We start from the raw sequence: 228,030 nt of genomic DNA, 5'->3' as shown, positions 1-228,030 counted from the left end.
CCGCTCGGCGCGTGCGGAATCGGGCTCGACGAAGAACAGCGGCAACACCTCCTCGAGGCCTGGAGTGTAAAGGGGCTCGGCGAGTTGCTCCGGCGCACCCGCGAACGAGCGCAGCGTCTCGGGTTCGAGCGGCTCACCCGCCAGCCAGCGGCACCACAACGCCTCGAGCGAGCCTGCGGCGAGCGACGCGCGGCGCAGCAGATGGGGCCGTGCCTGCTCCACGCCTCCGAACAACAAGACGGTGACCAGGTCCGCGGCGGAAGGCCCCTCGGGGAACTCGAGCGCATCCGCCCCCGTCCAGCGCGCGTACCGTTTGCGCTTCAGGTCGCGCTGGACCTCGCGCGCCACCTCGCTCCACGCGGACCAGGGCACACCGAGCGCCGCGTAGTCCGTCCGGAGGCGCTCGTCCGCAGGGGCCGAGACCTCGTTGGGGCGCTTCTTGAAGTCGGCCCGCACGCGCTTGAGTTCCTTCACGAGCGCGGGCAGCTCCTCCGCCGGACAGCCGCCGGTCAGGAGCCGGAGGTGGGAGATGGGAACGCCGTGCAACTTGAGCAGCCAGGATTTGAACGCCGACCAGGCGGGTGCGGAGAGGTGTCGGAATTCCACGGTCTGTCCTCGATCAGGCGCCAAACCCGCTCCTGTGCCTACCCAAAACCCGGTCGCTGCGTCGTGAACGAGTCAAGGCCACCATCGACAGTGCGTCAAGGCGAGTGAGCGAGGCGCGCGGAGGGCATCGTCAACTCGGCGCGTACTCCGAGGCGACAAATTTCCAGACACAGTGGGCTGACGCGCCCTCCCACGACCACGTCGCATCATCCTGCCGGTCCGAAACGAGGCCGGTATTCCTCAATCACCGTGCTCAGCAACACATGGGCACACCCACGCTCCCCCGGCGCTGCTACTCGTCGGAGGAGCGCGACAGCCCGTCCGCCGTCAGTTGCCGCGGTAGGTGGTGTCGAGGATGCCGACGCCCGCGCCTTCCACGTACAGGCCGACGCGCGTGCCCTGGGTGGCGGCCTGGGTGGCGCGCTCGAACAGGCCCAGGCGCTCGGCCTCGCTGTACTGGTAGCCAGCGGACGAGGCGCCCGAGCCCAGGTAGTAGTAATTGCCGACGAAGCTCCCTGTGCAGTTCGCCCCGGTGTTCACCTGCACGACCACGTAGCCCTGGCCGTAGAAGGCGTTGGATTGCCGGGTGTACGTCGCCGCGCAGACGTAGCCATTCACGGTGATGGGGGCCGCCAGGGCCGTGCTGGCAAACCCTACCGACATCATCACCGCCGAAACAAAGATGGCCGCTCGCTTCATGGTGTTATCCCCTTGTGCTGTGGGTTGAGGTTGAGGCCTCCGCGCCCAGGAGGGACGTGGGGCTCCGGAAAGCGTCTCTGCATTTCCGCACGCAATAACGTGCGAAACGGCATTTCCTCCTCACCTCCTGTTCGCGTTCGAGGGTGGGGAGCGGTGTGGGGCGTGCCACCGGGAAGCACGAGGGATGGCTTGGGTCGGGCCCGACTCTGTACGAGCTTCCGGAGACCTGTCTGAGTGGGCTTGCCCGGTTGTGCCTTGTGCCTACCCAAGAGGTTCGGGTTCCTGCTGTCCGCCACCCGCGAGAACTTCCGAGGCTTCGGAGAGGTAACGGAGGCGAGCACCTGGCCTCGCCACGCGCGGGGTCAGGCGTGCACGCTTTCCGGGTCCGCGACGGGCCGCTGGAGGAGCCACGGCAGCCCTCTGCGCTCTCTCCACTGCCAGCAAATGCCAGACCCCGGGTGTTGCCGCAAGCCCCCCCGGCCGTGCTCCACCCTCACCCGTTTCGATCCAGGAATGGGAGGTCCGAGTGATGCACACGGACGTGGTGACACAGCACGCGGTGGTGATTGCTGGAGGAGGCCCGACCGGGCTGATGCTGGCGGCGGAGCTGGCGTTGGCGCAGGTGGACGTGGCCATCGTCGAGCGGCGCGCCAGTCAGGAGGTCGCCGGCTCGCGCTCGCGCGGCCTGCACGCGCGCAGCCTGGAGGTGCTCGACCAGCGCGGGGTCGTCGAGCGCTTCACCTCGCAAGGGCAAGCGGTCCAGAACGTCGCGTTCGGGCAGGCGCCTCTGGACCTCAGCGACTTCCCGACGCGTCACAACCATGGGCTCGCGCTCTTGCAGGAGCGCTTCGAGCGCATCCTGGCGGAGTGGGTGGGTGAGCTGGCGGTGCCCCTCTACCGTGGGTGCGAGGTGACGGGCTTCGCGCAGGACGACACCGGCGTCGACGTCGAGCTGTCCGACGGCCGTGCGCTGCGGGCGAAGTACCTCGTCGGGTGCGACGGGGGTCGCAGCCTCGTCCGCAAGGCGGCAGGCATCGAGTTCCCGGGGTGGGACGCGTCCATCAGCTACCTCATCGCCGAGGTCGAGATGACCGAAGCGCCGGCGTTCGGCATCCGCCGGGACGAGAAGGGCACCTACGCCATGGGCAAGCTGGAGGACGGACGCGTGGGCGTCGTGCTCAGAGAGGAGAAGGTCGGCACGGGCGACGCGCCGCCCCTCGAGGGCCTGCGCGAGGGGCTCGTCGCGCTCTACGGGACGGACTACGGCCTGCGCGGCGCCACGTCCCTCTCCAGGTTCACCGACATGACACGGCAGGCGGCGTCCTACCGCAACCTGCGGGTGCTCCTGGCCGGCGACGCGGCCCACGTGCACTCACCGATGGGCGGACAGGGGCTCAACCTTGGCGTGCAGGATGCCGTGAACCTGGGGTGGAAGCTGGCCCAGGTCGCGCGCGGCGTCTCGCCGGAGAACCTGCTCGACACCTACCAGGCCGAGCGGCACCCCGTCGCGGCCCGTGCGCTGCGGAAAACCATGGCGCAGACCGCGCTGAGCCGCGGTGACGCGCGGATGGACGCCGTGCGCGAGACGCTGGCTGAGTTGCTGCGGATGGACGGGCCACGCAAGCAGTACGCGGCGATGATGTCGGGGCTGGACGTCCACTACGACCTGGGAAGCGGACACCCGCTGCTCGGGCGCCGCATGCCGGACCTCGACCTGGTCACCGCCGACGGCCCCCGGCGCGTGTTCCATCTGTTGCACGACGCGCGGCCGGTGCTGCTCAACCTGGGCGAGCCTGACACTCTCGACGTCACGCCCTGGGCGGACCGGGTTCGGAGGGTCGCTGCTCGCTACACGGGGGAGTGGGAGCTCCCGGTGCTCGGCGCCGTTACGGCGCCCGTTGCGGTCCTGATTCGACCGGACGGACACGTCGCGTGGGTCGGAGAGGGCACGGACCAGGGTCTGCGTGAGGCCCTGACCCGATGGTTCGGGCCGCCGCGTACGACGTAACGCGTTTCGCTTGCCTCAGCGGACTGCGCCCAGCAGCTCGGCAGCCGTCTGTTGCAGGATGCGGCCCCTCAGCGCCTCGGTGAACCTGTGAGCTTGCCCGGGTCCCGTGGCTCTCCCGCACTTTGTGTGGAGCGCGTCGTGGATAGAGGACCACGGAGATGGTTGCTCTGCCGCTTCCCCTCCGAGGGAGTGCCGATGCCCCAGCCAGTGAAGGGAGGGCCCGAATCCGGGATTTCCTGCGTGCATGGCCCGATTGGCGGGTTGTCGTGTCTGCCCATTCTTCCGATGGGCACCACACAAAGTGCAGGAGAGCCACAAGACCCGGGGATGCTCAAGGTGCACTCCAACGATCGGCGGGCATCGACACATGCCTTCTGTGGACACCTCACCCTCGGGAGGTTCAGATTTGCCTCTCGGCAAAGCTGTACGATTGCGGAGCACTTCATCTCATGGGTCCTCAACGCGTGGCGGCCAGCGCGAGAAATTCAAAGACGCCAACCTCGGACCTTCGGGTTCCCGGTATTCGATGCTGCGGCGCCGAGTCACGAGAGCGGGGGCGTTGGCCTTCACGTCGACCTCGCATGCGAGACCTCAGAAGGAGAAGTGGGTCTGCGCGTTCCTCGCACGGATGGCCTCTTCGGTCCTCGGAACGAGGGACTCGAGCCCGGTCCTCACGGCCTCCGCTTGGACCTGCTCGATGAACGGGCGGAAACGCTCGTTGTAAGCTTGAAACGCGAGTTCGAAGTTGCGGTCGTGCTCTCGCATCGCATCCGCCAGTGCGGCCGCTCCATCAATGGCCAACGAGCCTCCCATGCCGGCAGCGGGTGAAGGGCAGTACCCCGCATCGCCCACCAATGCGACCCGGCCTTTCGTCCAGGAAGGCATTCGTACCTGGCACAGTTTGTCGAAGTAGAAGCTCTTCGAGTTCCGCAATTCTTCGAGCAACTCCTCCGTCCTCCAGCCCACCCCGACGAACTGGTCCGCGATAATCCGTCGTTGCTCCTCCTCATCACGACGGTCGTACGGGATCTCCTTGTCGGAAGCGAACGCGAAAATGATGTCCGTGTTGTTCTTGTAAGCGTTGAGCATCACGGTCTTGCCCGGCACGTTGAACATCTGCGCGGTGTTCCGCTCGATGAGCAGCTTGTCCACGATCGTGATCGAGAAGTACTGCCCGAGAAAATAGAGGTACTGGGCTTCGTCGCCGAACCAGAGCCTCCGCACGGCGGAGTGAACACCGTCGCAGCCGAACACCAGGTCGAACGTGCGTCGTACGCCCTTGGCGAACGTGGCCTCGATGCTGTCTTTCGTCTCGCTCAGCGCGGTAATGCTGTCGTCGAAGACGACTTCAATGTGGTCCTTCACGGCGTCGAACAGCATGTTCAGCAGAACGGTTCGTTCGATCTCGAACTCCTCGTCCGAAGGTGCTTCGCCTTCACCTCTCAGCACCAACGAGCGCTCCGTGACATCGCGCTCGTTCTTCATTTCCCACCGCTGCAGGCTCAATCGGTTCGACCGGATCTGATCGAAGAGGCCCATGCGCCGGACGATGTCGACGGTGTTGCCTTTGATGTCGACGGCCGTGCCGCCCGTCCGGAGCCCGCGCGCGACCTCCACGACGGTGACCTCGTAGCCGAGGCGGCTCATCCAAAAAGCGGTCGAGAGCCCGGCGAAGCTCGCGCCGGAGATGAGGACCTTCTTTCCATTCGCGCTCATGACTTCTCCATTTGAGGGCCGCATTCTGACGGCCCTCGCCGTCAGAACATTATACTCGGTAAATGTTTTTGCACGAGATTCGTTGACCGCGTACAAAAATCCATGGCCTATGCCGGCGGCGCTTCGCTAAAATCCGGCGCATGGGTGAGCGACGCGAGAGCAAGAAGCGCGAGACCAGGCAGCGGATCTCCGATGTGGCGACGGAGCTTTTCTTCGCGCGGGGATTCGATGCGGTGACGCTCGATGAGATCGCGGCCGCTGCGAACGTCTCCAAGATGACGGTCTTCAACTACTTCGCGCGCAAGGAGGACCTCATGCTCGATCGCCAAGATGACTTGAAGCTGCTCTTCTTTCGCGAGGCGATTCGCGCGAGGCCGCAAGGGCAATCTCCGATCGCCGAACTCCGCGCTCTCATGGGCAAGTTGCGAGAGCAGAAGCATCCGTTCGCCCGCTTCGACCGCCATACGGCTGACTTCTGGCGCTTCGTCGCGGCGAGCCCGTCGCTCGAGGCGCGGCTCCGTGAACTCAACGACGAGGCGACAGAAGGGCTCGCGATCGAGCTCGCCGGTCCGAAGCCGGATGGCCTCGCGCGGCTCGCGGCCGGCATGATCGTGCTGACGGTGCGCACGGCACGCCAAGAAGCCGTCCACGTGTTCGAACGAGGAGGCTCCGCGAAGAAGGCGAACGCTGTGTTCTTCGCCTTGATCGATCAGGGCTTCGCGGCCGCTCAAGGAATGGCGGCGACCGACGCGCTCGGCTAGGAGTGTGTTGGGGTAACGGGCAAGGAGCTGGGTAACAGGCTCCTTGCTGCATCGGTGCCGCCTCGCCCGTCTGGGGCCGGCGGCACCGCCACTACACGGTGGCCTGTGCCCTATGGAGTTTCAGCAGGTTGTGGGTGAGGCAGATAAGCGCCCACTCGCCGCGCGCCTTCTTGAGCCCACGCAGCAGCAGTTGGCGGAAGCCTCGCGCCTGTTTGATTTGGCCGAAGGGCGGTTCCGCCACCGCTTTGCGTCGGGCGTACGCCTGTCGTCCTGCCTTCGTCCTCAGTCGACGCGCCATCCAATCCTTGACGCTCAGCTCGCGCGGCATTCGTCCTCGCACCGCGGGCGGCTGCACTCCGTGCTTTTGCCGCCCGACGGCCACGTACGCGGTGATGCCCATGCTTGCCGCGCGCGTGAGGTTCTCCTCGGAGAAATAGCCCGCGTCCGCCGTCGTCACCTGGGGCACCTGGCCGCAGTTCTCCACCACCTGCTCCAGCAGCGGCAAGAAGTGCTCAACGTCCGGCGGCTGGTTGGTGAGTGCCTGGGCCACGATGATTTGGTGCGCCTCGTCCACGGCGGCCTGCGCGTTGAAACCCTGGATGAAGCCATGCTGCGTCTTCTGGATTCGGCTCTCCGGGTCGGTGAAGTTGCGCTGCGCCTTGGGTTTGGGCGTGCCGTCTGCTTCGCTCTGCACCTGGTGGCCCGGTAGCGGTGTCGGGCCACTCGGCGGCTCGTCGTCTCCGTCCTGCTGCTTCTCGGCCTGCTGCTTCTCGGCCTGCCGCGCCGCCCTGGCTGCCTTCGCCTCGGCCTCCAGCTCCGCCTTGGCGGCGCGGATGCGCGCCAGCCGCGTCTCGGCTCGCTTGAGCTCCTCGGGGAGCTCGTCTCCGCGCTTCTTCTTGCCGTAGAGCTTATCCTCGGCCGCGTCCGCCGCCTCGGCCGCCTTGAGCAGCGCCGCGACCTTCTCGGCCAGCTCCTTCTCGCGTTGCTGCATCCGCTCGTAGCTCATCGCCTTATGTTTGCTGGCGTTGGCTTTCAGCTTGGTGCCGTCCAGCGCCACGTGCCCCAACTGCACCAGCCCCGCCTTCTGACAGAGCGCCAGCACCTGCACGAAGAGCCCCGCCAGCACGTCCAGGTGCTGGCGCCGGAACTCACTCACCGTGCTGTGGTCCGGGTGCTGACCCGCGGCGATGACTCGGAAGGCGATGTCCTCGTACGTCTTCTTCTCAATCTTGCGCGAGGAGGCCACCCCCACGCAGTACCCGTACAGCAGCAGCCCCACCATCATCCGCGGGTGGTGCGGCGGATAGCCCCGCAGCTCCCGCTCGTAGCGCTCCAGCAGCGGCCTCAAGTCCAGCTCCGCCACCGTGTCCAGGATGAAGTACGCCACGTGCCCGGCTGGCAGCCACTCTCGGGGCGAGGGCGGCAGCAACTCCGACTGCTCCGGCGCGTAGGGGCGGAAGGTCTTGCTCATGGGTAGGCAAAGAGCACCACGCCTCTGCCTACCTTTCAAATAGGTTCTTCCGATTACCCCGACACGCTCCTAGTACGATTTCCTCCACGACCGCGCGCCTCCCCTCGGGCCGTCGCGCATCTGATCAAGTAAAGTCAGAGCGAAGCCGGGAACGAGTTCGCGCAGTCCTTCGTTGGGCAGTCGCTCGTCCTCGACGAAGCGGCTCACTGCGTCCCGCTCTCGTCCCATGAGCTCTCAGCGGAAACCACCAGAGCTCAGTCAGGAATCACGGGTCGATTCGGGGACTGTCATCCTGCTCGACCACCCTGAAGAATTTCTTTATAGCAACCAGACGCATGATGACCCGAGGCGTGAATCAGGCCAGTGTGTCGCGGATGGCGAGAAACCGCCTTATCCAGTCTTACGCGACAGGAAGTAGACGTTCTCGCCTGGGTCCGTGTGCGTCGCTTCCAGCGTGAGCCCGTGCGCGCGCAGCAGGTCGCGATACCCGTCGACGCTGTACGAGTGATAGCGGAACGGCACGCCATTCATCGGCTCGCCGTCGATGGAGCCGTGGGCGTCGCCTGAGGTGAAGAGGAACGCGGCGCCAGGTTTCAATGCCCTCGCGATATTGGCGATCGCCTGTTCCTGCTCTTCGTGGCGCAGGTGGAACAGGACTCCCCACGCGATCGCGGCGTCGAACGTCCGCTCCTGAAGGTCACACGACTGGATGGGCGCACAGATCACCGGCACGTGGGGGAAGTTCGCTTGGAACCGCGCCAGCAGCTCGCGGGAGCTATCCACGCCCATCACGTGGCAACCGTGCCCCAGCAGCACCCGCGTTAGCGGCAGTCCCGTGCCGCAGCCGACGTCCAGCACCGAGGCACCGGCCGGAAGAGAGGCCGCGAGCGCTGTCACTTCCGGGACGCCCATGTGGCCTGCGCGTTGGGATGCATACCAGTCCGCGATCAAATCGTACTCATGCACTCGTCAGCCTCCTCTAGAAAGGGAGCATCGGAACCGAGGTCTCGTCACGAAGGCACGAGTTCGCGCGCCTGGAGCTGTCTGCGCGACATGAAATATGCCACGCCGAGGTTGGGGAGCCAGCAGAGCCAGGCGACGATTCTGTAGGCCGAGATGAAGTTACCCAGGGCGTGAGTCAGGACGGGCATCCAGAGTCTCAGCGTGACTGCCGCGAAGCAGGCGGCATCGCTTGCCATCATGGAGACTCGTGGTTCGGAGTGGGGAGCCGCAGTGCGGGAGATGAAATACCAGAAACAGCGGGCCGTGCTCCTCGGAATGAAGCGATGAAGGGCTGCGCGTGTCGGTCGATGTGCTGTGCCTACCCAAGAATCGGCCGCTGCGGCATGGGTGCGTCAAGGCCGGGTCGGCCAGTGCGCCGAGGCAAGTGAGCGGGGCGTGCGCGAGCGCGGAGTCAGCTCGGCCCATCTTGGGAAGCCCAGCAATCTCAAGGAGTTGCTGGGCTTTTCTTCTTCCCTCGGTTCCACATCTGCCCTCGATATGCCCCTCCGGCATCTCTAGCCGGGAGGGTAGCGGTCGATTTCATGCAACGGTGTCGCCCGGCTTGTCTCTTCCCGTCAGGAGGGGGCGCTCATGCCCCCATGACTCCCTGGGATGACGACATGAAGGCGACGACGCGGTACCTGGTGCTTCTCTCCATGCTGGTGGTGGGCTGTGGTGACTCGAAAGAAGACGATGTGGACGAGGACACCAACTCGTTCCCAGAGACCCTTGAGTGTGGCGACATCAGCTGCAAGCGCGCCACTCAATACTGCGCGACCGTCGTCACCGCTGTGACGAGCCATCTGTGTCTGGAGAAGAAGGCGAGCTGCAAGGGCTGCGACTGCGTAGATCTGGAAACAGACCTCACCATCCAGACCGGGAGCAAGGATTGCACCGCGACCGACAAGCAGGAGGTGTATTTCTCATGCGCCTACTATAATGATGTGGACTACATCAAGACCTCCTGCACCGTACGCGCTCGCTGAGCGCATCAGACGGAGAGGGGCACTGAAGCTGCCCCGCGAAAACGGGTCAGCTTCAACCGCCTCGCACAGCAGCCGCTGCGGAGCGGCCAGGATGCCGGAGAAACGCATTGCGGGATGGCGCTGGGGCCCGTCCGCGCAAGCTGCGCCGCGCATTCGGGCACCCGGTAGAACGCAACGCTATTTCTTGCAGGCCGTCACCGGATCGACCTTCGCCACGTCGGCGCCCCACAGGCAGACGATGCGGTCCAAAGCCAGGCCGCTGCGAGAGTTGCTGAAGAAGACAATGCCGTCACCGGATTGCGGACGCATCAAGAACCTGGCGCGGAAGCCGGCCTGGTTGCGTCCGTCGTGACCGACGGCGGTGCTGCCGTCGCTGAGGCGTTCGATGAAGTGGCCCAGGCCGTAGACCGCCTCATCGGGCGCGCGCGGCGTGCTCAGTTCCGCGGGTGTGTACATCAGGGCCAGTTGCGCCTGGGTCAGTGGATGCGCGCCGGCGGTGTTCGCCATGCTGGCAATCATCCAGCGGGCGAAGTCGCGGACGGTGGTGGTCAGGGTCGAAGGCGCCTGCTCGACGTAGTAACGCACCGGCACCGGCCTGCCATCGTCGTCGTGTCCCTGCGCTGCGCCAGCCAGCACCTCCGGCATCATGGCGACGCTGCTGTGTTTCATGCCCAGCGGCCGGAACACCAGTTCGCGCGCCAGGTCCGAATACTTGCGCCGCGTGGTCCGCTCGATGGCCAGCTGCATCAGGGTGTAGCCGCCGCCGGCGTACTGGAATTTCACACCGACCGGCGCGAACAGTTCCACCGCGCCGCGTCCATTCGTCTTGCCGGCCAGCGACTCCTCCAGGCTCGGCAGCGCCTTGAAATCGAGCCAGCCCTGATACCCGCCCAAGGTCGTGCCCGCGGTGTGCGACAGCAGGTGGCGGATCGTGATCAGGCGAGGGTCGAACTGGTTCTGCGCCAGCGGCCACGGCGACAGCACATCGACCACCGACGCATCCAACCGCACGCGCTCCTGCTCGGCCAAACGCATCGTCACCCAGCTGGCGATCGGCTTGGACAGCGAAGCGCTGTGCACCGGGCCGGTCAAGACGCCCCGGGGTAGCGGTAGGGCGCGAACTCCACGCGCGTCACGCGGTCGCTCCAACTTCGCACGAGGGGCTCCAGCCGCGCCCGGCTCACGCCCCAGGCATGGGCGGCGCCTGGGTCAGATGTCCAGCCGCCAGAGCTGGTTGTCCGCCGGCCCGTCGCGATGCATGGGGAAGGTGATGAGCCGCCCCGAGCCATCCGTCCTGCCGCCCTCGATATCCAGCACAAGGCCGTTGAGCCGGCTCTGGATGAAGTAGGTGCCGCGGACGCGACCGGGCACGAGCTGCCACACTTGATTGAGTCCACCGTGGGCCTCCCAGGTGATCACGCGGGTTCCCGCGGCCGCGTTGGCCCCCTCCACGTCGAGCACGAGCCCGTTGAGCCGGCTGCGGATGAGGTAGCCGCCTTGCGTGGGCACCAGCTCCCACATCTGGTTGTCATTGCCCTCGCGGTTGGACTTGGCCCGGAAGGCGACGAGCCCCGCGCCGGGCGCGCGGTTGCCACCCTCGATGTCGATGACGAGCCCCGCGAGCTTGCTGCGGATGGAGGTGCTGCGCTGGGGACGCGTCCCTCCCCGGCCAGGGGTCCACTCCGAACGCCCAGGGGGCGGCGCGGGGCGCGCCTCGCCCTGACACCAGCCCGCGGGGCTGCACGTGCGTGCGCCATCGCACTGCGAGGCCTCGTGGCAGCGGTTGGGCCCGGGGCGGTTGCGCGACTCGTCCCACCGGTAGTTCGGGCCCGGTCCCGCCGCCGCCGTCAGCGGCAGGAGCAGCAGCGCGAGCACTGCCCATCCCCTGCTCTTCGCGGACGAACGGCTTTCACGCGCACGACCAGCCTCGGAGCCACTGCGAACCGCGAACATGGGACTTCTCCTTTTCATTGAGGTCTCCAGCGGAGTGTCAGCTCTCGCCGCCCCCCTCGCACTGTGTCCTTCATGACGGGGACCCGGGAATTTCATTCACTTCAGCCACCAGCGCCGTGAGGAGCGCCGGCAACAGCATCCGTCGCTCACGGCCTGGTCCGATTGCCTGAAGCGCGCTCGTGCATCACCACCGTCGGCGCACGGTCGCCTTGGGGCCCGTCACCAGACTCGCTGCGGGCACGTCGTCGACGACGACCGCCCCGGCCGCGACCACGGCGTCGCGCCCGATACGGACCCCGGGCATGATCGTCGCGCCCGCGCCGATCCACACGTTCTCCGCCACGTCGATGGGTGCGCCCGTGAGGTACAGCCGCCGATCCCCCGGGTCGACCGGATGGCTGACGGTGATGAACGTGGCCTTCGGGCCGACCATCACACCTTCGCCCAGCCGAATGCCGGCGTAGTCGAGGAACGTGCAGCCCTGATTGATGAACACACGCTCGGAAAGGTCCAGATGAAGGCCGTGGTCCGTGTAGAAGGGCGGATAGATCGTGACCCTCCCCGGGAGCGGGCGGCCCAGGATCTGCTCGAACAGATTTGCCTTGCCCACCTCGTCCTCGAAAGGCAGGACGTTGAGGCGTGACGTCAGCTCGGTGACCCGCAGCACCCTCTCGCTCATCGCCGTGAACTCGGGGCTGAGAACCCTCTTCCCGCTCGCTTGGGACTCAGGGCTGTGGATGCGCATGAGACGGTCAATGGGCATTCCACGAGCTTCGCGCTCTCCCCACACGCACGTCCAGTTGCTTTGCTCGCCTCTCGGTCGCCGATGATCTCAAGAAACAACGACCGTGACGAGGTGCCGCGGGCCATGTCTCGCCTATGCGCCTGCGGCGAGCGCGTCCGCGAGGCGGGGGAACTGGGGCTTGAAGCCGAGGTCTTCGCGGATGCGGCGACCGTCGAGGAGCGTGTCAAAAGTGCGCGCGAACTCAGCGTTCGAACCGTCAGGCTGCGGCGCGCCCACCGACGCGAACAGCGTGGCGAGTTCAGGGGCCTCGTCGTCGACGACGTTGTAGATGCGATGCGCAGGCGAAGGCGCATCGAGCAAACGAGCGACGGCCTGTGCGACGTCGGCGTGGTGGCCAATCGACATGCGTTGGGCCGGCGGGAAGCTGCGCATCACCGGTATCACCTCCTCGATGTGGGGATCGCCATCGCCGTACACGAACGGCAGGCGCAGCACGCGCACGTCCAGACCTTCGAGCGCGAGGAGGAAGCGCTCGGCGGCGAGCTTGCTCACCGGGTATGCCGCGGTCGGCGCGCAGGGGTCGTCCTCGCGGGCGAGGCGGCCACCATTCGAACCGTAGACCAAGCCGGTGCTCGTGAAGATGAAGCGCTTCACGGACGCGGCACGGGCGGCGCTCGCGAGGTGCTGCGTGCCGAGGTCATTGACCGCGTGCGCTTGCTCTGGAGTCGCGCCGCGAAAGAACGCGGCGCAGTGGACCACGGCGTCGACGTCGCGCACCGTGGCCGCGAGCGAGGCCGCATCGAGCAGATCGCCCTGGGCAAGCTCGACACCCGCTTCGGTCAGGGCGGCAGCGCGCGTCGGATCGCGCACGAGGGCGCGCACTTGATGGCCGCGCTCGGCGAGTCGCCTGGTGAGTCGACTTCCGACCTTTCCGGTCGCTCCGGTGACAAGGATTTTCATGTGCGGACCGTAGCGATCCGCGACACGTCGAAGATTGGAAAAAACGGACACGCCCACCGGTTCTTGCGCGACCGTCGTGCGCACGCCAAAGTCATCTCATGCACGCGCTCCCCGTTCACCCCAGTCGCGTTGCGCCGAGCGCATCGGCCGCGTCCGCCGTAGCGGCGCTGTTCGTGGACGAGCGCGACCGCGACGTGCCGGGCGTCTTGATTCCGCGTCCGGAGGTCCAGCTCGTCGTTCGGTTCGGGCCGTTGGCGCGAAGGGGGCTGGACGCACATGCGTTGGGCGGAAGGCAGAGGGTGCATCGAAAGCTCATTCGCAGCGGGCAACGGACCGTGACGGCGCGTCTTCACCTGGGCTCGCATGAGGCGGTGCTCGGCGTGCCGGCCTCCGCAATCGCGGGAGGCATCGTCGCGCTCGAGGATCTGTGGGGCGACGCGGCGACCCGGCGGCTCTTCGATCGGCTCGGCGACGCCCGCGACACGGCCGATGCGGCCGCAATCCTGGAGGGCGCGATCGCCGAACGCCTCGCGCTCGCGGACGGACGCCGTGCCCGCGCGCAACTCGCCCTCGACGCCGCCGAGAGGCTCACGAGCGCCAATGTGAACGCCGTCGCCGTCGACATCGGTGTGAGCGAGCGGCATCTCCGTCGCGTGTTCCGTGAAACCGTCGGCGTGAGCCCAAAGGCGTTCGCCAGGCTTGAACGCTTCCATCGCGCGCTACGCGCCGCGCGCAAGGATGATCACGCTAACTGGGCAAACATCGCCGCCGAAGCTGGCTACTACGACCAGGCGCATCTCATCGCCGAGTTCCGCACAATCACGGGCGTGACGCCGCAAGGGTTCCTCGGCGAGCTCCGCGCGGCTCCGTTGATCGGCTGAAGCCGGGTTCGCCAGACAATCCGAGCCGGTGCGCCCAGCTCTCCGTGGGGGAGGCCCACTGACCGACGTCCTCGCCGCGCGCTCGAAGCCGTTGTCCCCCGCCGACGTCGCCGCCGTGGATGCAGTCCTCCTGCCACGCCGCTTGTTTCAGAAGCTCGACGGACTGAGCTGGTCGCCCATGCGAGAGCGTCAAGAAGGAGCGGGTACCTGCTTGGCGATATCGAGGATCGCGGCGCGTACGAAGGCGCACGCGTCGTCCTCGTCCAGCGCGGCGGGCCAGAGCAGGTCCATGCCGCCGGCGCGGTGCGCGAAGGGGAAGGGCGCGCTGCGAAGGTGCGGCCGCTGCCGCAGGAGCTGCGCTGCGAAGACTTCGGGCAAGGTCGCCACCAACTGGCTGCCGTCGACGATGGCGCCGATTGCGCTGAAGCTCGCGACCGAGCAGCGGACGCGCCGCTCGACGCCATACCTGTCCTCGACCGTGCCGCGAAGGTCGCCGTTGTAGGAGACGATGACGTGCTCCTGCGCGAGATACGTGCGCTTGCTGGGTCGCGCACCGAGGCGCACGTGGCGCGGGTCGAAAAGGCAGACGAAGTGGCCGCGGATGAGCGGCGTGCGCAGGATGGTCTGCGGCAGCTTGTCGATGACCGTGGCCGCGAGGTCGACGCGACGGGTCGCCAGTGCCTCGACCACCGTGCGGAACTGGACCGGCGTGCAGACGAGCCGCATCTTGGGCGCGTCGCGTCCGAGCCGGCGCAGCAGCGGCGGCAGCAGCCACTCGTCCGAGAAGTCGGAGAGCCCGAGGCGGATGATCCGCTCGCTCGTGCGCGGATCGAAGCGCGCCGGTGCGAGCGCCGCCTGGAGCATCGCCTCGAGCAGCGGACGGACCTCGGTCACGAGGCGTGCTGCCCGGCTCGTCAAGATGACGCCGCGGCCGTGGCGCACGAGCATCGGCGTGTCCAGCGACTCGCTGAGCCGGGCAAGCGCCGCGCTCACCGCGGACTGCGTGAGGTAGAGCCCCGCGGCCGCCTTCGTGACCGATCCCGTGTCGGCGACGGCGACGAGCACGCGCAGCAGGTTGAGGTCGAGATCCCTGGCACGAACAACGTTCATGATTGGCATGCATCCTATTTGCTGGTGTGAAGTGTGGCCATCGTTAGATTCGAGCCCATGACGAACACAGACAAACTCGGCGGTCGGTTCACGTTCCCCGGCACATCACTCACGGTGCACCGCATGGGCTACGGCGCCATGCAGCTCGCGGGCCCACACGTCTGGGGACCGCCGCGTGATCCCGAAGCGGCTGCAGCGGTGCTGCGCGAAGCGATCGCGATCGGCATCGACCACTTCGACACGAGCGAAGCCTACGGGCCCCACGTCACGAACCAGCTCATTCGCGCCACGCTGCATCCGTATCCCAAGAACGTCGTGCTCGTGTCGAAGCTGGGTGGGCGGCGTGGCGCGGACAAGTCGTGGCTCCCGGCGCTATCGCCCGCCGAGATCCGCTCGGACCTCCAGGACAACCTGCGCCACCTCGGGCTCGACGCGCTCGACGTCGTGAACTTGCGCATGATGAGCATGACGCCGACGGAAGGCCCGCTCGACAAAGAGCTCGCCGTCCTCATCGAGCTCAAGCGCGAGGGGCTCGTTCGCCACATCGGCCTCAGCAACGTGACGGCGCGTCAGGTCGAACAGGCGCAAGCGCTCACCGAGATCGTGTGCGTGCAGAACCACTACAACCTGGCGCATCGCGGAGACGACGCGCTCATCGACGCGCTGGCGAAGCAGGGCATCGCCTACGTGCCGTTCTTCCCGCTCGGCGGCTTCACGCCGCTCCAGTCCTCGACGCTGTCGGAAGTCGCGAACGAGCTGGGCGCGACGCCAATGCAGGTCGCGCTCGCGTGGCTGCTGCACCGCGCGCCGAACATCCTGCTCATCCCGGGCACATCGTCGGTCGCGCACCTGCGCGAGAACGTGGCCGCGGCGTCACTCGTGCTGCCGGCAAGGAGCATCGCCGCGCTCGACGGAATCGCGCGTTGACTTCGAAGGGGTCGCGCTCCCTGCCCTTTCCCTCAAGCGCAGGGGGATGACTGCTGTCCCAGCACTGATGACCGCAGTCACCAGGACCCTCCCATCGCCTTCGGGGCCCCCTCCCGCCAACCCTTTGAAACCATGGAGGTGCCTTGTCCACATCGTTCGACTTGAGCATGGCATGTCGGATGCAATCGGACAGGTCATCGCTGCACCGACCCCTTCCGCCGCACCTCTTGAGGAACCTGCCATGCGTACCTCCCGCCTCGGTTCGACCTTGTCTCGCTCCTCGACCTTCCCCTCCTCCGCGGGGTCCAGGCCCAAGCCTCCGGCGCGCGCCGCCACGCTCCCCGCCTCGGCGCCCTCCTCGCAGACCCTCAAGCCTGCGGCGACCCGGCCCGCCGCGAGCGCGCCCACGGCCCCGGAGTCCAAGCCCGTGAAGCACCCGGGCATGCCCGAGGGTGGCCCCGCCTACAGCCCCTGGGAGAAGACGACGGGCCAGGCCTCGGACGTGAACGTGAGCGGCGGTGACAACAAGCTCACGCCGCCCCCAGGAGCCCGGCAGAACATGCTCGTCGACAGGCCGGGCAACCCCTTCCAGAAGGACACCTTCGCTGGCGGCAAGCTGAGCGGCAACGTGGGCTCGATGCAGGCCTCCACCACGAGCCACAGTGGCGGTGGCGTGCGCCACTACTCGGCCCAGGCCGAGGTGAACGGCCCCCACGCCGCCTACGAATTGCAGAAGACGCACGCGGGACGGCTGGGCGTGACGAGCGGCCAACTCACCGCCGAGGCGAACACCTTCAAGGGGCAGGCCCAGGCCGGCGTGTCGCTCGACAGGAACGAGCACGCCTACACGGGCGCGCTGACGGCGAAGGCGGAGACGGGCGTGGGCGTAGCGGCGAGCGCGAGCCATGACTTCAACCGGCACGTGGGCGGGTACGTCAAGGGCGAGGCCAAGGCCTCCGCCACCGCCTACGCCGAGGGCGTGGCCAGCCTGGACCCGAAGACGGCCACGGCGATGCTCTCGGGCCAGGTGGGCGCGGCCGCCACTGCGGGCGCGTACGCCACGGCGGGCGGGCACGTGGGCCGGCTGCACGGCTCGGTCACCGGGGGCGCGGTGGCGGGCGCGGCGGCCCAGGCGGGCGGCAAGGTGGGGCTGGAGAATGGCTTCCTCAAGCACTCCGCGGACGTCAATGTCGCCACAGGTGTGGGCACCCACCTGAAGTCCGACGTGGCGGTCGACCTCCGCCACCACGTCAAGCCGGGCATCGCGTCGGGCCTGCGCCCCGCCCTCGCCAACGCCGCGAGCGTGGCCTCGCCCGCGAACACGCTCGCGCCCGAGAAGTCGCGCATCGAGAACTTCTTCGCCAAGGTCTTCCACACGGCCTGACATGCCCCTGTGCCTGCCCGGTCAGGCATTCATATCCATATGTTTTCCCGGCCAACGTGCTTTCGAGGTAATACCCGACAGCACCATCAGCATTCACGCAGCCCACGGGCTGCGTGAGCCTGTTCAACCGGGAGAAGCAGCGATGCAATCACAGGCGAGAACGAGTGTACGAGCGTGGTGTCCCAGGCCGCTCTTCGTCGTGTGCGCGGTCTTCTCGCTCGTCGTGGGCTGTTCGATGCCGCCGACGCCGGAGCCTTTGGAGCTCGGGGTCTCGCGCGCGGGCGCGGTCATTCAAGACGCCAACTTCGCCGACTCCGTCTTCGTCAGTGGCCTCCAGGGACCGACCACCATGACCTTCGCGCCCGACGGGCGCCTGTTCGTCTCGGAGAAGAACGGCTCGCTGCGCATCGTCGCGAACGGCCAGCTTCTGGCGACTCCGTTCGTGACGCTCGCCGTGGACGACGACAACGAGCGTGGGCTGATGGGCGTCGCGTTCGACCCCAACTTCGCCAGCAACCATTATCTGTATGTCTATTACACGTCGATCGCCGGCAGCATCCACAATCGGGTCAGCCGCTTCACCGCCAACGGCAATGTGGCGGTCCCCGGAAGCGAACTGGTGCTCGCCGACCTTCCGACGCTCGACGCCGCCAACCACAACGGTGGCGCGGTTCGCTTCGGGCTCGACGGCAAGCTCTACGTTTCGGTCGGCGAAAACGCGGTCTCCTCCAACTCGCAGAGCCTGAACACGCCACTCGGAAAGCTGCTGCGCCTCAACTCGGATGGCAGCATTCCCACGGACAATCCGTTCTACGCGGCCGCCACCGGGCTTGCCAAGGCGACCTGGGCGATGGGGCTTCGCAACCCCTTCACCTTCGACGTCCAGCCCGGCACGGGGACCCTGTTCATCAACGACGTGGGCGAAGGCGGCTGGGAAGAGATCAACCGCGGCCAGGCCGGTGCCAACTACGGCTGGCCGATGACTGAAGGCTACTTCACGAATCGCCCGGGGCTCACGCAGCCGTTCTTCGCGTATCCGCATGGCGTCGGCACGGCCGCCGGAAACTGCATCGCCGGTGGTGCATTCTACAACCCACCGGTCCCTGCGTTTCCCAGCGCGTACGTCGGTCAATACTTCTTCGCGGATTACACCAACAATTGGATCTCGCGCATCGACCCGAACTCCGGCGCGCATTCGTTGTTCGCGACGGCCGCGGCCGGGCCCGTGGACCTCGATGTGGGGCCCGACGGCGCGCTCTACTATCTGTCGCGCGGCGCAGGCCAGGTGGGTCGCATCGCCTACACGGCTTCGCTGCCGCCGAGCATCGCGCAGCAACCGGCGAGCACGCTGGTATCGGTCGGCAATCCGGCGACCTTCACGGTGTCGGCGAGCGGCGAGCCGCCCCTCACCTATCGGTGGCAGCGGAACGGCATGGACATCGCCGGCGCGACCTCGCCGAGCTACTCGCTGAACGCCGCGCAGCTCACCGACAGCGGCGCGCTCTTCCGAGTGGTCGTGACCAACGGGCTTGGCTCGACCACCAGCGCCGCAGCGGTGCTGACGGTGACGTCCAATAAGCCGCCAGTGGCCACGATTGCGACGCCGGTCGCGGGAGCGACCTACACCGCGGCCACCCACATGATGTTCTCCGGCTCGGCCAGCGACGTGGAGGATGGCGCGCTGCCGCCGAGCGCGATGACCTGGAGCATCACCTTTCATCACGACACCCACACGCATCCAGCCATGACCGAGACCACCGGCATCGCGAGCGGGAGCTGGCCGATTCCGAGCATCGGCGAGAGCTCGGCCAACGTCTGGTATCGCTTGCGGCTCACGGTGCGAGACTCGATCGGCCTCACCCACACGACGTACCGCGACGTACTCCCGGTCACGATCCCCCTCACGGTGACCAGCCTGCCGAGCGGGCTGCAAGTCCTGATGGACGGGCGGCCGTTCGCGGCGCCGCATGACACGACCGGCGTGGTCGGCGTCGTCCGCTCCGTGGACGTCGACTCGCCGCAGTACGCGAACGGAAGATTCTGGGCGTTCTCGTCGTGGTCGGACGGCGGCGCGCAATCGCATACCTTCACCACGCCTGGCAGCGCGGCCACCTACACCGCCACGTTCGTCGAGACCTCGGGCGGGAGCTGCTACCAGATTCAAAGCGAGCGCAGCGACAAGTGGCTCACCGTCGACATCGCGGGCAAGGTTGTCGCCGGCAGCGCGACGCAAGCAGGAGGGCAGGTCTTCCAGCTCGTTCCGAACGGTACCCAGTACAAGCTCAAGGGCTCAGGCGACGCGTTCCTGGCGGTGGTGACAAACCAGCTCGCGATGAGCGCCAACTTCGCCAGCGGAGAGTCGTTCACGCAGCTTCCCTGCGGCTATGGCGGGCGCAATCGCGTCGGCTTCCAGGCTTCGTCGGGGAGCGCGCCCCATTGGAAGGAAACCACGCAGGACGGTCCGATCCAGAGCGGTGACGGCGGCAATGGCGGCGCCTGCAACCCGACCGATGGCGGCGCCTGGGAGGCCTTCTACCTCGAACCGGTGACCTGCCCGAATGGCAGCACCGGCCCCGTGTGCGGCAACGGCACCGTCGAGAGCGGCGAGCAATGCGACGACGGCAACACCCTCTCGGGCGATGGCTGCGATGCGACGTGCCACAGCGAGACCGGCGGCGGTGCGGGCTGCTTCCGCATCCAGAGCGAGCGCACCGACCAGTGGCTCACCGTCGACGGCGCCGGCAAGGTGGCCGCCATCAGCGCGACGCAGACCGGTGGCGCGATCTTCGAGCTCGTCACGAGCGGCGCGAAGTACAAGCTCAAAGGAGCGAGCGGCGCGTACCTGGCGGTGGTCGCGGACCAGCTCACCGTGAGCGCCACGCTCAACACGGCGGAGCCGTTCACCCGCTACGACTGCGGCGTCCACGGCGGCCGCAACCGCTATGGCTTCGAAGCGTCGACGGGCAACGCGCGCAACTGGAAGGAGGCCACCCCCGGCGCTCCCATCCAGAGCGGAAATGGCGGCAACGTGGGCATCTGCAATCCCACCGACGTGGGTGCGTGGGAAGCGTTCTACCTCGAGCCCGCGACCTGCCCGGCGGCGGGACAATGAGGATCCGTGCCTGTTCCATGCGCTCCCGACCCGACATCGGTGGGAGCGCGTGCCCGGGGTGACGCTTCTCGGCGACGCCGCGCATCTGATGCCGCCGTCCGGTGAGGGGGCCAACCTCGCGATGTACGACGGCGCCGAGCTCGGCAAGGCCATTGCCGCGCACCGAGGCGACCTCGAAGCCGCGCTCGCCAAGTACGAGGAAGCCATGTTCGTCCGGAGCGCACACGAAGCCGCCGAGGCCACGACCCTCGTCCGGCTCTGCTTCGGCGACAACGCTCCGCACGGGCTGATCGACTTCTTCACCGGCTCAGGATCGGCCGCGGTACCGACCATCGCGGAGCAAGGTCGTCCTGACGGGGCGACGTGGGCTCCCGGAACCTGTCAACGTGAATGACATGGTGAAATTGGCCGCAGGCTGCCTGGCGAAACGCGGGTTCACTCATCGCTCCGGGCCTCGCGCAACCGCCCAGTCTGTTTGAACTCCACTCGGCATCAGACTTGCTTTGCTGACGTCACCCTTGTCAAGGTGCCCCGGAGTCGCGGCACTTCCCATTCGAGAAACATCATGCCGGTAACGCAACGCATCGTGCAGGTCTGTCTGTTCCTGGTGGCTGCCATCGCGCTGTTCGGGGGCTCCGTCCAGTTGCTCATGGGCCAGCCTGAGACGACGCCCCGCCTGGACAACCTGCATCGATTCATGGGCGGCATCTATCTGTCCATGGGCGTCATCTGTCTTTGGGCGGCAATCACCATCCGTCAGCAGAGGACGCTCATCTACCTCATCTCGTTTTCGATTCTCATGGCGGCGGTGGGCCGGCTGCTGTCCATGAGCAGGGTCGGCCTGCCCGAGCCAACGGGCCGCTGGCTCGGCTACCTCATCTCGGAGCTGGTGTTCCCGGTCATCATCGCCGTCGCGCACTGGGCGCATACGCGGAGGCGGGAAGAGGCCCTGAGGGTCCACCCGAGCTGATGCGCCTCGCGGGATTCGTTGCATCGTTGAGCTTGCTCACGCCGACCGAGCCAGCGCGACCGCGTCGGGACCTGCGGGAAAACGGAGCTTCTCCGACGTGTCGTTCGCGGCGTGCCAGACCGCTTCAGCCACGTCGGACTCGCGCGTCACCTCGGCCGGCTGCCCGAATGAGGCGAAGATGCGCTGTGCGAAAGGCGCATACGCCTCGGGAAACAGCCCTTCCATGCGGGGGCCGCCGTTGCTCGTGAAACGGGTGCCCGGGCAATAGCCCGGCTCGACGAGCTTCACGCGCAGGTTGAAGGCTTCGAGCTCGAACGCGAGCGACGCCGTGAACCCCTCGATGGCCACCTTGCTCGCGGTGTACACGGCCACCAGCGGCATCGGCGCCAGCGTCGCGCTGGACGTCACGTTCACAATCACTCCCGACCTGCGTGCGCGAAACTGGGGCAGCACCGCCTGCGTCATCGCCATCACACCGAAGACGTTGGTCTCGAACACGTCACGCACCGTGGCCATCGGCGTGGCCTCGAAGGCCCCCATGAGCCCGATGCCCGCGTTGTTGACGAGCACGTCGAGGGGCCCGCTCGCCTCCAACGCCGCCGCGATGCTCTCGGGCTTTGTCACGTCGAGCGGCACCACGCGCAGCCGGTCCGAACGAGGCAGGACGTCCTCGCGTGGCGTTCGCATGGTAGCGACCACGTTCCAGCCCTGCGCGTGAAAGTGGCGCGCGGTCTCGAGTCCGTAGCCGGAGGAACACCCCGTGATGAGCACCGTCTTCATGACCGCCCTCCCGCGGAGAGCAACAGGCCAGCCAGTGCGGCGCCTCTTCCCGGAAGAGCAGTCATTGTCGCCCGGAATCCATACGTCGCCTTCATGTCGGCTCCTTGCCGCGATTCGCGCGGCGTTGAGGATCCCAAGGTACTTGCGGCCGACAGGACTCTCCACCACGCGCAGTCCATATTTCTTTTGCTAGAGTCCAGCCATGACCGACCCGCTCTCGGAAGTCATCGCCTTGCTTCAGCCAAGAGCTGTCTTCTCGAAGGGCATCAGCGGAGCGGGCCGCTGGGGTGTTCGCTACTCGGACTTTGGCCAGCCGAGCTTCTGTGCCGTGCTCGAAGGGCGCTGCCGACTCGCTGTCGACGGCCAGCCCGCCCTCACGCTCGTGGCGGGCGATTTCGTGCTCCTGCCGGCGACGCCGGGCTTCACCATGTCCGGCTTCGAGCCGGTGACCCCCGAGCGCGTCGACCCCAAGGTGACGCCCTCTCCGAAGGGTGAGGTGCGTCACGGCACGCGTGGCGGCCGTCCCGACGTGCGCCTGCTCGGCGGTTACTTCGTCTTCGACTCGCCTGACGCGGCCCTGATGGTGTCGTTGCTCCCGGCCCTGGTGCACGTGCGCGGCGTGGAGCGGCTCTCGGTGCTGGTGCGACTCGTCGGCGACGAGACGAGCGAACAGCGCTCGGGCCGCGAGCTCGTGCTCACGCGCCTCGTGGAGCTACTGCTCATCGAGGCGCTGCGGTCGACATCGAGCGACGACGCGCCTCCAGGGCTCCTGCGCGGTCTGGCCGATGCGCGGCTCGCACCCGCGATACGGCAGATGCACGGTCACCTCATGCGGCCGTGGACGGTGGCGCAGCTCGCGAAGAGCGCGTCGCTTTCGCGCTCGGCATTCTTCGATCGCTTTACGCGCACCGTGGGTCTGCCCCCGATGGAGTACCTGCTGGACTGGCGGATGGCCGTTGCGAGGGGGCTGCTTCGCCGCCGGGAGCTCGCCATCGCTGAGGTCGCCGAGCGCGTCGGGTACAGCTCGGCGAGCACCTTCAGTACGGCGTTCAGCCGACACGTGGGCCAGTCTCCGGGCCGCTATGCACGGGCAATCAAGTAGCATCAGGCTCCCACAATGATGCCGATTCCTGAGTCCTCAGGAGCCCCCGTCGTCGTCTATCGCGACATCCGCGGTTGGAGCAGGCGCTGCCGGGCTCGATGGCGCGGCGGCCGACATCTGACCGTCCGCGGCATGGGGCTGTGCCCATGGCGTGAATCAGTGCAGCCCCATGTATCGGGCGTGCGTCAGACGCGCTCAGGGCACCTTGCGTCCCGGCCCCCGGTGGTCCGCGTGGAGCCAGCGGCGCACCTCGTCCAGGTACTCCCGTGGGAGGGCATGCCCGCTGTCGAAGGTCTTGTGTGTCTTGCGGCGGGACGGGGCGGCATCGAACAAGGCGCGGCTGTCCACGACAGGGGCGAAGTCATCCTTGTCCGCCGTCAGAAGCAGCCAGTCCTGGTGAATCCTCGCCATGTGTCGTGAAGGGGCGATCTCCTCCATCGACGTTTCGATGTGGGGTGGGACCATCGTGACGAGGTGGGTGACGCGAGGCTCACGCGCCGCCAGCAGGAGTCCCACCTGGGCGCCCATGCTGTACCCGACGACAAGGACCCGAGGCGGCTTGCCTTTCGCGAGCACGGCGGCGAGCAGCGCCTGGGCATCGCGGACGGTGTCGGCAATCATCGCCACGTACCGCGAGGGCTCGCCTTGATGGGCCAGCCTGGCGAGCGCCCCCGGCCGGGCCTCCGGTGTCGCCCGCTCTCCGTGCCGTCGTGCATCGAGGAGGTAGACGCGGTACCCGGCCCGCAGCAGCTCGTCCTTCAGCACACCTCCATGGGTCGGCCCCTCGTCCGACAGCCAGTCCTCCTTGCGGCGCGTGAGCCCATGCAGGAGGACGGCGATGGGTGGATTCGCGGTGCCCTTCTCCGGCTCCAGTACCCGCGTGGGGATGCGCTCTCCATCCGCGCCGCGAACGTCCAATGACGTCCCCGGGTCGGCGGCACGGGCCACGGAAACCGACAGAAGCAGCAGGCACAGCGACAGCAGGCGGGTCATCGCGGGACTCCCAGAAGTGAGAAGCCCCGCCACCCTGCCCGCCCCCGCGTCAGGCACGCGTCAACACACGATTGACCTTCGGTTGACGTGGCGGATGGCAGCCTGTCACCGTTCTCCTCCAGAGGTTCCCTGCCCGCTCATGCGAGTGCTCGTCGTCGAAGACAACCGTGACCTCCAGGCCAACATCGCGAGGTTCCTGGGGACGGACTTCCAGCTCGACTTCGCCGCCACCGGGCCCCAGGGACTCACGCTCGCGCTGAGCCATGAATACGACGTCATCGTGCTGGACCTGATGCTGCCAGGCATGAGCGGCATCGAGCTGTGCCGCCACTACCGACAGCTCGCCCCTCGGCTGGTGCCCATCCTCATGCTGACCGCGCGGGACACGCTCGAAGACAAGGAAGAGGGCTTTCGCGCGGGCGCGGATGACTACCTCGTCAAGCCGTTCTCCTTGAGGGAGCTTCGGCTGCGTCTTGAAGCCCTGGCGCGACGGCCCGTTCCTCCGAGCGGACGACGACTGACGGTCGGGCCCCTCACCCTGGAGCCCGACACCGGCCAGGCACGGCGAGGAGAGCGCACCGTCCGCCTCAACAGGACCGAGGCACTCCTCCTGAGGCTGCTGATGGAGGCCGCGCCCGAGCCTGTGTCGCCGGCCACGCTGGCCCACCACCTCTGGGGGGACGACGCGCCGGAGTCCAGTGCCTTGCGCACCCACGTCTATGCCCTGCGCGGAGCACTCACCGAACTGGGGATGAACGCCTGCATCACCACCCGCCGCAACAAGGGATACAGCCTGGATGCGCGCGAGGACTAGGTCGGTTCGAGGACTCCTCCTGGGGGCCATGGCGCTGTCCGCGACGCTCGCGCTCATCCTGATGGGGGCGTTCTTCACGCTCTTCAGCTACGACCTCGAAGACGCCATCTTCGATCGGCTCGTGGCCACCGCGGCGAACGGACGCGCCGATGACGCGGGCATGGCGCCTCAAGCCGCCACGCTTGGGATGAAGACCTACGTGGGCCACACGAGCCTTCCGCCCTGGATCGGGGATGCGCTGCCCGTGGACACACCTGGGGGCGAACACGAGGTCTTCACCCTGGAGCATGGCCACTTCCATGTCGCGGTGCGACCGGACGCGGCGGCGGGCCCCACGCGCTACGTGGTCTTCGACACGACGGAGCTGACCAGCACCACCCGCCATCTGCGTCGGACGTCCGGACTGCTGCTGGCCAGTGCCCTGCTGGCCCTGCTGGGCGCCGCGGGGCTCTCCCATGTCGTCGCCAGGAGGCTCAGCCATCCGCTGGAACAGCTCGTGGCACAAGTCCGGTCGGACACTCCGCCGCGAACAGAGGGCGTCGTCGTCACCGAGGTGCACGCCCTGGCCGAAGCCCTGAGCGTCCGAGATGCCCGCATCCAGGCGTTGTTGGAGCGGGAGCGCGCCTTCAACCGGGACGCGAGCCATGAGCTGCGCACGCCCCTCGCCGTGGCGCAGGGCGCGGTGGAGATATTGGAGCGGGACCCACCCACGGACGCGGAGACCTTCGGCCGTCTGCGGAAGGCCGTGCACCACATGGGCCTGCTGACGGAGGGCATCCTCTGGCTGGCCCGAGCAGGCCGCTCAGACGAATCGTGCGGGCTGGTGGGCATCTCCCGCGAGATGGTCGCGCTGTACGGCGACCACCTCTCCCACGGCGACGTGGAACTCGTCATCGAGGCGGAAGCGGAGGTCTTCGCGCCACTTCCAGGGTCCGTGGCGCGAGTGATGCTGGGCAACCTCATCAAGAACGCACTCGCCTATACGAGCCAGGGGCGCATCGTCATCCACATCGTGCCCGAGGGCTGGAGCATCTCCGACACAGGCGTGGGCTTCGGCAGGGGCGAGCCCGAGCACGCGGGCTTCGGTATCGGCCTGTCGCTCGTGGAGCGGCTGGCGCGTCGGTTCAACTGGACCATGTCCATCAGCACCCTTGAGCCCCACGGGACGAAGGTGCGGCTCGCCTGGCCTTCATGACCCTGGCGCGCCGCTGCGCCAGGCCTGCACCCGAGCCATCATTGCGCTGGCACGCGGGGTGCGGGTCAACGACTCGCCCCGCGAACAGCGTGCCGGAACTTCCGACGCCCCATGGTTGAGACTTGGGGCTCCCTGCTGGCACGCTTCAGGTGCCAATGAACTCACGCCGAAATCTCTTACTCCTCGCCATCCCTGTGATCATCCTGCTGGAGCGCATCGGCTACTTCGCGACGCGTCCGATGGTTGTCAGCCTGGCCCTCCAAGACGTTGAAACGGGAGGGATGGGGATGAGCGGGGACAGGGTATCGATGCTGGTCAGCGCGATGGTTCTGTTCCGGCTCGGCACGCCGTTTGTTGGCGGTGCCTTAGCGGCAATGCTTGGCCCGCGCATCCCCCTCATCTCCGGGCTGATGATGTGTTCGGTGGGTCAAATCATCATCGCACAGACCTCGTCCGCGGGCATGGCCACGCTCGCCTTCATCTTCATTGGATTGGGCCAGGGGCTCAGCCTTCCTGCGCTCTACACCCTCCTTGCGGAGGAGCTTCGTGGCCCGCAGGAAGTCCTCTGCAGCGCGGCCTTCATCCTGGGCTATGGCGCGATGAACGTCGGAGCGCTTCTCTTGCCCACGATGGTGGAGTTCTCACGTGCGTCTGGGTTTCGGCTGGGGTTTGCCGTCATGGCCGGGCTCTCACTTACAGCAACGGTGCTTGCCGTGGCGTTGACCCTCCTGCTGCGTCGTCTTCCTGCCTCCGAAGCAGCCCCCTCGCAGGGCACCCCGCTTGCCCGCCCATTCTTTGGAAGCTTGACGCTCATGTTCCTCCTGGCGCTTCCATACCTTGGCACCCTCCTCTCCCAGATTCTTCTCTTCAAAGCGCTTCCAGGGGAGCCAGGGAGCGAGGAGCACCGGGCCGCCTACACACTCAATCCAACGATTGTCATTGCAAGCGTGGCACTTACCGCGAGCGGCCTCATCTGGGCATTCAGGCGACGGCACCACGTCACGGTGCTTCGCGTGCTGGGAGTGGGGCTTTTGATTGGAGCACTCTCGGCACTCCCACTCCTCTGGAATGCGCAGGGATCGCTCATGGCGCTGGCGTACGGCGTTAGCGCGGTCGCCGAGCCGCTGGTCGTACCGCTTGCTGGGGCTCGATTCTCAACTGCGCTCTCTCCCCGCATGGCGGCGCTGATGCTCGGAATCTGGTTCACCCTTACGAGTTTCCTGGCGGATGTCTCCACATACCTCGCGGGGTATTCGTGGACGCGGCCCCTGGTCGCGCTCTGTGCAATCGTAGCGATCGCTCTTGGCCTCGCCTTCACCGTCCTTGGGCGCCGACTTGATGGCCTGCTCTTCTCTCCTGGCACGGCACAGAACGGTTTCCCTCGGGACCCTGGGCAGCTTCACGCATGAGCCTGTCTGGCGAGATGAAGATCTCTCCGAGCTGGGCGGCCTGCTCTTCGGCGAAATCCGCATAGGTGTTGGACAGCAGGGCGACGACGAGCTGGGAGTCTGGAAAGAGCATCAGCATGGTGCGTCCGCCCTCGATGGCCCCTCGGTGGTGAAGAATGCGCCTGCCTTGCGCGGTGACGCCGATCCGCCAGCCAATGCCCACGCCGGTTTCCTTGCCGGACTTGAGTTTTTGCGAGGTGAAGAGGAGGGCCAGGGTCTCCTTGCGAAGGAAGCCGGGCTGGAGGTGGGCGGAGCCGAACACGGCCAGATCCTCCGCGGTGGAGAGGAGACCGCCACCGCCCCATTTGTAGCTGTTGTCCACGTGGGGGGCATGTTGGTGGGTGCCCAAGGGCCCATTGGCGTAGAAGCGCGTGCGGTGGGGAATCAACTGCTGAGCATGGTCCGCCAGGGTGTGGCGCATGCCCAGTGGCTCGAAGACGGCGCGCTGGAGATAGCGAAGGAACTCCTCCTGCGCGGCGCCTTCCACCACGGCGCTCACCAGGTTCCAGCCATAGCTGGAATAGGTGTACTTCGTTCCGGGCTCGTACAGCAGCGGGTCGTCCTGAAAGAGGCTCAGGGCCTGGGTGATGCTGCTGAAGTGCTTCGCCTCCTTGAAGATGACTTCATCCTTGTCCGCGTAGTGACGAACGCCCGCCAGGTGTCCGGCGAGCTGACGGGTGGTCATGGGCCAGGGCTTCACGGGAAACGAAGGCACGTATTTCTGGATGGGCGCATCCAGGTCCAGGCGCCCCTCTTCCACCAGACGGGCCACGGCGGCGGCGGTGAGTACCTTGGACACGCTGCCCACGCGAAAGCGGGTGAGCGGTGTGACGGGGACGTTCTGCTCCAGGTCCGCGAACCCAAAGCCCTCGGACCAGATAATCTGCCCGCGATGGGCGACGGCCACGGAGAGTCCCGGCAGTTGCTTGCCTTTGAGCAGCTCTTGAGCAAAGGCGCGTGCCTGCTGGAGCTGCGCCCCATGTCGGGAAGAGCTGGGAGGCAGCGGATACGACCCGGTCGGCGCGGCGCGAGCGGAGGTCATCGCGAGCAACGCCACCAGGGCGCTTCGACTCAAGGATGAAGCCACTGCGCGCGCGAACCGCCTGACCCCTGCGGATGAATCGAACATGGAGGATTCCTATTCCAAGGTGTGGCGCTCGGACCGAGCACACCCGAGGGCGCGGCAAGCACCCTCGGCAGCCCAGCGTGAGGCAAGGCTCAGCGCGGAGGTGGAGGGTTCAGCCGGTGGGGACAGGCGTGCGGCGAACCGGCGCCTGAGTGCGGCGAACGGCCCGCGCGACATGCGCGGTGCCCGTGCCGCGAGCCTCGCGGCTCAGCGCAGGTGCTGGAACTTCTCGCGGTGGCTGCGAGCGACGCGCAACTCCGCTCCGCCGGTGAGCACCACGACGAGCTCCCTGCGGCCCTCGCTGCGCAGCTCTCGGATGCGGCGCGAGTTGACGATGGCCGAGCGGTGGATGCGCATGAAGCGCTCCGGATCCAGGCGTGCCTCCAGGCTCTGCATCGTCTCGCGGTGGAGGTAGGCCTTCCCGCCCGCGTGAATCTGCACGTAGTAGTCGGCGGCTTCGATGTATTCGATTTCGTCCACGTCGAGGAACACCACGCGGCCCGTGTCCCGGATGGCGAGCCGGCGCACCCAGGGCTCCGTCGGGGTGGAAGGGGTCACCAGGGCGGGAGTGCCGTCACGCTCGCCGTAGGTGGAGAGCACGGACATCAGCCGCTGGCTGAGGTCGGACATGCGCGTCAGGCGGATCTGGGCCTTGGCACGGCCGATGGCGTCGTGGAAGCGGTCGTCACGAAAGGGCTTGAGCAGGTAGTCGAGCGCGTGGATGTCGAAGGCGCGCAGGGCGTACTGGTCATACGCGGTGACGAAGATGACGGCGGGCACCTCGCCGGGGCACAGGCGGGCGAGCACCTCGAAGCCGTTGAGCTCCGGCATCTGGACATCGAGCAGGACGAGGTCCGGCCGCTGTTCGCGGATGAGGCGCACGGCCTCCGGTCCGTTGCCGGCCTCGCCCACCACGAGGACCTCTGGGTCCGTGGCCAGCAGCAGGCGCAGGCCCTCGCGGGCCAGGGGCTCGTCATCCACGACGAGCGTGCGGATGGCGGCGGCCGCGTTCATGTCCCGAGCGCCTCCGACGGGGCGGCCTGGAAGGGCAGCTCCAGGCGGGCGCGCACACCGCCCCCCGCGCGGTTCTCCAGCGTGAAGGCGTGGCGGTCCGCGTAGAGCTGGTGCAGGCGGGCGCGCACATTGGCGACGCCGATGCAGCCGTCACGGCGGTCCCAGCCGGAGACAAGCCCGGGGCCGTCGTCGAGCACCTCCAGCACCAGCCGCGCACCTTCGCGCGAGGCGCGCAGCTCCACGCGTCCCGCGCCGGAGCGGGTGGCCAGGCCGTGCTTGATGGCGTTCTCCACCAGGGGCTGGAGGATGAGGCTGGGCACGAGCGCGCCAAGCGTCGCGGGGTCGATGGCGCGGACCACCTGGAGCCGGTCCTGGAAGCGGGTCTGCTCGATGTCGAGGTAGCGCTCCAGGAAGTCGAGGTCCTCGTGGAAGGGGACGTGCTGGCGGCCGGTGTTGTGGAGGGCCATGCGCAGCAGCTCGCTGACGCCAGTGAGCATCCGGATGGAGCCGACGGTGTCCTGCTTTCGCACGAGGACGGAGATGGCGTTGAGCGTGTTGAAGAGGAAGTGCGGGTGGAGCTGGGCGCGCAGGGCTTCGAGCTGTGCCTGGGCCAGGCGCGTCTCCAACTGGGACTGGGCCAGCTCTCCCTCGCGGTAGCGGCGGTGGTAGTCGACGGCGTAGCCGATGGAGAGGATGCCGCCGTAGATGAGCAGGCTCAGGACGCTGTACTTGGCCATCATCAGGGGCAGCATCTGGCCCAGTGAGTTCTCGCTGAGCCACGTCTCCCCCGTCGCCCGGGAGAGGAGGTAGATGAGCGTCACGTAGGGGACCATCAACGCGGCGAGGGCGGTCAGGTGGGCCGCGAGACCGCGGGGCCACACGCCGCGCTCCAGGCGAAAGCGCCGTCCAAGCGCGAGGATGAGCGGGGTGGCGAAAGCCCAGTACTGCCAGGGCGGCACCTGCATCAGCAGCGCCCTGCCGAAAGGATAGGTGGAGTCCTTGGCCTGGGCATAGAACCAGGTGTGGCTCGCGGTGATGATGCCTGGCACGGCGAAGGCGAGCATCAGCAACGGCAGGCGGCGCGCCAGCGGAAGCAGCGCTGAGCCGGAGCGCTCCGGGCGGAGTGTCGCGGAGGACGGCGGGACGGAGTTCGCGACGAGAGAGGTGGAGTCCACGGACCGTGGACTCTACGCCCGAACCCGGGGCCACTTCCGAACGGGAGCAGCCAAAGGGCCCCGGGGTGCAGCGAACGGGCCTGCTTCCCCTACTCCCTCCGTCCGCTCAGCTGAACACCGTGGTCAGGTTCAGCGGGCCGGCGGGGACGCCCACGTCGAGGCCCGCCGGGTCATCCGACGGCGTCTGCCAGGCATTGGCCTCCGTCACGGTGTGGCCATTGGCCTCGTTCGAGATGGACATCTTGCCATTGTGGCCCGCGGGGCTGATCTGGCTCGTGTCGTAGCCGCTCCAGCCCGTGCCGGCGTTCGCGAACGTCGCCTCACCCCAGGTCTGACCGGAGTTCGCGTTCGGCTTCGCCGAGCCGTCCTTCGAGACACACCACGCCACGCTGCTGTTGGTGTCGAACGCCACGAGCTTCGACTCGCCGGGCTGCAACGTGAACGTCTTCGGGGTGCTCTTGTCGAAGTGCTGCCCGTCGTTCGGGCCGCCCTTCTCCCCCGTCTTGTTCCAGAGCGTCACGGTCCGCGGCTGGTTCGTCTTGTTGGCGAACGTGTTCGTGTATTTGTAGTCGCCCTTCTTGCTCGGGTCGATGAGCAGCATGTTGCTGTTGTAGGGCGAGCCGACGTTGTTGCGCGCCAGCCACGGCTCACTCGCGCTCACCTGTTCGGTGGACCCGGCCGACGGCGCGCCGAAACCGGGCCCTGCGTCACTGGTGCGGTTGGAATGCATCGGGTCCACCGCGCCCTGGGTCGGGGCCGCGTCGGTGACCGCGGGAGCACCCTGGATGGCGGGGGCCATCCCCTCTTCCTCATCCCCCAGGCTGGGCGCGAGCTCCTGCGACCCGAGGCCCAGGTCGCCGCCGCCCTGCCCTCCCGTCGCCTGCGTCTCCAGCGCCTTCACCAGCTGCGCGATCCCGCCAAGCAGCTGCGACAATTGCCCCTGCGCCTTCTCCAGGCCTCCCGACGCGCTCGGACCCTGTTCGAAGGAGTCCGTCATCAGCTTGCGCAACAGTTCGTTCCCGGGCTGCGTCGCCTGGGTGCTCTTCACGCTCTCCGCCGGAGAGGTGACCGGCTTGAGGTTGGAGCGGCTCGAGGGGGGAGTGGAGAGCGACGAGCGGTTGAGGAGCGAGATGGACATTTCAGACCCAGGGGAAGGGCGAGCCCTGGAAGCAGCACCAGGACCGCCGTTGCGCGGCTTGCCTGGACCTAGAGCACGGCACATGCCAACACCCGGCCTCGCTGCCCACGACCTGCCGGGCAGTCCTCCGCTCGGAAGATCAGGCACTTGGGACGAGCGCTCCCGCCCCCGGTGGCGCTTCGCACGATGACGGCGAGCACCACCTGATGACAGCGGTCACCAGTCCCTTCCCGTTGGTGGAGCGCCCGGGTGGCACCGAGACAGCGCCACCGCTTCAGGATTCACGGCTCAGCCGGTCCACCCGGCTCAGCAATGAGGGCATGCGCCAGGCGCCGTGCATCCGCCGGATGTGCTCCGCGGCGGTCGCGGTCTCCATCCCGATGGCGGTGATGAGCAGGGGCCGCAGGCTCTGGCCGCGCACGATGGGCAGCGCCGGGCCGGTGGTGACATAGGGCGTCTTGGCCACACCGATGACGGGCACCGCGCGGCAGAGGGCCTCGTACAGGTGGGCGCCCAGGCCCGGCTTGTCCTCCCCGAGCCACACGTAGCCGTCCACCACGATGGCCTCCAGCGGCTCCTGCACCCCGGAGAGCACGCGCAGGAGGTGCGGCAGTTCCCGGCGGTAGAACTGGCCAGGCTCGTAGGGAGCCGCGACCGGGCCGTGCTCCACCAGGTGCCCGGCCTCCGTGGAGGCCGTCCAGGCACGGAAGAGGACACACGCGGCCACGGTGAGGTCCGGTCGGTAGTCCACATCCACGCAGGCGAGCATCGCTTCTCCTCCCGGCGGGAGCCCGGGTCCTGGGGACCCAGCGTAGGCCATGCGCACCGCCCCCGCGAGACCAGCCGGCCTCCCCGCCCCAGGCCGGGGCGTGCTTCAAGGGGGCGTGGACTTCGCCCCGGCGGCCGCCGCGCCCACCGCAGGCCCCAGCCGGGTGAAGCCGTCCTCCTGCGGAAAACATACGCAGGTGTGGGCCTCTCCTCCTGAACCCATACACACCAGGAGGACCGCCTGCACTCGGAGTCATCCGCGGGCTGACTGTCCGCCCAGGCATGCGACGGAACGAGCCCTGGGAACGTCCCCGCGACCGGTCCTCCAGTTTCCGCTGGACAATCCCTCGCACCTGATACCCGACCCGTGAGGTAGCAAAAAAATCGCATTTTCAAGGGCGCAAACCCGGGGCGGTTCGGCTAGACGGCTGCGCAATCCCTGACACGGCTGCGCAACCCAGCGCTCTTGAGTGCCCACGATGCATGCCTCGCCCTCTGCCCCGTCCCCTGAAGTGCCCCTCTCCGGTACGCGCCCCGTCAGCCGCCTCAAGCGGTGGATCGTCGGCGTCCTGCTCCTCTTCGCGGTCATCGCGGGGCTCGTCGCCGTCAAGGGAGCGCAGATCGTCGCGATGATCCAGGCGGGTGAAGCCTTCGTGCAGCCCCCGGAATCCGTCACCTCCGCCCAGGCGGAGTCCTTCGGCTGGCAGGCGACCCAGGGCGCGGTCGGCACGGTGATCGCGCTCCGGGGTGTGACGCTGAGCGCGGAGCTGCCGGGCGTCGTCAGCGACATCCGCTTCGAGAACGGCGCGTCGGTGAAGAAGGGCCAGGTGCTCGTCCAGCTCGACACCTCCAGCGAGGCGGCCCAGCTCACCGGGGCGGAGGCGGACGCGGAGCTCGCCCGGCTGACCCGGGACCGCGTGGAGAAGCTCCACACCCAGGGTGCGAACACCCAGTCGGAGCTCGACGCCGTCCGGACGCGGGCGGTCCAGGCCGAGGCCACGGTGGCCCACCTGCGCACCCTCATCGCGAAGAAGCTCATCCGCGCGCCCTTCGAGGGCCGCATCGGCATCCGGCAGGTGGAGCTGGGGCAGCTCGTCTCCCCGGGCAACCCCATCGCGTCCCTGCAGTCCATCACCCCCGCCCTGGTGGAGTTCCAGCTTCCCCAGCAGGCGCTGGCCCAGGTGAAGCAGGGGCAGAAGGTGCGCGTCCGCGTCGACGTCTTCCCTGGCAACGCATGGGAGGGGGAGCTCACCACCATCAACCCCGAGGTGGAGCTGTCCTCACGCAACGTGCGCATGCGCGCCACCGTGCCCAACGCGGATGGCCGGCTCCTGCCGGGCATGTTCGCCAACATCGACGTGCTCGCCGAGGCCAGCCACCCGGTGGTGGCCATCCCCGCCACCGCCGTGCTCTTCGCCCCCTATGGAGACTCCGTGTTCACCCTCTCCGAGGGAAAGGACGCCGCGGGCAAGCCCGCCCTCCTGGCGCGGCAACAGTTCGTGCGGCTGGGGGAGCGCAGGGGCGACTTCGTCGAGGTGACGTCGGGCCTGACGGCCGGGCAGAGCGTGGTCAGCAGCGGCGTGTTCAAGCTGAAGAATGGCGCGGCCGTCGTCCTCAACAACGCGCTGGCGCCGCCCGTCGAGGCCGCGCCCCAGCCCGTGAACCCGTAGGGCAGAGGAAGGCGAATCCATGAACTTCACCGCCCTGTTCATCCGCCGCCCGGTCGTGGCGCTGGTGGTCAACCTCCTCATCGTCATCGCGGGCCTCCAGGCCCTGGGCTCGCTCAACGTGCGGCAGTACCCGCGCAGTGAGAACGCCGACATCACCGTCACCACGGCCTACGTCGGCGCCAACGCGGAGCTGGTCCGCGGCTTCATCACCACGCCGCTGGAGCGCGTCATCGCCGCCGCGGACGGCATCGACTACGTCGAATCCCAGAGCCTGCAGGGCGTCTCCATCATCCGCGCCCGGCTCAAGCTCAACTACGACTCCAACCGGGCCTTGAGTGAAATCAGCGCCAAGGTCGATCAGGTGCGCGGGGACCTGCCCCCCGAAGCGCAGGTCCCCGTCATGGGCATCGAGTCGGCGGACAGCCAGTTCGCCGTCGCCTACCTCAACTTCACCTCCGAATTCCTCCAGCAGAACGAGCTGTCCGACTACCTGGTGCGGGTGGTGCAGCCCCGGCTGTCCTCGGTGGAGGGCGTGCAGCGCGCGGACATCCTCGGCGCGCGCACGTTCGCGATGCGGGTGTGGATGAAGCCGGACCGGATGGCCGCGCTCAACGTCAGCCCCAGCCAGGTCCGGCAGGCGCTCGCCAGCAACAACTCGCTCGCGGCCGTGGGCCAGACGAAGGGTTCGCTCGTCCAGGTGAACCTCACGGCGAACACGAGCCTGCGCTCCGTGGAGGAGTTCCGGCAGCTCATCGTCCGCAAGGACGGCGGCGCGGTGGTGCGGCTTTCGGACATCGCGGACGTGGTGCTCGGCGCCGAGGACTATGACAACGACGTCACCCTCAATGGGCAGAAGGCCGTCTTCATCGGCATCTGGTCCCTGCCCAGCGCCAACTCGCTGGACGTCATGCAGCGCATCCGCGACGAGATGGGCGCGCTGCAACGGGAGATACCGGAGCAGATCCACGCCAGCATCGCCTTCGATGGGACGGAGTACATCCAGAACGCCATCGACGAGGTGGTGAGCACCCTGGGGGAGACGCTGCTCATCGTCGTGGTGGTCATCTTCCTCTTCCTGGGCTCCGTGCGCTCCATCCTGGTGCCGGTGGTGGCCATCCCGGTGTCCCTGATTGGCACCGTGTTCCTGATGCAGATGTTCGGCTTCACGGTGAACCTGCTCACCCTGCTCGCGGTGGTGCTGTCGGTGGGCCTGGTCGTGGATGACGCCATCGTCGTGGTGGAGAACGTGGAGCGCCACCTGCGCGACGGACTGAGCCCGGTGAACGCCGCGCTCAAGAGCGCGCGGGAGCTGGTGGGCCCCATCATCGCGATGACGCTCACGCTCGCCGCGGTGTACGCGCCCATCGCCTTCCAGGGTGGGCTCACCGGCTCGCTGTTCCGTGAGTTCGCGCTCACACTGGCCGGGGCCGTGGCCCTGTCGGGCGTGGTGGCGCTGACGCTCTCGCCCATGATGTCCGCCGCGCTCCTCAGGGCGGGCCATGAGGACAAGGGGCTCGCGGGGGTCGTCAACCGCGCCTTCGAGCGCCTGCGGGCCTCGTACGCACGCAGCCTGGACAGCTCGCTGCGGACGCGGGGGCCCGTCTATGCCGCGTGGGTGGTGCTGAGCCTGCTCGGCGTCCTGATGTTCACGCAGTCGCCGACGGAGCTCGCGCCGACGGAGGACCAGGGCATCGTGTTCGGCATCGTCAGCACCCCGTCCAACTCCACGTTGGATCAGCTCGCGCCGTCCATGGGCGAGGTGAGCAAGACGCTCCTGGCGATGCCGGAGGCCGGGTTCATCTTCCAGATCATGAACCCGGGCAGCGGGTTCTGGGGCCTGGCGCTGAAGCCGTGGGAGCAGCGCAAGCGCTCCGCGGCGGAAGTGCTGGCGGAGACGCAGGAGCGGGTGAACGTCCTGCCGGGCGTCCAGACCTTCGTCATCCAGCCCTCCGCGCTTCCGGGCGGTGGCAACTTCCCGGTGGAGATCGTCATCGCGTCCACGGCGGAGGCGGAGGAGCTGCTGGGGTTCGCGCAGCAGCTCCAGGAGAAGGCGACGCAGAGCGGGCTGTTCGCCTTCCCGCCCATCATCGACGTGAAGCTGGACCAGCCCCAGTCGGAGGTCCAGGTGGACCGCGAGAAGGTCGCGCAGCTGGGACTGGACCTGGGCACGGTGGGGCAGGACCTGGGCGCGGCGGTGGGCGGCAACTTCGTCAACCGGTTCAACATCTCCGGCCGCAGCTACAAGGTCATCCCGCAGGTCCTGCGCGTCTCCCGCCTCAACCCCGACCAGCTCAAGGACGTCCATGTCACCGGCCCGGACGGCAAGCTGGTGGCCCTGTCGTCCATCGCCACCTTGAAGAACACGGTGGCGCCCCGGTCGCTCAACCGCTTCCAGCAGCTCAATGCCGTCAAGCTGAGCAGCGTGGCCATCCGGCCGTTGGATGAGGCGCTCACGTACCTGGAGACGGAGGCGGGCCGCATCCTGCCCGCGGGCTACCGCATCGACTACACGGGCGAGTCCCGGCAGCTGCGCGTGGAGGGCAACACGTTCCTCCCGGCGTTCATGCTCGCGGTGGTGCTCATCTTCCTGGTGCTCGCGGCCCAGTTCAACAGCTTCAGGGACCCGTTCATCATCCTCGCCGGGTCGGTGCCCCTGGCGCTCTTCGGCGCGTTGATCACCACGTTCCTGAAGATGCCGAACCCGACCATGCCCTACTTCACCGACAGCTTCACCACCACCCTCAACATCTACTCGCAGGTGGGGCTCGTCACGCTGGTGGGGCTGATCGCGAAGAACGGCATCCTCATCGTCGACTTCGCCAACCGGCTCCAGGAGCAAGGCAAGACGAAGCTCGAAGCGGTGCGGGAGGCCGCGTCTGAACGACTGCGTCCCATCCTGATGACCACCGTGGCCACCGTCGCGGGCCACTTCCCGCTCGTCCTCGTCTCAGGGCCGGGAGCGGCGGCGCGCAACAGCATCGGGCTCGTGCTGGTGACGGGCATGGCGCTCGGCACGCTCTTCACCCTCTACTTCGTGCCGGCCATCTACCTGCTCATCTCCCGGACGCGCACCGCCCCCGTGCGCGAAGGCCTGGCACCGGCAGAGGCGCCCTGAGGTCCTCGGAGGATAAGGACAATTCTCGGTGTCCATGACACCCGAGTGCTTGTCGGCTGGTGGCTGGAGGACAATGGCCGTCCGAGTGTTGCGCGCCGAGCGGTCGGGAGTAGGGAATGGCGCCGTTCATTCCATGAGGGGGACGGTCCATTCCGGGCTTCATCCTGCTCCTCAGGGGGAGACACCCGATGCGAAGCCGTCCTGGTGCGCTGTGGTCGTGGGGGCTGGGCGTGGCGCTGGCCCTGTCGCTGGGGGCGTGTGGTGTGGAGTCCTTGGAGGAGAAGGTACGTCCTCCAGAGGATGGGGTGTCGCAAGCGAACGAGGGGGCGTTGACGCATGAGCGTCTGGAAGCCTCGTTGACGTGGGACCCGTATGCAGACGCGGTGGCGTCAGGCACCACGGCGACGGTGCTCAACGCCAGCGCGGCGCTGGGCGCTCCGGACGGGCAGGCCGCGACACTGCTGGGCTTGTTCAACACGGCACTGGTGCTGGACCTGGGCCAGGGCGAGGAAGGCACCGGCGACCTGCGCGTCTACTACCAGGGCCTGTCGTTGGCGCTGGTGGCCCAGGTGGACTTCCTGAAGGCGGATGGGACCTTCATTGGCTCCAGCTCGTTGCACCTGGTGGAGCTGGGCCTGGGGACGCATGTGGCGGTGGCGACGTACCCGGGCAACGTGCCCTATCGCTACGTGCGCCTGAGGGGCGCGCTGCTCGCGCTCTACCTGGTGGACGCGGTGGAGACGTCCCTGCGGGTCGTCTGTGGTGACGGCGTAGTCAGCGGGTTCGAAATCTGTGACGACGCCAATCAGCTCTCTGGAGACGGCTGCAACAGCGTCTGCCTGGTGGAGCCGGGCTACACCTGTACGGGCTCGCCGAGCGTTTGCGACAACAACTCAGCGCCCACGGTCGAGGACGTTGACGCGACGACCCCCGAGGACCACCCGGTGGACATCACCATCCCCGCGGCGGACCCTGATGGCGACGCGCTTGACTACTCCTACTCCGCGCCCAGCCATGGCACGCTCACGCTCTCAGGGGCGTCGGTGACGTACACCCCGAACGCGAACTTCGCCGGAGAGGACACCTTCCAGGTCACGGTCTCCGACGGCAAGAAGCAGGCAACGGCCACCGTCTCGGTCACGGTCAGTCCGGTCAACGACGCGCCCGTGGCTGCCTCCGCCGCGGTGACGGTGAGCTACAACACGTCGACGCCCATCACATTGGCGGCCACGGACGTGGAAGGGGACGCGCTCACGTTCACCGTGACGGCTCCTCCTGCTCACGGAACCCTGTCCGGGACGGGCGCCCAGTTGCTCTATACGCCGGCCGTGGACTTCCATGGAGAGGACCCGTTCACCTTCACGGCCAGCGACGGCGCGCTGACCTCCAATACCGCCACGGTCAGCATCACCGTCAGGGCGCCGCCTGTCTGCGGCGACGGTTACGTCGACTCGGGTGAGGTGTGTGACGACGGCAACCGCGTCGCGGGGGACGGCTGCCGGGCGGACTGCCAGGGCGTGGAGGTGTGCGGCGACGGTCGGGTCGACAGCATCACGGGAGAGCAGTGCGACGATGGCGGCACGACCCCCGGGGATGGCTGCGACGCCGCGTGCCAGCTGGACGCCTTTTCGAATGTGCCTTCCACGCTCATCAGCGGGACCCTGAACTGCACCACGGCCAACACGAACACGGGGCGCAAGGTGGCGGTGGATGCACTGGGGCGCTTCTACGTCGTCATGAAGTGCGAAGGCGCGGTCCATGTCAGCGTGAGCGTAGACCGTGGCCAGACCTGGGTGGGGCCCACTCCCCTGGGCATGACCAACGTGGCGGAGGTCGCGATTGAAGGCGGCCCCACGGGGGTCGCCTACGTCGCGGCTACGGCGAGCCCGGGCGTGCTGATGTTCACCCGGACCGTCGACGCGGGGGCGAGCTGGGATGCGCCGCGAACCCTCAGTTCGGTGGCCAACGCCACCCTCAGCTTGGACTCCATGGGCGACGCCCTCTACATCTCCGTCTCGCGAGGCAACGCGGGGGTGCGCGTCCTCCGGAACTTCGCGCGAGGCGCGAACGACTTCAGCGAGACGGACGTGGCCCAGAACAATGCCTACTTCGACGTCGTCGTGGACAAGATCAGCGGAGACGTCTTCTCGGTGAGCGACGACCCCTCTTTCCGCATCCGCCGCAGCAGCGACCAGGGGACCAGCTTCGGCCCGCAGAGCTCCCCGCCGGGGCAGGCCTTCTTCTCGGACTGGACGGGCTCCAACGGCTTCATCTACGTCACGGGCTCCTTCGGGGACAACAACGTGGACGTCATCCCGGTGTCCGCGCCGGGGACGAGCACCCAGGTGCCGGGCCTCCCCACGGACGTCGGTCCTGGCCCCCTCCGGACGATTGACGCGGACGCGCTCGGCAACGGCTACATCGCCTCCCAGCGGGGGACGGGCGACATCCAGTTGGACCGGATGCTCGTGGGGGCCGCCATGATTCTGGCCACGGATGCCAGGACGGTGGGGCCGGGCGCCGCGCCAGCGGTCGCGGCGCTCCCGTCGAACGGCGGCGCCCTGGTGGCCTACACGAACGGCACCAGTGTCTACGCCTCAGTGGTGGTGTACTGAACCCACGAGGTCTCGTGCGCCACCTCCACCGTGATGGCCGCCGCGCTAGACTGAGGCATGCACAAAGGATCCTGTCTTTGCGGCGCCATCCGCTTCGAGGTCACCGTCCCCCTGCGTCCACCTGATGCCTGCCATTGCTCGCGATGCCGCAAGCAATCAGGGCACTTCTGGGCGTCCACCGACGTTCCCCGCGACGCCGTGACGATCCACGGCGCCGACAAGGTCACCTGGTTCCGCTCCTCCGAAAAGGTGCGGCGGGGTTTCTGTTCGACCTGTGGCTCGTCCCTCTTCTGGGATCCCCTCCAGAAGGACATCATTGCCATCGCCATGGGCGCATTCGATGCGCCCACCGACACCCGACTGGCGATGCACATCTTCGTGGCCGACAAGGGCGACTACTACGAAATCGGGGATGGCCTGCCGCAAAACCCGCGTTGATGGGTCAGGCGGCAGGCCTCCTCGTGAAGTCCGCGGGCCTACCTCAGGGCGCGCACTTCGCCGGGCCGAGCGTGGCCCCGTAGTACGGCGTGTAGAGGTCGGGCAGGAGGGTGAAGTTGCAGGTGTTCACCGCCTCCGGCGACAGGTTCTGGTGCGTCTGCATGTAGCGCGCGACGTAGTCACGCACGCCGTCCGCGGAGGACCACAGCATGCGGCCTTCCTTGAACATGCTGTACCCACCGCCGCCACCGCCGCGGTAGTTGTTGACGGCGATGTGGAAGACCTGATCATCCCGGACGTCCACGCCCTGGAAGCGCAGGTGCGTGAGCCGGGAGCCCGCGGGCTTCGTCAGGTCGTAGCCGTAGTCGATGCGCGAGTAGAGGTCCCAGTTGTAGTCCGCGACGACGGGCGTGGTGGCCTTCGCGTCCTCGGGCTTCGCGGGCAGGTTGGCCGCGTCCAACTGCTTGAAGTACAGCGTGTTCATCTCCAGCGCGCGCCGGAGGATGGAGCCGTTGATCTCCATCACGTACAGCGTGTTGTCGTAGATGTAGACGCTGTAGGCGTCGCGCAGGGTGACGTCCCCCGCCGGCAGCGCGACGTTGTTGGAGAACAGGGCGGTCGCGGACAGGTCCACGGGGAAGCCAGCCTCCTCCGCGGCCTCCTCCTGCACGATGTTGAGCAGGTCCCCCAGGGCGCTGTCCACGTAGCGTCCGGCGAAGCCACCCGTGAAGGCCGCGGTGGTGCTGCCAATCTTCTGGTTCACGTAGGCCACCGTGGTGTCGTGGTAGGCCTGGGTGAGCTGCTTGACGGTGGCATCCTCCACCACATTTTCGTCCACCGCGTGGAGCTGCGAGTCGTGGGCTTCCACGCCCCAGCGCTCGCCGTTCCAGGTGACGCTGAGCTGCACGTTGGCCAGGTGGCTGCCCCAGCGGTTGGGCTGCGTGAGGAGTACCTCGCGGCCGTCCTGGTTCTTCAGCAGCATCTTCGGGATGGGCTGGTGGGTGTGGCCGGTGAGGAGCACGTCCACGTCCGCCACCTGCTGGGCGATCTGCACCGCCTCGTTCTCACCGGGGAGGTTGCCCCGGTCGGTCCACTTCGTGGCGTCCGCGTAGTCCGCGAGCCACGACTCGGGGCTGCTCGCGCTGCCCACCGGCTGCTTGTCGGGACCGCTGTGGATGGCCACCACCACCACGTCCGCGCCGGCCTGCTTCATCTTCGGCACGTAGGTCTTCGCGGTCTCCAGCGGGTCTTCGAAGCGCAGCCCGCTGATGTTGTCCTTGCGCTCCCACGTCGCCACGCCCGGCGTCACCAGCCCGAGGATGCCGACCTTCACGTCGCACACCGTCTTGATGATGTAGGGCGTGAAGGCCTCGGAGCCGTCCGCGCTCTTGCGCACGTTCGCGCCGAGGAGGGGGAAGTTCGCCTCGCCCTTGAACTTGTTGAGGACGTCCTGGCCGTAGTTGAACTCGTGGTTGCCCAGGGCCATGGCGGCATAGCCCAGCTCGTTCATGGCGGTGGCCATGGGGTGCTTGGGCGCGTTGTCCACCAGGGCGTAGTAGGTGCCGAGCGGCGAGCCCTGGATGGTGTCACCGGTGTCGAAGAGCAGCGTGCAGTCCGGGTTCTTCTCACGCTCCTGCTTGATGAGCGTGGCCACCCTGGCGAGGCCGCGCTTCGCGTCCGGCTTCCCGGTGAAGTAATCCCACGGGAAGATGTTGGTGTGCAGGTCGCTCGTCTGCAGCAGCGTCAGCGTGCGCGGCGTGGTGTCCGGCGGCGGGGGCTGTGTGACGGGCGGCTTGTCGTCGGAGTCACAGGCGACGAACAGCGAGCAGGCGCCCACCAGGGACAGGGTGCGCAGCGTGCGCGAGGAAACGGGGAAACGCATCAGGGACCTCAGATGAAGGGTGCTGCCGGGCAGCACTGCCCGGGGCCGAGCACCCTACAGTCCCCCTCCGACGCGCTCCTGGATTCGCTCGCGGCGTCATGCATGCCGCAGGGCTCGCCCATTAGCGCGGCGCCTCGTGGGCCACGCGCCTCCCCTGCTCCCGTCAGGTGCGGACAGGCCAGGGCGTCACAGGGCGCGTGGATGCTCCGGCGTCCCGACCGCGGCTGCTGACCCGAGGTCTCATCCCATCGCTCACGTCCCCCGGATTTTCGTACCGGGTCAGATTCCGAGAAGGTCATGCAGCCGAAATTGAACCGGCTCCTGCGGGCGCTTGCCCGCGAGGGGCTCGACGTCACGTACGACGGTCGTGTCTACACCGTCCGCCTCCAGGCGGATCCCCATGCGCCCGCCGCCGAGGTGCTCCTCCCACCGGACCTGCCCGTGGAGGGCAAGGCCTTCAAGCAGCTCGCCGCGCTCGCGGCGCTCCACCATCCGAACGGCGGTCGCGTGAAGCAGGTGCGCGCCACGCCCGACTTCCATCCCGGTGACTCCGGGGTGGCCATCGGGTCGGTGGTGCACACCGAGGGCATGGTGGTGCCCGGCGCGGTGGGTACGGACATCAACTGCGGCATGCGCCTGCATGTCGCGGACATCCCCGTGGACGCCTTCCTCGCCCGCCGCGACGCCTTCGTCGAGCGGATGAAGGGGCACTACTTCTTCGGCACGCGGGATGTCGCCCAGGGCTCGCGCGCGCTGGAGGCCCTGCTGCGCGACGGCCTGCCGGGCTGGCTCCTGGAGACGCAGGAGAAGCCCCTGGGCATGTCGGCGAGGACAGACCTGGGCCAGTTGGACCGCGAGTCCGCGCGCGTCTACCTGGGGGGCGCGCTGGAAGGAGACCCTTCCTGGGCGCCCACCGGGCTGCGGCGGGAGGGCGTGGTGCGCGACCCGGGGCTCGCCACCATTGGCGGCGGCAACCACTTCGTGGAGGTGCAGCGGGTGGAGGCGGTGGTGGACCGCGCGCGGGCCTGGGCCTGGGGCGTGCGCGAGGGGCAGCTCGCGTTCATGGTGCACTCCGGCTCACGCGACATGGGCAAGCACGTGGGACGCACGTGGCAGGAGCGGGTCCGGGCCGCGTGGCCCGCGGGCGCCCCCTTCCCGGAGAGCGGAATCTTCCCGCTCGTGGATCCGGAGAAGGTGCGCGAGTACCTGAAGGCCGAGGCGACGGCGGCCAACTACGCCTTCCTCAACCGGCTGCTCCTCGCGGAGCTGGTGCGGCACACGCTGCGCGAGCTGTTCGGGGACGTGGAGGCACCGCTCGTCTACGACGTGCCGCACAACATCACCCTGCCCTGGGAGGGTGGATGGCTGGCGCGCAAGGGGGCGTGCCCGGCGGAGGCCGAACAGCCGGTCATCATCCCCGGCTCAATGGGGGCCGAGTCCTACCTGATGCGGGGACTGGGCAACGCGCAGGCGCTGTCTTCGGCCTCGCATGGGGCGGGACGGGCGCGCTCGCGCTTCTCCATGTCGCGGGGCGGCGCGGAGCACCGCGAGGAGGCGCTGGGCCTCACCGGGGTGGACTGCATCGCGATGCGGGCCGAACGCCGCATCGAGGAGGCACCCGCGGCCTACAAGCCCATCGGTTCGGTGGTGGGCTCGCAGGTGGCGGCGGACATCGTGCGGGAGGTGGCGAGGCTGCGTCCCCTGATGACCTTCAAGGCCTGAGCTGAAGACGCCGGTGAGAGGCGATGCGGAAGGCGCATTGCCTCTCACCGCGTGGCGGGCTGAACCCGCGCACGCTCATTCCGAGGTGAGGTCGACCCGGAGGCGATTCCCTGGTGGGATGCGCCCTCGCATCCCCTGATGGCCCCCGAGGTCGAAATGACTTTCCTTCGTACGCAGGCAGCGTCCCGTCACCTGATGCGGTGGTGCCTCTGTCTCGTCACGGCCACGACCGGCGCATGCCGATCCGAGGGGCCACAGGCAGAGCGCCCCGAGGTACCTCTCACGTCGGTCCCGCCTCCCGCGCCGGAAGAGCCGGCCGAGCTGCACGGTGTCGGGGGCGTCGAAGGCCTCGATCCCGCGTATGACCAATCCCGTCAGCCCGCCAGGTTCGTCGCCGCGCTGGGGCTTTCCCCAGGACAACGGATCGCGGATGTCGGAGCAGGCCTGGGCTACTTCACGCTGCGGCTGTCGGATGCCGTCGGCCCGACGGGACGGGTGGTCGCGACCGACATCAATGACGAGGTCCTCAAGCGGCTTCGTCAACGTGTCTCCGCACGCAAGAACGTCGAGGTGCGCAAGGTGGCGCCGGACTCGCCGGGCCTCGAGCCGGGAACCTACGACCTGATCCTGCTCGCCGAAGTGGACCACTTCCTGCCGGACCGTGCGGCCTACCTCGAAAGCCTGAGGCCCGCCCTCACCCCGAACGGTCGCATCGCGGTGACGCACCTCCGGGCCATGCGTCCCCCGCTCGTCGCCGCCGCCCAGGCGGCTGGCTACTCCGTCGTCTCGGAGCTCAACGACCTCCCGGCCCACTACCTGCTCTTCCTCCAGCCCACGCCGGGTCCATGACGATTGGTTAGCCCTTGTGCTAAGTATCCCGCCATGATACTTAGCCAAAAGGAACAGTATCAAGAGCAGCTGAACGGCATCTTCCAGGCGCTCGCCGACCCCACCCGCCGCGCCGTCCTGGCGCGGCTGGGCCGGGGCCCGGCGAGCATCAGCGACCTGGCGGAGCCCTTTGACATGGCATTGCCCTCCTTCATGAAACACATCCATCTGCTCGAGGGCAGTGGATTGATCCGCACGCACAAGGAAGGCCGCGTCCGGACCTGTGCGCTGGAAAAGAAGCCGTTCGCCGCGGTCGAAACGTGGCTGTCCACCCAACGCGTCATCTGGGAAGGCCGCACCGACAGGCTCGAACAGTTCGTCACCGCTGGCCACGACAAGGAAGACCCCGAATGAGCCCTTCGCTCCATCCAGAACTCGACCTGACGATTTCACGGATCATCAAGGCGCCCCGGTCGGTCGTCTGGAAGGCCTGGACGACCCCCGCGAGCTTCGAGCAGTGGTGGGTGCCAGCCCCCGCCCGCTGCAAGGTCTTGAAGATGGACCTGCGTGCCGGCGGCGCATTGGTGACCCATTTCAGCGAGGACGGCGGTGACTTCCTGCCGCACATGACGGGGTGCTTCCTCGCGGTCGACGACCTTGAGCGGCTCGTCTTCACCAACGCCCTGGTGGAGGGCTGGAGACCCGCCGAACAACCCTTCGTGTCCATGACCGCGCTCATCACGCTGAAGGACCACCCGCTGGGCACCGACTACGCCGTCCACGCGATGCACAGGAACCCGGCCGACAAGGACCGGCATCAGGAGCTGGGCTTCTTCGATGGGTGGGGCACCGTCACGGAGCAGCTCGCCGCCCTCGCCGAACGCCGGACCTAGGAAGTCCAGGCTCGGGCGGCGCGGCCACTCTTGTGGGGAAATGAAAGTCCGAGGAAACTTCAGCCCACATGCTCCGACAATTACTTCAAGAACCACCTACCGGGGGCGGCCGCCGCCCCGAGCGAGAAAAACCATGTTCAAGGTCAAGAGCAACCACACGTTCCTGAATCCCTCGCGCAAGCAGATCGACCAGACGACGCAGGGCAAGAAGAGCGACTACGCGCAGCAGGTCAGCGGCGTGAACCAGATCCTCGACAAGAACGGCATCGGCATCTCCGACCGCTCCCGCAACAGCGTCCTGGACAACGTCGTCAAGGTGGAGCGGGGCGAGCGCAGCGAGATCAACGCGCACCAGCGCGAGTCCCTGAACTTCGGTCGCGACGCCTTCCAGAGCGCGAAGCAGGGCCACGTGAAGCAGGCCCTCGTGGAGGCCTTCGGCTCCGGGCTCAACGCGGCGGGCTCCGTGTTCAAGTCCACGTACACGCAGACGCCGCACGAGAAGCAGGGCATCGCCCCCTGGTGACCCGCGGTCCTCCCGCGTAAGCAGCACCTGGCCGGCAACCCTTGCCGGCCAGGGCCCGCCGCATGGCAAGCCTTGCCGTGAAGTCCACCGTCCTCCCCGGGCGGAAGCGACCGGCATGCACGGTGCACTGGACCCCAGACGAATCCGCCCCACTGCATGACCGTGGGAGGGAGTCCCTGGAGGTTTCATGCAACGCGGTCCCATCCTGCTCGCCCTCGCCAGCCTCGTTCCCGTGGGAGCCTTCGCGGCGCCCCACGTCACGAAGCTGCCTCCCCAGAATGCCCTGGTCCAATGCAGCCCCGGCGCACCGTGCACCCAGCCCACGGTGGATGGCTGGGTTCCGCCGCTGGAGTACGCCGACGGCAAGAAGTTCCCGCTGCAGGACTACGCGAATGGAGGCCCCAACGGGGACCTGTTCCTGTACGTCGGGGACAACGCCGCCTACACCTGGGACGAGTGCAACATCGGTCCCCAGGCGTCGGGGATTCCGTCCATCCAGACGAATCCCTGCCACTCGCAATCCCTGTTCATCGGCCTGCGCATCCCCCGGCCCAAGAACGCCAACGGAAACGTCCTGAATCCGTCCGGCCTCATCAACGTCTGGCTGGATGCGAAGCGGGGCGACACCCTCCAGCAGGTCGCTGGCGCGAACTCGCCCCGTGAAGAGGACCGGCGCATCCAGCTGCGCTACTCCACCGGCCCGCAGGGACTCACCACCCTCTCCCATGCCAAGGGCAATGGCACGGGCTGGAGCGTGCTTTCGGACCCCAACGACGCCTGGGCCACCAGCGCCGTGGTGAAGACGCCCAGCGCGGACCTGGGCCACGTGCACATCGAGCTTGAAATCAAGCTGCGCCCCAGCCAGGCCGCCATCCTCGACAGCGAGCCGCTCTCCGCGGCCGTGCGCAAGCTGGGACTCGCCATCAACCACCAGCCCTTCTCGATGGCGGGCGCCACGCAGACGGTGGGCGGCGGTCGGTTCCCCAACATCCCGAACCAGCCGCCCGCCGACACCCTGCCCATGTCCTGGGAGACGCTCGAGTTCAAGGACCCCACCCCGATTCCGCTCAGCTTCACGATGTGGAACGTGGGCCAGATGCCGGATGTGACCTTCTGGGTCGATGACGGCGGCTCGGGAGAAATCGACACCGTCGCCCAGCAGATCTTCAAGAAGGAGGTCGCCTGCATCTCTGAAATCTGGATGTCGCATGAGCGCGGCGAGCTCATCGAGAAGGTCAACGCGCTGCGCGCCGCCGAAGCCCTGCCGCCCATGCAGGCCATCACCGAGCTGAACGACGACATCCTCCAGCCCGCCACCGAAAGCACCGGGCTCGTGCTGCTGTCCTCACAGCAGATCCTGGAGGGCGGCGTGCATCACTTTCCATCGGACATGTGCACCGGCTCCGACTGCCTCCAGGACAAGGGCGTGCTCTGGGCGCGCATCGCGACCCCCGCCGCCACCGTCCCCGTCATCACCCACGACGACACCGGCGCCCCCAGGGTCTCCACGGGGACGGACTACGCCGAGTTCGTCGACGTGTTCTGCACGCACGTCAACGCGGGGGAGAACTCGCCCGGGCCGGACACCGATGCCCGCGAGGACCAGCTCTTCGACATCAAGGCCTACGTCCAGCAGGTGCGAAAGGGCGGCCCCCTGAATGCCAACAGCTTCCCCTATGTGCTCGGGGACGACGACGTCTTCCCCCACGGCACCTGGCCCAGCGGCATGGACCGGCCAGCCTTCCTGCTCGGGGACCTGAACACCCTGGGGCCCAAGGCCACCCAGGACGACAACCTCTTCACGCCCTACAAGAACATGGTGGGCCCGAACTTCCTCGACATCACCGGGCGCTCCGAATTCGAGAAGGCCAACACCCTGTTCTCCGAGGCGCGGGACCTGGCGCGCACGTCCTCCGGCGCGGACCCGTTGGCGACCGGAACCTGGCTGAGCAGCGTGTGCTCCGACAACGTGGTGAACGAGCTGGGCGCCAAGGACCGGCTCGACTACGTCCTGGTGTTCCCCCCCGCCGAGAACACGACGGACTTCCCCACGTTCGCGCTGCTCAAGGAGCCCACGGCGAGCGTCCTCCCGCACTTCGACCCCGACTCCAGCATCCTCACGGGGTTCCCACTGGAAGTGCGTCAGCAATGCCTTTCGGACCACGCCATGGTGGACGTCAGCGTGGCACTGACGCGGGTGAAGGATGTCGTGAAGTACAATCCCGCCCGGGAACACCGCCTCGAGTACTCCGTGAAGCAGGTGACCGACCTGGAGACCGCGAGCGGCTGCTGCGCGGACTGGTACACGCCGCGCGTGCTGATGAGCGTCAATGGCACCACGCTCATCAACTCCTTCATGAACGTCATGGAGGACCAGACCATCTATCCGAACTGGTCCGTGCGCACCGGGCCCGGCAGCCCCTTCGCGTTCCCGGACCTCGCGGCCGGCTTCATGGGAACGGCGAACATGACGTCGGCCCTCTGGGAGTGGGACGTCGGTCCGAACGACCACTACGACTCCATCCCCGAAGGAGGCTCCGGAACGACGGTGGACCAGAAGGACGGCCACTTCACCTTCTTCGGCAGCAACGCGACGGTCCGCCGGGTGAAGGGCGAGACGACCGCCAGTGACTGGCTCTCCAACATCGAAATCCTGGGCAGCTTCATGAACGGCTACGAGAACGGCATGACGCTGGAAACCGAAGGCGAGGACACCGACACGGGCAACAACGCCCGCGTGCGGCACTACATCCAAGTGAAGGAGCTGGACGCGCCATGAAGACCCTCCCTCTGAAGTGCGCGGTGGTCGCGCTGCTCCTTGGGGGCACGGCCCACGCGGTCGAAGCCCTGGTGCCCTACGACAACTTCAACCCGATGGAGCCCAATCCCCCGCGCGCGACGAAGATTCGCGGCATCGACCCGGCGCGGTGGGTGGACGTGCAGACCGGAAGCCGGGTGGACTCCGTCCGGGAGCTGGCCTTCACCCGCCTGCGCCTGATGAGCCGGGCGGACACGGGGACGGGCCGCTTCGGCCTGCGCTTCACCCACCCCGAACAGGTGACGGCCATCGCGGCGAAGGTGCGCGTGAACAACGCCCGGAGCACGGGGTGCGTGGATCCCCGGAGCCCACCGGCCCGGAGCACCACCGAGCTCACCGGCCGCTTCTTCAACGCCGGCCTCCCGAGCCGGGGGAGCGCATACGACGACGTGACGGCGTCCATCCGCGTCGTCTCCAGGTCCACGGATCCACGCGGCTCCAACGAGCTGCGGGTGGAGGCCGTCATCGAACAGTGCCGGGACACGACGTGCACCGGGCGGACGCAGCTCTTCGCGACCGACCTGGGGCTCGTCCATCAGGGGGAACAGGCCTCCCTGCGGGTGCAGTGGGACGCGGACAACGACCGCTTCGTGTTCCAGCGGGACGCGCAGCCTGAGGTCTACGGGCCCTACACCGTGAGCGACACCCACGCGCCCGGCGCCGCGGACAAGGCCCTGGTGGTGACGCACGCCCTGCCCACCTGCGCGAGCGGTACCCCGCTGCCCCGGGGGTATGCGAACGCGTACTTCCACGACGTGCTGGTGAACACGTCCGCGGCCCCGTGAGCGGGTGAGCCTGTCGCGACGCCGCGCTTCGACCTGGCGGAGTCCCGGAAATGGCACCGCCGGGCCCTCACGGGCCCGGCGGAGACCGTCCACCAGCAGCCGTCCTCAGGGAGCGGACTGCGCCGACACGCCGCCCTTCACCGCCACCAGCTCCTCGCGCCGCAACAGCAGCCGCGCGTCCTTGTTGGGCAGGATGCGCACCTGGAAGCGCCGCTGGGCCAGGTCGTCGGGCGTGAAGACGCCCCGGTCGCTCACGAGCAGCAGGGCCGTGGGCACCACGTACCGCGCCGAGTTGTTGCCGTAGTAGTGCACCACCACGTGGTACGGCCCCGGCGCCGCCTTGCGTGCGTGGTACAGCTCCGGCCCCAGGCCGTTCGTGATGTCCCAGAACAGCTTGCCTCCCAGCCGCGTGTCCTTGTGCTGGTAGAAGCACTTCTCCCCGTCCGGCTCGATGACCCACAGGTCGATGTCCGTGCTGTCCGAATTCCAGTGCGCGGTGAGCTGGTAGTCGATGGGTTTCGCGCTGGAAACCCCAGGCACCCCACCCGGTTCGGCCAGCTCGGAGCGGCGGGCCTTCATCACCGCGACCACCCCCTTGAGCTGGGTCTGTCGCTCCAGCCCCGCCAGCAGCCGCGCGTAGTGGAAGGCCGCCACCGTCCGGACCTCGCTGCCATGCCGCTTCCAGGAGCGCGCCAGCACGATTTCGTAGTTCCGGGCCGCTTCCGAATAGCGCCCCGCCGCGTCCAGCGCGAGCGCCTCCTCCAGGAACGCCTGCGCCTCGAAGGGGCGGCTGAGCCGCACGTGTTCGAAGAGCTCCGCCGCCGCCGGGTACTGCCCCAGCGCCAGCAGGCCGTACCCCACCAGCCGCAGCGCCTCCGCGTCCTGCGAGCGCAGCTCCACCGGCGACGACAGCGCCCGCACCGCGCCCCACGTGTCCCCGGCGAAGGCGCGCTTGCGGGCCACCGCCTCGTAGATCATCACGTCATCGCGGTTCGCCCGGCGGGCCTCGCGGTAGGCCAGCTCCGCCTGGACCCGCGCGTCCCCGCCCGCGTAGGGCGCGTCCCGCAGCGGCTGGCGCTTGAGCAGCGGCATAAGCACCGCCTTCTGCGCGGCCAGCCCGGCCACCACCGCCCGGCCGCTCTCGGGCACTTCGTCCAGCGCGATGCCCAGCAGCTTGTCCCGACGCTGATCCTCTTCCCGGCGCCGCAGCGCCTCCAGGTTCGTCAGGTCCACCTGTTCGTCGCGGACGGCATAGGCCTGGTAGTCGCCCTCGGACTCCAGCACCAGCATGGACGCGCGGGCATTGGCCAGCCGGTAGTGCTGGCTGAGCGCCACCACCATCCGGTCCAGCCGCTCGTCGTCCAGGGACACCAGCCGCGACACGAAGAGCTCCGCCCAGGCCCGCGGCGCGAACGTGCTGTCCTCGTCGCGCGGCAGGGGGATGCGCAGCGTGCGTTCAGGACTGGAGCCCGCCTGCGTCACCACCTCCAGCACCGCGTCCCCCTTGGCCGGCAGCCGTCCCGCCACCTGCAACTCCTGGCCGGGGAAGACGAGGCGCGGTCTGCCCGCCACCACCAGGTCCTTCACGTCCGCGCCGACCACGGACACCCGGGACAGCACCACCGACGCCGCGCGGTGCGCCTTCGCCGCGGCCTCCACCTCCGACGCGGACAGGACGCTCACCACGCGGCCACCGCTGGAGCGCGCCAGCGCGTCGAAGAGCTCCGTGTTCACCGCGGCCTCGCCGAAGCGGTACGTCACCCAGCGCAGCGACTCCACGCAGGGGTGCCGGGAGAGCAGCGCGTCCACGCGGCTCTGTCCCCAGGTGATGTTGCCGTCGGAGAGCAGGAAGGCCGTCACGCGCTCACCGGACGCCGCGGGCTTGAGCCACTCGCTTCCGGCCCGGTCCAGTTCCTCCAACGCGCCGTCCACGTGCGAGGCGCCTTCCAGGTAGATGCGCTCCAGCTCCGCGAAGCTCTCCTGGCGCTGCTTCGCGTCGTTCACGCGGAAGCCCGGACCGTGCAGCCAGCGGGGGCGCACGTCGAAGAGGAGCACCGCGTACTCCTTCAGCGTCGGATCCTTCTCCAGCAGCGCGCGCAGCGTGGCCGCCTGGATGGCCCAGGCGTTTCCATCCTCGGAGGACAGCGAGGTGTCCACCACCAGCACCGCGCGGCCCGTGGGAGCCCCCTCGTCACCCGAGGTGAGCCGGGCGGGCAGCCGCACCCGCGCGTGGAAGGCGTGGCCGGGAAGGCCCGCGACATCCCCACCCACGAGGACGTCCGCGTCCTCGTGGCGCGGCTTCAGGGCCACCGACAGCGCCCCGTCTCCCGCCAGCTTCGGGAAGTCGTAGACCTGCCAGGCGTCGACCCTGCGGGCCTTCGCGCCCGGCTCCGGCTGCACCGTGATCTCCGGCGCCTGTCGTGCATCCACATGGACGCGCGCGGAGACGCGAAGCTGCGGTCCCGCGCCCGGAGGCAGCGGCCACGTGTAACGCAGGCGCTCTCCGTCGAAGAGGAGCGTCTGCTCATACGCGATGACGACGCGCTTGAGGGACCTGGGCGGCAGGGGGAAGACGCGCGCGCTGAAGGTGGACGCGCCCGACCATTCGAGCAGCGCGGGGTCCACGTTGCGGCGCACCACGTCCTCGTACACCTCCCGCGCGCGCTTCTGTTCGACGACGCGGGCCTCCTGGATGTTTCCCCAGGAGCGCTTCGCCCCCTGCGGCGCCGGTGGCGCGGAGGCGGTGAGCTGCGCGGAGTCCGTCGAGCCATCGCCCAGCGGCGGCAGCAGCTCCGACGACTGGAAGAGCGAGGGCGAGTCCACCGACACGGCCCCCGAGTACAGCGCGAAGCCCGCCACCGTCGCGCCTCCGGGCAGCGGGTAATAGAACGTGCCCTCCAGGCTGCGGCCGGTGTCGTTCTCGAAGAGGTGGTCCACCACGGTCCGCGCCCGTGAACCCTGGATGTACGTGACGACGCGGATGGAGCGGGCCTTGAGCGGCTGGTAGCGACCGTCGTCGCTCATCACCAACACCTTGGCGGCGCGGGGCGCGGACTCCACGCGAGGGAGCACCGGCTTGGGGGCATCCGCTTCCGGGGCCGGCTTCTTCTTCGCGCGCTCCAACCCGGCTCCGTATCCGTCCTCGGCTTCGGCCCTGGCGGAAGGCTGTCCCCCGCTGCCTCCCTTGATGATCTGGATGATCTCCCGACGCTTCTGCTCCAGCACCGGGCGGCCCGCCGAGGGGGGAGGAGGAGGCGGAGGGGGCGATGATGGCCCCCTCGACGCAAGCCGGCTTCCAAGCTGCCCCCCGACGACACCGCCGACCACGCCCCCGGCGACCCCTCCTTCGACGCGGCCATCCACGCTGTCGGCCTCGGGATCGCGCGGCGCTGGGGAAGGGTCGGACCGGTTTCGCCGAAGGGCCAGTTCATCGGGCCGTTCGCGTCGCGACGGGGCCGCCACGGGGAGTCGCTGGGGCAGGGCCGCCTCTTCGCCCAGTCCGGGCGTCTCCTCGTCATCGACTCCGGACGGCGCGGGGCGCGCGGGCTCGGCCATGACGTCACCCTCGCGGTCCTCGTGTCGGCGGCCGTGGGGATCCGACAGCGCCAGCAACTCCAGTTCGGAGAGCACCTTCGGATCCGCCACGGAGTCGCGGAGCGCCGCGAGGTCCACCTCGCCCGTGTCCGGCTGTCCCGCGGCGGTGACGGGGGCCGACAGGCCCGCCTTGGCGAAGGGCGCGGGCGCCGAGCTCGGAATGGGGGGCACCGGGGCCGACTTCGGCGCGGTGGGAGTGGGAGGAGCATCGGAATCCCGCTTGCAGCCCGAGGCGAGGAGCCCCATCAGCAACAGGAGGGTGGAAGCGCGGAGCAATGGCATGCAGGGGACGCTAGCCCATCTCGTCCAGGCCGGCGCACCCCGGCCAGGACGTGACCGACCCATGACCCGACCATGACGACGCCCCGCCATGACCCGGTGCGCCACGGTGCCTCCCGCGGTGAGCCACCGCCTCTCGACGTACTTCCAGACGCCGGACGACAGGCCGGCCAGGAAGAAGCCACCGGCAGCGCGATGCCGCCCCCCGGGGATTCCAGTCGCTCCATTGCCAGACGCCCGCGCTGGAAAAACGCGGAGAGCGCAGTTTGCGGAAATCACCGGGCGCGCTCCCCGTAGACTCCGGGGCACCAACAGGCGCAGGTCGGCGCGGAGCCTCGGGAGACGGCAGGTGGCTGGGACGCAATGGCGGGTGCAGGTGCTGGGGCTGGCGCAACTGTGGAGCCCCGAAGGACAGCGGGTCCGGCTGGAGCGGCGCGCGGCGGCGCTCCTGGCGTGGTTGGGATTGCAGGGGCCTTCGCCCAAGTTCGCGCTGGCGGCCCTCCTGTGGCCGGACTCCTCGCCCACCACGGCGCGCAACAACATGCGCCAGTTGCTGCGCCGCCTGCGCCTCGCCAGCGGTGGCGAGCCCCTGGTGGAGGGCGACACCGAACGTCTGGCATTGGTGGACCCAGCGAACGTGGACGTCGCGTGTCTCAAGGCCGCCACCGAGGCCCAGGCGTATGAGCAGGCCCTGGAGTCCGTCGGGGCCGAAGGCAGCACGCTGCTCGCGGGCTTCGACTTCGATGACGGTCCGGAGCTCGCGCGCTGGCTGGACGGGGCCCGCGCGGGTGTCGAGGGCTGGGTGCGCGAGGCGCGCGAGGCACGCATCGGGCACCTCACCGCCGGAGGAGACTGGACCGCCGCCCTGGGGCTCGCGCAGGCCTGGGCGCGGCAGGAGCCCGAGTCAGAACAGGCAGGACGCCACCTCATCCGCCTGCACTACCTCCAGGGGGACCGGGGCGCCGCGCTCGCCGCCTTCGAACAACTGCGGAGCGTCCTCTCCCGCGAGCTGGACGTCACGCCCATGCCGGAGACGCTCGCGCTGGTGCGAGAGGTGGAGAAGGGCACGCAGCGCCCCTCCCCCACCCCGGCCCCGCGCGCGGCGCTGCCCCTGTCCGTGCTGCGCCCTCCGGTGCTGGCGGGCCGGGATGCCGCGTGGCGACAGTTGGAGGCCGGCTGGGAGGCGGGGCAGATGCTGTTCATCTCCGGCGAACCCGGCAGCGGCAAGACGCGGCTCGCGGAGGAGTTCGCGTCCACGAAGGGGCGCTGGGGGCGCATCGAAGCGCGGGTGGGTGACCGGGACGTGCCCTTCGCCTCCCAGGCCCGCGCCTTCCGCACGCAGCTGGCGCGCTGGCCGGACGTGAAGCTGCCGGATTGGGTGCGCACGGAGCTGTCGCGCATCCTCCCCGAACTGGGGGAGACGCGGCTGCTGCCGCCGTTGGACTCCGAGACCGGGATGCTGCGCTTCTACGACGCCGGCGCGGTGGCCCTCCAGATGCTCCATGAGCCCGAGGACATCAGCGTCGCGGACGACGTGCAGTACTGGGACATGGCCAGCTCCAGGGCCTTCATCTTCGCGCTCCCCCGGATGTTCGAGGCCGCCTCCAGGGGCGCCCGGCCCATCCGCTTCATCGACTGCTACCGCCGGGGCGAGCTGCCGGACTCCGCGAGGACGCAAATCGCCCAGCTCGTCGACGCGGGGCTGGCGCGCATCGTGGATCTGGGCCCGCTGACGGGCGAGGAGGTGAAGCGCATGGTGGCGGCCATGGGCCTGCCCGGCGCGGAGGCGCACGCGGAGGACCTGACGCGCTACACGGGCGGCAATCCCCTCTACGTGGTGGAGACCCTGAAGCACCTGCTGGAGACGGACTCGCTGCACCGCGACTGGCCTCAGCGGCTGCCCCCACCGGGGCGGGTGGGGCCCCTCATCCAGCTGCGACTGGAGCGGCTGTCCACGCTGGCGCTCCAATGCGCCCGGCTCGCGGCGCTGGCGGGCGCCTTCTTCCGCACGTCGCTCGCGCCCCGGGTGCTCCAGGTGACCGCGGCTGCCGCGCATGAAGCGCTCGCGGAGCTGGAGTCGGCCCAGGTCCTGATGGGAGAGCGCTTCAGCCACGACCTGGTGATGGAGGCCGTGCGGGCCGGGATGGAGCCGGGAGAGACCCGGGTGCTGCACGGCCGGCTCGCCACGGCGCTGGAAGAGGACAAAGCCCCCGCCATCCTCCTGGCGCATCACTGGCTGGAGGCGGGTCGCGTGGAGAAGGCGCTGCCGCACCTGCTGGCGTCGGCGCACTCCGACGAACAGGTGCTGCCTCCGGAGGAAGCGGCGGAGCACTACGCCCGGGCCGCGGCCCTCATGGTGGCCACGGGCCAGAAGGAGAACGCCGCGCGGGCGCGGGCCGCCGAGGCGCGATGCCGCCTCCAGGCCGCCGCCTCGGGAGGCGCCCTCCGCCCGTCCGGCAAGGCGGGATAGCGACGGCCCGGGGCGCCACGCGTCAGCCCTGGGCCAGCAGCGTGCCCAGGCGCTCGCGGTAGCCCCGGCTGAGCTTCAGCGTGGTCCGGTCCCGCAGGATGACCTGATACTCGCCGTGGAGCAGCGGGCGCAGTTCCTGGACCCGCTGGAGGTTGATGAGGGTGGAGCGGTGGATGCGGACGAACCGCTCCGGATCCAACCGCGCCTCCAGGTCGCGCAGGGGCTGGCGCACCAGGTGGCTCCGGGCCCCGATGTGCACCTGGACGTAGTTGTCCTCCGCCGCCATCCAGTCCACGTCTTCCACGCAGAGCAGCGTCACCCGCCCCACCTCCCGGACGACCAGCCGCTCCAGGTAGCGCGGAGGCCGGGGCGGTCCGGACAGGGACTCCACGAGGCCCGCGAGCTGCCGCACCAGGTGCTGGATGCGCGCCCGGCGGACATGCTCCTTCGCCCGGGCCAGCACCTGGACGAAACGCTCCAGGAACAGGGGCTTGAGGACATAGTCGAGCGCGCGGGCCTCGAAGGCGCGCAGGGCGTGGTCCTCCCTCGCGGTCATGAAGACGACGGCGCCCGCGCACGAACTCCCCGCCTCCTGGAGCAACTGGAAGCCGTCCAGGCCCTCCAGCGCCACATCCAGGAAGAGGATGTCCACGGGCTCGCGCCGCAGGGCCTCCACGGCACTGCGCCCGCCGTCGTGGACACCCGCGACGACCACCTCGGCATCGTCTTCCAGCACCGAGCCCACGAGCCGCCGGGCCTCCGGCTCCCCGTCCACCACCATCACGCGAATGGGCGTTGACTCCAACAATCCCTCTCGAACAACCATGTCCCTCACCTCTCCCGATGCGCTACGAATCGCTTTTGAAAGACAGCTCACGGATGCCATGGGCCGCTTCGTCACACGTTTGGAGCCACTGGCGGCACGGCGATGTCCCCTGTCCGCCCATGCCGGTATTGCTCAAGGCGCTCCTGCCCACCGGGGCGGCGGCCACGCCGAGGCAAGAACGGACCGGCCGTCTGCCATTTCCCATTCGCTGTCTGGAGTCACCATGCTGCGTCGATTCGCGTCCTACGTCGTCCCGGCGGCCGTCCTGTTGCTCGGGGCGTGCGGTCCCGAAGCCCTCGACCCGTCGCAGCCGTCCGCGGAGGCGGTGGGCACGACCGAACAAGGCCTGTCCACCATCACCATCAATGACTTCCCACTGGCCTTCTACGTCCCGCCGAAGACTGGAGGAGACGCGGACTTCGCCGGCAACGGACCGAAGATGGACATCGACTTCGAGATGGACGTCCGCAATGGCAACGAATTGTGGATTGCCATGCGCATCTGGGGCCACGAGGTGGGTGGAACCACCAAGGTGCACGGGGACCAGTTCTACCACATCGCCACCACCGCGAGCCCCATCGTGAGCATCACGCCGTCGCCGTGGCCCTTCGCCAAATATTCCGAGAATGGACCCGAGTTCCACTTCGAGTACACGGACACCGGACACTCGCTCGACGCCTGGTACTTCCCGCAGCTCACCGGCAACACGCGCGTCGTGCAGAACCTCACCTGCGTGGGCGACACGTCGGGCGACGAAGCGGGAACGCGGACGGGGTGTTCGGCGATCTTGCATGACCTGACGATCACCTTCTGATGTCAGGCGTGACGGCGGCGTGACAGGCAGCGTCCGGACCGGGGGGACCTGGACGCGGCCTGGAACGACGCGTCATGAAGAGCGCGGCGGACTCGGGGCCGGCGGTTCGAGTGGTGCACCGCCGGGCCGGGGGTTAGGTTGCGCCGCATGTACATCGAAACCTTTTCCCAGATGAAGAAGCAGCTCGGGCAGATGGAGAAGTGGCTGGAGACGGCCGCGACCTTCGCCAAGACGAAGTCCTTCGACCCGAACATCTTCCTCGGGTTCCGGCTCGCGCCCGACCAGCTTCCGTTCTCGCGTCAGGTGCAGATCGCCTGTGACTCCGCGAAGCTCGCGGCGTCCAGGTTGACTGGCAAGGAGGCCCCGTCGCACCCCGACACCGAGCAGACGCTCGAACAGCTGAGCGCCCGCATCCGGTCGGTGATTGCCTACCTGGACGGGTTCTCCGCCCGCGACTTCGAAGGGGCCGCCGAGCGTTCCATCACCCAGCCTCGCTGGGAGGGAAAGACGATGACCGGTGCGAATTACTTCCTCGAGCACGCGGTCCCGAACTTCTTCTTCCACATCACCCACGTGTACGCGCTGCTGCGCCACAACGGCGTGAACGTGGGCAAGGCCGACTACCTGGGGGCGCTCAGCCTCCGCGCGCCCTGATCATTCGATCTCCACGACGCAGGGTCCCAGCTCCAGCAGGAGCGGCTGGCGGGCTGGGACCTTCAAGCGCTCGCCGGGCGTTGACGCGGAAGTTCCTCCTGCGGTGACGGTGCCCTCCACCACCTCGATGAAGTAGCAGGGGTGGTGCCCCCCGCCGACCGTCACCCGCGCGTGGACGGGCGCCACCCCTTCCTGATCCACGACGACGGTGTTGGCGCGGGCCCGCCCGACGGTGAGCCCGTTCGACCAGACCTCCCCCCGCCCACCGAGCAGCGCCGAGGAGAGGACGGCCCCGTCCTTCAGGCGGACGGTCGCCTTCACGCGATACCGCTCCACGCGCCAGTACACCAGCGATGCGCTGAACGGGCGCGCGTCTGCCCAGGCGAGCGTGCCCGCTTCGGCATCCACGCGGACGGTCTGGAAGTTCTCCGGCACGCGCAGCCAGTCGCGGGTTTCGGTGGACAGGTCCGGGACGCGCGCGGCTTCCCACTCGAAGAGGCAGGGTTTGAGGCTCGCCTCGCCGTCCATCCCGTCGCTGAAGCGGACCCGGACGGTGAAGGGGGCGACACAGCGGGCTTCGATGATGGCCGCGGCCATGCAAATGCCTTTCCTGCGTGAAGAGAGGCCAGCCCCGACGACGAGGCTGGCCCCACGGGCGAAAGCCTACTGGAAGCTCACCTTCCCGTCCTGCTGGTAGCAGACATGCGGCGTGCCATCCGTGGGACGGATGGCCACGCTCGGGCGCGTGGCCTCATCCACCGTGCCCAGTTGGGTATACGTCCAGAACCCCTGCGCGTCCGGCGTGGTGAGCTCCATCGCCGTCCCGTTGCGCAGGACGCTCACCGGCTTGCCCCCGCCATACGCCAGGTCCGAGGTCTGGTACCTGTAGTCGACGGGCGAGGAGCTCACGGTGCTGGCCGACACAGGCGTGCCCACCGTGATGTCATCCATGGCGGCCCTGTCGCCTTCCGTGATGCTGTTGGCCTGCACGAGCAGGTGCTGGCCCTGTCCCCAGACGAGCGAGCTCCAACTGGAGGAGAAGCCTGTGCCGGTGTCCCGCACCTTGAAGGAGTCGACGACCGAGCCCCGGATGACCCGCAGGTAGTTGGCGGGGGTGGAAGTCGCGACCTGGTTCGTCATGACATACAGCCCACCGGTCGCGTCGAAGACCGGGTCTCCCGTGAGGTAGGACGCGGTGAGGGTCGTCAGGGGAGTGGCGACCCAGGTGTTGGTCGCTGCCCGGGTGATGACCCGGAGGGTCCCGCTGGTGCTGCTGGCGGCGACGATGGACGGCTGCTGGCCCTGCGCGGGGTTGAGCGCGATGCCCAGGCGGGTCGTCGGCGCGACGTCCACCGCCTCGCGAGTCCATGCGCCATTGACGCGCGCGGCGTATCCGACGCGGAACGTGGCGACCGAGACGGGACCGGTGCTCTTGAGATACGCGACGTGCGGCGTGCCAGTCGCCGCGTCGAGCGCCAGCGCGGGCTTCGAGATGAACATGCCCCCGGTGTTGAAGCCGGGACCGTCAATCTGCTCCGTCGTCCACGTCGTGCCGTTCCAGCTCGCGTACCAGAGGGTGTTGTGGGTGTCGTTCGTGTAGACGACGTGCCCCTTGCCCGCGTCGTCGAAAGCGAGCTCGCAGATGCTGCCCGTGACGTCCGGCCCCGGGTCGATCACCGTGCTGGTGGCGAGCGGAGACGCCACCACGCTGAAGTGGAACGCCCCCTCCGCCGTCTTCCCGGACTCCGTCTCCACGGAGACGGACAGCGAAGCCGTTCCCGCCGAAGGCAGCGTCCAGGTGACATGCTCCGCGTCGGATTCGATAACCCCGGCGGTGGTGCTCCACCGCACCGACTTGAAGGCCTCTCCCGAGGCCACGATGCGGAAGCGCTCCGGGGTGCCTCCCACGTAGGGTCCCGCTCCGCCCTCCCGCTCGATGAGCAGCGCCAGCTCCCCGGGTCCGTGCGAGGCAATGACCTCCACGGGCCTGGGCTCACGGTCGCAGGCAGAGAGCAAAGGCAGACCACTCAACATCAACATCCACGGCAAGAACCTCTTCTTCAACATCGCTCACATTCCTTGTTGGGGGGAAAATCAGCCCCACCGTCAACGGACGGGCGGTCCAGAAGGTCTACGCGAAATCACATTCTTTCGGGGTTCGCGCGGGAATGACGCCTCAACGCGCTCTGGGCCACTTCGGCCGGAACAAGGCTTCTGACTCGGCCTGTGCCGCCATGTACTCCGCGAACACCTCCTCGATGGAGGCCGCGACGCCACGGTTCCGGGGCGTCCTTCGCAATTTCTTGTGCATTACGGCGCCTCCAGGCCCACCCGGACCAGACGCGGCAAGAGCCACTGCGTGGGGCGTTGCCGGTGGGGGAAGCGTCTTGCCCGCGCAATCAAAAGCATTCATGGCGCAAGCATGGCGGCCGGTGCGCATCCCCAACACGGGCATCGGCGGCAAGCGGCTTTCCGGAAATGCAACGCGTGGACGGAGTCAGGACGCCCTGCTCGGAGGCGCTGGCCGCGGTGCGGACGCCACTCTTTTCCATGCACCGTAGCGATGGGTACACTGCGGAGATGGTCCGTCCGGTGTCAAAGCAGGGTCGAGGGGGCAAGAAGACCAGGAGGACCCAGAAGCCGCGCGTGTCGGATTCCGTCCTCGTGTGGGAGCGTCCCGAGCCCTCCAGCCGTCCCGGGCCGGGAGCGCTAAGCCGGGCCCGCATCGTCCGTGCCGCGCTGAAGCTGGCGGGCGCGGGAGGGCTCGCGTCGGTGTCCCTGCGCAAGGTCGCGGCCGCGCTCAAGGTGAGGCCCACGCGGCTGCACCGCTACCTGTCCACCCAGGAGGAGCTGCTGAATCTCATGGTGGACGCGGTCTACGGGGAGCTGGTGTCCGAGGGTCCGATTCGCGGCGAGTGGCGCGAGGCGCTCCGGTCCATCGCCCACCGCACCCGGCAGGCCGCCGCGAAGCACCCGTGGCTCATCGACCTGCCGGTGGGCCCCTCCTCCGGAAGTCCCAACGTGCTGGCGCACATCGAAGCATCGCTCGCCGCGCTGAGCGACACCCCGGGCTTCGGGGACGACATCGACGCGGTCCTCAATGCGGTCGGCACCGTCAACGCCTACGTGGTCGGCGCCCTCCAGAGCGAGGCCAACGAGCGCGCCTCGCTCGAAAGCAGGGAGTGGCAGAACACCGTGGGGCCATACCTCCACCGGATGCTCGCCACCGGGCGCTTCCCGACCCTCACCAGGGCGAGCCGGGACGCCTCCGACACCTCCTACGAGGTCGTGTTCGACAAGGGCCTCGACTGCGTGCTCGACGGCATCGCGGCGCGACTCAAGCGCTGAGCGGAAGGGAGGACTTCATCGCCATCAAGGCGGACGCCCTGCGCGCAGGGTTCGGCTACGCCGCGGACGACACCCGCCACAGGGCGTCGGTGAGCACGCGGGCAGCATCCGCCGGCAGGTCGAGCGAGCGCCAGGCCACATAGCCATCCGGGCGGACCAGCGAGGCGCCCTCCTTCCCCAGGCCCAGCGACTCGCGGAACGACTCCAGGTCCGACGGCCGCACGTCGATGCCCAGACGGAGGCACTGGAGGCCGAGGCCCGGCTGCCTTCCGGCCTTCTCCACGGCGGCGCACCACCGCGCGTCCCCGGCGAACAGCACCCAGCCTCGCTGGAGCAGGTCGAGCGTGGAGCGCCGCGCGTCGCCGTCCGACACCCACGCATGCGGCGCGCGCGTTCCGGGTTGGCCCGCCCACTGCTCCGGCCTCGCCGCGGGCGGGAGCGTGTCGCTGGCGTCGAGCACCGCCGTTGACCGGTACAACTGCCCGAACTCCATCGCGTCATCGTCGAGGATCCGCGCGTCCCCAGCGGTCCCACCCGCCTCCGCCTTGTAGTCGTTCCGGGCGAAGATCTGCTGGTGCCGGAGCAACGCGATGGGCCGGCGTTCGGCGTCGTAGGTGTCGAGCAGGGCTGGCGATGACGCACCGGAGAGGACCGACGCCAGCTTCCACGCGAGGTTGTGGACATCCTCGATGCCGGTGTTCGCGCCATAGCCACCCCGGCTGGGCGGAAGGGTGTGCGCGGCATCCCCGGCCAGGAACACCCTGCCGGAAGCGAAGCGGTCCGCGATGAGCGCGCTCAGCTCCCAGCGGCCCGTGGTGATGAGCTCCACCTCCAGGTCGAACCGGCCCACCGCCCTGGACACCAGCGCCCGCAGGGTGGCCTCGTCGCGCTCCTCGTCATCCGAGAAGATCAGCACCCAGCGACCGTCGCCGTAGGTGGTGAGGAACGCGCTGAACCCCGGCTGCTCGATCTGGAACTGCGTCACGCCCGCCTGGAGGTACGCCTCCAACGGAGCCCGGAACAGGACGCTGCGCACCGTGCGCATGTGGCCCCGCCCATCACGGCCAATCCCCAGGGCCTCGCGGACCGGGCTGCGGTGCCCATCCGCGGCGATGAGATAGGCCGCGCGCAGCGTGTACTCCCGTCCGCCGCGCTCGCGCAGCCACGCCGTCACCCCTTCGGCGTCCTGTTCGAACCGGACCAGCTCGGTCTCCAGTCGGATGTCGGCGCCAAGCTCCATAGCCCGCTCCCGGAGGAGGGGCTCCAGGCGGTCCTGGGCCAGCGCCGTCCCCGTGCAAGGCGAGTATTCGATGGCGGGCGCGTGGGGATTCTCCGGCGTCCACGAGGACTCCTCGAACCACGTCCCCGCGAGGCTTTCGACCCGGGCCCGCCGCAGCCGGAAGCCGGGGGGACTCTGGGGGATGCGCGCCCCCAGCCCGACCGCCCGGAAGAGCTCCATCGTCCTCGGCGTGTAGCCAATCGCCCGGGGATGCGGCGAGCTGCCCGCGTGCCGCTCCACCAGCACCGTCGGCACGCCCCGCCACGCCAGGAACATTGAAGCGGACAGGCCCACCAGGCCGCCGCCCACCACCAACACCGGAGTCGAATCCATCTTGGAACCACCCTTTATATACACCGTATCGACAGATACAGTGTATAAATGGTCGGTCCGTTGTCAATGCAGGTTCGATGGGGCAAGACGGCCGGGATGACCCAGAAGCCGCGCGTGTCGGATTCCGCCCTCGTCTGGGAGCGTCCCGAGCCCTCCAGCCGCCCCGCGCCCGGACCGCTGAGCCGGGAGCGCATCGTCGGGGCCGCGCTGGAGCTGGCGGACGCGGAGGGGCTCGCGTCGGTGTCCCTGCGCAAGGTCGCGGCCGCGCTCGATGCGGGGCCCATGCGGCTGTACGGCTACCTGTCCACCAAGGAGGAGCTGCTGGAGCTCATGGTGGACGCGGTGTACGGGGAGATGGTGTCCGAGGGGCCGATTCGCGGCGCGTGGCGCGAGGCGCTCCGGAGCATCGCCCACCGCACCCGGCAGGCCGCCACGAAGCACCCCTGGCTCATCGACCTGCTGGTGGGCCGTCCCCACCTGGGCCCCAACGCGCTGGCGCACCTGGAGGCATCACTCGCCGCGCTGAGCGACACCCCGGGCTTCGGAGAGGACATCGACGCGGTCATGCAGGCTGTCGGCACCGTCAATGCCTACGTGGTCGGCGCCCTCCGGAGCGAGGCCAGCGAGCAGCGCGCCACGCTCGAAAGCGGGATGGACAAGACGCAGTGGCAGAGCGCCACGTGGCCGTACATCCACCGGATGATCGCCACCGGCCGCTTCCCGACCCTCGCCAGGGTGGTCCGGGACGCCACCCACCCCGCCTTCGAGGTCGTTTTCGACAAGGGCCTCGACTGCGTGCTCGACGGCATCGCGGCACGACTCAAGCGCTGAACGGAAGGGAGGATTTCATGGCCATCGAGAAGGCACTGCTGCTCATCGCGGACATCGGCGGGTACACCCGCTTCATGAAGCACCACCGTTTCAGCCTCGCGCACGCGCAGGACACGGTGGCGCAGCTGCTGGAGGCCCTCATCGACGCCTCCGGCCGCTTCAAGCTCGCGAAGCTGGAGGGGGACGCGGCCTTCTTCTATGCCGTGGGCGACGACACCACGGCCATCGCCCAGCAGGTGTCGGACATCCGTCGCGCGTTCCTCGTCCGGCGCGAGCGGCTCATCATCGACCGCATGTGCAAGTGCGACGGCTGCATGCAGGTCAACGCCCTGACGCTCAAGTTCGTGGCGCATGCCGGAGAGGTCGCCTTCCAGCGGGTGAAGCACCTCACCGAGCTCGCGGGCGTGGACGTCATCCTCGTGCACCGGATGCTGAAGAACGACGTGCCCGTGAAGGAGTACGTCCTGATGACGGACACGGTGCACCGGGGGCTCACCCCGGAGCTGCGTCAGCTCGCGCGGGGGCTCGAACACGACTTCGAGGGCATGGGCCTCACGGCGACGCACTACCTGGACTTCAGCGAGGTCACCGCGGCGCTTCCCCAGGCCCTGCGCCCCAGCCTGCCCCGCCGGCTCTGGGCCAAGCTGATGCTGGAGGCGCGCTCGCTGAAGTACCTGCTCGGGTTCAAGAAGCCCTGCGAGGACTTCCGCAACGTGGAGATCGTCGACGTCCAGGCCCCCTGAAGACAGCCTTCAGGGGGCGCGGCCGGCCCTCACGCGTCCACTACTGCCACTTGTAGACCATGCCCTGGGAGTTGAGGCCCCACACGGAGCCGTCGCCCGCGGCGGAGATGTTCCGCAGCGCGCCGGGCACCTGCTTCCAGGCCGTGCCAGTCCACTGGAAGATCTGATCCGTGGCATTGAGCGCCCAGATGTTCTTCGCGCTGCCCACGGACACGAAGGTCATCCCGGCGGGGATGTTCCAGGTCCACTTCGCGCCGTCCCAGCGCAGGACGCGGTTGGAGTCCGGGGGATTGGTGGCCCACAGCTCGCCGTCCGAGCCGACGGAGAGCTGGCTGACGCAGCAGCCCTTCTTCTCCCACGCGGAGCCGGTCCACTGGAACAGCGAGCCGCCGTTGTCCAGGCCCCAGGCCGTGTTCGCGTTGACGGCGGTGACCTGCTTCATGCCGGTGGGGATGTTCCAGGTCCACTTGTTGCCGGTGGCATCCCACTTCAGCACGCGCAGCGAGTCCGGAGGATTGGTGGCCCACAGCGTCCCGTCGGAGGCAGTGGAGATGTTGCTCACCGTGCCGCCCATCCGCTGCCAGCCTCCGCCGATCCACTTCCAGTTGAAGCCCGCCGTATCCAGGCCCCAGATGGCGTTGGCGCTGCCCACGGAGATCTGCTTGAGCGTCGCGCCCAGCGGCGCCGGCTGGAGCACCCACTGCGGCGCCGGAGGAGCGACAGGAGGCAGCAGGTCGCTCCACTTCATGACGATCTTCGCGTCCGACTGGCCCGCGAACGTCACCGTCTTGTCCGTGGCGTTCACCGTGATGGCATACACATACCGGGAGCCCGGCTTCTCCCACTGCGCCACGACCTTGCCCGCCGCGTCGTACGCGACGATGCCCATGGCGACGCGGTTGTCCGTGTAGCTGAAGGCCCAGAACGTGTAGCCCTTCCACTTGATGACCGGGCAGGTGGCGGCCGGGGCACCCGTTCCGGGGCCCTGCGTGCACGTCACCTTCATCCCCGCGGGGATGGCCGGCGTGGGGCTCGGAGGGACGAGGACGACCACGGGCGGGGCCGCCAGTTCGTCCCAGGTCATGGTGATCTTCGCATCCGACTGGCCCGCGAACGTCACCGTCTTCGCGGAGGGGTTGATCAGGATGGCGTACACGTAGCGGGCGCCCGGCTTCTCCCACTGCGCCACGACCTTGCCCGTGGCGTCATACGCGACGATGGCCATGGCGATGCGGTTGTCCGTGTAGCTGAGCGCCCAGTACGTCAGGCCATCCAACTTGAGCACGGGACAGGTGGCGGACGCGGCCCCCGTTCCGGGCCCCTGCGTACAGGTCACCTTCGTGCCCGCGGGGAGCGCGGGAGGCGGGGCGTGCGGAACCTGCGCGATGGCGGGCAGCGACTGCGCTTCCGCCCGGGTTCCGGCCGTGAAGACCATCAATCCAAGACACAGTGCTACGAGGTTCGCGAACTTCGAGGGTCGTCCCATGGAGGCGGGTCTCTTTCAGGTGTCGCCAAAGCGGCGCGAGCCCTTCATGAGCAACAACCACGCCATGCCGGTGCCGCAAGAGCCTCGGGCCACGCAGGTGCGCGTGGCACGTCAGTCTCCAGCCCGCGCTCGCGCTGACACGTCCGCTGACGTGTCAGCGGGATCATTTGGGGCAGCAAGAGTCCGCAGCGCGCCGAGGCCGCCCCCTTGCGCTCAGGCCCCCTCGGGCATGCGCAGGCCCGCGAGCTTCCGGTCCGCCAGCACCGAGTGCAGCTCGCGAATCCGGCCGCTCGCATCCACATCCACCCGAATCACGGTGTTCACGGCGACCAGCGGATCCTTCGCCTTTTCGAACACCGCCACCACCGCGGGCAGGCCGTTGAGCATCCGCACCTCCACCGCCCTCGGCGCGCCGCGCATCTCCAGCAGTCGGCGGAAGAAGACGAGCACGCGCTGGGCTCCGAGCAGCGGGACATGCGCCGCCCGCACCACGCCGCCACCATCCGTCAGCGCTCGGGCATCCGTGGCCAGCAGGGCCTCCGCCGCCGCCACATCCCCTGACAGCAGCGCCCCCAGGAAGCCCTCCAGCGCGGCCCGGGTGCGCTCCTGCAGCTCCCGGGTGGGCACGCAGCGCGACTGGTCATACCCGGCCATCGCCGTCCGCGCGCGGTGGTGCACCACCTTCACGTTCACCTCGCTCATGCCCAGCGCCTCGGCCACCTCGCGCACCGAGTAGTCGAAGACGTCGCGCAGCAGCAGCACCGCCCGCTGCTTCGGCGACAGCGCCTCCAGCGCCAGCAGGAAGGCGAAGGAGACGCTCTCCAGCAATTCGTAGCGCCCTTCCGTCGAGCCTCCGCCGGGGAGCCGCGCCTCCGTCGAGGGCGGCACCTCTTCGTCCCCCGTGTCCACCAGCGACGGCAGCCACGGTCCGACGTAGCCCTCGCGACGGCGGCGCCGCAGGTGGTCCCTCGACAGGTTCACCGCCACCCGCGTGAGCCACGGGCGCAACGTGTCCAGCCGCTCCGGCGGGGTCGAAAGGGCGCGCGCATACACCTCCTGCACCAGGTCGTCCGCGTCCGCCGCCACGCCCGTCATCCGGTAGCAGAGCCCCCAGAGGAAGCGCTCGTGCTCGCGGGCTGCCTCCGCCAGTGCCGTTCGCGCCCTCGCGTCCATGTGGCTTAAGCCCCCACCGCGCGGCGCCGGGGCACCGCCGAGCCCTTCAGCAGGGCGTGCTCCACGGCCTCGGCGCTCGCCAGGGACGCGTCCGCGAGCATCCCTTCCGCGCCCACCCAGTCCCCCACCCGGAACAGCCCGCCCACGTGGGGCACCGCCACGGAGGGACGCCCCGACAGGCCACCGTTCGCCGCGCGGGGCAGCCCTTCGCTGACGGTAAGCGAGGGACGGAAGCGCCGCGCCACCACCCGCGCGCGCCAACCGGGCTGGAGCGCGTCCATCACCGACTCCAGCTCCGCCTCGCTCGGCGCCGTGTCCGAACCGCCCAGGTACTTCGCCACGTGCACCATCGCACCGCCCTCTGGGGCCAGCCTCGCGGAGGCCGAATGCACCGACGCGTACCATGGCCCATCCACGCCCAGCGCGAACAGCGCACCCGGCCTCGGCAGCCCCGACAGTCCCAACTCCAGCGTCGCGGCCTTCACCGGCATCGCGTCTTGCGCATCCCGCGCCAGCAGCGCGTCCCCGGGCACCAGCGCCGCCACCTCCGCCGGGCCCCCCGCCACCACCACCGCGTCCGCGGAATGCACCGTGCTGTCCGCGAGCCGCACCCCTTCGACCCGCGCGCCAGCGCCTTCCCCCTTCAGGACGACGGCCTCCACCCGCGTGGACAGTTCCACCCGGGCTCCGGCCTCGCGCGCCTGGAGCTCCACCGCGTCCACCAGGGTGCTCCATCCTCCGTCCACGTACAGCACGTTGGCGGCGGTCGCGCATTGGACCTGCGCCACCGCAGCCTGCGCGCTGAGCGCGGAATGGTCCGCGCAGTACGTGGCCACCCGCACCAGCGCCGCGACGAGGGCACGGCTGTCCTCCCGGGCCAGGCGGGTGTCCAGCCACTCCCGCGTCGACAGGTGGCCCAGCGCGTCCGTGTCGATGCGCGCCAGCCCCGCGAGCAACTTCGCCACCTCCAGCTTCGCGGCGAGCGACAACACGTCCGTCGTCATGAGCGTCACGGGCCCCTGAGGCAGCGTGTGCAGCCGGCCCGCGTGCAGCGCATAGCGGCCTGTCTGCCCCGGGACGCCACCCTGGGGCTTCACCCCCAGGCGTCCCAACACCCGGAGGCCCGCCCCCGCCCGGTACAGCGCATGCGGCCCCAGGTTGAAGCGGAAGCCCTCCACCTGCGACGTCTGGGCCCGTCCGCCCAGGTGCTTCGAGCGCTCGAAGAGCGTCACCTCGCAGCCACCGCGCGCCAGCAACGCCGCGGCGGTCAGCCCGCCCAGCCCGCCGCCAATCACCGCCACCTTCATCGCCTGCATGCCCGTCCTCCGTCCGCGCACCCGGGAAAATCCCAGGGCTTCACGGGCACCACGACGGAGGACGGCGAAAGGTTACAGGCCCGGGTTCAGCGTGATTCGGAGGGATGCGTGGTCGTGGCCCACTGCTTGCCGTCGAGCAGGTAGACCCACGTGGCGTTGCCCTCGCCCCAATCGACCAGCCCCTGGCGCTCGGTCGCGGGCTCGCCATGGGGGCCGGGCGTGGACCGCGCGGAAGGCCCGCGAGCGACGCATCGGAGAGGACGTCATGTGGCGGGGCGTCGGCCTGTTGGCCTCCAGCTCCGAGAACTCCCCTCCTTCGAGTCCGGTCACATCTGGGATGTCCGAACGGTGAACGAGGCCTTCAAGCTGTACGTCAGCCGAACGAATCCGAAGAAGCCGGGCCTCCTGCTTCCGGATATTTCAAGCAGCAGAACCCCTCTCCGTGAGGGCCAACGCCCACGGCGGGAAGATGCGCAGGTAGGTGTCGTAGTGGATGGCGCAGGTGCGGCTGAACACGCCCGCCAGCGGCTCGGGTGGCCAGCTTCCATCCGCGCCCTGCCGTGCGCGCAGCCACGCCACGCCCCGACGTGTCGCCTCCGAATCTCCCTCCCCCGTGGCCACCAGCGACATCAAGGCCCATGACGTCGTCACCGCATGCCCCGTGGGCCCGTCCACCCAGCGACGCTCGCGGCAGCTCTGGATGGTCTCACTCCAGGAGCCGTCCTCGCGCTGATGGGCCTTCAGGAACGCGGCGGCCCGGCGCAGCACGGCGGCCCCGGGCTTCATGCCGCCTGCCACCAACCCCGTCACCGCGAACCACGTGCCATAGCTGAAGCACACGCCCCACGAGCCTTCCCAACCTCCGTCCGGACGCTGCGCGCGGCGCAGGAAGTCCACACCTCGCGCGATGGCCCGTCCCACGGGAGCACCCGGTTGCGCCCTCCGCCATGCCACCAGCGCCTGCACGCACGCGGACGTGCACTCCACATAACTGGCGTCCACCATGATGCCGGCGAACACATCCGAGGGATTGAACCGCTCCAGCCAGCGCGGCCCCCGCTGCTGCTCGTAGGTGGACCATCCACCGTCACGGTTTTGAAGCGAGAGGATGAACTCCACCGCCTGCGCCAACCGCTCGCGGGGCACGCGATTGAGCCCGAGCGGCTCCAACACCAGACACGCCTTCAGCCCCTCCGCGGTGCAGTCACTGATGGGCCAACCGTGGGCACGCGTGCTGAAGGGCCAGCCACCCCGACCCGGATGCCGGTAGTGGCGCGCGGCATGGGGCGAGTCCTCCAGCACCTGCTCCGCTTCCAGGAAACGACCCGCGCGCTCAAGTGTGTCCCGCGCCCCGGCGACCTGTCCCGAGCCCACCATCGCCTGCACCGCGAACGCGGTGTCCCAGAGCTGCGAGGAATTGTAGCCGTTGATCTTCGTGCCGTCCGGAGAGTGCTGGAGGTAGTCCGGCAGGCGCTCCCGGTGGGCCCGAACCTCCGGACCGTCCGGTCGGGCCAGGTGCCACACCACGGCGTTGAGCACCTTGTTGATGGGCCCGATGCAGATGAAGTGCGTCGCCTCGTCTTCCCCTCGAATCAACGCCAGACACTCCTCCAGCGCCCGGGCGCGCAGCCACTTCGAGTGGACCCGCTCATAGAGCCCGAGCACGCGGTTCACGGCGCGAAGCCACACACTCCGGGGGGTGTAGGCATCGGACGAGGCCACCCGGTTGCGCGCCTCCCTCCAATCCACGGAGGCGTAGGGCTGGGGATACAGCTCGCGCCGCAACTCCGCCAGCAGGGGCGTCTCCACCGCGCGGGCCCGGCGGCCGTAGAGCCAGCCCATGGGCAGGTACACCATGCGGCAGTGGCACCACAGCCGCGACGGATGGAACGGCAGCGCTCGTGGCAACAGCCACGGTTCGGGAGGAACGGGGGTGAGCCCGTCGTAGTCGTAGAGCCCCAGGAGCGCGAGGATGAACTTCCCCCAGGAACCACTGCCCAGCGGACCACCCCGGGGGAGGAACCACGCCCGCGCGCGCACGAGGTCCGGGTCGGTGGCATCAACACCCATCAGCCGCTGGGCCACGTAGTTGAGCACCGTCGTGAAGACGAGGCTGGGTGACTCCACGTCCAGCCCCCATCCCCCATCCGCGTTCTGGTGGGCACGCAGGTGGGCGACCATGCCGTCCCGCGTGCGCGCCTCCGGGGCCCGCCCCATCACATAAAGCCCCGCCACGTACACCGGCGTCAGGAAGAGCGGGCCGCCGTAGTCGCCCTTCCAGGAGCCATCCGCCTCCTGGGTGCGGGCCAGCACTTCGTGGGCTCGCTGGCTCATGTCCCCGCCTCCCCCCACCAATGCGCTTGAACGAGCAGCATCAGCGTCCGCACCGTCCCACGACCGGATGTCATGGGCTCGGAATCCAACAAGGCAAGGGCATGGAGGGGCTGGAGGCACAACCGGCTCCGCCGGGCTTCTCCGGCTTGCGATGCCGCGCGCAGGTCAGACACCCAATCGACAGCCCTTCTGACTTCGCTAAGTCCGTGAATGCTCTTCATTCCGCCACTCATCGTGGGCACGCACGGCGCGATCTGCGGCGGGCTCCGGGAAGGGAGCAAGGCCAGCGTCCGCCACACCGCCGGCCTCCCGTCACCCGCGTCGCGATGGCTTCGTCGCACCGCGTGCTGCCTGCCTGGGACCGTCAGGCCTGTCTGCCCTGCGTGCGGCATGACGAATCAATGGCTAACTCGTCAAAGACAGACCGGGTGTCACATGAACGAGTGAGGGGCCACGTGGCGGACGTCGATGTGGTGATTGCCGGAGGCGGGCCCGCGGGTTGCGCGGTAGCGGCGGCGCTCGCCGACCTGGGGCTGTCCGTCCTGCTGGTGGATGCCGGCGTGGACCGCCACAAGCAACTCGCGGGGGAGCTGCTCCACCCTCCGGGCGTGCGGGACCTGCGCGCGCTGGGCTTCGGCGATGTCGTCGCGGCCTGGCCGGCCCAGCCCGTGCGTGGCTTCGCGGTGCGCTTCCAGGCCCCCACCCATACGCTCATCCTGCCCTATGGAAGCGGCATCACCGGGCTGTCGCTCGAACATGCCGCCCTGACCGTCCCCCTCCAGGAGTCGGTGGCCCGGCGGCCCGGCGTCACCCTGCTCCCCCGGGCCCGCGTGACGGCCGTGGACCGCAACGACGCGCGCGGCGTCCGCCTGCGCTTCTCCTCCCAGGGCGCCGAGCATGCGATTGACGCCCGCCTCCTCGTGGCCGCGGACGGACGCGCCTCTCCCGTGCGGCGGATGCTGGGCATCGCCGAACACCACCAACGCCTCTCCACCATGCTGGGCGTCACCGTGGACAGCGCCTGCCTGCCCCACCCCGAGCATGGGCACCAGTTCGTGGGAGGGCCCGTGCACGCGCTGGCCTATGCCATCCAACCAGGGGTGGCGCGCGTGATGGTCGACCTGCCCCTGGGCAGCAGCGCCTCCATGTTGAAGGCCCGGCCGGAGCTGCTGCTCGCCCTGCCGTCCGACTTGAAGGCCGAGGTCCAACGCGCGCTGGAACAGCAGCCCGCGCCACGCATGGCGTCCAACGACGACTGGCTGGCGGAGACCGTCTGGGCGGGAAGCGCCGTGCTCGTGGGGGACGCCGCCGCGTGCTGCCATCCGCTCACCGCCAGCGGCATGGCGTCCTGCTTCCACGATGCCCGCGCCCTCCAGGAGGCCTTGCACCGCCACCCGGGCCACATCGCCCGCGCGCTCGAACGCTACGCGAATGAGCGACGGCCAGCCCAGCGCACCCGCGTCGCGCTCGCCTCCGCGCTCTACAGCGCCTTCGCCGGGCAGGACGACGGCATGTGGGCCCTGCGCATGGGCCTGAGACGCTATTGGGAACGCAGCCCTCGCGGAGCCCGCGCCTCCATGGCCCTGCTCTCCTCCGAGGAGCCGCGCATGCGGGTGATGGCCCGCGAGTACCTGCGCGTCGTCGGCCATGCCTTCATCGCGATGCTCTCACTTCATGGCCAGGGAGCACGCCTGCGGTCCGCCGCCCCGCTGCTGCGCTCCGCCGGACCGCCCCTGCGGGACGCCGTGGCGAGCGCGGTGGAACAGGTGGGCAGTTGGCTGCACCGCCGCATCCGCCGTCCCGTCTACCGGCTGGCTCGCGCTGGCTGGGCGTCACCCCGGCGCGCCTTCGCCTCCAACCGGTAGCCGTGACCGCCGTCTCACCACACCGCCTCAGCCCCCTGGGGCGCCGCCGAACAATCAGCGTAGAGCTGCCGCAGCGCCTCGTCCGACGCCACCCGCTCCTGCGTGAGCAGCATCAACATCCGCACCGACTCCCGACGCATCTTCACCGGCTCCGGGTCGAACACCGCGGGGTTGCCCTCCACCGCGTTGAGCGTCAGCACCGCGAAGAAGAGGGGGTACAGACAGAACAGCCGCAGTCCGGGCTCCTCTGCTGGAAGCGTCAGCGAGTATTCAAACGCGACCTCCAGCTCCCGGCGGGCCACCGCCACCAACTCGTGCATCATCTCCACCGCCTGCATGCGGTGAGCGGGCAGCGCGAGCGTGGCGGGCTCCAGCCCGTGCGCCGCCATCCGGTCCCTTGGCAGCCAGCAGATCCCCCGGTCCAGGTCCTCGCGGACGTCCTTCAGGATGTTGGTGAGCTGCAAGGCCCTGCCAAAAGCAAGGGCTCGCTGCGTGAGCGGGGCCCGCCGCGCCGCGACCGCGGGTGAAGAGTCGATGAAGAGCCCCGTCAGCATTTCGCCCACCACGCCAGCGACGTAATAGCAGTACAGGAACGTCGCCTGGAGATCGGGCAACCCCTCGACCCTTCCTTCCTTCGCATAGGCCTGCTGGATGTGTTTCATCCCGCCGGTCATGGTGCGAACGCACCGTGCGATGTGCGGATGGACCCAGGAAGGGAGCGACGCCAGGGTCTCCAGCACCGTGGGCGTCCCCGCGAGCAGCTCGGCCTCCGCCACGGGGGTTTCGGCCCGCAGGGTGGGTTTCGCCCGACGCACGAAGGACCGGGCACGCGAGTCCCAGTCCTTCCCCAACTCCGCCAGGTCCGCCAGCTCGTCGAGCAATCCCCCCTGGAGCGCTCCAGGGGCTTCATCCTCCAACGTGTCCGCGATGCGGCACAGCAGGTACGCCACCGTCACGGTCAGGTCCAGGGGTTCGGGTAGCAGAGGGATGTTCAACGCGAACGTCCGGGACACCCGGGGCAACTGCGTGCGACAGAACAACGCTCCTGACGACTCTCCTGTAGCAACCATGCCTACCTCCTCCGCGGCGTCCTGCCCCCATGGCTCACTCTTCAATGGCAGACACACGTGATGCAGTGGGTTGCATCGTCGCGTCCGCCGCCCCGTCTACACGTGGGCCCGGGCCGGCGGTGCTCCACCCAGGCGCGCCTTCGCATCCAACCGGTAGCCCCGGCCGCGCCACTCCACCTCGCGCGACAGGCGCGCGGACAACGCCACCCCCGCGCCCAAGAGCGGCAGCACCGCCGGCACCCAGTAGTGCCGGGGCGCGACGCGTGGCCCATGATGGGCCCGCTGGAGTCCCAGTTGGCTCCACACGGAGAAGCCAATCGGCAGCGCCGCCACGGCCGCGCGCCCCCAGGCCCTTCGCGCCACCGCCCCTGCCAGGGCCCCCCAGGCAATCCCGCTCACCACGCCTCGCACCCAGTTGGGCCGCCCGAAGTCCCAGGGCAGGCCCGTTTCGGAGAAGAGGAGCCACCGCCGGAAGATGCGCAGGAACGCGCGCAGCTCCAGTTGTCCGGTGACGATGCGCAGGGGCGCGTGGATGACGCGGTTCTTCCACCCGGCCTCGTGCAGCCGGCGCCCCAGGTACATGTCATCCACGAGCTGACCAGCGGCGCAGCCCACGCCGCCAATGGCCGCGAGCGCCTCGCGGCGGAAGACCATCAACTGCCCCATGATGAAGGGCAGCGCGCCGTCCGCTTGCGACGTGCGCGCCACCGACGCGCCGTACCACGCATTCACCAACAGCCCGTAGCCCACGTCGCCCGCCAGGGGCGCGTCCGCCGCCGCGTAGACGGGCGCGAACGTGGAGCCCGTCAGCGCGTCCTCCAGCAGCGCCCCCACCAGCGCCGTGAGCACCCCGGGAGAAGGCCGCGTGTCCGAATCGCTGAAGGCCACCAGCGCGCACCGCGAGCGGTCCACCCCCAGTTGCATGGCATTGAGCTTGCCCGTCAGTCCTTCGGGAGGCTCGCCCGCCACCAGCAGCTCCACCCGCTTCGCTCGCGTCGGATGCCGGCGGACCTCTTCCCGGGTGGGAGCGAACGCCGGGTCGTCCTCGCTGTCGAAGACGAACAGCACCTCCCACTCGCCGGGATAGTCCAGGTCGAGCAGCGCGCGCACGTTCTGCCGCGCTTCGACGTCCAGCCCTCGGATGGGGCGGATGATCGTCACCGAGGGCGGCTCGAACGGCTTCGCGGCCGGTGCCGGACGCCGTCGCAGGCCCGCCATCAGCCCCAGGTGCCCATGAAGCAGCAGGCCCAACCCCGCCGCCCCCGCCGCCACCCACCCGCCATCGCGCTTGTTCATGGCACCACCTCCCGCTCCTTCACCCGCGCACGCGAGCGCAACGAGTGGCCAGGGCCCCACCAGTTCAGGTCCCCCATCAGGCGCATCATCGCGGGGACGATGAGCACCCGGACCAGCGTGGCATCCAGCGCCACCGCGATGGCCATGCCCAACCCCATCGCCTTCACCACCACCACCGACGCCAGCGAGAAGGCCGCGAACACCGCCACCATGATGGCCGCCGCGCTGGTGATGAGCCCGCCCGTCTGCTCCAGCCCTTCGGCCACCGCGTGGGTGTTGTCCCCGGTGCGCAGCCACTCCTCGCGGATGCGGCTGAGCAGCAGCACCTCGTAGTCCATGGACAGGCCGAACAGGGTGCAGAACAACAGGATGGGCAGCGACGGTTCGATGGGGCCGGGCTCGAAGCGCAGGAGCCAGTGCAGGTGCCCCTCCTGGAAGATCCACACCAGCGCCCCGAACGAGCCCGTCAGCGACAGCAGGTTCATCAGGAGCGCCTTCAGCGGCAGCACCACGGAGCGCAGGAGCACGAAGAGGACCGCGCACGTCATCCCCATCACGAACCCCACCGCCGCGGGCGTGTGGTGCTTCACGAAGGCCGCCGCATCCACGTCCGTGGCCGTCTGTCCCCCCACCACCCACCGCCCATCCCCCACCGCGCGGTCCACGCGCAGCTCCCGGACCAGGTCGCGCGCCTCGCGGCTGCTGGGCGCCTGGGAGGTCAGCACCTGCAACACCGCCACGTTGCCGGTGAGGTACGCGGCGCGCGCGGCCATAAGCTCCGGCGGCAGGGCCTGCGGGGGCGCAGCCGCCATCTGCTGGACGGTGGCCCGGTCCATCCCGGGGGCCAGGTCCACCGCGCTCTCCACGCCCACCACGCCCGGCAGGGACGCAATCCTCCGGCTGGCATCGAAGAGGGCCCCCGCGCGCTCCGGCGTGAGGGGATTGCCCGAGGGAAACTCCACCGCCACCAGCACCCGCGTGGCGGCCTCGCGCGGAAACAGCCGGGCCAGCGTCTCCGCGCCCTGGCGGGCCTCGGTGTGCGCGGGCAGCGCCGTGATGTCCGTGGCCGCCAGCTCCAGCCGCCGGAAGGGCAGCCCCATGGCGAGCAGGAGCGCGAGCGTGGGCACCAGCACCCACCACGGATGCCGCATCACCCAGGTGGCCAATGCGTGCCAGGCACCGCCGCGCCGGTTCGTATGCGCGAAGGGCAGCCTGCCCCGGTCCACGCGGGGCCCCAGCCAGGAGAGCAGCGCGGGCAACACGGTGAGCGCGAAGAGCACCGCGAAGGCCACCACCAGCGCGCCCCCCAGCCCCATGGCGCTCAGGTACGAGCCGCGAAAGAAGAGCAGGCCCGCCAGCCCCACCGTGACGGCGAGCCCGGAGAACGCCACCGCACGCCCTGTGGTGTCCAGCGTGCGCGCCAGCGCGTCCTCCGTCGTCAGCCCCTCCGCCAGTTCAGAGCGGAAGCGACTCACGATGAAGAGCGAGTAGTCGATGGCCACCCCCAACCCGATGAGCGACACCACGTTGAGCGTGTACTGGGCCATGTTGGTGACGCGCGACAACAGCAGCACTCCCGCCACGCCGCAGAGCACCGCCAGCCCGCCCACCACCAGCGGCAGCATGGCCGCCACCGCCGTGCGGAACACCCACAGCAACACCAGCAGCGCCAGCGGGAACGAGAGCAGCTCCGCGCGCAGCAGGTCGTGCGCCAGCAGCTCGTTCAGCGCGTGCAGGAAGGCCACCTTGCCGGTGAGCGTCGTTTGCAGGCGCGGATCCTCCAGCGCCGCGCGCACGGCGGGGAACGCGGCGGTCGCCTCGCGCTCGCCGCCCTTGAGCCGCACCAGCGCGAGCAGGTCGTGGCCCGTCTTCGCCACGAAGCGGGCCCGGAAGGCCTCCGGCGCTCCCACGGGCGACACCACCGCTTCGACCTCCGGCAGCCGCTGCACGCGCTCCAGCACCGACGCCACCGCCTGCGTGAAGCGCGGGTCGTCGGTCGTCCAGTCGTCGCGGTGGAAGATGACCGCCAGGGTCTGGTCGTTCGACCCCGCGGCGGCGCCCCGGGCCAGCGCTTCGGCACGCGAGGCCTCGATGCCGTCGATGGTCCCGGTGGTGAGGTGCCCGCCCTGGAGCAACACCCAGACCGCCAGGGCCAGGAGCACGGCGCCTCCTCCCAGGACCCCTCTCCAGTGCCGGTACACGCTGCGCGCGAGCCGGGCGAAGACCGACGGCGCGTCGCTCGTCGGGGAGCTCATGGAGCGGGGGCTTCCTGGCAGGACGCGAGGATCTCCCGCGCGGTCTCCACCTTGACGCTGCCGCGCTCCACCAGCAGCCGCGCCACCTTCTCCACGTCCAGGCCCCGGGCGCCCGCGGTCACCGCGACACACCGCGCGTGCAGCGCCATGTGCCCCTTCTGGATGCCCACCGAACCCAGCGCCCGCACGGCCGCGAAGTTCTGCGCCAGCCCCACCGACGCGAACACCATGGCCAGTTCGCGCACCGTGGTGACGCGCAGGAGCTTCAATCCCAGCTGCGCGCCGGGATGCACCTTGATGGGCCCGCCCACCATGCCCAACGCCAGCGGCAACTCGATGCGCCCCACCAGGAAGCCGTGCTCCAGCGTCCAGCGGGACAGGGGACCATAGCGGCCCGTGCGGCACGCGTAGGCATGCGCGCCCGCCTCGATGGCCCGCCAGTCCTGGCCGGTGGCGATGGCCACCGCGTCAATCCCATTCATCACGCCCTTGTTGTGCGTGGCCGCGCGGTAGGGGTCGGCTTCCGCGAAGCGGCTCGCCTGGAGGATGCCCTCGGCGATGGCCTCCCCCGGCAGGTCGAAGTCCGCCAGCGCCCCCACGGGAATGCGGCACGACGCGCGCGCCAGCCGCTGGTCCGCGAGGTTGGACAGGATGCGCACGTAGACGCGGCCCCCGGTGAGCTGCTCGATGAGCGGCGCCACCCCCTCCGCCATGGTGTTGAGCAGGTTGGCGCCCATGGCCTCCTGCGTGTCCACCAGCAGGTGCACGATGAAGAGCGGTTCGCCCTGCGGGCCCTCCGGCGCGGGCAGGATGCGCACCTGCACCTCCCGCGCGCCGCCCCCCCGCCGCTGGAGCGCCGGATGGAAGCTGTTCGCCAGGGCGAGCAGTTGCTCCCGGTGCGCCAGCAGGCACTCCCGGGCAAGCTCCGGCGAGCCGTAGCCCGTGAGCTGCACCTGGGCGATCATCATCGACGCGTCCGCGTCCGCGGTGAAGCCGCCCGCGTGGCGCACCACCTTCGCCGCGTACGACACCGCGGCCACCACCGACGGCTCCTCCACCGCCATGGGCACCAGGTGGTCGCGCCCGTTGACGGTGAAGTTCAAGCCCAGCCCCAGCGGAAGGGCGAACACCCCCACCGCGTTCTCGATCATCTGGTTGACGATGTCGAAGGACGGCGAGCCGAGTGCCCTGAGCACGTGCAGCTCCTCCGGTGAGACATCCCCGCGCCGCGCCAGCTCCCGCCACCGAGCGTCCACGCCGAGGCGATGGAACCCCGGCAGGCGTGAGGACGGAATGTCCGGCGGGACCTCCGGCAATCCATCATCCACCCCGTCCGCCATGCTCCGCCCCCCATCCCGTGGTCCCGTGATGCATCAGGGAACTGGTGACGAAGAGGGACATCGGGCAGGGGGCTCATCCCTGGGGGCGGTGTGGGATGGGACCGCGGGGCCCCGTGCCTGTGGACCTCCGGGCTTCGCGACGCCCGCCCGCCCCTCCCCAGGGGTACGGGGACCACGGGGACGCTAGCGAAGGGTGGGCGCCTGGGGGTCGCGGCGCAGCACGAAGAAGTACGGCGCTGGCATGCCCCGCGCGTCCATCACGCCCAGCAGCGTGTCCGCGTCCACCTGGCGGAACACGTCGTTCGTCGGCCAGTCGTCGTAGATCATCGTCGCGCTGAGCTTCCCCCGGTACTCCGTCATGCGCAGCCGCGCCTTGAACTTCGCGGTCTCCACGTCCGCCCGGTGCGGCCCCACGGGCCCGCGAATCGTCGGTGACGGCCACTTGCGCGGATCCACCGGGAACACCGCCGCGCGGTCCTCCGTGAAGAACAGCAGGGGGTGCACGCTCTCCGCGTCGATGAACTGCTTTCCATACCAACCGGTCGCGCTGAGCATCCCATCCATCGGGTGCTCCGTCTGGAGCTCACCGCCCTTCCACGTGCCCCGCATGAACGCGAGGTCCACCGTGGACAGGCTGTCGAACAACGCGAGCGCCTCATCCGCGCGGAGCCGCCCGGCTGTCACCGCTTCGTCGAAGGTCATGATGTCCCTCCCTGCATGCGCAGCACCGGCTTGATCGCCGTGCGCGTCTCCATCTCGTGGACCGCGTCGTTGATGGCCTCGAAGTCGTGGCAACGGATCAGCTTCTCCAGCGGGAAGCGTCCGGCCGCGTGCAGCGCGACCAGCTTCGGGATGAAGCTCTTCGGGTCGGCGTCCCCTTCGAGGATGCCCACCAGCTTCCGGCCGGCGAGCAGGGCGTGCATCGGCAGCGTGACCTCCGCCGCGTCACGGCCCGGCAGCCCGAGCAACCCGCACGTGCCCCGGGGCCGCGTCACGTCGAACGCCTGCCGCAGCACCTGGGGCAACCCGACACACTCCAACGAGAAGTCCACCCCGCCCCGGGTGCGCTGGCGGATCGCCTTCGTCAGGTCGGGCTCGCCCGCGAGGAAGGTGTCCGTGGCGCCCAGCTCGCGCGCGAGCTCCAGCCGCCGCGCGTCCAGGTCCACCGCGAGGATGGTCGCCGCGCCCGCCACCTTCGCCGCCATGATGGCCGCGAGCCCCACCGCGCCCGCGCCGAAGACGGCGAGCTGCTGGCCCGGCTCCATCCGGAACGACTCCAGCACCGCGCCCGCCCCCGTCTGGAAACCGCAGCCCAGCGGCGCGAACAGTTCCAACGGCGCCGACGCGTCCACCTTCACCGCGTTGTGCTGGTGCGCCAGCACGTGCGTCGCGAACGACGACTGGTGGAAGAAGCTGGAGCGGACCGGCGCCCCCCGCCACCGCATGGGGAAGGAGCCATCCGGCCGCGCTCCCGACACGTTCCCCGCCGGCCCCCGCTCGCAGTACGCCGGCTGTCCCCGCCCGCACGTGCCGCACGCGCGGCAGGAGAAGAAGCTGAGCACCACCGCGTCGCCCGGCGCGAAGTCCGTCACGCCCTCCCCCACCGTCTCCACCACGCCCGCGCCCTCGTGCCCGAGCACCGCGGGGAAGGCAAAGCGGGCCGCCCCCGCCCGGTAGGTGAGGTCCGTGTGGCAGATGCCGCTCGCCGTCACCCGCACCCGCAGCTCCCCTGCCCGGGGGGACTCCAGTTCCACCTCGTCGATGACGAAGGGACCCATCACCGTCTGCAGCAACGCGGCACGCACCGGAAGAGCCATGGGCCCATCCTATTCTTATTGGCAATCCGCCAACAACGTCGCCAGGGTACCGCCTTCACGCGGGCCGGAGGTCGTCCGGACCTGCCTCCGGGTGGGGTTCTTCCCTTCGCCCGGCGGAACGTTGACTTGTCGGCATGCGCGCACGCCGAGGGAGCAGGGAAACAGCAGGCCGCCAGACGTGCGGGGCACCGGGCCGTCCTCATGCGGTCCGTCCCGCGAGAGGTGTGTTAACGCTCGGAGGCATGAGCCACGGCCCTGACTCCCGCGCGCCAGTGGGAAGCTCCCACGCTGTCGACGACTCACGCGCGCCCCACGAAACCGCCGCTCCCTGGGTGCTGGAAGGGGGGGGCGAGATGGGCGCCCTCATGCGCGCGATGGACTGGTCCGCGACGGCGCTCGGTCCCTTGAGCGACTGGCCCCAGTCGCTGCGCACGATGGTGAGCACGTGCCTCAACAGCCGCTTTCCCCTCCTGGTGTGGTGGGGCGCGGACATGGTGATGCTCTACAACGACGCCTACCGGGCCATCCTCGGCGACAAGCACCCGCGGGCCATGGGGCAGCGCGGACGCGAGCCCTGGGCGGAGATCTGGCACATCATCGGCCCCATGCTCGAAGGTGTCCTCACCCGGGGTGAGGCGACCTGGTCGGAGAACCAGTTCCTGCCCATCCACCGGCACGGGTTCACCGAGGAGACCTACTTCACCTTCTCCTACAGCCCCATCCGCGAGGAGGGTGGCGGCGTGGGCGGCATCTTCACCGCCGTCGCGGAGACCACCGCCCAGGTGCTCGATGCACGGCGGATCACCCTGCTGCAGACGATGGCGGCCCGCACGACGGGCACCCAGAGCATCGCCGAGTGCTGCGCCCGGGCGATGGAGGCCCTGGCGGAGGATGCCTCGGACATCCCGTTCGCCGCGCTCTACCTGCTCGACGCGCCAGGGACCGCGGCCCACCTCACGGCCCACACCCCCTTCCGGGCGGACGGCCCGACCTGGCCCCAGGAGGTCCTCCTCACCGGCGACCCGGAAGCGCCGTGGCCCTTCGCCTCCGTCGTGCGCACGGGCCAGCCAGCGCGCGTGGAGGGCCTCCAGGAGCGCTTCGGCGCCCTGCCCTCGCACGAGGGACGCCCCACGCCCACCTCGGCGCTCGTCCTGCCGGTGGCCCGGCCCGGCGACGCCAGACCCGCCGCGCTGCTCGTGGTGGGGCTGGCCCCCTTGCTGGGACGCGATCCGAAGTACCGCGCCTTCCTGGACCTCGTGGCCGGCAACCTCGCGACCTCCCTCGCCAGCGCCCGGTCCTACGAGGAGGAGACCCGACGCGCGGAGGCGCTGGCGGAGCTCGACCGCGCCAAGACGGCCTTCTTCAACAATGTCAGCCACGAGTTCCGCACACCCCTCACCCTGATGCTGGGGCCCGTCGAGGACGGGCTCGCGGACACGGAGGCACCGCTTCCGCCCCCCCAGCGCGAGCGACAGGAGCGGGTCCGCCGCAACGGCCTGCGGCTCCAGAAGCTCGTCAACGCCCTGCTCGACTTCGCCCGCATCGAAGCGGGCCGCGCCCAGGCCTCCTTCGTCCCCACCGACCTCTCCGCTCTCACGGCCGACCTGGTCAGCAGCTTCGATTCGGCGATGACATCCGCGGGCCTCCGGTTGGCGGTGGACTGTCCGCCCCTGCCCGAAGCCATCCACGTCGATCCAACGATGTGGGAGAAGGTTGTCCTCAACCTCGTCTCCAACGCCTTCAAGTTCACCTTCGAAGGGGAGATCCGCGTCGCGCTGAAGTGGGAGGGTTCGCGCGTGGAGTTCACCGTCCAGGACACCGGCGTGGGCATCCCGGAGGAGGAGCTGCCCCGCCTCTTCAACCGCTTCCACCGCGTGGAGGGGGTCCGCAGCCGCAGCCACGAGGGGACGGGCATTGGCCTCGCGCTGGTGCAGGAGCTGGTGAAGCTGCACGGCGGGACGGTGGGCGTGCGCAGCGCCCCCGGCACGGGAACCACCTTCACGGTGAGCCTGCCCACGGGCTCCGCGCACCTGCCCGCCAGGCACGGGGACACGGACGGCACGCGCGTTCCTCCGCGCGGCGGACCGGAGGCGTTCCTCGCGGAGCTGTTCCAGTGGACCGGGGACGGGGCCTCCCCCCCGCCTGCCGCCGCGACGCCCACGTCGGTCCAGGCGAGGGCCCGCATCCTGCTGGCGGATGACAACGCCGACATGCGCGACTACCTCACGCGCCTGCTGGCGCCGCGCTGGAGCGTGGAGACGGCGGCCCACGGCCTCCAGGCGCTCGAAGCGGCCCGGGCGAACCCGCCCGACCTCATCCTCTCCGACGTGATGATGCCGGGCATGAACGGCACGCAGCTGGTCCAGGCCCTGCGCGCGGACAAACGCACCCGGACCATCCCGGTGGTGCTCCTGTCCGCCCGCGCGGGCGAGGAGGCCACCATCGAAGGGCTGCGCAGCGGCGCGGACGCCTACCTCGTCAAACCCTTCTCCGCGAACGAGTTGGTCGCGCGCGTCGAATCGCAGCTCACGGTGTCCCGGCTGCGGCAGGACGTCCTCCAGGCGGAGCGCACGCACGTGGAGGAGACCACCCGCCTGCTCGAAGCCTCCCGGCTGGCCACCCGCTCGCGGGAGGAGACCCTCGCGGTCGTCAGCCACGACCTGCGCTCGCCGCTCACCGCCATCGGCACCGCGGCCGAAATGCTCCAGCGGGCCCTGGGCCACGACGAGCGTGAGACGCGGCTGCGCAGGCACACCGACTCCATCCGCCGCTCGGTGGGCCGCATGAACATGCTCATCGCGGACCTGCTCGACCTGGCGAGCATCGACGCGGGCACGCTCTCCATCGACGTGCGGCCGCAGACGGTGGAGGAGCTCGTCCGGGAGGCGCGGGAGCTCTTCGAGCCGCAGGCCACCGACAAGGGCCTGCGCTTCACCGTCGACCTGGAGCCCGGGCGCGTCCTGCGGTGCGACAAGGAGCGCATCCTCCAGACGCTCGGCAACCTGCTGTCCAACGCCATCAAGTTCACGCCCCCGGGCGGCAGCGTGGGCCTGAGGGTGGAAGCGGAACCCGGGACGCGGGGCGTGCGCTTCGGTGTGACGGACACCGGTCCGGGCATCTCCGAGGAAGCGCAGGCGCGCATCTTCGACCGCTACTGGCACGCGGCCCAGAAGCAGCGGGAGGGCCACGGCCTGGGCCTCGCCATCGCGAAGGGCATCGTGGAAGGCCACGGAGGACGGCTCTGGGTGGAGAGCGCGGAAGGCCGGGGCAGCACCTTCTGGGTCTCCCTCCCCGCCGAACCGCGAGCACAAGCCGTGACGCGCGAGGCTTCGCCCGTGCAACGCCAGCCGCCACGCAAGCCAGGCCGGGACGAGGCGTTCATCCAGTCGGGCGGCGAGATGGGCTCCCTGCTGCGAGCGCACGACTGGTCCACCAACTCCCTGGGCCCGCTGGAAGACTGGCCCCAGTCGCTGCGGACCTCCGTCAGCACGATGCTCCGCTCGCCCTACCCCATCATCCTCTTCTGGGGTCCCGAGCTGCGCATGCTCTACAACGACCCGTTCCGTCCCATCCTGGGCGCGAAGCATCCCCAGACCGTGGGCGCCCGGGGCAACGAGGCGCTCGCGGAGGAATGGGGGCAGTTGGGCCCCCTGATGATGCGCGTCCACGAAACGGGCGAACCCCTGTTCATCGAGAACGGGAACGTCAACTTCGCGAGGCGGCCGGGAGGCCTGCGGGAGGAGTCCTACTTCACCTGGTCCTACAACCCGACCATCGGTGAGTCGGGGGAGATCGCTGGCCTCTTCGCCATCGCGAGCGAGGCGACGCGCCAGGTCGTCGGGGACCGCCGGCTCGCCATCCTCCGGGAGCTGTCCATCCGCACGGCGCTCGACAAGAAGGTCGAGGCCATCTTCCGCTCGCTGGAGGAGGTCCTCGCGCACGCGGCCCACGACCTGCCCTTCGCGCTCTTCTATGTCGTCCGGGAGGACAAGGCCCGGCTGGTGAGCTGCGCGGGCCTCGCGCGGGGCGTGGCCGCGGCCCCCCTGGAAGTGCTGCCGGACGACGCGGCGTCCTGGCCTCTGGCGAGCGTCGCGCTTTCGAGGCAGGAGGCGCTGGTCGACGACCTGGCCACGCGCTTCGGCCCCCTTCCCGGCGGACCCTGGCCCGAACCCACGACGCGCGCCCTCGTGCTTCCGGTGCCCATGGGGGCGGAGAGCGAAACCACCGGCGTGCTGGTGGCCGGCCTCAGTCCGCTGCGTGCGTTGGATGACGAGTACCGGGGCTTCCTGCAACTGCTGGCGCGTCAGCTCGCCGCCAGCGTCTCCAGCGCCCGCGCCTACGAACAGGAGAAGCAGCGGGCGGAGGAGCTGGCCCAGCTCGACGAGGCGAAGACCGCGTTCTTCAGCAATGTCAGCCACGAATTCAGGACGCCGCTCACGCTCATCCTCGGCCCCGTCGAGGACGCGCTGTCCAGGGCGGGCCAGTCGTTGGAAGGTGAGCAGTTGGACCTGGTGCGGCGCAACGCCTTGCGCCTGTACAAGATGGTCAACACGCTGCTCGACTTCTCCCGGATGGAGGCCGGCAGGGCCCAGGCCAGCTACGTGCCCACGGACCTGTCCACCCTCACCACGAGCCTCGTGAGCGCCTTCCAGTCCGCGGTGGAGAGCGCGGGCCTCAAGCTGGTGGTGGACTGCCCGCCCCTGCCCGAGCCCATCTACGTGGACCCGGACATGTGGGAGAAGGTTGTCCTGAACCTGCTCTCCAACGCGGTGAAGTACACGTATCAGGGTGAGATCCGCGTGCGGCTCCAGTGGCAGGACGCGCAGGCGGTCCTCACCGTCCAGGACACGGGGGTGGGGATTCCGGAGGAAGAACTTCCGCGCGTCTTCGAGCGGTTCTACCGCGTCCGCGTCACCCAGGGCCGCAGCCACGAGGGAACGGGCATTGGCCTGGCGCTGGTGCAGGAGCTGGTGAAGCTGCACGGGGGCACCGTCGCGGTGGAGAGCCGGTTCGGGGAGGGCACCACCTTCACCCTGCGGATGCCAAAGGGGTTCGCCCACCTGCCCCCGGACCGGGTCGAGCGCCAGTCCCCGCCGCGCGTGTCCGCCGTCGGGGCCGCGCCCTTCGTCGAGGAGGCGCATCGCTGGTCCGCGGAGGTTGCGGACCTGGCCATGCAGGACATCACGCCGTCCAGGGCCCCGGTGGTGGAGATGCCCGCGGAGCTCGCGCGCTCCCGCATCCTCCTCGTCGACGACAATGCCGACCTGCGCGCCTACGTCGCCGGGTTGCTGCGGCAGGGCTTCCAGCACATCGAAACCGCCACGGACGGGCTGGACGCCCTGGAGCGGGTGCGCGTCCAGCCACCGGACCTCATCCTCTCCGACGTGATGATGCCCCGGATGGATGGCTTTGGCCTGGTGCGCGCCCTGCGCGCCGACGAGCGCACGCGCGCCATCCCCATCATCCTGCTCTCCGCCCGCGCGGGCGATGAGTCCACGGTGGAGGGCCTGCAGACGGGAGCGGATGACTACCTGGTGAAGCCCTTCTCCTCGCGCGAGCTCCTGGTGCGGGTGCGCACCCAACTGGACATGGCCCGCGTGCGCCGCAAGGTGATCCGCAACGAGTTCGAGAAGGAAGCGCTGCGCGAGTCCGTGCGGGTGCGGGACGAATTCCTCCGGCTCGTCAGCCACGAGCTGCGCACGCCCGTGAGCGCCCTGTCCCTCAACGTCCAGGGCCTGAGCCGCGAAGCCCAGGCCGAAGCGTCGCCCGCCATCCTGCGGGTCAAGGCCCGCACGACGGAGAAGCAGCTCCACCGCCTGTCACGGCTGGTGGAACAGCTCGTGGACGTGTCGGAGTTCGTCACCGGCCCGCTGGAGCTGACGCGGGAGGACGTGGACCTGTCGCAGGTGGCGACCACGGTCGTGGAGCAGTCGCGGGAGAAGGCCGCCCGTGCGGAGTGCCTCCTCACCGTGAAGGCACCCGTGCCGGTGGTGGGCCACTACGACCCGGCGCGGCTGCACCAGCTCATCGACTGCCTCATCGACAACGCGCTCAAGTTCGCAGCGGGCAAGCCCGTGGAGGTAACCGTGGAGCGGACGGGGGACCAGGCGGCCCTCACGGTCGTGGACCACGGAGAGGGCATCGGGCCGGAGGACCAGGAGCGCATCTTCGGACGCTTCGAGCGCGCCGTTCCCGCGAACCACCACGGCGGCTTCGGCCTGGGCCTGTGGATCGCCCGCCACATCGCGGAGGCGCACGCCGGAAGCATCCGCCTTGCGCCCACGGAAGGCGGAGGCGCCACGTTCACGCTGGTGCTCCCGCTGGACGCGGCGTGAGGCCCGGCGCCCGCTGATGACGGGGAACATCGGCCGGTGACAGGAGTCACCAGGGCGCAAGGCTCCACCGCCTCCGGGGTGGCAGGGCCAACCCAAGACAAATCCAGGGGTTGCCCGTGGACCGGGCGCCCCGCGAGGGCTGGCACGGCCGCTGCTATGGGTTCCGGCATCGAAGCACGCTGGCCTCCCACCCCTTCTGGAAAGCCCCCTGCCATGAGCATCTCGTCCCTTCGCAACAGCCCGTCTTCCTTCACGCGCACCCAGGCCCGGACCGACTCCGCGGCCCGCCCCGCCATCCTCTCGGGCGCCACGGACGCCTCCGCCTCCTCCCAGAAGATGGGCTCCAGGATGGCGGCCCTGCGGCAGGACGGCTTCGACATGGGCCCGGGCAAGGACAAGCAGGCCCTGGGCAAGCTGCTGCAGGACACCCTGACGGCGCTGAACACGCTCGCGCAGTTGGTGGGTGGCCTGGAAGGAATGAAGGGCGCGGAAGGGGCCCAGGACGTCCCCAGCCTCGGTGGGGAATCGGATGCGCAGCCCTTCTCCGACAGCAGCTTCACGCCGCAGGACTGCACGAGCCCGTCGCCCGTGGAGCTCAACCCCAGCCCCGTGGGTCCGTCGTCCGCGCAGGACACCAGCGCAACCCCGGCCCCCACGGACATCGGCGACACCGCGGCTCCCACGAGCACCGGCGGAACCACGGGTCCGACGAGCAGCAACGGAGCCACGGGTGGCTCGAAGCTGGGCGGCAACCTGCCCCCCGGGCTGGAGAAGTTCCGGGGCGCCATCGAGTCCGCGTCCGCCAAGACGGGCGTGCCGGCGGAGGTGCTGGCCGCGCAGATCTGGCAGGAGTCGCGCGGCAACCTGGAAGCCATCTCCACCAACGGCGGCAATGGCCTGACGGACACCGGGCTGATGCAGGTCAATCCCAACACGTACAAGGAACTGCAGGCGAAGCACCCCGAACTCCAGGGCAAGGACCTCTCCGACCCGGAGACGAACATCCTGGCGGGCGCCTGCTACATGAAGGACATGAAGGAGCAGTTCGGCGGCAGCATGGACCTGGCCCTGCGCGCCTACAACTCCGGGCCGAACGGCGTGGACAAGAGCAACCCGGACGCGATCCCCGCCGGCACGGGTGACGCCACCTACGTGCAGAAGGTGAAGAGCTTCTCGAACATCCTGGCCACCGGCCAGGGCACCCTGCCGGCGTAAGGCAGGACCCTCACGCAAACCGGCAATCCTTTGCGCCCCATCATCGATTCATGAGATGGGGCGGGGATGTTCGACCCCGTCACGCTCGACCAGCTTCGCGCCTTCGTGTCCGTCGTCGAGGAGGGGAGCTTCTCGGCGGCGGCGCGCAAGCTTCACCGGGTGCAGTCCGCCATCAGCACCGCGATGGCCAACCTGGAGTCGCAGTTGGGCGTGCCGCTGTGGGATCGCTCGACGAAGGTGGCCACGCTGACGCCCCAGGGGCAGGCGGTGCTCGCGTCGACGCGGCGCGTGCTCTCCGAAGTGGACGGGCTGCGGCGGCTCACCACCGGCATGACGTTGGGGCTCGAAGCGTCGGTGTCGCTGTGCCTGGATGCCTTCTTCCCCGTGAAGGCGCTCATCGACCTGTGCGCCGCGTTCACCCGGGAGTTCCCCGCGGTCGACCTGCGCGTGGACACGCAGGTGATGTCCGCCGTCTCCGCTCGCGTGCTCGACGGCACGGCGACCCTGGGCGTCGTGAACCCCGCGGGGCTGGCCCGGGGACTCGAAGCACAGGCGCTGTCGCCCATCCGGGTGCTCCCCGTCGTGAGCCCGACCCATGCGCTCGCGGCCTTCAAGGGACGCATCGCCAACCGGCACTTCGTCGACGCGATTCAAATCGTGCTCTCCGAATGCGACGAGGCGAGCATCTCCGACCAGGCCGGGCTGTCGCCGCGCACCTGGCGGGTCGGCGACCTCTACACCAAGCACGAGATGCTGCGCGCGGGCCTGGGCTGGGGCAACCTGCCGGAGCATCTCATCCGCGACGACCTGCGCGAGGGCCGGCTGGTGGCCCTGCGGCCCATGGCCTGGGGCACCCACGAGAACACGCTCAAGCTGCTGGCCATCTACCGCGGCGACACCGTGTTCGGCCCCGCGCACCACTGGCTGCTGGAGCAGCTCACCCAGCTTTGCGCGCGCGAGGCCCGCCGCCAGCGGACGGGGTGAGTCAGACGCCGTCGTGCACCGGCCGCATGTTGGCGCTCCACAGGGCCCACATGCCCGCGCACAGCGCGAGGCTCAGCGGCAGGCTCCAGAGCGCGACGACGGTCGCCGCCAGATACACCGGGAACCCCAGGCGGTAGTGCCACGTGAGCCGGTGTTCGAGCGCATCCGGAGCATGCTGCCGCTGGAGCAGGTACCACAGCAGGTTGTAGGCCACGTTGATGAGCACGAAGAGGCCCGCATAGAGGGCACCGGCCATGGAGCCAGAGGGCTCCATCAGGTGGGCCGACAGCAGCGACGTCGTGAACGGCACCAGCGTGGTCAGCAGCATCAGGAACCCATTCGCGAAGAGCACCGGCGTGTCCGCCCGGCGCGCGAACTTCAGGATGCCGTGGTGGTCGATCCACATGATGAGGACGGTGCTGAAGCTCGCCACGAACGCCAGGTACGTGGGCCACCGGGACGCCAACTGCCAGAGCAGCGTGCGGGAATCCCGGGCGGACTCCGTGAGCTCCGGCTTCAGGTCCAGCGCCAGCAGCGTGATGACGACGGCGAAGACGCCATCGCTGAACGCTTCGAGCCGGGCGTTGTCCGGCCTTTCGGTGTCTGGCATCGAGCGGGCCTCCTACAACCGGCTGCGAACCCACAGCGCCAGGGCGACGGGGACGAGGAACGACGCGAACCCCAGGTGCTGGACGCCGAACGCACCCCCCAGACAGCCCAGCGCGAACGCCAGGATGATGAAGCCCAGCGAGCGGTGCTTGCCGGCGTTCTCCGGGGCGCCCGGAATCACCTTCTCCACGAACCACTGGGTGACGTTGCCGGTCATCACGGTCGTCATCGGCCCCAGCGAGGGTGCCACCCGGTGCATCGCGTTCTGGATGCCCATGGCGATGACCGCGAACACCACGACGACCTTGTGCGCCGCCGTGCCCTGCACGAACAGGGGCACGGCCGCCGCTGCCCCGAAGGCCACCGCCTGGAGGAGCAGGAGCAGGCGCGCGGACCCCTCCGCCCGGCGGCGGTGCAGGTGCGTGGCGCCGAAGACGGCCAGGACGAAGAGGGGGAAGGTCGACAGCTTGAGCCACTCGTCCGCGTTGGCGTTGCGCGCGAGGTCCGCCGCGAGCACGACGAAGTTGCCGGTGACGTGCGCACAGAAGATGCCCCCCGCGCCGACGAAGGTGACGGCGTCCGCGTAGCCCGCGACGAACGCGAGCGCGGCGGGAACCCATGCGGACTTGGAAGTGAGGCTGGGAGTCATTGGGAGGTCGGTGCCGTGGGTCAGTAGGTGAAGGTCGTCCAGGTGCCGAAGAAGTCGACGTCCCGTCCGGTGACCGCCCTCAACGAGGGCCCGGCGACGACGTGCGAATACTCCGCATTGAACATGAGGTGACGCGTGGCGCGGTAGCCAAGCGACAGTGAGAGCTGCGCACCGGTGTACCGCGACCGCGAATCCGAAGGCGCTACGAGCACGTCTCCCGGCGGTGTGTAGACAGCGTCCTGGACCGACTGCCGGAAGAAGAAGACGCAGCCCGCCTCCAGGGTGACGGCGTCCAGGTCCCACTGCACGAGCGGATGCACTTCGTACAGGTTCGACGGGTAGATCAACGGCAGGGCGCTGAAGAAGGTCTGGTTCGGAAACCAGGCATGGAAGGTGGAGACCCGTCCGTCGTCCGCGTTCCGGTCACCGCTCAGTGCATCCCCACGCACGCCCACCCGCAACGGAGCAAATGACAGTCGCTGCCACAGTCCTCCCGCGAGTCCCCAGGCCAGGACCTCGGCGTCGCCCACCGTGCCTGCCTGGATGAGCGCATGCCCGATGTACTCGAGGCCGCCTTCGGTCTGACCGAACACGCGCAGGCCCAGCATGTGGCGAACCTCGCGCCCTTCGACCGCGCCATAGGTCACCGATGGACGGTCGCGCCCGAGATAGAAGGCGTCGAGCGAGAGCTGCTTTCGCGGAAGCACGGCCACGGTCGCGTAGAGGCCCCAGAACCGGTTGCGCCACGCGGGAGCATCATCGAGCACGCCGCGCTCCAGCCGCGGCACCACGCCGCCAAAGCCCTCCACGTTCCAGCCGTCACCCGTGACGGTGAGGCGGGCCAGGTCGAACGCCTGACGGACATTGGTTCCGTCGCGGGTGCTCACCCACCGCGTGGACCCCAGCGACATCTCCTGGCGTCCCACGCGGGCCACGAAGCGGGCCTTCGGGCTCGCGGCGCTCCACTCGACGAAGGCCTGCTGCACGTCGAACAGGTCGCTGCCCGGCGGTTCATCACGGGCGGGAGCCCCGAGCGCGTAGTGCCCTCCCAGTTGGACGAAGGCACGCAGGGGGCCCACGTGCGCGTCCACGTGCAGCAGGTTGCGGGAGAACAGGACGCTCTGCGACAGCGGGCCGTCCAGCCCTTCGGTCAGCTCATAGCGGAGCCGGTGCTGGCCCCCAAAGGAGAGATACGCCTTGTCCCCCAGGGGGACGTATTTGACGCGGTCGAACGGATCCTCCCCGGGCCGCAAGAGGGGATCCGACCAGTCCTCCAGGTAGCGGATCGCGGCATACCGGGGCACCGCGCGCGGCTCGGGGACGTCTTCCGCCCGGGCCGCGAACGACATGCCCAGCAGCCCGGAGACGCCGAGGAAGAATCCGCTCCGTGAAAGGCTGAGCATGAAGGCGTCCCGCGTCCCTTCGCTCAGAACGCCCAGCAGGAGCAGCCCAGGAGGCCCCAGAACGTCGGGTCCTCCGCGACAGGCACCGGCCGCCGCCAGGCCGCCTTGCCATGCGCATGCACGCCACAATCATGCGGTGCGGCGTGTCCCGGAGCCGCGACGTGAGCCTCCCGGACCTGCGCGGTGGCGTGCGCATACCCACCGAAGCTCCGGACCGGAGACCAGTCCGGCATCGCCGGGGGCAGCGGCGGCGCGAAGCCCGAGAAACCTCCCGTGCCGTGCACGACCTTCCCGCCGACCATCGTGAGCACGGACTCCAGCTGGGAGATTTCATCGGCCGGGACGCTGAAGTAGTCCGCCGACAGCACGGCCAGGTCCGCGAGCTGCCCCACGGCGAGCTGCCCCTTCTTGCCCGTCTCCGAGGAGAACCACGTGTTGCGTTCGGTCCAGAGCCGCAGCGCGGTCTCCCGGTCGATCAGCGCGTCCTCGCCGTACAGCGACGTCCCCGCGACGGTCTTCCCGGTGACGAGCCACGACAGCGACACCCACGGATTGTAGGACGCGACGCGCGTGGCATCCGTGCCAGCCCCCACCGGGACCCCGGCGGCGAGCATGCGGGCGATGGGCGGCGTGTGGGCCGCGGCCGCCGCGCCATAGCGCTCCACGAAGTACTCGCCCTGGTAGGCCATCCGGTGTTGCACCGCGATGCCACCGCCCAGCGCGGCGATGCGGTCGATGTTGCGCTCGGAGACGGTCTCCGCGTGGTCGAAGAACCAGTGCAGTCCCCCGAAGGGCATGTCGCGGTGGACCTTCTCAAAGACATCCAGGGCGCGCGAGATGCTCTCGTCGTAGGTCGCATGCAGGCGCCACGGCCAGCGGTTCTCCACCAGCACCCGGACGACCTCTTCCAACTGGCCCTCCATGTCCGGCGGCAGCTCCGGGCGCGGCTCGCGGAAGTCCTCGAAGTCCGCGGCGGAGAAGACCAGCATCTCCCCCGCTCCGTTGTGGCGGAAGTGGTCGTTGCCCTGCCCCGGCTGGACCTGCTTCGTCCACGTGCGGAAGTCGGCGGCCTCCTCGCCCTTGTGCTGGGTGAAGAGGTTGTAGGCGATGCGCAGCGTGAGTTCGCCCGCGTCGGCGAGCTTCTGCACGACGGCGTAGTCGTCGGGGTAGTTCTGGAAGCCACCGCCCGCGTCGATGACGCCGGTGATGCCCAGCCGGTTCAGCTCGCGCATGAAGTGGCGGGTGGAGTTCTCCTGATACTCCAGGGGCAGCTTCGGCCCCTTGGCCAGCGTCGCGTAGAGCAGCTGCGCGTTGGGCTTCGCGAGCAGGAGCCCCGTGGGGTTCCCGTGCCGGTCGCGCTGGATTTCACCGCCCGGCGGGTTCGGCGTGTCCTTCGTGTAGCCACAGGCGCGCAGCGCCGCCCCGTTGAGCAGTGCGCGGTCGTACAGGTGGAGGATGAAGACCGGCGTCTCCGGCGCGACGGCGTTCAGCTCCTCGAGCGTCGGCAGGCGCCGCTCGACGAACTGGAGTTCGGTGAAGCCGCCCACCACCCGCACCCACTGGGGCGCGGGGGTGACGGCCACCTGCTGGCGCAGCATGCGCATCGCATCCGCGAGCGACCGGACCCCGTCCCAACGCAATTCGAGGTTGTAGTTGAGCCCGCCTCGAATCACGTGGGTGTGGCTGTCGATGAGGCCGGGGATGACGCGGCGGCCCCCCACGTCGATGACCCGGGTGTCCGGCCCCTTCGACTTGAGGAGGTCGCTCGCCGCCCCCACCGCGGAGAACCGGCCGTCCGTGATGGCGACGGCTTCGGCTTCGGAGGCGCCAGGCAGCAGCGTGGTGAACCGGCCGTGGTGCAGGATGAGGTCGGGGGGCATGCGGCGTGTCCCTTCAGGGGTTGGGGCTTGGGGGCGGGGTTTCCCCCGGAGGCGCGGGGGGTACACCGGTGACCTTCGGAACGCACTCCTCGGCGAGCCATGCCGCCGTGAGCGGTTCCCGGCGAAGCAGCCGGCGCCCCACGGGCACCAGCTGCTCTCCAATCAGGATTCCCAGCAGTCCCGCCAGTGCGACAAGAGGCGGCGCGGGGGAGCGGACACCGAGCAGACCGTAGAGGAAGCCAATCAGCGTCCCCGCGGCGATCGACACCAGGTAGATTTTCATGACCGGAGGGCCAGCAGGTCAGTGACCGCCTTCGCCCCCGTTGAACATCGTCTTGGCGTAGAGCAGGCCGATGCCGTAGGCGCCGCCCGACTCCTTCGCGAGGTTCACGACGGCGTCGTACGTCTTGCTCCGGGCCCAGTCGCGCTGAAGCTCGAGCAGGTACTGGAGCGACGTCATGGGCCGCACGCCTGCCTGGATCATCCGCTCCATCGCCCGTTCGTGGGCCTCCGTGGAGACGTCACCACACGCGTCGGCGATGACGTAGACCTCGAAGCCCTGATCCAACGCGGACAGCGCGGGACCGACGATGCACACCGACGTCCAGAGGCCCGCCAGCACGATGCGCGACTTGCCGATGGCGTTGACCCGCTCCGCGATGCGGGGGTCTTCCCAGGTGTTCATCGACGTCCGGTCGATGGCCACCTCTTCCGGAAACGCGTCCTTCAGCTCCGTGAACATCGGACCGGAGAAGGACTTCTCCGCCACGGTGGTGAGGATGGTGGACACATTGAACACCCGCGCCGCCCCGGAGATGAGCGACACGTGCGTGCGCAGCTGGTTCGCGTGGATGGAGTGCGTCGCGAACGCCATCTGCGGCTGGAAGTCGATGAGGATGAGCGTGTGGTCGCTGGGGGTGAGAAGCGTCTTGCCAGGAGCTGCGGTCGCGGTGGCCATGAGGGGTGCCCTTCTTCCGTGGAAGGGCGACACCCTCACTTACTCAAGACATGTCCACAATCGGCAAATGGCAGATGATTTGTATCAACTGGGGAGATGGCACGAAAGACAGACAAGCCTTCGCACCTCCACTGACCCGCACTCAGCGCGTGGTGGCCGGCATCACGCCCTGGCTGTAGTTGTCACACAGGGCTAGGTACTCGTCGCTGTCAATGGCGAGCGCGGAGACGCGCTGCTTCTTCACCTTGGGCTTCGCCAGGGTGGTCTTGATCTGCACCATCTTCATGATGGGGATGCCCATGTAGCTCTGGTCGACGTAGAGGTTCTCCTTCATCTCGTCCCAGGCGATGAGGACGCCATCACTGAAGCGGATGCCGTCCCGGCCGATCAGCAGCGCGGGCTTGTCCAGGCTGCCCAGGCCCTTGACGCAGTTGAAGAACATCCAGCCCGCGGCCAGCGTGATGACGGCGAAGAAGGCCATCGCGCCCGTCTCCCCCAGCGACCGGTAGGTGAGCGCCCCGAAGAAGGCGAGCGCCAGCGCCCAGATGACCGCGCCCGAGATGAGCTTGAGGCGCGAGTTGTAGACCGCGTGCGGCTGTTCGGCCTTCTTCTTCGACTGGGGGTTGCGGTAGATTTCCATGTGGTGATGCCCGGTGTTGGGGGTGGAGGTCAGCCGGCCAGGCGGTCTGACAGGTAGGCCAGCAGCACTGGCGCGTTGGGAATCTTCGCTTCGTCGATCTTCCGGGGCTTGCCCTGGGCGACGATGACCAGCTCGCGGGTGGACACGCCGGTGTCGAACTCATCCTGGACGCGGATGCTCTCGATCTCCTCCCAGCGCAGCAGGCGCCCCTTGTGGGTCAGCCCCGCGTCGTCCAGGGTCAACGGCCCGAAGCGCACCGACTGCCCCTCGGCGACCTCACGGCTCACGCGCTCCAGCAGCTCCGGGACGACGTGCTCCATCACCCCCTGGTGCAGCGCCTCCGCGTCGCTCCACAGGTTCAGCCGCAGCTTGTAGCTGCCGCCCCGGTGCCGCAGGACGATGCGGTCGTGGTTCTGGATTTCGAGCACCGACTCCACGTCCCGCCAGGCGATGCGGACCTCCCCCGCGCGCAGGCCCTGGTCGTCCAGCGACAGGGAGTGCGGCGCGCGCATCCAGACAAAGAGGTCGCTGGCCCGCCAGCCGATGAGGTAGATGCCACAGGGCAGGCCGAACAGCAGGATGAAGAACCCCATGCGGCTCTGGAGCAGGCTGACCACCATGTCCAGGGGCAACAGGTGCACCCCCGCGGGGGCGAGCAGCGCCGCCACCACCAGGTAGCTCAGCACGAGCCCCGCGAAGAACCAGTAGAGTACGGATGTAGGGAACACCAACGAGTGCGAGCGTTTCAACCGAAGCCTCCAAACGGGCCGGGGATGGGCCGGGGTCGGGGCTTCGTGAGCCTCAGCGACGAGTCCGCACGTCTATAGACAATCGCGTGTGTCAGCGCGATGTCTTTCGTCCGGTTCGCGACTTCTCACGCGCCGAGACCGTCTATGTTTGTTCTTCGCGGAGTCCGGTGATTCCAAACGCCACCGGGATAGGGGCTTACGCCGCGAATCAGCCTCCGAAAGGCGGGACTTCTCGGCTAGGGTCCCCCCATGTCCAACGACTTTGAACCCATCGACAGCAAGCGCGCGAACGAGCTTCTCGCGGACATCCTCGCGACCCCGTTCGATGAGGACGACGACCAGCTCCAGTTCGTGCTCCACCGGGGCAACCTCGCGATGCCGGGGGACTTCCAGCTCGACAGCAACGAGGTCGTCATCGTGAACGGGGACATGGCGGTCGCCGGCTGCCTGGCGGACTCCTTCGAGAACGAGGACGATTACTCGAAGCTCTACGTCCTGGGAAACCTGCGCGCGCGGGACATGGTCTGCGGCTCGGAGGTGCACGTCACGGGGAACCTGGACGTGGCGCACGTGCTGTACGCCAACTCCTTCGACCATGACACCCTGCACGTGGGCGGGACGCTGAGCGCGAAGATCCTCATCGAGGAGGGCCACCAGGTGGAGTTCGGCACACTCGCGGTGGAAACCCTCATCACGGACGATGAGACCTGGCGCGAGGTCAAGAAGGATGCCCAGGTGGGCGACTACGGCAAGACGCTCAAGCCGCACCTCGTGGGCAAGGGCGGCCGCTTCATCCTGAGCGAGGCCCTGCACAAGGACCTCCAGGAAGGACTCTCCGTCCTGCGCTGAGTCCCGCGGGCGGGCCCGGGCCGCGCCTGACAGCGCGGCCTGGAGGCCAGCGGCAGGTGCAGCTCCGTGCGAGGAAACCTACCCAGTCCCCCCGGGGACGGCTTGACCGCCCTTGCGATTCTTCGCGGGGCGGTCCCAGGCCTGGAGCGACTGGACCAGCCCGCAGGCCTCCAGCGCGCGCAGGCTCAGCCAGCCGAGGTCCAGCTCCTCCGCCCGCATCCCCATCCGCGCCGAGCTGGCGAACGCGTGGTGGTTGTTGTGGAAGCCTTCGCCAAACGACAGGACTCCCAGAAGCCAGACATTGGTCCCGCTCTCCGTGACGCCCGGGATGACATGCCGCTTCTCACCCCAGACATGCGCGGCGTAGCCCACGAACCAGTGCCCCAGGATGCCGCCCGCGGTCCGCGCACAGACAAAGACAGCCACCGCGCCCGCCCCGCCCACCGCGAAGGTCACCGCCGCCAGCGCGAGCACGTGGAGGGGCCATGTCCACTCCAGGAATCGCAGCCACCGGTCCTCCAGGAGGCCCGGTGGAAGCCGCGCGAGGGCGCGGTCATCCGCCGCGTCGAAGCGCAGGTGCAGGTTCCACACGAAGTCGCGAAACACCGAGTGCCGGTAGGCGAAGTACGGCGGACAGTCCTCCTGGTTCTGCCAGTAGTCGCGCACCGCGTGCAGCCGCGCCCACGACAACGGCCCGCCCAGCCCGCTCAGGACGAAGAGGTAGAGCAGCGCCCCGCGCACCGCCGGGCTGGCCTCGAAGGTCCGGTGGATGACGCCCCGGTGCAACCCCACCGAGTGCCCCAGGCACAGCGTCAGGAAGGCCATCACCAGGGACGCCGTGAGCGTCGCGGGCGTCACGGCGGGGATTCCGAAGACGAGGCCCGGAACCAGCATGGCCCAGAGCCAGAGGCTCTTGAACGCGTCGAACCGGACCCGACCCACCGCCGGGGGCACCAGGGGGCGCCCCGACACGGCTGCTGCTGCTTCGGTCAACATGGGGATGCTGCCTTTCGTCGTCCCGAAGGACGCACATCGGCGCTCCATGACCACGCTGGCTTGTTAACCGTCCGGGCTCCCGATGCCCGCGGTCCGCTCACGCGCGGATACACCCGCCTCGTGGCACGCATTAGACTTCGTTCCGAGGACGCCATGCCCCTGCCCCTGTACGACTACGTCCCCCAACTCGCCATCGTCGGCAACGCGCGGCTGCGGGGGATTGACCTCCAGGCCCAGGTGATTGACGACCCCGGAGGCGCGGCCATCCACCGGGGCCCGGACGACTTCCAGGGGTTCGCACTGGACGGAGGCTTCGAACCGTCCTTCTACGCCTGGGTCGACGCGCTGAAGGCCCGGAGGCTCGTCGCGCTCCGGGTGCTCTGGACACCGGACCCGGCGGATTGGGTCCTCAACAATCCTCCGCCTCCCCTCCCCCGGCAGCCAGACTTCGTCCTCGTCTTCAGCGACCGGGAGGTCGGGTACGCGCTCCGCCGTGAGCGCGCCGACGCCTCCCCCCACGTCCCCATGGAAGCCTTCGTCCCGGTGGAGGAATCGCGCCAGCTACCCCTTCTGACGACGGACGTCGCGGAGCGCGAGCTGCTGGAGGCGCTGCGGGGCTACGTGCGGTTCCTCGAAGGCAAGGTGCCACGCGACAACACCACCGCCGTCTTCTACGAGGCCATGGGCCGCGACGCGCTGGAGCTCCTCACGGACCCCGAGGCCCGCTTCCAGGAGCGGCTCACGGCGCGGCGTGCGCAGGAACTGCATCAACTGCGCAAGGACTACAAGCCCCGGACTGGCTACACGAAGGCGATGCGCCCCCAGGTGCTCGAACAGGCGGCGCTCGTCCAGAAGATGAACGACTTCGTGCGCGTCATGGAGCAGGCGGGGCTGTCCTGGCGGACGCAGCGGCTGGCGCTGGCCGCCCGGAACATCCAGCCCCTCGACATGCGCCACGAGCGCACCTCGGAGGAGATGCTTCCAGACTACGTGCGCCACCCCGGCTACATCGCGGTCGGCTCGCGGCTGGTCCGCGCCGCTGCCGACGCGCGCAACGCCGCGCTGAATGCCTCCGGCTGACGCTCAGGCCGTCCGGGCGTTCACCATGGCGATGCCCGCCAGGATGACGCCCATGGACAGCAGCATGGGCAGCGTCAGGTGCTCGTTGAAGAAGAGCAGGCCGGACAGCACGCCCGTCGCCGACACGACGTAGCCGAACTGGCTGAAGTACACCGGGTCCGCGACCTTCTGGAAATGGAAGTACACGCGGTAGCCCAGGCTGGTGAAGAAGCACTGGGCCAGGATGACGCTCCACCCCGCCATCCCGGGGCGCTGCAGGCCCCCGTTCATCACCAGGAGCGGCAGGAGCGCCAGCGCCCCGCCCAGCAGCATCCCCCCCGCCAGCAGGCTCGCGGGCACGCCCTTGGGCATGCGCAGCTTCCGGTACACGTTGCCCGCCGCGATGCTGATGGGCGTGCAGAGCGCCAGCGCCAGCCACCAGGAGGACCCGGTGCCCGCCGCGCTCCCCCGACCCAGCACGAGGATGGCCGCGCCCACCAGGCCCACCACGATGCCCGCGAGCCGCAGGGGTCGGTAGCGTTCGATGCCCAGGCCCCAGGCAAAGGCATACGTGAACAGCGGCGGCAGCGTGTACACCAGCGACGTCACGCTGGTGCCCACGAACTGCATCACGATGAACGTGACGCTGTTGGGCACGGCCACGCTCAGCACGCCGGCAATCAGGCTGTAGAGCAGCACCGGCCGCGCCTCCGGGGTGCCCGTCACGCTCCGGCCGCCGGCGAACGCCAGCACCAGCCCGCTGCCGAGCGCCGGCCAGAAGGCGAAGGCCAGCGGAGTCCAGCCCTCCGCTCTCGCCACCCGGGACATGGGCAGCATGCTGCCCAGCAACATGCCGGTGGCGATGAGCAGGAGCAGCGGCGCGTCCCCCCACTGCCGCAGCCGGGAGCCGACCAGCGAGGGGACATTCATCGGGACGGGGTCACTCATCAGAAGGTGGTGCCCAGCGCCAGCGCCGCCGCCCAGAGCCCGTTGTCGGAGAAGGCGAAGCCCAGCGGCGCATCCAGGTTCATCACCAGCCGGGCCTCCACGAAGCCCGCCGAACCGTAGAAGCGCGCGTGGGGGATGAGCGCGAGGAAGGTGGGGTCCGCCCCCTCCACCGCCGTCGCCAGGTAGATGGCCTGGAAGGTGGAGCCCACCAGGACGTGGGACGTGACGTCCATGGCCGCGGTGCCGGAGAACTGGAAGACCGCGTCCACCCGCTGCCCGCGCTTCTCGGAGAGCTGCGCGGACATGGGGACGCGCCCGTCCACGCCGAAGCGGAAGCGCCCCGTCTTCAGCGTCGCGTCCACCCACGGCGTCAGGCCGAGCAGGCCCGGGTTCACCAGGCTGAAGGCGCTGTTGCCCCGCAGCGTGGCCGCGCGCCGCAGGAGCGCCGAACCGAAGTCGTCCGGGTCCGTGATGAGGGTGAAGGGCAGCACCAGGTTTCCACCCGTGCGGACCTTCAACGCGCCGTCGTCGCTCAGCACGCCGCCCAGGCCCACGGAGGGATTGCCCGCCTGGAACGCGGTGGGACCGCCGGACCGGGACGGCGCGTAGGCGAAGAGCCAGGCGGCGTTGAGGCTCAAGCGGTCGCTCAGCGCGATGGAGCCGGAGACGGCCGGGGCGAACACCGTGGTGGCCTGCCCGTTGAGCGACCCGGAATAGGCATACGTCTCATACAGCAGGGCATTGGGCGGACGCGGCGAGGGCCCCTGGGCGAGGGCCGCCGGGGCGGCGAGGAGGAACGCGGCGGCGCCGAGGGCGCGAAGGAAGGAATTCATGAAGGGGGACCGCGGGGTGAAGGAAGAAGGAAAAGAGGTTCAGAGGCCCACGGGCGAGAGCGCGGCGCCGAACTGGAGCAGCTCCGGCAGCAGGTCCCGGCCCAGCAGGGCGGCCATGCACAGCATGGCGAACGCCTCGCGCTCCGCGGGGATCCCCGCGACGACGTGCGCGTCCGGGCACGCCTCGGAGGCAGGGGCGGTTAATACCTTCCCGGACTCCGGCTCCATCTCGGGGAGGGGCCGCGCCGCGTCGAACCGCTCGTGCGACTGGCGCAACTGGTGCGGAACCCCCGGCAGCGCCGCCGTCACCGCGCGGACCACGGGGCCCTGCCCATCGGAGACGACGCCAACGACGGGCACGTCCAGCGACCGCGCCATCTCCTGGAAGCGCGGCACCAGCTCCTCCGCGCGTTGCTCCGGCAGGCACCAGGCCGCCAGCACTTCGGAAGACAGACACTCCCGCGCCACCCACAGCACCTGATGGCCCACCTCCGGGCGCAGGGCACTCATGGACAGCACCACCCGGCCCAGCTTCTGCGTCACCGCCTTGAGCCGGAGGCAGTCCGAAAGCCGCAGCGCCAGCAGTTCGTCGTACCGGTCCAACAGGTTGGTGACGCTGCGCTCGGAGATGGGCACGTCCCGCGCGCGCAGGGCCGCGTGGATGGAGGGGACGCTGCGCTGCTCCTGGTAGCGCAGCGCCCCGATGAGCGCGATGACGTCCAGGCCGAACTCGTGCTCCGGCAGGACCCACAGCCCCTCTTCCTCCGCGCGGATGGCCTTCAGGCGCAGGGAGCACCCTTCGCGGTGACACACCCGCACCTGCACCTTGAGCGCGACGACGCCGTTCAGCGTCACCACGTTGCGGCGCGCACGGTAGTCGGCGGGCGTCGGCCCACCACAGGCGGCGCACTGCCGCCGCCGATTCTCAAGACCGACCTGACGGCTGGCCGGGGGATGCGCGGTGGTGCGAGCCATGACGCCAACTCCCTTGGAGAAGAGGGGTAGACCGCCCAAAGAAACGGCGGCGTTACGGGGTGGTGCTCGCGGCGGACTTCACCGGCTGCGTCGGCTGCTTCTTCACGAGCTCGATTTCGAGCGTGATGGAGACCTGGTCGCCCACCGCCACGCCGCCCGTCTCCAGGGCCGTGTTCCACGTCAGGCCGAAGTCCTTGCGGTTGATCTTCGTGGTGGCGCTGCCGCCCCGCTTGAGGTTGCCGTACGGGTCCTTGGACTCCACGGTGAAGCCCTCGGCCTCCAGCACCACGGGCTTCGTCACGCCGCGGATGGTGAGGTTGCCCGTCAGCTTCAAGCCGTCAGCGGACTTCTCCACCTTGGTGGACTTGAAGGTGAGGGTCGGGAACTTCTTGACGTCGAAGAATTCGTTTCCGCGCAGGTGTTCATCGCGGCTGGTGTCGTTCGTGGTGACGGTCGTCGCGTCGATGACGGCCTCCACCGTCGACTTCGTCAGGTCCTTCTCGTCGATGTTCGCCGTGCCGGTCACCTTCGAGAAGGAGCCCCGCACGTTGGACACCATCATGTGCTTGACGGAGAAGAGCGCGGACGAGTTCGTCGGGTGGATCTCGTACTCGGTGGCGGCGACGAGCGAGGGAGCGGCGAGGACGGAGACGAAGGCGAGGGACTTGAGGAACGACGTCATGGTGTTGCTCTCCAATGGGAAACAATCACGGGGCCCTCCCGCCTTTCGCGGGAGGGCCGCCAGGAATCAGGTCGCGTAGATGCGCTTGTGGTCGCGCGTGCCCTGGTAGCGGAAGCCCGTGCCGGCGGCGTCCGCGGCGGGCCGCTCGTCCAGGTGCTCTCGCGCGCGCATCACGTCCTCGTATTCGGGGATGGACAGCGCGCGGCGCCGTGACAGCCGCGCCTCCAGGCCCAGGGCCTTCACGCGCGTCTGCGCGCCGTCCTGCACGACGCCGCTGAAGAACTCCGCGCAGGAACCGCTGCCGTAGGAGAACAGGCCCACGCGCTTGCCCGTCAGGTCCTCGGTGGCGGAGGACAGGAGGCTGGCCAGCGCCAGGTACATGGAGCCCGTGTAGATGTTGCCCACCTGCGAGGGCATCACCAGGCTGTTGCCCACCAGCCGGTCGAAGCTCGCGTCGGGCGCGGCGTCCCCGTCCAGCGTGCGCAGGTGCCGGTGCGCCTTGCGGGACATCTTCCCGTAGGGCACGTGGTAGACGAGCGCGGCGAAGCGGTCGCTGTAGGCGCCCTCCCCGCCCGCGTCCCCCGCGGCCTCCTGGTAGGCCCGGTACGCCCCCTCCAGCGCGTCCAGGTAGCACTGGACCGAGTAGTGCCCGTCCACCAGCGCGTCCTTCGAATACAGCGGACGCCAGAAATCCATCACGTCCTTGGAGTAGACGCCCGTCTTGCCCTCCTCCAGGACGACGAGGCTGGGATGGTCCGACACCAGCATCGCCACCGCGCCCGCGCCCTGCGTGGGCTCACCCGGCGTGCCCACGCCGTAGCGGGCGATGTCCGAACACACGATGAGCGCCTTGCGGCCCTTCGCGCTGCCGGAGCGCACCCAGTCCAGCGCCAGCTGCAGCGCGGCGGTGCCGCCGTAGCAGGCGTGCTTCGTCTCGAAGATGCGGCAGCGCGTGGACAGGCCCAGGAGGCCCTGGACGTAGGAGGCCACCGGCTTCGAGTGGTCCACCGCCGTCTCCGTGCCCACCACCAGGAGGCCGATGTCCTCGGGCGAGCAGCGGGCCGACTCCAGCGCCATCCGGGCCGCGCGGGCCGCGAGCGTCACCGTGTCCTCGTCCACCAGCGGCACGCCCATGCGCGTCACGCCCAGGCCGTCCACGTACTTGCCGGGCGCGACCCCACGCGCCATCGCCAGCTCCGCCAGCTCCACGTACGTGTCCGGAACTGCGACACCGATTGCTTCCAGGCCGACCTGCATGACTGCCCCCTCATGTCCTTCGGTTGACTGCTTTTCCCGCGCACGCCTCCCGTGCACCGCGGACGCGGTGGATGGGATTGCGCGCGTGTGTCATTGACTCCAGGTCGGCGCTTCGCACGGGGGCCCCAACCCCCACGCTCCTCGACGCCCACCCTCCCGCCTGTGCCGGAAGCCCTCGCTTCCGGCAGGAGCCGCTCCGCCGCGCGTCGGTGTTGGAGGCACCGGCGCGCGGGCGAAAGCCGCCTGTTTCAGCGCCGCGCGTAGGAACCGCTGCGCAGCTCGTCGATGATGCCGGGGCCCTTGGGCACCCAGCCCAGGAGCGACTGCGCCCGCTCGGCGGAGAACTTCTGGTCCAGGACCAGCGCGTCGGCGAAGGCGCCGAACTGCTTGCGCGCCTCCTCCAGCGGCCAGGCGACCGTCTTGCCACCCGCGCCAGCGCCCTCGCTCGCGGCGGCGGCGATGTCCTTCACCTTCAGGGGCGGGCCCTGCACGGCGACCAGCACGGTGCCGGCGGGGGCCTGTTCGACGGCGCGCACGTAGAGGTCCGCCAGGTCCTCCACGAACACCACCGGCCAGTGGTTCTCACCCGTGCCCATGAAGCGGGCGGCGCCGCCGTCCTTCACGGACGCGCTGAGCATGGAAGGGATGCCGGCGCCGCGCCCGTAGACGATGCCCGGGCGGATGACGATGCCGCGCACGCCCGGCGTGCTCAGGGTGCGCTGCTCCACGGCCGGGCGCCAGGCGACCAGCGCCGCCGCGCTCAGCGGGGTGTCCTCGTTCACGACGGTGCCGCGCGTGTCGCCGTGCACCCAGACGCCGCTGGTGTAGACGAACGTCTTGTTCGTGCCCTTGAGCGCCTCCAGCACCGCCGCGACGGCGGGCGCGTCCACGGCCTCGCTGTTGGTCGTCGCGGTCCAGACGACCGCATCCAGGTCCTTCACCAGGGCAGCCAGCCCCGCGGTGTCCGCGAGGTCGCCCGCCACGGCCTGGACGCCACGGCCGGTCAGCTTGTTGCGCGCATCCTCGGAACGCGCGAGGCCCAGTACCTGGTGGCCCGCCTTCTTGAGCGCATCAACCACCGCGCCGCCGATGTAGCCCGTCGCGCCCGTGACAAGGATCTTCATGTTCCGCCTCTTCTCAAGTTCAGGTTGCGTCATTCGACAGTCACTCCCACCACCTGCCCGTCATGGGCCCAGGCGTAGGAGCGCAACAGCAGTTGCCACACGACCTCAAGCTCGTCCGCGTCGCGAGGTCCGAAAAGCATGGGTGTTCCGGAGCGCGGATGCGGCATGCCCCAGCCCTGCTGGAACACCTGCCGCGCCAGGTCCGGCGGGAACTTCAGGTGCAGGCTGCCGTCCTCCGCCGGGTGGATGTGCGCGAACTCCGTGCCCACCTGGAACGCCGCCCGCGGCCCGCGCACGGACTCCGGCCGCAGCCAGAACGCTCGCGCCCCCGGCACGGAGATGCCACTGGGCGCCACCGTCACGTCCGGCAGCGCCGCCGCGCGGGTGAAGAGCCGCTCCTGGATGTCCGTGGGCGACAGCTGGCTCAACTGCCGGTGCGCCAGCGGCGTGCCCGGAGGCGCGTCGGTCGTCTCCGGACGCGGCCCCTTGCGCGCGGAGAGCCGGAAGGACGGCTCCGGCGCCGAGGAGGAAAGCACGCGAGATACGCCCGGCGCCTCGGCGCGGGGGACTTCATTCGCGGGAGGGGTGCAGGCCGTCGCGGCCAGGAACAGCGCCACGTGCACCCCGAGGACCTTCCTTCGGGAAACCATGACTTCCCTATAGAGCGGGTTGATGACTGGACACTACGCGCAGGAGGGAAAAGGATTGTTTCCTGGAGGTGACCAATGGAGCACGTCGCGCCCTATTTCACGTTCGCCGAAGTGGTGCGGACCGGCAGCTTCACGGTGGCGGCCAAGACGCTGGGCCTGTCGAAGGCAACGGTGAGCAAGCAGGTGATGCTGCTGGAGAGCACGCTGGGCGTCCGGCTCCTGCACCGCACCACGCGCAAGCTGTCCCCGACGGCGGAGGGGCGGGCGCTGGCCACGCGGTGTCAGCGGATGACGGAGGAGCTGGAGGCGGCGAAGGCGGAGGTGCTGCTCTTGCGGCGCAAGCCGCGCGGGCGCCTGCGCGTGAGCCTGCCGATGACGTTCGGGCTGATGCAGGTGGTGCCGGCCATGCCGGAGTTCCTGGAGCGCTACCCGGAGATCGACCTGGACATCCAACTGGATGACCGCGTGGTGGACCTGGTGGAGCACGGGTTCGACGTCTGCATCCGCATCGCGCAGATGCCGGACTCGTCACTGGTGGCCCGCAAGCTCGCGTCCAGCCGCCGCGTCATCTGCGCGACGCCCGCGTACCTGAACCGCCACGGCACGCCGCGAAGGCCCGAGGACCTGCGGCAGCACCGGTGCGTGCAGTACACCTACCTGGCCTCCGGCACCGCCTGGAAGCTGCGCGGGCCCAACGGCGAGGAGTCCCTGGTGGAGACCACCGGCCCCTTCCAGGCCAACAGCAGCCTCGCCCTGAAGACGGCGGTGCTGGGGCATGCCGGCATCGGGCAGTTCCCGCTGTTCGCGGTGGCGGAGGAACTGCGCGGCGGTCAACTGGTGGAGGTGCTGGCGGACCACGCGCTGCCGGACCTGTCCATCTGGGCCGTGCACGCGCCGGGACGCACCATCACGCCGAAGATCCGCGCGTGGGTGGACTTCCTGGCCCGGCGCTTCGCGAGCGACACGGGCTGGAGTCACGACGCCGTGGCGAAGCACGGCTGAAGCTCGGCCCAAGCTCGGCCCAAGCTCGGCCGACTTCAGCCCTTGCGGGCCGCGCCGTCCTGCCAGTCCACGCGCATGCGGAACTTGCTCAACTGCGCGGAGGCGATCTGCGTGCGCTGGCCGTCGTCCGCGATCTTCCAGGCCTGGCTCTGGGTGAAGATGAGGTTGCGGCCGCTGCGCAGCACGCTCGCCTCGAAGAGGACCTCCGCGCCCAGGGGGGTGGCCGACATCATCATGCTGTTGAAGCTGTTGGTGAGCGCGTACTCGTCGGGCCCCAGCAGCGGCAGGGTGGCCAGCATGCTGACCACGTCCAGCATGGAGTAGATGACCCCGCCGTGCAGCGTGTGGCTCAGGTTGTCGATGGCCTCCGTGACGCGCAGGCGGCACTGGCAGAAGCCTGGGCGCTGCTCAATCAACCGCAGGCCGCAGTAGCGCTGGTACGCGTGCTCCAGCAGCGCCTGCGAGTGCGCCCGGGCGTGTTCACTCACGTCCTTCATGGTGTCTCCCGTCACAAGGCCCGTCCGATGACTTCCAGCATGACTTCGCGCGCGCCCCCGCCAATGCCGAGCAGCCGCGCGTCGCGATAGATGCGCTCCACCAGGGCCGGTTCGACGCAGCCGTGCGCGCCCTGCAACTGCACCGCGTCGTGCGCGACGCGCTCCAGCACATCCACCGCGGAGTTCTTGGCGATGGCGGCCTGCGCCGGGGACAACTGTCCCTCCGCCTGCCAGCGCACCGCCTGCTCCACGTACACCCGCACCACGCTCAATTCGGAGTGCCGCTCCGCCAGGCGCTGGCGCAGCACGGACTTGTCCAGCAGCGCTTCGCCACCCACCCGGCGCGCGCGACAGTGCGCCACTGTATCGCGCAGCGCGAGCTCCGCGGACGCCACCGCCATCACCGCCAGGTTCAGCCGCTCCTGTTGCAGGCACTGCTGGAGCAGGCGCCCCGCCTCGCGTCCGGTGATGAGGAGGCGCGCGGGCGTCGCTTCGAACTTCAGGGCGGCGAGCGGCAGGCACCGCCAGCCCAGGCAGGCCAGCCGCGTGCTGCTCAGGCCGGGCGCGGCGGCCTCGACCAGGAACAGCCCCAGGGCCCCTTCGTGGACCGCGCCCACCAGCAGCAGGTCCGCGCGGCCCCCGTTGCAGATGAAGCGCTTCTCCCCGGTGAGCCGGTACTCGCCCCCCTGCGACTCCGCCCGGCACTCGAAGGCGCGCAGGTCGGAGCCCGCCTGGGGCTCCGTCAACGCAAGGACGATGCCCTGGGCGCCCTTGAGCACCGCCGGCACCACCCGGGCGGCCACCTCCGCGTTGCTGCCCTGCACGGCCTTGAGACTGACGAAGTGCGAGGCGAGCCCCATGGTGATGCCCTGGGCGCCGCCCAGGGTCAGCTCCTCCACCAGCACCGCGAGCGCCCGGGGGTCGTCGGGAAGCTGCTCCGGGGACTTGCCCAGCGACAGCAGTCCCGCCCTGCCTGCCTGCCGGTAGAGCTCCAGCGGGTACGCGCCCTCGCGCTCCCAGACGTCCACGTGAGGCCGCACGTGGTCGTTGACGAAGGCCCGCACCTGCTCCCGGAATGCTTCTGTCATCACGTCCGTGCCCACCTAGAAGACCGTGGTCTGCGCCAGGTGCTGGAAGCGCTGGACGATGGGGGACAACCGCGCCGGGGACACCTCGCCCTCCGGCTCGAAGTAGTAGAGCTGGGTGAAGTCGTTCATCACCTGGAGCATCTCGCGCGAGCGCCGGGCGGCCCGGATTTCGTAGCGTTTGAGCGCCGTCTCCAGGTCCTCGTCGCAGTGCCCCACCAGCGCCTGGGCCAGCATGAAGCCGTTCTCCAGCCCCAGCGTCAGCCCGTAGCCCAGGGTGGGCAGCATCGCGTGGATGCTGTCGCCCAGCATCACCACGCGGCCCCGGAACCACTGGCCCTCGCCGGTGAGCGCCTTGAGCTTGTGGGTGAGGATGTCCTCCTCCGGCGTCATGGCCATCATCCGCAGCAGGTCCTCCGGAAGCTGCGCGAACAGCTCCAGCAGGCCCTGCCGGTTGAGCAGGGGCTGGTTCTTGTGCTGGTAGGCGGCGAACCAGTAGCGCAGCGAGCTGGCCTTGCTGAGCGGATACGTCACCACGCGCGAGTGGTGGGACGTGAAGATCTGACAGCGGTCGGAGTGCAGCAGGGGCGAGTCGAACGTCACCACGCCCCGGCTGGCCACGAGCCCCGTGTCATGCGGTTGGAGTCCCGGGTTGACGAACCCTCGCGTCGTGGAGGAGACGCCGTCCGCGCCCACGACCAGGTCGAAGTCGAAGCGGTGGCCGTTGGTGAAGGTGAGGCGCACCTGGTCGCCCAGGTTCTCCAGCCGCTCGCAGCCCATGTCGTAGTGGATGTCGTCCTCCTCCAGGCTGTCCGCCAGCAGGCGGAACAGCTCCGTGCGAAGGAACATCATCGCGGGCGCGGGCAGGCCCAGGCCCTCCGGGCGCACCGGCTGGCTGTGGATGAGCCGGCCGTGCTTGTCGTGCGTGTCCAGGAACTCGATGGGCTGGCCCCGGGAGAGGAACTTCCGGTCCTTGAGCACGAACCGCAGCACCTGCATGGCCTGCGGCCATACGTAGATGCCCGTGCCCGAGTCCCGGGGTCCCTTGCCGCGCTCGAAGACGACGCAGTCAATGCCCAGGCGCTTGAGCATGACCGCGCAGGCCAGGCCGTTGAGGCCCGCGCCGATGATGGCGACCCTCATGCCGCCTCCTCGCGGGCGCTCCACAGGGGCTGGGAGTTGGAGGAGCTCAGCGAGTACCGGTTCTGCAACAGGCAGAGGCTGGTCAGCTCCATCAGCATCGGATCCAACAGGCCCTGCTCATGGACGCTCAACTGGGGCAGGCGGTGGAGCAGGTCGCGCACGCGGACCGGGTCGAAGAAGGGCAGCGAGTCCAGCTCCGAGCCGTTCAGCACGTCGCGCACCAACTGGTAGAGCCGGCCCTTCTGCTGGAGGGTGGAGGGGGGCGCGCGGAAGTAGTGCTTCTTGCGCTTGTAGAGCGCGTCCGGCAGGTAGGACTTCATCGCCTCGCGGAACACGTACTTCTCCGTGGAGCCACGCACCTTCATCCAGACGGGCATCTGGCAGGCCAGCTCCACGACGTGGTGGTCCAACAGGGGGACGCGGCCCTCGATGCTGTGGGCCATCTCCATGCGGTCGCCCAGCGTGGTGAGCACGAAGTTGGGCAGGTAGGACTTGGCCCACAGGTACATGGACTTGTGGACGGGGTCGCGGCCTTCCAGGTTGCGGTGGTCCAGGCGGTCGTAGAACTGGCGGTAGGGGTCCGTGCCCTCGAAGCGGTCGCGGAAGTCCTTGCGGTACAGCGCCTCCAGCGCCTTGAACCAGCCGGCCTGGTTGTCCAGCCAGGACACGCCGTGGCTCAACTGCTCCACCATCCAGTGGATGTCCTGGGGCATGTCCGGCCGCTGGTAGCCGTTCTCGCTCTCCTGGATGCGCTGGCGCAGCTGGGTGACGAGCTTCGGGTCCTGGCGCTCCGGGTTGTACAGGAGCATGTCGCGGCGGAAGTGCGGGTAGCCGGCGAAGACCTCGTCGGCGCCCTCGCCGGTGAGGACGACCTTCATGCCGGCGTCGCGCACCGTCTGGCTGAGGATGTACTTGGCCACGCCGTGCGCGTTGAAGAACGGCGTCTCGTTGTGCCAGAGGGCCTGCTCGAAGTTGTCCGCGAGGTCGTCCTGGGACACGGCCACGGTGTGGAAGCGCGCGCCGTTGTGTTCGGCGGCCAGCCGGGCGAAGCGGTTCTCGTCGTAGTCGTCCATGTCCGTGAAGGACAGGTTGAACGCGTCCAGCGGCTGCCCGGACAACTGCGTCGCCACGCCCAGCATGGCGGAGGAATCAATGCCGCCGCTCAGGTAGACGCCCATGGGCACGTCGGCGCGCAGGCGCAGGCTCACGGACTTCTCCACCGCGGCGCGCACGGCTTCAATCATCCCCTGCTCGTCGGACGGATCCGGCGCGTCCTGGCGGGCGAACTCCATGTCCCAGTAGCGGCCGTGGTGCAGGCCACCGCTGTCCGCCATCACCCAGCAGCCCGGCTGCACGCTGCGCACGCCCTTGAAGAGGGTGTGGTCGCGCAGATAGAAGGCGCGGCTCGCGTAGGCGTCCTCGTCCCACTCCGCGGGGACCCCGGCGGCCAGCAGGGCCTTGATCTCCGACGCGAAGTACCAGGCGCCCCGGTGCTGGGCGTAGAACATCGGCTTGATGCCCATGCGGTCGCGCACGGCCAGCATCAGGCGGCGCTGACGGTCGAACAGCAGGATGGCGAACTCGCCGCGCAGTTGCTTGAGGCCCGCGAGGCCGGAGCGGCGGTACAGGTGCAGGGCAATCTCACTGTCGGAGTCCGTCTTGAACTCGCAGCCGAGCGCCTGGAGTTCGCGGCGGATCCGCTCGTGGTCGTAGAGCTCGCCGTTGACCACCAGCGCCAGGTCGCCCTGATCCGCGACGATGGGCTGCTTGCCGTTGTCCAGACCGATGATGCTCAGGCGGACGTGTCCCAGCACGGCGCGGCCGGCAGGGTCATGCCACAGGCTGCGCTCATCGGGGCCGCGGTGGTGGATTGTGGTCAGCGCGGTGATGAGGGCCCGGTCGTCAAAAGACGAGGGAGTACGCTGGTAGACGCCAATGAATCCGCACATAGCAGGCAGCTTCCTTCGAGATAAAACGGGTCCGTCAGCGCCAGCGACGTGAGCGCCCCCAAGGCACCCACGACACGGCGAAGCACATGGCGGTCCGTCCTGGAGACACGTCCAGACCGGCCACGGTTTTCTGGCAATGGATTGGAGCCCGCTGGAAGGGAGAACGCGTGCGCTACCGAGCGCCCCTCCAGAGGTGGCTCGTCAGGCGGTCGTCGATTGCATCCCCATACCGCTACAATGTTTTCCCATCACTCCCCCTCTGGAACCACGACCCATGACGGGCCACCCCGGCGGACTGCCTCATCGCAACCGGGTTGCGCAGCACATAACATCAGAAAAGCCAGAGCGATAGCGGAAATCTCGTATCAAGCGACTTAATCCGCTTAATTCCATGTAACTGGACTTGACCAGCACTACTCTAGAGAGGGCGCTGGAAAGCGCAGATTACGCCTGCCTTTGGAGTTCCATCGACAGCAGATTACACCTGCCTGTCGTGAGCGGCACCCGTGTATGCATTCACGGCAATAGCTGCCTGGAACCCGCGAACATTGCCGGCAGACTTCGCCTGCCTTTCCCGGCAAGTCCTCTCACGCCCTTCACGCAGAATTCGCCGCAATGTCTCACCAGTCCCCAGGGATTGCCTGTCTCCACCAGCGCGTGTCGGCATCGAAACCCAATCCCATGCACCCAAAAGCACGCGCCCATCGCGCCGGCAGCCACCGTTCCAGGGGCTGCCGCCAGCGAGGTCTTGCGGAATTCGGGCCATGACGGCGTGTGCGGCCCCACAGGTACGCCCGGAGGGGTCGATATTCTCCGGGCCCGGAGATGCCCCCCTCGCGCCAATCGCCTAGGTTCAGCGCCCATGAGCTTCGCCGACAAGCTGCGCCCCTGGCTGCCCCTGCACGAGAACGGCGTGAGCCGCGCCGTGCACTTCGTGGGCGCCTACCTCTTCACCTTCTCCCTGCTCGTGCCCCTCTGCTGGGTGCGGCTCCCGGTGCCTGGAGTGTCCCTGACCGCCGCGCACCTGCTGGTGCTCGCGGTGGTCCTCTATGCCGTGACGCTGGAGTGGACCGCCGGCCTGCTCATGGCGCTGCCGCTGCTGCCCACGCTCGCGGCCGCCGAGGCGGTGGCACGCCTTCCGACCGGGACCGCCGTGGGCGTGGCGGTGGGCGTGATGGTGGTGCGGTTCGCGCTGGTGGTGGGCGCGCACGTCGTCTTCGAGAAGAAGACCCACGGGCTGTCCCTGGGCGGCCCGCTGCTCTTCTTCATCGAGCCCGTGTACCTCATCACCCTGGTGCTCTTCTCGATGGGCTTCAAGCGCGACCTGTACGCCCGGGCGACGTCGCAAGGCACCGGCCCCGCCTCCGCCGCTCGCTGAGCAGCTCCCGGCACCGGAGGCCACGCGCACGGGCCGCTGATGCCGTGGCCGTCAGCGGGACTGGATGAGGAACCGCGCGGAATCCCAGACCAGCCCATGGCGTCGCAGGAGGTCTTCAATCCCTGTCCCCGCCGGGGGTGGATGGGCCAGGGCCTGGAACCCGACCAGGTGCACGGTCCGGTCGGAGGCCGCGGAGGCCAGGACCGCGCCGTCGGGTGAGAAGGCCAGCGCCGACAGGAAGCCCTGCTGTCCTCCCATCCGCCCCATCAGCTCCCCGGAGGGCAGGCCCCAGACCTTCACCTCCGCGTCCAGGCCCCCGGAGGCCAGGAACCGCCCGTCAGGCGACAGGGCCACGGACAGGACCCCGACCGTGCCCTCATCCATCGCCATCAACCGCTGGCCCGTCACCGCGTTCCAGAGACGGATGGGTTGCCGCATGCCCGCCGTCACCAACTGCTCTCCGGACGGCGTGAACGCCACTGCTCGGACCCGTTCCCCTGCTTCGAGTCGCAGCAACGGCTGACGCGTGTCCACGTTCCAGGTCCGCACGGTCATGTCCGCGCCGCCCGACGCGAGCCGATGCCCTCTCCCATCGAAGGCCAGGGCCCAGAGCTTCCCGGTGTGCCCCTGGAGCCGCCCCATGGGAGTGCCCTCCGGCAGGGACCAGAGGTGGATGTCCGGGTCTCCCGCGGCGGCGAGCGTCTTCCCATCCGGGCTGAAGGCCACCGCGCGCACGGAGCCCTTCACACCCGACAGCTCCAACAGCGGTCGGCCCGAGCCGGCCTCCAACACCCGCACCCGCCCCTTCAACGTGCCCACCGCGAGGAGCTTCCGGTCCGGACTCACGGCGAGCGACACCGTGGCTTCTGTCCCCTCCGTGCTCGAAACGACGCGGCTCCAATCCGCGACGCGCCACCGTCGCAGCCCGTCCTCCGCGCCGGAGATCAACTCCTGCTCCTGGGAGAACGCGAGCGCCTCCACCCAGGCCCCATGTCCGCGAAGCAGCGTGTCTGGCGGAGCACCCGGCCGGGACCAGACCTTCAGCACGCCATCCATCCCGCCGGAAGCGAAGGTGCGCCCGTCGGGAGACAACGCCACGCACATCACGAAGCCCCGGTGCGCATCCAGCCGCTCCACCAGGGCTCCGCCACGCGCCTCGACGAGCTGGACGCGCCCATCCCATCCCGCCTGGACGACGAGCGTGAACGCGGGGTCGATGGCGGCGGCCGACACATCCCCCGCGTTGCGCACGACATCGACGAGCTGCCCTGACCTCGCATCCCAGAAGCGCAGGGCGTGGTCGGCCGCGGCGGTCATGATCCGCTGCCCGTCCAGGGAGAAGGCCCCCGACTCCACCTTCTCCTCGTGGCCCATGAGGCGGTGCACTTGCTTGCGCGTCTCCAGGTCCCAGACCCGCGCGCTCCGGTCCATGCTCGTCGAGAGCAGCCGCTGTCCATCCGCGGAGAAGGCCACCGCGATTACATGCTCGTCATGTTCGAAGCGCAGGTGTTCCGTGCCGGTGGCCAGGCTCCAGACGCGGACCGTCTTGTCCAACCCTCCGGAAGCCAACCGGTCGCCCGTGGGTGAGAACGCCAGCCCTCGCACGACGTCCGCGTGCCCCTGCAACAGCGCCACCTGGCGTCCCTGCCGCCAATCCCAGACACGAATCTCCCCGGGCCTGCCGGCGGACGCCAGCCATTGTCCGTCCGGCGTGAAGGCCACGGCGTGCACCTCCGCCGTGTGCCCCTTGAGCTCCGCCAGCAGGTCTCCGCGTTCCACGCCCCAGAGCCGGACGATGGAGTCGTAGCCCGCGGAGGCCAGCACCCGCCCATCCGGAGAGAACGCGACGGCGAGGACGGAGCCTTCGAACGGCTTCGTCCAGCGCGACGTGGAGGCTCGGACCGACGCCTGTCCCTGCCCCCACCGCGCCGCCAGCGAGTCCTGGGAGGCTCGAGCGATGGCGAAGGAGGCCGCCGCCACGCCCCATTGCCGGGACTCGACGGCCGCCTCGCCCTTCGCCAGGTAGATGCGCGCGCGCAGCTCCCTCGCCCCCGTGTCGTTCCGGTCCTCCGCGCGGGTGGGCTCGTGCGCCGCGCACGAGACGAGGAGCAGCGCCAGGACACCCCACCACGGCTTCAGGCGCTTCAAGTCACGACGCGAAGGCATGGACGCGGAGCCTACGCTGACGGGGCTTCTTCCCTGAACGGTGGACGAGCAGACGGGCAGCCCGGGGAGGCGGTGCGAAGGCTGGCGCGGCTCCCCACCTTGTCCCTGCGCGCCGCGGCCACAGGTTTGGACAATGGCGCGCTCAGCCCGTCAGGAGGAACCCATGCCCGACAAGCAGCCCCCCGACAAAGCCAGGAAGGACCCACGCGAGGACAAGCGACCCATGACCGTCCAGGGGGAGTTCATCCGCGAGGAGCCGGTCCCCGCACGCGCTTCCAAGCAGGCCCCGTTGGACCCGGCGAAGAGCGCGGCGCAGCGGGGCAAGACCCGGACGGGGAGGTAGAACGCGATGGCAGCCGCCACCCGGAAGACGCCCACCGCGTCCCATTCACCGAAGCAGCGCCGCTGGTCCCAGTCGGTGACGGAGCACAGCGACGCGATGACGCTGGAGGATCAGGTCTTCACACGCTCCCCGAAGGAGATCGCACGCTCGGTGAAACGCTCCGCCGAACGCAGCACCCGGCGGAAGGCCACGCCGTTCCAGTCCGCCATGTCGATGCTCACGTTCTACGGCAACCGCGCGGGGCGCACCCTCCCGGCCTCCCGCAGACGCGCGCTCGAGGAGGCCAAGGAGGAGCTGCGCAAGCTGTACCACCGACCCTCCAAGTCCCCGTAGCCACAGGGGCTTTCGCAGCGCGGCAGGAAGCGGGCGAGCAGGACTCTCATCTTCGGAGAATCAAGCAACTCCCGGGGCATCCGGCGCGATAACCCATCGCAAAGGACCCCCTATGACCAAGATCAAATCGCCGACGGGATTCGTTTCAACGCCCAAGACCGCGCCGAAGAGCGCCACGACCGAGGGCAAGTCGGCTGGCGCGCCCGAGCTGAAGAAGGCCCCCAGGGCCCCGGGCGACACCTTCGAGCAGACGAAGGCCACCCCGAAGGCCGGCAAGGAAGGCCTGAAGATCAATGACCGCATCATCATGAAGGTCATCGCGGATGAGCCCACCACCCCCGCCAAGGGCGAGAACACGGGCCTCAAGGTCGATGACCGCATCATCATGAAGGTCATCGCGGACGAGCCCACCAACCCCGTCACGGGCGGAGGGACGCCGGGCCTCATCGACGACCACATCGTGAAGATCGTCGCGGACGAGCCCACCAACCCCGTCACGGGCGGCGGGGACACCGGCTTCAAGCTCGATGATCACATCGTGAAGGTCATCGCGGACGAGCCCACCAACCCCATCCAGGGCGGTAACGGCGGCAGCATCAAGGACATCGATGACGGCGTCATCGTGAAGATCATCTCCGACGACCCCATCCGTGGGCCCTCGGAGCCTTCGTTCAAGCCGCCGAAGATCGACATCAAGCCGCTGGACACCCACGTGCTGAAGGTCCGCATGGACAGCCCGGTCTGAGCAGCCTCCCGGCGGAGTCACGGTCCCCATGGCGTCCATGAAGAAGGTCGTGATCATCGGCTCGCGGACGGATGACGCCACCCGCTTCGTCGCGGAAGCGGTGGAGCGTCGACGCGCGCGAGCCATCGTCGTGGAAACCGACCGGGTGCCCGACTCCGCCACGCTGAGCTGGGAGGACGGCGACGTGCTCTGGGACGGTGAATGTCTCAGCGACCTGCGCTCGTTCTACATCAAGGCCATCCGGCTCTCGCTCCCGGTCCCCGAGGCCGAAGCCCTGTCCGCGCGGAACTTCCCGCGCTGGCAGGAGCAGTACCTCGCGGAGCGGGAGCGTCAGTCGCTGCTGCACTCCGTCCTGCGCTCGCTCAACAAGCGCGGATGTTCCTTCATCAACCCGATGGAGTCGGTGGAGCTGCACTACCTGAAGCTGCACCAGTTGGCCCTGCTGCGACGGCACAAGATTCCCGTGCCCGCGAGCCTGGGCACGGCTTCGGCGGACGCGGTGCGGGAGTTCGTCGCCCGGCACAAGGCCGTCATCTACAAGCCGCTGGGCGGCGGCGCGCTCGTGCAGAAGATTGGCGAAGCGGACCTCACCGAGGAGCGGATGGCGCTGCTCGCCAACTGCCCGGTCCTCTTCCAGCAGCAGATCCAAGGCGACGAGTTCCGCGCCTACGTGCTCGACGGCGAGCCCGTGGCCGCCTTCCGCATCCCCACCGAGGGTGTGGTCGACGCGCGGCAGAACCTGGACAAGGTGAAGCCCGGCCGCCTGCCCAAGGAGGCCTGGGACATGTGCATCCGAGGCGCGAAGGCGCTCGGCATGGTCTTCACGGCGGTGGACCTGCGCCGTACCGCCGAGGGCGACTTCGTGGCCCTTGAATTCAACCCCACTCCCGCCATCTCCTTCTTCGATGATCCGCGCGACGGAAAAGTCATCACCCGACTCGCCAGCTACCTCGTCGCCAAGGCCTGAGCGCCCCAGCGGCTTCTTCGTCGCGAACTTCGCCGACAGCGTCTTCGGCCCCGTTCGCGCGAAGCCGCCGAGCGCGTTCCCTCCTTCCGCGTCCGGGTGGTCTCCCCTCGCGAACGCCTCCCCGAAGCTGCACGACGCCATCCGCCACGAGTTCGTCTCCGGTGGACGGGTGCCGCACGTCTGCCTCCAGCGCGTGCTCCTGCCCGAGCGCGCCGAGGCCATGCACCAGGCGCTCCGCGACGCCCGCTTCCAGCGACACCACCACGGGCCCTATCCGCTGCACATCGCGCCCCTGGCGCAGCAGGCCCCCGGCGTCCTGACGGACTTCTGCGCGTGGCTCGCGAGCGAGGACGGCGCGGACTTCCACGCCGCGCTCGTGGGCTGGCCCCAGAAGCTGGAGACCCGTCAGGTCCAGGTGTCGCGCATGGACGTGGGCGAGCAGTTCCCGGAGCACCGGGACACGGACGAGGAAGGGCTCGCGGTCGTCTACAACTTCACCCGTCCCTGGCAGGAGCCGTTCGGCGGGGTGCTCGCGTTCCCGCACCCGGACGGCGACCGGGACCTGATGCGCGTCCCGCCCATCTTCAACTCGGTGTTCATCTTCCGGGCGGTGAACGCTCCGCACCGCGTGACGGAGTGGCTGCCCGCGGCGCAGGGGCACCAGCGCTACTCCATCACGGCCTTCATCCTCGCGAAGCGGTAGCGCGTAAGGCCAGGCAGGCAGGCGGCGCCTCGCGGTGCCGCCCCCGTGAAGACTTGTCTCCCGCCGTGCGCGTTGAGAGTCAGTAACGAGGAGGAGACGCGACATGACGCCGACAGACCCGACGGGACAGGCCCCTTCCTCGACGCGGGTGACCTCCGTCCTGCGCGGCCCGATTGAGCAGGGCGGACTGCCGGGCCTCGTCGCCCTGGTGGCGCGGGGGGATCAGGTCCATGTGGACGCGTTGGGCGTGCAGGACGTCCAGTCCCGCGTGCCCATGGGGCGCGACACCCTCTTCCGCATCGCGTCCATGGGCAAGCCCGTCACGGCCGTGGCCACGCTGATGCTCGTGGAGGACGGAAGGCTCCAGCTCGATGGCCCCGTCGACCGGTGGCTGCCGGAGCTGGCGAACCGCCGCGTCCTGCGCGCGCTCGACAGCCCGCTGGACGACACGGTGCCGGCGCGCCGGCCCATCACGGTGAGGGATCTGCTCACGCTGCGGCTGGGAACGGGCGCGGTGATGGCGCCTCCGGACACCTACCCCATCCAGAAGGCGATGCAGGCGGCGCGGGTGGCGCCCGGCTTCGACCCCATTCCCCACACCCCTGACGAGTTCATGCGGCGCTTGGGGGAATTGCCGCTCATCCACCACCCGGGAGAACGATGCATGTATCACACCGGTTTCGAGGTCCTGGGCGTGCTGATCGCGCGCGCCTCCGGAATGGGGTTCGATGACTTCCTCTCCGAACGCCTCTTCAAGCCCCTGGGCATGAACGACACCGCGTTCAGCGTGCCGGCGGAGAAACGGGGACGGCTGGCGACGACCTACCAGCGAGCCCCCGGCACCGGAGCGCTCACGGTCTGGCACGAGCCCCGGACGGCCCCGGAGTCGCAGCCTCCCGCCTTCCTCGCGGGCGGGGGACAGGGCGGAGGACTGATGTCGACCGTCGACGACTTCCTCACCTTCTGCCGGATGCTGTTGAACCAGGGCAGTCACGGTGCGACGCGCATCCTGTCCCCCGAGAGCATCCAGCAGATGACGACGGATCAGATTCCCCCCGAGCAGAAGGCCGCCTCGCCCTTCTTCCCGGGCTTCTGGGACACGTCCGGCTGGGGCTTCGGCGGAAGCGTCACGACGCGGCCGGATGGCATCTCCCCCACGGCCGGTCGCTATGGCTGGGCCGGCGGCTTCGGCACCACGTTCTTCATCGACCCCGTGCAGGACCTGGTGGCCATCCTGCTGACCCAGCGGCTCATGTCGGGCCCCGACGACGAAGCCTTCGCCGTGGCGTTCTCGAAGGCGGCGTACGCGGCGCTCGGTTAGAGCGCGGACGCGGGCGTCGCCGTGCCGACCTGGGCACTCTGGGAGGCCGCCTGCGTCCCGCTCCGCGCCGCGGCGTCCAGGTTCGCGAGCCCCTTCTCGAAGTCCTTGCCCAGCATCGTGTCCATGTTCATGACGAGCGAGAACGCCTTGCCCATCAGGGTGTTCTCCCCCTCCATGCGCCAGCTCACGCGGGTGCCGCCCTCGACGGGCGCGAGCGTGAAGACGGTCTGGTTCGTCGCGGCGAACGGCTTGAAGAACTCCAGCTTGAGGGCGACGCGTTCCGAAGGGCGGCTCTCCACGATGGTCATGCGCCCCGAGCCCGCCTTGCTCCCCCCTTCCCAGGTGTAGCTGGCGCCCTGCCCCGTGGCCGGCCCTTCGAAGGACTTGCTCAGGCCCGGCGCCATTTCGAAACGGTACGGCGACCACCCGTCGAACTGGCGCAGGTCGTTGATCATCGCGAAGACGACATCCGGGGAGGCGTGGACCTGGGCGTTGCGCTCGATGGTGAAGCGGTCCGGGCGGGTGGCGATGAAGGCCCCCAGCACGACGAGGAGGATGAGGGCGGCGACGGCGAGCTTGATGGCCATGGGGACGGCTCCTGGTCCAGACGAAGGCGCCTCCCGGGGGCATCCCAGGAGGCTTCATCGCCACGTCGAACGAGGGGCCGCGAATTCGACACGGCATTTCCTCCGGGGCGCTCAGCAGGGCGACGAGGTTCCCCCGGCCGGGGAGTCCCACCCCGGCCTACCTCATGGCCCCGCATGTGCCACCGGGCGAGCTGCTCTCTAGAACGCGTTGACCCAGCGGGTGTTGGTGTCGCTCTGGAAGCGGTGCAGGGGGCTGCCGGCCTGGCTGACCAGGATGACGTTGGAGCCGTCCGCCATGCGGGCCGTCACCGTGATGGCGTTCATGTTCCAGTTGTCGCCCGTGGAGAAGATGTCCGGCTGGCCGGAGGTGAACTGGATGGCGAAGTCCAGCAGCAGCCCCTGGTAGATGCCGGCCGGCGTCGCGAAGGTGACCGTCTTCGTGGAGTAGTTGGGCCACGACGCGCCGTTGTTCAGGTTGAAGCTGGTGACGAGCTGGTTGCCCGACGTGTTCGTATAGCGCAGCGAGGCCACCGCGTTGCTCGCGGTGCGCAGGTCGTCCCCGCCCGTGACGATGGTCACCGTGAGCTGCGTGATGCGGTGGGCGTCATCGATGGCGAACGCCTCACCGGGCGACAGGGTGACGACGGCCAGCGCGAGGGCGGCGACGAGGGTGGCGAAGGCGCGGCGGGAGACAGCGCCCAGGGAACGGATTCCAGTCATGACAGGCTTCTCTTTCGTGGGGTTCGGGGAGTGGGACGGACACGTCACCCGCCGCCTCCCAGAGGCGCGGGCTTCAAACACCCTGCCGGGAAGCCCCCGGCGCGCACACTGCCAATCTTCTTGCACTGCCCTGGGCGGGGTGACCGCGCGATACCGCGCGCATGGTCCGACCTCTCTGCCTGATGCTCCTCCTCGGATGGCTCGGGAGCACCTCCGCGCAAGCCGCGCTGCCCCCGGGATTTGGCAGGCATCCCGAAGACCTGCGCGTGAAGCTGGTGACGTTCGGTCCGGGCCAGGAGGCGCACCAACTCTTCGGACACAGCGCGCTGTGGCTCGAGGACACGCGGCTTGGCACCGACGTCCTCTACAGCTACGGGATGACGACGCACGAAGGCCAGGGCAGTGCGCTTCACTTCCTCGTGCGGCATCAGCCCTTCTGGGCCGCGCGCCTGTCGGTGGCGCACACGTTCGCCACCTACCAGCGGGAGGACCGTTCCATCACCGCGCAGGAGCTGCGCCTCACCCCACGGGCACGGCGACGACTGCTGGCCCGGCTCGAACGGGACGTGAGTCCCGAGCACCGCCTCTACGCGTACCACCCCACCGACAACAACTGCGCGACGCGCGTCAGGGACGCGCTGGACGAGGCCCTGGAAGGTTCGCTCCGCGCGGCGTCCACCCTCCCCGCGCGCTTCTCCTGGCGCGAACACCTGCGGCGCCATACCCGGCACCACCCGGTCCTGGGACTGCTGCTGCTGACCTGGGTGAACGACGTCATGGACGCCCCCCGGACGCGCTGGGAAGAGGCCTTCGCGCCCCGGGAGCTGGCCCGACTGCTCGACACCGCCTCCGCGCCGGAGGGACACGGAGGGTTCGTGCTCCACCGCGTCGACGTGTCCGTGTCCAGCGCGACGCCTGTCTCCGACGAAGAGGCCAGCGCCTCCCTGCTTCGGGGCCTCTTCATCCTGGGCGCGGCCATCGCGGGCGGCGCGGTGCTGCTCTCCGTGCGGCGTGAACGCGCGGCAACACCTGGAGTCCGCATCGCCTTCGGGCTGTACACCGCGCTGTTCGGGCTGGTGTCCGGCGCGGTGGGCTGCGTGGGCCTGCTGCTGACGCGATACTCCGAACACGCGGCCCTGCGCGGCAGCGAGTCCCTGCTGCTGTTCAACCCGCTTGCGCTCGCGCTCGTTCCGCTGGGAATCGGCGTGGTGTTCGGAAGCCAGCGCGCGGAGCGGTGGACACGCACCTGCGTGGTGGGGCTCACGGGCTGCGCGCTGCTCGCGGTGGCGCTCAAGGTGCTGCCTGCCTTCGGCCAGGACCTCCGGGAGCCGCTGGCGTTGATGCTCGTCGCGCACCTGGGCTTTGGGCTGGCCTGGGGACGGACGTGGCACCGGACGCCTGGCGCGGCTGAAGGCTCAGCCTCCGGAAGGCAGCAGCACGTCCACCCGGGCGCCACCTCCCGGTAGGCTGGAGGCGAGCAGGGAGCCGCCGCTCGCCTCGACCAGCCCTCCCACCAGGAGCATCCCCAGTCCTGAACCGTCCCGCTTGGTCGTGCCGCCCCAGGGGCGCGCGCCCTCCAGCAGCCCCTCGCGAAAGCCGGGACCGTCATCACTCACGCGCAGCCGGATGAGCAGGGGATTCCCATCCGGCTCCACGCTCACCCGCACCGTGCGGGCGCCTCGCAGCCCATCGCCTTCGCAGGCATTCACGAGCAGATTGGTCACCACATGGGACAGGCCCCGCTCACCGCCGACGATGCGGGCGCGGGGTGCCGGGCCTCGTGGCGTGTCGGGCGCCTCCGTCCCGACGACGATGTGGACGTGGGCAAAGCGCGACCGGACGATGTCCGCCGCGTGGTGCAGCGTGGCGCCAACATCCACCAGCTCCGCTTCGTCGATCATCGCCAGCTCGCCCAGCGTGCGCGACTTCACGCTGGACACGAAGTCCCCCAGCTCGCGCAGGTCCTGCACGAGCGCCTGGGCGTAGCGCGAACACGCGGCGCTGGCAGGGTCCCGGACGAGGAGGTCCGCGCGCAGCCGCGCCGAGGACAGCAACGTCCTCACGTCATGGTGCTCCCGCAGGAGCAGGTCCAGGTGCCGGCGGGTCCTCTCCACGCGAGCGCTCTCACATCCCGCCTTGAGCACCATCCGCCGGGCGACGTCACAGACCATGGAGGCCACCACCCCCACGCTTCCGATGAAGATGAAGAGCAGCGCCACCTCCGACAGGCCGTAGGTGACGAAGCGGGCGTTGAGGTGGAAGTCCAGCGCGACGAGTCCTCCCATGAGCAGCAGGTTCGCGCCGGTGCCCGCCCAGGCGGCCCGGGGAGACAGGCGCAGCGCGGTGATGAACACGACCGCGATGGCGGCGGACGGGTCGGGCATGCGCAACAGCCCCGTGTAGTGGGGGCCGTGCCACACCAGCGTGGACAACAGCGAGGCTTGGGCGAACACCGCGTCCAGCACGGCGGAGGCGACCAGCAGGCGGGGACCGAACAGGCGCCGCCGGGCGGCCCACCTCGCGATCGCGGACGCTCCGATGGCGAAGCCCAGCACGGGCAGTTGCACCAGCGCCGCCGGAATCCCTCCCTCCGCGTGGATGCCGCCCAGCATCAGGAACCGCGTCAGCACCAGCCCGCAGAACACCATGCGCACCGTGCTCACCCACGCCTCACCGTCATTGGAGGCGTCCGCCAGGACACGGTGGGCAATCTGTTCCGGCGTGGCCGGCGGAGGGTGCTCAGACATCGGTGTTAGGTTTCCAGGGGTGGGCCGCGTGCGACATCTCTTGCTGGTGGAGGACTCGGAGCGGCTGGCGGCGGTGCTGGAGGACGCGCTGCGCTCCCACGCCGAGCACATCACCCACGTGACGACGCTGGCCGCGGCCCGGCGGGTGTTGAAGGAGCGGCCCCCGGACGCCGTGCTGTTGGACGTCAGCCTTCCGGACGGCACCAGCGACACGCTGCTGGAGGACCTGCAGGCCGTGGAGCCCCTGCCGCATGTCATCGCCATCAGCGGCAATGCCACCGCCGAACAGGCCTTCCGGCTGGCCTCCGGGGGTGTGCGGGCCTTCCTCCCCAAGCCCCTGGACCTGGCACGGCTGGAGGCGGTTTGGACACGGACGCTGGCGCGGCCTCCCGACCTGGTGCACGCGCTGCGAGCGAGCGCCGGGCAGGTGCCGCTGCACCAGTTGGAGGGCGTCGTCCGGAACACGCTGGTGGACGAGGCCCTGGCGAAATCCGAGGGCAGTGTGCGCGGCGCGGCGAAGCTGCTGCGCATCTCGCGGCAGTTGCTCCAGCACATCCTCAACGCCCGGAAGTGACGCCACGAGGCCCGGCATCGGCCTGTCTCCCTTCCGCTTGCTCCAGGCGCACTCCGCGCCCGTTCCCGGCGATCCAGGAGCCCGTTCACCTCTTCAAGCGCCGTACCAGCGGACCCGGGGCGACGCGGAGGCCGCGCGTCCCTCGGGCCACACGGGCACGACGGAGGTAGAGGCTCAGCGCTCGTGGGCTGGCAGGCCACAAAAGCGAGCACCCGCGTGGACCGGGAGGCAACAGGGCGCGGCCTACCTCCCGACGGGGAGCAGCTTCGCGAGTCGCGCCTTCTCCAGCTTCGCGACGACGCCCACGCTGCGCCCCGCGAGGTTCGCGACGACGTACTGCACGGAGCTGCCCAGCACCTGCGCGCTCTCCGACAGGGTGAGGCCGTACTCCTGCTCCAGCCACTGCGTGAGGCCCTGCGTCGCCGAGCGCAGCGCGTCGTCCAGGGAGCCGCCCTGCCCCAACGCCATCAGGTGCGTGGGGGACTCCACCCGGGGCGTCGAGGGAGGCGCCTTGCCGTGCACCACGTCCACGGTGAACTCGACCTCCATGGAGGTCTCCAGGGCGTACTGCGACGTTTCACCGTCGCCCTGCGCGGCATGCGCGTCCCCCAGGTAGAGCAGCGCGCCGGGCTGGGACACGGGCAGGAAGACGGTGTTGCCTTCCACCACCTCGTTGAAGTCCATGTTGCCGCCAGAGCGGCCCGTGTCGCCGGTGGAAGGAGACGCGGACCCGAACCCTGGTGCCACCGCGAGTCCACCCAGCATGGGGCGCAGCGGGACGGTGAAGTGCTTCATGCGCTCCGTCGGGGTCTCCGGGCTCGCGACGCCGCGCTCCAGATCCAGCTTCCAGCGCACGGGCTTGCCCAGCTCCGTCGCCTTCGCGGCGAGTCCCGTTGTGAGAGCCCGGCCCACGATGCTGTCCAGACTGTCCGCGAACGTCCGGTTCAATCGCAGGCGCTTGAGCCGGACGACGAGCGTGTCCCCCGGCTCCGCGGTGGCGATGAAGAAGGGACCTGTCTGCGGATTGCCGAAGAGCGCACGCGTGACGCCGTGCTCATCCATGCCGCCCGAGTCGAGCGTCGTGGTGCGCACGGTGTCTCCCGGCCAGACCGTGAGGACCGGCTCGCGGTGGGCGGAGAACTCGTTGGACCACGAGGTGGGCTTGAACTCATGCACGCGCGGTGGGCCGGCGGGGCGCACGGGAAGCAGTCGGGCCGTGAAGGAATGCGTCACGCGCGTCTTCGGGTTGTTGCTGTCCGGGTAGTCCGCGGCGCCGCGCAGCACTTCCCCGCCCACCTTGCCGCTGAAGACATACGTCTGCTTGCGCGCATCCGTGACGACGAAGCGAACGTCGTTGCCCACGCGCTCGCCCTCCAGCGAGTCTCCGTCCAGCTCGCCGGTGAGGCGCTTCCCGGCGCGCTCAAGCGTGAGCGTCTGGTACGCCGGATTGCCCCAGAGGTCGGTCGTCACCAGCCAGGACTCGGAGGCCGCGAGCACGGCCGTGGGCAGGCAGCAGAGGAGCAGGACGAGGAGTCTGGGCATGGGGGAAGAGTGTAGTCCGCGCCGCGCTCAGCGCAGCCGCTGTCCGAAGGCGCGCAGCCGGTCGCGGGCCTTGAGCAGCTTCTCCCTGGGGATGGAGAACACCGCGCGCACGCGCTCCGGGTCTCCGCACCACGCCCCGCCGTTGAGCACCACGTGGGTGTGCTCGTAGACGACGCGGGGCAGGTTCTCCGGCGTGAGCGTCACCCCGTCCACCGTGCGGCCCAGCCAGGCCGTCATGGGGGGCGCGAGGAAGAGGCCTCCCGCCTCGGTGGACTCCGCGCGGCCGTCGTCGGGCAGCGCTTCGGCGATGAGCGCGCGCTTCTCCGCGAGGTCGCGCCGCATCCTCGCCAGGAAGGCCCGGAGCGCCTTGTGTCGCGCCGGATAGAGCAGCTGTCCGTCCGGGCCCCGGGCATGGGCCGCGTACAGATACGCCGCCGCGCGCGCGGTGGGCGCGTGCAGCACGCCCGGTGCGCTGTCGCGCAGCGCGGCCACCAGGGCCCGGTCCTTCGTCGCGAGCCAGCCCACGCGCAGGCCCCCGGCCGCGAACTCCTTGGACAGTCCGCCCAGGAGCACCGTGTGCGCGCCGATGCCGGGCACCGCGCCCTCCAGCGTCACCGGGCTGTGCACCGTCTCCGCCGTGGGATTGGTGAGGTTCACCAGCCCGAAGATTTCGTCCGACACCCACAGGCAACGCTGCTCCACCACGTACGTCGCCAGCGCCATCAACTCCTCGTGGGAGAGGTAGTGGCCCGTGGGGTTCGCCGGCTGGGACATCACCACCGCGTCCGGTGCCCCGCCGCGTGAACGGCGCGTCAGCAGCGTGGCGAGCGGCCCCGACTCCACCTCACAGCCCGCCGCGAGGAACGTGGGCTCTAGCACGCCGTAGCAGGGCGAGACGAGGAACACGCGCGGCCCCCGGCCCAGCCGCTTGCGCAGCGCCACGCCCAGGTGGTGCATGAGGGGCCAGACCCCGGGGGCCACGACCACGTCCTCGGCGCTGTAGCGGGCGCCGCGCGTCTCCAGGAGGAAGGCCGCCACGGATTCGGCCAGACCCGTCTGCGTGGAATCCGCGCGCGGGGCGACTCCCGCCGCGATGAGCCCCTCCACCAGCGGCAGCGGCAGCGGGCCTTCATTCTCGCCGTAGTCCAGGCGCACGAGCTCCGGGTCGTCCTCGCGGAAGAAGCGGGGGGCGAACGCGGGCAGGGCGGACAGCCGGGCGATGCGCTGCGCGCGGGGCAGCGGCACTTCGGGTGCGCGGGGCGGCGTGGGCGGCTCCGGCTCCGCGAAGGCCATGCGGAAGGCGAGCAGTTCGGAGAAGGTGCGCTCGTAGAACCACTCCGCGAAGACGCTGATGCGCGAGTACGTCACCTCCGCGGCCACCTCCAGGTCGGCGCGCAGCGGTTCGGGCACGGGCAGCAGCAGCGTCAATTCCAGGTCCGGCCACACCGCGTTCTTGATGAGCCCGTACAGGATGACCAGGTTGGGCGCGTGCTGGGTCCTCGCGAGGAATTCGAAGAGCGTGCGCGGCTCCACTTCGCCGGTGATGTTGAAGAAGGCGCTCTCGTCCAGCACCACCCAGATGCCGCGCCGCGCGGCCTCCGCCACGATGTCGCGCAGCACCGCGAGGTTCGTGCGCTCACCGGGCTCCACCGTCAGCAGTACAGCCTTCACGTCGAAGGCGGTGAGCAGGCGGCGGATCTCCCCCAGCGCGTTGTGCGTCACCGTGGCGCGCACGCCCGCCTTGTCCAGCGCGCGGGAATAGAGCGGGTGCAGGCTGCGCGACACCAGCACCGTGTCGCCCGGGTCGCACGTGGCGAGCAGCAGCGAATAGACGGCCTGTTCGCGCTCGGGCGCGACGAACAGGGAGTCCTCCGACAGGCGCAGTCCGAAGTGGCGGTCCAGGTAGCGGGCCACCAGTCGGCGGAAGGACGCGTCTCCCGCTTCGTGCGCATAGGGCAGACGCGGCGACTGCGACAGCCGCTCCGCGAGCGCCGTGACGAAGCCGAGCTGTTCGGCGGACGCGGTGCCCAGGTCCAGCTCCTCCTGGAGCGACGCGATGCCCAGGCTGCGCAGGGCGGCGCGCAGGGCCAGCGTTTCCCGGGGCAGCGACAGGTGCGCTTCCCACACGGCCACTTCGTGCCAGATGGGCTGGCCCGACTGGAGCCAGCCGAGCGCGGTCGCGGCGCGCAGGGGCTCCGGGCTGTGGGCCTCCATGAAGAACTCGAACTCCCGTCCGGTGCGCTGCTCCAGGGAGACCAGGGGACGGATGTCCGTGTCCGCCGCCTGCATCACGCGGCGGGCCACGCGCACGCGGGTGGTGAAGCCGCGACGGGTGAACATGCGCGCGATGATGGCGCGGCCCGGACGGCCCGCGAGGTTCAGGAGCAACCGTCCGCCGGAGTGGAGCCGCTCCGGGGCTTCGTCCAGCAGCCGCGCGATGAGGCCCAGGCCGAAGTGGTCCTCGTAGACGTTCTGGAGCGAGGTGTAGTTGGACAGGTCGAGCAGGGCCTGCTCATCCGCTTGAGCGAGTTCCGCTGGCAGTTCGTCACCGCGCAGCACCTGGGGGATGCACCCGACGATGAAGTCCCAGTCGGGCTTCTGGGGCAGGCCGCGCAGCAGGTCGCTCTCCCCGAAGGACAGCCGTGACACGAGCTGTTCGTCGCCGTTGAGCCACGCATTGCAGAGGCCTACGGCGGGAGCCTGCGGATTGAGGTCCAGGCCCCGGATGCGAGAGAGGCCGGTGAACTTCGCCAGCGCGATGCAGATCCACCCGGAGCCCGCGCCCACCTCCACCAGGTGCTTGCCGGCGTACTCGTCCAGCGGGACCTTGAGCAGGCCTTCCAGGAAGGTGAAGGCCCACGCCTCGGGCGCGAAGATGGACGGCGGGATGAGCAGCTCCAGCCGCTCCTGGGAGGCCCCCACGGCGACCACCACCGACGCGAGGCGCAGCGGTGCGCCTTCGGGTTTGTCACGTGACAGCTCCGCCAGCGCCCGCAGCTCCACCAGCGCTTGGGCCCGCGTCTCCGGTTGGCTCAGCGCCTCGGCGAGCGAGCGAAGCTGGAGGAAGGCTTCACGGGGAGACGCGGGATAGGTGGCCATGGCGCGCGCGACTGTCCGGGCCCGGGTGTCCCCTGTCAACGACGGTCGCGCGACGCGCCTCGTCATCGCGAGGACACCGCATGAGGCCACACACTTTCAGTCCGCGTCCGCGCCGCGTCCCGATTCCTTAAGATGCGGCGATATGAGCCCGAAGCGACTTCCAGAACAGGTCATGGAAGCACTCCTGAACTTCCTGGCGGAAGAGCCTGATCTCCGCGTGGGACAGGCGATTGCAATCGCCGCCTCCCGGCTGACGGGGCAGTGCGATCCCTTCTCGATCGAGGATGAGAAGATGATCAAGGCCCTGCAAGAACTGACCATTGAGTACCGGGCGAGAAAGGCCTCCCGCTGATGCGCCATCCCTCCACATTGCGACAGTCGACGCACGGGTGCGCGCACATCCTGGAGCGGGTGGATATTTTCGCGTCCCCTCTTCCTCCCCTGGAGCCCACCGCATGAAGGTCAATCCCTACGACGCCCTGCCCAAGGTGCCCTCCTTCACCGTCACCAGCACCGACGTGCGCGACGGGCAGACGCTGTCCACCGCGCAGCTCAGCGGCATCTTCGGCGCGGGGGGCAAGGACGTGTCGCCGCAGCTTTCTTGGAGCGGCTTCCCGGAAGGCACCAAGAGCTTCGTCGTCACCGTCTACGACCCGGACGCGCCCACCGCGAGCGGCTTCTGGCACTGGGCCGTGGCCAACCTGCCCCGCTCCACCACCAGCCTCCCCACCGACGCGGGCTCCGAGGACGGCAAGAAGCTCCCCTCCGGCGCCTTCCAGCTTCGCAACGACGGCGGCATCGCCCGCTACATCGGCGCCGCGCCTCCGCCGGGCCATGGAGCGCATCGCTACTTCATCGTCGTGCACGCCGTGGACGTGGAGTCGCTCGACGTGCCGAAGGACGCCTCTCCCGGCCTGCTCGGCTTCAACCTCTTCAGCCACACGCTCGCGCGCGCCACGCTCGTCGGCACGTACGGACGCTGACCCTCTTCCCGGCCACGTCGGAGGCTTCAGCCTTCCGATGTGGCCGTGGGGAAGAAGAGGTCGGCCAGGCCCGGCTTGGAGCGGCGCAGCAGGTCCTCCAGCGTGTACTTGTCCAGCGTGGCCAGGAACGCGTCCCGGGCCTCCGCCAGCACGCCCTTGAGGCCGCAGGCCGGCGCGATGGGACAGGTGTTGCGCTCGCGGTCGAAGCACTCCACCAGGTGGAAGTCCGGTTCGCCCGCGCGCACCACCTTGCCCAGCCGGATGTCGCCCGGTGGCTTCGCCAGCAGCACGCCGCCGGAGCGCCCCGGCTTCACCTCCACCCAGCCCTGCTGTCCCAGGGTCTGCACCACGCGCACCAGGTGGTGCTTGGAGATGCCGTAGGCGTCCGCCATCTCCTGCGTGGACGAGGGCCGGTCAGGACGCGCGGCCAGGTACATGAGGACGCGCAGCGCGTAGTCAGCGTGAAGGGTCAGGTGCAAGGTCAGGCGGCTCCGGCGACACGCCCTGCTGGCGACGTGCTCGGCAGGAAGGCATCCGCGTGGATGTCCTTCAGCGAGAACCCCGCCAGGAAGAGCTTCTTGCGCAGGGATAGCACCCCTTCGGCGTTGCCGCAGAGGTAGGCCCGCCAGCCCGTGGGCCGCTTCGGCACGGTGGCGAGCACGAGCGCCTCCAGCGCCCCTTCCCGCACGTCCCCACCGCCGCCTGCCAGCACGGTGGGCTGGTAGTGGAGGTTCGGGTGCCACGCCGCCCATTCGCGCAACCTCTCCACGAGGTACAGGCCGGCCGGCTCCCGAGCCCCGTGGAACAGGTGGATGGGCCCGGTGTGCCCGGCTTCCAGCGCGTCCCGGACAATCCCATACAGCGGCGCGAGCCCCGTGCCCGTGCCCGCCAGCAACAACGGCGCTTCCGGCTGTCCGGGCACGTAGAAGCAGTCTCCCGCCGGGCCCTGCACCTCCACGCGCTCGCCGGGCCGCACGTCCCGGGCCAGCCAGCCACTCATGGCGCCCCCGGGAATGAGCCGCACGTGAAGCTCCAGGGTGCTCTCGCGGGGCAGGCTCGCCAGGGAGTAGCTGCGAGCGAGCCCGTCCTCGCGCACCACCGTGACGTACTGCCCTGCTCGGTAGGAGAGCGGGGACTCCGTCTCCAACCGCACCGACAGCACGTCCGGGGAGAGCGACTCCAACGCGACGATGCGCGCGGGAATGCGCAGCTCCCGGGCCCCCGCCACCTCCAGCGCCGCTCCGTCCGGCAGCCGGCACGCGCACGCGAGGAAGTAGTTGCGAGCCTGGAGCGTATCCTTGAGTCCGACCTGCGCGACCGCGGGCACGGTGCCCTCCACCGCGCGCATCAGACAGGACTGGCACGCGCCCGCCCTGCACGCGTGGGGCACGCTCACGCCCTGCCGCAGGAGGCCGTCCAGCACCGTCTCGCCAGACTCCAGCGGGTACCACGCGGCTTCGTGTTTCACCTTCGCCATGGCGTGCCCCTTTCCGGCCTCAGCGGTTCAGCACATCCGCCCGAGCCCCCTCCGCGACCGCCATCACCTTCCCCACCAGCTCCGCCGACACGCCCAGCTCTTCCAGCGTCTCCTTCAGGTGCCCCGCCACGGCGTTGAAGTGCATCTCATTCAAGCCGCGCTGGACCAGCGGCCGGTGGCCCTCGCGCATGTCCTTGCCCGAGTAGTTCGCGGGGCCCCCGCACACCATCGTCAGGAAGGCCTTCTGCTTCGCGGCCTGGCGCTCCATGTCCACGGTTTCAAAGAAGTGGCTGATGCGCTCGTCGCCCAGCACCTTCCGATAGAAGAGCTCCACCGCCGCCGCCATCGCCGGTTCTCCGCCAATCTGCTCGTACACGCTCGACATGTCGCCACTCCCCGCCCGGACCCGGGCTTAAAGATGCATCCAGAATGCATCTTTAAGGGCGAGCCCGTCAATGTGCCCTGAAGCAGCAGGGCTGCTCGGACCGATTCGGTGGGACGACGCTCGGCTCCGCGTGTCGAGGGGGGAAGGCCTACGCCGCCCCGCTCACCGGCTGTGCCGGCAGTTGGAGCGTGGGCGCCACGATGCGCGCGAGCTGCGGCATCCGCCCGTGCTTGCACTCCACCAGGAAGCCGTGGAGCAGCTCCGCGGACAGGCCGTGCAGCATCAACCGGAAGCCCGCGCGCATCGTCGTCAACGGCACCAGCGGGTGGCGGTTGTTCACCAGCGCCACCAGCCCCGGCGCCTGGAGCAGCGTCGCGACGTAGATGGCGATGGTCTCATCCAACTGCAACGAATTGCTCGCGCGCCAGAAGTCCCGGTCCGTGAGGAACAACTGATACATCGGCGTGAAGAGTTCGATGGCTGATTGCAGATCCAGGAAGTTCGTCCACCCGTTCGGCATCTCCTGGATGGGGAACTCGTCCGACACGCCACTGAAGTCCAGCTTCGCCGGCGGCGACAACGTGCGCCCCTGGTCCCTCAACGCGCGGCTCAGCCGGATGACGAAGTTGTAGAGGTTCAGGTCGTGGTTCAGGAAGATCTCATCCCGGACGTGCACCAACTCCGTCGGACGGATGGGATTCGTGGGCACGTTCAACTCCGACGCGTTCCGGGCGATGAAGTCGAGAATCTCCGAGCCCACGTGGAAGTGCCGAAGGATGAGGTAGTTGGCCTCCGGGCTCACCCACGTCTTCAGCCCCCACGCCAGCAGCCGGTGCAACAGCTTCGAGGACGTGAAGCGGTTGGGCATGAAGATCTTCAGGCACTGGAACAGGATGATGCACAGCCGCGCGATAGGCCGGATGACCGGCAGCATGAACTGCCGCGCCCGCGAACGCTGATCCACCAGCATCGCCGCCTTGGTCCGCTCGTGCATCGGCAGGCTGCGGTCCAGGAACAGCGCGACCCAGGGGTCGGGATCCCTCGGGTCATGCGGTTCGCTGTTCAGCAGTTCGACGGGATCCATGGCTCACCGGGACAGGGGGACGGAAATGGGACCCGACGGCGCCGGTCGGTGCATGCGCGCTTCGATGTCCGCCGGAGCCGGAACGCGCAGGTCGCTGGCAAGCCCCAGCCGCTCGAACAATCGCAGCACGTGCCAGATGAAGTCGAACTGTCCTGGCAACAATCCGTGCCGCGCGCTCGACGGGAAGCTGTGGTGGTTCGCATGCCACCCCTCGCCCAGCGTGAACCACCCCATGAACACGCCGTTGCGCGCCTGGTGCACCTCCGCGTACGGACGCTCGCCCCAGAGGTGCGCCACGCTGTCGATGGCGTCCCCCAGGTTGAAGATGACCACCAGCATGCCCCAGGCCGCCGCCACCCCCACCGGCCCGAAGAGCGCCCAGCCGCCTCCCACCAGGGCCAGCACGTGGAGCAGGCAGAGGACCGCATACGGTCCGGGCCGGCTCACGAAGGCGTACCAGGGGTCCGCCGCCACATCCTTCGCCAGGTGGTTGTATTGCAGGTTGCTGCGCGGCCGGTGCCACCCGTCATAGAGCACCCGCAGCGGCCCCGCGACGGAGTACAGGAAGCACACCACCGGGTTGCGCGAGCCGATGTACCAGCCCACGTGCGCCCACCAGAACCCGTCCAGCACGGGCGAGTGCGGGTCCCCCGGCACGTCCGTGTGCGAATGGTGCCAGCGGTGATTGCCCGCCCACTGGATGGGCGTCCCCGCCGGCAACCCCACCGTGACGAACAGCCGCTCCAACCACCGGTTCAACTTCAACGAGCGGTGCGACAACACCCGGTGGTAGGCGACGTTGATGGCCAGCCCCGCGAGCAGGAAGTAACCCGCGCAGAACGGAACCAGCCACAGCGGGTGCAGGGGCTCAGACATTGCCAAGCTCCTCCAACTGCAACCGGTACAGCCGCGCCGTCACCTTCGCCGTCTTCACGATGCGCTCCGCCAGCTCCGGCGTGAGGATGCCGGAGGCCAGCGCTCCGTCCAGCCGGTCCAGGTGCGTGGCGTCATTGTCCCCGTGGTACAGGAAGAAGCGCACCTGGTCGTCCGTCAGGCCCAGCTGGTCCTTGATGGCCGAGCCCCAGCGGCGCGCCACCCGGTTGCCCAGGCCCTCGATGATGAACATCGCGCCCAGCAGGTCGAACGGGTTCTCCTGGCTCGCGCGCTGGAACATCCACGCGGACAGCGCCTCGCTGCCAATGTTCTTCGGCGCGCGGGTGATGGCCTCCTTGAAGCCGCCCACCGACACGTAGTGCCGCTCCAGCATCTCGTAGTCCCGGTGTTCGTCCCGGGCGTGGTGGATGAAGGACGAGCGCAGCGCGAGGTGGTCCGCCGTGATGCTGGACGCCGCGCGGGCAATCCACCGCGAGCCCTCCACCACCTGCTGGCGCAGGTTGATGAGCAGCGATTGGTAGTCCTCCACGGTGAAGACGCCGCGGTTCAGCTTCGACAACAGGGGCACCTGATTCAGGCTGGATTCGAAGTCCACCCAGACGTGCGTCAGCTCGCGCACGAGCTTCTCGCGCAAGGGATCGCCGTCCACCTTCGGGGTGAGCGGCAGCGGACCCGGCTCCGGCAGTGCGGCCGGGAGACCGACCTCGGGCGCCGCGCGCTCCGGCCCCACGACGGTGAGCATGGCGTAGCAGGCGATGAAGCCGCCGCTCTCCGGCACCATGCAGAAGATGCGCTGGCCCGGGCGGGCCTTCCCCTCGTTCACCAGTTCCTCCAGCATGAGGAAGATGGACGCGCAGCCGGTGTTGCCACGCGTGGAGAGGTTGGTGAACCAGCGCTCCTCCGGGATGCGCACGCCGCCCTTCTCCAGCAGCTTCACGATGGGCTGCTTGAAGTAGTGGGACGAGTAGTGGATGCAGAACCAGTCCAGCTCCTCCGGCTTGATGCGCCCCTGGTCCATCAGCGCGAAGAAGCCGTCCACGCCCAACGCCACCAGCGACTCCAGCCGGCGGATGTCCTGCTTGATGTTGAAGAAGCCCTGGGCCGCGGCCTGCGTGACGTCGGGCGCGTCCAGCCAACTGGGACCGAAGCCGCCGTCCGGCGCGCGGTTGGCGCCCACGTACATGCCCAGCTCGTGCCGGTTCGCATGCGAGCGGATGTCCATCCACTCCACCTTGAGGGACAGGCGCGTCGGATGCGGTCTGTCCTGCACCACCGCCGCGCCCGCGCCGTCGGACAGCATCCAGCGCAGGAACTCCGCGTCGAAGGGAACCGGCCCGTCTCCGGCGACCTCCTCGTAGTGGCTGGCCTTGATGAGGCGGCTGACCAGCTCGCTGGCGCAGACCACCGCCCGCTTCGACACCCCGGCGGCCACCTGGAGCGACGCCATGCGCAGGGCCTGCATGCCGCTGGAACAGATGCCGTGCAGGGACGCGATCTCACACGCGGGGCCTCCGAGCGCCCGGTGCACCTGGCTGGCGAAGCCGGGCAGCACCAGGTCCCCCTGCGTGCTGCCGGTGACGAGCAGGTCCATCTCATTCAGCGTGATGGGCGAGCGCGACAGCGCGTCATGGATGGCATGGACCGCCAGGTCCCAGTTGCGAAAGAGCGTCTTCTGCTCGCGGTCGATGGCGTAGTGGCGGTGGGTGATGCCGTTCTGGGAGAGCACGCGGCTGCGCGCGCGCGAAGGACTGCCCCGCACCCTGCCGAGGTAGTCCTCCATCTCGTCGTTGGAAATGGGTTCGCCGGGGAGGAACTTCCCCAGGCTGGTGATGAACGCGTCGTGGGCCATGGCTCACACGATAGGCGGAGCCCTGCCGAGACGCAGGTGGAGGCGCACGGACACTGTCTGTACGCCTCGTGGACCCCGGGGGAATCAGGCGGGGAGCAGCCGGCGCGCCCGGCGGACCACGCGCTCCACGCCGCTCTTCATGTGGTCCAACGGCAGGAAGCGGTTCACCGGCACGGGCCGGTAGCCCACGCGTCCCAGGCGCGTGCGCAGCGCGTGGTTGGCTCGCAGCGCGCGCAGGTGGCGGGCCGTCTCACGCGTGTTGAAGATGATGGAGAGCGACACGGAGACGTCCTCCAGGCCGTTCTTCACGTAGTGCGGCGCCACGAAGGGGATGTGCAGCGCGTCGCCAGGGCCGAACTCGTAGCGCGTCGCCGTCGCGTCGAAGGTGTCCCGGTAGCTCACCCGCGAGCCGGAGCGCACGACGAACGACTCCAGGTCGCGCGCGGGCACCACCTGCTCATCCCACGCCGGAGAAACGTGCACCGCCTTGCGCCCCCGGAACTGCATCAACAGCGTGGAGTAGCGATCCAGGTGGAAGGGCGTGACGCTGCCGGGGGAGGCGATGAACAGGTAGAGCATCGGATCCACGGCGGTGTGGCCCACGCCCTGCGCCTGCATCAGCGACTCCACCTCCGCGAGCAGCGAATGGAACAACTCCTTGAAGCTGGGGTCCTGCTCCGGCGCGCGAAGCATGATGTACGAATTGCTCGTCATCATGTTCTCCACCGTGTCCTTCAGCGACAGCCCGGTGCGGTGGTCCACGTGCGCGCGGTCGAAGTCCGCGTCCTTGGGCAGCAGGCCGGAGCTGAAGAACACGTTGTCGGCGGGCAGTCGCTGCGCCACCCCCGCCAGGTTCTCCAGTTCCAACGCCGGATGTCCCAGCAACGTGTGGCGGCACCGGTAGGACTCACGGTCGAAACACAACGGCGCTTCAGCGGATTCAAAGATGCGCTTCATGGACACGACGAACTCCTTACCGCCTTGGCGGCACGGTGTTCACCAGATGCCAACAGAGCGCGCGCCCCCCGTCAAAATGGGGCGTTTTGCCCCGCGTTGTTTCTCCTGAAACCAGCGCGCGTCCGCTGCTGAACGGTGCAGAGCCTGGAAGTCAGGCCCTCCGGTCGGGGAGGCATCGTCCTTGGGGGTGGGGCAAGCATCCTGGAGGCATCGTGCCCATGTTGTTTCCGTCCATTTGCGAAGGGGGAACGACATGGGCTTGGAAGCAATCCTGTTGTGGGCGGTCATTGGCCTCATCGCCGGGTGGCTCGCGTCCGCGGTGGTGGGGGGCGGTTACGGCGTGGTGGGCGACATCGTGGTAGGCGTGGTCGGTGCGTTCCTGGGCGGCTTCATCTTCCGGGCGCTCGGCACGAGTGCTCCGTTCGGCGGACTCGCGGGCACCATCTTCGTGGCCTTCATTGGAGCGGTGGTGCTGCTATTGGTCCTCCGGGCCATTCGATCGGCCACCGTCCGAAGGGTCTGACCGTAGGGCACTGAAGTCTTCCGGCCCCTCTCCCATGCGGAGGGGGGCCTTTTTCTTTTGTTCTCCGTGCACCAGGGCAGGGGCTGAGTCCTTCGGCCGCCCGCGCGTGTCTGTCCTTGCACCTGGGTCCAGCGTCTCCATGTTGCGAAGGTCGGATGGATTGTCGGCTTTCGAAAAATGGGGGACAGCCTTGCGACCGGACATGAATGACAGGCGTCGATGGAAGCGGTTGGCGGTGTGGGGGCTCTGTGCTGGCAGCGTGTTGGGCTGGGGTCCGCCAGCGCTCGCCGCGACGGCCCCCGCCGCGAAGAGCTCCCAGACGGCCCCGGCGGTCGAACCCCAGGCCGTCGCCGCGCTCGAGCGGATGGGGGCCTTCCTTCGTGGCCAGCAGACGTTCGAGGTCACCGCGAAGACGACCACGGATGAGCTCCTCGACAATGGACAGAAAGTCCAGGTCTCGGGCACGGCCGACATCCGCGCGCGGCGCCCGGACCGCCTCCGCGTCGACAGTGCGTCCGACCTGAAACAGCGCCAGTATTTCTATGACGGCAAGCGCTTCACGGTGAATGGACCGGGCTCCGGCTACTACGCGTCGTTCGATGCGCCTCCGACCCTGGCGAAGACCCTGGAGGCCGCCGAGCAGCGCTACGGCGTCGAGCTGCCGCTCGTCGATCTCTTCTACTGGGGCACCGACAAGGGCAGCGTCAAGAAGCTCAAGTCCGCCCTCTACGTGGGGCCGGCCACTGTCGAAGGCGTGGCCACGGACCAGTATGCCTTCCGGCAGGGAGACGTGGACTGGCAGGTCTGGATTGAGAAGGGAGACCGGCCCGTACCGAGGAAGCTCGTGGTCACCAGTTCCCAGGAGCCGTCGCAACCTCAACACGTCGCGACGCTGGACTGGAACCTGAAGCCTCGATTCGAGGACGCCTTGTTCGACTTCGTCCCTCCGAAGGACGCCCACCGGATCGCTTTCGAGGACACCCGGACGCGGGCCGGCCGGAACACCCCCAGCAGGAGCCGTTAGCCATGCGCCATCTCAAGAGCCTCCAAGCCTTCGCACTCGTCGCCACGCTCGGGATGTTCGCCGGGAGCGCCGGGGCCTACGTGCGCACCTCCGCCACGCGGACCAGCGTGAACGGGAACGTCCACCGCGACGTGGACGTGAACCGCAATGTGGACGTGAACCGCAATGTGGACGTGAACCGGAATGTCGACGCGCACCGCGATGTCGATGTCCACGTCGACAACGACCACTACGACCATCCCGTCGCGGCGGCGGCCGGGGTGGCGGCGGCGGCCACGGTCACCGCGGTCGCGGTCGGCTCCGTGGTGCGCTCGATTCCACCGTCGTGCTCCACCACCGTCATCAACAACGTGGCGTACCAGAACTGCGGCGGCACCTGGTACCAGCCCCGCTACTCCGGCAGCGACGTCACCTATCTGGTCGTCAATCCGCCCCGGTAGACAGCCCCCGCCCCCCACGACCCGGGCTTCCACCTCCACGGTGGGAGCCCGCGTCTGTTCCTGGGGGCTCCTGCCTGATGACGCCAGTCATCAGGGACCAACGGCAGTCATCAGGGCGCGGGCCTCCAGGCCCTTCCGCCTGGACGCACTCCCGCAGGACTTCACCAGCAATTCCAGGCACCTGGCGCGACAGGTGAGTTCGGGTGGGCGCTGGCACGGCTCCTGCTCTAGCCCCCCACATCAGCCGACGCGGTCGGCTCCCACGCCGACCCGCTTCACTCTTCGAGGAACACCGCCATGGCGATCTCCCCCCTCTCCAAGTCGTCCGTTCCCAGCCCCTCCCTCACGCGCACCCAGGCCCCCGAGCTGGCGTCTCCCGTCCAGCGGTCCTCGACGGGCGCGGCGGATTCGCTGAAGGGCGGCGCGGGGCTGGGCGGCGCGCTGCAAGGCCTGCTGCAGCAGGACGGCTTCGACTCGGTGGGCGGAGCGGCCAAGGGCGGCATGGAGAAGCTGGGCCAGATGCTCGCGCTCCAGGTGCTGGGGGAGCTGTCGAAGATCCTCGGCGGCGAGGGCATTGGCGGCCAGCAGAGCGGACTCCCGGGCCCCCAGGGTGCCAGCGGCAACACGGGCGTCGTCGGGCCGAATGGCGGCCAGATGGGCCTGGGCGCGGACTCCTTCGACGGCGGCGGCGTGCCGGACCTGGGCGGCGAAGGCGCTTCCTTCGACGGCGGCGTGCCGGACCTGGGCGGCGAGGGCGCGTCCTTCGGCGGTGAGCAGCCTTCCGTGGACGCGGAGCAGCCGCAGCTCCAGCAGAAGGCCGCCGCGAACGCTTCCGCCCCGGCGCCGGTGCAGACCGCGGCGCCCGCCGCGCAGAAGGAGCCGGCCGTCGCGGGCCCCCAGGGCGCTTCGCAGTCCCAGGGCGCGTCGAAGGGCAAGAACACCATGACCCTGGTCAACGACGGCACCACGCCGATGAAGGTGAACTTCACCCCCAACGCGGGCGACAAGGCCGTGGACTCCGTCACCCTCAAGCCGGGCGAGACCAAGACGGTGCAGTTCCCGGACGGCTGGTCCGGCAACTTCCGCAGCGACGCCGGCGACGGCAAGAACGCGACGCTCGGTGAAGTGAAGTTCGACGGCGGGCACGGGAACACCTACTACGACGTCAGCTACATCGAGGGTCACAACGCCTCCATGACGATGCAGCCGGAGAGCGGCGGCCGTCTGTCGGGCACGATGAAGAACCTGCTGGATTCCGCCCCGGACTCCGTGAAGGCCAAGGGTACGGACGGGCAGGCGTACGGCATCAAGAAGAGCACCACGTCCAACGTGCAGGATTCGGAGGTGGTAGACTTCTTCCGCAAGCACGTTGGCGCGGACCAGGGCTACGTCATCCCCACCGACGACGCGAGCACGCTGGGCAGCAACGACAGCAACCTCGTCGTGCACATGAAGAACCTGGCCTGAGTCCCTCCCCCTAGAGGCACCGTCCCATGAGCGTCCGCCTTCCTCCCAACCTCCCGCGACCGGGATTGCCCGCTCGAGGTCTCAAGGAGGAAGGACCGGGCGAGAAGGCGAAGCCCTCCGAGGGCAAATCCTCCGGCAAGGCCACCGCGAAGGGCGGCGCGGCCAAGGGCGCTTCGGCGAAGGGCACCTCCGCCAAGGGCGGCGCCCAGGAGTCCCCCGGCCAGGAGGGAACGTCCGCCCGTTCCGCGGAAGCCGGACGCGGCGGTGGCGGAGAGGCCGCGAAGGGCTCCCAGCAGAAGGACGGGATGGCCCCCAGCACCCAGCGCGGCGCTGGAGCGGCCGGGTTCGGGGGCATGGTGGAGAAGCCGCCCGTCCCCACTCCGGCGGTGGCGCCACAGCCCCAGCAGTTGGCCCCCCAGATGGACGTCGCCCCCTCGCTGGCGCGACAGCTCCCCACCCCGACTTCCGGCTCCCCCCGCGAGCGCACCGCCACCGACGGGCAGTCCTCCAACGCCGCGAAGGAAGCAGCGGAGGGCCGCGCGAAGCTGCGCCTGGCGCTGCTCAACCGGCAGTTCCGAGGGCTGTCCGAAGTGGTGATGAAGCTCACGAACTTCCTCGCCAATCCCGGCCGCCAGGGCGTCGTCACCCTGCCCGTGGTGCTGAGCGAAAGCTCCGTCGCCCAGGAGTGGTGGAAGTCCGCGAACGCGGTCCCCGAGGACCGGCAGTACCTGGCCCTGGTGCTGGGCGAGTCCCCGGTCGCGGACGACGCCACGCTGCTCCAGTCGCTGCGGCGCGAGGTGCACGAGGCCTTCACGGAGTTCCAGCGCAGCCCCCAGGGCCTCGAGGTGCGCAAGAGCTACGACGAGGTGCTCCAGAAGTACGAGGCCGCCCGCATCCAGCCCGTCATCTCCGGCCACGACACCGGCCCGATGGTGGAGGAGTGCGCGCGGCTGGGCCTGACGTACGGGCGGGACTACACCCGCTCCCTGCTCCTGTCCCCGTGGATGCTGGCCATCAGCCAGAGCCCGGACGAGGGCTCCACCACGCAGGTGATGGTCGCCGGCCTGTCCCTGGCCCAACTGGGGGCGCTGGTGGGCCACCTGCGGCGCCTCAACCCCCTGCTCAGCAATGCCCAGCTGCGCACCCTGCTGCTGCGCGCGTCCACGGACATGAAGCTCGCGCTGCGCAAGGCCCTGGGCCAGCAAGAGGTGGAGCAGGTGCAGGAGCTGGCGCGCCAGCTCTTGCGGCTGCGCGTCGTGGAGCACCTGGTCGTCTGAAGGGAAGCCCGGCGGGACTCAGGCGCGGAAGTGCGTGGGACGCAGCGCGAGCTCCGCCATCGAATCCAACGTCACCGACGCGAGCAGCGACTCCGCCTCGTGGCGCGTCGTGGCCAGCCGGTCCGCCAGCTGGGTGTACGTGAAGGTGAAGCCCACCTGTTCGCGCAGCACGTAGAACTGGAGCTGCGCGAGCGTCAGCGACTCCATCCGGAAGGTGTACTCGCGCAGCACGCCCGCGTTGGCGCCGAGCGTGGCCTTCTGCTGCGACACCTGGCGGAAGTCCTGCGCCCCGCGCACGCCTTCCAGCATGCGCGCGGCGAACTGCTCCAGCGTCTCAGCCGCCCCCACGGGCTCCAGCGACACCACGAGGTTCGCGCGGAAGCCGTCCTCCTCCGGCCCCACCGCCACGATGTGGCTGGCGTCGAACCAGCCTTCAGGCAGGGCGACGCGCAGCGGACCGTGGCGGATGAACCGGGGCAGGGCCATGGGAGGCGGGAGTCCTTAGGAGGATTCGCGGCCGAAGTTGGCCATGGCTCGGGAGCCACCGCCCTCTTCGTTGGCGAGCGACGCCACCTTGGCGTTGCTCTCCCCCACGATGTCCGACTCGGAAGCGCCATTGGCGCCCTCGACGATGACCATGCCGCCCGTCTTGTGCTCGCGCAGGCTCGTGTCCACGGCATCCGACAGCTTGTCGGCGTCCATCTTGACGCTCTTGCCGGTGCTCGGGTCCTTCACCTTGTAGCGGCCCTGGTCGTCCTTGCCTTCGACGGTGACCCAGTGCGCCTGGCCCTTCTCTCCGCCCTTCGCCTTGGGGTCCACCTTGGCGGAGTCCACCAGCACCGCGGCCTTGCCGTCGCGGCCGAGCGCGCTGTCCAGGACGCCCTTGTCCAGCTTGGACGAGGACTCCGTCACCTTGACGCCCTGGTTCGCGAGCATGTTGGACAGCTCGATGGGCGTCGTGCCGTCGCCGTCGGTGAAGCGCGAATCCAACGCGTCCATCTTCTCCGTGTCCGACGCGCCCTGCGTCTTGCCGGTGCCCTTCTCGTTGCCCAGCATCACCGCCACCGCGGCGCCGCAGTTCTTCTCATTGGTCTGCTGGACCACCGACGCGTCGTCTTCCCAGTCGCCAATCTCCGGCGCCGCTTCCTGGGGAGCGCAGGCCTGGCCCACGCGCAGCGCATCCGACTCGGGAGCGGAACCCGCGCCCGACGCGAAGCGGCTCGCCCAGCCCGACAACTGCTGGAGGGCCTCCTGCGCCGCGAAGGCGTCCGTGGCCTGCTCGGTCTGGACCGCCGTCGGCGCGGTCTCCACCGAGGTGACGACCTTCGCCTGGGGCAGCTCCGCCTGCTGCGCGGCCGCCTGCGGCTTCTGGTTCGACGGCGTCACCTCCACTCGAGGCTGGACGGGACGCTGGAGGCTGGGGGGAAGGGTCACGCTCAAGGGGAGGGCTCCTGGAGGGGGATGGGGGATGCCATCCTACCTGGGATGCCGCCCCGTGTTAAGGGTCCCCGGACGGATCCAGATCGTGTTTCCGCAGAAGTTTCCGAAGGTAGACACGATCGATGTCCGCCTCGCGGGCCGCCCGGGAGATGTTTCCCTCGCAGCGCTCGATGAGGTTCTTCAAGTAATCGCGCTCGAAGACCTCGATGAGGTGCTCCTTGGCTTCCTTGAAGGGCAGGTCCAGGTCCGCCCCCTTGCGCTGCCCGTCCTGGGGCACTTCCAGGTCGGGGAGGGCCTCCTCGCCCAGGTTCACCACCTGCTCCACGACGTTGCGCAGTTCGCGCACGTTGCCGGGCCAGGGGTACTGGAGGAGGAGCGCGCGGGTCTGGTCGGACAGGGCGCTGGGCGGCCGGCCCATCTGCTTGAGCATCGCGTCGACGAGCAACGGGATGTCGTCCGGGCGCTCGCGCAGCGCGGGCAGCGTGACGCGCAGCACGGCGAGCCGGTGGAAGAGGTCGCGGCGGAACGTCCCCTGCTGGACGGCCTGCTCCAGGTTCACGTGCGAGGCGGCCACCACGCGCATGTTCACCGTGAAGTAGTCGTTGCCGCCCACGCGCTTGACCTGCCGGCGCTCCAGCACGCGCAACAGGCGCGGCTGCAGTTCCAGGGGCAGCTCTCCAATCTCATCCAGGAAGACGGTGCCGTTCTGGGCGCGCTCGAAGGCGCCGGCGCGGTCCGCCTGGGCGCCGGTGAAGGCGCCCTTCACGTGGCCGAAGAGCTCAGATTCGATGAGCGTGGAGGGCACGCCCGCCAGGTCCACGATGACGAAGGGGCCCTTGGCGCGAGGGCTCTGATGGTGGATGGCCTCCGCGCACAGGTCCTTGCCGGTGCCCGTCTCGCCGTGGATGAGCACGTCGGCGCCGCCGGGGGCCATACGCTCCAGCAGCGTGAAGGCCTCGCGCATCTTGCGGCTGTTGCCCACCAGCGCCCCGAAGCGGTCCTTGGAGGAGAGCGTCACCGAGCGGTCGCGCGTGTCCTCCGGCACCAGCTTCAGCTCGGTGGTCCCCAGCGTGAAGACACTGCCCGAGCGCAGCTCCATGGCGCTGAAGCGCAGGCCGTCCACGAAGGAGCCATTGTGGGAGCCCAGGTCCGTCGCGAGCACGTGCTCGTCATGCACCTCCAGCTTCAGGTGCTGACGGGAGACGGCCTTGTCGGAGAGGATGATGTCGCACGTGGGCGCCTTGCCCAGCACGTACGTGCCCTGTTTGAGCGCGTGCGTCTTGCCGGCATCCGCGCCCGACAGGACCCGCAGCACCATCCGCACCTGACCCGACCGGCCCCGCTGCAGCGTGGCGGTGGCATCCAGGAGCGCCTCGTCCTCGTCTGGCAGCGACACGCGGCGGACGCTACCACGCCTCGCCGGGGCTGCCACCCGCGCGTGCGCGCGACCTCACCGCCGCCGCGCGCGGGGCGGCTTGCGGGCAGGCGGGGGCGTGCGCTCGGCCGGAAGGGACTTCAGCCACGTGTCCACCTCGCCCACGCGCTCCTCCATCCCCGCCTCGGTGAAGCGACCCCGGGCGCGGGTGGCCTCGCCCCGGGCCTCCGGCGGGCGGCCCGTCTGGTACAGCGCCCTGGCCAGCGCGAAGCCCGACTCCGCCAGCGCATCCGCGGGCGCGGACGCGAAGGACACCGCCTGCTGGAGGGGCTCCACGGAATCGCGCGCCCGGCCCAGGCCCAGCAGCGCCTGCCCCACCCCGTCATAGGAGGGCTGGAGGGCCTCGTCGTCCGCGGGCAGCGCCTTGCGCTTGAGCGCCAGCGCCTGCTCGTAGGTCTTCAGGGCGTCGTCGTAGCGCTTCATCCCGAGCTGGCACATGCCCACCTCGTCCAGCGCCTCCGCGTACCGGGGGCTGTCCGCGCCGTGGAGGGCCTTGTAGAGGTCCGCCGTCGCCTGGGCATGGGGCAGCGCCCGGGCGTCCTCCTTCAGCTCGCGCAAGGCCAGGGACAGGAGGCCGTGCCGGCGCGCCATGTCCGGGTGCAGCGGCCCCACCGCCGCCTCGGTCTGCTTGAGCGACTCCTCCAACAGCGGCAGCGCTTCCTTCGACTTGCCGGCCGCGAGCGTCATCCGGCCCAGCAGGAAGAGCGTCCGCGCGCGCTTGGGGTGCTGCGGCGGCAGGGCCTTCTCATAGAGGGCCCGCGCCTCTCCCAGCCGGGTGATGGCCTCGTCCAGGTGGTCCTGGGACGCGGCGAGGTTGGCCTGGTTCACCTTCACGTCGGCTTCCAGCACCGGCTCTCCGCCCAACCGCTGGAGGGTGGCCTCCGCCAGGGAGCCCCAGTTCGCCGCCGGGTCGAAGTGCTTCTGCCCGTCCTCCACATAGAGGAGCTTGTTCAGGATGGAGACCTTCAGCCGGTCCGCCCTGCCCGCCTCCGCGTCGAACACGGCGCGCGACAGGAGCTGGGAGGCCGCGGGCGAATCCCCCGTCTGTTCCTTGAGCCAGCCCAGATGGAAGCGCAGCTCCGCGCGCAGTGGCAGGAAGTTCGTGGCCAGCACCGCGGACTCCAGGGGCGCCGCCGCCGCGAGCGCCGCGGGGTAGCGGCCCGCGTCCACCTGCGCCCGGACCTCCGACAGCTTGCCCTCCAGCCGTTCAATCTCGTCGCGCAGGGCGGGATCGGACGGCCGGCGCTGCTGTTCGGCGAGCGAACCCACGTCCTCGCAGTCGTGCAGCGCGGGCAGCGCGTGCGCCACGTCCACGGCCTTCTCCACCACCGCGGCGTCCGCGCTGGCCAGCAGCTCCACCGTGGAGCGCAGGTCCTTGCGCCGCCGCTCCAGGCACACCACCTGCCGGTCGAACTGGTCCTCCGCGACGACGCCCTGCACGCGCGTCTGTTCGCACGCCTGGACGCGCTGCTGCTTCCACGCGCCCGCGTAGTTCTCCAGCACCTGCACGGTGCGGAAGGCCATGGCCTCCGCGAAGGGCTTGCCGGTGGAGCGGAAGGCGGACTCCAGCCGCGCCTTCGCATCCGACGTCCAGACGTCGTCCATCAGGGCCCCGGCATCCGCGCACACCTGGGACTGCTGCCACGCCACGCCCGAGGCCACCGCCAGCGAGAAGGTCATCGCGCCCGCCGCCGACGCCCAGCGCTTCTTGCGGCCCTGGCGCTGCTCCTGGGAGAGCGCGTCCAGCAGGGTCCGCATGGACGCGAAGCGCGCGTCCGCGTCCAAAGACAGACCGCGCAGCACCGCCTGCCGCACCCACGCGGGCACCTTCACGTCGCGCGGCGGCTCGCGGATGAGCACGGGCGGCGGCGCGACGGGGCCCTTGGCCGTCAGGGGCGCGGTGCCTCCCAGCGACTGCGTGCCTTCCGCCTCCACGCCCCGGCTGGAGGACGCGTAGGCCTTCAGGCTGCCCGGGTCGAAGGGGCGCGCGCCGAAGAGGGCCCCGTAGAGCGCGGCGCAGAAGCTGAACTGGTCCGTGCGCGCGTCCAGCGTCGTGCCCCTGAACTGCTCCGGGGACATGTAGTTGGGCGTACCCACGAGGAGGCCCGCCTCCGTGAGCGTGGTCTCCAGCATCCGGCGGTCCGCCGATTGGAGGACCTCCGCTTCCTCCGGAGAGTTCGCCGCTTCCGGCGCGTCGCCCACCTGTCGCGCCAGGCCGAAGTCCGTCACGTAGACGCGGCCCGCGCGACTCACCAGCACGTTGGCGGGCTTGAAGTCGCGGTGCACGAGCCCCGCGTCGTGCGCGGCCTGGAGCCCCCGACCAGCCTGGAGGTAGTAATCCAGCACCTCGCTCCACGAGCGCTTGGATTCCTTCAGCCACGTGCCCAGCGTGCCGCCGTCCACCAGCTCCATCGCGACGAAGACCTGGTCGCCCCAGATGCCCACGTCGAAGACGGGGATGACGTTGGGATGGGAGACACGCGCCATCGCCTGGGCTTCGCGCATCAGCCGGGAGCGAGCCTCCTCGGATTCGCGCTGGTGGTTCGGGTGCAGCAGCTTGAGCGCCACCTTGCGGTCCAGGTCCGGATCATAGGCGGCGTACACCACGCCCATGCCGCCCTGCCCCAACCGGCGCAAGAGCAGGTAGCGGCCCACCTGCGGAACGGGAGGCACGTCCTCGGGGGCGCGCTGGGACCTTCCGGTTCCCGTGCCCGTGCCCCGTCCCGTGCCTCGGCCCGTTCCCACGCCCGAGCGCGCGGCGTCCGAAGCACCCGTGCCAGTTCCGCCCCTGCCGGTGTCGTTCTTTTTCATCGGTGGTGCACCCGGGCCGGACTCTACCCCCGGCGGTGGTTCGCCCCGCATCTTCTCCCGCGATGCGTCATCCCGCCCGCCTGCCTGGTGACGGCTGTCATCAGTGACCCAAGTGCTGTCATCAGGGCCTGCGGTGGATGTGGGAGACAAACCCCTGGAAACAGGAACGGACAGGGTGCGCCCGGGGCTGGCACGTCCGACGCACTGGGTCCCTGCATCGGAGCACTCGCAGCCCCCCTTCTGGAGCGCCCATGGCCCTCGCACCTGTCTCCCGCAAGCCCCTCGCCCCCGTCACCCCTCCCGTCGTCACCGAGAAGGCCCAGCCCCAGAAGGTCGCCAACGCGCCGGTGGAGATGAAGAAGGCGGCCGTCGTGGGTGACTCCTTCGAGACGAAGAAGGCGGTCGCGGGCCCGGTGCTGGGTGAGAAGGCGATCGCGCCGGCCATCGCGGGCCTGAGGATCGGCCTCGCCGCGAAGGCCGCCGTCGAGAAGCCGGCCGTGGAGGGCCCGCCGCCCGAGCGTCAGACGGTGTCCGGCGAGGACAAGGCGAAGCAGGCGGTGGACCTGAAGAACGTGGGCGAGCGCCGCACCGAGACGGCGGATGCGCAGACGTCGCTGCGCGAGAAGACCACGCAGGAGGCCGACAAGCTCTTCGCCATGGCGGACGGCAAGGAGCCCGTGCCCGCCGGCAGCAACATCCAGCGCGTGTCCGAGTCCGAGGTGGAGCTCACCCGCGTCAACGACCAGAAGGAAGTCATCGAGCGCTCGGTGGCGACGAAGAAGGACGGCGCGGTGACGGTGGACAGCGCCACCTACGAGGACGGCACCCACAAGCGCGACCGGCTGGAGATGAAGACGGACGGCGGCACGCTGGTGGAGCGCGCCGAGTGGAAGGGCGACAAGAACGAGACCGCGGACCTCAAGTCCTTCGGTGACATCTCCAAGACGCGCGACCGGGGCCTCACGTACACGCGCAACGAAGTGGGCGTGGAGAAGAACAAGGACGGCGACCGGCTCATCACGAACGAGTACACGCAGGCCGACGGCGGCGCGACGAGCAGCCGGACCTCCTTCTACCAGCAGAACGGCGGAGGCTCGATCGACAACAAGCTCAAGGGCCCGTTCGACTTCAAGAAGCCGGTGGACCGCGCGGACACGTACAGCTACTCGATTCCGCCTCCGGGCCAGGACGGCAATCAGGGCGACGTGCAGTACAGCCGCGTGCAGGACTTCTCCCAGGACAACGTGAAGGCGACGTCCTACGTGGACCGCACGCTGGACGGCCACACGCACCTCGCCGGCAAGGAGCCGCACACGATTGAAGACCTGAACACGGTCCGCGACGAGTACGGCAAGGGCGGCGGGGAGAACTGGGACGCGAACGAGACGGGCGAGGGCCGCCCGCCGAAGCGCTGGACGGTGGACTTGCAGAAGGGCCCGGACCGGCTGGACTCGCAGACCTTCATCGAGGGCTACCCGGACGCGACCATCAAGACGGAGCGGACGCGCGAGGGCAGCACGGTGAAGGAGAAGTTCGAGGGCAAGACCTTCGAGAAGGAGGACTCCTCCAAGCGCGTGCCGGTGAACGGCGAGTCGTCCACCACCTTTGGCCAGGACGGCTCGGTGGAGAAGATGGACTCCAAGAGCCGCGAGGCAGACGGCTCCGACCAGGAGCAGCACTACAACAGCAGCCGCAAGGCGACGGGCGCGGGGCTGGAGTTGCAGGAGTCGCTGGAGACGAAGCGCACGAAGGACAACAAGACGGAGTCGTCCCTCAAGGAGGACACGTCGCTGCTCTCCAGTGAAGGCGCGCAGCTCGTCAACTCGCGCACCACGGTGACGGACGCGGAGGGCCGCAAGGGCGTGCACGAGGTGGGCAAGGACGGCGAGAAGATGCAGCTGTCCGGCCCCGAAGGCCGCGACATGCGCGACGTCTCCAACCCGGATGACTTCAAGGACGACGCGTTCGGCAAGGTGCTGCTGGAGCAGGCGAGCATCTCCACCGCGAGCACGGTGAACCAGTACGCCAACAGCGGCGGCGCGCAGGCGCTCAACGTCCTCAAGGGCCTGAGCCAGGACGCGGGCAGGCTGCCCGAGAAGGCCACCGCCATCCTGGGCAAGGACACGATCTCCAAGGGGCTGAACGCGGCGCAGGGCGGGGCAAGCGCGCTGGGCGGCGTGGCCGGCGTGGTGGCGGGCGGCATGTCGCTGGCGCGGGGCATCCGCGAGAACAACATGCCGGACATCGTGAAGGGCGTGACGGACACGGCCAACGGCGCGCTGAACCTCTACACGGGAGGCCAGGCGTTCACGGAGGCCATCAAGGGCTTCAAGAACGCGGGCGCGCTCACCACCACGGCCCCCGCGGCGAAGGCCATGCCGTGGGCGAAGACGCTGGCGAACCCGAAGGTGGCCGGCGCCGTCACCAGCACGGTGCTGGACTCGGTGAAGGGCATGGGCGGCATCGGCAAGGTGGTCGGAGCGACGGCGAGCGCCGGGAGCAAGGCGCTGTCCGCCCTCAAGGGCATGGGCGGCGCGGCCAACGTGCTGGGCGCGGTGGGCGGCACGGTCGGCGGCGTGTTCGACATCGTCAACGGCGCGAAGGTCAACGACGGGGCGCAGATCGCCAAGGGCGCCATCGGCATCGCGGGCAGCATCGGTGGCGCGGTGGCGGTGGGTGCGATTGGTGGACCGCTGGGCATGGCGGTGGGCGCGGGCATCGGCCTGCTGACCTTCGGCATCGGGAAGATCATGGACGCCATCAGCGACAAGCCGCACAAGATCTCCGAGCTGCAGATCGACTGAGGGTCCGAGTCTCACGGCGGCGACGGGCGTGAAGCAGCCGCCTCTTTCGCGCAACGGGTGGCGTGCGCGCTATCTTCCGGCGCATGGGAATGTACGGGGAGGTGCTGGCCATTGGCGCGTTCCGCCGCGAACTGCTGCCATTCCTCAGTCAACCGGAGTCCTGGCACGACACCACCCGCGAGGGCGCGGTCATCGTCGTCCCGGTCTTTCTCGCGCCCGAGGGAAGCAGCCGGAGTCGCGAGCTGGCGCATTGCCTGGGGGCCGAGGCGTGGGACTTCAACACCCATGCGCTGGACCCCTGGCGCGCGGACCTGGAAGGCCTGCGCCGGTTCCATGAACACGAGGGCCAGCACCCGGTGGAGTGCTTCCTGCGCCTGCGGGAAGCGGGCTTCGAGTTCTTCTTCCTCCCGAATGGATAGCCCATGTTCGCCCCCATCCCGATCTCCGCGCAGGACCAGGAGGAGGTCCTCCAACAATACGAGCGCGGAGGAATGATCGCCGCCGTGCTGGACCTGCGGCGGCGGCTGGGCCTTGGCCTCGCACACGCGGATGCGACCGTGCGCGCCACGCTCAAGGCCGCGGGCCATCTTTCCTCATATCCGAGGAGCGACGTGCAGGCGGGCATCATCGCCACGGGCAGCTTCCAGCGAAGCCTGGTGCCATTCCTCGACTATGGCGAACGCTTCTTCGAGAAGACCCGTGAAGGCGCTCGGATCATCGTGGCCCTGATGTTCGAGATCGATCGGCTCGCTCAAATCCTGGAGGTCGCCGGGTGCCTGGGAGTGGATCCCTGGGACTTCAACACCCACGTCATCGACCCCGAGCGGGTCAACACCGAGGACCTGCGCATCGTCTGGGACGACGACCGTCTGGTGGAACGGTTCAACGCCCTGCGGGCCGCGGGTTTCCGGTTCCACTTCCGCATGGAGTTCATGCGGTAGCCCGCGGGGCGCGCGCCTACCGCCGCCACATCCGATTGCGCATGCACTCGGCCACCTCTTCGCGCAGCACCTCCGGGAAGCCGGAGAGGCCCGGCGTGTCGTTGCACTCGAGCAGCGTGTACCTGCCGTCCCGCGCCTGGAGGAAGTCCAGCCCCAGGATGTCGGCGCCCAGGTGCTGCATCGCGTGGCGAGTGTGCGCCGCGAGTTCCGGGGGTGGTTCGATGACGTGGTGCTTGCGCGTGTCGACGTTCGCCTTCCAGCCCGCCCCCTCGCGCGTCATCGCCCACATGTTCCCGCCGACCGCGAGGCAGCGCACGTCGCGCTGGTAGTCGATGAAGGGCTCGACGGCCGCGTAGTCGTCGGCCGCGAAGAGGAGGTCCGCGACCTCCGGCCAGTCCGCGTTGGTACGCACGAGCGCCTTGCCCAGCCCCGCATGGTGGTTGCCCACCTTGACGACGAACGGCGCGGGCCGCTCCAACCGGCGCAGCATGCCGTCCCCGATCGCGACGTCGAAATCAATGACGGGCAGTCCCGCCTCGCACATCTCCGCCAGCATCGACAGCCGGTCGTGGCAGCGCGCGAGCACGGACGCCGAATTGATGCAGGGCACCCCAGTGAGGCGGATGAGGTCCAACGTCGCGCGGTGCTTCGGATCCGGACGGATGGCGCCCCCCCCCTCCACAGTATGCCGTCCAGACGCGTGGCCGACTCGCGGTTGATGCACCAGAGCTCACCCCCGCGCAGCACCCAGGCACAGTCCTGGAGCCGCCGGGAGACCACGTCGCACTCCGGGAAGTAGGACTGCCAATACTGCTCGCCGTTGATGACCGCCAGGGTGGGCCGCATCCAGCCAGTGTGTCACGCCCCGGTCCTGTCCAGCCGGCCACGCCCGGCGAGTCAGCCCACCGCGCCCACGTGGGGACGCAGCAGGTCCTCGGAGACCGTCCAGAGGCGCTGGGCGAACGCGGCATCCTCCAGCAGCGGGTGTCCCTGGGCCACCTTGCAGTCCTCCCAATAGCCCCCCGTGATGCCGTCCACCAGGGGGTTCGCCGCGAGAAACGTCTGGGTCGCCGCGCCCTGCTCCACGGACCTCATGAACAGCCGGGCCACCGGAATGATGAGGGTGAACGGAAAGCCCATGCTCCGCGTGAGCGAGGTGCGCACCGCGCCCGGGTGCAGGGAGTTGACGAGGATGCCCCGGTCCGCGAGCCGTCGTGACAGCTCCCGCGCGAACAGCGAGTTGGCGAGCTTCGACTGACCGTAGAAGGCGAGCGGCTTGTAGCCACGATGCCCGTCCAGGTTGTCGAACTGGATGCCTTCGCGCGGCGCCTGATTGACGCCCGCGTCGCTGCTGACGACCACGATGCGACCCGTGCGCTCCGGCACCAGGTCCACCAGGCGGTTCACGAGCAGGAAATGCGCCAGATGGTTGATGAAGAACTGCTGCTCGACGCCGTAACGGAGCTCCAGCTTCGCGGGCGCCATCACCCCCGCGTTGGCGATGATGGCATCCAGCGGCCTGCCCAGTGCGCGGACCGTCTCCGCCGCGGCGACGACCGAGGCCACATCCCCCAGGTCGCAGGCCACCGGCGTCGTCGAACCCCCCGCCCGGGCGCACGCCTCCCTCGCCTGTTCAAGCGAACGCGCGAGCCCGATGACATGCCCGCCATGCGAGGTGAGCGCCCGCAGCGTCTCCGCGCCAAGGCCGGAGTTGCAACCCGTGAGCAGGAAGGTGCGCCCCTTCAAATCGAGCCCTTCGAGCACGTCGTTCGCCGTGGATCTGGCGCCAAAGAGAATGGGTTCAGTCATGGGCATGCGCCTTTCGTGCGGCAGGTGCTGGGGGAACGGCTTTCGGCGGGTGCGCTAGCGAGCCCGACGCAGCGGCGCGAACAGCATCCGCACCGCGACGGTGATGTGCTCGACGAAGACCTCGCGCGAGGTGCACGTATGCTTCCAGCCGCGCGCGGTGGCATGCAGCGTCCGCGCGAGCTGTGGCGCCGTGAGCCCGGCGGATGCGTAGACGGCCATCAACGGCGAGTCGGTGAACGCCCGGGCCAGGGCCTTCTCGAACCGCGCGTCGTGGTCCGCCAGGAGCGTGCCCGTGAGGGCACCACTGGTCTCGATGAGGTCCGAGGCGTCCCCCCCCATCTGTCCGAGGTAACAGCCCAGCCGCTCGTCGAGCGCGGCCACCAGCCGGGCCTCCAGCGGACGTCCGACCTCCGTCAGCGCCGCGAGCGCAGCCTCCAGGTGGGTGCCGAGCGCATGCTCCACCGCCGCACGGAACAGTTCCTCCTTGGTCGCGAAGTGCAGGTAGAGCCCCTGGCGGGACACGTCCGCCGCCCGGGCCACCTCCTCCATCGACGCCTTGCGATAGCCGAAGCGCGTGAAGACCCCGAGCGACGCCTCCAGCAGCCGGCGCCGCCGCGCGTCGTCAGGGGCCTTCGAGGGTGACTTCGGGTCCACGGCCATATGGTCTTATTTGACAATCTGATCATAGATTGTCAACTAAGACCAGATTGTCCATTCCAGGGAGGGAGTGCAGGCAGGCTCACTTCACGGTGAGGACCTGCGTGTCGGTGTTCTGGACACCCGTCCAGTCCGTCACGGTGAGGCTCGCGCGGTACGTGCCCTTCGCCGTGTAGCGGTGGGCCGGCCCCGGCCCGTCACCTTCGCGGCAGCCAGCGAGCCGCGGTGCACATCCATCTTGCGACTGGCCTGTCGCTCCAGTGCGAGCCCCAGCCCTCCTCGGAGAGGCGGCGGCTTCCACGAAAGCGGCGACAGGCCGGGACATGGGGGGCTCCAGGAGGAAGAAAAGGCCCCAGGGTGCCAGCCCGCCCCCGGCCAGCCCATGCGGGGCCGGAGGGATCTCCCTCCTGCCGTGACGCGCCGGTTGACGCGCGACCCCGGCGCCCGTCTTATCCGGCCTCCCCTTGAGCAGGAGTGGTCGTGGCAGGAGCGCCGGTCGAACTGACCCCGGACAATTACGAGGAAATCACCCAACGGGGCGGGGTGTGCGTGGTGGACTTCTGGGCCCCGTGGTGCGCGCCCTGCCGCGCGTTCGCGCCCATCTTCGAGGCGGCGGCATCGCGGTTCCCGGACATCACGTTCGCGAAGCTCGACACGGAGGCGCACGAGTCCCTCTCCGAGCCCCTGGACATCGAATCCATCCCCACGCTCATCGCCTTCAAGGACGGCGTGGAGGTCCACCGCGTCTCCGGCGCGCTGCCCGCCGCCGCCCTGGACGCGCTGCTGGGCCGGCTGGAGGCGGTGGACGTGGAGGTGATCAAGCGCCGCGCCGCCAACCGCAAGCGCACCGAGGAGGGAAAGCTCCCCGCGGGCGTCCCCAAGGGCGCGACGTGGGACGCGGGTGAGGCGGAGTGGTCCTTCGGGCCCACGGACCCCAAGGGCCGGCAGCACGGCACGTGGAAGTTCTGGCGGGCCGACGGCACCCTCTGCAACGAATGCATCATGAAGCACGGCACGCCGCAGGGCGTGTTCAAGCGCTTCCACGAAAGTGGCGAGGTGTCGCAGGAGGGCACCTTCGACAAGGGCCAGCTGCACGGCCCGCGCACCTGGTTCGCGTCCGAGCACTTCACCACCGAGCGCATGCACGAGAACGGCGTGAGCGAGAAGGTGAAGAAGACGGTGATGCTCTACGACCAGGGCGAGGTGCGGCAGGTGATGCACTTCGACGGCACCGGTCAGCGCGTGGTGCCCACCACCGGAGAGCCCTACCCCACCCGCCCGGCCCACCTTCCGGAGAGCGCGGAGCTGCGCGAGGACCTGGACCAGTGGGCGCTCGTGTCGCTCAACGCGGACGGGGAGCGCCACGGACTCGTGCGGTTCTGGGACCGCCACGGCCTGCTGCTCTGGGAGGCCGAGTACGAGGACGGCAGGCGCCAGGGCTTCTACCGCTCGCGCGCCGAGGACACCTACGCGGACTTCCGCGTCCACTTCGAGGAGGGCCAGGCCCAGGCGGACTTCGCCGTGGGCGAGTGGTCGCTGCTGGATGCGCAGCGCCAGGTCGTGCTCACCCGCGACCTGGGGCTGGCGCCAGACGAGAAGACGCTGGAGCGCTCGGAGGTGTTCTCCAACCTCGCGAGGAGCGCGGAAGGCTGGCGCGAGCTCGCGCGCAAGGCCCGCGCGGAGAAGCGCTACCGGGAGGCCCTGCTGGCCACGGCCCGCGCCTGCGCCACGTCGATGGACGTGCAGCCGCTGGTGGAAGGGCTGGAGCAGCTCACCCTGCCCCGCACCAAACCCTCCGCCCACGCGCTGGCGGTGTCGGTGGTGGAGGAGGCGGGCCAGCTGTGGGCGCCCATGGCGGACTGCCTCATGCGCGGCGGCGAGGCCTCCACGCTGCTCCGGGCCTATGCCGTCCTGTTGGACCAGACGGCCCGGCCGCGCGCGGCGCTGGACTTCCTGCACGCGGCGATGCTGCTCACCCCGGAGCGCAAGCCGTACCTGTTCACCCGCGGCCTCATCCTGTTGAACCTGGGGCTTGCGGATCAGGTGCGGCAGGACGCCGAGCAACTGGCGACGGTGGAGCCGGACACCGCCCGGTTCCTGAGCACCTACGCCCGGGCCCTGTTCCCGAAGTTCGACTTCTGGCCCGCCCAGGAGGCACCGCGCTGCACCTACGACGGCCTCCCCGACGGGCCCCAGCAACCGCTGGAGTCGGTCCACCAGGTGGTGCGCAAGTACGCCACGCGGCTCCAGGCGATGCGCGCGGAGCTGCTCCAGCGATTCAAGCCCGGCGCCCCGGTGTCATGGCTGCCGCCGGACCTGTCCGCGCTCCTGGGCGCGGGGCCCGTGAAGCTGGAGCAGTTCGAGATGGAGTTCGGGGACGACACGGTGGAGATCGACGAGACGCTGGACCTGTCGCAGGGTCTCGCGGACCTGACGCTCGTCATCCGGGGCGACTGGAGCGCGCTGACGTGGCTGCTGTGGGCGTGCGGAGAGAAGACGCTCCGGATGCCGACGCGGCTCGCTCCTCCCGCCGACTTCGGTCAGGGCGCGGGGCAGGCGTCGCAGCGGCTGTGGCAGAGCCGGGACCGGCGCGTCCGGGGCGGAGGGGGCTCCAAGCCCGGTGAGGGATTCCTGTTCGAGGACGTGCCGCTGGGCGACCTGCACCCGAACCTCGTCACCATCGCGGAGCGGCAGTACGCGGAGACGCAGGCGATGTTCTATTGGCTCAACGACTCGGACCATGTCTCGCCGTGGCAGAGCAATCTGAGGGGCAGCTAGTCATGAAGCGGATTCGTGAAACCATCGAGGTCGCGGAGCCCCTGTGGCGGGCACTGAAGCAGATGAGCCACGACCTGGACGTGGACCGGAATGCCCTGGTGGCGCAGGCCCTGTTCCTGCTCGCGCGGCAGAACGGCTACGTCGCGCCAACGCCCGTGTTGCTCGGGGCGACGGCGGCGCTCGCGCAAGCGATCCCCACGGAAGTCCCGGCCCTGGAGCCTCGGGCCAGCGAGCCCGTGGCCCGTCCGGCGGAGGCCGCCACCATCGCGCCCGCCCCTGCGCCCGTGAAGGGGACGGAGACCGTACCGGCCGCGCCTTCCGCGTCCCTGGGGGCACCGGCGAAGGCCGAGACCCCGGCGGAGACGGAGGCCGCCTTCGTGCGGAGCCGGATGCAGGAGGTGCTCGCGGCCGTGGACGCGGTCGTGCTGCCGCGCGAGGCGCCGGTGGCTTCCGACGACGACGAGGAGTCGGAGGAGGAAGCGAACGAAGAGGAGGCGTCGGACGAGGACGAGGTGTCCGACGATGACGGGGCCTCCGAAGAGGATGAAGCGTCCGACGACGACGAGGCATCCGAAGAGGATGAAGCGTCCGACGACGACGAGGCATCCGACGAAGACGCAGCAGCCGATGCGTCCGATGAAGACGCCGCTGCGAACGCCTCCGACGAAGACGAGGCGGACGAAGACGACGAACAGACCGCCGCTGAATCCTCCGACGAAGACCCGGCTACGGGCTCCGACGACTCGGACGACAAGGCCGGCAGCGCCTCCGACGACGAGGCGGACGAAGGTTCAGACGAAGCGGAAGACGACGACTCGGATTCCGACGTCGCCGCGGCCAACGGAGCCGACGCGGGCGCGGACGAAGCAGGAGACGACGCTGACGCTGCCGCGGCCATCGGAGCCGACGCGGACCTCGAAGCGGCGCTCGGATCCGAAGCAGGCGCGAGCGCCGACGACACGGGCGACGAAGCGGAGGACGAACAGGAGGAGCCCCCCGCCCCACCACCGGTCGCGACCCCTCCTCCTCGGATGAAGCCCACCCGAGGCAGGGTGGTCCCCGCCCCCGTTCCTGCGCCCGTGGAGGACGAGGACGACGTCCTGGACATCCCCACGGACGTAGGCAAGCGGTCCGACCCCGCCAAGGTCGTCAAGGCGCCCCCGAGGTTGGAGTTGTTCGTCCGCCTGTCGCCGGACGGTCCCGCCACGATGATGGACGTGGAGCGCTTCACGCTCGGACGCGGCCCGACGTGCAGCCTGGTGGTGAAGTCCGGCAGGGTCTCCCGTGAGCACGCGGCCGTCGTGCGCGTGGGCAACGACTTCTTCATCGAGGACCTGGGTTCCTCGAACGGGACCTGGATCAACCATCAGCGCATCAAGCGCCAGAAGATCGCGGACGGGGACACCTTCAACCTGGGCACCGAAGCCGTGTACTTCTCCATGGGTCCCCGCGAGGACTGACCCCGCCGCCGTGGCTCAGGCCTTCCGCGGCGGGTTGCGGATGCCCAGGGCGGAGATGCCTCCGCCCAGGATGAGCAGGGCGGCGGTGGTGAGCATCACCCGGTGGAAGCCCGCGACATCCAGTCGCGGGCCCACGATGAGCCCCGTGAACGCGATGGCGATGAGCCCCGCGACCCGGGAGACGGCGTTGTTGATGGCCGAGCCAATGCCGGCCTGCTCGCTTCGGACGGACCCGAGCACCGCCGCCGTCAGCGGCGCGACCGTCATCGTCAGCCCCATCCCGAACACGAGGACGCCCGGCAGCATCTGCGTCCAGAAGTTCAACGGCGCGCCGACGTTGAGCATCAGCAGGAACCCCACGCCCGCCAGGCACGGCCCCACCGCCATGAACACCCTCGGCCCCAGACGTCCGGCGAGCCCGCCGAACACCGACGACAGCAGCAACATGAGGACCGTGGTCGGCATCAGCACCAGGCCCGCCGTCGTCGCGCGAAAGCCCCCCACCTCCTGGAGGAAGAGCGTGATGACGAACATACCCAGCGACAGCGCGCCATAGATGGCCGTGGTGGCGAGGTTGCCCACCCAGAAGTTCCGCTCCCGGAACAGGCCCAGTGGCATCATCGGATGCGCGGTGCGCTTCTCCTGCACCAGGAACGCGATGAACGAAGGCACGCCCACGCCCAGGGAGAGCAACACCGAAGGGTGCATCCAACCCACCTTCGCCTGTTCGATGAGCGCATAGACGGGGCCGCCCAATCCCACACACGCCAGGACGGCGCCCAGGACATCGATGCGCGCCCCCGCCGGCCGGGGAGGTTCCTCCAGCCGCGCGAGCAGCATCAGCGTCAGCGCGATGGGCAGGACGTTGATGCCGAAGATCCACCGCCAGCCCACGGTGTCCACCAGCAGCCCGCCCACCAGCGGCCCCGCGATGAACGCGCCGCCCGTCCACCCGGTCCAGGAGCCAATCGCCCGGGCCTGCTCGGGGCCGGAGAAGAAGGCCAGGATGAGCGCGAGCGAACCCGGCACCAGCAGCGCACCCGTGGCGCCCTGGAGCCCCCGCGCGAGGATGAGCACGGCCCCGGTGGGAGCCAGCGCGCACAGCAGGGACGTCGCGCCGAACCCCAGGAGCCCGAGCCGCAGGATGCGCTTGCGCCCAAACGCATCCGACAGCGAGCCCGCGACCAGCATCAGCGAGCCCAGGGTGATGAGGTACGCATCCACCACCCACTGCTGGAGCGTGAGGCCGCCGCCCAGGTCCCGGACCATCGCCGGCAGCGCGACGTTGATGATGGCCCCGTCCAGGAACGTCACGAGCGAAGCCAGGACGGCGATGGCCAGGACGAGCCGCTTTTGAGACGCCACGGTGCCCACCGACTCCTCCAGGGGAGTCCTCCGTCGGACTGGGAAGCGTACCGCGACAGGCGACTACCGGAAGGGAGGCTTGCGCTTCCCCTCCGGCAAGGACTCACGGACCCGGAGGCCCGTGAGGAACATCAGGGGTCACACCTCGGGCCAAACTCGGTGCAGTTGGGACTCGTGGCCTCCTTGAGTGCCTTCAACTCTCCGCCCGGATTGGACAGAAGGCGAACGGTCTCACGCTTCAGGCTCAGCTTCTGGGGCTTCTGCGGGGTCTGCTTGTCCATGACATCGCCTTTCGTTTCAATCATCGATGGCGCTACCTGGAAACAATGCGACGGCCTGCGGCCTTCAACACCTGACAAACATCGTCAGGCGTTCCCAGTCAAACACCTGTTTCCCAACCAAACAAGTGCTCCCCCGCTCAGCCCCCAAACGCCGAATTTCATTTCCCTGGGTCCCTGGGGGAATGAAGCTCCAGCGGCCCTTTCCAGAAAGCAGGAACAACGACATGCGAAGGACGCCCTCATGGAAACCCCTGCTGCAGGGCGTCGAGCACGCGGAAGCCCTGGCGGTGCTGGAGCCGCTCGTCGAAGCGCTGGCGCACGTCCGACCCACGCCTCCCTTCGCGGCTTCGCTCGCACGGGGGGCCGCGGGCCGCGCTGTGTTGTTTGACGCGCTCGCCCGGGCCCACGATGACGCGAGGCATCGCGCCACCGCGGAGGCTCTGCTGGAGCGCGCCACGGAGGCGCTGTCTTCCGAGACGCTGGGCCCCGACCTCTATGATGGCTTCACGGGCATCGCCTGGGCCGTCCAGCACGTGCAGCGTCCTTCGGAATCGCCGGACGCGGATCCGTTGACAGACATCGATGATGCGCTCGGTGACTTCCTCCAGACGCGGCCGTGGCCGCACCGCTACGACCTGGTGAGTGGATTGGTAGGCATGGGTGTCTACGCCCTGGAGCGCCTTCCTCGCGCCGGCGCCCGACACTGCCTGGAAGCGGTGGTCGCACGGCTCGGGGAGCTGGCGGAGCGGACGCCGGAAGGCCTGCGGTGGAAGACCGTGCCTGAGCACGTGGAAGAGCGGCTTCGCGAGGCGCAGCCCCTGGGCGGCTTCAACCTGGGCATGGCGCACGGCATCAGCGGAGTGCTCACCGTCCTCGGCGGCGCGGTGGCCTCCGGGGTCGAATCCGCACGCGAGCTGCTGCACGGCGGATGGACGTGGTTCATGTCCCGGCGCGGGAGTGACACGCAGTCCGCGCGCTTCCCCACGCGCGTGGACCTCCAACACGAACCCCTGACGTGGCCGCACCGTCCGGCGTGGTGCTATGGCGATCCAGGCGTGGCGCTCGGGCTGCACACGCTGGCGCGCGCCGTGGGCCACGCGGAGTGGGAGGCCCAGGCCCTCGCGCTCTGCCGGGAGTCCGCGCGGCGATGGACCGACGGCGGTTCCGTGGAGGATGGCGGCCTCTGTCATGGCGCCGCCGGACTCGCGCACCTCTACAACCGGCTCTTCCAGACGACCGGGGAGGCCGTCTTCGAAACCGCGGCCCGCTTCTGGTTCGCGCAGCTCATCACCGTGCACTGGCGGCCCGGCCAGGGCGTGGGCGGGTTCCGCACGCTGGAGCGCTTCGACGACGACACCGAAGGCTGGACCGACAACCCGGGCCTGCTCGCGGGCGCCACCGGCGTCGCCCTGGCACTGCTGGCGGCGACCTCTGCGGTGGAACCCACCTGGGACCGCATGATGCTCATGTCCCTGCGTCACCCCACCCCGGACGCGCCATGACATCCCCCCGCGCCTCCCTGCCGGGCTTCTCCCCTTCCGGCTTCTTCGTCCTGCGCACGCCGCTGCTGCCCTTCGACGCGCTGCGGGCCTGGAGCGAGGACCTGCATGCGGTCCGCTTCACGGAGGCCCCGATCGCCGAACAGGAAGCAGCGCTCGCGAGGGACCGCGCCCTGCTGCGCGACCGGCTGTCGGTGGCGATTGCCCGCCCGGAGGTGAGGGAGGCGTTGTTCCTCGCGTCCCCTTCGCTGGAGGAGCACCTGTCCGCGTGGACGAGCGCACCGGACGGTGACCATGGACAGAAGCTGGAGCGCACGCTGGTGCGCTACTGGCAGCGCATGGCCTCGCGCTCGACGCCCTTCGGCCTCTTCGCGGGCAACAGCTTGGGCACGCTCGCCGGGCCGACGCGGCTGGTGTTGTCCGCTCGCGAGTCGTACCGCCGCCACACGCGGCTGGACATGGACTACGTCGATGCGTTGACGGACCGGCTCGCCGCACTGCCCGCGCTGCGCGAGGCCCTGAGCTACCGCCCCAACTCCAGCCTCTACCGGGCCGCGGGACGGCTGCGCTACGCGGAGTCGCGCCGAGAGGGCGGCTCGCGCACCTACCAGCTCGTCGGCGTGGAGCCCACCGCGTACCTGGAAGCCACGCTGGAGCGGGCCCGAAGCGGCGCCTTACTCGCCACGCTCGTCCAGGGCCTGGTGGATGCCGACCCGGACGTGTCCTCCGACGAAGCCCGGGACTACGTGGACATGCTCGTGGAGCATCAGCTCCTGCTGCCAGAGCTGGCGCCGCTCGTCACCGGGCCGGAGCCACTGCGCGAGCTGCTCGCGCGCCTGGAGTCCGTGCCGGCGATGGCCGACACCTTCCGCGTCCTCCATCAGGTGCAGGGCGCGCTGACGGCGCTGGATGCCTCACCGCTGGGGGCGGCGCCGGCGCACTACCGCGCGCTCGCGAAGGACCTGGAGGCGCTTCCCGCCCCGGTCGATTCCAGCCGTCTCTTCCAGGTGGACCTGCGCAAGCCCGCCGAAGCGCTGACCCTGAGCCCCGCCGTGGTGGATGCGATGGCCCGGGGCGTGGCCCTGATGCACCGGCTGAGCCCGGCGTCGGATTCACCCACCCTGCGGCGCTTCCGCGAGGCCTTCGTCCGGCGCTACGAGGAGCGCGAGGTCCCCCTGCTGGAGGCCCTGGACGAGGACGTGGGGGTCGGCTTCGAACTGGCGAGTCCCGAGGCCGCGGAAGCCTCGCCCCTGCTGCGCGACCTGGCATTCCCCTCCCCCGCCGTGGAGGAACGCGTCGCCTGGGGCAAGGGCCTGGCGCACCTGAACCACCGGCTGTCGGAGGTGCTGCGCACGGGCGGTCCCCTGGAGCTGGACGACGCGGACCTCCAGGCGATGGAGAACCCGCGTCCCGCGCCACTGCCGGAGGCCTTCTCCGTGATGGCGACCGTGCTGGCCGCGTCCCAGGAGGACGTGGACGCGGGGCGGTTCCAGCTCGTGTTCGATTCAATGATCGGCCCCTCGGGGGCGGCGCTCCTGGGCCGCTTCTGCCATGGCGACCCGGAGCTGCTGCGTCACGTGAAGGCGCACCTGCGCGCGGAGGAGGCCCTGCATCCGGAGGCCGTCTTCGCGGAGGTGGTGCACCTGCCGGAAGGACGCGTGGGCAACATCCTCTGCCGTCCCGTGCTGCGCGAACACGAGCTGGTGTTCCTGGGACGTTCGGGTGCGCCGCCGGAGCAACAGCTCCCGCTCACCGACCTCTTCCTCTCCGTCCGGGGCTCCCGCATCGTCCTGCGCTCCGCGAAGCTGGGACGTGAAGTCCTTCCCCGCATCACCCATGTCCACAACTTCGGCCGCGCGCACCTGCGGCCCTACACCTTCCTGGGCACGCTCCAGCAACAGGGCGCAAGCCCCGGCCTGCGCTGGCACTGGGGGCCGCTCGCCAGCAGCGCGTTCCTGCCCCGGGTCACCTGCCGCGGACTGGTCCTCCACCGCGCCCGCTGGCGCCTCAAGGCGTCCACGCTCCAGGCGCTCGGGGAGCTGCGAGGCGCCGAGCGCTTCCGTGAAGCGCAGCGGTTGCGCACGCGCCTGGGCCTGCCGCGCACCGTGGGCCTGGAGGACCGCGACAACGTGCTGCCGGTGGACCTGGACAACGTGCTCAGCATCGACACCTTCGTCCAACTGGTGCGGCGCCAGTCGGAGGTGGTGCTGGTGGAGCTGCCCACCGACGAGGGCCTGTGCGTCCAGGGCCCCGAAGGCCGCTTCGTCCACGAGGTGGTGGTGCCCTTCGTGCGCGACGCACCGGCCATGCCCGCGCCCGCCGTGCGCCTCACGAAGCCCCCGAAACTGGAGCGCTCCTTCCCGCCCGGCTCCGAGTGGCTGTACGTCAAGCTCTACACCGGCACGGCGCTCGCGGACCGCGTGCTGACGGAAGCCGTGGCGCCCCTGGCCCGCGAGGCAATGGCCTCCGGGGCCGCGCACCAGTGGTTCTTCCTGCGCTACGGCGATCCGGACTGGCACCTGCGCGTGCGCGTCCACGGCGACCCGCGACGGCTGCACACCGAGGTCCTGGCGCGGCTCCATGACTTGCTGCGCCCGCTGCGACAGGAGGGACTCGTCCACCGCGTGCAGATGGACACCTACGAGCGCGAGGTCGAACGCTACGGCGGCGACGCGGGCCTGCCGCTCGCGGAGCGGTTGTTCCACGCGGACAGTGAGACGGCGCTGGAGCTGCTCGACGCGGTGACGGGGGACGACGGCGCGGACGCACGCTGGCGGCTGCTCTTGTGCGGCATCGACCTGCTGCTCACGGACCTGGGCTTCGACCTGGAGGGCCGCTGCCGGTTGCTCGCGGACCTGCGCCAGGGCTACGGCCAGGAGTTCCAGGTGGACAGCGCCTTCGAGCGTCGCCTGGGAGAGCGGTTCCGGACGCACCGCCAGGAACTGGAGTCACTGCTGTGGCGGCCGTGGCCTTCCGACGGGCCGCTCGCTCCGGGACTCGCCGCGCTGCGACGCCGCTCCGAACGACAGGCGAAGGTGGCGGAGCAACTGCGCGCGTGCGCCACGGAAGGCCGCCTGACCCAGCCCCTGGACCGCGTGGCCGCGAGCCTCGTCCACATGCACACCAACCGGCTGCTGCGGACCGCCGCGCGGGCGCAGGAGCTGGTCCTCTACGACTTCCTGCACCGGCTCTACACGTCCCGACAGGCGCGAGAGAAGAAGCGGACCTGAGCCCCCCTACCAGGCCGGTGCGATGACCCGCCACGAGGCCTTGCGGTCGAAGGAGCCGTGGCGGAGCACGTGCTGGAACGACGCGGTGCCCACCAACGGCAGGTCGGAGCCCTCGGTCCACACCAGCGTGGGCGTCCCCGCTCGCGGGCCCTGCGCTCCGTCCAGCGGACCGGAGCGCCCCGGGTCATGGGCGCCTCGCGTCTCGGGCTCGCACGACGCGCTTCCGTTCTCCTCCTCCGGTGAGGAATCTCCACATGCCAGCAGCGCGAGCAGGGGAAGGGTGAGCAGGCTCCAGGCATCCATTTCCCGTCCAACCCGGGATGCCCCAACAGGTTGCGCGGCGCCCTGCTTTTTTCCGGCCGCTCCGCTCCGAACGACCCGCCGGCCCCCCTGCTCCCGTATCCAGGACAGGAGGCCAACGTCATGGCACAGCCGCTGTACACCGGACAGGTCCGCACCGTGGGGGAGAGCATGGCCCGCAGCACCACGGAGGCCCAGGCGTTCAAGATCTTCATGGACGAGCCCGTGGAGCTGGGAGGCCTCAACGGCGCCCCCAGCCCGCTCGACTTCATCCTCGCGGCGCACGCGGGCTGCCTGAACTCCATGACCTTCTTCATCGCCCGCGAGCTGGGCATCCCCGTCACCGGCACCGACATCACCGTGCAGGGCTCCCTGAACCCCGCGAAGTTCGCCGGCACCCGCCTGGACGTCCGCGCCGGCTACCAGTCCCTCACCGCCACCATCCACGTGCGCGGCGGCGCCACCCCGGAACAGCTCGTGCGGCTCCTGACGGAGGTCGAGACCCGCTGCCCGGTGAGCGACAACCTCTCCCACGCCACCCCCATCCACCTGTCCATGAAGGCCGCATAGGTCCCCTCCCCCACGGCACGCTCCCCCGCGACGGGCCCGGCACCCTCACACGGTGTCGGGCCCGTCGTCGTTCCCACGGGCGGTTGCCTTGACATGTAAATTACGCGCGTAATATTACATTCAGAATCCAAGGAGCCGCGCATGACGACCAGCTACATCATCGACGCCGTTCGGACCCCGCGTGGGCGCGGGAAGATGGGCAAGGGCGCACTCACGGGGCTGCACCCCCAGGAGTTGCTCGCGCAGGCGCTCAACGCGCTCCAGCGGCGGGGTGGCTGGGACGCGCGCGAGGTGGGAGACGTCATCGCGGGGTGTGTCTCGCAGGTGAACGAGCAGGGCGCGAACATCGCGCGCAACGCGGTGCTGGCGGCGGGGTGGCCGCAGGACGTGTCAGCCGTGTCGCTCAACCGCTTCTGCGGCTCCGGGCTCCAGGCGGTGAACTTCGGCGCCATGGGCGTCGCCTCTGGCGCGATGGACTTCGTCGTCTCCGGCGGCGTGGAGAGCATGTCGCACCTGTCGCTGGGCGCGGACGGCGGCGGCCAGGACGGTGGCAACGTGCGCCTGCGGGAGCGCGTCTACCAGGTGCCCCAGGGCATCAGCGCGGACCTCATCGCCACGCTGGAGGGCATCACGCGCGAGGACGTGGACGCGCTCGCGCTGCGCTCGCAACAGAACGCGGCCCGTGCCATCGAGGAGAGCCGCTTCGCCAGGTCGCTCTTCGCGGTGAAGGACCCTGGCACCGGCGCCGTCCTGCTGGAGCGCGACGAATTCCCCCGCCCGGACACCAGCGCGCAGGGCCTGGCCTCGCTCAAGCCCGCGTTCGTCGCGATGGGCGACACGGTGGTGGGTCCGAACGGGGAGACGCTGGACGGCATCGCGCTCGCCGCCTATCCCCAGGCGAAGCGCATCCAACACATCCACACCGCTGGCAACTCCAGCGGCATCGTGGACGGGGCCGCCGTGGTGTCGCTGGCGTCCGAACGCTACGTGAAGGAGAAGGGCCTCAAGCCCCGCGCCCGCATCCGCGCGATGGCGACCCTGGGCACCGAACCGCTCCTCATGCTCACGGCCCCCGCGCCGGTGAGTGAGAAGGCCCTGCGCATGGCGGGCATGAAGGCCGGCGACATCGACCTGTGGGAGATCAACGAGGCCTTCGCCGGGGTTGTCCTCCAGACGACGCGCGCGCTGGGCATCGACCCGGACCGCGTGAACGTCAACGGAGGCTCCATCGCGCTGGGCCACCCGCTGGGCGCCACGGGCGCGATGCTGCTGGGCACCGCGCTGGATGAGCTGGAGCGCACCGGCAAGCAGACGGCGCTCATCACCATGTGCATTGGCGGCGGCCAGGGCATCGCCACCATCCTGGAGCGCGTGTAGCGCCTCAGCGCTCCTTGAGGTGGCGCACCATCGCGTTGAGCCGCTCGCGGATCTCTCCGATGCGCACGGGCTCCTGGGCCTCCAGGGCCAGCCGGAAGGCGGCGATGGCCGCTGCGAGTTCGTCTCGCAGCGGGCCCGTGAGCTGGACGAACAAGGCGTCCGCCCGCGCCATCGCGGTGGTGTTGGGCAGGGCGTCGCGCGGGTGCAGCTTGAGCGCGTTCATCCGCTGACGCGCCTCCTCCAACTGCTCCGGCGTCAGGCGGCCGGGGCGCTGTTCGATGACGAAGGCGGACTTGCGCCCGGTGGACACCACCGTCATCTCCACCTCCAGGATGCCGTTGAGGTCGTAGGAGAAGCGCACATCCACGGCCTGTTCGCTGGCGGGCGCGGGCGGCAGCCCCTGGAAGAGGTACTCGCCCAGCTTGACGTTGTCCTCACAGCGGGCGTGTTCGCCCTGGTAGACCTCCAGGCGGATCTCCCGCTGGAAGTCGCGGCTGGTGGAGTAGCGCTCCACGCGGCTGGCGGGGATGACGGTGCCGCGCTCCAGGATGGGGCTGAAGATGCCGGTGATGTGCTGCCGGCCCGCCTGCGCCGCGGTGGCGACGCCCAGCGTGAAGGGCGCCACGTCGGTGACGATGAGGTCCTCCACCGCCCGGTCCCCGCCCTTCATCGCGCCCTGCACCGCGGCCCCCAGCGCCACGGCCTCGTCCGGAGGCAGCTTGCGCAAGGGCAGCCGGCCGAACAGCTCCGCGCTCATGGCCGCCACGCACGGCATGCGCGTGGAGCCGCCCACCAGCAGCACCTCGTCGACGTCCTTCGCCTGGAGTGACGCGTCCTTCAGCGCCTGCCGGATGGGCCCCCGAACGCGCTCCAGCACCGGGGCCCAGGCGCGCTCCGCGTCGTCGCGGCTCAGCTCCAGGTCCACGGTCAACCGGCGGCCCGTCTCCAGCGGCAGGTCGGGCAGCACCAGCCGCGTGCGCTCCGCCGTGGAGAGCCGGCGCTTGACGCCTTCGCACGCCTCGCGGAGGCGGGACCACGCGGCGGCGTGTTCCTCCAGGTCCAGGCCCTGCTTCTCCCGCCACGCGTGCGCCACGTACCGCGCGAGCGCGGTGTCGAAGTCCTCGCCGCCCAGGCGCGCATCGCCCGCGGAGGATTGGATTTCGATGACGCCCTCGATGATCTCCAGCACCGTCACGTCGAAGGTGCCGCCCCCCAGGTCCAGCACCGCCACGCGCAGCTCGCGGTCGCGCTCGTGCAGTCCGTAGGCGAGCGCCGCGGCGGTGGGCTCGTTGATGATGCGCTCCACCTTCAAACCCGCGATGGCTCCCGCGTCGCGGGTGGCCTGCCGTTGCAGGTCGCCGAAGTAGGCAGGCACCGTCACCACCGCCTCCTCGACGGGCACGCCCAGGGCGGCCTCCGCGTCCCGCTTCAGCGAGCCCAGCACCAGCGAGGACAGCTCCTGCGGCGTGAAGGAGCGGCCCCCCAGGATGCGCGGACGCTCCAGGCCCATGTCGCGCTTGAAGGCCACCGCGCCGGACGTAGGGTCCAACACGGCGCGGGCCTTCGCGGCCGCGCCCACCAGCACTTCGCCGTTCTGCGTGAGGCCCACGGCGCTGGGGGTAAGCACCTCGCCCAGCGCGTTGGGCACCACGGTGGGGCGGCCGTCGCGCATGACGGCCACCAGCGAGTACGTCGTCCCCAGGTCGATGCCCACGATGGGGCTCCTGCCCTGACCGCCGCTCATCTTCTCACCCCTCACACATGTCCCAGAGGGCCCGCGCGAATTCATGCCGGGCCGCCATCAGCTTCTTCTTGCGGGCCTGCACCTGCGGATCATGCTCGCCCAGGAAGACGAACTGGTCCCGCAACTGCCTCTCGAAAGCGCCCCGTTGGGCGTCCAGCTTCTCGCATTTCCCGTCGGCACCCAACGACACCAGCGTGTGCAGGTACACGCAGCTCCGCTGGCGATCCGGCCCGGTCAACAGCGCGCAGAACTCCCGCTCCTTCTGACGGGCAAGCTCCACCACCTCCGGGCCCTCCACCCGGATCCTGCCCTTCTTCGCGGGGAGGGCATTCCAGACAACGAGGGCTCCCACCACGAGGACCGTCACGCCCATCAACGCCAGAATCCGATTGTCCAGACGGAAGCTGCGCGCCTTGGAGACTCCGGGCACCGGCCGCGGGGCAGAGGGCACCGGCTCCGGAACAGCGGGCTCGGGCACCGGCGCCGGAGCTGTCGCCGCGACCGGGGCAGCCTGGGGCGGGGCCCGCCTCTCCTTCTGGGTGGGCTGGGGAGGCCGGCCCAGCAGTCGATACAGCCCCGGGGCGTGCTGACGCAGCAGGGGGAGCGCCTCCGACACCTCCTCGAATCGGCTCCCGGTCAGCATCTGGAGCGCGGTCCGGGCATCCACCACCCGCCCATCCAACAAGGCCTTCGCGAGAATCCTTCGCAGCGTGGTGCTGAAGGAATCCGGCAGCGCGCCCAGCTCCAGCACCAGCGGCCAGAGCTCCGCGTTCTCCTCGGACGCGAAGGCCGTCAGCAGACCCTCGCCCTTCACCCAGGCCACATAGCGGCTCGCCACGTCCCGGCCGAGGGCCGGCTGGACATGCAGGTGCAACAACACCACGAGTTGCACGAACCAACCGGGCGGAGGCGGTGGCTCGTCGGGGTTGGCGCCCATCTGTCCGAACGCGACCTGCGCGAACTTCCCGGCGCGCTCCACTTCGTCCATCTGGAGCAACTGGTTGGTCAGCATCCAGAGGAAGCGGTGGGGCGCCTCACGCCCCAGCAGCGCGATCTCCGAGTCCTCCAGCGCGCGAGGAAAGCGTTGCGCGAGCTCCGCGAGGAACTCGAAATGTCCCTGCCGGTACGCATCCCGGTACGCGGACAGGGCCTCCTGGGTCCGGTCCGCGGCGAGCAGCGCCCCTACCAGCCAGTGTCGGGGCTCGGCCGAGTCCTGCACGGCCTCCACCGCGCGGCGTGCCACCTCCACCGCCGCCTCCAGGGGGCCCTCCGGAGGCAGCGCGCGAAACTCGGCGCGAAAGCGCTCCAACACATCCTGGGGAAGCGCGGGGGTAGCGCCCGGTCCGGTCGCCTCGGTGGTGGGGTCCTCCTGCTCCTGGGTGGAGGCTTGCCGGGGCTCCGCCTGGGTCCGCGGTCCTTCGCGTCCTTCGCGGGCGGCCAGCACCGTTTCGTACGCCTGTCGCAGGCGGGCGAAGCCTTCAGGGTCCGTCTCGGGTTTGCACGTCTTCAGCCGTCGCAGATACACGCGGCGGACGGTGTCGCCTCCAGGGTCGGCGTCCACGCCCAGTTCCTGGAGTGCCTCCTCGAAATCCATGCGGAAGGGAACGATAGCGCGGGAAGGACTTCACTTCACGTCAGGCCCTGCCTTCACATGGACCGCCTCCCGGGCCCCCTTCCTCCGCATGCGGTGCAAGGAATCAGCGTGGAATGGACAGACACACCAGATTCCACCCGGGCACCGAGCGGGTACGTCGTCCCCAGGCCGATGCCCACGAGGGCTCCTGCCCTGACCGGCACCCGTCGGATCATCCCTGACATACGTTCAAGAGGGCGCGCCGGAACTCCTCACGGGTGGCCTTCAGTCGCTGCTGCTGGACTTCCTGCATGGGACCGGCGTCCGCCCCCAGGGCGGTGACCTGCGCTTCCAGTTGCCGCTCCACCTCGACCTGCTCGCGGCGGACCCGCGAACATCTGCCCCCAGCGCCCCACACCACCAGCTGTTGCAGCGACCCGCAGAGCCGCTGCTTGTCCTGCCGATCCAGTTGGGAGCAGAGCACCGTCGCCATCCGCCGGGCCTCCACCACGACCGGACGCTCCGTGCCCCGAGGCTCCCGGGTCGCAGGGAGCAAGCAGGCCTTGAAAAGGAAGAACAGGAGGATGAACGCGCCCGACATGACGCCGCGTCCCTGGGGCGACCGCGCGGCGTTCTGGAGGACCGTCAGCACCGACGTGGAGGGCACCGGCTCCGGCACGCTCAGGAGGGGCGACACCAGGAGTTGCTCCAGGTCCGGGGCGTGCGCGCGCACCTGACCGGCCGCCTCCGACGCTTCCTGGGGAGAGCGCTCCCGAAGCGCCTGGAAGGCTTCGCGTGCGGGGTCCAGGTCCCCGTCGAGCAACGCCTGCGCCATGCCCGCACGCACGGCAGGGTCGAACGCATCCGGCAGCACATGCAGTTGCGCGAGCAGCGGCCAGATCCGAGCGGTCTCGTCGGACTTGAAGGCATCCTGCAATCCCTCTCCCCGGACCCAGGCCGCGTAGCGACGTCCGACTTCGCGCGCGGATTCTGGCTGGGATTGGATGTACAGCAGGAGCTGGACCTGCAGGAACCAGCCCGGCGGAGGCGGAGGCTCCTGGGGATTCGTGCCCATGCGCTCGAAGGCGGCCAGCGCGCACTTCGCGGCGCGGACCCCGTCTCCCTGCTGGAGCAGTTGCTCCGTCAGGCCCCAGAAAAAGCCGTGGGGAGCCCCCGACTCCGCCAGCAGGACCAGCTCCGCGTCCTCCAGCGCGCGGGGAAAGCGCTGCGCGAGCTCCACGAGGAAGCCGGTGAAGCCCTGCCGGTATGCGTCGCGATACACGACCAGGGCATCCGGGATGCGGTCCGCGGCGAGCAGCGCTTCGACCAGCCATTGCCGGGCCTCGGCCATGTCCGGCAGCGCCTCCACCGCACGCCGGGCCACCTCCACCGGTGCCTCCGGGGGAGCGTCCGGCGGCAACGCGCGGAACTCGGCGCGGAAGCGGTCGAATACATCCTGACGCAGCGTGGAGACCGGACCCGTGGCTTCGGGAGCGGCGGCCTCTGGCGCGGGTGCGAGCGATTCCGCCTCGGTTCGCGGTCCTTCGCGTCCCTCGCGAGCGGCCAGCACCGTTTCGTACGCCTGTCGCAGGCGGGCGAAGCCTTCGGGGTCCGTCTCCGGCTTGCGCGTCTTCAGCCGTCGCAGGTACGCGCGGCGGACGGTGTCGCCTCCAGGGTCGGCGTCCACGCCCAGTTCCTGGAGTGCCTCCTCGAAATCCATGCGGAAGGGAACGATAGCGCGGGAAGGACTTCACTTCACATCAGGCATCAAGTCATCAAGTCGGGAGGTCGCGCGGTGATGGCCCGCGCTGAACGGCGACGAGAGCCGAAGGCGAGCTTCAGCCATGCGACCCGACGCGCGGGGACCGGCCTCCGGCTCTCGGAGCGACTTCAAGGAGTCCGCCGGGCAGGTGGGCATCCCCCAATCGGCCGATGCGCTCCGGGCCTGGACCCGCTGTGTTCCGGGCACATGCTCCGTGCCAAGCTCTTCCCGTGATGAACCTGCGCCAGGATCCGGTGGCTTCGCTTTCCGCGTTGTCCTCCGTGCTCGACCTCGCCAATGGGCTGGAGGGGGAGAAGAGTCTGCTGACCGGGCTGTTCGCGCTGGAGCTGGCGTTGGACGGCGGCCTGTCCCGGACCGACGCCCGGGCCGCCTTCTACGTGGGCCTGCTGCGCCACCTGGGCTGCACCGCCTACGCCGCCGAGGAGTCGCGGCTGGGCAACGACGTGCACCTGCGCCGCAACCTGCTGCGCGGGGACGCGGGCCGCACCGGGCACGTCGTACGCTCGGTCCTGGACGCCAATCCCAGCCTGCCCCGCCGCGCCGCCGGGCTGGCCCGGCTGCTGACATCCTCGCGGCGACTGCGCTCGGAATGGTTCGCGGAGGCGTGCGGCGCGGCGCGGCTGCTCGCCTCCGGCCTGGGGCTGGATGCGCGGGTGCTCCAGGGGATCGATGAGGCGTACGAGCGCTGGGACGGCGCGGGCGGCCCGCGATTGCTGGGCGGCTCGGACCTGCACGAAGTCGGGCGCGTCGCGCAGGCGGCGCATGTGGCCGTCGTCTTCTTCGTCGGCTCGGGCGCGGCCGTGGCGCAGGAAGCCCTGGCGCTGCAAGCCGGGACGACGCTGGACCCGGCGTGGGCGAAGCGGGCCCTGGCCGCGACCGCCTCGCTCCAGACCTTGTCGGATGCGCGCATCGAGGCGGCGGAAGCGTGCCTGCTCGAAGCGCCGCCCACCATCGACGCCACCGCGCTGGCGACGACCTTCGGGGACTTCGCGGACCTGCAGAGCCCCTTCACCCGCGGACACTCACGACGCGTAGCGGAAGCATGCGCATCCGCCGCGCCCCGCCTGGGCCTGGACGCGGCGGAGCAGGCCACACTCCAGCTCGCGGCGTACCTGCATGACCTGGGACACGTGACCCTGCCCACCGGCCTGTGGCTGCAACCCGACTGGTCCCCCTCGGACCGGGAGACATCCCGGGCCCATGCCCACGCCACCGAGCAGCTCCTCACCGCCACACCCATGCTGCGGGACGCGGCGCGGCTCGCGGGCGCGCATCACGAGCGACTGGATGGCGGAGGCTATCCCCGGGGCCTCGCGCCCACTGGCCTGTCCCGCGCCGCGCGACTGCTCGCGGTGACCGACGTCTGGGTCGCGCTCCAGGAGGAGCGGCCCCACCGCCCCGCGCGGACCGTGGGCCTGGCGAAGCAGGTCCTGGAGACCGAAGTGAAGGAGGGCCGGCTGGATGCGGACTGCGTCGCGGTGGTGGCCGAGACGAAGGACGTCCGGCGAGCCCCCGGGCGCGGCCCCACGTCCGCGCTGACGCCCCGGGAGGTGGACGTGCTGCGCCTGCTGGCGGGCGGAGCGACGAACAAGGAGATCGCCGGGAAGCTCGGGGTGTCGGACCGCACGGTGCAGCACCACACCATCCACATCTACGAAAAGCTGGGCGTGAGCACCCGCGCGGGCGCCTCCCTGGTGGCAGCGCGCGCGGGCATCGTGTGATCCGCCATCTGGCCGATGTGGGCCTCGGCACCGCATGGTGCATTGGGCCCCATGAACAAGCCCTTCTCCGTCGTTCCCTTCTTCACCGCCCTGGCCGCGCTCGTCCTGTTGCAGGGCTGCGCCGCCGCCACCGCGTGCCGGACCCGGCCCTCCGCGTCCCCCGGCTTCGAACGGACCGCCTCCGACGGCCTGTGTCTGAGCAGCGTCCGGTGGGAGCCCGCCCAGCCGCCCGTGCGCGGCGTGGTGGTCCTCATCCACGGCCTGCGGGACTACTCCGACCGCTACGGCCGGCTCGCGGAAGCGCTCCAGGCCCAGGGCTTCGCCGTCGTCGCACAGGACCACCGGGGCCACGGACATTCCGGTGGGGACCGCCAGCGCATGGAGTCGATGCAGCAACTGGTTGATGACGTGGACGGCGTCGTTCAAGACGCTCGTGCGCGACACCCGGGCGTGCCGGTGATGGTGTTCGGCCACAGCATGGGCGGGCTCATCGCCACGCACTACACGCTCCAGCACGCCTCCGACGTGTCCGGGCTCATCCTGAGCGGCGCGGGCATCGTGCTGCCGCCGGGGGTGTCTGGCTTCGACACGCGCCTGGCGAAGATCTTCGGCACGATCCTCCCCGGGCTGCCCGCGCAAGACCTGGACAGTCAGATGTTCCTGCACGACGGTCCGGAGAAGGCGCAGTTCCTCGCCGATCCGCTCATCACCCACGAGAAGCTGCCCGCGCGCTCCGCCAAGGCGCTCATCGCCGGCATCGAAGCGCTCGAAGGGAAGTTCCAGGACCTGAAGCTCCCGCTGCTGGTGGTGCACGGCGGCGAGGACGTCATCACCGCCATCGATGGCAGCCGTGCCCTGGTGGCGCAGGCCACGAGCCCCGACAAGCGACTCATCATCTACGAGGGCCAGCGCCATGACCTCGCGCACGAGCCCGACGCGGCGAAGGTCGTCGGAGACATCGTGGGCTGGGTGGAGGCTCACGTCCCGCCGAACGCCGCCGCGAACGCCGCCCCCTGATGACAGGCTCCGCCGCGAGGCGGAGGCCCCCCTCGGCTCAGGACCCGACGAAGGCCACCAGCGCATCGCGCACGGCGTCGAACGGGGCGATGTCCTTTCGAGCCCGGCAGAGAATCAACACGCCCTCCACCGATGCCAGGATGAGTGACGCGGCGCTGGCCGCCTTCTCGCGGGCCAGCCCCGCCGCGAGCAGCCGCGCTTCCAGCTCACGCTCCCAGGAGATGAAGACCGCCGCGGCCCGCGCCCCCAGCTCCGGATGCGCGAGCCGCTCGTTCGCCACCGCCGCGATGGCACACCCGGCCATGCAGTCCGTCTTCACCAGCACCCGCCGCCACGCCTCGAAGAAGCGCAGCACCACCTCACCCGGCGTCGCGCCCTCACCGTGGCGCAGCACCGCGAGCACGCGGTCACCCACCAGCGCCACCGCCTCCGCCGTGAGCCCGTCCTTCCCGTCCGGGAAGTGATGGTAGATGGAGCCACGCGGCGCCCCACTCCGCTCAATCACCTCCGAGAAGGACGCACCCGCGAGCCCCTTCTCACTGAGCAGCGCGGCCGCGGCCTTCACCATCCGCTCACGCGGCGTCCCTTCCGGCGTGGCTGGAGGGGCCTGCTTCACGGCACGACGAACGCCCTTCCCGGACACCCCCTTCACGCGCTCGGCCATCGGCTCCTTTCGATTATGACGGCAATCATAATTGACTATGACGACCATCTTAATTAGCACTGTCCCGCGACTATGACGACCGTCATAGGCCCCTGAGGACATCCGCCATGCCCATGATCGACATCGCAGCCCCCGAAGGCACCTTTCCCGAGTCCGCCGAAGCGGCCCTCCTGGAGCGAGCGACCGCCTGCGTCCTCCAGTGGGAGAAGGTCACGGGCATCCCCTACGCGACCGCGAACACCGGCGCGTTCCTGAACGTCCTGCCACGGGGGCGCCTCACGGCCGGGAGCCAGGCGGTCCCCGCGGTCCGCATCCAGGTGCTCACGCCCGCCAAGAGCCTCACCCAGGAACAGCGCGCAGGCATCGCCGCGAGCCTCACGGACATCGTCGCGGAACTCGCGAACGCGCCGGGCCAGCGCGAACGGACCTGGGTGCTCTTCCACGAAGCCGTCGACGGCGGCTGGGGCATCGCGGGCAAGGCGCTCACCAATGTCGAACTCGTGGACGCCGTGCGCGCGAGCGCCATCGCCCTGCGCGCGGGACAAGCCGGACGCTAAGCAGGTCGCCAGGGATTCGTTACCCGATCCCGCGACCCGAAGTGCTCCGCAAGGATGCGCGCATTGCGGAGCGCAGCCGTGGCCGCGACCGCCGCGCTGGAGCGGACGCCAGGGCGCGTCCATTGACAGAGGCGTCCGCCGGGCACACTTCACGCCGAACCTGTCCGACTGGAGGGTTGCGCGGAATAGGGGTTCAGCCTGGCTGCGATGCAGGGGGAGGAGCAGGGGCTTCGAAGAGGACGAAGACACAAAAAAGCCGGCTGCGGGTGAGCAGCCGGCTGACGTTATGGGCCAGCAGTTTGAGGAAGACTTCCGCGTCGATGGCGGGCGGGTGCCGGGACGAGAGGCGACGAAAGCCCATGTCCTGCTGCAGCGAGGCGAAGACGGGCTCCACGGTGGCCATCCGTTGCAGGTACCGGGCCTTGGCGTCTGGCTGCCTCATGCGCGCCAGCATGGCCTCCAGCGCGCCTTCGTACTCCCAGCGCACGCTGAAGGTGCGGCGCCTGGCGTGGGTGCACCGAGGACGCAAGGAGCACGTCGGACAGCCCTCGCCGAAGTAGACCTCGCACCGGTCGAAGTGATTGAGCACCGGCCCGCGCATGGTGCGCCCTGCCGGACACACCACGGCCCGCCGCGCGTGCTGGAGGATAAACGCCTCGCGCTGGAGCATGCCGGGCTTGTTGGCCAGAGGGCCGGTGGCCGGGCCCGGGTTGAGCAGCACGTCCACGCAAGGGCGCTGGTGGGCGGCGAAGCGCAGGTCCTCTTCACTCCAGTAACCGGAGTCTCCGGCCACTTGCAGCCGCGTGGGCAGGGGCACCCCGGCCGTGTGCAGCACGCGGCGCGTGCGCTGCATCGCCTCTTCCAGATGGCCCTTGTCATTGCCCGAGGCCGTTAGCAGGACACCTACCACCAGTCGCTGCGTGACGCCGCTGGCCACCACCGTGAGGCGGTGCCCCGGGTGCACGCCATTGCCAGGAAACTGCATGAGGGCCGCGCGGGGGTTGCTGAGGACCACGCTGGCCGCGGCCCGTTGCTCGCACAGGCGTACCGCCTCCTGGTGCTTGCGCACCTGCCGCGAGTGCTGCTCGCGCTGGCAAGCGTCCAGGGAGTCGAGCTCCACCGCGCCCAGGTGCTTCAAGCGCCGCAGGGACTGCGAGTGCACGCGCACCTGGCTGCGACTGGCATGGGCGCGCAAACGCACGCTGTCGATTCCCAACTCCTGCGTCCGCACCAGGCCCTCCTCCACGGCCCAGCGCACCGTCTCTTCCAGTGCCGCCAGGAAGAGGCCGGCATTCTCCGCGCGAAAGCGGTTGAGGACCGCAACGCTGATGCAATGGCCTCCGCTGAGCCACCGCAAGGCGCAATCCGTTTGCAACGCACGCGCGACCCGCGTCCCCTGGTGCAGCCCGATGAGGCTGGCGTAAAGCCAGAGCCCCAGCAGCTGACGCGGCGCGAACCCATTCTGGCCCAGGGCCGAGTAACGGGCCTCCACGGCCCTCATCTCGAAGCGCTCCACCACGCGCTGCACCCTTCTGGCCAGATGCTCCCGGGGCACCAGCCGCTGCGCGAGGGCCAGCGCTTCTCTGTCGGGCGCTTTGAAGCGAGGGGCCGGGTCCTTCGGGATGCGCCGCCTCGGCTGCTTCGCTGGCGGGCGGGGGCCGTTTTCTTCCTCCATCACCCCCTCTCTACCCTCCCCCCAGACTCCCTTATTCCGCGCAACCCTCCTGTCGGACAAGTTGGGACGCTTCGTCCGCGGAGCCTGAGCCTCCCCCATCAGCATTCACGGACAAGCCAGAGGGCGGTGCGCAAGGGGGGCCAACCGATTCACGACACCCAGGGCCGCTGCCCACCCACCACCGGACCGCGCTGGGCTGTACGCCGCTGAAGCCTCCAGGACCTACGCCCCAAGCCCCTGTGCTCTGTGAGCGACCACAGCCCGCCGTTTCTTCTCTCGTCCATGATGCTCAGCACCCCTCCCCCGAGGAGGAGCGCCTGCATTGACCTCGGAGGCATCCACTCGAACGGCCCCTCCACCCGTCAGGATGGATGACCCGATCCCCGCTGAGCACCGCTGAAGCGACCTCGCGCTTCAGCGGCGCTCCACCGCTCACGGCGTGTACTTCCAGGTGGCCGTCACCGCCGGCTGGAAGCAGTGCACGTGGGCCTTCGTGGCGCTGGGAATCTCCTGCACCACGCCTGCCCCATACCCCTGGGCACGGCACCACTGGCTCACCTCCAAGCGCGAGCCCGGCTGCGTGTAGTCGCCCAGGTTGGACACCGGCCCCAGCACGGACTTCTCCACGTCCACCCGCAGGCCGGAGTTGAAGCAGCCCACCCACGGCCGCGACGTCACTTCGAACACCTGCCCCGTGGTCCAGCCCTGGGCGTTGCAGAAGCGGTGCGCCGCGGCGGTGCAGTGCGTGCCCGTCACCACCCGTTCATCCGTGCAGCCCGAGTGGATCCGCGCCAGCTCCTCGAACGTCACCGCCACGCTCTGGTGCTGGATGGGCGCGCACGCCACCGTCAGGTCCGTGGCCGTGGACGACACCGGCGCGCCCGCGAGCGAGATGGGCGGACGGTTGCTTACCAACTGCATGATGGTGTCCCACGTGTTGGAGGTGGTCGCCATCGCATCCCCCGCGCCCCGCTGCGCGCAGCCCCGGTGCATCGCGGACGCACACGCCTGCGTGTTCAGCGCCGCGCCCCCGGTGCAGGCCGGTGCCTGCGCACTCATTACGAACTGGCCCGCGGAAGGCGTGTGCTGGATGGCCTCCTCGCGGCAGTTCGCGCCGTGCGCCGTCATGCAGATGCTCCGGTTGGAGCGCGCGTGCGTGAAGATGCGCACCTCGTCGATGGCGCCCCGGAACGACCCTTCGCCGTTCACCGGGCAGCGCTGCGCATCCAGGTTCGCGCCCGCGCCAATGTAGAGCGTCCCCGTGCCCAGCCGGGCCGTCCCCGGCGCGACGGGCAGCGTGCGGTTCGTGGGCACGCCATTGAGGTACTCGTTGAAGACGCCGGTGACGCCGTCCCAGGTGTACGCCAGGTGGCTCCACTGGCCCACGGGCAGGACGGGACCGAAGCCCAGACGCACCCGCTCGCCGTTGACGACCAGGGAGAAGTTCACCCGGTTGCTGGCCTCGTAGATGATGTCCAGCCCGCCCGACTTCTGCATCAGGTAGCGGTACGGATTTCCGGTGGTGCAACCCGTCTGGATGTCCGCGTCCGGCCGCACCGCGAACTCCACCGACAGGCCCTTCACGTACGCGCCCACGCCCTGCACCGTGCTGGAGACATCCGTCAGGTTCACCGCGAGCGCGCTGCCGCCGGGCACCATCAGCGCCTTGCCCTTGCCGTGCGGCTGCCACAGCGAGTCCGTGGGCGCCGAGCGCGTCACCGCGTTGTCCGGGGAGATGGAGGCACTGCCCACCAGCGTGCCCGTGTAGAAGTGACCGGACAGGTCCGGCGTGCGCGTCAGGTCGTACGCGCCCGCGCGGGTGACCAGCTCGTTCATCGGCAGGAAGAGCAGGTGGAACGGATCCATCAGCTCGCCCAGGTCCACCTCGTTGTAGTCACCCGTGTTGCTGCCGAAGAGCGCCAGCACGTCGTGCGTCTTCGTCACCGGCAGGTAGTGCGCCTCGTTGCTCTGCCCCACGGGGAAGCTCTGCGACGGCAGGCGCTCCTGCTCGAAGTTCCACATGGGCCCGGAATAGAAGAGGTGCGCCAGGTCCATGCGGTCCGTGTTGATGGCCCCATCGATGTGGTACGCGGTCCAGTTCGTGTCCGCGCCCACCAGGCTCACCGCTTCACGCCGCGCACCGTCGGTGTAGGTGACGGCGATGTAGACGAGGTTGCGCCCCTCGTGGTCCACCCAGGCGTACGCGCCCCGGACGAGCGCCCCGGACGTCGTGTCACCGAAGTCCTCGCCCGTGGCCGCCTTCAGTCTCTTCCACGCGAGCGGGTAGCGCTTCACGCCCGCGTTCGGGTCGTTGAACATCATCGACAGCGGACGCGGGTTGCTCCAGCCCGTGTTCGCGCACGGCGTCGGGTTGTACGCGTACATCATGTGGTCGATGCCGCCGTTGTTCGCCGGCCCGCCCTGGTAGATGAGCAGCCGGCCGTCGGACGTCATCGTCGGCTCGATGCCCCGGAGGGTCGCGCCGGTGACGGTGGTGAGCCTCTCCAGCGCCCCCGTGGTGAAGGACGCAACCTCCGCCTGCGTCGTGAACGGCTGCGACACCCGCACGTCCACCGGGCGACGGCGGAAGATGTTGTCCCCGTTGTACATCTGCGAATCGAAGAGGAAGGGCTGGTACACCGCGACGCCTCCCGACAGCGTGTACGGCTGCGCCGGGTTGGGGAAGCAGAACGCCAGCGCGTTCTCCCCGTTGTGCACGTCCACCGTCTTCCCCGCGGAGAAGGCCGTGGAGAACGACGGCAGGCCCGACGCGTCGTACGTCACCGCCTCCGGACGGAACACCCGCGCGCGCCACGTGGTCGTCGTCGTCGCGGAGTCCTCACGAACGTTCCCGATGAAGACGCGCCCATCCACCGTCGACGAATGCCCGTTCGAACCGAACGGCGTCCGGATGCGCGTGTTCACCAACGACGGGCGCCCCTCCGCGAGCACCGCCGAGGGCACCCCCACGAGCGCCACACCCAGCAACGCACCCAGGCTCCAGGTAAGTTTGTTTTGCATGGAAAAGAGGATAATCAAACCTCCCCCGCCTACCCAACCCCACCCGGCCCTCCGTCAGGGATGGGGAAGGACGTCGCGCAGGAACCAGCGGACCTCTTCCAGCACCTCACCGTCGACGCCATGCGCGAGCGTGGGCAACACGCGCAACCGGACGCGAGCGCCGCGCGCTTCGAGCCCCCGCGCTGCCTCCTCGGAGAGCCGGGCGGGAATGACGACATCGCGCGCGCCGTGCACGAGCAGCACGGGGACGGAGGTGGTGTCCGCGACCGCGGGCCCGTCCTCCGCGAGCCGCCCGGACAGGGACACGACCGCCATGGGTGCCGGCTGACGGTGGAGCGCCAGCCACTGGGCCACGATGGCCCCCTGCGAGAAGCCGACCACGACCCACCGCTCCGGTCCCAGTTCCCGCTCCGCGAGCGCACCGTCGATCCACGCGGACACCTCCGTGCCAGCCTGCCGCACACGCTCGGGCCGGCCCTGCTCGGTGATGCCCTGGAGGCTGAACCACTGCCGGCCCGCGGTGGCCCCGTCGAACGGATGCAGTCCGTCCAGGACCACGACCTCCGCGTGCGGCACGTCGGAGGACAGCGCCCGCGCGATGGGGAGGAACGACTCCGCGCTCGCGCCCACGCCGTGCAGCAGCACCACCAGATATTCGGCGCGACCCGAGACCGGAGGCAGGGTGAGCACGCGCGCGGGCGTGGGGGGCTTCGAGGCCATGGGCGTTTTCTCCGTCGGGGAAGAAGGGGTGCGGCTACAGCCCGCCCCCAGGAGCGCGAACAGCAGACACGCCACCAGGTCCGGGCGCATCAGCTTCGGGGCGCGGCCTTGGGCTCTCCGCCCACGCCCCAGTTCTCCGCCGGCAGTTCGCGCAGCAGGACGCGGATGCTCTCGCGGCGCACGCCGAGCACCCGTTCGGCCGCGTCGGTCAACTCGCGGATGAGCGCTGCCTTGCGTTCAGGCGTGCGTCCGTCGATGAGGGTGACGTCGATGATGGGCATGACCGGACTCCCAGACCAGGAGGGTTCGTAAGTGCTGTATGGGTGTTCCAGGAGCGCTACCAGGGGCTTCTTGGGCAACAGCCTATTCCACGGGTGGAACAATGAACCTGAACCTCCTCAACCTCTTCGTGGCCGTCGCGGAGACGAACAGCTTCACGGAGGCGGCCCGGCGCGTGGGCCTGCCCAAGTCCTCCGTGAGCCGGGGCGTGGCGCGGCTGGAGGCTTCGCTGGGCACGCAGCTCCTCCACCGCACCACCCGTCACGTGTCGCTGAGCACCGCGGGCCTCGCGCTGTATGAACGGACGGCGTCGCTGCTCGACTCGCTGAGCAAGGCGGTGGGAACGCTGCCGGAGCGGACGGAGGAACCGTCCGGAGTGCTGCGGCTCACCGCGCCGCACGACTTCGGCGCCACCTTCCTGCCGGAGGTCCTCGCACGGTTCATCGTGCGGTATCCCCAGGTGCGCATCGACTGCCGGTTGACGAACCGACAGGTGGACATGGTCGCGGAGGGATTCGACGTCGCGTTGCGAGCCTCGGGCGGGAAGCTGGCGGACTCGTCGCTGCGGATGCGGCGGCTCGGGACCATCGACCTGCAGCTCTTCGCCTCGCCGTCGTACCTGGCGCGCCGGGGCGCGCCCCGCACCCCCGAGGACCTGGCGCAGCATGACCTCATCGTCTACCGGGGGCTCAAGCACCTGGGGGAGCTGGGCCTGACGGAGAAGAACGCGCACGTGCTCGCCGACGACATGGTCTTCCTGCGCGAGGCGGCGAAGGCGGGCGCTGGCATCGCCCCCCTGCCCTCCTTCCTCGCCCTGGCGGACCTGACGACGGGGCAGCTCGTCCGCGTGCTGCCGCGCTACTCCCAGTCGAGCACCACCCTGACGCTGCTCCATCCCCGCGCCCAGCACGTGCCCAGGAAGGTGTCCGCCTTCCGCGACTTCCTCATCGACTACCTCCAGGCCCGGCCGCTCTCCGCAGGCCCCGGAGCAAGCTGAACCAGACGCTCACGCCACCGTCCCGGTTCGTTCCCTTTCAGCAACGGTGAAGTGCCTGGAGGCCTGCTAGTTGCAACCTGGCAACAGCGACATCTTGCGTTCCTGTCAGCACGGCAGCGCGGAGCCGAATCCACGCTGCCCTCCGGAAGGAACCCACCATGAAGACCCAGACCCCGTCGCGGAAGTCCCCTCGCACCGCCGTCGCGCTGCTGGCCCTGACCCTGCTGGGCCCCGCCGCGTGCACGAGCGCGGAGGAGGAACTCGAGCGGTATCAGCAGGCCGAAGCACAGGTGAACACGCACCTGACCACGTTCGACACGCTGGACTTCGACGTGTTCACCCACCAGAAGTGGGACCAGCTCCAGCACAGCCACGCGCAGGACATCATCGTCCACTGGCCGGACGGCCATCAGACGCAGGGCATCGACGTCCACATCGCGGACCTCCAGGCGATGTTCGTCTACGCACCGGACACGCGCATCCAGGTGCACCCCATCCGGCTCGGCTCCGGAGAGTGGACGAGCGTCGTCGGCATCATGGAGGGCACCTTCACCCAGCCCATGCCCCTGCCGGACGGAACCTCCATCGCGCCGACCGGCAAGTCCATCAAGCTGGTGATGAACACCGTCTCCCGTTGGAAGGACGGCGTCATGGCCGAGGAGTACCTGTTCTGGGACAACCAATCCTACATGCAGCAGCTCGGACTCGCGCCGTAGCGCACCCGCTGAACAGTCCCCACGACCCCTTCCTCCAGGAATCGAACAAACTCTTGAGGTTTCCTCGTTTTTCATGCAAGTCCGCTTGAACTACTCCCGGACCGTTCTCCCGGTCCGGGCCTACCTTCGAGGGTGATTTGGCTTCGAGACCGAGCAGGACGCAGGGGCTGTGGGCGCTGGGAGTGATGCTGGGGCTGACGGCGTGTGGTGGGGCCCCGGCCCCGACGGCGCCCGACGAGGTGACGCCCGCGGCGCTGGTCGCGCAGGAGCAGTCGGCCACCGCGGCGCCGCTGGGCCGGACCATCTGGCTCCGAGCGTGCGCCACGCAGAAGTACGTGTCGGCGGACCGGAACATCCACGCCAACGCGCCGCTGGTCGCCAACCGCGACACCTTCCAGGGCTGGGAGCAGTTCGTGGTGGGGGACGCGGGCAATGACTTCATCTCGCTGCGCGTGAGCGAGACGGGCCTCTACGTGTCGGCGGATCCGAACGCGAGCGGCCAGGTGACGGGCTTCCGCACGGCGGTGGGAGACTGGGAGCGCTTCACCTGGGTGCCCTTCCCGGACGGCTCCGTGGCGCTGAAGGCGAAGAGCAACAACCTGTTCGTGTCCGCGGATGCGAACCAGGGCGGCACCGCGCCGCTGTACGCCAACCGCACGACGGCGGGCTGCTGGGAGGCGTTCTCCTTCGGCATCGTGGGCGGCGGCAGCGAGGACCGCTGGGTGCAGATCTGGAACGACGAGTTCGACGGCACCAGCTACAACACGGCCAACTGGGCGCCCAACACGGGCGTGCACGTGAACAGCGAGCAGCAGCAGTACACGAACTCGCCCGACAACATCTCCGTGAGCAACGGCACGCTGAAGCTCACCGCGCGCCTCCAGTCCAACAATGGCTATCCCTTCACCTCCGGCCGACTGGAGAGCGCGGGCAAGCGCGAGTTCAGCCACGGCCGCATCGAGGCGCGCATCAAGATGCCGGTGGGCCCGGGCCTGTGGCCGGCGTTCTGGCTCCTGGGTAACAACATCAACACGGTGGGTTGGCCCGCCTGCGGTGAGCTCGACATCATGGAGAACGTCGGCTACGGCGACTGGGTCTCCGGCGCGCTGCACGGCCCGGGCTACTCCGGCAACACGCCCATCAACGGCCGCTTCTACACGAACTCGTCCGTGAGCGACTGGCACACGTACCGCACCGACTACTCCAGCGCGGACATCAAGTGGTACATCGACGGCGCGCTGGTGAAGACCACGCTGCGCGGCGAGGTCGAGCGCTACGGCGCATGGGCGTACGACAAGCCCATGTTCATCATCCTCAACCTCGCGGTGGGCGGCGGCTATCCCTTCGGCGTCAACGGCGCCTCGACGCCCTACTACGGCGTGCCGCAGTCCACCCTGAACCTCATCCGCAACCAGCCCCAGACGATGGAAGTCGACTGGGTGCGCGCCTACCAGTGGCGGTAGTCCCCGCTTCACGCATTCGGTGAGCAGGACGGGGAGCCGCGGCAGTGGCTCCCCGTCCCCGCCCCTCCTATCCTTCCGCGCATGCCGCTTCCGCCCCTGCTCCTGCTGGCCGACAGCGCTCCGTTGTTCTGGCGTGTGGAGGGCCGCCCCTTCCTGGACTACGTGCGAGTGCTCACCGGCGCGGAACTTCGCGTACCGCCCGTGCGCGCCGCCTACCTGGGCGCCTCCAACGGCGACGTGCCAGCCTTCTACGAAATCTTCACCGCGGCCATGGAGGGCATCGGTCTCACCCACTGCCGGGCCATTCCCGCCGCGCCCTCTTCGGAGTACCTGGAGTGGCTCAAGGGCGCCGACGTCATCCTGCTCGCGGGCGGCGACCCGCGCGTGGGCTGGGAGGCGTTCCAGGCGCACGGGGTGGACGCACTGCTACGCGAGCGTCATCAGGCCGGCGCGGTGCTGATAGGCGTGTCCGCGGGCGCGATGCACCTGGGCCTGGGCGCGTGGTGCGACGACCTGCCCCAGGAGGGCGAACCCTTCCCCACGTTGGGACTGGCGCCGTACCTCATCAGCGTGCACGAACCTCCGGAATGGCCGGGCCTCAAGCTCGCGGTGCGGCAGGCGGGATTGCCCACGCGGGGGATTGGCATTCCGCAGGGCGGCGGCGTGCTCCTGCACTCGGATGGCAGCGTGGAGCCCGTGCGCCAGCCCGCGGTGGACGTGTCGCTGGACGTGGAGGGCCGGCTGCACGAATCGCTGCTGCTGCCTCCCACCGCACCCTATCGGGGAGAGGCTCCCGATGCGCCGGTGGACCGGCGGACGCTCCAGTAGTTGCCCTCTTCTTCACGCGGTCCGCAGCTGGATTCACTCCCCTTCCGGAACACACCTGACGAGGAACAACACAGCCATGGCATTCAGACCGAGCAGGACCGTGGGCGCATGGGCACTGGTGGCGGGGCTGACGGCCTGCGCGGGGGCCCCCGTCGCCCCCCAGCGCGAGGAAGCACTCCGCACGGCGGACGGCTGGGCCCAGGTGTGGGCCGACGAGTTCAACGGCACGGCCGTGGATGCATCCAACTGGATCATCAACACCCACGTGCACGTGAACGACGAGCAGCAGCAGTACACGACGTCCCCCGACAACGTGTCGGTGAGCGGCGGCACGCTGAAGCTCACCGCGCGCATGGAGTCCAACAACGGCTATCCGTTCACCTCCGGCCGGGTGGAGAGCGCGGGCAAGCAGCAGTTCGTCCATGGCCGCGTCGAGGCGCGCATCAAGCTGCCGGTGAGCCCCGGGTTGTGGCCGGCGTTCTGGATGCTGGGCAGCGACATCGCGAAAACGGGGTGGCCGGCCTGCGGTGAGCTGGACATCATGGAGAACGTCGGCTTTGGCGACTGGGTGTCCGTCGCGCTGCATGGCCCGGGCTACTCCGGCAACACGCCCATCAACGGCCGCTTCAACCCGAGCACGCCGGTGAGCGACTGGCACGAGTACCGCGTCGACTCCTCGCCCACGGACATCCAGTGGTACGTCGACGGGGTGCTGATGAAGACCACGACGCGCGCGGAGGTGGAGCAGCACGGCGCGTGGGCGTTCGACAAGCCCCTGTTCATCATCCTCAACTTCGCGGTGGGCGGCACCTACCCCTCCGGCGTCAACGGCGCGAAGGAGCCCTACTTCGGCGTGCCGCAGGCCACCGCGGACCTGCTGCGCCAGGGGCCCCAGACGATGGAAGTGGACTGGGTGCGCGTCTCCCAGCGCCAGTAGGGGGGCCTACAGCGCCCCACTCGCACGAATCTCCGAAACTGTTTCTGAATGACGGGGTTGGAGTGTCCGTAGAGGACCTGCCCCCCGTTTTTCGGAGCCCGCGTGCCCCCATTTCCTGAAACCCCGAGCCGCTGGCTGCTGCTCGGATTGCTGTTGGGGGTCGCGACCCCGGCCGTGGCCAAACCCAACGGCCCCGGACTCTTCTGCGCCGAGTACCCCACCGCGCCCGCCTGCCAGGGCACCCAGCCCGCCTGCACCTACTGCCACGTGACCCCGCCCCAGCGGAACGCGTACGGCAGCGCGCTGGAGACCTGGCTGCTCCCGGGCAGTCCTCGCCCCCTCTCCGACGCGGACTTCGCGCAGGCGCTGCCCGCCGCGCTCCGGGCCATCGCCAGCGAGGACACCGACGGCGACAAGGCCCCCAACCAGTTTGAAATCGAGCAGGGCTCACTGCCCGGCGACGCCACCAGCGTCCCGCCCAGCGGCATCTGCGGCGGCGGGGAGAACCCCCAGTTCAAGGTCTGCCAGTACGACACGCGCTTCGTGTACCGCCGGATGCTGAGCGACTTCTGCGGCGTGTCCCCCACCTACGCGCAGGTCCAGACGTTCCTGGAGCTGGGCACGGAGGACCTGAAGCGCGCCTTCATCGACCAGGAGCTGGACCGCTGCCTCAAGTCCGACTTCTGGCGCGGCAAGCACGGGCAGCTCTGGAAGGTGGCCCACCCGAAAATCAGGCCCGTGGGCTCCATCAAGTCCGGCGAGGACGCGGGCCAGATTCCCCTGGCCGACTACTACGACGACTACGCCCTCTTCACCTGGTCCCAGACGGACGACCACGACGCCCGCGAGGTCCTCACCGCGCGGTACTTCGTGAAGCGTTCGGGCACGAACCCCACCACCTACGCGTCCGTCAACACGCTCTCCTCCCAGACGGTGGACGCCGCGCACCGCGCCGGCAACATGACGAGCGCGTGGACGCTCACCTCGTTCGTGATGTTCACCGCGCTGCCGCGCAACGCCGCCTCGCAGATGTACCGCGCGTACCTGGGCCTGGACATCGCGAAGCAGGAGGGCCTGCACAGCGTCGCCAACGAGCCGCGCGACTACGACGCCAAGGGCGTGAAGGCCGAACAGTGCGCCGCGTGCCACGCGACGCTCGACCCGCTGGCGTACCCGTACCGCAACTACAACGGCATCGGCGGAGCGCTGTCCAACCGCTACCTGCCCAACCGCCTGGAGCTGCTGTTCCCCAACGACGTGGAGACCCTGAAGCAGACGCCGGAGAAGGGCGTCATCCTGGGGCAGCCCGTCAACAACCTGCTGGAGTGGGCCCAGGTCGCGAGCAACAGCGACGCCTTCGCCATCTCCACCGTCACCGACTACTGGAAGCTGCTGGTGGGCCACGCCCCCACGCCGGAGGAGAACGAAGAGTTCGTCCGGACATGGCAGGCCCTGCGCACCGCCCACGACTACCGCGTGCAGAAGATGCTGCACGACCTGATCCGCACGGAGGCCTACGGTGCGCCCTGAACGCCTGCTGCTCACCTGCCTGCTCCTGACGGGTTGTTCTGACAAGATTCCCCTCGCCGTCGACCTGGGCCCTGACGCCAACCCTGGAGTGACGCCCTCCTACGACGGCGGCGTCGCGAAATCCCAGAAGGGCAACCTGCGCTTCAAGGGACCCGAGCGGCTGTCGCTCGACCTGGCCGCCGCGCTGGAGCTGCCCGTGTCGTCCGTGTGCAACGAGCTGGGCCAGTACCCGTGCCTGAACGTGCACGGAGTGTCGCTGGGCGGCGTGGATCCGTACGCGCACAGCGTCTACGAAACGGCCCCGGTGACGGGCGCCTCCGCGCCGCTGGCGGTGGAGCGCACGGTTCTCTCCGCCTGCAACGCGCGCATCGCCCAGGACATCAACGCGCCGGCCACGGCGGTGGTGTTCAAGGACGTGGCGCTGACGAACGGGAAGCTCAACGACCCCGCGAGCCCCGCCGTCGCGACAGCCCTGTCGTCCCTGGTGCGCCGCGCGTGGCTGCGCGACCCGACCCAGGAGGAGCGCGACACGTTGGTGCAGCTGGCGCGCGACGTGGAGGCCACCGGCACGCCCAACCCGGGCGTCGCGTGGATGCAGGCCGCGTGTCTTGCCGTCTTCTCTTCCGCTGAAGCCGTCTTCTACTGAGGAACCCCGTCCATGACCCTCAAACACACCGGTCGGTTGTCGCGTCGGGAGATGCTGCGCGCGCTGTCGCTCTGCGCGGCGGGCTCCGCCACCCTGGGCCCCCTCCTCTCCGGCTGCCGCGAATCACTCCAGACGCCCGAGGCGCAGGAGAAGCTGGGCCGCGAGCGAGACACGCTCGACGGCAAGCCGAAGTTCCTCATCGTCATCGGGGCGGCGGGCGGCGCGTCCATCGTGGACAGCTTCCTCGCCGTGCGTCAGTCCGAGTGCGCCAACGCGGGCGCGCTCAACACCTTCCCGGACGCGCAGGTGCAGTCCGTGGCGGGCAGCCCCTTCCGCGCGGTGAAGTACAACAACAGCCGCCTGGGCAGCATCCCCATCCCGGTCAACACCGACCAGCTGGCGTTCGTGAAGAAGCACATGAACGACATGCTGGTGGCCACGTCCGTGGGCACGTCGGTGAACCACAACATCGCCCAGAAGCGCTCGCTCACCGGCAACGCCGCCTGGCGGGGCCGCACGCTCCAGGAGGCCGTCGCGCTCCAGTGGGGTGCCAGCATGCCGCTGCCCAACGTCAACATGGGCACCGGCGGCTACTCCGAGCGCGGCACCGACGCGGACCTGCCCCTGGCCTGCTTCGGGGAGACCGTGGTCAACCCGTCGCTTTGGCCCCTGGGCCTGGACGGCTCGCGCGGCATCGCCAACGCGCCGTCGAAGGACGTCATCGCGCTCGCGCGCTCCACGCGCAACGCCCTGGATGAGCGGTCCATCTTCGGCCGCACCTTCCAGGAAAGCGCGGCGCTGAAGCGCTGGAACGAACAGCGCAGCGTGCAGCAGCCAAAGCTGGAGGGCATGGACCTCATCACCCGGCTCAACATCGTACCCAACCTGCCGCCGCAGCTTCCGCTGGCGCAGTACGGGCTGGAAAGCTCGCCGGACGGGCCTCGGCTGCGCGCGGCCTTCCCCGCGTTCTTCACCGACCCGGTGGAGGGCCAGGCGGCGCTCGCGTTCCTGTTGCTCAAGTACCGCGTGTCCGTGTCGGTGACGCTGGGGCCCGACTTCAACGTCGCGGTGGGCGGGCCCAACGGCATCGCCAACCCGCCGCTCGCGTTCGACATCAGCCACAACGACCACCGGGGTGGGCAGGCCTTCATGTGGGCGCGCATCCTGGGCGCGGTGGATTCGCTCATCGGCCTGCTCAAGTCGGAGCCGTTCGATGCGGCGACGGGCGAGTCCATGTGGGACCGCACGATGATCTACGTGGCCACGGACTTCGGCCGCACCCGCCCGCGCCCCACCAACGCCACAGAGTTCGGTTCGGGCCACGACCTCAACAACGGCTTCCTGCTCCTGTCCCCCATGGTGAAGGGCAACACCGTCCTGGGCGGCATGGACCCGAACACCACGCTCACCTACGGCTTCGACGCGCGCACCGGGCAAGCACAGCCGGGCAAGATGACGTCCAACGAACCGGACATCTTCTCCGGCGTCCTCACCGCCATGGGCGCGGACCTGGGAGGCAGCGCCCTGCCGGACGCGAGCGCCTTCAAGCGCGCCTGAGCTTGGAATCCGGCAGCGCCCTGGCAGCGGGGCGCTGCCTCCAGATCCCGCTCAAGCCTTCCCGTCACGGAAGCCCCGAGCCCGGCAGCCTCGCCCACAACACCGTGGCGTTGGGCCGGGCGGGCTCCGGGGTGATGCCCAGCTTCTTGAAGTCCTGTGAGTAGCGCGACCCCTTGAGAACCACCGCCCGTCGCGCCACCCGCCGGGCCTCCTCCACCGTGGCGCGCGTCAGCGGCGAGTAGTCCGCGTGGCGGCGCAGCGTCTCGAACGCGACCGAGGACTTGCGCTCGCGCTCGAACATCGGGTCGAAGAGCACCACGTCGAACGCACCCTCCGGAAGCGCGCGCAGCGCTTCAGCCGCATCCGCATGCACCACCTCCACCGCGCACGCGGCCGGATGGCGCGGCAGGCCCGCGAGCCCGTGGTGGACCAGCAGATAGAGCGCCGGACTCTTCTCCAATGCGGTGACGCGCCCTGAAGGCCCCACCAGCCGCGCGGCCACCTGCGCATCCGCGCCCAGGCCCAGCGTGCAGTCCAACACGCGCTCCCCTTCGCGCAGTTCTGCGATGCGCAGCAACATGTCCTCCGGCACGCCCGCGTCCAGTTGCTTCACGCGCAGGTGCGCGAGCCCCGGCGAGAAGCGCAGCGCACCCTGTGCGTCCACCAGGGACACCGCGGAGGACTCGAAGACGACGAGCGCGTCCGCCATGTCGGTGAGCAGCTTCTTCAAGGGCAGCTTGTGGTGACGCTCCACATACGGCACCCCCACCGACTCCGCCGCCTCACGCGCACGCTGTGCGAGCACCCCGTCCACCCGGTCCGACGTGGTGACCACCAGCGCGTGGCGGAAGGACGACCCATGGGGTTCGGACGACGGCTCGGACGACGACACGGAGGGAGGCTCGGACGAAGCGGGCATGGCGGAGCGTGGAGACTACCCCGCGCGTGCGGGCCGTCTTCCGTCTGTCACCCGCTCGGCACCACCCCTCCCTCCAGGGGCATGGTCCCGCATGGTGTCGCGCCTTAAGTCTTGCACCACGAACTGGGATGTCACGGAAAACATGTTCGTACGGCCTTGCAGGTTCAAGGCGCAGAGGGGGACATGACATGCGACACCACCGGATGGCCCATGCTGGCGTGCTGCTGTTCAGCGTGACGGGGCTGCTGAGCATGGGGCTGACGCGCGCGGTGCCGGACGCCACCCCTGCGCTCCGGCCCGTGCTCGACCCGCCGTTGGCGTCGCCCACGGGGACGGGGCCGCGCGCGCTGGCGCTGGGAGACTTCGACGCGGATGGCCGCATGGACGTCCTCACGGCCAACCACCGCGAGGGCAACGTGTCGCTGCTGCGGGGCCTGGGGGATGGGACGTTCGCGGCGCCGGTGGACACGGCCACGGGCCTCATGCCCACTGGCGTCGCCGTGGGCGACTTCAACGGCGACGGGCGCCTGGACGCGGTCACCAGCAACTTCGTCGGCACCGTGTCGGTGCTGCTCGGCCGGGGAGACGGGACGTTCACGCCCCGGAGCGACCTCGCGGTGGACCGTGAACCCTCCTCCGTCGGCGTCGGCGACTTCAATGGCGATGGCCTGCTGGACGTCGTCACCTCCAACGCCCTCTCCGACTCCGTGTCGGTGCTGCTGAATCACGGCGACGGGACGTTCGCACCTCGGAAGGATGCCCCCACCGGGACGGGGCCCTTCATGGTGGCGGTGGGCGACTTCAACCAGGACGGGAAGGCGGACCTCGTCACCGCCAACTTCGTGGACACGGTGTCGGTGCTGCTCGGCCACGGAGATGGGAGGTTCGCGTCCCGCGTGGACTTCCGCACCGGCAACTCGCCCTATTCGGTCGCGGTGGCGGACGTGAACGGCGACGGCGCCCTGGACCTCGTCACCTCGAACTTCCTGGACCGCAGCGTGTCCATCCTGCGCGGCACCGGCACCGGCACGTTCCAGCCCCGCATGGACTTCCACGTGGAGGGTGGGCCGTATTCCGTCGCGCCCCTGGACTTCGACGGGGACGGGAAGCTGGACCTCGTCACCGCGAACTTCTTCGAGGACACCGTGTCCCTCCTGCCGGGCCGGGGCGACGGCACCTTCGGCGCGGACACCCGCTTCGCCACGGGGGACGGGCCCTATGCGGTCGCGGTGGGCCGCATCAACAACGACGCGAAGCCGGACCTCGTGACGCCAAACGCGCGGGGCCGCGATATTTCCGCGCTGCTGGGTGCCGCCACCCCGAGCGTGTCAGTGGACCTCACCGAAGCCCCGAAGCCCGCCATGCCCGGACCGAGCCCCGAGTAGCGCGTCCCGACAGGACACGGGGGGCACGAGGACCACCGTTTCGGGCATCATGGGCCGCGAGTGCGCCCCGTCACCCCGAGCCTTCGGAGGTCCCCATGCTGAACATCCTGCCGAACCCGGAGGAGGAGCTCGACGAGCGCAACCCGCTCCTCGTCACCGTCGAGCACCTGCTCAGCGCCGACGAGTGCCGCGCGCTGATTGAACGCATCGAGAGCGTGGGTCCGACGGCGGCGCCCATCACCACGTCGTCGGGCTTCGTGATGCGCCCCGACATCCGCAACAACACCCGGGCGATGTTCGACGACGTCGCACTGGCCACGACCTTGTTCGAACGCATCGCGCCCCACGTGCCGCGCCGCCTGGAGCGCGAGTGGGAGTCCTGCGGGACGAACGAGCGACTGCGCTGCTATCGCTACGACGTGGGCCAGTACTTCGCACCGCACTATGACGGCGCCTTCGTGCGCCACCGTGACGAGCGAAGCCTGCTCACCTTCATGGTCTACCTGAATGACGGCATGCACGGAGGCGCGACGAACTTCTTCTCGCTCGGGCACTCCGTGACGCCGAGCATGGGCACCGCCCTGCTCTTCAACCACCACCTGCTGCACGAAGGCGCGGAGGTCACCGAAGGCCGCAAGTACGCGCTGCGCACCGACCTCATGTACCGGCGCATGAGCGCGTGACGAAGCGCCCGCCTCCGGCTACCGGGAGCCCTTCAGCTTCGACCACATCAGGCCGACGAAGGTGTCGGGGGCCGGCTCCGCGCGCATCAACTCCGCGTCCTCGTGGCCGCGAACGGGCGGCGGAAGGGCCCGGGGCACCACGGGCAGCGGCAGCGGCTCCGACCAGGTGAGCCCCTGCGCATGGCGCTCCATCACCTCCGCGAACGAGCGCCGGGGCGTGGTGCTGGAGGAGATGGCCGCGGTGCTCTCCACCCGCTGGAGCGCCCGGATTCGCAGGACGACGCTGGCGCCCTCGGCCCGCGAGATGCCCGTCACCCGTCCGATTGGACCTCTCGGTCCGCGTCCCTCGCCCATCGGCTTGCCTCCCGTTGCTGGCCAAACGTAGCGCCGGCCTGCCTTCCCGGCCACTGCCCGGGCCTGCGGAAGGGCGCGGGAAGGCCCGGTTGCCCCTAGGACTCGACAATCCCTGAAACCGCACCTGGGGGTCCCGCGTACCAGGGAGGAGCGCCCACCCCGGGCGCGCCCGGAGGCCCGAGTCCATGTCGTCCGCCCCAACCATCTCCCCCCTCGCCCGCCGCGCCCCGTCGTCGGTGGCGCGCCGGCTGTGGCCCGTGGCGCTGGTCCTGTTCGCGGCGTTGAGTGCGTGCACCGAGGCCCGCGGCGCTGCGTCGGGCAGCACCCCTACCGGCTCCGTTGAGTCCGCGCAGGTGAAGGACGGCCGCAAGTACACGAAGCCGTCCGACGAGGACTTGCGGCGCACCCTGTCGCCGACCGTCTATCAGGTGACCCAGAAGGAAGGCACCGAGCCGCCCTTCCGCAACGCCTACTGGAACAATCACGAGGAAGGGCTCTACGTGGACGTGGTCAGCGGCGAGCCCCTGTTCTCCTCGCGCGACAAGTTCGAGTCCGGCACCGGCTGGCCCAGCTTCACCCGCCCGCTGGCGAAGGAGCACGTGGTGGAGAAGCGCGACAGCAGCCTGGGCATGGTGCGCGTGGAGGTGCGCTCCAAGGACGGGGACTCCCACCTGGGCCACGTCTTCGAGGACGGGCCCAAGCCCACCGGCCTGCGCTACTGCATCAATTCCGCGTCGCTGCGCTTCATCCCCGTGAATGAGCTGGCCGCGAAGGGCTACGGCGCGTGGCTGCCGACCTTCGGACGCGCGGCCCCGGGCGAACCCCAGGGCACTTTGGCTCCCGCCGCTGGCGCTGTGGTGCTGGCGAGTACGAAGGCCCCGACGGAGGCCACCACGGAGACGGCGTACCTGGCGGGCGGGTGCTTCTGGGGCATGGAGGACCTGCTGCGGAAGATCCCCGGCGTCATTGAAACGGAGGTCGGCTACACGGGCGGCGCGAAGACGTCCGACCACCCCACGTACGAGGACGTGCACCTGGGAACGACGGGCCACGCGGAGGCGGTGCGCGTCGTCTTCAACCCGAAGCTGCTGACGTACGAAGGGCTGCTGGAGAAGTGGTTCTTCCGCATGCACGACCCGACGACGCTCAACCGCCAGGGCAACGACGTGGGCACGCAGTACCGCTCCGCCCTCTTCTACTTGTCGGACGCGCAGAAGAAGACGGCCGAGGCGGTGAAGGCGCGCGTCAACGCGTCGGGCAAGTGGCCCCGCCCCGTCGTCACGCAGATTGCCCCCGCGGGCGAGTGGACCCCCGCCGAGGGCTACCACCAGGACTACCTGGTGAAGAACCCGGGCGGCTACACCTGCCACTACCTGCGCGACTGAAGGCAGCGCGGCCAGGCCCCTCGCGCATGAAGGCGAGGGGCACCAGGGGCGTCACGCCGTGCGGTCGTGGACCTCGAAGGTCATCCCTGCCTTGCGCAGACGTTCCACTAGCACCATGCCCATGGCGGACGCGGGCGTGAGGACGCCGCCCCGCTTGGGCAACGTGTCAAAGGCAAGGCACAGCGCGGACTCCGCGAGCATGCGCGACGTCGCCGCGTAGCCCGGGTCGCCCTTGGAGGCCACCTTGCCCTCCACCTTCACGCGCTGGCCGCTCTTGGGCGACAGGCCTTCCCCGAGCATCCGCACCTCGAAGCGGCCGCTCTCTTGAATCTTGGCGGACGGCCCCTGTCCGGGAGCAGGCAGCACGTGCTTCTCCAGCAGGCCGCGCACCGCGTCCACGCCCGTGGCGGCCATGAAGACTCCCAGCCCCGCGGTGGTGGACGCGGCCAGCGCGAGCCCCTTGGCGCCGGGCCCGAAGTCGGTGACCTCCGCGTAGAAGAAGTCGCGGCCCCAGGGGAAGCCCAGCAGCGCGTTGGAGCGGCGTACGACGCGCGTGTTGACGGAGGCCATCAAGAACGGCGCCGTCCACCCACCCGTCTCCGGGCTCTTGCGCACGGTCATCTGGTCGCGCTCCTCCTTCGTGCCCCGACCGGGCTCCGGATCCAACGCGTGGGCGCTCGTCAGCACGCGGCGCAGCGCTGGCTCCGCCTTCACCGCGTCGAACATGTCCATCATGCTGGCGACGGTGCCGCCGCTGAAACCGCCGCGCATGCGCGTCAGGTGGTAGCGCACCTGGTCGCAGTGGCCGCCGTGCCGCTCGCGCATGTAGTCCTGGACCATGAGGACGCCCAGGTCGGAGGGGATGGAGTCGAAGCCGCACGTGTGGACGATGCGCGCCCCGGTCTCCCGTGCCTGGGTGTCGTGCGCGTCGATCATCTTGCGCATCCAGTGCACTTCACCGGTCAGGTCGCAGTAGTCCGTGCCCGCGCGGACGCAGGCGGCCACCAGCTCGCTGCCGTAGCGGTTGTAGGGCCCCACCGTGGAGATGACGACGCGCGTGCGCGCCACCAGCGCATCCAGCGAGGCGGCGTCCTTCGCATCCGCGATGACGACCGGCAGGGAAGCGCACGCGGGATTCAGCCCGGCCAGCTCCGCTCGGACCTTCTCCAGGCGGCCCGCGTCCCGTCCCGCGAGGGCCCACTTCGCGCCGTGCGCGTCCTGCGAACGGGCCAGGTACTCCGCCACCAGTCGGCCGGTGAACCCCGTGGCACCCCACAGGACGATGTCGAACTCGGTCTTCTTCTCGCGGGCCATGAAGTCTCCTAGTACCGGAAGTCCGCCGCCACGGTGGCCGGGCACAGGCCAGAGGTGGAGCGCCCGGGCCACGTCATCGTGACGCGGGTACGAAGCTGCGACAGCGGCACCGGCGGCGACAAGGTGTACGCGTCGTTGAAGAGATACCAACCCCAGGCAATGTCCGGCAGGACAGGGGGGACCTCGCGTAGTCGGCCCTCCAGGTGAGCGCAAGCAGGATTGCGGGACGGCGGGGCCTCCTGTGCCTTACGCCACACCGACGACGCCCGGCGTCACGAACGCAATCGCAGACGGATGGGACCGCGCGCGGTGGAGGGGTCCACCACCCGGCCGCCCTGGACGATGTCCAGCACCCCGCGCGCGACGAGCCTGCGCGCCGCCTCGCGCACGGGCTCCATCCGGGCGCGCCAGTCTCCCTCCCCCACCGCGCGGGCGACCTCGGAGGGGCACACGGTGGCCCCGCCCGCCCGCAGGGCCAGCAGCTCCAGGATGAGCGCCTCCAGCGGGGAATCACGCGCCTGGGTCCGCCTCCCACGGCACGCATCCGAGCAGTACCGGACCTCCTCCCAGTCGCGAGCCCACTTCTTGCGCCAGGTGATGGCGCGGCCACAGACGGCACAGGGCTTGGAGGGAGGAGTCGCCATGTGCCCTGTCCGATGCCGGCCCCCACGTCGGGTTTCAACCGCGGGCGACGGGGCGCATCCGCGAACTACGAAGACCTTCGTTGACACCTACGAAATCATTCGTATATCTAGTCCGTAGGGATGAAGGAGTGAGGGAGCCATGAGCCGAGCGAAGCTGCCACGCCCCACGGATGCGGAGCTGGCCATCCTGCGGGTGTTGTGGGACCGGGGCGCCAGCACGGTGCGCGAGGTGCACGAGACGCTCCAGGACGGGAGCGGCTACACCACGGTGCTGAAGACGATGCAGATCATGACGGAGAAGGGGCTGGTGATGCGGGACGAGGCGCAGCGCGCGCACGTCTACAGCGCCCGCGTTCCGCGTGAGAACACGCAGCGACAGCTCGTCACCGACCTGGTGGACCGCGTGTTCGGCGGCTCCCCGGCGCGGCTGGCGTTGCAGGCCCTGTCCACGAAGAAGACGTCCCCGGAGGAGCTGGCGGAGCTGCGCCAGTTGCTGGACACACTGGAGAAGGAGTCGGAATCATGAACGGTCTCATCCTGGAGTCGGTGGGCTGGGCGCTGCTGCACCTGGTGTGGCAGGGCGTCCTCGTCGCGGCGGCGCTGGCCCTGGCGCTGCGGTGGGTGGGCAGTCGTTCGGCGAACCTGCGCTATGCGCTGGCGTGTGGCGCGCTGGGCATCATGCTCGCGCTGCCGGTGGCCACCGCGTGGCGGCACGTCGCGCGCACGCTGGAGGCGCGGGCGGCACGGACGACGGCGTTCGTCGAGCGGACCACCGCTCCGTCCATGAACACGGTGTCCTTCGTCCCGCGCACGGGCGCCGCGCCGTCGCGGGCGATGTCCCCTTCCGGGGCCGGGGCACGACCCCTGATGGAGCAGGTGTTCCAGCAGGTGGCGGAGCACCTGCCCTGGCTGGTGCTGGCGTGGGGCATGGGGGTGGCGGCCTCGTCGCTGCGGCTGTTGAAGGGCTGGATGCTGCTGCGACGGCAGGTCCACGAGGCCGTGCACGCGTCGTTGGAGTGGCAGGAGCGTCTGGAGGCGATGGCGCGGCGGCTGGGGCTCACGAGGCCGGTGCGTCTGCTGGTGTCGTCGAAGCTGGAGGTGCCGTCCACGATGGGCTGGCTGAAGCCCGTGGTGCTGCTCCCCGCCGCCACGCTCACGGGGCTCTCCGTGCGGGAGCTGGAGATGGTGTTGGCCCATGAGCTGGCGCACATCCGCCGGCACGACTTCGCGGTGAACGTGGTGCAGACCCTGGTGGAGACGCTGCTCTTCTACCACCCGGTCGTGTGGTGGATGTCCCAGGTCATCCGCGTGGAGCGGGAGAACTGCTGTGACGACCTCGCCGTGCGGCAGGGTCCTGGAGCGCTTCCCTATGCCCGTGCGCTCACCGCGCTGGAAGCGCTGCGGTCACAGGGGACGGGGGCAGGTGGTCCCGCCCTGTCCGCGCTGGGAGGTTCGCTGACGGACCGCGTGCGGCGGCTGGTGGTGGCGCCCGCGTCGCGGTGCTCGTCACGGCTGGCGGCGGGCGTCTCCATCGTCACGCTGGCCAGCAGCCTCGCGGTGGCGGTGCCCCTCACCGCGCTCGCCGTGCAGCCCGTGAAGGTGACGAGCGTGAAGGCCGCGCCCATCCTGGCCACCGACCGCGTCACACCGCGTGTCGTCGCCGCCCCCGCTCCGGTGGTCGCGCCGCTGCCCACCGTGGGCGCCGCGCCGTCCACACTGCCCCGTCCGGTCCTCGTCGCGGCGGCTCCCTCGCCCACGAAGGGGCCCACCGCCGGCGGGACGAAGCCCGGCGCGGTGAGCGCCGAAGCGAAGGAAGCACCGGAAGCGGATGATGCGACCACCCGCGTGGGCGAAGGCCCCCTCACGGTGGATCAGCTCGTCTCGCTGAAGGTCGCGGGCGTCACCCCGGAGGTCGTCTCGCAGGTCACCGCCATGGGCTACGCGCCCACGGTGGAGACGCTGGTCCAGTTCGGCCACGCGGGCATCACCCCGGAGTACGCGAAGGCCATGGCGGCCCGCTTCGGCAAGCCCATCCCCTCCGAGCTGCTGGTGGGCATGAAGCACCTCGGCGTCACCCCGGAGTGGCTGGAGCAGATGGCGGGCCTCGGCTTCGCGAAGACGGATCCGGAGCAGCTGCTCGCGGCGAAGGCCCTGGGTCTCGACGCGGCCTGGCTGAACGACCTGAAGTCCGCCGGCTTCGGGAACCTGGACCTGGACACCGCCGTGGAGCTGCGCGCCCTGGGCGTCACCTCCCAGTACATCCACGAGCTGGAAGCCGCGGGCCTGAAGCCCGCCAACGTGGACGAACTGCGGCGCCTGCGCACGGGCGGCGTCGACGCGGACTTCATCCGCCGCATGCGTCAGCCCCGGCAGTAACCCCTTCCCGCTTCACCCCACGGCCCACCCGCGCGCTCCCTTTCTTGAGCACGTGGGAGGGCCGTGCCTTGCCCGAAAGGAATCACCGTCATGACGACTCGCTTGTCGCAGTGGCTCACCGTGCTCGTGGTGCTCTTCGCCCTCCCCGTCCTCGCCAGTGACGTCCCGGAGTCCGGCGCCTGGGTCGGCACGGTGCGCGAGCAGGAGCTGCATCTCTCGCTGCACCCGAAGGACCGTCCCGATTCGCAGCACGGCTTCTCCGCGCCGCTCACCGCCTTCCAGGGGCTGTCCACGAAGGAAGGTAGCAGCGCCCCCTTCAAGCTGGTGCGCGAAGCGGGCACCTTCGCCTTCGAGGGCCGCTTCGGAACACAGCAGGGCACGGGCACCTGGCGCTTCACCCCTGACGCCACATACGCGAAGGCCCTGTCGGACCTGGGCATCCCCAAGCCGAACGCGCAGGAGCAACTCACGCTGGCCACGGTCGACGTGGGCCCCGCGCGCGCCAAGGCGCTGGCCGCCGCGGGCTACCGCTTGAGCTCGGTGGAGTACCTGCTCCAGGTGGGCATCTTCAACGTCACCCCGGAGTATGTGCGGGCGCTCGCCGCCGCCGGCTACCCCAAGCTGTCCCTGGACGAAGTCGTCCAGAGCCGCATCCACGGCGTGACGCCCGAGCGCATCCAGGCCCTGGCCGCCGCGGGCTACAAGGGCCTGGAGATGGAGACGCTCCTGTCCATGAGCATCCACGGCGTGACGCCGGAGTTCATCCGGGAGATGCGCGGCCTGGGCTTCAAGGACCTGAAGGGCGAAGAACTCGTGGGCCTGCGCATCCACGGCGTCACCCCCGCGTTCGTCCAGGAGATGCGCGGCCTGGGCTACACGAACGCCAGCGCGGACGACCTGATGCAACTGCGCATCCACGGCATCGACTCCGTGTTCGTCCGCTCCCTGTCGAAGGACGCCGGCACGCCGCGCAAGCCGTAGTCCGCCTCGGAGGGCCCAGGTGTAAGGTCCAGCGGGCGCGGGCGTCCTCTTCTCCAGAAGCCAGCCACGGGCCCCGCCGGGCCAGGAGCGACCGCCGTGTCCATGAGTCCCCACCTCCGAGGACATTTCGAACAGGAGCTGCTCCAGGCCCGGGAGGCCGAAGCGAGGCGCGAACCCGACGCCGCGTGGACGCACCTGGAGCGGGCCCACATCCTCAGTCAGGCCCACGTGCTGCCCCATCTGCGGGTCCACGGCGCGATGTCCGCCTTTGCCTGGCGTGAGCATGACTGGCGCGAACTCTTGGGCCAGCTGCCCCGACTCCTGCTCGCGGGGCCGGGTTCGCTCCTCGGTCGCGCGCCTCGGGGAAACACCGGCGGCGCGGACGTGGGCATCTTCACCCCGATGCCCATCCCCGAGGACCTCCAGCGCATCCTCCGCCAGGGGTGAGCGCACGCTGTCTTCCTAACAGAGGTCCCGCTGCCGTCCGCGCGCTCCACAACCCGCCCCCCAAGCGGATGCGGGTGGGCATGGCGGACTGCGTCGCTCCGAGCCAGGCCTTCAGGCCACCCGCTCCAGCGCGGCGAGGGCCTGGGCCAGCGTGCGGGTGAACGGGACGTCATCGTCCCGCCCTGCCCCACCGAGTGCTCGCAGCAAGGGGAGCAGCGACGCGTCGCCCAGGGCCCCGGCCGCGTCGATGAATTCGAGGCGGACGCGTGAGCGGCGCAGGGCCTTGCGCAAGGGCTCCAAGACCCGCGCGTCCTTGCGGCGCGCGAGCACCAGCACGGCCTCGGCGCGAATCGTCGGGCTCGCGTCGTCCAGGCGGCGCAGGAGCACCTCCCGGAGTTCGGGGGCGTCCGCCTCGTCCGGCAACCCGCGCAGGTGGACCATGGCGAGCCCCCGGACACCTTCGTCCGCGTCCCCCACGAACGACAGGAGCAGGGACGGCGGCTCGGACTCTGGCGCCTTCAAGAGCGCCAGGAGCACCGCGCCCCGGACCTTCGCGGACGGATGGTCCCTCAAGGGCGCGATGGCTCGCGGCACCCGCTCATCCCGGAGGTGGCCCAGGCCCAGGACCAGCGCCTGGAGCACCTGCGCGTCCGCTTCCTCCTGAAGCATCGGCAGCATCCGCTCCACGCAGCGCGGACGCACGTCGGAAGGCTGCGTCAACTGCGCCAGGATGTCCGCCCCGCGCACCCGCTCCTTGGGGCGGGGTGAGCGCAGCAGCGCACTGGCGGCCAGGAACACCGCCTCACCGCCGCGACGGTGCAGGGCATCAACGGCCTCCCACGCCTCGGAACTTTCGAGCTCGCCCCGCAGCGCCGCCGCGACCAGCGCCTCCACCGTCCGCCCGTCGTGCGTCATGCCGCGAGCCTCCAACAGCCCGGGGACGAGCGAAAGGCCCCCGCGTGGAGAGGTCGCTTCGTGCCGCGCTGCTCCTGCCAGACAGGACGGTCGTCGCACGTGGCGTACATCTCCGTGCGGAACGCGCCCCAAGCGCCCTTCACGATGGCCAGATTCACCGCGAGCAGCTTCTCCGGTGGGAAGTCGTTCTTCCATCCAGCCCTCCACCCCGGCGTACACTTCCGCTCCCCCTTCACTTTGCGCCCCCATGTCCCGCTTTTCGGTGTATCCCGGGCTCCCCCCCTTGGGCGCACCCCTGCGCGGACTCCAGGAGAAGCCATGCATCACAGCCGACTCAGCACCTTCGTCATCGACTGCAAGGGGGACGACTTCGACGCGGCCGCACGCTTCTGGAGCGCGGCGTTGGGCCGGAAGCTGAAGCCGGAGGATCCGGACTCGCCCAACTACCGCGAGTTGGAGGCGACGGCCGACGAGCCCTCGCTCCTGCTCCAGCAGGTGGACCACGAAAGCCGCATCCACCTGGACATCGAGTCGGATGACCTGGACGCGGAGCTGGAACGGCTGGAGGCGCTGGGAGCGAAGCGCGTCGCCTACGTGAAGCGCTGGTGGGTGATGGAGGCCCCCACGGGCCAGCGCTTCTGCATCGTCCGGCCGCAGCGGGGCCCCTTGGAGGGGAGAGCCAACGTGTGGGACGGCGAGGGCCGTTAGGAAGCGCCCACGCGGACGTCGAGGGCGGCCTGGAGCAGGTCCAGGAGCCCCGGCCACGCCTCGGCGGACAGCCACAGTCCCTCCGGGGCGTGCACCGAGTTCATCGCCAGGGACGAGGCTTCGAAGAGCCGGGCGGCCAGCGCGCCGTCCCTCGGCAGGCGTCCCTCCACCCGGAGCACCTGTCCATCCCAGCGGAGGTCCGGCGGCAACAGCTTCTCTGCCAGGGCCTTGAGCGCGGCCCTGCCCGCGCCGGTGCGCAGCGCGCCCATCAGCAGCGATGACGCACCGGGAGATTCCTCCAGTTCCACCCGGCCCGGCGTGGCCAGCCACAGCGTGTAGCGCCCCTGTGCCAGCAGCACGCGCTCCGGGGTGGCCTCCACGCGCAGCTTCCAGCCCTTCACGGACAGCCGCAGGTCGTACACGGCGGCCAGGGAGTCCCAGGAGCGCAGCTCCAGCGCATTGACGCCCTTGAGCACCTGGCGCGACAGCGCCTCCACCCGAGCGTGGGACAACCGCACCCGCCGGCCGGCCACGTCCACCGCGACCTCCGAGGAGAGCGTGTCCGGCAGCGCCTTCGCCCACGCGAGCGCCCCCTCCAGCATTCCCGTCCACTGCCCCGCCATCGTGCGAGCCTCCCGGGCGCCCCGCCATGCAGGGCGCCTGTCGGGGGCCACAATGGGGTACGCGGGGCCCCCGTGCAAAGCGTACGCGCGGTGCTACGGTGCGCCCCGTGCCCCAGAGCGAGTCCCTGTCAGCCCGGGTGGAGCGGTTGGAGCTGCCCTTCAACGAGTACGGCGTCGACCCGTACGGCATCTCCAAGAAGCACCTGAAACTGGCGTTGGAGTTCTTCGCCTTCCTCTACCGGAGCTACTTCCGGGTGCGTTGCACCGGCGTGCAACACATCCCCAAGAAGGGCCGGGGCATGCTGGTGGGCAACCACTCCGGCGGCGTCGCGGTGGACGGGATGATGGTGCTCACCTCCACGCTGCTGGAGATGGACCCGCCCCGGCTCGCGCAGGGCATGGTGGAGCGCTTCATCCACAAGTTCCCGGTGGCCTCCCTGTGGGCCAGCCGCACCGGCCAGTTCACCGGCCTGCCCGAACACGCCGTGCGCCTCTTGGAGGACGACCGGCTGCTGATGATCTTCCCCGAAGGCGCCCGGGGCACCGCGAAGCTCTACACCGAGCGCTACTCGCTGGTGGACTTCGGCACGGGCTTCATCCGGCTGGCGCTCCAGACGCGCTCGCCCATCATCCCCTTCGCCTTCCTGGGCGGCGGCGCGGCCATCCCCACGGTGACCAACGCGTACGCGCTGGGGAAGCTGTTGGGCGTGCCGTACGTGCCGCTGACGCCGTACCTCCTGCCGCTGCCGCTGCCGGTGGGGCTTGAAATCCATTACGGCGAGCCGCTCGTCTTCGAAGGCACCGGGGACGAGGAAGACCACATCATCGAAGGGTACGTGAACCAGGTGAAGGACAGCATCGCGCGGCTCATCGAGGACCACCGCGCCGAGCGCAACCTGCGCCGCGCCCGGAGGCTCCTGCCATGAAGGTGTTGATCCCCGGCATCTCCGGCGGCATCGCGCGAAGGCTGGCGTTGCGCCTGCGCGACAGCGGGCACCAGGTCGCGGGGCTCGACATCCGTCCGTGGCGGGACGGCCCCAAGGACATCCAGGTGCACCCGGTGGACGTGCGCAAGCGCGCCGCCGAGGACGTCTTCCGCCGCTGGAAGCCGGACGCGGTGGTGCACATGGCCACGGTGACGGCCTTCACGGTGCAGGGCGGCGAGCGGGGCCGCATCAACCTGGACGGCACCAAGGCGGTGTTCGACCACTGCGCGGCGCACGGCGTGAAGCAGGTGCTCTTCGTGGGCCGGCACACGTTCTACGGCGCGGCGCCGGACTCGCCGCTGTACCACTCCGAGGACGAGCCGCCGCGCGCGCTGGAGGCCATCCCGGAGCTGGCGGACCTGGTGGCCGCGGACCTGTACGCGGCGACGGCGCTGTGGCGGCTGCCGGACATCACCACCGCGGTGCTGCGGCTCGTGTACACGTTGGGCACGCCGGGCACGGGCACGCTCGCGAACCTCATCCGCGGCAAGCGCGTGCCCATGGTGCTGGGCTATGATCCGCTGTTCCACGTCATGCAGGAGGAGGACGTGGTGACGGCGCTGCAGCTCGCGCTGGAGAAGCGCGTGCGCGGCATCTTCAACGTCGCGGGCCCTTCGCCCGTGCCGCTGTCGGTCATCATCAAGGGCACGGGCCGCACGCCGGTGCCGCTGCCCTCGCCGCTGATGTCGCTCCTGATGGGACGGGCGGGCTTCCCCCGGCTGTCGGTGGGCGCGACGGACCACCTGAGATACCCCATCGTGGTGGACAACAAGCGCTTCCTGGAGGCCACCGGCTTCAAGGCCACCTACGACGAGGGCCGCCTGCTCCGGGCCTACGCGGATTCGCTGCCCGTCAATCCGCCAGGGATGGGCTGAGATGGTGACGGAGAGCGTGAGTGTGAGCCCGGCCCAGGCGGCGACGCCCGGCCTGCTGCGCCGGGTGGAGGCGGTGGTGTTCCTCACCGTGTTCCTGGACCTGGTGGGCTTCGGCATCGTCATCCCGATGCTGCCCTTCTACGTGCAGTCGATGGGCGGCTCGGCGCGGATGGTGGGCATCCTGCTGGGGTGCTTCTCCTTCACCCAGTTGCTGGCGACGCCGCTCCTGGGGCGCTACTCGGACCGGCACGGGCGGCGGGCGGTCATCCTGCTGAGCCTGCTGGCGAACGCGGTGGCGATGGTGCTGTTCGCGCTGGCCAGCTACGAGAAGATGCTGCCGCTGCTCTTCGCCTCGCGCATCCTCGCGGGGGCGACGTCCGGGAACATCGCCGCGTGTCAGGCGGCGATCGCGGACGTGACGACGAAGCAGACGCGCGCGAAGGCGATGGGCCGCATTGGCGCGGGCATCGGGCTGGGCATGGTGCTGGGGCCCACGCTGGGCGGGGTGTTCTCTGGCCTGGGGCCGTGGGTGCCGCCGCTGCTGGCCGGGGGCCTGGCGTTGGTGGGCTTCGTGGGCGCGCTGGTGGCGATGCCGGAGACGCACCCGCCCGAGGCGCGCGCCCAGGCGAAAGCCCAGACGCGCTGGTCCGCGTTGCAGGACTCGCCCCGGCGCAAGGCGCTGGGCATGGTGCTGGGGTTGTTCTTCGCGGTGTTCCTGTCCATGACCACGCTCCAGGTGGCGTTCGCGCTGGTGGTGCAGTCGCGGCTGGGCTGGGGCTCCAAGGAAGTGGGCTACACGTTCGCGGTGGTGGGCGGGCTGGGGCTCATCATCCAAGGCGGGCTGATTGGACCGCTGGCGCGCAAGGTGGGGGAGTTCCGGCTGCTCATCATCGGGGCGTGCATCCTGGCGTCGGGAATGGCGGGGCTCGCGATGTCGCAACAGGCGCCACTGATGATGGCCTCCGTGGTGCTGGTGGGCGTGGGGATGGGGTTCCTGCAACCGCTGATTTCGAGCCTGGCCTCGCAGGTGGCCACGTCGTCGCAGCAGGGCGCCGTGCTGGGTCTGGCGCAGTCGTGTGGGGGCCTCGCGCGCACGGTAGGGCCGGTGGCGACCGGCTGGATGTATGCGTCATTGGGCACCCAGACCCCGTTCCTGACGGGCATGTTCGCCGCGCTCGCGGCGGGGGGGCTGGGGCTGCTGCTGAGTCGGGAATCGCTGGAGGACAAGGCGCGGTAAAGCATTTCCGGACCCACCCGGGTCAATCCCTCCCCGCAAGTCCCTACCTCCTTTGGGGGGCTTGTCAGCGCCCGACCTGGGAGAGCAGGCTTTGCACGCACAGGCGGTGGTGAAGCACTACCACTTCCGGGGGGCGGGCTTGCCATTGGCGGGAGATGTCGCGCTGCTGGATGCGTTGGACCGACAGGCCCGGCGCCGGGGAGAAGGCATCGCGACGCTGAGCGTGCTGGAAGGCCCGGCGGACGCCGCGAGCGCGCTCTGGGCCCGGTGGGCCGCCCGTCACGGCCTGGGGGTGGTGGAGGTCTCCGGTGAGGACCTGCACGCGGCGGCGCTGGGCTGGGCCCGGGCGCTGGCGGCGGGAAGGGACCTGGGGGCGGACGCGGAGGCGCTGGCGATGTTCAGCCTGACGGCCGCGAATCCCAGACACCTGCCGGTGTTCACGGGCAAGACGGCCCACGAGCGGCGCGTGTTGCTGGACGCGCACGCTCCGCCCGCGAGGCTGCCGGAGGCGACGTGGGCGCTGTGCCGCGCGCTCATCATCGGGAGGGACGCGACGGCGCCGGGGGTGTTGCCGGACGCGGTGACCGCGGCGCTGGCGAAGAACGTGGGCGCGGGGCTCAGGGCCCTGCATGCGCTGGTGCCGCCGGGACGGGCGCCGGTGGTGCGGGTGCCGGTAGGGGTGGCGCCGTCGCTCCGGGGACTCCAGGTGGCGGAGCGGCTGAGCAACGCGGTGCCAGCGCTCGCGGTGGCGTGCGTGGTGACGGCGGAGGCGCTGGAGTCGTTCCTGGGCGGTGGGGAGTCGCGGCTGAAGGCGCTGGTGCGCGAGGGACGGCTGGAAGTGCCCGCCGCGTCGGGGGCGGAGGGAGCGGTGGAGACGCTCCGGAAGCTGGAGCGCGCGGGCGCGTCCGAAGCGCAGCGGGTCAGCGCCGCGGAGGTGGCGCTGGAGGTGCTCACGGGCGCGGGCGAGCCGGCTCCGGACAAGTCCCGGAGCAAGGCGGAGGCATACCTGCGCGACCGGCTGGAGGAGCACGCGAGGACGGCGGGCGTCTTCGAGCACAACGTCCGGCTGCACCTCGAAGACAAGCGTTCCTGGGAGGTGGACTTCCTGAGCCGCGAATTGCGCCTCGCGGTGGAGGTCGACGGCTATTTCCACTTCCAGGATCCGGAGCGGTTCCGCCGCGACCGTCGCAAGGACCTGGACCTCCAGCGCGCGGGCTACTGGGTGTACCGGCTGCTCGCGACGGACGTGCTGTCCCAACTGGAGCACATCCTCCACACTCTCGACACGTTGATTGCGGCCCGGAAGCGCGAGCTTGCCGGGCGGGAGCCCTGACCATGGACAGCACCGACACCCCTGACACCCGACTCCAGGGCCTCGCCCTGGCCTGGCTGGCGACGCGTTCGGAGAAGAAGCCGGGCACGCGCAACGAATTGGCGAAGACGCTGCATGCCTTCGTGGAGCACCGCTGGAGCCGTGGCGAGTGGACCGAGCGGTTCGACGCGCTGCTGGAAGGGATGCAGGAGGCAAGGCTCGTGGAGAAGCGCTCGCGCACGGCGCTGGCGTTGACGGGCCAGGGCCGACAGCGGGCGTTGAAGTTCCTGAGGGTGGATTCACCCAAGGGGCTGACGTGGAAGCGGGTGAAGCAGCAGCACCTGCTGGCCCGGGGCCTGGGCCTGCCGAACTCCAAGGCGGTGCTGGGGCGGCTGGCGAACGCGGACGGCGTGCGGGCGGTGCTGCTCAAGCGCGCGCACCGCGTGGAGGGGCCGGAGACGCCCACGCTGGAGCAGGTGCGGGACCGGCTCCTGTGGAGGCAGTTGGGCGTGGAGACGGGGGAGAAGTTCTCGCTGCGCGCGGTGCAGGCGCACCTGCTGGGCCAGTTGCTGGAGCAGGAGGTCAGCGACCCGAAGCGAGGCGTGGAGCAGCTGGCCGCGCGCACGGTGGGGGCGTCGCGGGTGGACGCGGAGGTGGTGCGGCTGGCGGCGCTGCGGGAGTGGGTGCTGGCGGAAGGAGTACAGGAAACGAAGAAGAAGCCCGCCGAGCCGGTGCGCGTGGTGGCGCCCGAGGAAGCACTGCCCGCGGACACGGCCTCTTTCGCGAAGCGGGTGTTGAAGGTGGCACGGGCCCTGCCCACGGGGCGGTTCGGGGATGACAAGGTCTTCATCTCACACGTGTGGAAGGCCCTGCAGCCGGAGTGGGCGAGCCGCGAAGCCTTCGACGCCGCGCTGCTCGAAGCCAACCGCAAACGCCATCTGTCATTGACGCGCGCGGACCTCGTATCGGTCATGAGTCCAGCCGACGTGGCCGAATCCGAGGTCCGCTTCTACGGGGCCACCTTCCACTTCGTCGTCGTCTAGTCCGCCACCACCCGGAGCCACCATGCCCACCGACGCACGTCTCGAAGCATTCCTGGCGGATGGACCCGAGGTCTTCGCCAGCGTCCAGCAGGCCCAGTCCTTCTGGAAGCCAGACCCGTTCGACGTGGAGTCCATCAACATTCCCGCCCGTCGCTCCTTCGAGCGGTTGGTGAAGCGTGCCACCCGGAAGCCTGCTCCCGAATCGGGAAAGTTCCTCCTCCTCCAGGGGGAGTCCGGCAGCGGAAAGACGCATCTGGTCCGCGCCTTCCGCAACGGCGTCCACAGCAAGGAGCAAGGCTACGTCGGCTACATGCCGATGACCGTGGATGCGGCCAACTACGATCGCCACATCCTGGTGAGCCTGATTGAAGCCCTCGACCGACCCTATGACCTGAAGGCTGGCGAAGACTCGGGATTGATGCGTCTTTCCAATGCGGTCATGAAGCGATGCACGAGCGCTTTCGCGCCGCTGATCCCCGAGGAAAGCATCCTTGAGGAACACGAGCTGCACGACATGATCCGCTCCCTGGCGGATGAATTGCACGAGGAGGCGGACCTCCGGCATGTCGACGTCCAATTGCTCCGAGCCTTCATCTACCTCCAGCGTCGGGAGGCGCGGTTCCACCACCGCATCCTCCAGTGGTTGCGGTGCGAGGACATGGCCCCCGCCGACCGCGGGATGATTGGCGACATGGTGTCGCGCACCGCGGACGCCGACCCGATGAGGATGCTGACCCAGTTGGGCCGGCTGATGGGCGTGATGGGACAGGCCCTGATCCTTTGCGTCGATCAGATTGAAGACACCATCGACTTTGCAGTGGGCTCCGGAATGGACTCATCCTTCCGCCGGGCGATGAACAGCCTGGTCACATTCACCGGCAATGTTCCCACGGCCATCGTGGTGGTCTGCTGCCTGTCGGACTTCTGGAAGAAGATCCAGGCCAACCTCACGCGCTCCCTGTTGGATCGCATCGAGCAAGACCCCGAGCCAGTTGTCCTGGAACGACTGCTGACCGAGGAAACAGCCCGGGACATGGTCGTGCAGCGCCTGAAGTTCCTGTACGAGCAACAGGGCCTTTCCATTGATCCCCAGTCCCCGACCCATCCGATTCCCGCCCGTGAAATCGGAATGTTCAGCGGGCTGCGGACCCGGGATCTCCTGAATGCGTGTCGCAGATTCCACGAACGCGCCATGCAGGACGGAAGGCTGCCGAAGTCGCTCGATGCGCCCTCTTCAGGGAAGGGACACGATCAACCCGAAGCAGCGGTGTCCCCTTCGCGGCCCACCCTGGACCAGGCGTGGACCGACTTCCGCGCGAAATTCAAACAGCGGGTCCCCGAAGAGGATTCAGAGATCGCCGCGCTGCTTGCCTGGGCCATCGAGGTGGGGGGCGATGAACTGGGAGGTTCGCATCGCTTCAAGGTCGAACCCCAGGACGAGGAGAGCCTGAACGTCACCATGCAGCCCGGGGACGCGAAGATGTTCGTCGCGCTCTGCAACAAGTCCTCCAGGGGTGGCCACCTGGGACGACAGATGGCGGATGCCATCAGGGCCGCCGCGAGGCGCGTTCCCATCCTCGTCCGGACGACGGAGTTTCCAGGCTCGCTCGGGACCCTCGTCGAGGAGTCGACGACGACGCTGATGAAGCGGGGCGGACGGAGGGCGGTGCTTGGGAACAGCGACCTGCGAGAACTCCTGGCGCTGCGTGCCTTCCGTCAGGAACAGCCGGAGCCGGCCTTCGTGGAGTGGAGTCGAGCGGTCCGGCCTGTCACCCGGCTGAAATCCATCACCGACGTGCTCGCCCTGGAGAAGAGCCCTCCCCCGGAGCCCACGCGTCAGCTTCCACCGCCTCCCCTCTCCACGGGAGGCCCTCCTCCCGCGAGCGTCACGAAGCCAGTCCAGGGAGAGCGCCGTGGGGCACCGTCTGAAAGCGCGCGGCGCGTGGACACCCGGCCCGACGACGTGCCTGCCCACGGGGGTGATTCCGAATCCTCCAGGGAGGACTCAACGGCCGAGACAGGCCTGGATGGACATCAACTCACGGCCCTGGGCCCGCCCCTGGTGAGCAAGGGGACTGGCCGCACGAAGACTCCCGTCGAGATACCGCGGACGAACGTCAGTCCTCCCATGCCCGTGAGCAACACGAAGCCTGGTGCGATGCGGATTGGCATCTCCGAAAGCCTCTATACCCAGCCCGTCTTCGTCCAGCCGGATGAACTGACGAAGCACAGCGCGTTCCTCGGTGGCTCCGGAAGCGGCAAGACGACGCTCGCGTTGAACCTCATCGAACAGCTGCTCCTGCAAGGCATTCCGGCGCTGCTCGTCGACCGCAAGGGCGACCTCGCCGCGTATGCACGCGACGAGGCGTGGGAAGAGGAACTCAAGGACCCCGTCCTGAACGAGCGCCGCCGCCAACTGCGAGAACGGGTGGACGTGGCGCTCTACACCCCGGGACGCTCTGATGGACGACCTCTCGCCATCCCGCTCGTTCCGCGCGGATTGGATGTCCTGCCTCCCGAAGAGCGCGACCAGGGCGTGCAGCAGGCCGCGGAAGCCATCGCGAGCATGCTGGAGTACAAGAACAACCCCAGGGACAAGGCCGCGAAGGCGCTGCTGGCCCAGGCGTTGCGACTCCTGGTGGAGCGTCCCCTCGGGCAGGAATTGACGCTCGACCTGCTCCAGAAGTTCATCGCGTCCCAGGACATCACGCTCGTCCAGGAAGTGAGTGGGCTGGACCTCAGGGTGTTCCCCAAGCTCGCCCAGGACCTGGCGACGCTGCGACTCAATGCCCGCAACCTCCTGGCCGCCCAGGGGGAGAAGCTGGACATGGAGGAGCTGCTGGGTCGAGGAAGCGCGAAGGTTGCTGGCCGGACCCGGCTGAGCATCATCAGCACCAAGTTCCTGGGAGGAACGCAGGGCTCGCTCTTCTGGGTGTCGCAGTTGCTCGTGGAGGCCAATCGCTGGGCAAGCCAGCACCCCTCGTCCCGGCTTCAGGCCGTCCTCCTGTTCGACGAGGCGGACCTCTACCTCCCCGCGATGAGCATGCCCGCCACCAAGCAGCCCATGGAGAACCTGCTCAAGCGCGCGCGCTCGGCGGGGATCGGGGTGATGCTCGCGACGCAGAGCCCGGGAGACCTGGACTACAAGTGCCGGGACAACGTACGCACATGGTGCGTCGGTCGGGTGAAGGAAGACACGGCGATCCGCAAGCTCAGGCCCATGTTCGCGGATGCCCGTGTCGATGCGGCCGCGAAACTCCCCGCACAGAAGCAGGGACAGTTCCACGTCCTGCGCGACGGACAGGTGGAACAACTCAAGGCGGACCGGAACATCATCAAGACGGACCAGCTCTCCGAGGACGAAATCCTCCAGCTCGCGCACCGCTCCCGCGAGCAGGGGCAATGAGTCGACCCAGGCGCTATGCGAAGAAGTGCGTCCAGGAGTCCGGGCGGAAGCGAAGGGCCACCTGTTCACGGGCCACCGAGGGAATGAACAGGTGGTCCTCCAGCGGGTGCAGACCTTTCAGAACAGCGAGGCGAACCAGGGCGAGGCCCTCGACGGACACGTACCCTTCGGTCGCGAGCACCTCTTCGGCCGCCGACTCCTTCTCGCGAAGCTTCCGGAACCGCACCTCCCGAGCCTCCATCATCCGAGAGAGGCCTTCATCGAACCGGGCTTCATCCGCCACCAACAAGCCCTGGCACACCGCGAGCCGCGAGTCCGCGGAGCCCTCAAGGACCTCCTCGTAACGCTCGAGAAGGGCCTTTCCCTCGCGCGCGTCCAGCCCCAGGAAGAAGTGGTCCATGAGGAAACGGACGAAGAGGAAGTCCTCCTCGTACTCGCGGTTCCTGTCACAAGCCCGTGGGGAGAGACGCGCCAATTCCCGTGCGGCTTCGGTGTCCCCACATGCCACCGCGTCGAAGAACGGTTCGGCGCGACTGGTCAGATTCTGTCCCTCGGGCACCGAGCCTGCGAAGTGCACGAAGGCACGTGCGCTTGCATGCAGACATTCGTGCAAGCGTGCGGAGGTGCCAGACATCAGCAGCGAGCCGATGCCCGCGATGCGAAAGTTCTGGCAGAGTCGGAGGGCCTCCTTCAGGCCGGCCCTCCCGGCGAGGAAGGCCGGAAGCAGTTCCTCGTTATCGCCAAGCGCATTGTCGATGAAGACAGACAGGAACTTCGAGGCCAAGGGAGCCACCCTTCCAGTCGACGGATTCAGGGTTTCGCAGCGAAGACCGTCAGTTCCCGCAGCACCACATTGGTGAAACGCCGCTCCTGGAACGCCTTCGCCAGGGGCTCGTTCACCACGTAGAGCTGCGGGTCCTGCTGGAGGCGGAAGAGGGCCGGAGCGTCGCGCAGCTTCTCCGGCTCCAAGACCAGCTTGCGGATGCCGACAATGGCACCGCTGCGGTGGTACTTGATGTCACTGGCCTTCGCATCCACGCCGTCGATACCGCCGAGCGGATTGACGAAGAAGTAGTCCTGACTGCGAACGCGTCCCCGAGGATCCAGGAGGGCGAAGGGCAGACATTCGAGGGAGGCCTTCGGGCAGTGTTCCGCGATGACGTCCTTCATCGCACCGGAGACGATGAGGTAGTTGAAGTTGTTCCCCAACACCGAAGAGAGCTGGATGCCGGTTCGATCCTCACTCGATTGGAGCTTCACCTCCGCGGGATAGGAATCGCCAACAGGCTCACCAGCAGCCAGGCAGTATCCGTCCAGCCCCAGCACCTCTGGCTCCTGGTCCAGGAACAGCAACTCGGCATTGTTGAGATCGCCCAGGGTCTCCAGCTCGAAGAATCTCATGGCATTCCATTGAGGAGGGTATCCAGCGTTCCCCTATAGCCTGGAGTGCTCGCCTCACGGTCCTCTTTCGACTGCCGCGCGGTGATCTGCGTGTAGAGTTCCTCGGACAGCATTTCGAGCTGCTCCTTGGCAAGCGCATGGGCCAGCTTCGTGTGTTCCTTGTCCTTGCGGACGTACTTGCGCAGCTCGCCCTCGTAAGAGCGCATGATCTTGTCCAGGCGCTTCGCTACGTAGTCGCTGTACGCGCGGTGATCCCGATACAGGAAGGTGATGAGGTGACGCGGAAGATTCAAGGCGCCCGCCACCTTCCTGTCCATTGGCAGGATGACCATGTTGAGCTTGTGGTTCAGATTGTAGCCGGCTCTGGCCAGTCCCCGGCGGACGATGAGCGTGGCATTCGGGAACTTCTTCTCGAGCTTGTTGGCGGCCCCTCGGAGCTGGCTGTTGGTGACGACGTGGTGGCCGTTGTGGATGTACGGAGTCCTGTAGTCCCACTTGAAGTTCTTGCGCGTCATCGACTCGGAGACGTCCCAGTCTCCTTGCTGGGGCGCTTTGAGTAGGAACCGGTATCCCTCGGGGAAGATGGGATAGAAGGTCCCGCTTTTGCTGGTGTGGTTCCGCATCGCGTCCGTCAGGATCGGCTTGCCCCGCGCGAGCTTCTTGTAGGCGGGCCAGTTGTAGAGGTGTGCGTCCTCCAGGGCATGCTTGAAGGCCTGCCAGCGGTGGGAGCAGGTCATGGGATCCCACGCAGCGACATGTCGGTTGAGGCACCTCCCGCCTTCGGTCGTGTTCTTGACGCTGACATGAATCCTGTGTGCGACGTCTTCTTCATGCTGCTGAGCGGAAGGATCCGACACGGTTCATCCCTTCATCGAGAGGCACATCGCACCGACGTGCCCGCGTTCCGAACTGGAGACCACCAGGATTTGCGCACCTCTCGCGTAGGCACGCGCGAGCGCCCTGGCTGCCACACACACGCTGCCAGCACCGCTGGCCGCCCCCGTATCTCCCAATGAGCTGGCGGGGAGCATCAGTTGGAGGCGCTCCGCCAGCCGCGAATCAAGCCTGATCCGGACGTACCCCCACTCGTTCGCACGCCAATTCTCGCCATTCAGGTCTGAAACGATGCTGCCCGCGAAAGGCGCCTGGAGCATGGCCCCCGCCAGGGTTTCCTCCAGGGCCTCCGCCAGCGCGACGCCGGTATTGGGCTTCCGACTGAAGAAGTGGTTCTGCTCCATCCTGACCGCTGAGCTGGCGACGGCGAAACACATCGGGGGTTGCCTCCGACGAGCACTCGCGGCGGACTCCAATAAGAAGCAGGCTCCCGCCTCGCCCGGCATCAGGCCATAGGGGTGCTCCGGCGTCTTGAGCCGCCGGTCCCCCGCGAGCCACTCCATCGTCAGTGGATCACAGTAGGAATCGGCCGCGATGACGAGCACCCGATCCAGTCCACGCGTCTCCATCCAGCGACCGGCTTCATGGATGGACTGGACGGCCCCTGCGGGTCCCTGACAGAGGATGTCGACGTTGCGCTCGTCGATGGGCAGCCGCAGCGCTTCGAGAAGTGGCTGCAGGTAGGCCAATCGGACGGGAGCCTTGGAGGCGTCTGCATCGCTCGCTTCGCCACCGAACCGCTCATCGCCGTGGTACGGTGTGACGACCCGCAGTCCCGTCAACCGCCAGAAAGCGGCATCGGTGGCATCAGGAAGCGCCCCCTGGTGGAGCAGGTCGGCCACACAGGCACGGGCGAGTCGGAGCCAACGTCCGATGATGGTGAAACCCTCGGTCAGGCCGCGCACGGGGTGGCCGGTGATGGGCTCCATTTCCTGCGAGGTTTCATCCAGGACGTCGAAATAGGTGAGCGGCTGGGCACAGACAATTCCAGCACGGATGGCTGCGCAGGTCGTCACGACATCCCGCCCCACGGATGAGACCATTCCCAAGCTGGTGATGACGATGTCCAACGCGTCCTTCCTTCATCCCGGTAAGGGTGATCGTGTCGGCCCCCGCGCAACGAAGCCTCGTTGAAGCCCTCTGACCTTGGCAAGGTGGTTGGAGGTGGCCAAGGCGGGATGAGGGCAATCCTCCCCGTGCCAGCTAAATCCACGGCCCGTGAGCGTCCAGCCCGTCGACGCGCTATCATGGGCGTTGGAGGAAGGTGCCCATGCCCGTCAATACCGGTGTGAACAAGATGTCTGTCGTCACCAAGGACAGTGGCGGCGTCACCATGGCCTTCCCGGACGTCTGCAAGACGCCCAGCCCCGCCGGGCCCGTGCCCATTCCCTACCCCAACGTGGCGCAGTCCTCCGACACCGACAAGGGCACCAAGAAGGTGTCCGTGGCCGGCAACCCGGTGTGCGTGAAGGACTCCAACTTCAAGATGAGCACCGGCGACGAGGCGGGCACCGCTGGCGGTGGCGTCGCGTCCAACAAGACCAAGGGCAAGGCCGAGTTCGTCAACTACTCCTTCGACGTGAAGTTCGAAGGCAAGAACGTGGCGCGCGCCTTCGACCTGATGCTCCACAACGACAAGAACACGCCTCCCTTCCCTGTCATGCAGGGCCCCGTCATGGCAATGGGCGGCAGCGAGAAGAAACCCAAGTGCCTCGTCTGTGATCACGACGTCTAGGCACCGGCGCACCTGGATCCCCACCATGAGCACCCCCTCCGACAAGAAGTCCCTCGCTCCCGCGATGGAATCCCCCACGCCCATCCTCGGCAGCCGTGGCGGACACCTCTCCGGGCTCGATGCCTCCGGCGCCGTCCTCGTCGACTTCCCGGGCAACACCGCGGGCCCCGTGCGCGCCCGGCTCGCCGTGGCCGTGGAGGCCCAGGCGCTCCAGGCCGCCGTGACTCGACAGCAGAAGGTCGTCCTCCTCTTCGAGAACGGCGACCCGTCACTGCCCTTCATCATGGGCCTCATCCAGGAGCCCAGCGCGACGCCCCTGCTGGACGCCCTGCTGGAAGGCCCCGCGGAGCCCTCACGGACGCCCACCGAAGCCCATGTGGATGGCAAGCGCGTGGTCATCGAGGGCCAGGACGAAATCGTCCTCAAGTGTGGCGAGGCCAGCATCACCCTGCGCCGCAACGGCAAGGTCATCGTGAAGGGCACGTACCTGGAGTCCCGCGCCACTGGAACCCACCGCATCAAGGGTGGCTCCGTGGAGATCAACTAGGGCCATGGCCACTCCCGCCGGAGCGCCCCTGCACTGGGACATCCACGAGACCCACCTCGACGAGGCCGCGTTCCGGTGGAGCCAATGGGAGAAGGCGCTCGACGCCCCCGACTTCACGTTGGAAGAGGTCGCGGAGTTGGAGGAACCCGTCGCCGCGCATGTCGACGGACTGGTGCTGGGCGGTGAGCCCGTCGCGACGCGCCTGCTCGTCCCCGCGCTGACCGAAGACCCCGAGCGCATCGTCGCGGCGGCCCTGGCGTTGCTCGGGGCCGAGGCGGAATATGGGCCCGCCCTGGTGCTCGCCGCGTTGCCCTCGGCCGAACCTCCCGCGCTCGCGGCCTTCCAGCGCGCGCTGGAGCTGTCCCCCGCCGCGGACATCTCCTCGGCCCTGCCCTCGCTCCTGAAGGAGGACACCGTCCCCGAGCTGCTGGCCCTGGTGCTCGATACGCTGGGGCTCCATGGACTGGCCACGGCCCCGCTGTGCGCGCCGTTCCTCTCTCACCCCGAGCCGGAGGTCGCCGCCGCGGCCCTCCGCGCCGCCAGCCGTGCCCGGCTGCCCCTGGAGCCGGCCTTGCTCCAGCGTGCACTGGACTCCAGCGCTCCCGTGCTGAGGGACGCCGCCATCCTCGCGGGCCTGATGGGAGGCCACCGCTCCGCCTGGACGACATGCCAGTCCGTGGTCGGCTCGCGCGCACCCGACGGCCGACTGCCCCTCCTGCTGCTGGCGATGAGCGGGGAGGAGCGGGAGGTGAAGACTCTGCGGGAGCTGCTCTCCGATGAGAAGCTTCGGCCGGACGTGCTGTGGGCGCTCGGGTTCTCCGGCCGCGTCACCGCCGCCGATGCCTGCGTGGAGTTGCTGCGGCACAAACCCGTCGCGGCGCTCGCGGGCGAGGCATTCAGCGCCATCACCGGTTTGGCCATCGCGGAGGAGTACGCGGTCGCTCGCGAGGAAGAGGACACCGCGCTGCCTCCCCTGGAGGAAGAAGACCTGGACGCGGACCTGGCATCCAAACCCGAGGATGCACTGTCATTGCCCCAGCCCCAGGCCATCTCGGAGTGGTGGGGTGAGGCTCGCCAGCGGATGGATGTGAAACACCGCTACCTCTCGGGTCAGCCCTTCACTCCGCAGGCCCTGGTTGAAGCGCTCCTCTCCGCGCCCATGCGGCGACGCCATGCGCTGTCCCTGGAACTGGCGCTGCGCAGCCGGGGCGCGGTGCAGGTGCCGACCCGCGCATTCGTGACGCACCAACTCGTCGCGCTGAAAGCAGCCCGTGCGGCACCGGCATCCCTGCTCAGCCGGTCGTTCGCCGAGTCGTTCCGGGGCTGAGTTCCCCCGCCGCTGGGGCTGTCTCACTCCGGGCCTGCGAGCAGCCTGGCGCTGCGCCCCCGCGCTCCGGCTGACCCACGGGCGAGGCATCGTCGGAGGCACACCGGTGCATCCCGAGAAGCGGGACGCATACCTTCAATCCGAGGTGGCTTCTCTTCAAACGGCCTCATGGGGAAGCGGGTAGCGCACCCGCCGTGGGCCCGAATGATGGACGGGGGTGTGGAAGGTGGTCTCGCGATCGCGGCATGAGCGACCTCCGAGCGAGCGGGTGGCCTCTCTCGTGGGCGGCGCCATCCAGGACCCCGACTCCCTGGAGCGCATCTCGGATGCGGTCTTCTCGCTCGACCGCTCCTGGTACTTCACCTACCTCAACGCGCGCGCCGAGCAGCTGCTGAGACGCCCGCGCGCGGACCTCATCGGGCGCAACCTCTGGGAGGAATTTCCCGAAGCGGTCGGCACCGTCGTCGAGCAGGAGTACCGGCGGGCGCTCACGGGCCGGGGCGGCGTCATGTTCGAGACGTTCTACGCCCCCCTCGAGGCCTGGGTCGATGTGCGGGCATACCCCTCCGCGCAGGGCCTCACCGTCTTCTGCCGGGACATCACCGCACGCAAACAGGCGGAGCAGGCGCTGCATGAGTCGGAGCAGTTCCTGCGCTCCACGCTCGACTCGCTGTCCACGCACATCGCCATCCTCGACGGCCGGGGCATCATCCTCGCGGTCAACGCCGCGTGGAAACACTTCGCGCGGGAGAATGGCTGCGATGAGGACTCGCCGGTGTGCGGCGTGGGCGCTGACTATCTGGGCGTGACGGACGCCGCTCGGGGCCCGTTCTCGGAGGAGGCGTCCATCGTCGCGGCGGGCATTCGCGACATCCTCTCCGGCCGCACCGCGTCCTTCCTGCTGGAGTACCCATGCCACGAACCCGGGGGGAGGCGGCGCTGGTTCCTGATGCGGGTCACGCGCTTCGCCGGACAGGGCCCGATGCGCGTGGTGGTGGCCCACGAGAACATCACGGGTCGCCGCGAGGCCGGGGAGGCGCTGTGGCGACTGGCGCGCGAGGAGGCCGCTCGTGAAGAGGCGGAGGTGGCGCGCGAGCGGATGAACGCGGTGCTCGAACGCATCACCGACGGCTTCGCCGCCTTCGACCGGGAGGGCCGGTTCACCTACGTGAACCAGCACGCGGAGACGCACTTCGGCCGAGGGCGCGAGGACCTGCTGGGCCGCCGCGTGGCGGACGTCTTCTCCGGGCCCCAGGGGGCGGCCATGGAGGCCCTGCTCCAGCGGGCGACCCAGGCCGGGACTCCAATGGAGGAGGACCAGCCCTCCGCCCGGGCGGACCGGTGGCTGCGCGTCGTCGCGTACCCGTCACCCGAGGGCCTCACCGTCTACTTCCGCGACGTCACCGAACAGCGCGGGGCCGAACTGTGGAGCCACTTCCTCTCCGAGATGGGCGCCGTCAGCACGTGCTCCCTGGACTGGGGGCACGTGGCGCGCGCCGTGGTGAAGCTCACCGTGCCCACGCTCGCGGACGGCTGCGCCATCACCACCGCCGGCGGTCCCACTGGGGAGGAGTCCTCCACCGAGCTCGCCGCGGTGACACCCGACCTGGGGGACGCGCTGCGCGCGGCCTGCACCCCGGGGTCCACGAGCGCGCTGGGGCGGACCGTGGAACAGGCCCTGCGCACGGAGTCCGTGGCGCTCCTGCCAGGGCCGTGCCTGGACAGGCCCCGCATGGACTCGGCGGTGGCCGCGCCCCTGATGATCCAGGGGCGCACCAGGGGCGCGCTGGTGCTGGTGTCCACGCGCCCGGGCCCGCGCTACGGAACACAGGACCTGTCGCTGGTGCTGGAGCTGGCGCGGCGGACAGCGCTGGTGCTCGAGAACGCGAGGCTGTACCGCACCGCGCGGCAGGCCGTCACCGCGCGCGACCAGACCCTGGGCATCGTCTCCCACGACCTGCGCGCGCCCCTGAACACCATCTCCCTGCTGTGCCACGGCGCGGAGCGGCGCGTGGCCCACTCGAGCGCGGACCCCGTCGTCGAAGAGGCGCTGCGCAAGATCCGCCTCGTGGTGGGAAACATGGACCGGCTCATCGACGACCTGCTGGAAGTGGCGCGGGTGGAGTCGGGGCAGCCGGGGCTGGACCTGGAGCTGCTGGATGTGCCCGCGCTGCTGGCGCAGGTGCAGGGATTGAGCGGGCTGCTGGCGGCGGACCGGTCCCTGAGCCTGGAGGTGTCCCTGGGGCCGGACCTTCCACGGGTGCGTGCGGACCGGGCGCGGGTGCTGCGCGTCTTCCAGAACCTGGTGGGCAATGCCATCAAGTTCACACCGCCCGGAGGGCGCATCCGACTGAAGGCGGAGCGCCGGGCGGGCGACGTGTGCTTCTGCGTGGTGGACACCGGGCCCGGCATCGATGCGCGGTCGCTGCCCCACGTGTTCGACCGGTTCTGGCAGGCGATCCACGCCCACAAGGCTGGCGCAGGGCTGGGGCTCGCCATCGTCAAGGGCGTGGTGGAGGCGCATGGAGGCCGCGTCTGGGTGGAGAGCCCGCCGGGACAGGGCGCCACGTTCTCCTTCACCCTGCCAGGGCTCCCGGAGCCCCCTGACGCCGGAGGGGAGTGACGGCAGGCCTTTCGTGCGCGTGCGGGAGGCGTGCGTCCCCACGCCGTGAGCTCACTCGCGCCGCAGCGTGATGACGGCCAGCTCCGCGGGAGCCCCCAACCGCACGGGCGGGCCGGTGGTGCCAGCGCCCCGGTTCACGTACAGCCAGGAGCGCTCCTCCCGATACAACCCGGCGGTCCACCGCGTGAGGAACCGCGCCAGGGACAGACGACGCACGCCCGGAACGCCCAGTTGCCCGCCGTGGGTGTGCCCCGACAGCGTCAGCTCCACGCCGTGCGCCCGCGCCTGGGGAAACAGGTCGGGGTCATGCGCGAGCAGCACCGTGGGGACCCCCTCCGGCCGCGCCGCGAGCGCCCGCTCCAGGTCATCGCGCGATGTCCAGGTGTCATCGACGCCCGCGACATAGAGGCGGCCCCCTCCCCGCGCCACCACCACGCCGCGATTGCGCAGCACGCCCAGGCCGTGGCGTTCCAGCTCCCGGACCAGGTGCTCGCCATCCGTGTAGTAGTCATGGTTGCCCATGCAGACGAAGGCGCCATCCTTCGCGCGCAGGCCCCCGAGCGCCCGCGCGATGGCCTCCACATGGGAAGAGCCCTGGGTGATCAGATCGCCCGTCACGGTCACCAGGTCCAGGTCGAGTCCGTTGAGGCGCTTCACCCAGGCGGCGACGCGCGACTCCGGCACCTGGGGCCCGCAGTGCACGTCGGAGAGCTGCCCGATGCGGTAGCCGTCCAGCTCCGGCGCGAGTCCCGCGATGCGCACGGTCCGTCGGCGCAGCCGGGGCCGGGCCAGGGCCGCGTCAGTCCCCACCGCCAGCGCGACCGCCGCCGCCAGTCCCCACGCCGCCGCTTCCGGGAGGCCCGCGCGGAGGGCCAGCACGGCGGGGAGCATCAACAGGTCGAACACCAGGCAGGCGGACCACCACCCCAGCGCCAGGAAGGTGGTCCGCGAGGGCGCGGGGGTGTGCCACGGCGTCGTGAGCCGCTTCAGGTACGGCCAGGAGAGCCCCAGCGCGACGAGCGCGGGAAGCGGCGTTCGCGTCCGGACGCAAAGCCAGAGCACCGTGGGCACTTGGACGGCCGTGACGACGACGCTCACGATGAGGCGGAAGTGGCCCTGGAAGCGCGTGGGGAAGGACATCGGCCCCGGATGTCTAACCGGTTCCCGGACCGCCCCACGGTGATTTCGCGAGCCGGATTGACGCAGGAAGGCACGCCGCGGCTTCTTGCTTCAAGCCCTGCCCACCTGGAGACTCCGGGATTGCCGTCCATCCCACGAGGAAGTTCTCCATGTCCCTGAAGCATGTGTTCGCGGTCGTGACCCTGCTGTCGACGTCCGCCTTCGCCGAAGAAGACCTCAAGCCCGCCCAGGAAGAAGCCAAGGCCAAACTGGAGGAAGAGATCGAGGACTCCCTGAAGGCGACCAACGACAAGTGCGGCACCAAGCTGGAGGTGAAGACCGACTTCCAGAACTTCAAGACCGACGATTGGTCGGGCACGAGCTTCAGCTCGTACTGTGAGGCGGTCATCCAGGAAATCGGGTCCATGTGTGAAAACCGCCCCGCGTACAAGAAGGTCATCGCCAAGAAGGTGACCGGCGTGGCGTGCCTGTTCGGCGGCGTGAAGCCCGTGGAGAAGAAGGACGGCTCCAACGACGCGACGCTGCGCAACATGTCGCTCGACAAGGGCGTGTTCACGTACCACATGTCCTCCAAGGGCCACGCGAACCTCGGCGACAACACCAAGGCCACGCTCGAGAAGGCGTTCAACTGAGCATGCCCCGGACCCTTGCTCCCGCGCTCATGCTGGCGGCGATCCTCGCGACGACGGCGGCGCATTCCCTGGAAGCGGTGGCGGGCAAGGTCTACCGGGGCACCGACGGCCAGAGCGTGGAGGTCGTCACGTTGGAGCCGCGCACGGCATCCGAAGTCTTGATCCGCGTGCGCGGCACCGAATCCGAAGACGACGGCATCGCGCTGCGCGCCACCCTGAAGAAGCACTCGCGCGGCGCCGACTACGTGGCCCGCCACCGGGGAGGCGACTACGTCCTGCTCCTCCAGCGCGACGGGCGCTACGAGGCCGTCCTGCCCGGAGTGCAGGCGTTCCCCGTCAAGTTCAACCAGGACGCGACGGACAAGGCCTCCACCGCGGAGGTGCTCGCCGCGCACCAGCAACAGTTGGAGTCGGGACGGATCGCCGCATTCCAGAAGAAGGCCTGGCCCCACCTGGAAAAGAAATACACGGCCCGCGCGGGCGAAGCCGTCGCCGCGTTGAACAAGGCCTGCGGCACCGCCTCCACCTTCACCTTCGACTGGAAGAGCTTCAGCGACGAGGTGATGGCGGAGCTCGACGTGTGGGCCGCCTGTGCGCCGCTCGTGAGCCGCGCTCAGGTCCACTGCGCCACGGTGAAGACCGTCACGGCGCTGGTCTGCCGCTTCGGTCCGACGCTCGGGCTGGAGCGCGGCGGCGACACGCTCACCTTCACCACCACCCCGAAGGGCGCGGCCGAAGGGCCCGCGTTCCTGGACAGGAACCTCTCCCGATGATCCGTCGACTCGTGGTGGCCGCATGTCTCCTCGCGGCGGATGCGGGGGCCCGGGAGCCGGTGACGCTGGAGGAGCTCCAGACACTGGGCTCGCAGAAGGCCTGGGCGGAGCTGCTGGAGCGCGCGGAGGACCTTCCCGCTCCCAAGCGCACCGACGCGTGGCGGACCCTGGTCACCGACGCCGCGGCGGCCGACGTCGAAGCCATTCCTCCTGACGACAAGAAGCCGTTCGCCGCCTCTCAGCGGGCGCGCGCGTTGGGTCAGCGGTATGCCTTCCTCCCCAAGGCGCCGCGCTTCGCCACCGCTCGCGAGCTGGGCGCGCGCAAGGACCTTCAGCGCTGCCTCGAACTCGACCGGCGCGGTTGCATCGACACCTTCCTGGAGCTCACGCCGGACGTGGGGTCCGAAGCGGCGCTCCAGGCCGCGCACCTCGTGAAGCAGGGGCACTTCGCCTACGTGGCGATGCCGCTCTTCGCGGTGGCGGTGGGTGGCGGACGGGACGCCAACGCCTGCAAGGACGCGGCGCTCGCCGAGGCGGTCATCGCCGCGCTCGGACTTCCCAGGGAGGACCCTCGCGCGATCCAGGCGAGCAAGGTGGCCTTCGAGGGGTGCTGGTCCGCGCTGGCCCCGAAGCTCAAGGCCGCGACCGTGGGCGCTTCGTCGTACTTCCTGGCGAACACCTGCCAGCCCATGCGCGCCCGGAAGGCGCTGACCGAGCTACAGGACGAGCTCTGCAAGGACGAGGAGCTGTAGTTCGGGACGGGAGCGGTTCCTGCTAGGAACGGGTTCCGCATGGCCGTTCCCGCATCCCCCCTCCCTCCGCTGGACCGCGCCCGCTTCGAAGCGCTCGTGGCCCAGGGCTACACCCAGGTGCCGCTCGTGCGGACCCTGGACGTGGGCGCCGCGCGGCCCTTGGACCTGCTGCGCGCCCTGCCCACCGGGGACCGCTTCCTCCTGGAGAGCACCCGCACCAGCACCGAGGGCCGCTACTCGCTCCTCGGCGCCCGTCCCTTCCTGCGCTACACCGCGCGGGGCTCGCGGTGCCAGGTCGACGGCGTCCTCCAGGAAGAAGCCCCCTTGAGCGTCCTGCGAGGGTTGCTCGGCCGGTGGAAGGGCCCGAGCCTTCCCGGCCTGCCGTTGTTCCGAGGCGGCGCGGTGGGCTTCTTCTCCTACGAAGCCAGTCACTTCTTCGAAACCCTGCCCCGCCACCCGCACGACGACCTGGGCGTGCCCGACATCGCGCTGCACTTCGTGGACACGTTCCTGGTCGTGGATCACCTGGAGCACACCGTGCGCGCGGTGGCCACGGGTTCGGACTGGGAGGACTGCTCACGCCGCCTGGACGTCCTGGCCTCCCAGGTGCGCGCCGCCATCGCGACGCCGCCCCCCGCGCCTCCGCCCGCCGACCTGCCTCTTGCGCCATGGCGCTCCAACTTCACGCACGAGGACTACCTGAACGCGGTGGAGCGCGTGCGCGAGTACATCCGCGCGGGGGACACGTATCAGGTCAACCTCTCGCAGCGCCTGGAGGTGGACTTCCCCGGCGACCCGCTGGCGCTCTACGAGACGCTGTCCGCCACCAGCCCCGTCCACTTCGCCAGCTACTTCGAAGCGGACGGCTTCCAGGTCGTCAGCGCCTCACCCGAGCGACTGGTGCGCGTGGAGGACGGTCGCGCCACCACGCGCCCCATCGCCGGCACCCGCCGCCGGGGCACTCCCGAGGAGGACGCTCGCTTCGTGCATGAACTGCGCACCAGCGAGAAGGAGCAGGCCGAGCACGCCATGCTCGTGGACCTGGAGCGCAACGACCTGGGCCGCGTCTGCGCGTACGGCACCGTGGAGGTCACCCGGCTGATGGAGATCGTCGAGTACGCCCACGTGCTCCACATCGAGTCGGAGGTCGTCGGCCAGCTTCGGCCCGGCGTGGAGCCGCTCGATGTCGTGGGCGCGCTGTTCCCCGGGGGCACCATCACCGGCGTGCCGAAGATCCGCACGATGGAGATCATCACCGAGTTGGAGCCCCACCCGCGCGGCCTCTACACGGGCTCGCTCGGGTACTTCAGCTTCGCGGGCGGACTGGACCTGAACATCGTCATCCGCACCGTGGTGGTGAAGGACGGCCGCGCGTACGTGCAGGTCGGCGGCGGCATCGTCCACGACTCGGAGCCCCGGCGCGAATACAAGGAGACGCTCAACAAGGCCCGCTCCCAGTTGCTCGCCCTGGCCGCGAGCACGAGGCCGCGATGATCCTCCTCATCGACAACTTCGACTCGTTCACCTTCAACCTCGTCCAGGCGTTGGGCTCGCTCGGGGCCACGCTCCAGGTCGTGCGCAACGACGCGCTCACCGTCGCGCAGGCGCAGGCGCTCCGGCCCAGCCACGTGGTCATCTCGCCCGGGCCGAAGACACCCGACGCGGCCGGCGTGTCCCTGGACATCATTCGCGCCTTCGCGGGCCGCGTGCCCCTGCTGGGCGTGTGCCTGGGGCACCAGAGCATCGGGCAGGTGTTCGGCGCGAAGGTGGTGCGGGCCCCCGTGCCGGTGCATGGCAAGACGGCCGAGGTCGAACACCGGGGCCAGGGCATCTTCCGGGGCCTGCCCCAGCCATTCACCGCCGCGCGCTACCACTCGCTGGTGGTGGACCGCGACAGCCTGCCGGAGTGCCTGGAGGTCACGGCGTGGTCCGGCGACCTGGTGATGGGCCTGCGCCACCGCGAGCTGGCCGGCCTGGAGGGCGTGCAGTTCCATCCCGAATCCTTCCTCACGCGTGAAGGCCCACGCCTGCTCGCGAACTTCCTGGAACGCTGAAGCGACAGGGGCCCCATGTTCTCCACCGTCTCCGTCGATGGCGTCGTCCAGCGCTGGGAGGACCTGCGGCTCCAGGACTTCGCCCAGGGCTTCTTCTTTGGCGCGGGCTTCTTCACCACGATCCGCATCGACGCCGGCCGGCCGCTGTTCCTGGCCCGGCACCTCGCGCGCCTGCGCGGAAGCCTCGCCGCGTTCCCCACCGCCGTGCGCGCGCCCGCGTCCGCGCTCCTCCATGAGGACGCCGTGCGCGACTCGCTTCGCCGATGCCTGGAGGCGGATCCGCTGCTCGGGCCGGGCTTCACCGGCGTGGGCAAGCTCGCGGTCAGCGATGGCCGGGTGCTCTGCACCTTCCGTCCGCTCGCCCCGGATTTCGAGTCCCTGCACCGCGACGGCCGCGTTCTCGACAGCGTGGAGCCCGGGGCGTACCGGCGCGCGGAGCGCACGGTGAACCACAAGGGGCTCGCGTGGTTCCGGCAGCATGCGCTCGTGCCGCTACTGCCGCTGATCACCAACGAAGCGGACGAGGTCTGCGAGCTGCCCACCGCGAACGTCTTCGTCCAACTCGACGGCGCGCTCGTCACCCCGCTGCTCGCGGCCCCATGCCTGCCGGGCATCGCGCGCGCGGTGCTGCTGGACGCAGGCCACGTCGCGGGGCTTCCGGTGGTGGAGCGGGCCCTCCCGCTCGCGGAGCTCTCCCGAGCCCAGGCGTGCTTCTTCAGCAACGCGGTGGCGCTGGCCGTGGGCGTACCCCAACTGTTGGGCCAAGCGCTTCCCGACAGCCTGCGCCTCGCGGAGCAGGCCCGCGCGGTGCTCGAAGCCCGTGCCCTCCGCGAGGGCTGAGCGTTCCCAGACCAGTTCGCGTCACCGGAATGACACCAGGAGAAGGACAGCGAACCGCGCGAAGTCGCTTTCATGGGCACGGGGAGCCATTAACCTGGGGACCATGTCCGACCCCGCTCCCTTCGTCTCCCGCGTCCCCTTCGAGTCCGTCCACCCGAAGGCCCTGGCCGTGTACTGCTCGGACGGGCGCTTCACCGAAGCCGTGGAGGACCTGGCCCACCACCTGGGCCACCCGCGCATCGACACGCTCACCCTTCCCGGTGGCCCCGCGCTCCTCAACCGCTGGGCGTCGGACTACCTGGAGAGCGAAGGCATCACCCGCGCCGCGAAGTTCCTCATCGAAGGACACCACATCGAGGACGTGCTGCTCTTGGCGCACGCGGGCTGCGGCTACTACCAGGCCCGCCACAGCGCCCTGGGCCCGGACATCGCCCTGGAGCAGCAGTTGAAGGACCTGCACTTCGGCGCGAAGGAGCTCCAGACGGCGTACCCGCACCTGCGCATCCACCTGTACTTCGCGCGCCCCAAGGGCAAGACCGTCGAATTCGAGTCCATCCCCCGTCAGGGTTGACGCGCGTCCCGGAGTCCCTGCCGGAGCGCATCCAGCAGAGAGGGCGGATCTCCCACGCGGAAGGCCGCGAGCCCCGCGTCGAAGTCCGCGCGCGCCCCCGCCACGTCCCCCCGCTCAAGGCGCAGCACGCCGCGCGCGTGGAGCAGCTCCGGATCCACGGCTTCATCCACCTGGGCCGCGAGCGCGGTCGTGAGGTCCTGTTCGGCCGCCTCCGTCCGCCCCACGCGCGTCCGTGCCTGCGCGCGCTGCTGGAGCAGCCACGGATTGCCGGAGTCTTCCGCCAGCGCGGCCGTCCAGTCCGCTTCCGCCTCCACCCAGCGGCCCAGGGCACCAAACGACTCCGCGCGCTTCATGTGCACCACCAACGCCTTGCGGAACCCCGCGGCCTCCACCTGCGTGAAGCCCTCCACCGCCTCCGCGTGCCGTCCCAGCCGCGCCAGCGCGAGCGAGCGGTAGTAGCGCGTGGCCACGTGTCCCGGCGCCAGGGCCAGCACGCGGTCGAACCAGGGCAGGGCCTCCGCGGGCTGTCCACCCCACACACCCAGCGTCAGGCCCACCTCCACGAGCACCCGCACCTGCTCCGGGTGGGCGTCCGCCAGCTTCCTCGCCAGCGCCAGCGCCGACGTGTAGCGGCCCCCGCGTCGCAGGCGGTCCACCTCGCGGAGCGGCTCGGACAACTCCGGGGGCCACGCCTGACGTCCGTTGCGTTCCATGCGGTGGGGCGGCTTCCTCGGGTCTCGGGACCCGGGGGCGATTTCGCAGGCGCGTCCCCGGGGTGTCAAGGCACGCGGGCGGCCCCCCTTGACCTGCGGCCCCGGTCGCGCGAAGAGCGCCGACATGAAGCCCTGGGAGACCGTCGAGAAAGAAGACGTGCCGGAGGTGGGAGAGGTCGTCCTCGCCCGGCGTGACAGTGAATATGTGCTGCGCGTGCGCGGCCAGACGCTGATGTCCAGCCGTCAGCACGGCTCCGAAGCGGCCATGGCCGACGCGGGCTGCGCGCACCTGGTGGGCACGGAGAAGGCCCGGGTGCTGGTGGGCGGCCTGGGCTTCGGCTTCACGGTGCGAGCGGTGCTCGACCGCCTGGAGCCCTCCGCCCGCGTCGTCGTGGCGGAGCTGCTGCCCTCGGTGGTGACGTGGAACCGGGGCATCCTGGCGCCCCTGGCCAAGGCCCCGCTGAAGGACTCGCGCGTCACCGTGGTGGAGGGCGACGTGGGGCGGCTCCTGCGCAAGCAGAGCGGCGCGTTCGACGCCATCCTGCTCGACGTGGACAACGGCCCCTCCGCCCTCACCCACCCGGACAACGAAAGCCTCTACGACATCACCGGCGTGTCCGTGGCCTACGGCGCCCTGCGCCCCAAGGGCACGCTCGTGGTGTGGAGCGCCGGGCCGTCGCCCGCGTTCGTGAAGCGGCTGGAAGACGTGGGCTTCACCGTCCAGGTCCTCAAACCCGCCGCGCATGGCACCAAGGGCCCGCGCCACACGCTCTTCGTCGCCCAGCGCATCGGAAAGGGCCCGGCCTCGGTTCCGTCCCGCGAGGGCAAGCGTCCGGGACGGGGGCGATGATGTTGCGTCGTTCGGTGGGCCGACTCAGCGTGGTCCTGTTCGCGGTGCTGCTGGCCGGATGTCGGGGCCACGCCGTCGTGCCTCCGGA

General features: G+C 69.5%; 195 protein-coding genes and 1 pseudogene (1 of these 196 only partly in view). 99 read left to right on the top strand and 97 right to left on the bottom strand.

Going from position 1 to position 228,030, the window contains the following annotated elements; genetic code table 11:
* Both OV208_RS26945 and OV208_RS26940 read right to left on the bottom strand, forming a co-directional pair.
* Positions 1–606: the 5' portion of a hypothetical protein gene (locus OV208_RS26945; RefSeq protein ID WP_267576772.1), read on the bottom strand. Its footprint begins 423 nt before the window's first position; the window shows 606 of its 1,029 coding nt (coding positions 1–606); it begins with the start codon at positions 604–606; its stop codon lies off the left edge, out of view.
* A 327-nt stretch (positions 607–933) separates the two neighbouring features.
* Positions 934–1,305 carry a hypothetical protein gene (locus OV208_RS26940; protein ID WP_267576771.1) on the bottom strand — a complete coding sequence of 124 codons (372 nt, stop codon included), beginning with the start codon at positions 1,303–1,305 and terminating at the stop codon, positions 934–936.
* A 529-nt stretch (positions 1,306–1,834) separates the two neighbouring features.
* Between OV208_RS26940 and OV208_RS26935 the strand changes: the two genes are divergently transcribed.
* Positions 1,835–3,313 carry an FAD-dependent monooxygenase gene (locus OV208_RS26935; protein ID WP_267576818.1) on the top strand — a complete coding sequence of 493 codons (1,479 nt, stop codon included), beginning with the start codon at positions 1,835–1,837 and terminating at the stop codon, positions 3,311–3,313.
* Between the two features lie 591 nt (positions 3,314–3,904).
* Here OV208_RS26935 and OV208_RS26930 read toward each other — a convergent pair.
* Positions 3,905–5,029, bottom strand: coding sequence for an FAD-dependent monooxygenase (locus tag OV208_RS26930; RefSeq protein ID WP_267576770.1), 1,125 nt, complete (start codon positions 5,027–5,029; stop codon positions 3,905–3,907).
* 140 nt (positions 5,030–5,169) lie between these two features.
* On the opposite strand from OV208_RS26930, the gene OV208_RS26925 reads away from it, so the two are divergent.
* On the top strand, positions 5,170–5,790 hold the full coding sequence (locus tag OV208_RS26925; RefSeq protein WP_267576769.1) for a TetR/AcrR family transcriptional regulator: 621 nt from the start codon (positions 5,170–5,172) through the stop codon (positions 5,788–5,790).
* Between the two features lie 91 nt (positions 5,791–5,881).
* On the opposite strand, the gene OV208_RS26920 is transcribed toward OV208_RS26925, so the two are convergent.
* From OV208_RS26920 to OV208_RS26910, 3 genes and pseudogenes are all read right to left on the bottom strand, one after another.
* Positions 5,882–7,261: an IS1182 family transposase gene (locus OV208_RS26920; protein ID WP_267572142.1), complete on the bottom strand. Its 1,380-nt coding sequence runs from the start codon at positions 7,259–7,261 to the stop codon at positions 5,882–5,884.
* 390 nt (positions 7,262–7,651) lie between these two features.
* Entirely contained in the window at positions 7,652–8,227 is a 576-nt protein-coding gene (locus tag OV208_RS26915; protein WP_267576768.1) for a class I SAM-dependent DNA methyltransferase, read from the bottom strand.
* A gap of 44 nt (positions 8,228–8,271) precedes the next feature.
* Positions 8,272–8,568: pseudogene (locus tag OV208_RS26910) on the bottom strand (DUF2306 domain-containing protein); the annotation flags it as partial.
* A gap of 315 nt (positions 8,569–8,883) precedes the next feature.
* Here OV208_RS26910 and OV208_RS26905 point away from each other — a divergent pair.
* Positions 8,884–9,249, top strand: a complete 366-nt coding sequence (locus tag OV208_RS26905; RefSeq protein WP_267576767.1) for a hypothetical protein — start codon at positions 8,884–8,886, stop codon at positions 9,247–9,249.
* A gap of 177 nt (positions 9,250–9,426) precedes the next feature.
* Here the strand turns inward: OV208_RS26905 and OV208_RS26900 are convergent, their stop codons facing one another.
* The 4 genes from OV208_RS26900 to OV208_RS26885 all read right to left on the bottom strand — a co-directional run bounded on the left by OV208_RS26900 (position 9,427) and on the right by OV208_RS26885 (position 12,991).
* Positions 9,427–10,329, bottom strand: coding sequence for a serine hydrolase domain-containing protein (locus OV208_RS26900; protein WP_267576766.1), 903 nt, complete (start codon positions 10,327–10,329; stop codon positions 9,427–9,429).
* A gap of 129 nt (positions 10,330–10,458) precedes the next feature.
* Positions 10,459–11,202, bottom strand: coding sequence for an RICIN domain-containing protein (locus OV208_RS26895; protein ID WP_267576765.1), 744 nt, complete (start codon positions 11,200–11,202; stop codon positions 10,459–10,461).
* A 184-nt stretch (positions 11,203–11,386) separates the two neighbouring features.
* Positions 11,387–11,881 carry a DapH/DapD/GlmU-related protein gene (locus OV208_RS26890; RefSeq protein WP_267576764.1) on the bottom strand — a complete coding sequence of 165 codons (495 nt, stop codon included), beginning with the start codon at positions 11,879–11,881 and terminating at the stop codon, positions 11,387–11,389.
* A 198-nt stretch (positions 11,882–12,079) separates the two neighbouring features.
* Entirely contained in the window at positions 12,080–12,991 is a 912-nt protein-coding gene (locus OV208_RS26885; protein WP_267576763.1) for an NAD-dependent epimerase/dehydratase family protein, read from the bottom strand.
* A gap of 14 nt (positions 12,992–13,005) precedes the next feature.
* Here OV208_RS26885 and OV208_RS26880 point away from each other — a divergent pair, with 14 nt between their 5' ends.
* Positions 13,006–13,788 carry a helix-turn-helix domain-containing protein gene (locus OV208_RS26880; RefSeq protein WP_267576762.1) on the top strand — a complete coding sequence of 261 codons (783 nt, stop codon included), beginning with the start codon at positions 13,006–13,008 and terminating at the stop codon, positions 13,786–13,788.
* Between the two features lie 189 nt (positions 13,789–13,977).
* On the opposite strand, the gene OV208_RS26875 is transcribed toward OV208_RS26880, so the two are convergent.
* Positions 13,978–14,898, bottom strand: a complete 921-nt coding sequence (locus OV208_RS26875) for a LysR family transcriptional regulator (RefSeq protein ID WP_267576761.1) — start codon at positions 14,896–14,898, stop codon at positions 13,978–13,980.
* A gap of 57 nt (positions 14,899–14,955) precedes the next feature.
* On the opposite strand from OV208_RS26875, the gene OV208_RS26870 reads away from it, so the two are divergent.
* From OV208_RS26870 to OV208_RS26850, 5 genes are all read left to right on the top strand, one after another.
* On the top strand, positions 14,956–15,825 hold the full coding sequence (locus tag OV208_RS26870) for an aldo/keto reductase family oxidoreductase (protein ID WP_267576760.1): 870 nt from the start codon (positions 14,956–14,958) through the stop codon (positions 15,823–15,825).
* Between the two features lie 241 nt (positions 15,826–16,066).
* Positions 16,067–17,209 carry a hypothetical protein gene (locus OV208_RS26865; protein ID WP_267576759.1) on the top strand — a complete coding sequence of 381 codons (1,143 nt, stop codon included), beginning with the start codon at positions 16,067–16,069 and terminating at the stop codon, positions 17,207–17,209.
* A 199-nt stretch (positions 17,210–17,408) separates the two neighbouring features.
* Entirely contained in the window at positions 17,409–20,321 is a 2,913-nt protein-coding gene (locus OV208_RS26860) for a PQQ-dependent sugar dehydrogenase (RefSeq protein ID WP_267576758.1), read from the top strand.
* A 58-nt stretch (positions 20,322–20,379) separates the two neighbouring features.
* Positions 20,380–20,715 (top strand): FAD-dependent oxidoreductase, encoded by a 336-nt coding sequence (locus tag OV208_RS26855; protein ID WP_267576757.1) that lies wholly within the window; start codon positions 20,380–20,382, stop codon positions 20,713–20,715.
* A gap of 171 nt (positions 20,716–20,886) precedes the next feature.
* Positions 20,887–21,291, top strand: a complete 405-nt coding sequence (locus OV208_RS26850) for a DUF4345 domain-containing protein (RefSeq protein WP_267576756.1) — start codon at positions 20,887–20,889, stop codon at positions 21,289–21,291.
* 36 nt (positions 21,292–21,327) lie between these two features.
* On the opposite strand, the gene OV208_RS26845 is transcribed toward OV208_RS26850, so the two are convergent.
* Entirely contained in the window at positions 21,328–22,071 is a 744-nt protein-coding gene (locus OV208_RS26845) for an SDR family oxidoreductase (RefSeq protein ID WP_267576755.1), read from the bottom strand.
* 202 nt (positions 22,072–22,273) lie between these two features.
* Between OV208_RS26845 and OV208_RS26840 the strand changes: the two genes are divergently transcribed.
* Positions 22,274–23,173, top strand: a complete 900-nt coding sequence (locus tag OV208_RS26840; RefSeq protein WP_267576754.1) for an AraC family transcriptional regulator — start codon at positions 22,274–22,276, stop codon at positions 23,171–23,173.
* A 195-nt stretch (positions 23,174–23,368) separates the two neighbouring features.
* On the opposite strand, the gene OV208_RS26835 is transcribed toward OV208_RS26840, so the two are convergent.
* Complete coding sequence (locus tag OV208_RS26835) at positions 23,369–24,166, bottom strand: alpha/beta hydrolase (protein WP_267576753.1); 798 nt, start codon at positions 24,164–24,166, stop codon at positions 23,369–23,371.
* Between the two features lie 139 nt (positions 24,167–24,305).
* On the opposite strand from OV208_RS26835, the gene OV208_RS26830 reads away from it, so the two are divergent.
* The 3 genes from OV208_RS26830 to OV208_RS26820 all read left to right on the top strand — a co-directional run bounded on the left by OV208_RS26830 (position 24,306) and on the right by OV208_RS26820 (position 27,584).
* Positions 24,306–24,980, top strand: a complete 675-nt coding sequence (locus OV208_RS26830; protein ID WP_267576752.1) for a response regulator transcription factor — start codon at positions 24,306–24,308, stop codon at positions 24,978–24,980.
* A 28-nt stretch (positions 24,981–25,008) separates the two neighbouring features.
* Complete coding sequence (locus OV208_RS26825; protein ID WP_267576751.1) at positions 25,009–26,175, top strand: sensor histidine kinase; 1,167 nt, start codon at positions 25,009–25,011, stop codon at positions 26,173–26,175.
* Positions 26,176–26,330: 155 nt separating this feature from the next.
* Positions 26,331–27,584: a hypothetical protein gene (locus OV208_RS26820; RefSeq protein ID WP_267576750.1), complete on the top strand. Its 1,254-nt coding sequence runs from the start codon at positions 26,331–26,333 to the stop codon at positions 27,582–27,584.
* Here the strand turns inward: OV208_RS26820 and OV208_RS26815 are convergent.
* The 5 genes from OV208_RS26815 to OV208_RS26795 all read right to left on the bottom strand — a co-directional run bounded on the left by OV208_RS26815 (position 27,490) and on the right by OV208_RS26795 (position 32,845).
* A complete protein-coding gene (locus tag OV208_RS26815; protein ID WP_267576749.1) occupies positions 27,490–28,698 on the bottom strand; it encodes a serine hydrolase domain-containing protein in 1,209 nt (402 codons plus the stop codon). The genes OV208_RS26820 and OV208_RS26815 overlap by 95 nt on opposite strands.
* A gap of 258 nt (positions 28,699–28,956) precedes the next feature.
* On the bottom strand, positions 28,957–29,763 hold the full coding sequence (locus tag OV208_RS26810) for a LytR/AlgR family response regulator transcription factor (RefSeq protein WP_267576748.1): 807 nt from the start codon (positions 29,761–29,763) through the stop codon (positions 28,957–28,959).
* The gene (locus tag OV208_RS26805) at positions 29,760–30,938 is read right to left on the bottom strand and encodes a sensor histidine kinase (protein ID WP_267576747.1); all 1,179 of its coding nucleotides are present in this window, start codon (positions 30,936–30,938) and stop codon (positions 29,760–29,762) included. The genes OV208_RS26810 and OV208_RS26805 overlap by 4 nt, the downstream gene beginning before the upstream one ends.
* A 106-nt stretch (positions 30,939–31,044) precedes the next feature.
* On the bottom strand, positions 31,045–32,076 hold the full coding sequence (locus OV208_RS26800) for a hypothetical protein (RefSeq protein WP_267576746.1): 1,032 nt from the start codon (positions 32,074–32,076) through the stop codon (positions 31,045–31,047).
* 274 nt (positions 32,077–32,350) lie between these two features.
* Positions 32,351–32,845 (bottom strand): endonuclease V, encoded by a 495-nt coding sequence (locus tag OV208_RS26795; RefSeq protein WP_267576745.1) that lies wholly within the window; start codon positions 32,843–32,845, stop codon positions 32,351–32,353.
* Positions 32,846–33,323: 478 nt separating this feature from the next.
* Here OV208_RS26795 and OV208_RS26790 point away from each other — a divergent pair, with 478 nt between their 5' ends.
* The 4 genes from OV208_RS26790 to OV208_RS26775 all read left to right on the top strand — a co-directional run bounded on the left by OV208_RS26790 (position 33,324) and on the right by OV208_RS26775 (position 40,682).
* Complete coding sequence (locus tag OV208_RS26790) at positions 33,324–34,514, top strand: efflux RND transporter periplasmic adaptor subunit (protein WP_267576744.1); 1,191 nt, start codon at positions 33,324–33,326, stop codon at positions 34,512–34,514.
* Positions 34,515–34,533: 19 nt separating this feature from the next.
* Positions 34,534–37,629, top strand: a complete 3,096-nt coding sequence (locus tag OV208_RS26785) for an efflux RND transporter permease subunit (RefSeq protein ID WP_267576743.1) — start codon at positions 34,534–34,536, stop codon at positions 37,627–37,629.
* 188 nt (positions 37,630–37,817) lie between these two features.
* On the top strand, positions 37,818–40,244 hold the full coding sequence (locus OV208_RS26780; protein ID WP_267576742.1) for an Ig-like domain-containing protein: 2,427 nt from the start codon (positions 37,818–37,820) through the stop codon (positions 40,242–40,244).
* 57 nt (positions 40,245–40,301) lie between these two features.
* Positions 40,302–40,682 carry a GFA family protein gene (locus OV208_RS26775; protein ID WP_267576741.1) on the top strand — a complete coding sequence of 127 codons (381 nt, stop codon included), beginning with the start codon at positions 40,302–40,304 and terminating at the stop codon, positions 40,680–40,682.
* Between the two features lie 43 nt (positions 40,683–40,725).
* Here OV208_RS26775 and OV208_RS26770 read toward each other — a convergent pair whose 3' ends face one another.
* Complete coding sequence (locus OV208_RS26770) at positions 40,726–42,564, bottom strand: bifunctional metallophosphatase/5'-nucleotidase (protein ID WP_267576740.1); 1,839 nt, start codon at positions 42,562–42,564, stop codon at positions 40,726–40,728.
* Between the two features lie 297 nt (positions 42,565–42,861).
* Here OV208_RS26770 and OV208_RS26765 point away from each other — a divergent pair, with 297 nt between their 5' ends.
* From OV208_RS26765 to OV208_RS26735, 7 genes are all read left to right on the top strand, one after another.
* A complete protein-coding gene (locus OV208_RS26765) occupies positions 42,862–44,286 on the top strand; it encodes an RtcB family protein (protein WP_267576739.1) in 1,425 nt (474 codons plus the stop codon).
* Positions 44,287–44,424: 138 nt separating this feature from the next.
* Positions 44,425–45,135: a class I SAM-dependent methyltransferase gene (locus OV208_RS26760; protein WP_267576738.1), complete on the top strand. Its 711-nt coding sequence runs from the start codon at positions 44,425–44,427 to the stop codon at positions 45,133–45,135.
* 33 nt (positions 45,136–45,168) lie between these two features.
* A complete protein-coding gene (locus OV208_RS26755; RefSeq protein WP_267576737.1) occupies positions 45,169–45,528 on the top strand; it encodes an ArsR/SmtB family transcription factor in 360 nt (119 codons plus the stop codon).
* Positions 45,525–46,007: an SRPBCC family protein gene (locus OV208_RS26750; RefSeq protein ID WP_267576736.1), complete on the top strand. Its 483-nt coding sequence runs from the start codon at positions 45,525–45,527 to the stop codon at positions 46,005–46,007. Before OV208_RS26755 ends, OV208_RS26750 begins: the two co-directional genes overlap by 4 nt.
* A 133-nt stretch (positions 46,008–46,140) precedes the next feature.
* Positions 46,141–46,530: a hypothetical protein gene (locus OV208_RS26745; RefSeq protein ID WP_267576735.1), complete on the top strand. Its 390-nt coding sequence runs from the start codon at positions 46,141–46,143 to the stop codon at positions 46,528–46,530.
* Between the two features lie 187 nt (positions 46,531–46,717).
* Positions 46,718–49,309: a hypothetical protein gene (locus OV208_RS26740; RefSeq protein ID WP_267576734.1), complete on the top strand. Its 2,592-nt coding sequence runs from the start codon at positions 46,718–46,720 to the stop codon at positions 49,307–49,309.
* On the top strand, positions 49,306–50,133 hold the full coding sequence (locus OV208_RS26735; protein ID WP_267576733.1) for a hypothetical protein: 828 nt from the start codon (positions 49,306–49,308) through the stop codon (positions 50,131–50,133). Before OV208_RS26740 ends, OV208_RS26735 begins: the two co-directional genes overlap by 4 nt.
* A gap of 105 nt (positions 50,134–50,238) precedes the next feature.
* On the opposite strand, the gene OV208_RS26730 is transcribed toward OV208_RS26735, so the two are convergent.
* The gene (locus OV208_RS26730; protein ID WP_267576732.1) at positions 50,239–54,009 is read right to left on the bottom strand and encodes a VIT domain-containing protein; all 3,771 of its coding nucleotides are present in this window, start codon (positions 54,007–54,009) and stop codon (positions 50,239–50,241) included.
* A 346-nt stretch (positions 54,010–54,355) separates the two neighbouring features.
* On the opposite strand from OV208_RS26730, the gene OV208_RS26725 reads away from it, so the two are divergent.
* Entirely contained in the window at positions 54,356–56,476 is a 2,121-nt protein-coding gene (locus OV208_RS26725; protein WP_267576731.1) for a BTAD domain-containing putative transcriptional regulator, read from the top strand.
* Between the two features lie 22 nt (positions 56,477–56,498).
* On the opposite strand, the gene OV208_RS26720 is transcribed toward OV208_RS26725, so the two are convergent.
* Positions 56,499–57,302 carry a LytR/AlgR family response regulator transcription factor gene (locus OV208_RS26720; protein WP_267576730.1) on the bottom strand — a complete coding sequence of 268 codons (804 nt, stop codon included), beginning with the start codon at positions 57,300–57,302 and terminating at the stop codon, positions 56,499–56,501.
* 223 nt (positions 57,303–57,525) lie between these two features.
* Between OV208_RS26720 and OV208_RS26715 the strand changes: the two genes are divergently transcribed.
* Together OV208_RS26715 and OV208_RS26710 are read left to right on the top strand one after the other, a co-directional pair.
* Complete coding sequence (locus OV208_RS26715; protein ID WP_267576729.1) at positions 57,526–58,116, top strand: hypothetical protein; 591 nt, start codon at positions 57,526–57,528, stop codon at positions 58,114–58,116.
* A 147-nt stretch (positions 58,117–58,263) separates the two neighbouring features.
* The gene (locus tag OV208_RS26710) at positions 58,264–58,770 is read left to right on the top strand and encodes a DUF1993 domain-containing protein (protein ID WP_267576728.1); all 507 of its coding nucleotides are present in this window, start codon (positions 58,264–58,266) and stop codon (positions 58,768–58,770) included.
* On the opposite strand, the gene OV208_RS26705 is transcribed toward OV208_RS26710, so the two are convergent.
* Entirely contained in the window at positions 58,771–59,367 is a 597-nt protein-coding gene (locus OV208_RS26705) for a DUF2442 domain-containing protein (protein WP_267576727.1), read from the bottom strand. It lies immediately after the preceding gene.
* A 66-nt stretch (positions 59,368–59,433) separates the two neighbouring features.
* Complete coding sequence (locus OV208_RS26700) at positions 59,434–60,837, bottom strand: hypothetical protein (RefSeq protein WP_267576726.1); 1,404 nt, start codon at positions 60,835–60,837, stop codon at positions 59,434–59,436.
* A gap of 579 nt (positions 60,838–61,416) precedes the next feature.
* Between OV208_RS26700 and OV208_RS26695 the strand changes: the two genes are divergently transcribed.
* Positions 61,417–62,118: a TetR/AcrR family transcriptional regulator gene (locus OV208_RS26695; RefSeq protein ID WP_267576725.1), complete on the top strand. Its 702-nt coding sequence runs from the start codon at positions 61,417–61,419 to the stop codon at positions 62,116–62,118.
* Positions 62,119–62,173: 55 nt separating this feature from the next.
* Here OV208_RS26695 and OV208_RS26690 read toward each other — a convergent pair whose 3' ends face one another.
* Positions 62,174–63,730, bottom strand: coding sequence for an FAD-dependent oxidoreductase (locus OV208_RS26690; protein ID WP_267576724.1), 1,557 nt, complete (start codon positions 63,728–63,730; stop codon positions 62,174–62,176).
* Positions 63,731–63,826: 96 nt separating this feature from the next.
* Between OV208_RS26690 and OV208_RS26685 the strand changes: the two genes are divergently transcribed.
* Both OV208_RS26685 and OV208_RS26680 read left to right on the top strand, forming a co-directional pair.
* The gene (locus OV208_RS26685; protein ID WP_267576723.1) at positions 63,827–64,561 is read left to right on the top strand and encodes a TetR/AcrR family transcriptional regulator; all 735 of its coding nucleotides are present in this window, start codon (positions 63,827–63,829) and stop codon (positions 64,559–64,561) included.
* 17 nt (positions 64,562–64,578) lie between these two features.
* The gene (locus OV208_RS26680) at positions 64,579–65,304 is read left to right on the top strand and encodes a DUF2652 domain-containing protein (RefSeq protein ID WP_267576722.1); all 726 of its coding nucleotides are present in this window, start codon (positions 64,579–64,581) and stop codon (positions 65,302–65,304) included.
* Positions 65,305–65,344: 40 nt separating this feature from the next.
* Here the strand turns inward: OV208_RS26680 and OV208_RS26675 are convergent, their stop codons facing one another.
* The 4 genes from OV208_RS26675 to OV208_RS26660 all read right to left on the bottom strand — a co-directional run bounded on the left by OV208_RS26675 (position 65,345) and on the right by OV208_RS26660 (position 71,613).
* On the bottom strand, positions 65,345–66,790 hold the full coding sequence (locus OV208_RS26675; RefSeq protein WP_267576721.1) for a tectonin domain-containing protein: 1,446 nt from the start codon (positions 66,788–66,790) through the stop codon (positions 65,345–65,347).
* 213 nt (positions 66,791–67,003) lie between these two features.
* On the bottom strand, positions 67,004–67,963 hold the full coding sequence (locus OV208_RS26670) for a sigma-70 family RNA polymerase sigma factor (RefSeq protein ID WP_267576720.1): 960 nt from the start codon (positions 67,961–67,963) through the stop codon (positions 67,004–67,006).
* Between the two features lie 5 nt (positions 67,964–67,968).
* Positions 67,969–69,279: a phytoene desaturase family protein gene (locus tag OV208_RS26665; RefSeq protein WP_267576719.1), complete on the bottom strand. Its 1,311-nt coding sequence runs from the start codon at positions 69,277–69,279 to the stop codon at positions 67,969–67,971.
* A 420-nt stretch (positions 69,280–69,699) separates the two neighbouring features.
* On the bottom strand, positions 69,700–71,613 hold the full coding sequence (locus OV208_RS26660; RefSeq protein WP_267576718.1) for a 2,3-oxidosqualene cyclase: 1,914 nt from the start codon (positions 71,611–71,613) through the stop codon (positions 69,700–69,702).
* Positions 71,614–72,068: 455 nt separating this feature from the next.
* Here OV208_RS26660 and OV208_RS26655 point away from each other — a divergent pair, with 455 nt between their 5' ends.
* Positions 72,069–73,478: an FAD-dependent oxidoreductase gene (locus tag OV208_RS26655; protein WP_267576717.1), complete on the top strand. Its 1,410-nt coding sequence runs from the start codon at positions 72,069–72,071 to the stop codon at positions 73,476–73,478.
* A 14-nt stretch (positions 73,479–73,492) separates the two neighbouring features.
* On the opposite strand, the gene OV208_RS26650 is transcribed toward OV208_RS26655, so the two are convergent.
* From OV208_RS26650 to OV208_RS26625, 6 genes are all read right to left on the bottom strand, one after another.
* On the bottom strand, positions 73,493–74,548 hold the full coding sequence (locus OV208_RS26650; RefSeq protein ID WP_267576716.1) for a squalene/phytoene synthase family protein: 1,056 nt from the start codon (positions 74,546–74,548) through the stop codon (positions 73,493–73,495).
* Positions 74,549–74,644: 96 nt separating this feature from the next.
* Entirely contained in the window at positions 74,645–75,844 is a 1,200-nt protein-coding gene (locus OV208_RS26645) for a glycosyltransferase (RefSeq protein WP_267576715.1), read from the bottom strand.
* Complete coding sequence (locus OV208_RS26640) at positions 75,841–78,099, bottom strand: MMPL family transporter (RefSeq protein ID WP_267576714.1); 2,259 nt, start codon at positions 78,097–78,099, stop codon at positions 75,841–75,843. Before OV208_RS26640 ends, OV208_RS26645 begins: the two co-directional genes overlap by 4 nt.
* Positions 78,096–79,439 (bottom strand): hydroxymethylglutaryl-CoA reductase, degradative, encoded by a 1,344-nt coding sequence (locus OV208_RS26635; protein ID WP_267576713.1) that lies wholly within the window; start codon positions 79,437–79,439, stop codon positions 78,096–78,098. Before OV208_RS26635 ends, OV208_RS26640 begins: the two co-directional genes overlap by 4 nt.
* Positions 79,440–79,622: 183 nt before the next feature.
* Positions 79,623–80,141 (bottom strand): DUF4334 domain-containing protein, encoded by a 519-nt coding sequence (locus OV208_RS26630; RefSeq protein ID WP_267576712.1) that lies wholly within the window; start codon positions 80,139–80,141, stop codon positions 79,623–79,625.
* A complete protein-coding gene (locus OV208_RS26625; RefSeq protein ID WP_267576711.1) occupies positions 80,138–81,256 on the bottom strand; it encodes an NAD(P)-dependent alcohol dehydrogenase in 1,119 nt (372 codons plus the stop codon). Before OV208_RS26625 ends, OV208_RS26630 begins: the two co-directional genes overlap by 4 nt.
* Before the next feature lie 353 nt (positions 81,257–81,609).
* Between OV208_RS26625 and OV208_RS26620 the strand changes: the two genes are divergently transcribed.
* The 3 genes from OV208_RS26620 (at position 81,610) to OV208_RS26610 (ending at position 89,790) form a co-directional block, all read left to right on the top strand.
* On the top strand, positions 81,610–87,591 hold the full coding sequence (locus tag OV208_RS26620) for an ATP-binding protein (protein WP_267576710.1): 5,982 nt from the start codon (positions 81,610–81,612) through the stop codon (positions 87,589–87,591).
* A 213-nt stretch (positions 87,592–87,804) separates the two neighbouring features.
* Entirely contained in the window at positions 87,805–88,806 is a 1,002-nt protein-coding gene (locus OV208_RS26615; RefSeq protein ID WP_267576709.1) for a lytic transglycosylase domain-containing protein, read from the top strand.
* A gap of 66 nt (positions 88,807–88,872) precedes the next feature.
* Positions 88,873–89,790, top strand: coding sequence for a LysR family transcriptional regulator (locus OV208_RS26610; protein WP_267576708.1), 918 nt, complete (start codon positions 88,873–88,875; stop codon positions 89,788–89,790).
* Position 89,791: 1 nt separating this feature from the next.
* On the opposite strand, the gene OV208_RS26605 is transcribed toward OV208_RS26610, so the two are convergent.
* The 8 genes from OV208_RS26605 to OV208_RS26570 form a co-directional block, all read right to left on the bottom strand.
* Complete coding sequence (locus tag OV208_RS26605; protein ID WP_267576707.1) at positions 89,792–90,400, bottom strand: TMEM175 family protein; 609 nt, start codon at positions 90,398–90,400, stop codon at positions 89,792–89,794.
* A gap of 12 nt (positions 90,401–90,412) precedes the next feature.
* Positions 90,413–91,048 (bottom strand): YoaK family protein, encoded by a 636-nt coding sequence (locus OV208_RS26600; RefSeq protein WP_267576706.1) that lies wholly within the window; start codon positions 91,046–91,048, stop codon positions 90,413–90,415.
* A 20-nt stretch (positions 91,049–91,068) separates the two neighbouring features.
* Positions 91,069–92,451 carry an alginate export family protein gene (locus OV208_RS26595; RefSeq protein WP_267576705.1) on the bottom strand — a complete coding sequence of 461 codons (1,383 nt, stop codon included), beginning with the start codon at positions 92,449–92,451 and terminating at the stop codon, positions 91,069–91,071.
* A gap of 23 nt (positions 92,452–92,474) precedes the next feature.
* Positions 92,475–94,331 (bottom strand): amidohydrolase, encoded by a 1,857-nt coding sequence (locus tag OV208_RS26590; protein ID WP_267576704.1) that lies wholly within the window; start codon positions 94,329–94,331, stop codon positions 92,475–92,477.
* 13 nt (positions 94,332–94,344) lie between these two features.
* Entirely contained in the window at positions 94,345–94,614 is a 270-nt protein-coding gene (locus OV208_RS26585; RefSeq protein WP_267576703.1) for a XapX domain-containing protein, read from the bottom strand.
* A gap of 18 nt (positions 94,615–94,632) precedes the next feature.
* A complete protein-coding gene (locus tag OV208_RS26580; protein ID WP_267576702.1) occupies positions 94,633–95,289 on the bottom strand; it encodes a hydrolase in 657 nt (218 codons plus the stop codon).
* Positions 95,290–95,431: 142 nt separating this feature from the next.
* Complete coding sequence (locus OV208_RS26575; RefSeq protein WP_267576701.1) at positions 95,432–95,929, bottom strand: hypothetical protein; 498 nt, start codon at positions 95,927–95,929, stop codon at positions 95,432–95,434.
* A 29-nt stretch (positions 95,930–95,958) separates the two neighbouring features.
* Positions 95,959–96,678: a DUF6585 family protein gene (locus OV208_RS26570; RefSeq protein WP_267576700.1), complete on the bottom strand. Its 720-nt coding sequence runs from the start codon at positions 96,676–96,678 to the stop codon at positions 95,959–95,961.
* Between the two features lie 249 nt (positions 96,679–96,927).
* On the opposite strand from OV208_RS26570, the gene OV208_RS26565 reads away from it, so the two are divergent.
* A complete protein-coding gene (locus OV208_RS26565) occupies positions 96,928–97,527 on the top strand; it encodes a hypothetical protein (RefSeq protein WP_267576699.1) in 600 nt (199 codons plus the stop codon).
* A 78-nt stretch (positions 97,528–97,605) separates the two neighbouring features.
* On the opposite strand, the gene OV208_RS26560 is transcribed toward OV208_RS26565, so the two are convergent.
* Positions 97,606–98,523 (bottom strand): fatty acid desaturase, encoded by a 918-nt coding sequence (locus OV208_RS26560; RefSeq protein WP_267576698.1) that lies wholly within the window; start codon positions 98,521–98,523, stop codon positions 97,606–97,608.
* 153 nt (positions 98,524–98,676) lie between these two features.
* Here OV208_RS26560 and OV208_RS26555 point away from each other — a divergent pair, with 153 nt between their 5' ends.
* Positions 98,677–99,603 (top strand): hypothetical protein, encoded by a 927-nt coding sequence (locus OV208_RS26555; RefSeq protein WP_267576697.1) that lies wholly within the window; start codon positions 98,677–98,679, stop codon positions 99,601–99,603.
* A gap of 3 nt (positions 99,604–99,606) precedes the next feature.
* Here the strand turns inward: OV208_RS26555 and OV208_RS26550 are convergent, their stop codons facing one another.
* The 7 genes from OV208_RS26550 to OV208_RS26520 all read right to left on the bottom strand — a co-directional run bounded on the left by OV208_RS26550 (position 99,607) and on the right by OV208_RS26520 (position 106,051).
* Positions 99,607–100,530, bottom strand: a complete 924-nt coding sequence (locus OV208_RS26550; RefSeq protein WP_267576696.1) for a DMT family transporter — start codon at positions 100,528–100,530, stop codon at positions 99,607–99,609.
* A complete protein-coding gene (locus OV208_RS26545) occupies positions 100,530–101,363 on the bottom strand; it encodes a hypothetical protein (RefSeq protein ID WP_267576695.1) in 834 nt (277 codons plus the stop codon). Before OV208_RS26545 ends, OV208_RS26550 begins: the two co-directional genes overlap by 1 nt.
* A 39-nt stretch (positions 101,364–101,402) precedes the next feature.
* On the bottom strand, positions 101,403–102,338 hold the full coding sequence (locus OV208_RS26540; protein ID WP_267576694.1) for a hypothetical protein: 936 nt from the start codon (positions 102,336–102,338) through the stop codon (positions 101,403–101,405).
* A gap of 52 nt (positions 102,339–102,390) precedes the next feature.
* On the bottom strand, positions 102,391–103,020 hold the full coding sequence (locus OV208_RS26535; RefSeq protein WP_267576693.1) for a YceI family protein: 630 nt from the start codon (positions 103,018–103,020) through the stop codon (positions 102,391–102,393).
* A 66-nt stretch (positions 103,021–103,086) separates the two neighbouring features.
* Positions 103,087–104,277, bottom strand: a complete 1,191-nt coding sequence (locus OV208_RS26530) for a hydroxymethylglutaryl-CoA synthase (protein ID WP_267576692.1) — start codon at positions 104,275–104,277, stop codon at positions 103,087–103,089.
* Positions 104,278–104,525: 248 nt separating this feature from the next.
* A complete protein-coding gene (locus OV208_RS26525) occupies positions 104,526–105,401 on the bottom strand; it encodes an NAD-dependent epimerase/dehydratase family protein (RefSeq protein WP_267576691.1) in 876 nt (291 codons plus the stop codon).
* Between the two features lie 29 nt (positions 105,402–105,430).
* On the bottom strand, positions 105,431–106,051 hold the full coding sequence (locus tag OV208_RS26520; protein ID WP_267576690.1) for a luciferase family protein: 621 nt from the start codon (positions 106,049–106,051) through the stop codon (positions 105,431–105,433).
* 75 nt (positions 106,052–106,126) lie between these two features.
* On the opposite strand from OV208_RS26520, the gene OV208_RS26515 reads away from it, so the two are divergent.
* Complete coding sequence (locus OV208_RS26515) at positions 106,127–107,053, top strand: LysR family transcriptional regulator (protein ID WP_267576689.1); 927 nt, start codon at positions 106,127–106,129, stop codon at positions 107,051–107,053.
* A 35-nt stretch (positions 107,054–107,088) separates the two neighbouring features.
* Here the strand turns inward: OV208_RS26515 and OV208_RS26510 are convergent, their stop codons facing one another.
* Genes OV208_RS26510 through asnB form a run of 4 tightly spaced genes read right to left on the bottom strand, consistent with a single transcriptional unit; the run spans position 107,089 to position 111,727 of the window.
* A complete protein-coding gene (locus tag OV208_RS26510; protein ID WP_267576688.1) occupies positions 107,089–107,550 on the bottom strand; it encodes a PaaI family thioesterase in 462 nt (153 codons plus the stop codon).
* 11 nt (positions 107,551–107,561) lie between these two features.
* Positions 107,562–108,638 (bottom strand): acyl-CoA dehydrogenase family protein, encoded by a 1,077-nt coding sequence (locus tag OV208_RS26505; RefSeq protein ID WP_267576817.1) that lies wholly within the window; start codon positions 108,636–108,638, stop codon positions 107,562–107,564.
* A gap of 15 nt (positions 108,639–108,653) precedes the next feature.
* Positions 108,654–109,778, bottom strand: coding sequence for an FAD-dependent monooxygenase (locus OV208_RS26500; RefSeq protein WP_267576687.1), 1,125 nt, complete (start codon positions 109,776–109,778; stop codon positions 108,654–108,656).
* Positions 109,775–111,727 carry an asparagine synthase (glutamine-hydrolyzing) gene (gene asnB / locus OV208_RS26495; protein ID WP_267576686.1) on the bottom strand — a complete coding sequence of 651 codons (1,953 nt, stop codon included), beginning with the start codon at positions 111,725–111,727 and terminating at the stop codon, positions 109,775–109,777. Before asnB ends, OV208_RS26500 begins: the two co-directional genes overlap by 4 nt.
* Positions 111,728–112,589: 862 nt before the next feature.
* Between asnB and OV208_RS26490 the strand changes: the two genes are divergently transcribed.
* A complete protein-coding gene (locus tag OV208_RS26490) occupies positions 112,590–113,105 on the top strand; it encodes a DUF962 domain-containing protein (protein ID WP_267576685.1) in 516 nt (171 codons plus the stop codon).
* 51 nt (positions 113,106–113,156) lie between these two features.
* Here OV208_RS26490 and OV208_RS26485 read toward each other — a convergent pair whose 3' ends face one another.
* Positions 113,157–115,271 (bottom strand): WD40 repeat domain-containing protein, encoded by a 2,115-nt coding sequence (locus OV208_RS26485; RefSeq protein WP_267576684.1) that lies wholly within the window; start codon positions 115,269–115,271, stop codon positions 113,157–113,159.
* Between the two features lie 163 nt (positions 115,272–115,434).
* Here OV208_RS26485 and OV208_RS26480 point away from each other — a divergent pair, with 163 nt between their 5' ends.
* The 6 genes from OV208_RS26480 to OV208_RS26455 all read left to right on the top strand — a co-directional run bounded on the left by OV208_RS26480 (position 115,435) and on the right by OV208_RS26455 (position 119,683).
* Positions 115,435–115,614, top strand: coding sequence for a hypothetical protein (locus OV208_RS26480; protein WP_267576683.1), 180 nt, complete (start codon positions 115,435–115,437; stop codon positions 115,612–115,614).
* 6 nt (positions 115,615–115,620) lie between these two features.
* Positions 115,621–115,947: a DUF3175 domain-containing protein gene (locus tag OV208_RS26475; RefSeq protein WP_267576682.1), complete on the top strand. Its 327-nt coding sequence runs from the start codon at positions 115,621–115,623 to the stop codon at positions 115,945–115,947.
* A 112-nt stretch (positions 115,948–116,059) separates the two neighbouring features.
* Positions 116,060–116,692 (top strand): hypothetical protein, encoded by a 633-nt coding sequence (locus OV208_RS26470; RefSeq protein ID WP_267576681.1) that lies wholly within the window; start codon positions 116,060–116,062, stop codon positions 116,690–116,692.
* A gap of 28 nt (positions 116,693–116,720) precedes the next feature.
* Positions 116,721–117,659, top strand: coding sequence for an ATP-grasp domain-containing protein (locus OV208_RS26465; protein WP_120540562.1), 939 nt, complete (start codon positions 116,721–116,723; stop codon positions 117,657–117,659).
* Positions 117,598–118,362, top strand: a complete 765-nt coding sequence (locus tag OV208_RS26460) for a 2OG-Fe(II) oxygenase (RefSeq protein WP_267576680.1) — start codon at positions 117,598–117,600, stop codon at positions 118,360–118,362. Before OV208_RS26465 ends, OV208_RS26460 begins: the two co-directional genes overlap by 62 nt.
* Positions 118,363–118,465: 103 nt before the next feature.
* Positions 118,466–119,683: a serine hydrolase domain-containing protein gene (locus tag OV208_RS26455; RefSeq protein ID WP_267576679.1), complete on the top strand. Its 1,218-nt coding sequence runs from the start codon at positions 118,466–118,468 to the stop codon at positions 119,681–119,683.
* Here the strand turns inward: OV208_RS26455 and OV208_RS26450 are convergent.
* Together OV208_RS26450 and OV208_RS26445 are read right to left on the bottom strand one after the other, a co-directional pair.
* Positions 119,680–120,270 (bottom strand): SRPBCC family protein, encoded by a 591-nt coding sequence (locus OV208_RS26450; RefSeq protein WP_267576678.1) that lies wholly within the window; start codon positions 120,268–120,270, stop codon positions 119,680–119,682. The genes OV208_RS26455 and OV208_RS26450 overlap by 4 nt on opposite strands.
* A 198-nt stretch (positions 120,271–120,468) precedes the next feature.
* A complete protein-coding gene (locus OV208_RS26445) occupies positions 120,469–120,990 on the bottom strand; it encodes a hypothetical protein (RefSeq protein ID WP_267576677.1) in 522 nt (173 codons plus the stop codon).
* Between the two features lie 161 nt (positions 120,991–121,151).
* Between OV208_RS26445 and OV208_RS26440 the strand changes: the two genes are divergently transcribed.
* Positions 121,152–122,456 (top strand): DUF4105 domain-containing protein, encoded by a 1,305-nt coding sequence (locus OV208_RS26440; RefSeq protein WP_267576676.1) that lies wholly within the window; start codon positions 121,152–121,154, stop codon positions 122,454–122,456.
* Here OV208_RS26440 and OV208_RS26435 read toward each other — a convergent pair.
* Complete coding sequence (locus tag OV208_RS26435; RefSeq protein WP_267576675.1) at positions 122,406–123,737, bottom strand: ATP-binding protein; 1,332 nt, start codon at positions 123,735–123,737, stop codon at positions 122,406–122,408. The genes OV208_RS26440 and OV208_RS26435 overlap by 51 nt on opposite strands.
* Positions 123,738–123,765: 28 nt before the next feature.
* Here OV208_RS26435 and OV208_RS26430 point away from each other — a divergent pair, with 28 nt between their 5' ends.
* Entirely contained in the window at positions 123,766–124,311 is a 546-nt protein-coding gene (locus tag OV208_RS26430; protein WP_267576674.1) for a response regulator, read from the top strand.
* A 243-nt stretch (positions 124,312–124,554) separates the two neighbouring features.
* On the opposite strand, the gene OV208_RS26425 is transcribed toward OV208_RS26430, so the two are convergent.
* Both OV208_RS26425 and OV208_RS26420 read right to left on the bottom strand, forming a co-directional pair.
* Positions 124,555–125,853 (bottom strand): acetamidase/formamidase family protein, encoded by a 1,299-nt coding sequence (locus tag OV208_RS26425; RefSeq protein ID WP_267576673.1) that lies wholly within the window; start codon positions 125,851–125,853, stop codon positions 124,555–124,557.
* A gap of 27 nt (positions 125,854–125,880) precedes the next feature.
* Positions 125,881–128,952: an aminotransferase class I/II-fold pyridoxal phosphate-dependent enzyme gene (locus tag OV208_RS26420; protein WP_267576672.1), complete on the bottom strand. Its 3,072-nt coding sequence runs from the start codon at positions 128,950–128,952 to the stop codon at positions 125,881–125,883.
* 142 nt (positions 128,953–129,094) lie between these two features.
* Here OV208_RS26420 and OV208_RS26415 point away from each other — a divergent pair, with 142 nt between their 5' ends.
* Positions 129,095–129,304 carry a hypothetical protein gene (locus OV208_RS26415; RefSeq protein WP_267576671.1) on the top strand — a complete coding sequence of 70 codons (210 nt, stop codon included), beginning with the start codon at positions 129,095–129,097 and terminating at the stop codon, positions 129,302–129,304.
* Between the two features lie 103 nt (positions 129,305–129,407).
* Positions 129,408–129,935: a YbhB/YbcL family Raf kinase inhibitor-like protein gene (locus OV208_RS26410; RefSeq protein WP_267576670.1), complete on the top strand. Its 528-nt coding sequence runs from the start codon at positions 129,408–129,410 to the stop codon at positions 129,933–129,935.
* Between the two features lie 26 nt (positions 129,936–129,961).
* On the opposite strand, the gene OV208_RS26405 is transcribed toward OV208_RS26410, so the two are convergent.
* The 7 genes from OV208_RS26405 to OV208_RS26375 all read right to left on the bottom strand — a co-directional run bounded on the left by OV208_RS26405 (position 129,962) and on the right by OV208_RS26375 (position 136,581).
* Positions 129,962–130,414 carry an RrF2 family transcriptional regulator gene (locus OV208_RS26405; RefSeq protein ID WP_120540573.1) on the bottom strand — a complete coding sequence of 151 codons (453 nt, stop codon included), beginning with the start codon at positions 130,412–130,414 and terminating at the stop codon, positions 129,962–129,964.
* Positions 130,415–130,416: 2 nt separating this feature from the next.
* Positions 130,417–131,412, bottom strand: coding sequence for an FAD-binding oxidoreductase (locus tag OV208_RS26400; protein WP_267576669.1), 996 nt, complete (start codon positions 131,410–131,412; stop codon positions 130,417–130,419).
* Between the two features lie 19 nt (positions 131,413–131,431).
* A complete protein-coding gene (locus OV208_RS26395; protein ID WP_267576668.1) occupies positions 131,432–131,797 on the bottom strand; it encodes a group I truncated hemoglobin in 366 nt (121 codons plus the stop codon).
* 148 nt (positions 131,798–131,945) lie between these two features.
* The gene (locus OV208_RS26390) at positions 131,946–132,881 is read right to left on the bottom strand and encodes a DUF6999 family protein (protein WP_267576667.1); all 936 of its coding nucleotides are present in this window, start codon (positions 132,879–132,881) and stop codon (positions 131,946–131,948) included.
* 3 nt (positions 132,882–132,884) lie between these two features.
* Positions 132,885–133,757 carry an acyl-CoA desaturase gene (locus OV208_RS26385; RefSeq protein ID WP_267576666.1) on the bottom strand — a complete coding sequence of 291 codons (873 nt, stop codon included), beginning with the start codon at positions 133,755–133,757 and terminating at the stop codon, positions 132,885–132,887.
* Positions 133,750–135,624, bottom strand: coding sequence for a 3-oxoacyl-[acyl-carrier-protein] synthase III C-terminal domain-containing protein (locus tag OV208_RS26380; protein WP_267576665.1), 1,875 nt, complete (start codon positions 135,622–135,624; stop codon positions 133,750–133,752). The genes OV208_RS26385 and OV208_RS26380 overlap by 8 nt, the downstream gene beginning before the upstream one ends.
* Before the next feature lie 84 nt (positions 135,625–135,708).
* Complete coding sequence (locus OV208_RS26375) at positions 135,709–136,581, bottom strand: cupin-like domain-containing protein (protein WP_267576664.1); 873 nt, start codon at positions 136,579–136,581, stop codon at positions 135,709–135,711.
* 253 nt (positions 136,582–136,834) lie between these two features.
* Here OV208_RS26375 and OV208_RS26370 point away from each other — a divergent pair, with 253 nt between their 5' ends.
* The 5 genes from OV208_RS26370 to OV208_RS26350 all read left to right on the top strand — a co-directional run bounded on the left by OV208_RS26370 (position 136,835) and on the right by OV208_RS26350 (position 141,312).
* Entirely contained in the window at positions 136,835–137,104 is a 270-nt protein-coding gene (locus tag OV208_RS26370) for a GlsB/YeaQ/YmgE family stress response membrane protein (RefSeq protein ID WP_267576663.1), read from the top strand.
* A 202-nt stretch (positions 137,105–137,306) separates the two neighbouring features.
* Positions 137,307–138,128: a DUF2092 domain-containing protein gene (locus tag OV208_RS26365; protein ID WP_267576662.1), complete on the top strand. Its 822-nt coding sequence runs from the start codon at positions 137,307–137,309 to the stop codon at positions 138,126–138,128.
* 2 nt (positions 138,129–138,130) lie between these two features.
* Positions 138,131–138,568, top strand: a complete 438-nt coding sequence (locus OV208_RS26360; RefSeq protein WP_267576661.1) for a hypothetical protein — start codon at positions 138,131–138,133, stop codon at positions 138,566–138,568.
* A 297-nt stretch (positions 138,569–138,865) separates the two neighbouring features.
* A complete protein-coding gene (locus OV208_RS26355; protein ID WP_267576660.1) occupies positions 138,866–140,035 on the top strand; it encodes a hypothetical protein in 1,170 nt (389 codons plus the stop codon).
* Positions 140,036–140,061: 26 nt separating this feature from the next.
* A complete protein-coding gene (locus OV208_RS26350) occupies positions 140,062–141,312 on the top strand; it encodes a hypothetical protein (RefSeq protein WP_267576659.1) in 1,251 nt (416 codons plus the stop codon).
* An 18-nt stretch (positions 141,313–141,330) separates the two neighbouring features.
* On the opposite strand, the gene OV208_RS26345 is transcribed toward OV208_RS26350, so the two are convergent.
* The 4 genes from OV208_RS26345 to OV208_RS26330 form a co-directional block, all read right to left on the bottom strand.
* Positions 141,331–141,798, bottom strand: a complete 468-nt coding sequence (locus OV208_RS26345; protein ID WP_267576658.1) for a DcrB-related protein — start codon at positions 141,796–141,798, stop codon at positions 141,331–141,333.
* A 15-nt stretch (positions 141,799–141,813) separates the two neighbouring features.
* On the bottom strand, positions 141,814–142,752 hold the full coding sequence (locus tag OV208_RS26340; RefSeq protein ID WP_267576657.1) for a hypothetical protein: 939 nt from the start codon (positions 142,750–142,752) through the stop codon (positions 141,814–141,816).
* 58 nt (positions 142,753–142,810) lie between these two features.
* On the bottom strand, positions 142,811–144,070 hold the full coding sequence (locus tag OV208_RS26335) for a sigma 54-interacting transcriptional regulator (RefSeq protein WP_420715053.1): 1,260 nt from the start codon (positions 144,068–144,070) through the stop codon (positions 142,811–142,813).
* 132 nt (positions 144,071–144,202) lie between these two features.
* Entirely contained in the window at positions 144,203–146,998 is a 2,796-nt protein-coding gene (locus tag OV208_RS26330) for a serine/threonine-protein kinase (protein WP_267576655.1), read from the bottom strand.
* 251 nt (positions 146,999–147,249) lie between these two features.
* On the opposite strand from OV208_RS26330, the gene OV208_RS26325 reads away from it, so the two are divergent.
* From OV208_RS26325 to OV208_RS26315, 3 genes are all read left to right on the top strand, one after another.
* Positions 147,250–149,802, top strand: a complete 2,553-nt coding sequence (locus OV208_RS26325; protein WP_267576654.1) for a hypothetical protein — start codon at positions 147,250–147,252, stop codon at positions 149,800–149,802.
* A 62-nt stretch (positions 149,803–149,864) separates the two neighbouring features.
* Positions 149,865–150,221, top strand: coding sequence for a hypothetical protein (locus tag OV208_RS26320; protein WP_267576653.1), 357 nt, complete (start codon positions 149,865–149,867; stop codon positions 150,219–150,221).
* Between the two features lie 3 nt (positions 150,222–150,224).
* On the top strand, positions 150,225–150,743 hold the full coding sequence (locus OV208_RS26315; protein WP_267576652.1) for a hypothetical protein: 519 nt from the start codon (positions 150,225–150,227) through the stop codon (positions 150,741–150,743).
* Positions 150,744–150,759: 16 nt separating this feature from the next.
* Here OV208_RS26315 and OV208_RS26310 read toward each other — a convergent pair whose 3' ends face one another.
* The 4 genes from OV208_RS26310 to OV208_RS26295 all read right to left on the bottom strand — a co-directional run bounded on the left by OV208_RS26310 (position 150,760) and on the right by OV208_RS26295 (position 153,534).
* Complete coding sequence (locus OV208_RS26310) at positions 150,760–151,425, bottom strand: ATP-grasp domain-containing protein (protein WP_267576651.1); 666 nt, start codon at positions 151,423–151,425, stop codon at positions 150,760–150,762.
* Between the two features lie 215 nt (positions 151,426–151,640).
* Positions 151,641–152,552 (bottom strand): SDR family NAD(P)-dependent oxidoreductase, encoded by a 912-nt coding sequence (locus OV208_RS26305; RefSeq protein ID WP_267576650.1) that lies wholly within the window; start codon positions 152,550–152,552, stop codon positions 151,641–151,643.
* 54 nt (positions 152,553–152,606) lie between these two features.
* The gene (locus tag OV208_RS26300) at positions 152,607–153,212 is read right to left on the bottom strand and encodes a TetR/AcrR family transcriptional regulator (RefSeq protein ID WP_267576649.1); all 606 of its coding nucleotides are present in this window, start codon (positions 153,210–153,212) and stop codon (positions 152,607–152,609) included.
* 79 nt (positions 153,213–153,291) lie between these two features.
* Entirely contained in the window at positions 153,292–153,534 is a 243-nt protein-coding gene (locus tag OV208_RS26295) for a PKD domain-containing protein (RefSeq protein ID WP_267576648.1), read from the bottom strand.
* Between the two features lie 155 nt (positions 153,535–153,689).
* Between OV208_RS26295 and OV208_RS26290 the strand changes: the two genes are divergently transcribed.
* Entirely contained in the window at positions 153,690–155,987 is a 2,298-nt protein-coding gene (locus tag OV208_RS26290) for a thioredoxin domain-containing protein (RefSeq protein ID WP_267576647.1), read from the top strand.
* A gap of 2 nt (positions 155,988–155,989) precedes the next feature.
* Positions 155,990–157,447 (top strand): FHA domain-containing protein, encoded by a 1,458-nt coding sequence (locus tag OV208_RS26285; protein WP_267576646.1) that lies wholly within the window; start codon positions 155,990–155,992, stop codon positions 157,445–157,447.
* Between the two features lie 15 nt (positions 157,448–157,462).
* Here the strand turns inward: OV208_RS26285 and OV208_RS26280 are convergent, their stop codons facing one another.
* Entirely contained in the window at positions 157,463–158,812 is a 1,350-nt protein-coding gene (locus OV208_RS26280) for an MFS transporter (protein ID WP_267576645.1), read from the bottom strand.
* Between the two features lie 505 nt (positions 158,813–159,317).
* Between OV208_RS26280 and OV208_RS26275 the strand changes: the two genes are divergently transcribed.
* Positions 159,318–160,595 (top strand): lanthionine synthetase C family protein, encoded by a 1,278-nt coding sequence (locus OV208_RS26275; protein ID WP_267576644.1) that lies wholly within the window; start codon positions 159,318–159,320, stop codon positions 160,593–160,595.
* Positions 160,592–163,822 (top strand): lantibiotic dehydratase, encoded by a 3,231-nt coding sequence (locus OV208_RS26270; RefSeq protein ID WP_267576643.1) that lies wholly within the window; start codon positions 160,592–160,594, stop codon positions 163,820–163,822. The genes OV208_RS26275 and OV208_RS26270 overlap by 4 nt, the downstream gene beginning before the upstream one ends.
* A 6-nt stretch (positions 163,823–163,828) precedes the next feature.
* Here the strand turns inward: OV208_RS26270 and OV208_RS26265 are convergent, their stop codons facing one another.
* Positions 163,829–164,125 (bottom strand): hypothetical protein, encoded by a 297-nt coding sequence (locus OV208_RS26265; RefSeq protein WP_267576642.1) that lies wholly within the window; start codon positions 164,123–164,125, stop codon positions 163,829–163,831.
* A gap of 120 nt (positions 164,126–164,245) precedes the next feature.
* Here OV208_RS26265 and OV208_RS26260 point away from each other — a divergent pair, with 120 nt between their 5' ends.
* Together OV208_RS26260 and OV208_RS26255 are read left to right on the top strand one after the other, a co-directional pair.
* A complete protein-coding gene (locus OV208_RS26260) occupies positions 164,246–164,692 on the top strand; it encodes an OsmC family protein (RefSeq protein WP_267576641.1) in 447 nt (148 codons plus the stop codon).
* 141 nt (positions 164,693–164,833) lie between these two features.
* Positions 164,834–166,069, top strand: coding sequence for an acetyl-CoA C-acetyltransferase (locus OV208_RS26255; protein ID WP_267576640.1), 1,236 nt, complete (start codon positions 164,834–164,836; stop codon positions 166,067–166,069).
* Positions 166,070–166,073: 4 nt separating this feature from the next.
* On the opposite strand, the gene OV208_RS26250 is transcribed toward OV208_RS26255, so the two are convergent.
* The 3 genes from OV208_RS26250 to OV208_RS26240 form a co-directional block, all read right to left on the bottom strand.
* Positions 166,074–167,813 (bottom strand): Hsp70 family protein, encoded by a 1,740-nt coding sequence (locus OV208_RS26250; protein WP_267576639.1) that lies wholly within the window; start codon positions 167,811–167,813, stop codon positions 166,074–166,076.
* Positions 167,814–167,817: 4 nt separating this feature from the next.
* Positions 167,818–169,407 carry a hypothetical protein gene (locus OV208_RS26245; protein WP_267576822.1) on the bottom strand — a complete coding sequence of 530 codons (1,590 nt, stop codon included), beginning with the start codon at positions 169,405–169,407 and terminating at the stop codon, positions 167,818–167,820.
* A 211-nt stretch (positions 169,408–169,618) separates the two neighbouring features.
* Positions 169,619–171,106 (bottom strand): hypothetical protein, encoded by a 1,488-nt coding sequence (locus OV208_RS26240; RefSeq protein ID WP_267576821.1) that lies wholly within the window; start codon positions 171,104–171,106, stop codon positions 169,619–169,621.
* Between the two features lie 275 nt (positions 171,107–171,381).
* On the opposite strand from OV208_RS26240, the gene OV208_RS26235 reads away from it, so the two are divergent.
* Together OV208_RS26235 and OV208_RS26230 are read left to right on the top strand one after the other, a co-directional pair.
* Positions 171,382–172,890, top strand: coding sequence for an HD domain-containing phosphohydrolase (locus OV208_RS26235; RefSeq protein WP_267576638.1), 1,509 nt, complete (start codon positions 171,382–171,384; stop codon positions 172,888–172,890).
* Positions 172,891–172,941: 51 nt separating this feature from the next.
* Entirely contained in the window at positions 172,942–173,907 is a 966-nt protein-coding gene (locus tag OV208_RS26230; protein WP_267576637.1) for an alpha/beta hydrolase, read from the top strand.
* A gap of 37 nt (positions 173,908–173,944) precedes the next feature.
* On the opposite strand, the gene OV208_RS26225 is transcribed toward OV208_RS26230, so the two are convergent.
* Positions 173,945–174,571 carry a TetR/AcrR family transcriptional regulator gene (locus OV208_RS26225; protein WP_267576636.1) on the bottom strand — a complete coding sequence of 209 codons (627 nt, stop codon included), beginning with the start codon at positions 174,569–174,571 and terminating at the stop codon, positions 173,945–173,947.
* A 107-nt stretch (positions 174,572–174,678) separates the two neighbouring features.
* Here OV208_RS26225 and OV208_RS26220 point away from each other — a divergent pair, with 107 nt between their 5' ends.
* A complete protein-coding gene (locus OV208_RS26220) occupies positions 174,679–175,128 on the top strand; it encodes a tautomerase family protein (RefSeq protein WP_267576635.1) in 450 nt (149 codons plus the stop codon).
* Positions 175,129–175,321: 193 nt separating this feature from the next.
* Here OV208_RS26220 and OV208_RS26215 read toward each other — a convergent pair whose 3' ends face one another.
* The 4 genes from OV208_RS26215 to OV208_RS26200 form a co-directional block, all read right to left on the bottom strand.
* Complete coding sequence (locus tag OV208_RS26215) at positions 175,322–176,803, bottom strand: transposase (protein WP_267571816.1); 1,482 nt, start codon at positions 176,801–176,803, stop codon at positions 175,322–175,324.
* 432 nt (positions 176,804–177,235) lie between these two features.
* Positions 177,236–179,824: a LamG domain-containing protein gene (locus OV208_RS26210; protein ID WP_267576634.1), complete on the bottom strand. Its 2,589-nt coding sequence runs from the start codon at positions 179,822–179,824 to the stop codon at positions 177,236–177,238.
* Between the two features lie 54 nt (positions 179,825–179,878).
* Positions 179,879–180,544: an alpha/beta hydrolase gene (locus OV208_RS26205; RefSeq protein WP_267576633.1), complete on the bottom strand. Its 666-nt coding sequence runs from the start codon at positions 180,542–180,544 to the stop codon at positions 179,879–179,881.
* A gap of 89 nt (positions 180,545–180,633) precedes the next feature.
* Positions 180,634–180,825 carry a tautomerase family protein gene (locus OV208_RS26200; protein ID WP_267576632.1) on the bottom strand — a complete coding sequence of 64 codons (192 nt, stop codon included), beginning with the start codon at positions 180,823–180,825 and terminating at the stop codon, positions 180,634–180,636.
* A 101-nt stretch (positions 180,826–180,926) separates the two neighbouring features.
* Between OV208_RS26200 and OV208_RS26195 the strand changes: the two genes are divergently transcribed.
* From OV208_RS26195 to OV208_RS26160, 8 genes are all read left to right on the top strand, one after another.
* Positions 180,927–181,820 carry a LysR family transcriptional regulator gene (locus OV208_RS26195; protein WP_267576631.1) on the top strand — a complete coding sequence of 298 codons (894 nt, stop codon included), beginning with the start codon at positions 180,927–180,929 and terminating at the stop codon, positions 181,818–181,820.
* A gap of 158 nt (positions 181,821–181,978) precedes the next feature.
* Positions 181,979–182,536: an ester cyclase gene (locus OV208_RS26190; RefSeq protein ID WP_267576630.1), complete on the top strand. Its 558-nt coding sequence runs from the start codon at positions 181,979–181,981 to the stop codon at positions 182,534–182,536.
* A 137-nt stretch (positions 182,537–182,673) separates the two neighbouring features.
* A complete protein-coding gene (locus OV208_RS26185; protein WP_267576629.1) occupies positions 182,674–183,999 on the top strand; it encodes a family 16 glycosylhydrolase in 1,326 nt (441 codons plus the stop codon).
* An 81-nt stretch (positions 184,000–184,080) separates the two neighbouring features.
* Positions 184,081–184,827 (top strand): Type 1 glutamine amidotransferase-like domain-containing protein, encoded by a 747-nt coding sequence (locus tag OV208_RS26180; RefSeq protein ID WP_267576628.1) that lies wholly within the window; start codon positions 184,081–184,083, stop codon positions 184,825–184,827.
* A gap of 76 nt (positions 184,828–184,903) precedes the next feature.
* On the top strand, positions 184,904–185,764 hold the full coding sequence (locus tag OV208_RS26175; protein ID WP_267576627.1) for a glycoside hydrolase family 16 protein: 861 nt from the start codon (positions 184,904–184,906) through the stop codon (positions 185,762–185,764).
* A 102-nt stretch (positions 185,765–185,866) separates the two neighbouring features.
* Entirely contained in the window at positions 185,867–187,294 is a 1,428-nt protein-coding gene (locus tag OV208_RS26170) for a hypothetical protein (protein WP_267576626.1), read from the top strand.
* A complete protein-coding gene (locus OV208_RS26165) occupies positions 187,284–187,940 on the top strand; it encodes a hypothetical protein (RefSeq protein ID WP_267576625.1) in 657 nt (218 codons plus the stop codon). Before OV208_RS26170 ends, OV208_RS26165 begins: the two co-directional genes overlap by 11 nt.
* Positions 187,941–187,952: 12 nt before the next feature.
* Positions 187,953–189,497 carry a hypothetical protein gene (locus OV208_RS26160; RefSeq protein WP_267576624.1) on the top strand — a complete coding sequence of 515 codons (1,545 nt, stop codon included), beginning with the start codon at positions 187,953–187,955 and terminating at the stop codon, positions 189,495–189,497.
* 64 nt (positions 189,498–189,561) lie between these two features.
* On the opposite strand, the gene OV208_RS26155 is transcribed toward OV208_RS26160, so the two are convergent.
* Positions 189,562–190,416: a class I SAM-dependent methyltransferase gene (locus OV208_RS26155; protein ID WP_267576623.1), complete on the bottom strand. Its 855-nt coding sequence runs from the start codon at positions 190,414–190,416 to the stop codon at positions 189,562–189,564.
* A gap of 188 nt (positions 190,417–190,604) precedes the next feature.
* Here OV208_RS26155 and OV208_RS26150 point away from each other — a divergent pair, with 188 nt between their 5' ends.
* Both OV208_RS26150 and OV208_RS26145 read left to right on the top strand, forming a co-directional pair.
* Positions 190,605–191,801 (top strand): FG-GAP repeat domain-containing protein, encoded by a 1,197-nt coding sequence (locus OV208_RS26150; protein WP_267576622.1) that lies wholly within the window; start codon positions 190,605–190,607, stop codon positions 191,799–191,801.
* Positions 191,802–191,896: 95 nt separating this feature from the next.
* On the top strand, positions 191,897–192,484 hold the full coding sequence (locus OV208_RS26145; RefSeq protein WP_267576621.1) for a prolyl hydroxylase family protein: 588 nt from the start codon (positions 191,897–191,899) through the stop codon (positions 192,482–192,484).
* Between the two features lie 18 nt (positions 192,485–192,502).
* Here OV208_RS26145 and OV208_RS26140 read toward each other — a convergent pair whose 3' ends face one another.
* Positions 192,503–192,799, bottom strand: a complete 297-nt coding sequence (locus OV208_RS26140; protein WP_267576620.1) for a hypothetical protein — start codon at positions 192,797–192,799, stop codon at positions 192,503–192,505.
* A gap of 224 nt (positions 192,800–193,023) precedes the next feature.
* On the opposite strand from OV208_RS26140, the gene OV208_RS26135 reads away from it, so the two are divergent.
* Positions 193,024–194,223: a bifunctional methionine sulfoxide reductase B/A protein gene (locus tag OV208_RS26135; RefSeq protein ID WP_267576619.1), complete on the top strand. Its 1,200-nt coding sequence runs from the start codon at positions 193,024–193,026 to the stop codon at positions 194,221–194,223.
* 51 nt (positions 194,224–194,274) lie between these two features.
* On the opposite strand, the gene OV208_RS26130 is transcribed toward OV208_RS26135, so the two are convergent.
* A complete protein-coding gene (locus OV208_RS26130; RefSeq protein WP_267576618.1) occupies positions 194,275–195,537 on the bottom strand; it encodes a saccharopine dehydrogenase family protein in 1,263 nt (420 codons plus the stop codon).
* 272 nt (positions 195,538–195,809) lie between these two features.
* A complete protein-coding gene (locus OV208_RS26125; RefSeq protein ID WP_267576617.1) occupies positions 195,810–196,181 on the bottom strand; it encodes a DUF2256 and DUF3253 domain-containing protein in 372 nt (123 codons plus the stop codon).
* A gap of 139 nt (positions 196,182–196,320) precedes the next feature.
* Between OV208_RS26125 and OV208_RS26120 the strand changes: the two genes are divergently transcribed.
* The 4 genes from OV208_RS26120 to OV208_RS26105 all read left to right on the top strand — a co-directional run bounded on the left by OV208_RS26120 (position 196,321) and on the right by OV208_RS26105 (position 199,985).
* The gene (locus OV208_RS26120) at positions 196,321–196,707 is read left to right on the top strand and encodes a BlaI/MecI/CopY family transcriptional regulator (protein ID WP_267576616.1); all 387 of its coding nucleotides are present in this window, start codon (positions 196,321–196,323) and stop codon (positions 196,705–196,707) included.
* Positions 196,704–198,557 carry a M56 family metallopeptidase gene (locus OV208_RS26115; RefSeq protein WP_267576615.1) on the top strand — a complete coding sequence of 618 codons (1,854 nt, stop codon included), beginning with the start codon at positions 196,704–196,706 and terminating at the stop codon, positions 198,555–198,557. Before OV208_RS26120 ends, OV208_RS26115 begins: the two co-directional genes overlap by 4 nt.
* A gap of 90 nt (positions 198,558–198,647) precedes the next feature.
* Entirely contained in the window at positions 198,648–199,538 is an 891-nt protein-coding gene (locus tag OV208_RS26110; protein WP_267576614.1) for a 4-hydroxy-3-methylbut-2-enyl diphosphate reductase, read from the top strand.
* 102 nt (positions 199,539–199,640) lie between these two features.
* Complete coding sequence (locus OV208_RS26105) at positions 199,641–199,985, top strand: DUF3703 domain-containing protein (protein ID WP_267576613.1); 345 nt, start codon at positions 199,641–199,643, stop codon at positions 199,983–199,985.
* A 111-nt stretch (positions 199,986–200,096) separates the two neighbouring features.
* On the opposite strand, the gene OV208_RS26100 is transcribed toward OV208_RS26105, so the two are convergent.
* Positions 200,097–200,900, bottom strand: coding sequence for a HEAT repeat domain-containing protein (locus tag OV208_RS26100; RefSeq protein ID WP_267576612.1), 804 nt, complete (start codon positions 200,898–200,900; stop codon positions 200,097–200,099).
* A gap of 318 nt (positions 200,901–201,218) precedes the next feature.
* Here OV208_RS26100 and OV208_RS26095 point away from each other — a divergent pair, with 318 nt between their 5' ends.
* Positions 201,219–201,608 carry a VOC family protein gene (locus OV208_RS26095; protein ID WP_267576611.1) on the top strand — a complete coding sequence of 130 codons (390 nt, stop codon included), beginning with the start codon at positions 201,219–201,221 and terminating at the stop codon, positions 201,606–201,608.
* On the opposite strand, the gene OV208_RS26090 is transcribed toward OV208_RS26095, so the two are convergent.
* Complete coding sequence (locus OV208_RS26090) at positions 201,605–202,231, bottom strand: hypothetical protein (RefSeq protein ID WP_267576610.1); 627 nt, start codon at positions 202,229–202,231, stop codon at positions 201,605–201,607. The genes OV208_RS26095 and OV208_RS26090 overlap by 4 nt on opposite strands.
* Before the next feature lie 98 nt (positions 202,232–202,329).
* Here OV208_RS26090 and OV208_RS26085 point away from each other — a divergent pair, with 98 nt between their 5' ends.
* From OV208_RS26085 to OV208_RS26060, 6 genes are all read left to right on the top strand, one after another.
* On the top strand, positions 202,330–203,157 hold the full coding sequence (locus tag OV208_RS26085; RefSeq protein WP_420715051.1) for a lysophospholipid acyltransferase family protein: 828 nt from the start codon (positions 202,330–202,332) through the stop codon (positions 203,155–203,157).
* Positions 203,154–204,092: an SDR family oxidoreductase gene (locus OV208_RS26080; protein WP_267576608.1), complete on the top strand. Its 939-nt coding sequence runs from the start codon at positions 203,154–203,156 to the stop codon at positions 204,090–204,092. Before OV208_RS26085 ends, OV208_RS26080 begins: the two co-directional genes overlap by 4 nt.
* Before the next feature lies 1 nt (position 204,093).
* On the top strand, positions 204,094–205,329 hold the full coding sequence (locus OV208_RS26075) for an MFS transporter (RefSeq protein WP_267576607.1): 1,236 nt from the start codon (positions 204,094–204,096) through the stop codon (positions 205,327–205,329).
* A gap of 91 nt (positions 205,330–205,420) precedes the next feature.
* Complete coding sequence (locus tag OV208_RS26070; protein ID WP_267576606.1) at positions 205,421–206,662, top strand: endonuclease domain-containing protein; 1,242 nt, start codon at positions 205,421–205,423, stop codon at positions 206,660–206,662.
* 2 nt (positions 206,663–206,664) lie between these two features.
* Positions 206,665–207,684, top strand: coding sequence for a hypothetical protein (locus tag OV208_RS26065; protein WP_267576605.1), 1,020 nt, complete (start codon positions 206,665–206,667; stop codon positions 207,682–207,684).
* Between the two features lie 22 nt (positions 207,685–207,706).
* A complete protein-coding gene (locus tag OV208_RS26060) occupies positions 207,707–211,090 on the top strand; it encodes a helicase HerA domain-containing protein (RefSeq protein WP_267576604.1) in 3,384 nt (1,127 codons plus the stop codon).
* Between the two features lie 13 nt (positions 211,091–211,103).
* Here the strand turns inward: OV208_RS26060 and OV208_RS26055 are convergent, their stop codons facing one another.
* From OV208_RS26055 to OV208_RS26040, 4 genes are read right to left on the bottom strand one after another with little or no spacing between them, the layout of a single operon-like run.
* Positions 211,104–211,874 carry an Imm49 family immunity protein gene (locus tag OV208_RS26055; RefSeq protein WP_267576603.1) on the bottom strand — a complete coding sequence of 257 codons (771 nt, stop codon included), beginning with the start codon at positions 211,872–211,874 and terminating at the stop codon, positions 211,104–211,106.
* A 26-nt stretch (positions 211,875–211,900) separates the two neighbouring features.
* The gene (locus OV208_RS26050; protein WP_267576602.1) at positions 211,901–212,491 is read right to left on the bottom strand and encodes an imm11 family protein; all 591 of its coding nucleotides are present in this window, start codon (positions 212,489–212,491) and stop codon (positions 211,901–211,903) included.
* A complete protein-coding gene (locus tag OV208_RS26045) occupies positions 212,488–213,348 on the bottom strand; it encodes an AHH domain-containing protein (protein ID WP_267576601.1) in 861 nt (286 codons plus the stop codon). Before OV208_RS26045 ends, OV208_RS26050 begins: the two co-directional genes overlap by 4 nt.
* 3 nt (positions 213,349–213,351) lie before the next feature.
* Positions 213,352–214,455, bottom strand: a complete 1,104-nt coding sequence (locus tag OV208_RS26040; protein ID WP_267576600.1) for a hypothetical protein — start codon at positions 214,453–214,455, stop codon at positions 213,352–213,354.
* 200 nt (positions 214,456–214,655) lie between these two features.
* Between OV208_RS26040 and OV208_RS26035 the strand changes: the two genes are divergently transcribed.
* The 4 genes from OV208_RS26035 to OV208_RS26020 all read left to right on the top strand — a co-directional run bounded on the left by OV208_RS26035 (position 214,656) and on the right by OV208_RS26020 (position 219,617).
* Entirely contained in the window at positions 214,656–215,120 is a 465-nt protein-coding gene (locus OV208_RS26035) for a DUF4150 domain-containing protein (RefSeq protein WP_267576599.1), read from the top strand.
* 25 nt (positions 215,121–215,145) lie between these two features.
* Positions 215,146–215,667, top strand: coding sequence for a DUF6484 domain-containing protein (locus OV208_RS26030; RefSeq protein WP_267576598.1), 522 nt, complete (start codon positions 215,146–215,148; stop codon positions 215,665–215,667).
* A 4-nt stretch (positions 215,668–215,671) separates the two neighbouring features.
* A complete protein-coding gene (locus tag OV208_RS26025; protein WP_267576597.1) occupies positions 215,672–216,994 on the top strand; it encodes a TIGR02270 family protein in 1,323 nt (440 codons plus the stop codon).
* 268 nt (positions 216,995–217,262) lie between these two features.
* Positions 217,263–219,617: a PAS domain-containing protein gene (locus tag OV208_RS26020; RefSeq protein WP_267576596.1), complete on the top strand. Its 2,355-nt coding sequence runs from the start codon at positions 217,263–217,265 to the stop codon at positions 219,615–219,617.
* A gap of 51 nt (positions 219,618–219,668) precedes the next feature.
* Here the strand turns inward: OV208_RS26020 and OV208_RS26015 are convergent, their stop codons facing one another.
* On the bottom strand, positions 219,669–220,757 hold the full coding sequence (locus OV208_RS26015) for a metallophosphoesterase (RefSeq protein WP_267576595.1): 1,089 nt from the start codon (positions 220,755–220,757) through the stop codon (positions 219,669–219,671).
* Positions 220,758–220,906: 149 nt separating this feature from the next.
* Between OV208_RS26015 and OV208_RS26010 the strand changes: the two genes are divergently transcribed.
* The 7 genes from OV208_RS26010 (at position 220,907) to OV208_RS25980 (ending at position 226,379) form a co-directional block, all read left to right on the top strand.
* Positions 220,907–221,389, top strand: coding sequence for a hypothetical protein (locus OV208_RS26010; protein WP_267576594.1), 483 nt, complete (start codon positions 220,907–220,909; stop codon positions 221,387–221,389).
* Between the two features lie 2 nt (positions 221,390–221,391).
* Complete coding sequence (locus OV208_RS26005; protein WP_267576593.1) at positions 221,392–222,162, top strand: hypothetical protein; 771 nt, start codon at positions 221,392–221,394, stop codon at positions 222,160–222,162.
* Positions 222,159–222,914, top strand: a complete 756-nt coding sequence (locus OV208_RS26000) for a hypothetical protein (RefSeq protein WP_267576592.1) — start codon at positions 222,159–222,161, stop codon at positions 222,912–222,914. Before OV208_RS26005 ends, OV208_RS26000 begins: the two co-directional genes overlap by 4 nt.
* Before the next feature lie 39 nt (positions 222,915–222,953).
* Positions 222,954–224,408 (top strand): anthranilate synthase component I family protein, encoded by a 1,455-nt coding sequence (locus OV208_RS25995; RefSeq protein WP_267576591.1) that lies wholly within the window; start codon positions 222,954–222,956, stop codon positions 224,406–224,408.
* Positions 224,405–224,968 carry an anthranilate synthase component II gene (locus OV208_RS25990; RefSeq protein ID WP_267576590.1) on the top strand — a complete coding sequence of 188 codons (564 nt, stop codon included), beginning with the start codon at positions 224,405–224,407 and terminating at the stop codon, positions 224,966–224,968. Before OV208_RS25995 ends, OV208_RS25990 begins: the two co-directional genes overlap by 4 nt.
* Positions 224,969–224,983: 15 nt before the next feature.
* Complete coding sequence (locus OV208_RS25985; protein WP_267576589.1) at positions 224,984–225,808, top strand: aminotransferase class IV; 825 nt, start codon at positions 224,984–224,986, stop codon at positions 225,806–225,808.
* A 103-nt stretch (positions 225,809–225,911) separates the two neighbouring features.
* Positions 225,912–226,379, top strand: coding sequence for a carbonic anhydrase (locus OV208_RS25980; RefSeq protein WP_267576588.1), 468 nt, complete (start codon positions 225,912–225,914; stop codon positions 226,377–226,379).
* Here OV208_RS25980 and OV208_RS25975 read toward each other — a convergent pair.
* Positions 226,370–227,092, bottom strand: a complete 723-nt coding sequence (locus OV208_RS25975) for a tetratricopeptide repeat protein (RefSeq protein WP_267576587.1) — start codon at positions 227,090–227,092, stop codon at positions 226,370–226,372. The genes OV208_RS25980 and OV208_RS25975 overlap by 10 nt on opposite strands.
* A 124-nt stretch (positions 227,093–227,216) precedes the next feature.
* On the opposite strand from OV208_RS25975, the gene OV208_RS25970 reads away from it, so the two are divergent.
* Complete coding sequence (locus tag OV208_RS25970; RefSeq protein WP_267576586.1) at positions 227,217–227,942, top strand: hypothetical protein; 726 nt, start codon at positions 227,217–227,219, stop codon at positions 227,940–227,942.
* Positions 227,943–228,030 lie beyond the last annotated feature (88 nt).

It is taken from the genome of Corallococcus sp. bb12-1 (assembly GCF_026626765.1).
Classification (GTDB): domain Bacteria; phylum Myxococcota; class Myxococcia; order Myxococcales; family Myxococcaceae; genus Corallococcus; species Corallococcus terminator.
Note: the sequence above shows the minus strand (reverse complement) of the source record. Positions and strands in the feature narration are given on the sequence as shown.

Excerpts from the sequence above, each read along its gene's own strand:
- OV208_RS26265 (WP_267576642.1), bottom strand. The coding sequence starts at position 164,125 with ATGGATGCCTGGAGCCTGCTCACCCTTCCCCTGCTCGCGCTGCTGGCA.
- OV208_RS26550 (WP_267576696.1), bottom strand. The coding sequence starts at position 100,530 with ATGAGTGACCCCGTCCCGATGAATGTCCCCTCGCTGGTCGGCTCCCGG.
- OV208_RS26105 (WP_267576613.1), top strand. The coding sequence starts at position 199,641 with ATGAGTCCCCACCTCCGAGGACATTTCGAACAGGAGCTGCTCCAGGCC.
- OV208_RS26795 (WP_267576745.1), bottom strand. The coding sequence starts at position 32,845 with ATGCTCGCCTGCGTGGATGTGGACTACCGACCGGACCTCACCGTGGCC.
- OV208_RS26245 (WP_267576822.1), bottom strand. The coding sequence starts at position 169,407 with ATGGATTTCGAGGAGGCACTCCAGGAACTGGGCGTGGACGCCGACCCT.
- OV208_RS26865 (WP_267576759.1), top strand. The coding sequence starts at position 16,067 with ATGCGTACCTCCCGCCTCGGTTCGACCTTGTCTCGCTCCTCGACCTTC.
- OV208_RS26675 (WP_267576721.1), bottom strand. The coding sequence starts at position 66,790 with ATGGGACGACCCTCGAAGTTCGCGAACCTCGTAGCACTGTGTCTTGGA.
- OV208_RS26410 (WP_267576670.1), top strand. The coding sequence starts at position 129,408 with ATGAAGGTCAATCCCTACGACGCCCTGCCCAAGGTGCCCTCCTTCACC.
- OV208_RS26740 (WP_267576734.1), top strand. The coding sequence starts at position 46,718 with ATGCAACGCGGTCCCATCCTGCTCGCCCTCGCCAGCCTCGTTCCCGTG.
- OV208_RS26435 (WP_267576675.1), bottom strand. The coding sequence starts at position 123,737 with ATGTCTGAGCACCCTCCGCCGGCCACGCCGGAACAGATTGCCCACCGT.
- OV208_RS25990 (WP_267576590.1), top strand. The coding sequence starts at position 224,405 with ATGATCCTCCTCATCGACAACTTCGACTCGTTCACCTTCAACCTCGTC.
- OV208_RS26500 (WP_267576687.1), bottom strand. The coding sequence starts at position 109,778 with ATGAGGGTCGCCATCATCGGCGCGGGCCTCAACGGCCTGGCCTGCGCG.
- OV208_RS26925 (WP_267576769.1), top strand. The coding sequence starts at position 5,170 with ATGGGTGAGCGACGCGAGAGCAAGAAGCGCGAGACCAGGCAGCGGATC.
- OV208_RS26730 (WP_267576732.1), bottom strand. The coding sequence starts at position 54,009 with ATGCCATTGCTCCGCGCTTCCACCCTCCTGTTGCTGATGGGGCTCCTC.
- OV208_RS26555 (WP_267576697.1), top strand. The coding sequence starts at position 98,677 with ATGCCCCTGCCCCTGTACGACTACGTCCCCCAACTCGCCATCGTCGGC.
- OV208_RS25975 (WP_267576587.1), bottom strand. The coding sequence starts at position 227,092 with ATGGAACGCAACGGACGTCAGGCGTGGCCCCCGGAGTTGTCCGAGCCG.
- OV208_RS26485 (WP_267576684.1), bottom strand. The coding sequence starts at position 115,271 with ATGCCTTCGCGTCGTGACTTGAAGCGCCTGAAGCCGTGGTGGGGTGTC.
- OV208_RS26665 (WP_267576719.1), bottom strand. The coding sequence starts at position 69,279 with ATGCAGGCGATGAAGGTGGCGGTGATTGGCGGCGGGCTGGGCGGGCTG.
- OV208_RS26015 (WP_267576595.1), bottom strand. The coding sequence starts at position 220,757 with ATGTCCTTCCCCACGCGCTTCCAGGGCCACTTCCGCCTCATCGTGAGC.
- OV208_RS26010 (WP_267576594.1), top strand. The coding sequence starts at position 220,907 with ATGTCCCTGAAGCATGTGTTCGCGGTCGTGACCCTGCTGTCGACGTCC.
- OV208_RS26510 (WP_267576688.1), bottom strand. The coding sequence starts at position 107,550 with ATGAAGGACGTGAGTGAACACGCCCGGGCGCACTCGCAGGCGCTGCTG.
- OV208_RS26195 (WP_267576631.1), top strand. The coding sequence starts at position 180,927 with ATGAACCTGAACCTCCTCAACCTCTTCGTGGCCGTCGCGGAGACGAAC.
- OV208_RS26935 (WP_267576818.1), top strand. The coding sequence starts at position 1,835 with ATGCACACGGACGTGGTGACACAGCACGCGGTGGTGATTGCTGGAGGA.
- OV208_RS26445 (WP_267576677.1), bottom strand. The coding sequence starts at position 120,990 with ATGACTGGAATCCGTTCCCTGGGCGCTGTCTCCCGCCGCGCCTTCGCC.
- OV208_RS26425 (WP_267576673.1), bottom strand. The coding sequence starts at position 125,853 with ATGCCCAGACTCCTCGTCCTGCTCCTCTGCTGCCTGCCCACGGCCGTG.
- OV208_RS26110 (WP_267576614.1), top strand. The coding sequence starts at position 198,648 with ATGACGACTCGCTTGTCGCAGTGGCTCACCGTGCTCGTGGTGCTCTTC.
- OV208_RS26005 (WP_267576593.1), top strand. The coding sequence starts at position 221,392 with ATGCCCCGGACCCTTGCTCCCGCGCTCATGCTGGCGGCGATCCTCGCG.
- OV208_RS26060 (WP_267576604.1), top strand. The coding sequence starts at position 207,707 with ATGCCCACCGACGCACGTCTCGAAGCATTCCTGGCGGATGGACCCGAG.
- OV208_RS26325 (WP_267576654.1), top strand. The coding sequence starts at position 147,250 with ATGGCCCTCGCACCTGTCTCCCGCAAGCCCCTCGCCCCCGTCACCCCT.
- OV208_RS26180 (WP_267576628.1), top strand. The coding sequence starts at position 184,081 with ATGCCGCTTCCGCCCCTGCTCCTGCTGGCCGACAGCGCTCCGTTGTTC.
- OV208_RS26365 (WP_267576662.1), top strand. The coding sequence starts at position 137,307 with ATGAATGACAGGCGTCGATGGAAGCGGTTGGCGGTGTGGGGGCTCTGT.
- OV208_RS26755 (WP_267576737.1), top strand. The coding sequence starts at position 45,169 with ATGATACTTAGCCAAAAGGAACAGTATCAAGAGCAGCTGAACGGCATC.
- OV208_RS26870 (WP_267576760.1), top strand. The coding sequence starts at position 14,956 with ATGACGAACACAGACAAACTCGGCGGTCGGTTCACGTTCCCCGGCACA.
- OV208_RS26825 (WP_267576751.1), top strand. The coding sequence starts at position 25,009 with ATGGCGCTGTCCGCGACGCTCGCGCTCATCCTGATGGGGGCGTTCTTC.
- OV208_RS26750 (WP_267576736.1), top strand. The coding sequence starts at position 45,525 with ATGAGCCCTTCGCTCCATCCAGAACTCGACCTGACGATTTCACGGATC.
- OV208_RS26475 (WP_267576682.1), top strand. The coding sequence starts at position 115,621 with ATGGCAGCCGCCACCCGGAAGACGCCCACCGCGTCCCATTCACCGAAG.
- OV208_RS26800 (WP_267576746.1), bottom strand. The coding sequence starts at position 32,076 with ATGTCCATCTCGCTCCTCAACCGCTCGTCGCTCTCCACTCCCCCCTCG.
- OV208_RS26680 (WP_267576722.1), top strand. The coding sequence starts at position 64,579 with ATGGCCATCGAGAAGGCACTGCTGCTCATCGCGGACATCGGCGGGTAC.
- OV208_RS26735 (WP_267576733.1), top strand. The coding sequence starts at position 49,306 with ATGAAGACCCTCCCTCTGAAGTGCGCGGTGGTCGCGCTGCTCCTTGGG.
- OV208_RS26415 (WP_267576671.1), top strand. The coding sequence starts at position 129,095 with ATGAGCCCGAAGCGACTTCCAGAACAGGTCATGGAAGCACTCCTGAAC.
- OV208_RS26835 (WP_267576753.1), bottom strand. The coding sequence starts at position 24,166 with ATGACCCGCCTGCTGTCGCTGTGCCTGCTGCTTCTGTCGGTTTCCGTG.
- OV208_RS26030 (WP_267576598.1), top strand. The coding sequence starts at position 215,146 with ATGAGCACCCCCTCCGACAAGAAGTCCCTCGCTCCCGCGATGGAATCC.
- OV208_RS26520 (WP_267576690.1), bottom strand. The coding sequence starts at position 106,051 with ATGGTTTCCCGAAGGAAGGTCCTCGGGGTGCACGTGGCGCTGTTCCTG.
- OV208_RS26605 (WP_267576707.1), bottom strand. The coding sequence starts at position 90,400 with ATGCCAGACACCGAAAGGCCGGACAACGCCCGGCTCGAAGCGTTCAGC.
- OV208_RS26595 (WP_267576705.1), bottom strand. The coding sequence starts at position 92,451 with ATGCTCAGCCTTTCACGGAGCGGATTCTTCCTCGGCGTCTCCGGGCTG.
- OV208_RS26270 (WP_267576643.1), top strand. The coding sequence starts at position 160,592 with ATGACATCCCCCCGCGCCTCCCTGCCGGGCTTCTCCCCTTCCGGCTTC.
- OV208_RS26135 (WP_267576619.1), top strand. The coding sequence starts at position 193,024 with ATGTCGTCCGCCCCAACCATCTCCCCCCTCGCCCGCCGCGCCCCGTCG.
- OV208_RS26130 (WP_267576618.1), bottom strand. The coding sequence starts at position 195,537 with ATGGCCCGCGAGAAGAAGACCGAGTTCGACATCGTCCTGTGGGGTGCC.
- OV208_RS26215 (WP_267571816.1), bottom strand. The coding sequence starts at position 176,803 with ATGGAGGAAGAAAACGGCCCCCGCCCGCCAGCGAAGCAGCCGAGGCGG.
- OV208_RS26380 (WP_267576665.1), bottom strand. The coding sequence starts at position 135,624 with ATGGCCCACGACGCGTTCATCACCAGCCTGGGGAAGTTCCTCCCCGGC.
- OV208_RS26305 (WP_267576650.1), bottom strand. The coding sequence starts at position 152,552 with ATGACTGAACCCATTCTCTTTGGCGCCAGATCCACGGCGAACGACGTG.
- OV208_RS26705 (WP_267576727.1), bottom strand. The coding sequence starts at position 59,367 with ATGGCCGCGGCCATCATCGAAGCCCGCTGTGTCGCCCCCTTCACCGTC.
- OV208_RS26420 (WP_267576672.1), bottom strand. The coding sequence starts at position 128,952 with ATGGCCACCTATCCCGCGTCTCCCCGTGAAGCCTTCCTCCAGCTTCGC.
- OV208_RS26470 (WP_267576681.1), top strand. The coding sequence starts at position 116,060 with ATGACCAAGATCAAATCGCCGACGGGATTCGTTTCAACGCCCAAGACC.
- OV208_RS26610 (WP_267576708.1), top strand. The coding sequence starts at position 88,873 with ATGTTCGACCCCGTCACGCTCGACCAGCTTCGCGCCTTCGTGTCCGTC.
- OV208_RS26895 (WP_267576765.1), bottom strand. The coding sequence starts at position 11,202 with ATGTTCGCGGTTCGCAGTGGCTCCGAGGCTGGTCGTGCGCGTGAAAGC.
- OV208_RS26200 (WP_267576632.1), bottom strand. The coding sequence starts at position 180,825 with ATGCCCATCATCGACGTCACCCTCATCGACGGACGCACGCCTGAACGC.
- OV208_RS26390 (WP_267576667.1), bottom strand. The coding sequence starts at position 132,881 with ATGGATCCCGTCGAACTGCTGAACAGCGAACCGCATGACCCGAGGGAT.
- OV208_RS26635 (WP_267576713.1), bottom strand. The coding sequence starts at position 79,439 with ATGGCGGACGGGGTGGATGATGGATTGCCGGAGGTCCCGCCGGACATT.
- OV208_RS26400 (WP_267576669.1), bottom strand. The coding sequence starts at position 131,412 with ATGGCGAAGGTGAAACACGAAGCCGCGTGGTACCCGCTGGAGTCTGGC.
- OV208_RS26260 (WP_267576641.1), top strand. The coding sequence starts at position 164,246 with ATGGCACAGCCGCTGTACACCGGACAGGTCCGCACCGTGGGGGAGAGC.
- OV208_RS26630 (WP_267576712.1), bottom strand. The coding sequence starts at position 80,141 with ATGACCTTCGACGAAGCGGTGACAGCCGGGCGGCTCCGCGCGGATGAG.
- OV208_RS26710 (WP_267576728.1), top strand. The coding sequence starts at position 58,264 with ATGTACATCGAAACCTTTTCCCAGATGAAGAAGCAGCTCGGGCAGATG.
- OV208_RS26920 (WP_267572142.1), bottom strand. The coding sequence starts at position 7,261 with ATGAGCAAGACCTTCCGCCCCTACGCGCCGGAGCAGTCGGAGTTGCTG.
- OV208_RS26525 (WP_267576691.1), bottom strand. The coding sequence starts at position 105,401 with ATGAAGATCCTTGTCACGGGCGCGACGGGCTACATCGGCGGCGCGGTG.
- OV208_RS26845 (WP_267576755.1), bottom strand. The coding sequence starts at position 22,071 with ATGAAGACGGTGCTCATCACGGGGTGTTCCTCCGGCTACGGACTCGAG.
- OV208_RS26460 (WP_267576680.1), top strand. The coding sequence starts at position 117,598 with ATGATCCGCGCGACGGAAAAGTCATCACCCGACTCGCCAGCTACCTCG.
- OV208_RS26385 (WP_267576666.1), bottom strand. The coding sequence starts at position 133,757 with ATGTCTGAGCCCCTGCACCCGCTGTGGCTGGTTCCGTTCTGCGCGGGT.
- OV208_RS26210 (WP_267576634.1), bottom strand. The coding sequence starts at position 179,824 with ATGCAAAACAAACTTACCTGGAGCCTGGGTGCGTTGCTGGGTGTGGCG.
- OV208_RS26335 (WP_420715053.1), bottom strand. The coding sequence starts at position 144,070 with ATGGTGCTGCGGGTCCTGTCGGGCGCGGATGCCGGCAAGACGCACGCG.
- OV208_RS26745 (WP_267576735.1), top strand. The coding sequence starts at position 46,141 with ATGTTCAAGGTCAAGAGCAACCACACGTTCCTGAATCCCTCGCGCAAG.
- OV208_RS26585 (WP_267576703.1), bottom strand. The coding sequence starts at position 94,614 with ATGAAAATCTACCTGGTGTCGATCGCCGCGGGGACGCTGATTGGCTTC.
- OV208_RS26175 (WP_267576627.1), top strand. The coding sequence starts at position 184,904 with ATGGCATTCAGACCGAGCAGGACCGTGGGCGCATGGGCACTGGTGGCG.
- OV208_RS26075 (WP_267576607.1), top strand. The coding sequence starts at position 204,094 with ATGGTGACGGAGAGCGTGAGTGTGAGCCCGGCCCAGGCGGCGACGCCC.
- OV208_RS26940 (WP_267576771.1), bottom strand. The coding sequence starts at position 1,305 with ATGAAGCGAGCGGCCATCTTTGTTTCGGCGGTGATGATGTCGGTAGGG.
- OV208_RS26535 (WP_267576693.1), bottom strand. The coding sequence starts at position 103,020 with ATGACGTCGTTCCTCAAGTCCCTCGCCTTCGTCTCCGTCCTCGCCGCT.
- OV208_RS26350 (WP_267576659.1), top strand. The coding sequence starts at position 140,062 with ATGAGCGTCCGCCTTCCTCCCAACCTCCCGCGACCGGGATTGCCCGCT.
- OV208_RS26360 (WP_267576661.1), top strand. The coding sequence starts at position 138,131 with ATGCGCCATCTCAAGAGCCTCCAAGCCTTCGCACTCGTCGCCACGCTC.
- OV208_RS26575 (WP_267576701.1), bottom strand. The coding sequence starts at position 95,929 with ATGGAAATCTACCGCAACCCCCAGTCGAAGAAGAAGGCCGAACAGCCG.
- OV208_RS26250 (WP_267576639.1), bottom strand. The coding sequence starts at position 167,813 with ATGAGCGGCGGTCAGGGCAGGAGCCCCATCGTGGGCATCGACCTGGGG.
- OV208_RS26770 (WP_267576740.1), bottom strand. The coding sequence starts at position 42,564 with ATGCGTTTCCCCGTTTCCTCGCGCACGCTGCGCACCCTGTCCCTGGTG.
- OV208_RS26205 (WP_267576633.1), bottom strand. The coding sequence starts at position 180,544 with ATGGCCTCGAAGCCCCCCACGCCCGCGCGCGTGCTCACCCTGCCTCCG.
- OV208_RS26615 (WP_267576709.1), top strand. The coding sequence starts at position 87,805 with ATGAGCATCTCGTCCCTTCGCAACAGCCCGTCTTCCTTCACGCGCACC.
- OV208_RS26765 (WP_267576739.1), top strand. The coding sequence starts at position 42,862 with ATGCAGCCGAAATTGAACCGGCTCCTGCGGGCGCTTGCCCGCGAGGGG.
- OV208_RS26100 (WP_267576612.1), bottom strand. The coding sequence starts at position 200,900 with ATGACGCACGACGGGCGGACGGTGGAGGCGCTGGTCGCGGCGGCGCTG.
- OV208_RS26355 (WP_267576660.1), top strand. The coding sequence starts at position 138,866 with ATGGCGATCTCCCCCCTCTCCAAGTCGTCCGTTCCCAGCCCCTCCCTC.
- OV208_RS26515 (WP_267576689.1), top strand. The coding sequence starts at position 106,127 with ATGGAGCACGTCGCGCCCTATTTCACGTTCGCCGAAGTGGTGCGGACC.
- OV208_RS26790 (WP_267576744.1), top strand. The coding sequence starts at position 33,324 with ATGCATGCCTCGCCCTCTGCCCCGTCCCCTGAAGTGCCCCTCTCCGGT.
- OV208_RS26000 (WP_267576592.1), top strand. The coding sequence starts at position 222,159 with ATGATCCGTCGACTCGTGGTGGCCGCATGTCTCCTCGCGGCGGATGCG.
- OV208_RS26720 (WP_267576730.1), bottom strand. The coding sequence starts at position 57,302 with ATGGTTGTTCGAGAGGGATTGTTGGAGTCAACGCCCATTCGCGTGATG.
- OV208_RS26645 (WP_267576715.1), bottom strand. The coding sequence starts at position 75,844 with ATGAACAAGCGCGATGGCGGGTGGGTGGCGGCGGGGGCGGCGGGGTTG.
- OV208_RS26230 (WP_267576637.1), top strand. The coding sequence starts at position 172,942 with ATGAACAAGCCCTTCTCCGTCGTTCCCTTCTTCACCGCCCTGGCCGCG.
- OV208_RS26785 (WP_267576743.1), top strand. The coding sequence starts at position 34,534 with ATGAACTTCACCGCCCTGTTCATCCGCCGCCCGGTCGTGGCGCTGGTG.
- OV208_RS26315 (WP_267576652.1), top strand. The coding sequence starts at position 150,225 with ATGTTCGCCCCCATCCCGATCTCCGCGCAGGACCAGGAGGAGGTCCTC.
- OV208_RS26560 (WP_267576698.1), bottom strand. The coding sequence starts at position 98,523 with ATGTTGACCGAAGCAGCAGCAGCCGTGTCGGGGCGCCCCCTGGTGCCC.
- OV208_RS26715 (WP_267576729.1), top strand. The coding sequence starts at position 57,526 with ATGCTGCGTCGATTCGCGTCCTACGTCGTCCCGGCGGCCGTCCTGTTG.
- OV208_RS26035 (WP_267576599.1), top strand. The coding sequence starts at position 214,656 with ATGCCCGTCAATACCGGTGTGAACAAGATGTCTGTCGTCACCAAGGAC.
- OV208_RS26840 (WP_267576754.1), top strand. The coding sequence starts at position 22,274 with ATGACCGACCCGCTCTCGGAAGTCATCGCCTTGCTTCAGCCAAGAGCT.
- OV208_RS26780 (WP_267576742.1), top strand. The coding sequence starts at position 37,818 with ATGCGAAGCCGTCCTGGTGCGCTGTGGTCGTGGGGGCTGGGCGTGGCG.
- OV208_RS26225 (WP_267576636.1), bottom strand. The coding sequence starts at position 174,571 with ATGGCCGAGCGCGTGAAGGGGGTGTCCGGGAAGGGCGTTCGTCGTGCC.
- OV208_RS26090 (WP_267576610.1), bottom strand. The coding sequence starts at position 202,231 with ATGGCGGGGCAGTGGACGGGAATGCTGGAGGGGGCGCTCGCGTGGGCG.
- OV208_RS26690 (WP_267576724.1), bottom strand. The coding sequence starts at position 63,730 with ATGGATTCGACTCCGGTGTTGGTGGTGGGCGGCGGCCTGGTGGGCCTG.
- OV208_RS26490 (WP_267576685.1), top strand. The coding sequence starts at position 112,590 with ATGAGCTTCGCCGACAAGCTGCGCCCCTGGCTGCCCCTGCACGAGAAC.
- OV208_RS26650 (WP_267576716.1), bottom strand. The coding sequence starts at position 74,548 with ATGGTTGCTACAGGAGAGTCGTCAGGAGCGTTGTTCTGTCGCACGCAG.
- OV208_RS26150 (WP_267576622.1), top strand. The coding sequence starts at position 190,605 with ATGCGACACCACCGGATGGCCCATGCTGGCGTGCTGCTGTTCAGCGTG.
- OV208_RS26375 (WP_267576664.1), bottom strand. The coding sequence starts at position 136,581 with ATGAAGCGCATCTTTGAATCCGCTGAAGCGCCGTTGTGTTTCGACCGT.
- OV208_RS25985 (WP_267576589.1), top strand. The coding sequence starts at position 224,984 with ATGTTCTCCACCGTCTCCGTCGATGGCGTCGTCCAGCGCTGGGAGGAC.
- OV208_RS26670 (WP_267576720.1), bottom strand. The coding sequence starts at position 67,963 with ATGGACGCGAGGGCGCGAACGGCACTGGCGGAGGCAGCCCGCGAGCAC.
- OV208_RS26025 (WP_267576597.1), top strand. The coding sequence starts at position 215,672 with ATGGCCACTCCCGCCGGAGCGCCCCTGCACTGGGACATCCACGAGACC.
- OV208_RS25980 (WP_267576588.1), top strand. The coding sequence starts at position 225,912 with ATGTCCGACCCCGCTCCCTTCGTCTCCCGCGTCCCCTTCGAGTCCGTC.
- OV208_RS26685 (WP_267576723.1), top strand. The coding sequence starts at position 63,827 with ATGACCCAGAAGCCGCGCGTGTCGGATTCCGCCCTCGTCTGGGAGCGT.
- OV208_RS25970 (WP_267576586.1), top strand. The coding sequence starts at position 227,217 with ATGAAGCCCTGGGAGACCGTCGAGAAAGAAGACGTGCCGGAGGTGGGA.
- OV208_RS26115 (WP_267576615.1), top strand. The coding sequence starts at position 196,704 with ATGAACGGTCTCATCCTGGAGTCGGTGGGCTGGGCGCTGCTGCACCTG.
- OV208_RS26850 (WP_267576756.1), top strand. The coding sequence starts at position 20,887 with ATGCCGGTAACGCAACGCATCGTGCAGGTCTGTCTGTTCCTGGTGGCT.
- OV208_RS26590 (WP_267576704.1), bottom strand. The coding sequence starts at position 94,331 with ATGCCCCCCGACCTCATCCTGCACCACGGCCGGTTCACCACGCTGCTG.
- OV208_RS26125 (WP_267576617.1), bottom strand. The coding sequence starts at position 196,181 with ATGGCGACTCCTCCCTCCAAGCCCTGTGCCGTCTGTGGCCGCGCCATC.
- OV208_RS26235 (WP_267576638.1), top strand. The coding sequence starts at position 171,382 with ATGAACCTGCGCCAGGATCCGGTGGCTTCGCTTTCCGCGTTGTCCTCC.
- OV208_RS26565 (WP_267576699.1), top strand. The coding sequence starts at position 96,928 with ATGTCCAACGACTTTGAACCCATCGACAGCAAGCGCGCGAACGAGCTT.
- OV208_RS26600 (WP_267576706.1), bottom strand. The coding sequence starts at position 91,048 with ATGACTCCCAGCCTCACTTCCAAGTCCGCATGGGTTCCCGCCGCGCTC.
- OV208_RS26190 (WP_267576630.1), top strand. The coding sequence starts at position 181,979 with ATGAAGACCCAGACCCCGTCGCGGAAGTCCCCTCGCACCGCCGTCGCG.
- OV208_RS26050 (WP_267576602.1), bottom strand. The coding sequence starts at position 212,491 with ATGAGATTCTTCGAGCTGGAGACCCTGGGCGATCTCAACAATGCCGAG.
- OV208_RS25995 (WP_267576591.1), top strand. The coding sequence starts at position 222,954 with ATGGCCGTTCCCGCATCCCCCCTCCCTCCGCTGGACCGCGCCCGCTTC.
- OV208_RS26255 (WP_267576640.1), top strand. The coding sequence starts at position 164,834 with ATGACGACCAGCTACATCATCGACGCCGTTCGGACCCCGCGTGGGCGC.
- OV208_RS26540 (WP_267576694.1), bottom strand. The coding sequence starts at position 102,338 with ATGGCTCGCACCACCGCGCATCCCCCGGCCAGCCGTCAGGTCGGTCTT.
- OV208_RS26455 (WP_267576679.1), top strand. The coding sequence starts at position 118,466 with ATGACGCCGACAGACCCGACGGGACAGGCCCCTTCCTCGACGCGGGTG.
- OV208_RS26530 (WP_267576692.1), bottom strand. The coding sequence starts at position 104,277 with ATGCAGGTCGGCCTGGAAGCAATCGGTGTCGCAGTTCCGGACACGTAC.
- OV208_RS26080 (WP_267576608.1), top strand. The coding sequence starts at position 203,154 with ATGAAGGTGTTGATCCCCGGCATCTCCGGCGGCATCGCGCGAAGGCTG.
- OV208_RS26640 (WP_267576714.1), bottom strand. The coding sequence starts at position 78,099 with ATGAGCTCCCCGACGAGCGACGCGCCGTCGGTCTTCGCCCGGCTCGCG.
- OV208_RS26065 (WP_267576605.1), top strand. The coding sequence starts at position 206,665 with ATGGACAGCACCGACACCCCTGACACCCGACTCCAGGGCCTCGCCCTG.
- OV208_RS26145 (WP_267576621.1), top strand. The coding sequence starts at position 191,897 with ATGCTGAACATCCTGCCGAACCCGGAGGAGGAGCTCGACGAGCGCAAC.
- OV208_RS26830 (WP_267576752.1), top strand. The coding sequence starts at position 24,306 with ATGCGAGTGCTCGTCGTCGAAGACAACCGTGACCTCCAGGCCAACATC.
- OV208_RS26155 (WP_267576623.1), bottom strand. The coding sequence starts at position 190,416 with ATGCCCGCTTCGTCCGAGCCTCCCTCCGTGTCGTCGTCCGAGCCGTCG.
- OV208_RS26775 (WP_267576741.1), top strand. The coding sequence starts at position 40,302 with ATGCACAAAGGATCCTGTCTTTGCGGCGCCATCCGCTTCGAGGTCACC.
- OV208_RS26625 (WP_267576711.1), bottom strand. The coding sequence starts at position 81,256 with ATGGCTCTTCCGGTGCGTGCCGCGTTGCTGCAGACGGTGATGGGTCCC.
- OV208_RS26545 (WP_267576695.1), bottom strand. The coding sequence starts at position 101,363 with ATGAATTCCTTCCTTCGCGCCCTCGGCGCCGCCGCGTTCCTCCTCGCC.
- OV208_RS26240 (WP_267576821.1), bottom strand. The coding sequence starts at position 171,106 with ATGGATTTCGAGGAGGCACTCCAGGAACTGGGCGTGGACGCCGACCCT.
- OV208_RS26285 (WP_267576646.1), top strand. The coding sequence starts at position 155,990 with ATGAAGCGGATTCGTGAAACCATCGAGGTCGCGGAGCCCCTGTGGCGG.
- OV208_RS26345 (WP_267576658.1), bottom strand. The coding sequence starts at position 141,798 with ATGGCCCTGCCCCGGTTCATCCGCCACGGTCCGCTGCGCGTCGCCCTG.
- OV208_RS26760 (WP_267576738.1), top strand. The coding sequence starts at position 44,425 with ATGGCCCCCGAGGTCGAAATGACTTTCCTTCGTACGCAGGCAGCGTCC.
- OV208_RS26875 (WP_267576761.1), bottom strand. The coding sequence starts at position 14,898 with ATGAACGTTGTTCGTGCCAGGGATCTCGACCTCAACCTGCTGCGCGTG.
- OV208_RS26905 (WP_267576767.1), top strand. The coding sequence starts at position 8,884 with ATGAAGGCGACGACGCGGTACCTGGTGCTTCTCTCCATGCTGGTGGTG.
- OV208_RS26820 (WP_267576750.1), top strand. The coding sequence starts at position 26,331 with ATGAACTCACGCCGAAATCTCTTACTCCTCGCCATCCCTGTGATCATC.
- OV208_RS26505 (WP_267576817.1), bottom strand. The coding sequence starts at position 108,638 with ATGACAGAAGCATTCCGGGAGCAGGTGCGGGCCTTCGTCAACGACCAC.
- OV208_RS26120 (WP_267576616.1), top strand. The coding sequence starts at position 196,321 with ATGAGCCGAGCGAAGCTGCCACGCCCCACGGATGCGGAGCTGGCCATC.
- asnB (WP_267576686.1), bottom strand. The coding sequence starts at position 111,727 with ATGTGCGGATTCATTGGCGTCTACCAGCGTACTCCCTCGTCTTTTGAC.
- OV208_RS26810 (WP_267576748.1), bottom strand. The coding sequence starts at position 29,763 with ATGAACGCGGCCGCCGCCATCCGCACGCTCGTCGTGGATGACGAGCCC.
- OV208_RS26580 (WP_267576702.1), bottom strand. The coding sequence starts at position 95,289 with ATGGCCACCGCGACCGCAGCTCCTGGCAAGACGCTTCTCACCCCCAGC.
- OV208_RS26465 (WP_120540562.1), top strand. The coding sequence starts at position 116,721 with ATGGCGTCCATGAAGAAGGTCGTGATCATCGGCTCGCGGACGGATGAC.
- OV208_RS26440 (WP_267576676.1), top strand. The coding sequence starts at position 121,152 with ATGGTCCGACCTCTCTGCCTGATGCTCCTCCTCGGATGGCTCGGGAGC.
- OV208_RS26620 (WP_267576710.1), top strand. The coding sequence starts at position 81,610 with ATGGGCGCCCTCATGCGCGCGATGGACTGGTCCGCGACGGCGCTCGGT.
- OV208_RS26295 (WP_267576648.1), bottom strand. The coding sequence starts at position 153,534 with ATGTCCCGGCCTGTCGCCGCTTTCGTGGAAGCCGCCGCCTCTCCGAGG.
- OV208_RS26700 (WP_267576726.1), bottom strand. The coding sequence starts at position 60,837 with ATGTTGAAGAAGAGGTTCTTGCCGTGGATGTTGATGTTGAGTGGTCTG.
- OV208_RS26660 (WP_267576718.1), bottom strand. The coding sequence starts at position 71,613 with ATGAGCCAGCGAGCCCACGAAGTGCTGGCCCGCACCCAGGAGGCGGAT.
- OV208_RS26890 (WP_267576764.1), bottom strand. The coding sequence starts at position 11,881 with ATGAGCGAGAGGGTGCTGCGGGTCACCGAGCTGACGTCACGCCTCAAC.
- OV208_RS26220 (WP_267576635.1), top strand. The coding sequence starts at position 174,679 with ATGCCCATGATCGACATCGCAGCCCCCGAAGGCACCTTTCCCGAGTCC.
- OV208_RS26930 (WP_267576770.1), bottom strand. The coding sequence starts at position 5,029 with ATGAGCGCGAATGGAAAGAAGGTCCTCATCTCCGGCGCGAGCTTCGCC.
- OV208_RS26330 (WP_267576655.1), bottom strand. The coding sequence starts at position 146,998 with ATGAAAAAGAACGACACCGGCAGGGGCGGAACTGGCACGGGTGCTTCG.
- OV208_RS26095 (WP_267576611.1), top strand. The coding sequence starts at position 201,219 with ATGCATCACAGCCGACTCAGCACCTTCGTCATCGACTGCAAGGGGGAC.
- OV208_RS26160 (WP_267576624.1), top strand. The coding sequence starts at position 187,953 with ATGACCCTCAAACACACCGGTCGGTTGTCGCGTCGGGAGATGCTGCGC.
- OV208_RS26450 (WP_267576678.1), bottom strand. The coding sequence starts at position 120,270 with ATGGCCATCAAGCTCGCCGTCGCCGCCCTCATCCTCCTCGTCGTGCTG.
- OV208_RS26370 (WP_267576663.1), top strand. The coding sequence starts at position 136,835 with ATGGGCTTGGAAGCAATCCTGTTGTGGGCGGTCATTGGCCTCATCGCC.
- OV208_RS26880 (WP_267576762.1), top strand. The coding sequence starts at position 13,006 with ATGCACGCGCTCCCCGTTCACCCCAGTCGCGTTGCGCCGAGCGCATCG.
- OV208_RS26275 (WP_267576644.1), top strand. The coding sequence starts at position 159,318 with ATGCGAAGGACGCCCTCATGGAAACCCCTGCTGCAGGGCGTCGAGCAC.
- OV208_RS26395 (WP_267576668.1), bottom strand. The coding sequence starts at position 131,797 with ATGTCGAGCGTGTACGAGCAGATTGGCGGAGAACCGGCGATGGCGGCG.
- OV208_RS26480 (WP_267576683.1), top strand. The coding sequence starts at position 115,435 with ATGCCCGACAAGCAGCCCCCCGACAAAGCCAGGAAGGACCCACGCGAG.
- OV208_RS26300 (WP_267576649.1), bottom strand. The coding sequence starts at position 153,212 with ATGGCCGTGGACCCGAAGTCACCCTCGAAGGCCCCTGACGACGCGCGG.